The 227,855-nt window shown below is 73.7% G+C and carries 208 protein-coding genes, 1 tRNA gene and 3 pseudogenes (1 of these 212 running past the window's edge); 74 read left to right on the top strand and 138 right to left on the bottom strand.

All coding sequences use genetic code 11. From position 1 onward, the window contains the following. Positions 1–546: 546 nt before the first annotated feature. The 4 genes from uvrC to rsgA all read right to left on the bottom strand — a co-directional run bounded on the left by uvrC (position 547) and on the right by rsgA (position 7,463). Positions 547–2,487 carry an excinuclease ABC subunit UvrC gene (uvrC, locus tag ACFYOS_RS09005; RefSeq protein WP_387137348.1) on the bottom strand — a complete coding sequence of 647 codons (1,941 nt, stop codon included), beginning with the start codon at positions 2,485–2,487 and terminating at the stop codon, positions 547–549. A gap of 87 nt (positions 2,488–2,574) precedes the next feature. Continuing rightward, complete coding sequence (locus ACFYOS_RS09010) at positions 2,575–3,063, bottom strand: Rieske (2Fe-2S) protein (RefSeq protein WP_387137351.1); 489 nt, start codon at positions 3,061–3,063, stop codon at positions 2,575–2,577. Between the two features lie 167 nt (positions 3,064–3,230). After that, positions 3,231–6,176, bottom strand: coding sequence for an excinuclease ABC subunit UvrA (gene uvrA, locus ACFYOS_RS09015; RefSeq protein WP_387137354.1), 2,946 nt, complete (start codon positions 6,174–6,176; stop codon positions 3,231–3,233). Between the two features lie 207 nt (positions 6,177–6,383). Beyond that, complete coding sequence (gene rsgA / locus ACFYOS_RS09020; RefSeq protein WP_387137906.1) at positions 6,384–7,463, bottom strand: ribosome small subunit-dependent GTPase A; 1,080 nt, start codon at positions 7,461–7,463, stop codon at positions 6,384–6,386. Between the two features lie 177 nt (positions 7,464–7,640). On the opposite strand from rsgA, the gene ACFYOS_RS09025 reads away from it, so the two are divergent. Next, complete coding sequence (locus ACFYOS_RS09025) at positions 7,641–8,360, top strand: maleylpyruvate isomerase family mycothiol-dependent enzyme (RefSeq protein WP_387137357.1); 720 nt, start codon at positions 7,641–7,643, stop codon at positions 8,358–8,360. A gap of 8 nt (positions 8,361–8,368) precedes the next feature. Next, entirely contained in the window at positions 8,369–9,022 is a 654-nt protein-coding gene (locus tag ACFYOS_RS09030; RefSeq protein ID WP_387137360.1) for an MBL fold metallo-hydrolase, read from the top strand. 54 nt (positions 9,023–9,076) lie between these two features. Here the strand turns inward: ACFYOS_RS09030 and ACFYOS_RS09035 are convergent, their stop codons facing one another. Beyond that, complete coding sequence (locus ACFYOS_RS09035) at positions 9,077–9,700, bottom strand: DedA family protein (protein ID WP_387137363.1); 624 nt, start codon at positions 9,698–9,700, stop codon at positions 9,077–9,079. Between the two features lie 99 nt (positions 9,701–9,799). Next, a complete protein-coding gene (locus ACFYOS_RS09040) occupies positions 9,800–10,486 on the bottom strand; it encodes a class I SAM-dependent methyltransferase (RefSeq protein ID WP_387137366.1) in 687 nt (228 codons plus the stop codon). Between the two features lie 167 nt (positions 10,487–10,653). Here ACFYOS_RS09040 and ACFYOS_RS09045 point away from each other — a divergent pair, with 167 nt between their 5' ends. Continuing rightward, entirely contained in the window at positions 10,654–10,857 is a 204-nt protein-coding gene (locus ACFYOS_RS09045) for a cold-shock protein (protein WP_387137369.1), read from the top strand. Positions 10,858–10,907: 50 nt separating this feature from the next. Here the strand turns inward: ACFYOS_RS09045 and ACFYOS_RS09050 are convergent, their stop codons facing one another. The 6 genes from ACFYOS_RS09050 to ACFYOS_RS09075 form a co-directional block, all read right to left on the bottom strand. Beyond that, positions 10,908–12,188 (bottom strand): MFS transporter, encoded by a 1,281-nt coding sequence (locus tag ACFYOS_RS09050; protein ID WP_387137372.1) that lies wholly within the window; start codon positions 12,186–12,188, stop codon positions 10,908–10,910. Next, a complete protein-coding gene (locus ACFYOS_RS09055; protein WP_387137375.1) occupies positions 12,185–12,760 on the bottom strand; it encodes an ArsR/SmtB family transcription factor in 576 nt (191 codons plus the stop codon). Before ACFYOS_RS09055 ends, ACFYOS_RS09050 begins: the two co-directional genes overlap by 4 nt. A gap of 126 nt (positions 12,761–12,886) precedes the next feature. Further along, a complete protein-coding gene (locus ACFYOS_RS09060; RefSeq protein WP_387137377.1) occupies positions 12,887–14,542 on the bottom strand; it encodes a CocE/NonD family hydrolase in 1,656 nt (551 codons plus the stop codon). A gap of 2 nt (positions 14,543–14,544) precedes the next feature. Continuing rightward, positions 14,545–15,102: a MarR family winged helix-turn-helix transcriptional regulator gene (locus ACFYOS_RS09065; protein WP_387137380.1), complete on the bottom strand. Its 558-nt coding sequence runs from the start codon at positions 15,100–15,102 to the stop codon at positions 14,545–14,547. Between the two features lie 133 nt (positions 15,103–15,235). Further along, a complete protein-coding gene (locus tag ACFYOS_RS09070) occupies positions 15,236–16,102 on the bottom strand; it encodes a transglycosylase SLT domain-containing protein (protein WP_387137383.1) in 867 nt (288 codons plus the stop codon). A gap of 32 nt (positions 16,103–16,134) precedes the next feature. Next, the gene (locus tag ACFYOS_RS09075) at positions 16,135–17,592 is read right to left on the bottom strand and encodes a DedA family protein (protein WP_387137386.1); all 1,458 of its coding nucleotides are present in this window, start codon (positions 17,590–17,592) and stop codon (positions 16,135–16,137) included. Between the two features lie 131 nt (positions 17,593–17,723). Between ACFYOS_RS09075 and typA the strand changes: the two genes are divergently transcribed. After that, positions 17,724–19,592, top strand: a complete 1,869-nt coding sequence (gene typA, locus ACFYOS_RS09080; protein WP_387137389.1) for a translational GTPase TypA — start codon at positions 17,724–17,726, stop codon at positions 19,590–19,592. Positions 19,593–19,669: 77 nt separating this feature from the next. Here typA and ACFYOS_RS09085 read toward each other — a convergent pair whose 3' ends face one another. Beyond that, positions 19,670–20,335 carry a class I SAM-dependent methyltransferase gene (locus ACFYOS_RS09085; protein ID WP_387137392.1) on the bottom strand — a complete coding sequence of 222 codons (666 nt, stop codon included), beginning with the start codon at positions 20,333–20,335 and terminating at the stop codon, positions 19,670–19,672. Positions 20,336–20,402: 67 nt separating this feature from the next. On the opposite strand from ACFYOS_RS09085, the gene ACFYOS_RS09090 reads away from it, so the two are divergent. After that, complete coding sequence (locus ACFYOS_RS09090) at positions 20,403–21,269, top strand: serine hydrolase (RefSeq protein WP_387137395.1); 867 nt, start codon at positions 20,403–20,405, stop codon at positions 21,267–21,269. 25 nt (positions 21,270–21,294) lie between these two features. Here ACFYOS_RS09090 and ACFYOS_RS09095 read toward each other — a convergent pair whose 3' ends face one another. Next, the gene (locus ACFYOS_RS09095) at positions 21,295–22,092 is read right to left on the bottom strand and encodes a tyrosine-protein phosphatase (RefSeq protein WP_387137398.1); all 798 of its coding nucleotides are present in this window, start codon (positions 22,090–22,092) and stop codon (positions 21,295–21,297) included. Positions 22,093–22,136: 44 nt separating this feature from the next. On the opposite strand from ACFYOS_RS09095, the gene ACFYOS_RS09100 reads away from it, so the two are divergent. Beyond that, positions 22,137–23,234: a mandelate racemase/muconate lactonizing enzyme family protein gene (locus ACFYOS_RS09100; protein WP_387137400.1), complete on the top strand. Its 1,098-nt coding sequence runs from the start codon at positions 22,137–22,139 to the stop codon at positions 23,232–23,234. Continuing rightward, the gene (locus ACFYOS_RS09105) at positions 23,231–24,208 is read left to right on the top strand and encodes an NlpC/P60 family protein (RefSeq protein ID WP_387137402.1); all 978 of its coding nucleotides are present in this window, start codon (positions 23,231–23,233) and stop codon (positions 24,206–24,208) included. The genes ACFYOS_RS09100 and ACFYOS_RS09105 overlap by 4 nt, the downstream gene beginning before the upstream one ends. Before the next feature lie 59 nt (positions 24,209–24,267). Here ACFYOS_RS09105 and ACFYOS_RS09110 read toward each other — a convergent pair whose 3' ends face one another. The 3 genes from ACFYOS_RS09110 to pnuC form a co-directional block, all read right to left on the bottom strand. Then, the gene (locus ACFYOS_RS09110; protein WP_387137405.1) at positions 24,268–25,266 is read right to left on the bottom strand and encodes a TerC family protein; all 999 of its coding nucleotides are present in this window, start codon (positions 25,264–25,266) and stop codon (positions 24,268–24,270) included. 383 nt (positions 25,267–25,649) lie between these two features. Then, positions 25,650–26,750 (bottom strand): AAA family ATPase, encoded by a 1,101-nt coding sequence (locus ACFYOS_RS09115; RefSeq protein ID WP_387137408.1) that lies wholly within the window; start codon positions 26,748–26,750, stop codon positions 25,650–25,652. Then, positions 26,747–27,400, bottom strand: a complete 654-nt coding sequence (gene pnuC, locus ACFYOS_RS09120; protein ID WP_387137411.1) for a nicotinamide riboside transporter PnuC — start codon at positions 27,398–27,400, stop codon at positions 26,747–26,749. The genes ACFYOS_RS09115 and pnuC overlap by 4 nt, the downstream gene beginning before the upstream one ends. 103 nt (positions 27,401–27,503) lie before the next feature. On the opposite strand from pnuC, the gene ACFYOS_RS09125 reads away from it, so the two are divergent. Next, a complete protein-coding gene (locus ACFYOS_RS09125; RefSeq protein ID WP_387137414.1) occupies positions 27,504–27,797 on the top strand; it encodes an antibiotic biosynthesis monooxygenase family protein in 294 nt (97 codons plus the stop codon). Positions 27,798–28,053: 256 nt separating this feature from the next. On the opposite strand, the pseudogene ACFYOS_RS09130 reads toward ACFYOS_RS09125, so the two are convergent. The 4 genes and pseudogenes from ACFYOS_RS09130 to uvrB form a co-directional block, all read right to left on the bottom strand. Then, positions 28,054–28,971: pseudogene (locus ACFYOS_RS09130) on the bottom strand (helix-turn-helix domain-containing protein). Positions 28,972–29,093: 122 nt separating this feature from the next. Beyond that, on the bottom strand, positions 29,094–29,462 hold the full coding sequence (locus ACFYOS_RS09135) for a VOC family protein (RefSeq protein WP_387137417.1): 369 nt from the start codon (positions 29,460–29,462) through the stop codon (positions 29,094–29,096). Between the two features lie 24 nt (positions 29,463–29,486). Next, positions 29,487–30,338: a helix-turn-helix domain-containing protein gene (locus ACFYOS_RS09140; protein WP_387137420.1), complete on the bottom strand. Its 852-nt coding sequence runs from the start codon at positions 30,336–30,338 to the stop codon at positions 29,487–29,489. Positions 30,339–30,363: 25 nt separating this feature from the next. Then, positions 30,364–32,472, bottom strand: coding sequence for an excinuclease ABC subunit UvrB (gene uvrB, locus ACFYOS_RS09145; protein WP_387137422.1), 2,109 nt, complete (start codon positions 32,470–32,472; stop codon positions 30,364–30,366). An 805-nt stretch (positions 32,473–33,277) separates the two neighbouring features. On the opposite strand from uvrB, the gene ACFYOS_RS09150 reads away from it, so the two are divergent. Then, complete coding sequence (locus tag ACFYOS_RS09150) at positions 33,278–34,597, top strand: hypothetical protein (RefSeq protein WP_387137425.1); 1,320 nt, start codon at positions 33,278–33,280, stop codon at positions 34,595–34,597. A 6-nt stretch (positions 34,598–34,603) separates the two neighbouring features. Here ACFYOS_RS09150 and coaE read toward each other — a convergent pair whose 3' ends face one another. Continuing rightward, a complete protein-coding gene (gene coaE, locus ACFYOS_RS09155) occupies positions 34,604–35,782 on the bottom strand; it encodes a dephospho-CoA kinase (RefSeq protein WP_387137909.1) in 1,179 nt (392 codons plus the stop codon). A 187-nt stretch (positions 35,783–35,969) separates the two neighbouring features. Beyond that, the gene (rpsA, locus tag ACFYOS_RS09160; protein WP_387137428.1) at positions 35,970–37,448 is read right to left on the bottom strand and encodes a 30S ribosomal protein S1; all 1,479 of its coding nucleotides are present in this window, start codon (positions 37,446–37,448) and stop codon (positions 35,970–35,972) included. 368 nt (positions 37,449–37,816) lie between these two features. Here rpsA and ACFYOS_RS09165 point away from each other — a divergent pair, with 368 nt between their 5' ends. From ACFYOS_RS09165 to ACFYOS_RS09175, 3 genes are read left to right on the top strand one after another with little or no spacing between them, the layout of a single operon-like run. Further along, on the top strand, positions 37,817–38,623 hold the full coding sequence (locus tag ACFYOS_RS09165) for a class I SAM-dependent methyltransferase (protein ID WP_387137431.1): 807 nt from the start codon (positions 37,817–37,819) through the stop codon (positions 38,621–38,623). A 39-nt stretch (positions 38,624–38,662) separates the two neighbouring features. After that, the gene (locus ACFYOS_RS09170) at positions 38,663–38,884 is read left to right on the top strand and encodes a DUF2945 domain-containing protein (protein ID WP_387137434.1); all 222 of its coding nucleotides are present in this window, start codon (positions 38,663–38,665) and stop codon (positions 38,882–38,884) included. Beyond that, positions 38,871–39,302 carry a DUF3140 domain-containing protein gene (locus ACFYOS_RS09175; RefSeq protein ID WP_387137437.1) on the top strand — a complete coding sequence of 144 codons (432 nt, stop codon included), beginning with the start codon at positions 38,871–38,873 and terminating at the stop codon, positions 39,300–39,302. The genes ACFYOS_RS09170 and ACFYOS_RS09175 overlap by 14 nt, the downstream gene beginning before the upstream one ends. A 50-nt stretch (positions 39,303–39,352) precedes the next feature. Here the strand turns inward: ACFYOS_RS09175 and polA are convergent, their stop codons facing one another. The 8 genes from polA to ACFYOS_RS09215 all read right to left on the bottom strand — a co-directional run bounded on the left by polA (position 39,353) and on the right by ACFYOS_RS09215 (position 49,277). Beyond that, the gene (gene polA, locus ACFYOS_RS09180) at positions 39,353–42,052 is read right to left on the bottom strand and encodes a DNA polymerase I (RefSeq protein WP_387137440.1); all 2,700 of its coding nucleotides are present in this window, start codon (positions 42,050–42,052) and stop codon (positions 39,353–39,355) included. A gap of 104 nt (positions 42,053–42,156) precedes the next feature. Further along, positions 42,157–42,867, bottom strand: a complete 711-nt coding sequence (locus ACFYOS_RS09185) for an ABC transporter ATP-binding protein (RefSeq protein WP_387137443.1) — start codon at positions 42,865–42,867, stop codon at positions 42,157–42,159. Then, the gene (locus ACFYOS_RS09190; protein ID WP_387137445.1) at positions 42,857–43,777 is read right to left on the bottom strand and encodes an ABC transporter ATP-binding protein; all 921 of its coding nucleotides are present in this window, start codon (positions 43,775–43,777) and stop codon (positions 42,857–42,859) included. Before ACFYOS_RS09190 ends, ACFYOS_RS09185 begins: the two co-directional genes overlap by 11 nt. Continuing rightward, positions 43,770–44,924: a branched-chain amino acid ABC transporter permease gene (locus ACFYOS_RS09195; protein WP_387137448.1), complete on the bottom strand. Its 1,155-nt coding sequence runs from the start codon at positions 44,922–44,924 to the stop codon at positions 43,770–43,772. Before ACFYOS_RS09195 ends, ACFYOS_RS09190 begins: the two co-directional genes overlap by 8 nt. Continuing rightward, complete coding sequence (locus tag ACFYOS_RS09200; RefSeq protein WP_387137451.1) at positions 44,921–45,871, bottom strand: branched-chain amino acid ABC transporter permease; 951 nt, start codon at positions 45,869–45,871, stop codon at positions 44,921–44,923. Before ACFYOS_RS09200 ends, ACFYOS_RS09195 begins: the two co-directional genes overlap by 4 nt. 95 nt (positions 45,872–45,966) lie before the next feature. Continuing rightward, on the bottom strand, positions 45,967–47,127 hold the full coding sequence (locus ACFYOS_RS09205; RefSeq protein WP_387137454.1) for a branched-chain amino acid ABC transporter substrate-binding protein: 1,161 nt from the start codon (positions 47,125–47,127) through the stop codon (positions 45,967–45,969). 256 nt (positions 47,128–47,383) lie between these two features. Beyond that, a complete protein-coding gene (locus tag ACFYOS_RS09210; RefSeq protein ID WP_387137457.1) occupies positions 47,384–48,529 on the bottom strand; it encodes a hypothetical protein in 1,146 nt (381 codons plus the stop codon). A 127-nt stretch (positions 48,530–48,656) separates the two neighbouring features. After that, positions 48,657–49,277: an ANTAR domain-containing response regulator gene (locus tag ACFYOS_RS09215; protein WP_387137460.1), complete on the bottom strand. Its 621-nt coding sequence runs from the start codon at positions 49,275–49,277 to the stop codon at positions 48,657–48,659. A gap of 81 nt (positions 49,278–49,358) precedes the next feature. Here ACFYOS_RS09215 and ACFYOS_RS09220 point away from each other — a divergent pair. Further along, positions 49,359–49,441, top strand: a tRNA-Leu gene (locus ACFYOS_RS09220). A 98-nt stretch (positions 49,442–49,539) separates the two neighbouring features. Continuing rightward, positions 49,540–50,145 carry a transcriptional regulator gene (locus tag ACFYOS_RS09225; RefSeq protein WP_387137463.1) on the top strand — a complete coding sequence of 202 codons (606 nt, stop codon included), beginning with the start codon at positions 49,540–49,542 and terminating at the stop codon, positions 50,143–50,145. A 145-nt stretch (positions 50,146–50,290) separates the two neighbouring features. Here ACFYOS_RS09225 and ACFYOS_RS09230 read toward each other — a convergent pair whose 3' ends face one another. After that, positions 50,291–51,241, bottom strand: coding sequence for an SDR family oxidoreductase (locus ACFYOS_RS09230; RefSeq protein WP_387137466.1), 951 nt, complete (start codon positions 51,239–51,241; stop codon positions 50,291–50,293). A gap of 106 nt (positions 51,242–51,347) precedes the next feature. Here ACFYOS_RS09230 and ACFYOS_RS09235 point away from each other — a divergent pair, with 106 nt between their 5' ends. Both ACFYOS_RS09235 and ACFYOS_RS09240 read left to right on the top strand, forming a co-directional pair. Continuing rightward, positions 51,348–52,001, top strand: coding sequence for a TetR family transcriptional regulator (locus tag ACFYOS_RS09235; RefSeq protein ID WP_387137469.1), 654 nt, complete (start codon positions 51,348–51,350; stop codon positions 51,999–52,001). Beyond that, a complete protein-coding gene (locus ACFYOS_RS09240) occupies positions 51,998–52,648 on the top strand; it encodes an NAD-dependent epimerase/dehydratase family protein (protein WP_387137472.1) in 651 nt (216 codons plus the stop codon). Before ACFYOS_RS09235 ends, ACFYOS_RS09240 begins: the two co-directional genes overlap by 4 nt. Positions 52,649–52,651: 3 nt before the next feature. Here the strand turns inward: ACFYOS_RS09240 and ACFYOS_RS09245 are convergent, their stop codons facing one another. Then, on the bottom strand, positions 52,652–53,830 hold the full coding sequence (locus ACFYOS_RS09245) for a trans-sulfuration enzyme family protein (RefSeq protein ID WP_387137475.1): 1,179 nt from the start codon (positions 53,828–53,830) through the stop codon (positions 52,652–52,654). An 83-nt stretch (positions 53,831–53,913) separates the two neighbouring features. Here ACFYOS_RS09245 and ACFYOS_RS09250 point away from each other — a divergent pair, with 83 nt between their 5' ends. From ACFYOS_RS09250 to ACFYOS_RS09260, 3 genes are all read left to right on the top strand, one after another. Then, complete coding sequence (locus tag ACFYOS_RS09250) at positions 53,914–54,393, top strand: Lrp/AsnC family transcriptional regulator (RefSeq protein WP_387137478.1); 480 nt, start codon at positions 53,914–53,916, stop codon at positions 54,391–54,393. Positions 54,394–54,439: 46 nt separating this feature from the next. Next, a complete protein-coding gene (locus ACFYOS_RS09255; protein WP_387137481.1) occupies positions 54,440–55,450 on the top strand; it encodes an LLM class flavin-dependent oxidoreductase in 1,011 nt (336 codons plus the stop codon). A 394-nt stretch (positions 55,451–55,844) separates the two neighbouring features. Next, positions 55,845–56,246, top strand: coding sequence for a hypothetical protein (locus tag ACFYOS_RS09260; RefSeq protein WP_387137484.1), 402 nt, complete (start codon positions 55,845–55,847; stop codon positions 56,244–56,246). Positions 56,247–56,251: 5 nt separating this feature from the next. Here ACFYOS_RS09260 and ACFYOS_RS09265 read toward each other — a convergent pair whose 3' ends face one another. The 5 genes from ACFYOS_RS09265 to ACFYOS_RS09285 all read right to left on the bottom strand — a co-directional run bounded on the left by ACFYOS_RS09265 (position 56,252) and on the right by ACFYOS_RS09285 (position 60,904). Next, a complete protein-coding gene (locus ACFYOS_RS09265) occupies positions 56,252–57,205 on the bottom strand; it encodes a sulfite exporter TauE/SafE family protein (protein ID WP_387137487.1) in 954 nt (317 codons plus the stop codon). 140 nt (positions 57,206–57,345) lie between these two features. Then, positions 57,346–57,816 (bottom strand): RrF2 family transcriptional regulator, encoded by a 471-nt coding sequence (locus ACFYOS_RS09270; RefSeq protein ID WP_387137490.1) that lies wholly within the window; start codon positions 57,814–57,816, stop codon positions 57,346–57,348. A gap of 81 nt (positions 57,817–57,897) precedes the next feature. Continuing rightward, complete coding sequence (locus tag ACFYOS_RS09275) at positions 57,898–58,782, bottom strand: acyl-CoA thioesterase (RefSeq protein WP_387137493.1); 885 nt, start codon at positions 58,780–58,782, stop codon at positions 57,898–57,900. Further along, positions 58,779–60,227, bottom strand: a complete 1,449-nt coding sequence (pyk, locus tag ACFYOS_RS09280) for a pyruvate kinase (protein WP_387137495.1) — start codon at positions 60,225–60,227, stop codon at positions 58,779–58,781. The genes ACFYOS_RS09275 and pyk overlap by 4 nt, the downstream gene beginning before the upstream one ends. Positions 60,228–60,538: 311 nt before the next feature. Then, positions 60,539–60,904, bottom strand: a complete 366-nt coding sequence (locus ACFYOS_RS09285) for a YciI family protein (protein WP_387137498.1) — start codon at positions 60,902–60,904, stop codon at positions 60,539–60,541. 216 nt (positions 60,905–61,120) lie between these two features. On the opposite strand from ACFYOS_RS09285, the gene ACFYOS_RS09290 reads away from it, so the two are divergent. Further along, a complete protein-coding gene (locus ACFYOS_RS09290; protein ID WP_387137500.1) occupies positions 61,121–61,993 on the top strand; it encodes an aldo/keto reductase in 873 nt (290 codons plus the stop codon). 98 nt (positions 61,994–62,091) lie between these two features. On the opposite strand, the gene ACFYOS_RS09295 is transcribed toward ACFYOS_RS09290, so the two are convergent. From ACFYOS_RS09295 to ACFYOS_RS09310, 4 genes are all read right to left on the bottom strand, one after another. Continuing rightward, positions 62,092–62,886 carry a lipase family alpha/beta hydrolase gene (locus tag ACFYOS_RS09295; protein ID WP_387137503.1) on the bottom strand — a complete coding sequence of 265 codons (795 nt, stop codon included), beginning with the start codon at positions 62,884–62,886 and terminating at the stop codon, positions 62,092–62,094. 205 nt (positions 62,887–63,091) lie between these two features. Beyond that, positions 63,092–63,355, bottom strand: a complete 264-nt coding sequence (locus ACFYOS_RS09300) for a DUF6244 family protein (protein WP_387137506.1) — start codon at positions 63,353–63,355, stop codon at positions 63,092–63,094. 122 nt (positions 63,356–63,477) lie between these two features. Next, on the bottom strand, positions 63,478–64,281 hold the full coding sequence (locus tag ACFYOS_RS09305) for a hypothetical protein (protein WP_387137509.1): 804 nt from the start codon (positions 64,279–64,281) through the stop codon (positions 63,478–63,480). Continuing rightward, positions 64,278–66,800 carry an FtsK/SpoIIIE domain-containing protein gene (locus tag ACFYOS_RS09310; protein ID WP_387137511.1) on the bottom strand — a complete coding sequence of 841 codons (2,523 nt, stop codon included), beginning with the start codon at positions 66,798–66,800 and terminating at the stop codon, positions 64,278–64,280. The genes ACFYOS_RS09305 and ACFYOS_RS09310 overlap by 4 nt, the downstream gene beginning before the upstream one ends. Before the next feature lie 191 nt (positions 66,801–66,991). Between ACFYOS_RS09310 and ACFYOS_RS09315 the strand changes: the two genes are divergently transcribed. Beyond that, on the top strand, positions 66,992–68,413 hold the full coding sequence (locus ACFYOS_RS09315; protein WP_387137513.1) for an alkaline phosphatase PhoX: 1,422 nt from the start codon (positions 66,992–66,994) through the stop codon (positions 68,411–68,413). A 90-nt stretch (positions 68,414–68,503) separates the two neighbouring features. Here the strand turns inward: ACFYOS_RS09315 and ACFYOS_RS09320 are convergent, their stop codons facing one another. Next, a complete protein-coding gene (locus ACFYOS_RS09320) occupies positions 68,504–69,085 on the bottom strand; it encodes a TetR/AcrR family transcriptional regulator (protein WP_387137912.1) in 582 nt (193 codons plus the stop codon). Between the two features lie 353 nt (positions 69,086–69,438). Here ACFYOS_RS09320 and ACFYOS_RS09325 point away from each other — a divergent pair, with 353 nt between their 5' ends. Continuing rightward, positions 69,439–70,902: an MFS transporter gene (locus tag ACFYOS_RS09325; protein ID WP_387137516.1), complete on the top strand. Its 1,464-nt coding sequence runs from the start codon at positions 69,439–69,441 to the stop codon at positions 70,900–70,902. Positions 70,903–70,954: 52 nt separating this feature from the next. On the opposite strand, the pseudogene ACFYOS_RS09330 reads toward ACFYOS_RS09325, so the two are convergent. The 4 genes and pseudogenes from ACFYOS_RS09330 to gltB all read right to left on the bottom strand — a co-directional run. Next, a pseudogene (locus tag ACFYOS_RS09330) lies at positions 70,955–71,326 on the bottom strand (hypothetical protein); the annotation flags it as partial. 60 nt (positions 71,327–71,386) lie between these two features. Next, positions 71,387–72,856, bottom strand: coding sequence for an MFS transporter (locus tag ACFYOS_RS09335; RefSeq protein ID WP_387137519.1), 1,470 nt, complete (start codon positions 72,854–72,856; stop codon positions 71,387–71,389). Between the two features lie 206 nt (positions 72,857–73,062). Then, the gene (locus ACFYOS_RS09340) at positions 73,063–74,601 is read right to left on the bottom strand and encodes a glutamate synthase subunit beta (protein WP_387137522.1); all 1,539 of its coding nucleotides are present in this window, start codon (positions 74,599–74,601) and stop codon (positions 73,063–73,065) included. Continuing rightward, a complete protein-coding gene (gltB, locus tag ACFYOS_RS09345) occupies positions 74,594–79,303 on the bottom strand; it encodes a glutamate synthase large subunit (RefSeq protein ID WP_387137525.1) in 4,710 nt (1,569 codons plus the stop codon). The genes ACFYOS_RS09340 and gltB overlap by 8 nt, the downstream gene beginning before the upstream one ends. Positions 79,304–79,450: 147 nt before the next feature. On the opposite strand from gltB, the gene ACFYOS_RS09350 reads away from it, so the two are divergent. Next, positions 79,451–80,296, top strand: coding sequence for a GNAT family N-acetyltransferase (locus ACFYOS_RS09350; RefSeq protein ID WP_387137528.1), 846 nt, complete (start codon positions 79,451–79,453; stop codon positions 80,294–80,296). A 19-nt stretch (positions 80,297–80,315) separates the two neighbouring features. Here the strand turns inward: ACFYOS_RS09350 and ACFYOS_RS09355 are convergent, their stop codons facing one another. Both ACFYOS_RS09355 and lgt read right to left on the bottom strand, forming a co-directional pair. Continuing rightward, on the bottom strand, positions 80,316–81,503 hold the full coding sequence (locus ACFYOS_RS09355; RefSeq protein WP_387137530.1) for an FAD-dependent oxidoreductase: 1,188 nt from the start codon (positions 81,501–81,503) through the stop codon (positions 80,316–80,318). Positions 81,504–81,514: 11 nt separating this feature from the next. Continuing rightward, positions 81,515–82,714, bottom strand: a complete 1,200-nt coding sequence (gene lgt, locus ACFYOS_RS09360; protein WP_387137533.1) for a prolipoprotein diacylglyceryl transferase — start codon at positions 82,712–82,714, stop codon at positions 81,515–81,517. A 103-nt stretch (positions 82,715–82,817) separates the two neighbouring features. Here lgt and ACFYOS_RS09365 point away from each other — a divergent pair, with 103 nt between their 5' ends. Then, complete coding sequence (locus ACFYOS_RS09365; RefSeq protein ID WP_387137536.1) at positions 82,818–83,417, top strand: NUDIX hydrolase; 600 nt, start codon at positions 82,818–82,820, stop codon at positions 83,415–83,417. 331 nt (positions 83,418–83,748) lie between these two features. On the opposite strand, the gene trpA is transcribed toward ACFYOS_RS09365, so the two are convergent. The 3 genes from trpA to trpC are packed head-to-tail and all read right to left on the bottom strand — an operon-like array spanning position 83,749 to position 86,635. Further along, entirely contained in the window at positions 83,749–84,552 is an 804-nt protein-coding gene (gene trpA / locus ACFYOS_RS09370) for a tryptophan synthase subunit alpha (protein ID WP_387137539.1), read from the bottom strand. A 4-nt stretch (positions 84,553–84,556) separates the two neighbouring features. Then, on the bottom strand, positions 84,557–85,792 hold the full coding sequence (gene trpB, locus ACFYOS_RS09375) for a tryptophan synthase subunit beta (RefSeq protein WP_387137542.1): 1,236 nt from the start codon (positions 85,790–85,792) through the stop codon (positions 84,557–84,559). A gap of 39 nt (positions 85,793–85,831) precedes the next feature. Beyond that, complete coding sequence (gene trpC / locus ACFYOS_RS09380; protein WP_387137915.1) at positions 85,832–86,635, bottom strand: indole-3-glycerol phosphate synthase TrpC; 804 nt, start codon at positions 86,633–86,635, stop codon at positions 85,832–85,834. A gap of 488 nt (positions 86,636–87,123) precedes the next feature. Here trpC and ACFYOS_RS09385 point away from each other — a divergent pair, with 488 nt between their 5' ends. Next, the gene (locus ACFYOS_RS09385) at positions 87,124–87,387 is read left to right on the top strand and encodes a hypothetical protein (RefSeq protein WP_387137545.1); all 264 of its coding nucleotides are present in this window, start codon (positions 87,124–87,126) and stop codon (positions 87,385–87,387) included. Here ACFYOS_RS09385 and ACFYOS_RS09390 read toward each other — a convergent pair. From ACFYOS_RS09390 to ACFYOS_RS09410, 5 genes are all read right to left on the bottom strand, one after another. Then, positions 87,380–87,955, bottom strand: a complete 576-nt coding sequence (locus tag ACFYOS_RS09390; RefSeq protein WP_387137547.1) for a Trp biosynthesis-associated membrane protein — start codon at positions 87,953–87,955, stop codon at positions 87,380–87,382. The genes ACFYOS_RS09385 and ACFYOS_RS09390 overlap by 8 nt on opposite strands. After that, positions 87,952–89,505: an anthranilate synthase component I gene (locus ACFYOS_RS09395; RefSeq protein ID WP_387137550.1), complete on the bottom strand. Its 1,554-nt coding sequence runs from the start codon at positions 89,503–89,505 to the stop codon at positions 87,952–87,954. Before ACFYOS_RS09395 ends, ACFYOS_RS09390 begins: the two co-directional genes overlap by 4 nt. Beyond that, on the bottom strand, positions 89,502–89,936 hold the full coding sequence (gene hisI, locus ACFYOS_RS09400) for a phosphoribosyl-AMP cyclohydrolase (protein ID WP_387137553.1): 435 nt from the start codon (positions 89,934–89,936) through the stop codon (positions 89,502–89,504). The genes ACFYOS_RS09395 and hisI overlap by 4 nt, the downstream gene beginning before the upstream one ends. Before the next feature lie 127 nt (positions 89,937–90,063). After that, a complete protein-coding gene (locus ACFYOS_RS09405; RefSeq protein WP_387137556.1) occupies positions 90,064–91,068 on the bottom strand; it encodes an aldo/keto reductase in 1,005 nt (334 codons plus the stop codon). Beyond that, complete coding sequence (locus ACFYOS_RS09410; RefSeq protein WP_387137559.1) at positions 91,065–91,454, bottom strand: MerR family transcriptional regulator; 390 nt, start codon at positions 91,452–91,454, stop codon at positions 91,065–91,067. Before ACFYOS_RS09410 ends, ACFYOS_RS09405 begins: the two co-directional genes overlap by 4 nt. Positions 91,455–91,560: 106 nt before the next feature. Here ACFYOS_RS09410 and ACFYOS_RS09415 point away from each other — a divergent pair, with 106 nt between their 5' ends. Genes ACFYOS_RS09415 through ACFYOS_RS09425 form a run of 3 tightly spaced genes read left to right on the top strand, consistent with a single transcriptional unit; the run spans position 91,561 to position 93,637 of the window. Beyond that, positions 91,561–92,286, top strand: a complete 726-nt coding sequence (locus tag ACFYOS_RS09415) for an ABC transporter ATP-binding protein (RefSeq protein WP_387137918.1) — start codon at positions 91,561–91,563, stop codon at positions 92,284–92,286. Then, positions 92,283–93,038 carry an ABC transporter permease gene (locus tag ACFYOS_RS09420; RefSeq protein WP_387137562.1) on the top strand — a complete coding sequence of 252 codons (756 nt, stop codon included), beginning with the start codon at positions 92,283–92,285 and terminating at the stop codon, positions 93,036–93,038. The genes ACFYOS_RS09415 and ACFYOS_RS09420 overlap by 4 nt, the downstream gene beginning before the upstream one ends. Further along, positions 93,038–93,637, top strand: a complete 600-nt coding sequence (locus ACFYOS_RS09425; protein ID WP_387137565.1) for a TetR family transcriptional regulator — start codon at positions 93,038–93,040, stop codon at positions 93,635–93,637. The genes ACFYOS_RS09420 and ACFYOS_RS09425 overlap by 1 nt, the downstream gene beginning before the upstream one ends. Positions 93,638–93,670: 33 nt before the next feature. On the opposite strand, the gene ACFYOS_RS09430 is transcribed toward ACFYOS_RS09425, so the two are convergent. After that, a complete protein-coding gene (locus ACFYOS_RS09430; protein WP_387137568.1) occupies positions 93,671–95,458 on the bottom strand; it encodes an ABC transporter ATP-binding protein in 1,788 nt (595 codons plus the stop codon). Beyond that, positions 95,455–97,329 (bottom strand): ABC transporter ATP-binding protein, encoded by a 1,875-nt coding sequence (locus ACFYOS_RS09435; RefSeq protein ID WP_387137570.1) that lies wholly within the window; start codon positions 97,327–97,329, stop codon positions 95,455–95,457. Before ACFYOS_RS09435 ends, ACFYOS_RS09430 begins: the two co-directional genes overlap by 4 nt. A 216-nt stretch (positions 97,330–97,545) precedes the next feature. Between ACFYOS_RS09435 and ACFYOS_RS09440 the strand changes: the two genes are divergently transcribed. The 3 genes from ACFYOS_RS09440 (at position 97,546) to ACFYOS_RS09450 (ending at position 101,215) form a co-directional block, all read left to right on the top strand. After that, a complete protein-coding gene (locus tag ACFYOS_RS09440) occupies positions 97,546–98,175 on the top strand; it encodes a TIGR03085 family metal-binding protein (protein WP_387137573.1) in 630 nt (209 codons plus the stop codon). A 122-nt stretch (positions 98,176–98,297) separates the two neighbouring features. Continuing rightward, complete coding sequence (locus ACFYOS_RS09445) at positions 98,298–99,245, top strand: terpene synthase (RefSeq protein ID WP_387137576.1); 948 nt, start codon at positions 98,298–98,300, stop codon at positions 99,243–99,245. Between the two features lie 143 nt (positions 99,246–99,388). Beyond that, positions 99,389–101,215 carry an AMP-dependent synthetase/ligase gene (locus ACFYOS_RS09450; protein ID WP_387137579.1) on the top strand — a complete coding sequence of 609 codons (1,827 nt, stop codon included), beginning with the start codon at positions 99,389–99,391 and terminating at the stop codon, positions 101,213–101,215. Positions 101,216–101,297: 82 nt separating this feature from the next. Here the strand turns inward: ACFYOS_RS09450 and ACFYOS_RS09455 are convergent, their stop codons facing one another. Together ACFYOS_RS09455 and ACFYOS_RS09460 are read right to left on the bottom strand one after the other, a co-directional pair. Further along, a complete protein-coding gene (locus ACFYOS_RS09455) occupies positions 101,298–102,611 on the bottom strand; it encodes a low temperature requirement protein A (protein ID WP_387137582.1) in 1,314 nt (437 codons plus the stop codon). A 76-nt stretch (positions 102,612–102,687) separates the two neighbouring features. Next, the gene (locus ACFYOS_RS09460; protein WP_387137584.1) at positions 102,688–104,145 is read right to left on the bottom strand and encodes a PLP-dependent aminotransferase family protein; all 1,458 of its coding nucleotides are present in this window, start codon (positions 104,143–104,145) and stop codon (positions 102,688–102,690) included. Positions 104,146–104,203: 58 nt separating this feature from the next. Between ACFYOS_RS09460 and ACFYOS_RS09465 the strand changes: the two genes are divergently transcribed. Both ACFYOS_RS09465 and ACFYOS_RS09470 read left to right on the top strand, forming a co-directional pair. Beyond that, a complete protein-coding gene (locus ACFYOS_RS09465; RefSeq protein WP_387137587.1) occupies positions 104,204–104,881 on the top strand; it encodes a YitT family protein in 678 nt (225 codons plus the stop codon). 194 nt (positions 104,882–105,075) lie between these two features. Beyond that, on the top strand, positions 105,076–105,537 hold the full coding sequence (locus tag ACFYOS_RS09470) for a hypothetical protein (protein ID WP_387137590.1): 462 nt from the start codon (positions 105,076–105,078) through the stop codon (positions 105,535–105,537). A gap of 65 nt (positions 105,538–105,602) precedes the next feature. Here ACFYOS_RS09470 and hisF read toward each other — a convergent pair whose 3' ends face one another. The 12 genes from hisF to hisD form a co-directional block, all read right to left on the bottom strand. Continuing rightward, positions 105,603–106,370: an imidazole glycerol phosphate synthase subunit HisF gene (gene hisF / locus ACFYOS_RS09475; RefSeq protein WP_387137593.1), complete on the bottom strand. Its 768-nt coding sequence runs from the start codon at positions 106,368–106,370 to the stop codon at positions 105,603–105,605. 74 nt (positions 106,371–106,444) lie between these two features. Then, on the bottom strand, positions 106,445–107,443 hold the full coding sequence (locus tag ACFYOS_RS09480; protein WP_387137596.1) for an NADP-dependent oxidoreductase: 999 nt from the start codon (positions 107,441–107,443) through the stop codon (positions 106,445–106,447). Beyond that, entirely contained in the window at positions 107,440–107,865 is a 426-nt protein-coding gene (locus ACFYOS_RS09485) for an organic hydroperoxide resistance protein (RefSeq protein WP_387137921.1), read from the bottom strand. Before ACFYOS_RS09485 ends, ACFYOS_RS09480 begins: the two co-directional genes overlap by 4 nt. Before the next feature lie 5 nt (positions 107,866–107,870). Then, positions 107,871–108,314 (bottom strand): MarR family winged helix-turn-helix transcriptional regulator, encoded by a 444-nt coding sequence (locus ACFYOS_RS09490; RefSeq protein WP_387137599.1) that lies wholly within the window; start codon positions 108,312–108,314, stop codon positions 107,871–107,873. 111 nt (positions 108,315–108,425) lie between these two features. Next, complete coding sequence (locus tag ACFYOS_RS09495; RefSeq protein WP_387137602.1) at positions 108,426–108,818, bottom strand: RidA family protein; 393 nt, start codon at positions 108,816–108,818, stop codon at positions 108,426–108,428. Next, on the bottom strand, positions 108,815–109,543 hold the full coding sequence (priA, locus tag ACFYOS_RS09500; protein WP_387137605.1) for a bifunctional 1-(5-phosphoribosyl)-5-((5-phosphoribosylamino)methylideneamino)imidazole-4-carboxamide isomerase/phosphoribosylanthranilate isomerase PriA: 729 nt from the start codon (positions 109,541–109,543) through the stop codon (positions 108,815–108,817). The genes ACFYOS_RS09495 and priA overlap by 4 nt, the downstream gene beginning before the upstream one ends. Positions 109,544–109,558: 15 nt before the next feature. Continuing rightward, a complete protein-coding gene (locus tag ACFYOS_RS09505; RefSeq protein ID WP_387137608.1) occupies positions 109,559–109,882 on the bottom strand; it encodes a hypothetical protein in 324 nt (107 codons plus the stop codon). A 43-nt stretch (positions 109,883–109,925) separates the two neighbouring features. Next, positions 109,926–110,549, bottom strand: coding sequence for an imidazole glycerol phosphate synthase subunit HisH (hisH, locus tag ACFYOS_RS09510; protein WP_387137611.1), 624 nt, complete (start codon positions 110,547–110,549; stop codon positions 109,926–109,928). Continuing rightward, positions 110,549–110,719 carry a hypothetical protein gene (locus ACFYOS_RS09515; RefSeq protein ID WP_387137614.1) on the bottom strand — a complete coding sequence of 57 codons (171 nt, stop codon included), beginning with the start codon at positions 110,717–110,719 and terminating at the stop codon, positions 110,549–110,551. Before ACFYOS_RS09515 ends, hisH begins: the two co-directional genes overlap by 1 nt. Beyond that, positions 110,719–111,330, bottom strand: coding sequence for an imidazoleglycerol-phosphate dehydratase HisB (gene hisB, locus ACFYOS_RS09520; protein ID WP_387137617.1), 612 nt, complete (start codon positions 111,328–111,330; stop codon positions 110,719–110,721). Before hisB ends, ACFYOS_RS09515 begins: the two co-directional genes overlap by 1 nt. Continuing rightward, positions 111,327–112,403, bottom strand: a complete 1,077-nt coding sequence (locus tag ACFYOS_RS09525) for a histidinol-phosphate transaminase (protein ID WP_387137620.1) — start codon at positions 112,401–112,403, stop codon at positions 111,327–111,329. The genes hisB and ACFYOS_RS09525 overlap by 4 nt, the downstream gene beginning before the upstream one ends. Further along, positions 112,400–113,722: a histidinol dehydrogenase gene (gene hisD / locus ACFYOS_RS09530; RefSeq protein ID WP_387137623.1), complete on the bottom strand. Its 1,323-nt coding sequence runs from the start codon at positions 113,720–113,722 to the stop codon at positions 112,400–112,402. The genes ACFYOS_RS09525 and hisD overlap by 4 nt, the downstream gene beginning before the upstream one ends. Positions 113,723–113,829: 107 nt before the next feature. Here hisD and ACFYOS_RS09535 point away from each other — a divergent pair, with 107 nt between their 5' ends. Beyond that, a complete protein-coding gene (locus tag ACFYOS_RS09535; RefSeq protein ID WP_387137627.1) occupies positions 113,830–114,534 on the top strand; it encodes an LON peptidase substrate-binding domain-containing protein in 705 nt (234 codons plus the stop codon). On the opposite strand, the gene ACFYOS_RS09540 is transcribed toward ACFYOS_RS09535, so the two are convergent. The 25 genes from ACFYOS_RS09540 to mraZ all read right to left on the bottom strand — a co-directional run bounded on the left by ACFYOS_RS09540 (position 114,500) and on the right by mraZ (position 140,835). Beyond that, entirely contained in the window at positions 114,500–115,411 is a 912-nt protein-coding gene (locus ACFYOS_RS09540; protein ID WP_387137630.1) for a DUF2567 domain-containing protein, read from the bottom strand. The two genes, ACFYOS_RS09535 and ACFYOS_RS09540, sit on opposite strands and share 35 nt — an antisense overlap. Positions 115,412–115,458: 47 nt before the next feature. Continuing rightward, positions 115,459–116,913: an ATPase gene (locus ACFYOS_RS09545; protein WP_387137634.1), complete on the bottom strand. Its 1,455-nt coding sequence runs from the start codon at positions 116,911–116,913 to the stop codon at positions 115,459–115,461. A gap of 138 nt (positions 116,914–117,051) precedes the next feature. Then, positions 117,052–117,927 carry a hypothetical protein gene (locus ACFYOS_RS09550; protein ID WP_387137637.1) on the bottom strand — a complete coding sequence of 292 codons (876 nt, stop codon included), beginning with the start codon at positions 117,925–117,927 and terminating at the stop codon, positions 117,052–117,054. Positions 117,928–117,960: 33 nt separating this feature from the next. After that, positions 117,961–118,905 carry an RluA family pseudouridine synthase gene (locus tag ACFYOS_RS09555; RefSeq protein WP_387137640.1) on the bottom strand — a complete coding sequence of 315 codons (945 nt, stop codon included), beginning with the start codon at positions 118,903–118,905 and terminating at the stop codon, positions 117,961–117,963. Next, complete coding sequence (lspA, locus tag ACFYOS_RS09560; protein ID WP_387137643.1) at positions 118,902–119,522, bottom strand: signal peptidase II; 621 nt, start codon at positions 119,520–119,522, stop codon at positions 118,902–118,904. Before lspA ends, ACFYOS_RS09555 begins: the two co-directional genes overlap by 4 nt. A gap of 68 nt (positions 119,523–119,590) precedes the next feature. After that, the gene (locus ACFYOS_RS09565) at positions 119,591–120,010 is read right to left on the bottom strand and encodes a TraR/DksA C4-type zinc finger protein (protein WP_046569752.1); all 420 of its coding nucleotides are present in this window, start codon (positions 120,008–120,010) and stop codon (positions 119,591–119,593) included. 223 nt (positions 120,011–120,233) lie between these two features. Continuing rightward, positions 120,234–121,736: a potassium/proton antiporter gene (locus ACFYOS_RS09570; RefSeq protein WP_387137646.1), complete on the bottom strand. Its 1,503-nt coding sequence runs from the start codon at positions 121,734–121,736 to the stop codon at positions 120,234–120,236. 22 nt (positions 121,737–121,758) lie between these two features. Continuing rightward, positions 121,759–122,058: a DUF167 domain-containing protein gene (locus tag ACFYOS_RS09575; protein ID WP_387137649.1), complete on the bottom strand. Its 300-nt coding sequence runs from the start codon at positions 122,056–122,058 to the stop codon at positions 121,759–121,761. A gap of 2 nt (positions 122,059–122,060) precedes the next feature. Then, positions 122,061–122,753, bottom strand: a complete 693-nt coding sequence (locus ACFYOS_RS09580) for a hypothetical protein (RefSeq protein WP_387137652.1) — start codon at positions 122,751–122,753, stop codon at positions 122,061–122,063. A 71-nt stretch (positions 122,754–122,824) separates the two neighbouring features. After that, on the bottom strand, positions 122,825–123,625 hold the full coding sequence (locus tag ACFYOS_RS09585) for a DivIVA domain-containing protein (protein WP_387137655.1): 801 nt from the start codon (positions 123,623–123,625) through the stop codon (positions 122,825–122,827). A 41-nt stretch (positions 123,626–123,666) separates the two neighbouring features. After that, positions 123,667–123,972: a YggT family protein gene (locus tag ACFYOS_RS09590; RefSeq protein WP_387137658.1), complete on the bottom strand. Its 306-nt coding sequence runs from the start codon at positions 123,970–123,972 to the stop codon at positions 123,667–123,669. 28 nt (positions 123,973–124,000) lie between these two features. After that, entirely contained in the window at positions 124,001–124,696 is a 696-nt protein-coding gene (locus ACFYOS_RS09595) for a cell division protein SepF (protein ID WP_387137661.1), read from the bottom strand. Between the two features lie 196 nt (positions 124,697–124,892). Then, on the bottom strand, positions 124,893–125,639 hold the full coding sequence (locus tag ACFYOS_RS09600; RefSeq protein WP_387137664.1) for a YggS family pyridoxal phosphate-dependent enzyme: 747 nt from the start codon (positions 125,637–125,639) through the stop codon (positions 124,893–124,895). Positions 125,640–125,648: 9 nt separating this feature from the next. Continuing rightward, positions 125,649–126,764, bottom strand: coding sequence for a cell division protein FtsZ (gene ftsZ / locus ACFYOS_RS09605; protein WP_387137667.1), 1,116 nt, complete (start codon positions 126,762–126,764; stop codon positions 125,649–125,651). Positions 126,765–127,036: 272 nt separating this feature from the next. Then, positions 127,037–127,855: a cell division protein FtsQ/DivIB gene (locus ACFYOS_RS09610; RefSeq protein ID WP_387137670.1), complete on the bottom strand. Its 819-nt coding sequence runs from the start codon at positions 127,853–127,855 to the stop codon at positions 127,037–127,039. Beyond that, on the bottom strand, positions 127,852–129,339 hold the full coding sequence (gene murC / locus ACFYOS_RS09615) for a UDP-N-acetylmuramate--L-alanine ligase (protein WP_387137673.1): 1,488 nt from the start codon (positions 129,337–129,339) through the stop codon (positions 127,852–127,854). The genes ACFYOS_RS09610 and murC overlap by 4 nt, the downstream gene beginning before the upstream one ends. 31 nt (positions 129,340–129,370) lie before the next feature. Next, the gene (gene murG, locus ACFYOS_RS09620) at positions 129,371–130,477 is read right to left on the bottom strand and encodes an undecaprenyldiphospho-muramoylpentapeptide beta-N-acetylglucosaminyltransferase (protein WP_387137676.1); all 1,107 of its coding nucleotides are present in this window, start codon (positions 130,475–130,477) and stop codon (positions 129,371–129,373) included. After that, positions 130,477–131,892 (bottom strand): FtsW/RodA/SpoVE family cell cycle protein, encoded by a 1,416-nt coding sequence (locus ACFYOS_RS09625; protein ID WP_387137924.1) that lies wholly within the window; start codon positions 131,890–131,892, stop codon positions 130,477–130,479. The genes murG and ACFYOS_RS09625 overlap by 1 nt, the downstream gene beginning before the upstream one ends. Before the next feature lie 254 nt (positions 131,893–132,146). Then, positions 132,147–133,271: a phospho-N-acetylmuramoyl-pentapeptide-transferase gene (gene mraY, locus ACFYOS_RS09630; RefSeq protein WP_387137679.1), complete on the bottom strand. Its 1,125-nt coding sequence runs from the start codon at positions 133,269–133,271 to the stop codon at positions 132,147–132,149. Then, positions 133,268–134,665 carry a UDP-N-acetylmuramoyl-tripeptide--D-alanyl-D-alanine ligase gene (gene murF / locus ACFYOS_RS09635; RefSeq protein ID WP_387137682.1) on the bottom strand — a complete coding sequence of 466 codons (1,398 nt, stop codon included), beginning with the start codon at positions 134,663–134,665 and terminating at the stop codon, positions 133,268–133,270. The genes mraY and murF overlap by 4 nt, the downstream gene beginning before the upstream one ends. Further along, the gene (locus ACFYOS_RS09640) at positions 134,662–136,158 is read right to left on the bottom strand and encodes a UDP-N-acetylmuramoyl-L-alanyl-D-glutamate--2,6-diaminopimelate ligase (RefSeq protein WP_387137926.1); all 1,497 of its coding nucleotides are present in this window, start codon (positions 136,156–136,158) and stop codon (positions 134,662–134,664) included. The genes murF and ACFYOS_RS09640 overlap by 4 nt, the downstream gene beginning before the upstream one ends. A gap of 118 nt (positions 136,159–136,276) precedes the next feature. After that, entirely contained in the window at positions 136,277–138,496 is a 2,220-nt protein-coding gene (locus ACFYOS_RS09645) for a peptidoglycan D,D-transpeptidase FtsI family protein (protein ID WP_387137685.1), read from the bottom strand. A gap of 3 nt (positions 138,497–138,499) precedes the next feature. Beyond that, a complete protein-coding gene (locus tag ACFYOS_RS09650; protein WP_387137688.1) occupies positions 138,500–139,093 on the bottom strand; it encodes a hypothetical protein in 594 nt (197 codons plus the stop codon). Beyond that, positions 139,090–140,199 (bottom strand): 16S rRNA (cytosine(1402)-N(4))-methyltransferase RsmH, encoded by a 1,110-nt coding sequence (gene rsmH / locus ACFYOS_RS09655; RefSeq protein WP_387137929.1) that lies wholly within the window; start codon positions 140,197–140,199, stop codon positions 139,090–139,092. Before rsmH ends, ACFYOS_RS09650 begins: the two co-directional genes overlap by 4 nt. 204 nt (positions 140,200–140,403) lie before the next feature. Next, positions 140,404–140,835, bottom strand: coding sequence for a division/cell wall cluster transcriptional repressor MraZ (gene mraZ, locus ACFYOS_RS09660; protein WP_387137691.1), 432 nt, complete (start codon positions 140,833–140,835; stop codon positions 140,404–140,406). 355 nt (positions 140,836–141,190) lie between these two features. Between mraZ and ACFYOS_RS09665 the strand changes: the two genes are divergently transcribed. Genes ACFYOS_RS09665 through ACFYOS_RS09675 form a run of 3 tightly spaced genes read left to right on the top strand, consistent with a single transcriptional unit; the run spans position 141,191 to position 143,830 of the window. Then, complete coding sequence (locus tag ACFYOS_RS09665) at positions 141,191–142,438, top strand: MurT ligase domain-containing protein (protein ID WP_387137933.1); 1,248 nt, start codon at positions 141,191–141,193, stop codon at positions 142,436–142,438. Beyond that, a complete protein-coding gene (locus ACFYOS_RS09670) occupies positions 142,428–143,150 on the top strand; it encodes a type 1 glutamine amidotransferase (RefSeq protein WP_387137693.1) in 723 nt (240 codons plus the stop codon). Before ACFYOS_RS09665 ends, ACFYOS_RS09670 begins: the two co-directional genes overlap by 11 nt. Then, entirely contained in the window at positions 143,048–143,830 is a 783-nt protein-coding gene (locus ACFYOS_RS09675) for a TVP38/TMEM64 family protein (RefSeq protein ID WP_387137936.1), read from the top strand. Before ACFYOS_RS09670 ends, ACFYOS_RS09675 begins: the two co-directional genes overlap by 103 nt. Before the next feature lie 370 nt (positions 143,831–144,200). Here ACFYOS_RS09675 and ACFYOS_RS09680 read toward each other — a convergent pair whose 3' ends face one another. Together ACFYOS_RS09680 and ACFYOS_RS09685 are read right to left on the bottom strand one after the other, a co-directional pair. After that, positions 144,201–144,857, bottom strand: a complete 657-nt coding sequence (locus ACFYOS_RS09680; protein ID WP_387137696.1) for a response regulator — start codon at positions 144,855–144,857, stop codon at positions 144,201–144,203. Next, positions 144,854–146,050: a sensor histidine kinase gene (locus ACFYOS_RS09685; RefSeq protein ID WP_387137698.1), complete on the bottom strand. Its 1,197-nt coding sequence runs from the start codon at positions 146,048–146,050 to the stop codon at positions 144,854–144,856. The genes ACFYOS_RS09680 and ACFYOS_RS09685 overlap by 4 nt, the downstream gene beginning before the upstream one ends. Before the next feature lie 133 nt (positions 146,051–146,183). Here ACFYOS_RS09685 and ACFYOS_RS09690 point away from each other — a divergent pair, with 133 nt between their 5' ends. Together ACFYOS_RS09690 and ACFYOS_RS09695 are read left to right on the top strand one after the other, a co-directional pair. Beyond that, entirely contained in the window at positions 146,184–147,095 is a 912-nt protein-coding gene (locus ACFYOS_RS09690; protein ID WP_387137701.1) for an ABC transporter ATP-binding protein, read from the top strand. Next, positions 147,092–147,934: a hypothetical protein gene (locus ACFYOS_RS09695; protein WP_387137704.1), complete on the top strand. Its 843-nt coding sequence runs from the start codon at positions 147,092–147,094 to the stop codon at positions 147,932–147,934. The genes ACFYOS_RS09690 and ACFYOS_RS09695 overlap by 4 nt, the downstream gene beginning before the upstream one ends. Before the next feature lie 61 nt (positions 147,935–147,995). Here ACFYOS_RS09695 and leuS read toward each other — a convergent pair whose 3' ends face one another. Further along, positions 147,996–150,860, bottom strand: a complete 2,865-nt coding sequence (gene leuS, locus ACFYOS_RS09700; protein ID WP_387137707.1) for a leucine--tRNA ligase — start codon at positions 150,858–150,860, stop codon at positions 147,996–147,998. Positions 150,861–151,253: 393 nt separating this feature from the next. Between leuS and ACFYOS_RS09705 the strand changes: the two genes are divergently transcribed. The 3 genes from ACFYOS_RS09705 to ACFYOS_RS09715 are packed head-to-tail and all read left to right on the top strand — an operon-like array spanning position 151,254 to position 156,085. After that, positions 151,254–152,306 (top strand): AAA family ATPase, encoded by a 1,053-nt coding sequence (locus ACFYOS_RS09705; RefSeq protein ID WP_387137710.1) that lies wholly within the window; start codon positions 151,254–151,256, stop codon positions 152,304–152,306. Position 152,307: 1 nt separating this feature from the next. Then, positions 152,308–153,606, top strand: coding sequence for a DUF58 domain-containing protein (locus ACFYOS_RS09710; protein WP_387137714.1), 1,299 nt, complete (start codon positions 152,308–152,310; stop codon positions 153,604–153,606). Between the two features lie 16 nt (positions 153,607–153,622). Continuing rightward, the gene (locus ACFYOS_RS09715; protein ID WP_387137717.1) at positions 153,623–156,085 is read left to right on the top strand and encodes a DUF3488 and DUF4129 domain-containing transglutaminase family protein; all 2,463 of its coding nucleotides are present in this window, start codon (positions 153,623–153,625) and stop codon (positions 156,083–156,085) included. A 216-nt stretch (positions 156,086–156,301) separates the two neighbouring features. Here ACFYOS_RS09715 and ACFYOS_RS09720 read toward each other — a convergent pair whose 3' ends face one another. From ACFYOS_RS09720 to ACFYOS_RS09740, 5 genes are all read right to left on the bottom strand, one after another. After that, entirely contained in the window at positions 156,302–156,694 is a 393-nt protein-coding gene (locus ACFYOS_RS09720; RefSeq protein ID WP_387137720.1) for a DUF3040 domain-containing protein, read from the bottom strand. A 115-nt stretch (positions 156,695–156,809) separates the two neighbouring features. Beyond that, entirely contained in the window at positions 156,810–158,069 is a 1,260-nt protein-coding gene (locus ACFYOS_RS09725) for a DNA polymerase IV (protein WP_387137723.1), read from the bottom strand. Positions 158,070–158,107: 38 nt separating this feature from the next. Further along, the gene (locus ACFYOS_RS09730) at positions 158,108–159,271 is read right to left on the bottom strand and encodes an alkaline phosphatase family protein (RefSeq protein WP_387137725.1); all 1,164 of its coding nucleotides are present in this window, start codon (positions 159,269–159,271) and stop codon (positions 158,108–158,110) included. Beyond that, positions 159,268–160,017 (bottom strand): methyltransferase domain-containing protein, encoded by a 750-nt coding sequence (locus tag ACFYOS_RS09735; protein ID WP_387137728.1) that lies wholly within the window; start codon positions 160,015–160,017, stop codon positions 159,268–159,270. Before ACFYOS_RS09735 ends, ACFYOS_RS09730 begins: the two co-directional genes overlap by 4 nt. A 14-nt stretch (positions 160,018–160,031) precedes the next feature. Then, positions 160,032–160,208: a hypothetical protein gene (locus ACFYOS_RS09740; RefSeq protein WP_387137731.1), complete on the bottom strand. Its 177-nt coding sequence runs from the start codon at positions 160,206–160,208 to the stop codon at positions 160,032–160,034. A 182-nt stretch (positions 160,209–160,390) separates the two neighbouring features. On the opposite strand from ACFYOS_RS09740, the gene ACFYOS_RS09745 reads away from it, so the two are divergent. Further along, positions 160,391–161,110 (top strand): sulfite exporter TauE/SafE family protein, encoded by a 720-nt coding sequence (locus ACFYOS_RS09745; protein WP_387137734.1) that lies wholly within the window; start codon positions 160,391–160,393, stop codon positions 161,108–161,110. Between the two features lie 55 nt (positions 161,111–161,165). Here the strand turns inward: ACFYOS_RS09745 and ACFYOS_RS09750 are convergent, their stop codons facing one another. The 4 genes from ACFYOS_RS09750 to ACFYOS_RS09765 form a co-directional block, all read right to left on the bottom strand. Beyond that, on the bottom strand, positions 161,166–164,564 hold the full coding sequence (locus ACFYOS_RS09750; protein ID WP_387137735.1) for an error-prone DNA polymerase: 3,399 nt from the start codon (positions 164,562–164,564) through the stop codon (positions 161,166–161,168). Positions 164,565–164,588: 24 nt separating this feature from the next. Then, on the bottom strand, positions 164,589–166,271 hold the full coding sequence (locus ACFYOS_RS09755) for a DNA polymerase Y family protein (protein ID WP_387137738.1): 1,683 nt from the start codon (positions 166,269–166,271) through the stop codon (positions 164,589–164,591). Next, the gene (locus tag ACFYOS_RS09760) at positions 166,268–167,047 is read right to left on the bottom strand and encodes a hypothetical protein (RefSeq protein WP_387137740.1); all 780 of its coding nucleotides are present in this window, start codon (positions 167,045–167,047) and stop codon (positions 166,268–166,270) included. Before ACFYOS_RS09760 ends, ACFYOS_RS09755 begins: the two co-directional genes overlap by 4 nt. Positions 167,048–167,188: 141 nt before the next feature. Continuing rightward, positions 167,189–167,686 carry an SAV_6107 family HEPN domain-containing protein gene (locus ACFYOS_RS09765; protein ID WP_387137743.1) on the bottom strand — a complete coding sequence of 166 codons (498 nt, stop codon included), beginning with the start codon at positions 167,684–167,686 and terminating at the stop codon, positions 167,189–167,191. A 547-nt stretch (positions 167,687–168,233) separates the two neighbouring features. Between ACFYOS_RS09765 and ACFYOS_RS09770 the strand changes: the two genes are divergently transcribed. From ACFYOS_RS09770 to ACFYOS_RS09780, 3 genes are read left to right on the top strand one after another with little or no spacing between them, the layout of a single operon-like run. After that, positions 168,234–169,631, top strand: coding sequence for a ferric reductase-like transmembrane domain-containing protein (locus ACFYOS_RS09770; RefSeq protein ID WP_387137745.1), 1,398 nt, complete (start codon positions 168,234–168,236; stop codon positions 169,629–169,631). Between the two features lie 20 nt (positions 169,632–169,651). Continuing rightward, positions 169,652–170,131 carry an FMN-binding protein gene (locus tag ACFYOS_RS09775; protein WP_387137748.1) on the top strand — a complete coding sequence of 160 codons (480 nt, stop codon included), beginning with the start codon at positions 169,652–169,654 and terminating at the stop codon, positions 170,129–170,131. 14 nt (positions 170,132–170,145) lie between these two features. Continuing rightward, complete coding sequence (locus ACFYOS_RS09780) at positions 170,146–170,958, top strand: FAD:protein FMN transferase (RefSeq protein WP_387137751.1); 813 nt, start codon at positions 170,146–170,148, stop codon at positions 170,956–170,958. Here the strand turns inward: ACFYOS_RS09780 and ACFYOS_RS09785 are convergent. After that, positions 170,940–172,130: an FAD-dependent monooxygenase gene (locus ACFYOS_RS09785; protein ID WP_387137754.1), complete on the bottom strand. Its 1,191-nt coding sequence runs from the start codon at positions 172,128–172,130 to the stop codon at positions 170,940–170,942. The two genes, ACFYOS_RS09780 and ACFYOS_RS09785, sit on opposite strands and share 19 nt — an antisense overlap. A gap of 84 nt (positions 172,131–172,214) precedes the next feature. Between ACFYOS_RS09785 and ACFYOS_RS09790 the strand changes: the two genes are divergently transcribed. The 7 genes from ACFYOS_RS09790 to ACFYOS_RS09820 all read left to right on the top strand — a co-directional run bounded on the left by ACFYOS_RS09790 (position 172,215) and on the right by ACFYOS_RS09820 (position 178,302). After that, positions 172,215–172,943: a TetR/AcrR family transcriptional regulator gene (locus ACFYOS_RS09790; protein ID WP_387137757.1), complete on the top strand. Its 729-nt coding sequence runs from the start codon at positions 172,215–172,217 to the stop codon at positions 172,941–172,943. Between the two features lie 100 nt (positions 172,944–173,043). Further along, entirely contained in the window at positions 173,044–173,532 is a 489-nt protein-coding gene (locus ACFYOS_RS09795; protein ID WP_387137760.1) for a YbaK/EbsC family protein, read from the top strand. Continuing rightward, positions 173,529–174,263 carry a monooxygenase gene (locus ACFYOS_RS09800; RefSeq protein ID WP_387137762.1) on the top strand — a complete coding sequence of 245 codons (735 nt, stop codon included), beginning with the start codon at positions 173,529–173,531 and terminating at the stop codon, positions 174,261–174,263. The genes ACFYOS_RS09795 and ACFYOS_RS09800 overlap by 4 nt, the downstream gene beginning before the upstream one ends. Next, positions 174,260–174,820 (top strand): GNAT family N-acetyltransferase, encoded by a 561-nt coding sequence (locus tag ACFYOS_RS09805; protein ID WP_387137765.1) that lies wholly within the window; start codon positions 174,260–174,262, stop codon positions 174,818–174,820. Before ACFYOS_RS09800 ends, ACFYOS_RS09805 begins: the two co-directional genes overlap by 4 nt. Continuing rightward, complete coding sequence (locus ACFYOS_RS09810; protein WP_387137767.1) at positions 174,817–175,680, top strand: carotenoid biosynthesis protein; 864 nt, start codon at positions 174,817–174,819, stop codon at positions 175,678–175,680. The genes ACFYOS_RS09805 and ACFYOS_RS09810 overlap by 4 nt, the downstream gene beginning before the upstream one ends. After that, positions 175,677–176,801 carry a glycosyltransferase gene (locus tag ACFYOS_RS09815; RefSeq protein WP_387137769.1) on the top strand — a complete coding sequence of 375 codons (1,125 nt, stop codon included), beginning with the start codon at positions 175,677–175,679 and terminating at the stop codon, positions 176,799–176,801. The genes ACFYOS_RS09810 and ACFYOS_RS09815 overlap by 4 nt, the downstream gene beginning before the upstream one ends. 13 nt (positions 176,802–176,814) lie before the next feature. Beyond that, complete coding sequence (locus ACFYOS_RS09820) at positions 176,815–178,302, top strand: phytoene desaturase family protein (protein WP_387137772.1); 1,488 nt, start codon at positions 176,815–176,817, stop codon at positions 178,300–178,302. A gap of 62 nt (positions 178,303–178,364) precedes the next feature. Here ACFYOS_RS09820 and ACFYOS_RS09825 read toward each other — a convergent pair whose 3' ends face one another. From ACFYOS_RS09825 to ACFYOS_RS09840, 4 genes are all read right to left on the bottom strand, one after another. Then, positions 178,365–179,051, bottom strand: a complete 687-nt coding sequence (locus ACFYOS_RS09825; RefSeq protein WP_387137774.1) for a CDP-alcohol phosphatidyltransferase family protein — start codon at positions 179,049–179,051, stop codon at positions 178,365–178,367. Positions 179,052–179,099: 48 nt separating this feature from the next. Next, positions 179,100–180,017 carry a methylenetetrahydrofolate reductase [NAD(P)H] gene (gene metF, locus ACFYOS_RS09830; protein WP_387137777.1) on the bottom strand — a complete coding sequence of 306 codons (918 nt, stop codon included), beginning with the start codon at positions 180,015–180,017 and terminating at the stop codon, positions 179,100–179,102. Between the two features lie 446 nt (positions 180,018–180,463). Next, a complete protein-coding gene (locus tag ACFYOS_RS09835; RefSeq protein WP_387137780.1) occupies positions 180,464–182,122 on the bottom strand; it encodes a hypothetical protein in 1,659 nt (552 codons plus the stop codon). A gap of 727 nt (positions 182,123–182,849) precedes the next feature. After that, positions 182,850–183,095: a hypothetical protein gene (locus tag ACFYOS_RS09840; RefSeq protein ID WP_387137939.1), complete on the bottom strand. Its 246-nt coding sequence runs from the start codon at positions 183,093–183,095 to the stop codon at positions 182,850–182,852. A gap of 365 nt (positions 183,096–183,460) precedes the next feature. Here ACFYOS_RS09840 and ACFYOS_RS09845 point away from each other — a divergent pair, with 365 nt between their 5' ends. The 3 genes from ACFYOS_RS09845 (at position 183,461) to ACFYOS_RS09855 (ending at position 185,874) form a co-directional block, all read left to right on the top strand. Further along, positions 183,461–183,658 (top strand): hypothetical protein, encoded by a 198-nt coding sequence (locus ACFYOS_RS09845; protein ID WP_387137783.1) that lies wholly within the window; start codon positions 183,461–183,463, stop codon positions 183,656–183,658. Positions 183,659–183,961: 303 nt separating this feature from the next. Continuing rightward, entirely contained in the window at positions 183,962–184,795 is an 834-nt protein-coding gene (locus ACFYOS_RS09850) for a hypothetical protein (protein ID WP_387137786.1), read from the top strand. Continuing rightward, positions 184,792–185,874: a polyprenyl synthetase family protein gene (locus ACFYOS_RS09855; protein WP_387137788.1), complete on the top strand. Its 1,083-nt coding sequence runs from the start codon at positions 184,792–184,794 to the stop codon at positions 185,872–185,874. The genes ACFYOS_RS09850 and ACFYOS_RS09855 overlap by 4 nt, the downstream gene beginning before the upstream one ends. Positions 185,875–185,970: 96 nt before the next feature. On the opposite strand, the gene ACFYOS_RS09860 is transcribed toward ACFYOS_RS09855, so the two are convergent. After that, positions 185,971–186,360 (bottom strand): Rv2175c family DNA-binding protein, encoded by a 390-nt coding sequence (locus tag ACFYOS_RS09860; protein ID WP_387137791.1) that lies wholly within the window; start codon positions 186,358–186,360, stop codon positions 185,971–185,973. Between the two features lie 156 nt (positions 186,361–186,516). Here ACFYOS_RS09860 and pknB point away from each other — a divergent pair, with 156 nt between their 5' ends. Next, positions 186,517–188,505 carry a Stk1 family PASTA domain-containing Ser/Thr kinase gene (pknB, locus tag ACFYOS_RS09865; protein ID WP_387137794.1) on the top strand — a complete coding sequence of 663 codons (1,989 nt, stop codon included), beginning with the start codon at positions 186,517–186,519 and terminating at the stop codon, positions 188,503–188,505. A 56-nt stretch (positions 188,506–188,561) separates the two neighbouring features. Next, complete coding sequence (locus ACFYOS_RS09870; protein WP_387137796.1) at positions 188,562–189,443, top strand: deoxyribonuclease IV; 882 nt, start codon at positions 188,562–188,564, stop codon at positions 189,441–189,443. Between the two features lie 135 nt (positions 189,444–189,578). Here the strand turns inward: ACFYOS_RS09870 and ACFYOS_RS09875 are convergent, their stop codons facing one another. The 4 genes from ACFYOS_RS09875 to ACFYOS_RS09890 all read right to left on the bottom strand — a co-directional run bounded on the left by ACFYOS_RS09875 (position 189,579) and on the right by ACFYOS_RS09890 (position 194,456). Beyond that, the gene (locus ACFYOS_RS09875) at positions 189,579–190,607 is read right to left on the bottom strand and encodes a threonine aldolase family protein (protein ID WP_387137799.1); all 1,029 of its coding nucleotides are present in this window, start codon (positions 190,605–190,607) and stop codon (positions 189,579–189,581) included. Continuing rightward, positions 190,600–192,006 carry a class II 3-deoxy-7-phosphoheptulonate synthase gene (locus ACFYOS_RS09880; RefSeq protein WP_387137801.1) on the bottom strand — a complete coding sequence of 469 codons (1,407 nt, stop codon included), beginning with the start codon at positions 192,004–192,006 and terminating at the stop codon, positions 190,600–190,602. Before ACFYOS_RS09880 ends, ACFYOS_RS09875 begins: the two co-directional genes overlap by 8 nt. A 113-nt stretch (positions 192,007–192,119) precedes the next feature. Further along, complete coding sequence (locus ACFYOS_RS09885; protein WP_387137804.1) at positions 192,120–192,614, bottom strand: hypothetical protein; 495 nt, start codon at positions 192,612–192,614, stop codon at positions 192,120–192,122. Positions 192,615–192,827: 213 nt separating this feature from the next. Next, complete coding sequence (locus tag ACFYOS_RS09890) at positions 192,828–194,456, bottom strand: glycosyl hydrolase family 18 protein (protein ID WP_387137807.1); 1,629 nt, start codon at positions 194,454–194,456, stop codon at positions 192,828–192,830. Positions 194,457–194,598: 142 nt separating this feature from the next. Here ACFYOS_RS09890 and ACFYOS_RS09895 point away from each other — a divergent pair, with 142 nt between their 5' ends. Then, positions 194,599–195,090, top strand: a complete 492-nt coding sequence (locus ACFYOS_RS09895) for a glutathione peroxidase (RefSeq protein ID WP_387137810.1) — start codon at positions 194,599–194,601, stop codon at positions 195,088–195,090. Between the two features lie 87 nt (positions 195,091–195,177). Beyond that, on the top strand, positions 195,178–196,470 hold the full coding sequence (locus ACFYOS_RS09900; RefSeq protein WP_387137814.1) for an exo-beta-N-acetylmuramidase NamZ domain-containing protein: 1,293 nt from the start codon (positions 195,178–195,180) through the stop codon (positions 196,468–196,470). A gap of 52 nt (positions 196,471–196,522) precedes the next feature. Here the strand turns inward: ACFYOS_RS09900 and ACFYOS_RS09905 are convergent, their stop codons facing one another. Then, positions 196,523–197,326 carry an SGNH/GDSL hydrolase family protein gene (locus ACFYOS_RS09905; RefSeq protein ID WP_387137817.1) on the bottom strand — a complete coding sequence of 268 codons (804 nt, stop codon included), beginning with the start codon at positions 197,324–197,326 and terminating at the stop codon, positions 196,523–196,525. 247 nt (positions 197,327–197,573) lie between these two features. Between ACFYOS_RS09905 and ACFYOS_RS09910 the strand changes: the two genes are divergently transcribed. Next, on the top strand, positions 197,574–198,260 hold the full coding sequence (locus tag ACFYOS_RS09910) for an NADPH-dependent F420 reductase (RefSeq protein WP_387137818.1): 687 nt from the start codon (positions 197,574–197,576) through the stop codon (positions 198,258–198,260). A gap of 106 nt (positions 198,261–198,366) precedes the next feature. Here ACFYOS_RS09910 and ACFYOS_RS09915 read toward each other — a convergent pair whose 3' ends face one another. Continuing rightward, positions 198,367–198,675, bottom strand: a complete 309-nt coding sequence (locus ACFYOS_RS09915) for a hypothetical protein (protein WP_387137821.1) — start codon at positions 198,673–198,675, stop codon at positions 198,367–198,369. Then, positions 198,672–199,028 (bottom strand): annotated as a pseudogene (locus tag ACFYOS_RS09920) (hypothetical protein); the annotation flags it as partial. The gene ACFYOS_RS09915 and the pseudogene ACFYOS_RS09920, both read right to left, overlap by 4 nt. Before the next feature lie 332 nt (positions 199,029–199,360). Here ACFYOS_RS09920 and ACFYOS_RS09925 point away from each other — a divergent pair. The 4 genes from ACFYOS_RS09925 to ACFYOS_RS09940 all read left to right on the top strand — a co-directional run bounded on the left by ACFYOS_RS09925 (position 199,361) and on the right by ACFYOS_RS09940 (position 202,104). Continuing rightward, positions 199,361–199,585 carry a winged helix-turn-helix domain-containing protein gene (locus ACFYOS_RS09925; protein ID WP_387137823.1) on the top strand — a complete coding sequence of 75 codons (225 nt, stop codon included), beginning with the start codon at positions 199,361–199,363 and terminating at the stop codon, positions 199,583–199,585. A gap of 92 nt (positions 199,586–199,677) precedes the next feature. Then, the gene (locus ACFYOS_RS09930; RefSeq protein WP_387137825.1) at positions 199,678–199,968 is read left to right on the top strand and encodes a barstar family protein; all 291 of its coding nucleotides are present in this window, start codon (positions 199,678–199,680) and stop codon (positions 199,966–199,968) included. A gap of 196 nt (positions 199,969–200,164) precedes the next feature. After that, positions 200,165–200,743 carry a hypothetical protein gene (locus tag ACFYOS_RS09935; protein ID WP_387137828.1) on the top strand — a complete coding sequence of 193 codons (579 nt, stop codon included), beginning with the start codon at positions 200,165–200,167 and terminating at the stop codon, positions 200,741–200,743. A 932-nt stretch (positions 200,744–201,675) separates the two neighbouring features. Then, complete coding sequence (locus ACFYOS_RS09940) at positions 201,676–202,104, top strand: hypothetical protein (protein WP_387137831.1); 429 nt, start codon at positions 201,676–201,678, stop codon at positions 202,102–202,104. A 137-nt stretch (positions 202,105–202,241) separates the two neighbouring features. Here the strand turns inward: ACFYOS_RS09940 and coaD are convergent, their stop codons facing one another. The 6 genes from coaD to ACFYOS_RS09970 form a co-directional block, all read right to left on the bottom strand. After that, complete coding sequence (gene coaD / locus ACFYOS_RS09945; protein ID WP_387137834.1) at positions 202,242–202,700, bottom strand: pantetheine-phosphate adenylyltransferase; 459 nt, start codon at positions 202,698–202,700, stop codon at positions 202,242–202,244. Positions 202,701–202,766: 66 nt separating this feature from the next. After that, complete coding sequence (locus tag ACFYOS_RS09950; RefSeq protein WP_387137941.1) at positions 202,767–203,117, bottom strand: DUF2203 domain-containing protein; 351 nt, start codon at positions 203,115–203,117, stop codon at positions 202,767–202,769. Between the two features lie 56 nt (positions 203,118–203,173). Next, a complete protein-coding gene (proC, locus tag ACFYOS_RS09955) occupies positions 203,174–203,992 on the bottom strand; it encodes a pyrroline-5-carboxylate reductase (protein ID WP_387137837.1) in 819 nt (272 codons plus the stop codon). A gap of 73 nt (positions 203,993–204,065) precedes the next feature. Continuing rightward, positions 204,066–205,094 carry a 6-phosphofructokinase gene (locus ACFYOS_RS09960; protein WP_387137944.1) on the bottom strand — a complete coding sequence of 343 codons (1,029 nt, stop codon included), beginning with the start codon at positions 205,092–205,094 and terminating at the stop codon, positions 204,066–204,068. 178 nt (positions 205,095–205,272) lie between these two features. Beyond that, positions 205,273–205,707, bottom strand: a complete 435-nt coding sequence (locus tag ACFYOS_RS09965) for a pyridoxamine 5'-phosphate oxidase family protein (protein ID WP_387137840.1) — start codon at positions 205,705–205,707, stop codon at positions 205,273–205,275. 72 nt (positions 205,708–205,779) lie between these two features. Further along, positions 205,780–206,277, bottom strand: coding sequence for a polyadenylate-specific 3'-exoribonuclease AS (locus ACFYOS_RS09970; RefSeq protein WP_387137947.1), 498 nt, complete (start codon positions 206,275–206,277; stop codon positions 205,780–205,782). 238 nt (positions 206,278–206,515) lie between these two features. Between ACFYOS_RS09970 and ACFYOS_RS09975 the strand changes: the two genes are divergently transcribed. Next, positions 206,516–207,208, top strand: coding sequence for a Crp/Fnr family transcriptional regulator (locus ACFYOS_RS09975; protein WP_387137843.1), 693 nt, complete (start codon positions 206,516–206,518; stop codon positions 207,206–207,208). A 62-nt stretch (positions 207,209–207,270) separates the two neighbouring features. Here ACFYOS_RS09975 and ACFYOS_RS09980 read toward each other — a convergent pair whose 3' ends face one another. After that, positions 207,271–207,486 carry a hypothetical protein gene (locus tag ACFYOS_RS09980; RefSeq protein WP_387137846.1) on the bottom strand — a complete coding sequence of 72 codons (216 nt, stop codon included), beginning with the start codon at positions 207,484–207,486 and terminating at the stop codon, positions 207,271–207,273. A gap of 185 nt (positions 207,487–207,671) precedes the next feature. Here ACFYOS_RS09980 and ACFYOS_RS09985 point away from each other — a divergent pair, with 185 nt between their 5' ends. Next, a complete protein-coding gene (locus tag ACFYOS_RS09985; RefSeq protein WP_387137848.1) occupies positions 207,672–211,253 on the top strand; it encodes an ATP-binding protein in 3,582 nt (1,193 codons plus the stop codon). A 15-nt stretch (positions 211,254–211,268) separates the two neighbouring features. Here ACFYOS_RS09985 and ACFYOS_RS09990 read toward each other — a convergent pair whose 3' ends face one another. Further along, on the bottom strand, positions 211,269–211,961 hold the full coding sequence (locus ACFYOS_RS09990; RefSeq protein ID WP_387137850.1) for a lysophospholipid acyltransferase family protein: 693 nt from the start codon (positions 211,959–211,961) through the stop codon (positions 211,269–211,271). A gap of 242 nt (positions 211,962–212,203) precedes the next feature. Here ACFYOS_RS09990 and ACFYOS_RS09995 point away from each other — a divergent pair, with 242 nt between their 5' ends. Both ACFYOS_RS09995 and ACFYOS_RS10000 read left to right on the top strand, forming a co-directional pair. Further along, positions 212,204–213,043, top strand: coding sequence for a DUF308 domain-containing protein (locus ACFYOS_RS09995; RefSeq protein ID WP_387137853.1), 840 nt, complete (start codon positions 212,204–212,206; stop codon positions 213,041–213,043). A gap of 173 nt (positions 213,044–213,216) precedes the next feature. Next, positions 213,217–214,635, top strand: a complete 1,419-nt coding sequence (locus ACFYOS_RS10000) for a trehalose-6-phosphate synthase (RefSeq protein WP_387137856.1) — start codon at positions 213,217–213,219, stop codon at positions 214,633–214,635. A gap of 12 nt (positions 214,636–214,647) precedes the next feature. Here the strand turns inward: ACFYOS_RS10000 and ACFYOS_RS10005 are convergent, their stop codons facing one another. The 6 genes from ACFYOS_RS10005 to ACFYOS_RS10030 form a co-directional block, all read right to left on the bottom strand. Next, positions 214,648–215,478 carry an alpha/beta hydrolase gene (locus ACFYOS_RS10005; RefSeq protein ID WP_387137858.1) on the bottom strand — a complete coding sequence of 277 codons (831 nt, stop codon included), beginning with the start codon at positions 215,476–215,478 and terminating at the stop codon, positions 214,648–214,650. Continuing rightward, a complete protein-coding gene (locus tag ACFYOS_RS10010) occupies positions 215,475–216,878 on the bottom strand; it encodes a flavin-containing monooxygenase (RefSeq protein ID WP_387137861.1) in 1,404 nt (467 codons plus the stop codon). The genes ACFYOS_RS10005 and ACFYOS_RS10010 overlap by 4 nt, the downstream gene beginning before the upstream one ends. Before the next feature lie 104 nt (positions 216,879–216,982). Further along, entirely contained in the window at positions 216,983–217,684 is a 702-nt protein-coding gene (locus ACFYOS_RS10015) for an endonuclease/exonuclease/phosphatase family protein (protein ID WP_387137863.1), read from the bottom strand. Between the two features lies 1 nt (position 217,685). After that, positions 217,686–218,633, bottom strand: coding sequence for an ROK family glucokinase (locus tag ACFYOS_RS10020; protein ID WP_387137866.1), 948 nt, complete (start codon positions 218,631–218,633; stop codon positions 217,686–217,688). 73 nt (positions 218,634–218,706) lie between these two features. After that, positions 218,707–219,393, bottom strand: a complete 687-nt coding sequence (locus ACFYOS_RS10025) for a hypothetical protein (RefSeq protein ID WP_387137869.1) — start codon at positions 219,391–219,393, stop codon at positions 218,707–218,709. A 40-nt stretch (positions 219,394–219,433) separates the two neighbouring features. Continuing rightward, positions 219,434–219,889 carry an SRPBCC family protein gene (locus ACFYOS_RS10030; RefSeq protein WP_387137872.1) on the bottom strand — a complete coding sequence of 152 codons (456 nt, stop codon included), beginning with the start codon at positions 219,887–219,889 and terminating at the stop codon, positions 219,434–219,436. Positions 219,890–220,080: 191 nt separating this feature from the next. On the opposite strand from ACFYOS_RS10030, the gene ACFYOS_RS10035 reads away from it, so the two are divergent. The 5 genes from ACFYOS_RS10035 to ACFYOS_RS10055 all read left to right on the top strand — a co-directional run bounded on the left by ACFYOS_RS10035 (position 220,081) and on the right by ACFYOS_RS10055 (position 227,055). Then, entirely contained in the window at positions 220,081–221,880 is a 1,800-nt protein-coding gene (locus ACFYOS_RS10035; RefSeq protein ID WP_387137875.1) for an AMP-dependent synthetase/ligase, read from the top strand. 14 nt (positions 221,881–221,894) lie between these two features. After that, a complete protein-coding gene (locus ACFYOS_RS10040; protein WP_387137877.1) occupies positions 221,895–223,586 on the top strand; it encodes a GAF domain-containing sensor histidine kinase in 1,692 nt (563 codons plus the stop codon). A gap of 7 nt (positions 223,587–223,593) precedes the next feature. Then, entirely contained in the window at positions 223,594–224,262 is a 669-nt protein-coding gene (locus ACFYOS_RS10045; protein WP_007072219.1) for a response regulator transcription factor, read from the top strand. Between the two features lie 209 nt (positions 224,263–224,471). Next, entirely contained in the window at positions 224,472–225,284 is an 813-nt protein-coding gene (locus ACFYOS_RS10050) for an SAM-dependent methyltransferase (protein WP_387137880.1), read from the top strand. Between the two features lie 82 nt (positions 225,285–225,366). Then, positions 225,367–227,055 carry a putative bifunctional diguanylate cyclase/phosphodiesterase gene (locus ACFYOS_RS10055; RefSeq protein WP_387137950.1) on the top strand — a complete coding sequence of 563 codons (1,689 nt, stop codon included), beginning with the start codon at positions 225,367–225,369 and terminating at the stop codon, positions 227,053–227,055. 24 nt (positions 227,056–227,079) lie between these two features. Here the strand turns inward: ACFYOS_RS10055 and ACFYOS_RS10060 are convergent, their stop codons facing one another. Beyond that, positions 227,080–227,855, bottom strand: partial view of a glycosyltransferase family 4 protein gene (locus tag ACFYOS_RS10060; RefSeq protein WP_387137883.1) — the 3' portion only. The gene runs 349 nt beyond the window's last position; 776 of the gene's 1,125 nt are visible here — the last part of the coding sequence; the start codon falls outside the window, past its right edge — the gene reads right to left on this strand; its stop codon occupies positions 227,080–227,082.

Genomic DNA, 227,855 nt, shown 5'->3' on the forward strand with positions numbered 1-227,855 from the left:
GGGGCGGGGGGTGCCGCACGGGTGGTCCGGGGGGTGTAACGACGGCCGGTGGCGGATCATTCCGCCGGCCGGGCGGCCCGTGGAGGCGGGCCAGGTGACCGCACTGGTTGCGGCGCGGTCAGCCATGTACAACGACCCGCGCCCCGGCTTCATTCCAGCGCCGGGGCCTTGGGCCACGCCCCACTAGGGCCGGAACCGGACACCGAGCCCCTGCGGGCACACCTGATCCGGACACCGGGCCCAGAGCCACCCACCGCACCCGCTTCGTCCAAGATCCGCGCAGTTTCCCGGAACCTGTCCCTGCGCGAGGAGGCACCACTTTCCCGAAGTTGCGGGGATCTTGAGACGCCCGGGCGTAGCCAGGCATCGGAACGGCGGCGGGTGGAACAGAGTGTCTGTCTGGGCGGTCTTGAGACGTCCACCGCGACCCCACCGACCAGGTCGACCTCGACGTCCCCACGGCCACGATCCGCGCAGTTTCCCGAAACTTCGCGCGGATCTTGGTGCGCATGCCGGCGGGACGGCCGGGCGCGGCGTGGCGCAGGGTCAGGTGGTGGGGGACGTCTTGGCGTCCTGGTCGAGGGCGGCCAGGATCGCCTCGGCGGTGCGCCGGCCGACGCCGGGCACCTCGGTGATCTCCTCGACGGTGGCGGTGGAGAGCCGCTTGAGCGAGCCGAAGTGCCGCAGGAGCGCCTTGCGGCGCACCTCGCCCAGGCCGGGGATGTTGTCCAGCGCCGACTCGGTCATCCGCTTCGAACGCCGCTGCCGGTGGAAGGTGATGGCGAAGCGGTGCGCCTCGTCGCGAACGCGTTGCAGCAGATAGAGCGCCTCCGAGGTGCGCGGCAGGATGACCGGGAACTCGTCGTCGGGCAGCCAGACCTCCTCCAGCCGCTTGGCCAGGCCACAGAGCGCCACATCGTCGATGCCCAGCTCGGCGAGGGCCTGCGCGGCCGCCGCCACCTGCGGTGCGCCACCGTCGACGACGACCAGCTGCGGCGGGTACGCGAACTTGCGCGGCCGCCCGGTGGTCGGGTCGATGCCGGGCCGGTCGGGGTCGCTGGCGGTCTCCTCGCCGATCTCCCCGGTCTCGGCGCGGGCGTCGAGGTAGCGGGCGAAGCGCCGGCGCAGCACCTCGGACATGGCGGACAGGTCGTCGGTGGCGCCCCGGATGATGAACCGCCGGTACTCGCTCTTGCGGGGCAGCCCGTCCTCGAAGACGACCATGCTGGCGACCACGTCGGTGCCCTGGATCTGGGAGACGTCGAAGCACTCGATCCGCAGCGGCGACGTACGCATGCCGAGCGAGTCGGCGATCTCGTCGAGGGCCTTGCTGCGGGTGGTCAGGTCGCCGGCCCGCTTGAGCTTGTGCCGGGCGAGCGCGTCCTTGGCGTTGCGTTCCACGGTCTCCAGCAGCGACCGCTTGTCGCCGCGCTGCGGCACCCGCAGCGACACCCGACTGCCCCGACGGGTGGAGAGCCAGTCGGCGAGCGCGTCGACGTCGGCGGGCAGCGCGGGGACGAGCAGCTCCCGGGGCACGTCGGCCTCGCCCTGCTCACCGCCGTAGACCTGGGTGCAGAAGTGGTGCACCAGGTCGCCCATCGTCACGTCCTCGGTCTTCTCCACCACCCAACCGCGCTGGCCCCGGACCCGCCCGTCGCGGACGTGGAAGACCTGGACCGCGGCTTCGAGAGGGTCGTCGGCGAAGGCCACGACGTCGGCGTCGGTGCCGTCGCCGAGCACCACCGTTTGCTTCTCCATGGCCCGCCGCAGGGCGGCGGTGTCGTCGCGCAGCCGGGCGGCCCGCTCGAACTCCAGCTGCTCGCTGGCCTCCAGCATCTCCCGTTCGAGCTTGCGCACCATGGTGTCGGTGCGGCCGGCCATGAAGTCGCAGAAGCCGTTGACGATCTCCCGGTGCCGCTCGGCGGTGACACTGCCGACGCAGGGCGCGGAGCACTTGCCGATGTAACCCAGCAGGCAGGGCCGGCCCACCTGGCCGGCCCGCTTGAACACCCCGGAGGAGCAGGTCCGTGCCGGGAAGACGCGGAGCAGCAGGTCCAGCGTCTCGCGGATCGCCCAGGCGTGCGAGTACGGCCCGAAGTACCGCACCCCCTTGCGCTTGGCGCCACGCATCACCTGGAGTCGCGGGTACTCCTCGTCGAGGGTGACCGCCAGGTACGGGTACGACTTGTCGTCGCGGTAGCGGACGTTGAACTTGGGGTCGTACTGCTTGATCCAGGTGTATTCCTGCTGGAGCGCCTCGACCTCGGTGGCGACGGTGATCCAGTCCACCGACTCGGCGGTGAAGACCATCTGCCGGGTGCGCTGGTGCAGGTTGACCGGGTCGGCGAAGTAGGAGTTGAGCCGGCTGCGCAGGTTCCGCGCCTTGCCGACGTAGATCACCCGGCCGGTGCCGTCCCGGAAGCGGTAGACCCCTGGCGACTCCGGGATGGTGCCGGGTGCGGGACGGTAGGTCGAGGGGTCAGCCACGCCGCAAGCCTAGTCCGAACCCCCGACACCCGACCGTCGCCGCGCCTCCCCCGCCCGGGCCGTCGGGCGGGGGAGGCGGCGGACCGCTCAGGCGAGGGTGATCTGCTCGCCGGTGACCTTGATGTTCTTCGCGGCGAGCGGCTTGGTGGCGGGGCCCTGCTTCACCGAGCCGTCGGTGATCGAGAACCGGCTGCCGTGGCAGGTGCAGTTGATGGTGCCGCCGTCGACGTTCGACACCGGGCAGCCCTGGTGGGTGCAGATCGGGTCGAAGCCCTTGAACTGGCCCGCCTCCGGCTGGGTGATCACGACGCCCTTGGCGGCGAACACCGCGCCGCCGCCGACCGGGATGTCGGTGGTCCGGGCCAACGGGCCGATGCTGTCCCGGTTGCCGCCCCCGGCGTCCCCGGCGCCGGTCGCGCCCGGGCCGCCGCTGGTCGGCGCGGCGGTCCCCGGTCCCGATCGGTCGCCGTCCCCGCAGGCGGCCAGCACCACCGCCGCGCCGACCGCGCCGGCGCCCGTGAGCAGTGCCCGCCGGGTCTGCGTAGCCGGCCCGGTCAGCACCTGATCGTCAGTCATATCCAGCCCTTCTCTCGGCTGCCGCCACCCCTCATGATCCGCGGCCACACTTCCGAACACGGATCAGGGTGCCGCACGGTTCATCCTGACGCGCCACGAAACGGATATCTGTGCGGATATCGGAACGGGCAGGCCGGTCGTCCCGGCCCGCCCGTCGTACCCCTCGCTCAGCGCGCCCCGGCGGGCACCTTGCGGCTGCTCCGCGACCGTGCGGTGCCGTTGGCCTTCGCCGCCCGGGAGGTGGCCGCCGCGGCGCCCTTGGCGGCGCCGTCGAGCTTGAGCATCGGACGCAGGAACTGGCCGGTGTGGCTCTCCGGCACCTCGGCGACCTCCTCGGGCGTGCCGGTGGCGAGCACCGTGCCGCCCCGGTGGCCGCCCTCCGGACCCATGTCGATGATCCAGTCGGCCGTCTTGATCACGTCGAGGTTGTGCTCGATGGTGATCACCGTGTTGCCCTTGTCGACCAGACCCTCGAGCACCATCAGCAGTTTGCGGATGTCCTCGAAGTGCAGGCCGGTGGTGGGCTCGTCGAGCACGTAGACCGTCCGCCCGGTGGAGCGCTTCTGCAGCTCGGAGGCGAGCTTGACACGCTGCGCCTCGCCGCCGGAGAGCGTCGGGGCGGGCTGGCCCAGCCGCACGTACCCGAGACCGACGTCGACCAGGGTCTTGAGGTGCCGGTGGATGGCCGGAATGGCGGAGAAGAACTCGGCCGCCTCCTCGATCGGCATGTCCAGCACCTCGGCGACGGTCTTACCCTTGTAGTGCACCTCCAGGGTCTCCCGGTTGTACCGGGCGCCCTTGCACACCTCGCAGGGGACGTAGACGTCCGGGAGGAAGTTCATCTCGATCTTGATGGTGCCGTCGCCGGAGCACGCCTCGCAGCGCCCGCCCTTGACGTTGAACGAGAACCGGCCCGGGCCGTACCCCCGGACCTTGGCCTCGGTGGTCTCCGCGAAGAGCTTGCGGATGTGGTCCCAGACGCCGGTGTAGGTGGCCGGGTTCGACCGCGGGGTCCGCCCGATCGGCGACTGGTCGACGCCGACGACCTTGTCCACGTGCTCCAGCCCGGTGATCCGGGTGTGCCGGCCGGGTACCAGCCGGGCGCCGTTGATCTGGTTGGCCAGGACCGCGTGGAGGATGTCGTTGACCAGCGTCGACTTGCCGGAGCCGCTGACCCCGGTGACCGCGATGAGCTGACCGAGCGGGAAGCTCACGGTGAGGTTGCGCAGATTGTGCTCGCGCGCCCCGTGCACCACCAGCTCGCGCTCGGGCGTCTGCGGCCGGCGCATGTTCGGCGTCGGGATGACCTTCCGCCCGGACAGGTACGCCCCGGTGACCGACTCCTCGTTCTCCAGCAGGGCCGGCACCGAACCGCTGTGCACGATCCGGCCGCCGTGCTCGCCCGCGCCGGGGCCGATGTCGACGATCCAGTCGGCCACCCGGATGGTGTCCTCGTCGTGCTCGACCACGATCAGCGTGTTGCCCAGCCCGCGCAGCCGCAGCAGCGTCTCGATCAGCCGGTGGTTGTCCCGCTGGTGCAGCCCGATGGACGGCTCGTCGAGCACGTAGAGGACGCCGACCAGGCCGGAGCCGATCTGGGTGGCGAGCCGGATGCGCTGCGCCTCGCCGCCGGAGAGGGTGCCCGCCGGGCGGTCCAGGGAGAGGTAGTCCAGCCCGACGTCGAGGAGGAACTTCAGCCGGGCGTTGATCTCCTTGAGCACCCGCTCGGCGATCATCTTCTGCCGATCGGTCAGCTCGATGCCGGCGAGCAGGTCGGCCGCCTCGCCGACGGAGAGGTTGCAGACCTCGGCGATGCTCTTGCCGGCCAGGGTCACGGCGAGCACCTCCGGCTTGAGCCGGGCGCCGCCGCAGGCCGCGCAGGGCACGTCCCGCATGTAGCCCTCGTACTTGTCCCGCGACCACTCCGACTCGGTGTCCGAGTGGCGGCGCTCGATCCACTGCACCACGCCCTCGAAGCCGGTGTAGTAGGAGCGCTCGCGGCCGTACTTGTTGCGGTAGCGGACGTGCACCTGGTCGTCGGAGCCGTGCAGGATCGTCTTCTGCGCCCGGGACGACAGCTTGCGCCACGGGGTGTCGACGTCGAAGTGCTCGGCCTCCCCCAGGGCCTCCAGCAGGCGAAGGAAGTATTCCAGGTTGTGCCCGGTCGACCAGGGCTGGATGGCGCCCTCGCGCAGGGTGCGCTCCGGGTCCGGGATCACCAGCTCCGGGTCGACCTCCTTCTTGGTGCCCAGGCCGGTGCACTCGGGGCAGGCGCCGTACGGGGCGTTGAAGGAGAAGACCCGGGGCTCCAGGTCCTCGATGGCGAGGGGGTGGTCGTTGGGGCAGGCCAGGTGCTCGGAGTAGCGACGCTCCCGGTCCGGGTCGTCCTCTGGCAGGTCGACGAAGTCGAGCAGGACGATGCCGCTGGAGAGACCGAGCGCCGCCTCGACCGAGTCGGTCAGCCGCTGCTTGGCGCTGGGCTTGACGCTGAGCCGGTCGATGACCACCTCGATGGTGTGCTTCTCCTGCTTCTTGAGCTTCGGCGGCTCGGTCAGCGGGTGCACCACGCCGTCGACCCGGGCCCGGGCGTAGCCCTTGGCCTGGAGCTCGGCGAAGAGGTCGACGTACTCACCCTTGCGGCCGCGCACCACCGGAGCGAGCACCATGAACCGGGTGCCCTCGGCCATGGCGAGCAGCCGGTCGACGATCTGCTGCGGGCTCTGCCTGGAGATCCGCTCGCCGCAGATCGGGCAGTGCGGCTCACCGATCCGGGCGAACAGCAGGCGGAGGTAGTCGTAGACCTCGGTGATCGTGCCGACGGTGGAGCGCGGGTTGCGCGAGGTGGACTTCTGGTCGATGGAGACCGCGGGGCTGAGGCCCTCGATGAAGTCGACGTCGGGCTTGTCCATCTGGCCGAGGAACTGCCGGGCGTACGACGACAGCGACTCCACGTAGCGCCGCTGGCCCTCGGCGAAGATGGTGTCGAACGCCAGGCTCGACTTGCCCGACCCGGAGAGCCCGGTGAAGACGATCAGGGCGTCCCGGGGCAGGTCGAGACTGACGTCACGCAGGTTGTGCTCGCGCGCGCCACGGATGATCAGTCGGTCGGCCACGGTGCGTGTGCTCCCGGAAGAAGAATGTGAGGCGGATCTGTCCGCTCGGAGCGTGGTCTGAGCGGTTTCGAGGGTTGTCGAGGCGCAGGGAAAACGCCTGGGCAACTCTAGCCCCGAGGTACGACAACTTTCGTCGGGCGCACATTCCCCCAGCTCAGCACGGCCGGGCGGGACGCGTCGCACCCCGCCCGACCGTGCCCGCCGTGGTCAGAATCCGCCAGGACCGGGCGGCGGCGTCGGACGCGCCGTCCGCCGCCGACCACCCCGCCAGCTCCCCCGCCGTTCCGCGGCCACCCGGGCCTCCCGGCGGCGGCTCTCGTACGCCACCTCCCGCTGGAGCCGGCGCCAGCTCTCCCAGCGCCGAACCGGCAGCTCCCCGCTGTCCAGCGCCGCCCGCACGGCGCAGGCCGGCTCGGCCTCGTGCGCGCAGTCGGCGTACCGGCAGCCGGTGGCCAACTCGGCGATGTCCGCGAAGGCCCGGTCCAGCCCGGCCGTGCCGTCCAACAGGCCGACCGCCCGCACGCCGGGGGTGTCCAGCACCGCACCGCCGTCCGGGATCGGCACCAGCGCCCGCCAGGTGGTGGTGTGCCGGCCCTTGCCGTCGACCCGCCGGATCGCCTGGGTACGCATCACCTCCGCCCCGGCCAGCGCGTTGACCAGGCTCGACTTGCCCGCGCCGGAGGGCCCGAGCAGCCCGAGGGTGCGCCCCGGCGCGACGTACCGGCGCAGCGGGTCCAACCCGGCGCCGCGCTCGGCGCTGACCGGCAGCACCGGCACCCCGGGGGCGAGGGCGGCGAACTGCCGGGCGACCGCCGCCGGGTCGGCGGCCAGGTCCGCCTTGGTGAGCACGATCAGCGGCTCGGCGCCGGACTCGTGGACCAGGGAGAGCAGTCGTTCGATCCGGGCGGCGTCGGGCTCCGGGTGCACCGGTTCGACCACCGCGGCGGCGTCGAGGTTGGCGGCGAGCAACTGCCCGCTGGCGTCCTTGCCGGCGGTGCGGCGGACCAGCCCGGTGCGGCGGGGCAGCACCGTCTCCACGGTCACCGGCCCGTCCGGCCAGCTGGCGAGCAGCACCCAGTCGCCGGCGCAGGGCAGCGCGGTCAGGTCGCGGGCGGCGGCGGCCAGCACCGCGCCGCCCACGCTGGCCCGGACCGGCCCCTCCGGACAGAGCACGGTGCAGATCCCGCGGTCGACCCGGGCCACCCGGCCCGGTCGATGGTCGGTGCGCCGTCGTACGTGGGCCGCCCAGTCGGCGTCCCAGCCGAGGGCGGTCAGGTCGAGTGTCATCGTGTCCTCATCGGTGTCGAGGGGTTCATGGCGGAACGCGCGTGCTACGACGGGCATGCTCACCACCTCCGTCCGACTCCCGGTGCCGCGTTCGAGCCCCGACGGTAGGGGGCGCGCCGACGTGCCGAAAGCGATTTCCCCGGCGACGCGGCGGCGCGGTACCGCTAGGGTCGGTGCGTGACCACCGATCCGCTGTTGCTGACCGGCGAGGTGGAGGACGCCACGGCACGGCTGCTGCGTACCGTGGCCGCCTTCGACACCGCGGACGTCCCCGCCGCGTCCCTGCTGCCGGGCTGGACCCGCGGTCACGTGCTGACCCACCTGGCCCGCAACGCCGACGGCTTCGTCAACCTGCTCACCGCCGCCCGCACCGGCGCGCCCGTCCCGATGTACGCCAGCCCGGCGGCCCGGGCCACCGACATCGAGGCCGGCGCGGACCGTTCGCCGGACGACCTCTTCGACGACCTGCGGCGGTCCGCGGACCGGTTCGCCGCGGCGGTCGCCGCCATGCCGGCCGAGGGGTGGACCGCGACGGTGGAGACGCCGCGCGGCCCCCGGGTGGCTGCCCTGCTGGTGTGGGGCCGGCTGCGGGAGGTCGAGGTGCACCACGTGGACCTGGCCGCCGGCTACCGGCCGGCGGACTGGCCGGAGGCGTTCAGCCACCGGCTGCTGCACGAGGTCGCCGCTGATCTGGCCGACCGCCCTGCCGCGCCGCCGATGGTGCTGCGCTTCGCCGGCAGCGGCTGCCACGAGCTGGGCATCGGCGAGCCGGACGGGGCACCCACGATCGCCGGCCCCGCGCCGGAACTCGCCGCCTGGCTGATCGGCCGCAGCGCGGGCGAGGTGCTAACCGTCACTCCCGACGGTCCCCTGCCGACCCCACCGGAATGGATATAGAAGTCGTCATGACCTACACCGGAGACGTCACGCCCGGCGGCGAGCCCGCCGTCCGCGACCTCGACCGGCTGACCATCACCAAGGTGTCGGTGGGGCCGATGGACAACAACGCGTACCTGCTGCGCTGCCGGGAGACCGGCGAGCAGGTGCTGATCGACGCCGCGAACGAGGCGCCCCGCCTGCTCGAACTGATCGGCGACGGCGGGCTGGCCGCGGTGGTCACCACCCACCAGCACATGGACCACTGGGTGGCGCTGGAGGAGGTGGTCACCAAGACCGGCGCCCGCCCGCTGGTGGGCGCCGACGACGCCGAGGGGCTGCCGATCGACGCCGAGCCGCTGCGCGAGGGCGACACCGTGCCGGTCGGCGACTGCGCCCTGGAGGTGATCCACCTCAGGGGACACACCCCGGGCTCGGTCGCACTGCTCTACCGCGACCCGTCGGGCAGCCCGCACCTGTTCACCGGCGACTCGCTCTTCCCCGGCGGGGTCGGCAACACCCAGCAGGACCCGGAGCGGTTCGGGCAGCTCATCGACGACGTCGAGCAGAAGCTCTTCGACCGGCTGCCCGACGAGACCTGGTTCTACCCGGGCCACGGCAAGGACAGCACGCTCGGCGCCGAGCGCCCCGCGCTGCCGCAGTGGCGGGCCCGCGGCTGGTGACCCGCCCGCCGGCGCGGGTCCGGACCCGCGCCGGCACCCCCGTCTCCACGGCGGTCAGGCCGCCGGCCCGACCCCGGTCAACGCGCGCAGCGGGCGCCGCGCGCCGAACAGCAGCGCCCCGGCGAGCAGCAGCCCGACCAGCATGGTGACCAGCGCCGGACTGGGCGCACCGGGCAACAGCGCGGACACCGCCCGGGCCGCGGTGCCGAGGGCCACATAGAGGCCCGCCCAGAGAGTCGCCCCGAGCGCCGCCGCGGCCAGGAATTTCGGGTACGACATCCGCAGCCCGCCCGCGGCCAGCGGCAGCAGGGCGTTGAGCACCGGCAGGAAGGGCGCGACCAGCACCATCCGGCCCCCGCCCCGACGCAGCACCGCCTCCGCCGCGGCCCACCGCGACTCGCCGATCCAGCCGCCCAGCCGGCTGCCCCGCAGCGACGCCCCCCAGCGCCGTCCGGCCAGGAAGCTCAGCGACCAGCCGGCCAGGCAGCCCGTGACAACCGCCGCCACGGTGGCGGCTCCGGTCGTCGGCCGGCCCGCCCCGACCGCGGCCAGAACCGCGGCGTCGCCGGGCACCAACACCCCGACCAGCGGTACGGCGTCGGCGAGCATGACCAGGCCGAGGGCCGCCATGAGCCATTCGATGGGCAGCTCTCCGACCTGGGCCAGCAGATCCGTCACGGGTCGTACGCTATGGCCGCCGCCGGCCGGGCACATCGGGCCCGGTCCCCCACCCGACCCTGAATCCGTCCTCGGGGTCGACCCCGAACCGGCGTCCACTCAGCGCGGTCGCAGCACCTGGACCCGGCGTACCGGCGAGTCGACCGAGGGCTCGGTGGTGGGCACCGGGTAGCTGGCCACCACCTCCAGCCGGTCCGGTGGCAGGTGTCCCCGGTTCGGGTCGCCGACCAGCACCTCGACGCCCCGCTCGGCGGCCCGCTGCAGGAACGGCAGCACCCGCCCGGCCAGCGCGGCGTCGTAGAGCACGTCCCCGGCCAGCAACAGGTCGACGCTCACCGTGCCGTCCAGCAGGTCGTCGCCGGTCGCCGCCACGGCCACCCGGTTGGCCCGCGCGTTGACCGTGACGGCGGCGACCGCGTACGGGTCGACGTCGTTGGCCGCCACCCGGGTGGCGCCGGCCAGGGCGGCGGCGATGGCCACCAGCCCGGATCCGGTGGCCAGGTCGAGCACCCGTCGTCCGGCGGCCAGCTCGGGGTGGTCGAGCAGGTGCCGGGCGAGCGCCTGCCCGCCGGCCCAGACCGACGCCCAGTACGGCGGCGGCAGCGACCGCCCGGCCGCCGCCTCCATCCGGGCCCACCAGAGGATCGCGTCCTCGGCGAGGTGCAGCCGTACCTCGGGCACGAACGGCGGGGCGACCAGCCGGAGCCGGTCCAGGCCGGCGCCGGGCGCTGCGATCTCCCGTTCCAGGTCGGCCAGCGCCGTCTGTGCCCTCACCGGGGCAAGCATGCCGCGCGTCGGTCCGTCCCGGGGGGATTTTCCCGCTCGGGGCGTATTCGCTGGGCATGCTCGGCGCTTCCGCCAGCAAATTCTGCCTCGGGCGGTTACTGTCGTGAAGGTACAGGGCGATCACCGGCCGCGGCCGGTGCTCACCCGCATTGAACAGGGAGAGACGCATGGCAACCGGCACGGTCAAGTGGTTCAACTCGGAAAAGGGCTTCGGCTTCATCGAGCAGGACGGCGGGGGTCCGGACGTGTTCGTCCACTACTCGGCCATCCAGGCGGGCGGCTACCGGGAGCTGAACGAGGGCCAGAAGGTCGAGTTCGAGGTGACCCAGGGGCAGAAGGGCCCGCAGGCGGACAACGTCCGTCCGATCTAACGTCGTGCCGGTGGCGGCGGTCGGGTTCCGGCCGCCGCCGCAGCGCATCCTCAGGGCGGCGAGGCCGGCAGGTCACGGCGTCGCCGGAGCGGCCCGAGGAGCAGGAGCAGAGGGGTCAGCGCCAGCCAGGCGGTCATCAGTCGGATCGCCCCGGCCGGGCCCCACGCGGTGCCCAGCACCCCGGCGAACATGGCCGCCAGCGGGATCGTCCCGTAGTTCAGCAGTTGCATGCTGACCGTCACCCGGCCGAGCAGCCGGTGCGGGGTGTACGTCTGCCGGAAGCTGCCCTTGACCACGTTGCCCACGGCGACGCCCAGGCTGACCAGCGCGCCGCCGAGGACGAGCCAGACCACCCGTACGCCGGGGCCGGCCAGCGGGATGAGCAGCGCCGGCGGCCCGGTCAGCGCGGCGGCGAGCAGCATCGCGCGGGCGGAGCCCAGTCGGCGGGCGAGCCGGGTGGCGAGGCTCGCGCCGACGATCCCGCCCACGCTGGCCAGTCCGATCAGGAGGCCGACCAGCCCCGGGGGCAGCCCGGCCGAACGGACCAGGAAGACCACCAGCACGGCCTGGTAGCCGGTGAGCCCGATGTTGCTGGCCGCGCCGAACAGCGTCATCGCCCGCAGGTACGGGTCGCGGACCACGAACCGCAGCCCGTCGGCCACCTCGCGGCCCAGGGAGGACGGCCCGTCGGGGCGTCCCGGTCGCGGCTCGACCGCCCGGATTCCGCGCAGGCACAGGGCGGAGACCAGGAAGCTCACCGCGTCCAGTAGCACCGCGGTCACCGCGCCGGCGAGCTGGGCGATCAGACCGGCCAGCCCGGGGCCGACGAGGTAGCTGGCGGTCTGCGTGGCGTGCAGCTTCGCGTTGCCCTCCGGCACCTCCTCGGGCCGGAGCAGGGTGGGCAGGTAGACCTGGTCGGCGGTCTCGAAGAACACCCGGGCCAGGCCGGCGCCCAGCGCCACGACCAGGAGCTGGCCGACGGTGAGCAGGTCGAGCAGGGCGGCCGCCGGGACGCTCAGGAAGAGCGCCGCCGAGGCCAGGTCGCAGGCGATCATGACCGGGCGGCGGCGGACCCGGTCCACCCAGGCGCCGGCGGGCAGGCCGGCCAGCAGCCACGGCAGCCAGGCAGCGGCGGTGAGCACCGCGACCTGGAAGGTGGTCGCGTCCAGCACGGCGACCGCGACCAGGGGCAGGGCCACGGCGGTCACGTTGCTGCCGACGGCGCTGACCGTCTGCCCCGTCCAGAGCAGCCGGAAGTCGCGGTGCCGGAACAGGCCGCCGGGCCGCCGGGGCGCCGGCTGCCGGATCTGCGTACGGGTCGCCGCGGTCACGGTTGGGCCGGGACGCCGTGGGCGAACAGGAAGACCGGCTCGCGCCGCCGTCCGTCGTCCGGGGCCGGTCGGTCGGCCCAGCGGGCGAACAGATCGGCCACCTCGCGCCCGAGCTGGGCCAGTTCCTCCGGGGTGAGGTGCAGCCAGCGGTCGGTGCTGAACGACCCCTCGCCCCAGGCCGCGTGGGCCTCCTCGGGGGCGGCGTGCCAGGCGCGCACCAGGGCGACGTGCCGGTCCAGGTTCAGCGAGGTGGCGGCGTCGGCCACGGCCCGGGCGGCGGGGTCGGCGTCGAAGTCGGCGCTGGACCAGCGCACCGCGCGGTCGCGCAGTCGCCACCACCGCTCCCGGCGGTCCCGGGCCAGCTCAGGCGCCGCCGCGACCAGGTCGGCGGCGGCGAGCACCTTGAGGTGATGGCTGACGTTCGCCGGCGCCTGCCCGGTCCGCTCGGCGAGCTGGCCGACGGTCGACGGCCCGTGCACCTTCAGCACGTCCATCAGTCGACGGCGCAGCGGGTGGGCGAGTGCCGCGAGGACGCGTGAGTCGGTGACATGCCGGACGCCGGGGTGCTCCATGGGTAGACCCTGGCATGTGCAAGAGTTGTTGCGCAATGTCTGTTGCTGAATTGCCCCGACACGGCGCCGCAGCCCGCCGCACCGACCGACCGACCGACCGACTCAGGCGACCATCCGCCGGGCCGCCTATGGGGCAGCCGTGGGCGGCGCCGGGACGACCGGGAGCACCAGGACCGACGGATGTTCCGGGTCGTGCAAAATCTCCCGCCATCCAGCACGTAGCGTGACGGCGGTGCCGAGCGGCTCGCCGGTGCCCGGGTTTCGCGCGTAACGCGGGTGGGCTCCGCCGGAGACCTGGACGCGCAGTCGGTGGCCGGCCGCGAAGCGGTGTGCCGCCGGCCAGAGGGTGACCGGGACCGTGACCACACCGAACGGATCCGCGGGGAAGCGCCCGGGGGCCACCCGGACCAGGCCGTCGCAGACGTTCCACGACCGGCCCCGGCGGTCCACGTCGCAGAGCCGGACGAAGACGTCCAGGTAGGACAGCTCACTGCGGACGTGGATCTCGGCGTGCACCGGGCCGACCACCTCGACCGGCACGTCCAGCGGTGCGCTCGTGTAGGTCAGCACGTCCGGTCGGGCCTCCACCGGCCGGTTGTCCACCGCGCCGGCCCGCTGCTCGACCAGGAGCGGGCCGCCGAGCGACGGGGTGGGATCGGCCGGGTCGTACCAGATCCGGTCGGGCGGGGAGACGGTGGGCGGGGCGCCGGCGAGGGACCGCCCGGCGTGCAGGTACCAGCGGGCCGGCACGGCCGGCGGGGGCCAGTCCGGCAGGTCCCGCCAGCCACCTCCGGCACCGCCGACGTGCACCCGGACCGGGGGGCGGCGCGGCGTCGGACGGCCGGCGAGGTGCTCGTCGAGCCAGTCGAGGCCCTCCCGGAGGGCCGCCACGAAGAGCCCCGGGCTGCCGTGGGTCCACGGCCCGACGGTCAGCCGTGGTCGGGCCCCGGCGGCGCGGAGCCGGGCGTAGTCGTCGAGCTGGGCGGGGAGGAAGATGTCCTGCCAGCCGCTGACCATCGCCACCGGGGCGCGCACCTCGGCGATCCGGTCGCCGAAGACCCGGGGCCGCCAGTAGTCGGCGTCGGGCGTGTGGTGGCGCAGCCACTCCTGGAAGAACGGCACGGTCACCCCGGTGGCGACCCGGTCCGCCTCCACCAGCGGCAGGTGCGTCAGCGCCCGGGTCAACCGGGGCTGGCCCCGTTTCAGCTCCCATTGCCGGGCCAGCCACGGCACGGTCTGCGCCTGCAGCAGCTCGGCCCAGGTGAGCACGGTGTCCAGGGCGAACGACTCCCCCGCGTACGTGGAGTCCCGGGTGGCCGAGGCGGTGACCACCGCGACCATCGCGCGCAGCTCGTCGGCCGCCTCGGCGGCGAGCGCCCACTGCACGAAGCCCTGGTAGCTGGCGCCGAACATGCCGAACGCCCCGGACCACCAGCGCTGCCGGCGCAGCCAGCCCAGGGTGTCCAGGCCGTCGTCGCGCTCGTGCACCAGCGGGGCGAACTCACCGTCGGAGCCGTGGGTGCCCCGGCAGGACTGGATCACCACGTGGAAGCCGCGTTCGGCGGTGAGCCGCCCGAGCAGCCGCATCGGCCCGCCCCGCCCGTACGGGGTCCGGACCAGCACGGTGGGCGCGTCCGGCAGGTCCGGGGCGTAGTGGTCGGTACAGAGGGCGACCCCGTCCCTGACCCGCACCGGGATGTCCCGGGTCACCGCGATCCGCCGGGTACGCGCGGCGGGCAGCCGCAGCGCCGCGCGGGCGACCCGGGTGACGAGCCGGTCCACGCTCAGCCCACGGGACGGCCGGCGGCGCCGGTGTCCGCCGCCCGCTTCGGCGGCTCGCCCCGGGCGGCGCGCACCGCGTCCCGGTGCTCACCCATCGAGACCACCATGTCGGTCATGAACCGGTGCACGACCGCCAACTCCTCGTCGCTGAACCCGGCCATCACCTGGTCGGTGCGGCGGCCGAGCGGGTCGAAGAAGCTGCGGGCCAGCTCGGCGCCCTGGTCGGCGTAGCGCAGGAACACCTTGCGCCGGTCGGCGGTGTCGCGGTCGCGCCGGACGTGGCCGGCCCGCTCCAGCCGGTCGATCAGCGCGGTGACCGAACCGGAGGAGAGGTCGAGCCGCTCGCCGAGCCGGCCCGGGGTGATCGGGTCGCCGACCAGCTCGGCGTCCGTCACGGCGAGCAACGCGTCCAGGTCGGTGGCGTTGAGCCCGTGCAGGCCGGCGAACGCGTGTCCGACGTGCTGCGCGGCCACCGAGTAACGCCGCAGGTCGTTGGTGATCTCCGCGATCATCTGCGCGCGCCGGTCGGCCCGCTGCCGGTACCTGCTCTGCGCTGCCACGTCTCGCGGATGCCCCCTGTCCGACCGACTCCCGTCGCAGCATAGAACCTCTGCCGACAATCTCGCCCATCTAGGTTCCGGGCCAACGAGAGTCGGCCCCGGCGGTGCTCCGCCGGGCCCCCGGTCCGTCAGCTCAGTAGCCCAGGCAGACGCACTCGGTCATCAGCGCCCGCACGTTGCGCACGTACTGGGGGTTGGGGATGGCCAGCGGCTCGCCCTCCCGGGCCACCGCGTTATGGCCGTAGTTGTACGCCGAGATGACCGCGTTGAGCAGGCACGAGTTGAGCTGGTCGGTGCAGAGCGAGGCGTCCAGCCGGTAGTCCGACTCGAAGTACATGTCGCCGATGTACTTGGTGAGCCAGGCCAGGTAGTTGGCGCCCAGATAGGCGTTGTCCCGGTACGCGTCGATGTCGTACGACTCGCCGAAGCGCTGGTTCATCCAGTCCGCGGTCGCCGGCATTACCTGCATCAGCCCGATGCCGCCGTCGCAGGCCACGATGTTGGACTGCCAGCCGCTCTCCTGCCAGGCGGTGGCCTTGAGCAGGTTCAGCGGGATCTTGATGTCCGGCGCCGAGGTCGGCCAGTAGGTCTTCGCGGCCGCGTCGGACAGCGCCGACTTCACCTCGCTGCGGGTGGCCTGGGTGCCCCGGTAGGTGGGCTGGCAGCCGCTCGGCGCGGGCTTCGGCGGGGGCGGCGGCACCCTGGTCTCGATCGGCGGCTTCGGCGTGGCCAGCGGGCCGGCGGACGTCCGGCGCGGCTTCGGCTTCGACGTCGGCTTGGTGCTCGGGCGGGGCGTGGCACTGGGGGCGACGCCCATCGCCTCGACCGCCGGCGGCCCCTCGGTCGACTCGTCGGCGGGCGCCTCGACCGGCGCCTCCGTCGGCAGCTCCACCGCCACCTCCCGGGCCGGCCGCTCCTGGCCGCCGCACCCGGTGACGACCCCCGCCAGCACCAGCCCGGCGACCGCCGCCGTGGCCCACCGGCCAGCCCTTCGATGCATCGGACCTCCCCCGTGGTTCGTCCGGCCGCACCCTAGCAGGGGTCGGCGGGCTCCCGGGGGGCCTGGGACGCCGCCCGGGACCGGCGCGGCCGCAGCGGGCCCCGGCGGGACGCCTGCCCGGGCTCCGCTGTGGACGGTCGGTCCACCCCGCCCACCGCCCGGTCCCGGGTGGCCCAGGCGACCACGAACACCGTGACCCAGGCCGCCCCGAGCAGGACGGAGGTGGCGCTGCCGCTGGCCGTGCTCCACCCCAGGTAGAGCCGGGCGCCGCCGACGGCGACCACCCCCGCCAGGGCACCCGTCCACACCGTCACCGCCACCGGCCAGCACGCCCCCCGGGACAGCAGCCAGGCCAGCGTGCCGAAGCTCGCCGTCACCACCGCGTTCTGGGTGGGGAACAGCTCCGTGGCCATCGCCGGGCCACCCGGCCCGGTCAGGTCGGCGACCACGGCCAGCACGACCAGCGGCACGAACGCTCCCGCCGTACCGACCACGCTGAGCGGGTCGGCCCGCCACGGCCGGTGCCGCCAGGCCAGCACCGCCGCGACGACGGCCACCGCAGCGATCAGGAGCGACCCGCGCAGCACCGAAACCACAGCCAGCGCCGCGTCGACCACCCCGGGGGTACGCCGGGCGGCGAACCAGTCCGCGACGAGGCCGTCGAGCACCCCGAGCCCGCTGTGCCGGACCACCGCCTCCAGCACGGCGGCGACGGCCAGCCCGGCGGTGAAGAGCAGCACCAGCCCGGCGGCGAGGCTGAGCAGCAGCGTCCAGGCCGGCCCGAACCGCATGGCGACCAGGAAGAGCAGCACCCCGTACCGGGCGCGCAGCCAGCGGAGCGGGGGCAGGGCGGCCGCCCGGGCGGCCAACGCGCGCGCCGGGTCGGGGTTGCGGCCGAGCCAGCGACCGGCCAGCACCAAGCCGGCCAGGCAGAGCAGCAGGACCAGCACCGCGCCGGTGGCCCGGCCGAGCAGCCGGGAGACCCGCTCGTACGACTCGCCGGCGGCGTAGCCGGCCAGCACGGAGGCGCCGACCCAGCTCACCACCCCGGCCAGGTTCCACGGCGCGAACCGCCGATACGGCAGACCCGCCGCCCCGGCCAGCCGGGGCGCCAGCGTACGGGCGAAGGCCACCCAGCGGGCGGCCAGGACGCCCCGGCCGCCGAGCCGGTCGAGCAGGGAGTCGGCCCGGCGCCACCGCTCGGCGCCGATCCGGGCACCGAGCCCGGAGCCGCGCAGCCGCGGGCCGTACCGCCGGCCGGCGCGGAAGGCGAGTGTGTCTCCGATCACGGCAGCCGCCGTCATGGCCAGCAGCGCCGGAATAATCCGCAGCGTCCCCGCGTAGGCTAAGAAGCCGACCAGCAGCAGGGTCGCCTCGCCGGGCACCAGCAGCCCGAAGATCACCGCGGTCTCCCCCGCCACGATCATCGCGGCGACCAGGTAGATCAGCAGGGACGGCAGGCCCTGCAGCCACGTCAGCAGGTCAGGCATCCGGTTCCCCACGCACGGGGCCAGCATGCCAACCGACAGAACGGTCGGGACAGCAGTTTCGGCAGAGATCCGGGCGATCTCGGGGTGACCCCGAGGCGTCCCCGGCAACCGCAGACAGGAGTATGGAGGGTATGCAGCTTCGCACCGACCTCCGCAACGTCGCCATCATCGCCCACGTCGACCACGGCAAGACGACCCTGGTCGACGCCATGTTGCGGCAGGCCGGCGCCTACGGCGCCCGCGGTGAGGTCACCGAGCGGGTCATGGACTCGATGGACCTCGAGCGGGAAAAGGGCATCACCATCCTGGCCAAGAACACCGGCGTGCGGTACCTGCCGGCGGACGGGTCCGAGGCGGTCACGATCAACATCATCGACACCCCCGGCCACGCCGACTTCGGCGGCGAGGTCGAGCGCGGCCTGACCATGGTCGACGGGGTGGTGCTGCTGGTCGACGCCAGCGAGGGCCCGCTGCCGCAGACCCGGTTCGTGCTCCGCAAGGCGCTGCGCGCCCGGCTGCCGATCATCCTGGTGATCAACAAGGTGGACCGTCCGGACGCCCGGATCAAGGAGGTCGTGGACGACACCTACGAGCTCTTCCTCGACCTGGACGCCGACGAGGAGCAGATCGACTTCCCGATCGTCTACGCCTGCGCCCGCGACGGCATCGCCTCGCTGACCCAGCCGGCCGACGGCGCGGTACCCGACGACAGCCACAACCTGGAGCCGCTGTTCCGCACCCTGCTGGACACCATCCCGGCGCCCGCGTACGAGGAGGAGGCGCCGCTGCAGGCGCACGTCACCAACCTCGACGCCTCGCCGTTCCTCGGCCGGCTGGCGCTGTGCCGGGTGCGGCAGGGCACCATCAGCAAGGGCCAGACGGTGGCCTGGTGCCGCACCGACGGCAGCACCCAGCGGGTGCGCATCTCCGAGCTGCTGATGACCGAGGGCCTGGAGCGCAAGCCGGCCGAGTCGGCCGGCCCGGGCGACATCATCGCCGTCGCCGGCATCCCCGAGATCATGATCGGGGAGACCCTCGCCGACGCGGAGAACGCGACCCCGCTGCCGCTGATCACCGTCGACGAGCCGGCCATCTCGATGACCATCGGCACCAACACCTCGCCGATGGTCGGCCGGGTCAAGGGCGCCAAGGTCACCGCCCGCATGGTCAAGGACCGGCTCGACAAGGAGCTGATCGGCAACGTCTCGCTGCGGGTGCTGCCCACCGAGCGTCCCGACGCCTGGGAGGTGCAGGGCCGCGGCGAGCTGGCGCTGGCCATCCTGGTCGAGCAGATGCGCCGCGAGCAGTACGAGCTGACCGTCGGCAAGCCGCAGGTGGTCACCAAGGAGATCGACGGGAAAACCTGCGAGCCGGTCGAGCGGCTGACCATCGACGCGCCGGAGGAGTACCTGGGCGCGATCACCCAGCTCCTCGCCACCCGCAAGGGCCGGATGGAGCAGCTGGTCAACCACGGCACCGGCTGGATCCGGATGGAATGGCTGGTCCCGGCCCGCGGGCTGATCGGCTTCCGCACCGAGTTCCTCACCGAGACCCGCGGCACCGGCATCCTGCACCACGTCTTCGAGTCGTACGAGCCGTGGTTCGGCGAGCTGCGGACCCGCAACAACGGCTCGCTGGTCGCCGACCGGGCGGGCAGCGTCACCGCGTTCGCGATGACCAACCTCCAGGAGCGCGGTCAGCTCTTCGTCGAACCGGGCACCGAGGTGTTCGAGGGCATGATCGTCGGCGAGAACTCCCGCTCCGACGACATGGACGTCAACATCACCAAGGAGAAGAAGCTCACCAACATGCGGTCGTCGACCGCGGACGAGACCGAGAAGCTGATCCCGCCGCGCAAGCTGTCGCTGGAGCAGGCCCTCGAGTTCTGCCGCGAGGACGAGTGCGTCGAGGTGACGCCGGCCGCGGTCCGTATCCGCAAGGTCGTCCTCGACCAGACCCAGCGGGCCCGCACCGCCGCCCGCCGCAAGCACGCCGGCTGACCCCAGCCCCCGCACCCCCGGAGCCCGGCCCGCCACCCTGGCGGCCGGGCTCCCCCCTTTCCCGGCTCCCCTCCGCGTCAGCTGGGTTTGCTGGCCTGGAAGGCGAGGACGTCGGGGATGGGGGTGGCGCCGGACTCCCGGACGCGGGTGAGAGTGAGGCCGGCGGTGGTGACCGCGTTGAGCAGGTCGGCGAGGGGGACGTGCCAGGCGCCCACCCGGGCCCGCACGCCGCTCGGATTCCAGGCACGGAAGGTGCGCTCCCGGTCGGCGTACCCACCGTCGATGACGATGTGCGCCGGGTCGGAGCGGTCCGCGAACGCGCCGGTGAAGCAGGGGTGCACGCCGGCGTGGACGAAGCGGCCGCCGGGGACGAGGACCCGGGCGGCCTCCCTGATCACCGCCGGGTAGTCCGGCAGGTCGGTGTGCCCGAGCACGCAGGTGACGGCGGGCACGCTCGCGTCGGCGACCGGAAGCCGCGTCGCGTCGCCCCGGGCCACCGGCAGCCGGGTACGGGCGTACCGCAGTTGCCCGCCGGAGAGGTCGACCCCGACCGGGTCCCAGCCCAGCCGGCGCAGTGCGGCGGCGTGCACCCCGGTGCCGCAGCACAGGTCGAGACAGCGGCCAGGCCCGGTGCCGAGCAGGTCGGCGAGCTGCCGACGCACCCGGTCCATGTAGTCGGCGGAGGTGTCGGAGGCGTACTCCTCGTACCAGTCGGCGATGGCGTCGTACCCGGCGGTCGTCATCTGCGCACGCTAGACCGACCACCGGCCGGGCCGCAGCCCCGCCCGGTGATCCGCTACGGTCACCGGCATGACCTGGGAGGATCTCGACGCGCACCTCGACAAGGTGCCGGGCACCGTCTCCGCGTACGTGGGGCGGCTGGGCGCCCGGCCCACCTGGATCCGGCAGCCCGACGCCACCCACTACGCGGCGAGCACCATGAAGGTCGCCGTGCTGGTGGCACTGCACCGCGCCGCCGAGGCCGGCCGGCTCGACCTGGACCGGCCGATCCCGGTGCGCAACGCGTTCGACTCCGCGCTGCCCGGCGCCGACCGGTATGCCAACGCGCAGCACTACGACAACGACGACGCGGTCTGGGAGCGGGTCGGGGGCACGGCGTCGCCGCGCTGGCTCGCCCAGCGGATGATCGTCCGGTCCAGCAACCTGGCCACCAACGTCCTCATCGGTCAGGTCGGGCTGCCGGCCGCGGCCGAGGCGTGGGCGCTGGCCGGGGCGCGGCACAGCGTCACCGGCCGGGGCATCGAGGACTTCGCCGCCCGGGAGGCGGGCATCGACAACCTGGTCACCGCCGCCGACCTGGCCGCCCTGCTCGGTGAGCTGGCGCTCGGCGCGCGGCGGCCGGGCCCGCTCGCCTCCCCGGCCGGCTGCGCGTCCATGCTGGACGTCCTCTTCGCCCAGGAGCACCGCGAGGACCTCGCCGCCGGCCTGCCCGAGGGCACCCGGATCGCGCACAAGAACGGCTGGGTACGCGGGGTCCGGCACGGGGCCGGGGTGGTCTTCCCGGACGACGCCCCGCCGTACGTGATCGTCGTCTGCACCACCACCGATCTGGCCGACGGCGGCCCGAGCGGCGAGGAGGTCGAGGATGACGCCTGCCGCCTGATCGCGGACGTCTCCGCCCGGGTCTGGGAGTCCCGGCACGCCCTGGCCGGCTGACGCCCGCCGCCGGCCGGCGGCGGACTCACTCCAGCAGGTGCGCGCGCAGCGCGGCGACCGTCTCGTCGGTCACCCCCAACCCGTCCCGCAGGTACGCCCCGAACGACCCGTGCACCCGCCGCACCTCGTCGTACGCGGCGTCCAGGTACTCCGGCCGCACCTCCAGCAGCGGGCGCGCGGTCGCCGGGTCCAGGTCCGGCTGCTGCCGGGTCATCGCGGCGAGCAGCACCTCGCGCAGGCTCTCGGTCAGCTCGTTGTGCCGCAGGTAGTCGGCCCGGATCGCGGCCTCGTCCACCCCGAGCGCGGTGAGCAGCACCGCCGACAGCCAGCCGGTGCGGTCCTTGCCGGCCGAGCAGTGGAACAACAGCGGCAGGTTCCCCGCCTCGGCGGCCAGCCGGACCGCCGCCCCGAACCCGGCCCGCGCCGACTCCCCGGTGACGAACCACCGGTAGATCGCGCACATCGCCGCCGGCATGCCCTCCCGGGCCAGCTCCTCGTAGGCGGCCAGGTCGTGGCCGAGCAGCACCGCCGAGACGTAGGTGAACACCGGGTGGGCCGGGTCGTACACCGGCAGGTGCACCACCCGGGGCTCGCCGATCAGGCGGTCCGGCGGGGCGACCTGCTGCTCGGCGCCGTGCCGCAGGTCCACCACGCAGGCGGGCGCCAGCTTGCCCAGCACCGGCAGGTCGTCGTCGGTGAGCCGGCCCAGCGCGGCGGTGCGGATCAACCGGCCGGCGCGTACCCGCCGCCCGTCCGCCGCGGGCAGCCCGCCCAGGTCGCGGGCGTTCGGCGCCCCCACGAGTGCCCAGTCCCGTCCCAGCATCGGCCCTCCCCTGTCGCCGGCCACCTGCGTATAGGGTGCCGCACATGACGATCGCCGCGGTACGCACCCACCGGCTCTCCGCCCCCTTACACACCCCGTTCGTCACCGCGCTGCGCCGCACCACCACCGTGGACACCCTGGTCGTCGAGGTGGTGGACCGCGACGGGCGGTCCGGATTCGGCGAGGCCCCGCAGGTCTGGCAGGTCACCGGCGCGTCGATCGCCGGCGCCGAGGCGTGCGTCCGGGACCTGCTGGCACCCGCGCTGACCGGCCGGAACGCCGACGACCTGCAGGCCCGCTGCGCCGAGGTGCGCCGCGCGGTGGTCGGCAACGAGTCCGCCAAGGCCGCCGTCGACGTCGCCCTGCACGACCTGGCCGCGCGGCGGCTCGGCGTACCCCTGGTGCGGCTGCTCGGCGGCACCACGCTGCGCGTCCCGACGGACGTCACGCTGGCCGCCGGCGACGCGCTCGACCTGGCCGCCGCGGCGAAGCAGCGCCGGGCGGAGGGCTTCACCGTACTCAAGCTGAAGGTCGGCACCGACGCCCGCGGCGACCTGGACCGGGTCCGCGCGGTCCGCGCCGCGGTCGGCCCGGAGGTGCGCATCCGGCTGGACGCCAACCAGGGCTGGACGCCGCGCGAGGCGGTCCGGGTGATCCGCGGCATCGAGGACGCCGGGCTCGACGTCGAGCTGGTCGAGCAGCCGGTCCACCGCCGGGACCTGGACGGGCTGGCCTGGGTCAGCGACCGGGTGGACCTGCCGATCCTCGCCGACGAGTCGGTCTTCGACCTGCGCGACCTGGTGGAGGTCATCCGCCGCCGGGCCGCCGACATGGTGAACGTCAAGTTGGCCAAGAGCGGTGGCCTGCACACCGCCCGGGCGCTGCTCGACCTGGCCGCCGCCCAGGGGATGGGCACCATCGTCGGCTCGATGATGGAGAGCCCGGTGGGCGTGGGCGCCGCGGCCAGCCTGGTCGCCGCGTACGGCACCAGCGCCGTCTCCGACCTCGACGCCGCCTGGTGGCTCGCTCGATCGCCGGTCGCCGGCGGCATCCGGTACGACGGCGCGGAGGTGGTGCTGCCGGACTCCCCGGGACTCGGCATCGCCACCGTGGGTGAAGCAAAGGTTCAGACCCACGGTTGAGTGCCGTTGGAATTTTTCATAGGGTCGAACCGGAGAACCGCGAGCTGGGGGTGGACGTGGAGCTGCAACCGGGCCACGAGGCCGTCGTCCGGGTCCCGGTGGCGACCCTCTGGACCGCTCCGGAGGCGGTCCGCACGATCGACCGGGCCGCCCTGGCCGACACGCCGGACATCGCCGCCTGGGTCGCCGGCATGGGCCGTGACGAGCAGGTCGGCGAGTGTGTGCTCAGCCAACTGCTGCTCGGTGAGCGGGTGCTCGTCACCGAGCTGCGCGCGGACGGCTGGGCGCAGATCGTCGCCCTGGAGCAGCCCGCCGCCAAGCTCGACCCCCGGGGCTACCCCGGCTGGCTGCCCGCCGCCCAGCTCACCGCCCCGCCGGAGGCCGGTCCGTCGGCCGCCCCGCTGGTGGTGGACGCCACGCTCACCGCGCTGCGCGCCGCTCCGGACGGCCCGGTGGCCCTGCCCGGGGTGGTCCTCAGCACCCGCCTCGCGTCGGCGGGCCGGCCGGTGGACGGGTGGCGGCCGGTGCACGTACCCGGCCGGGCCGACCCGCTCTGGGCGCCCGAAGGCGACCTCGTCCCGCTGCCCACCGCGCGGCCGGAGGCCAAGGAGGTGCTGGCCGTGGCCGAGCGGCTGCACGACCTGGTCTACGTCTGGGGCGGGCACTCCAGCCACGGCATCGACTGCTCCGGCCTGGTGCGCACGGCCTGGCGGCGGTACGGGGTGACGCTGCCCCGGGACGCCGCCGACCAGGCCGAGGTGGGCAGCGAGGTGGCGCTGGGCGACGAACGCCCCGGCGACCTCTACTTCTTCGCCCGACCCGGCCGCCCGATCCACCACGTCGGCATCGTCAGCACTGAGCCGCACGGCGACGTCCGGCGGATGTTGCACGCCGACTACGTCAAGCGCCGGGTGCTGGAGGAGCGGCTGCCCCCGGACCGCGAGGTCACCCTGGTCGGCGCGCGCCGAGTCTGACCGGTACGCGAAAAGGGGCGCTCCCGACCGCGGGAGCGCCCCTTTCTCCGTGGGTCCGGTCACCGCCGGGCGTCGGCCAGCTCGCGGCGCCGGTCGCGCGACGACTTGACCAGGCTGGCCGCGGTGGCGACCGCCAGGGTGCCCAGGATGACGACCAGGGACAGCCAGATCGGGATGTGCGGGGCCCAGGCCACGTGCTCGCCGCCGTTGACGAACGGCAGGTTGTTGTCGGCGAGCGCCTCCAGGACCAGCTTCACGCCGATGAAGCCGAGCACCACGGCCAGGCCGTAGCTGAGGTAGATCAGCCGGTCCAGCAGGCCGCCCAGCAGGAAGTAGAGCTGCCGGAGGCCCATCAGCGCGAAGACGTTCGCGGTGAAGACGAGGTACGGCTGCTGGGTGATGCCGAAGATCGCCGGGATCGAGTCGAGCGCGAAGATCAGGTCGGTGGTGCCGATCGCGATCATCACGATCAGCATCGGGGTGAACAGCCGACGGCCGTTCTCGTGGGTGGTCATCCGCGCCCCGTCGAAGTCCCGGGACAGCGGCAGCGCCTTGCGGCTCCACCGGATCAGCACATTCTCGCTGAACTCGTTCTCGTCCGGTTCGCCCTGCCGGGCCAGGTTGACCGCCGTGTAGATCAGGAACGCGCCGAAGATGTAGAAGACCCAGGAGAACTGGGAGATCAGCGCGGCGCCGGCGGCGATGAACCCGCCCCGCATCACCAACGCCAGCAGGATGCCGATGAGCAGCACCTTCTGCTGGTACCTCCGGGGCACCGCGAAGCGGGCCATGATGATCACGAAGACGAAGAGGTTGTCCACCGAGAGGCTGTACTCGGTGAGCCAGCCGGTGTAGAACTGGCCCGCCACGCTGGGCCCCGAGGTGAGCCAGAGCCCCGCGCCGAAGAGCAGCGCCAGCGCGACATAGAACCCGACCCAGAGGCTCGACTCACGGACGCTGGGCTCGTGCGGGCGACGACCGATGATGAACAGGTCGACAAGCAGGACCGCCGTCAGCGCGACGAGAGTCCCGGCCCACACCATTCCGGACACGTTCAATGCAATCCTCCGGCAGACACACAGCGTCGGGCACACCGTACGCCTGGTGAGCGGCCGGGGTGCGTCGACGCTGACTCTGGTGACTGTCGGAGGTCTCTTCCGCCACCGACCCGGGGGCGGGTCACTGGCCAACGGAGCCGGGTCGTGCCACCGGGGGGCCGGCGCTCTTCCGTGCTGACGACTCCGTCGCGGGGGAATACTCCCCTCCTCGGCCGCCATTCTTCACCATCAGGCCCGCTCAGCGCATCTCCGGGGCCCGGATTGATGGTGGGATCACTTTCCCGTCGTGACCGGACGCTCCCCGCGCAGCGCGTCCTAGGAGGCTAGGTGGACGGGTTGGCCGCCGGCCAGCCGGCCTGGGCGGTCCGACCGCAGGCCCGACCTCAGGCGGGGAGCACGGGATCGGCGAACTGCCAGCCCGCGGCCAGCAGGGCGTCGCAGGCGGCCACCGCCGTCGCCAGCCGCGCCTCGTGCCGCCCGCGCAGCTCCACCACCGGCACCCCGCAACCGGCCAGCTCCGCACGGAACCGCCCGGTCATCCACGCCCGCAGGTGCTCCCCGTCGCGGAGCCCGTCGTCGGCGAAGGGCACCCCCTCGTGGTCGGTCAACAGGTACAGCGCCGGCTGGCCGGCGGCCGCCCGGACCTGCGCGGAGCACGAGCCGAGGTAGCGCTCCTCCCAGACCGCGGTGGCCCGGGCGTCGGTGTCGCAGAACAGCAGCGGGCCGCTCACCCGGGCCGCCGCGTCCTCGGCCGCCTGCTGCTCGCGCACCACCTCGGCGAAGTCCGCCCGGTCCCAGGCGACGTCGAAGACGGTCGCCTCCGGCCGCCGGCGCCGCAGCGCGGCGAGCTTGCGCGCGGTCAGCTCGCGGCCGTACTCCGGGACCCACGGCGTGCGGTAGTGGGCGGCGAGCGCCCCGGCCATGGTGGTGGTGCCGGTGGACTCCGCGCCCACCACCACGACCCGGCGGACCAGCCAGGCGCGCACCGGCGGGCTCAGCCAGCGCCAGTGCGCCACCGGGTCGGCCCGCACCGCCGTGCCGGAGACCGGGACTCCGCACCGGTCCAGGTCCACGCAGACCGACACCCCGTCGAAGCGGCGGGCCAACTCCTCCCCGTACGCCTCCGACGAGAAGACCGCGTCCACCGGCTCCCCGCCGAGCGCGTCCCGGAACACCGCGCAGTGCAGGTCCCAGGCCGCCGGGTCGGCGTAGTCGACCTGGTGGTCGTCGTACCGGCCGACGATCCTGACCCAGGGGGTGGCGGCGTGCGCCTCGCGCAGCCAGTCGACCCGGTCGGCCAGCGGGATCGACTCCCGGCGCGACGGGGCGACCACCACGGTGACCGCCGCGCAGCGGGCCGCGGCCGCCTCGATCAGCGCGTGGTGCCCGGCGTGCGGCGGGTAGAACTTCCCGACCACCATCCCGTGCCGGAACTCCGGCCGGCGCTCCCCCGGGCCGGTCGGCGGCACCCCCGCACCGCTCACGCGGCCACCGGGGCCGGGCCGGCCGGCACCGGCGTTGCCGCCGACCGCCGGCGCAGGTCCGCCCGCCACTCCCGCAGCCCGACCACGCAGAGCGTCAGGAAGATCAGGTACAACCCGCCGGTCAGCCAGAGTCCCTTGTAGGCGTAGAGCGGGATGTAGATCAGGTCGGCGGCGATCCAGAGCCACCAGCTCTCCACCAGCTTGCGGGTCTGTCCGTACGTGGCCAGCAGCGACAGCGCGGTGGTGACCGCGTCGGCGAGCGGCACGGTGGAGTCGGTGGCCCGGTCCAGCAACGCCCACAGCCCGGCGGTGAGCAGCACGCCGGCGACGCCGAGTGCCCACCACTCCCGCCGACCGGTACGCGCCACGGTGAGCCGGCTGCGCCGCTCCCCGCCGTAGCGCCACGCCCACCAGCCGTAGAGGCCGAGGACGACGTAGACGATCTGGAGGCCGGCATCGGCGTACAGGCCGGCGGTCCAGAAGAGCAACATGAGCAGCAGCACGTTGGCGATGCCGATCGGCCAGTTGGCGATGTGCTGCCGGGCCACCAGCCATACGTTGACCACGCCGGTGGCGAAGCCGAGCAGCTCGGCCCAGGTGGTGGCGGTCCCGGCGACGGTGAACGCCGTGGCGGTGAGCCAGTCGAGCATGAGTTCCTCCCCCGGGTATCCGCGCCCACCCTAGAGGGGGTGCGACGGGACGGAACAGCCCCCGGGGCGGACCATCCGCGGCCGGCGTGCGAGGCTTCGCAGCATGGTTCTTGAGGTCGCGCAGATCGACGTGACGCCCGGGCACGAGGACGACTTCGCCGCCGCGTACGCGCAGGCGCGCCCGATCCTCGTCGGCAGCGAGGGCTGCCGCTCGGTGCGGATGACCCGGGGCGTGGAGTCGCCGTCCCGGTTCGTGCTGCTGGTGGAATGGGACTCGGTCGAGGCGCACGACGTCAACTTCCGGCAGAGCGAGCGCTTCCAGCAGTGGCGCGCGCTGATCGGTCCGCACTTCGCCGGCCCGCCGCTGGTCGAGCACTTCGTCGACGTGCCCGCCTGAACTGTCGTACCGCTGACATAGCGTGCCCCCGACGCGCCGGCCGCCGATCCCGACGGACATCGGGGGCGCCGGGCCCGGCGGCCGGCGCGCGGGCTAATCCTGTTGCGGTGTGCCCGGTTGCCCGGTTTGCTGCCGATCATGGATCGGGTCGCCCCGGTGGCCGGCGTGAGCCGGCGGATCGGGATCGGCGCGGCGGTCGCCCGCGCGCTGGGCGGCGGCCAGCGGCACCGCTGATCCGTGGGATGCCCTGCCGGGCTCAGCGCGGCCCGGGGACCGGGGCGTCGTGGGGCTCGCGCGGCCGGGGCACGGCCGCCGGCCCGAGCCGGCCGGCCAGCAGCTCGGCCGACTCGTCCGCCGGCAGCGCCGCCGCCAGCAGCCAGCAGCCAGCAGCCAGCAGCCAGTCGATCATCCGCTCGTACCGGTCGATGTCGGCCGCGCCGACCAGCCGCAGGTCGGTGGTCAGGGTCTCCACCAGCACGGTCCGCGGATCCATCGGATCCGGGTACGCGTAGTAGGAGAAGGCGGCCAACGGATGGACCCCGCCCGGGGCGGCGTCGCGAGCCAGCAGCCGGACGGTGACGTTCGGCCGCTCGGTGAGCGCGACCAGGTGCCGCAGCTGGTCCCGCCACACGTCGGTCGGGGGGCCGCCAGGCTCGCAGACCCGCTCGTCGAGCAGGGCGGGTCCGGCCGCCCGAACACCTGCTGGCGCACCGCGCGGGCCCGTACGTCGGCCGCCACGTCCACGTCGTCGCAGAGCAGCGCCCCGGCGGTCACCCGCAGCCGGGTGTACTCCGGGGTCTGGAGCAGCCCCGGCACCACGGCGGGTTGGTGCTCGACGATGCGGGCGGCGCCCGCCTCCAGCTCGGCGTACGCCCGCTGCCGCCCCCATCTCACCCAGCGCCTTGGACCAGCCGCGACCGGCGGCGGCGTCGCGGGCGATGACGACCAGCTCGTCCCGCTGGCCGGGCGGCACCCCGTAGACGTCGAGCAGGTCGAGCACGTCGGCCAGGTCGGGCCGGCTCTGGCCCAACTCGATGCGGGACAGCTTGGACGTGGACGCCCAGCCGAGCCGGTCGCAGACCTGCACGAGGGTGAGCGACTCCCGGTGGCGCAGCCGGCGCAGCTCCGCGCCGAGCCGCACCCGCCGGACGACAGGACCTGCTGACAACGGCATGCGCGCCTCCCACCGACGGAGGGTACGCACGACCGTCACTGAGGGCAATACCTCGCTCGCTCAGTGCGATCGACGCCGGCGACCGCGTCTCGTCGACGGCCGCCCGCGACGGATGTCGCCCCTCAGGGCCGGTACGTGCCGAACGACCAGACCAGCCCGGCCAGGTCCCGGGCCACGTAGTCGCGGGAGCCGTGGTCGGTGTCGAAGGGCGGCCGGACGATCTCCGCACCGGCCGCCCGGGCGCGCTCGTGGTGCCGGTCGACATCGTCCACGACCACGTAGACGCGGTAGTCGTCGTCGGCCGGCCGGGACGCGGGGGCAGGCCCGGTGCCGAGCATGACCAGGTCGTCGCCGTAGCCGAGCTGCGCGTGCCGCACCACGCCGTCCGGGCCCGCGTGCACCTCGTGCACGGTGAAGTCGAACGCGGACCGGAGGAAGTCGATGGCGGCGTGGGCGTCGGGGTACCGGAGGACCGGGTAGATGTTTCCCATGCCCCGAGTCTGCCGGCGGGCCGCTCAGCCGGGATTGGACGAATGTGACCCCGGGTGGGCCAGGGCCGCCGGGGTCGCCCCGGCGAACTCCCGGAACTCCCGGATCAGGTGCGACTGGTCGTAGTAGCCGCAGCGGGCCGCCAGCTCGGCCCAGCCCGGCCCGTCGGTCTCGATGTGCCCCGCCCCGCCGGCCGGCGCCGTGATCAGCTCCCGGCCCAGCGTGGCGTACGCCCGCTGGAAGCGCAGCAGCCGCGCCACGGTCTTCGGCGGCAGGCCGAACTCCCGCCGGAACACCACCGCGAGGTGCCGCCGGCTCCAGCCGATCTCGTCGGCCAGCGCGCCGACGCCGACCCCGCCCCCGCTGCCGTCGAGCAGCCGCCAGGCGCGCAGCATCCGCCGGTCGACTGGACCGGCCAGGGCCAGCCGGGCGGCGAGGGCCGCGTCGAGCCGGGCGAACCGCCCCGGCCAGTCGGGCAGGCCGGCCAACTCGTCGCGGAGCCGGTCCAGCCAGCGGCCGAGCCGGTCCACCGGCACCGCGCGGTTGGCCAGCTCATCGAGGGGCAGCCCGAGCAGCCGGCGGGCGGCCGGCGGCGTCAGCAGCACCTGCACCCCGGCGCCCGCACCGATCGTCCGCGTCGCGCAGTACGCGTCGAAGGGCCCGGCCACGAACGCGTTCACCCCGTACGCGCTCCGCTCGGCGGCCCGCGCGTCGGTGACGTCGAGCGGGGCGCCCCAGCCGAGGATCAGCACCACGAAGGCGCCGGCCACCTCCCGGCGCACCAGCGGGCGGGCCGTGTGCTCCCGGTAGCCGAGGTAACGGTCCACGTACGGGCGCAGCCGCGGGTCGGGGAGGCCGACGACCGCCTCGGTCAGCATGTCGTCCACCCCGCTGCGCGACCCGTCACTTCACGCCGGCGGCGTCCATCCCGCGCAGTTCCTTCTTGAGGTCGGCGACCTCATCCCGGATCCGGGCCGCCAGCTCGAACTGCAGCTCCCGCGCGGCGGCGAGCATCTGGTCGTTGAGCTCCTGGATGAGGTTGGCCAGGTCGGCCCGGGCCATCCCCTCCCGGGACGGGGTGGCCGCGCCGCCCCGACCGCGGCTGCGGGTCTCCTTGACCGGGGCCTTGCCCCGGGACAGCTGCCGGGCGGCCCCGCCGATCCGGGTGTTCTCGGTGTCCTCCGCCTCGCGGTAGATGCCGTCGAGGATGTCGTGGATCTTCTTGCGCAGCGGCTCCGGGCTGATCCCGTGCGCCTCGTTGTGCGCGATCTGCTTGGCCCGGCGCCGGTCGGTCTCCTCGATCGCGTCCGCCATCGACGGGGTGATCTTGTCGGCGTACATGTGGACCTGGCCGGAGACGTTACGGGCGGCCCGGCCGATGGTCTGGATGAGCGACCGGCCGCTGCGCAGGAAGCCCTCCTTGTCGGCGTCGAGGATCGCCACCAGGGAGACCTCGGGCAGGTCGAGACCCTCGCGGAGCAGGTTGATGCCGACCAGCACGTCGTAGTCGCCCTTGCGCAGCTCGCGCAGCAGCTCCACCCGGCGCAGGGTGTCGACCTCGGAGTGCAGGTAGCGCACCCGGATGCCGTTCTCCAGGAGGTAGTCCGACAGGTCCTCGGCCATCTTCTTGGTCAGCGTGGTGACCAGCACCCGCTCGTCCCGCTCGGTGCGCAGCTTGATCTCGTGCATCAGGTCGTCGATCTGGCCCTTGGTGGGCTTGACGACGACCTCCGGGTCGATCAGGCCGGTGGGGCGGATCACCTGCTCGACGAACTCGCCCTGAGCCTGCTCCTGCTCCCACGGGCCCGGGGTGGCGGAGAGGAAGACCATCTGGCCGACCCGCTCCAGGAACTCGTCGAAGCGCAGCGGCCGGTTGTCGGCCGCGCTGGGCAGCCGGAAGCCGTGGTCGATCAGCATCCGCTTACGGGACGCGTCGCCCTCGTACATGCCGCCGATCTGCGGGATCGTCACGTGCGACTCGTCGACGACGGTGAGGAAGTCGTCGGGGAAGTAGTCGAGGAGGCAGTGCGGCGGGCTGCCGGGCAGCCGGCCGTCGATGTGCATCGAGTAGTTCTCGATGCCGGAGCAGAAGCCGACCTGCCGCATCATCTCGATGTCGTAGGTGGTGCGCATCCGCAGCCGCTGCGCCTCCAGCAGCTTGCCCTGCCGCTCCAGCTCGGCCAGCCGCTCGCCCAGCTCGGTCTCGATGTCGCGGATCGCCCGCTCCATCCGCTCCGGGCCGGCCGCGTAGTGCGTGGCCGGGAAGATCATCAGCTGGTCGACCTCGCGGACCACGTCCCCGGTCAGCGGGTTGAGGTAGTAGAGCTTCTCGATCTCGTCACCGAACAGCTCGATCCGGACAGCCAGCTCCTCGTAGGCCGGGATGATCTCCAGCGTGTCGCCACGGACCCGGAAGGTGCCCCGCTGGAACGCCATGTCGTTGCGGGTGTACTGGATGTCGACCAGGCGCCGGAGCAGCTGGTCGCGGTCGAGCTCCTGCCCGACGGCGACCCGGACCGCGCGGTCCAGGTATTCCTCCGGGGTGCCCAGGCCGTAGATCGCCGAGACGGTCGCCACCACGATCACGTCGCGACGGGTGAGCAGCGACATGGTCGCCGAGTGCCGCAGCCGCTCGACCTCCTCGTTGATCGAGGAGTCCTTCTCGATGTAGGTGTCGGTCTGCGGGATGTATGCCTCGGGCTGGTAGTAGTCGTAGTAGGAGACGAAGTACTCCACCGCGTTGTGCGGGAGCAGCTCGCCGAACTCCTTGGCCAGCTGGGCGGCGAGGGTCTTGTTGGGCGCGAGCACCAGGGTGGGCCGTTGCAGCCGCTCGACCAGCCACGCCGTGGTGGCGCTCTTGCCGGTGCCGGTCGCGCCGAGCAGCACCGTGTTACGGTCGCCGCGCCGGACGCGACGCTCAAGCTCGTCGATGGCCGCCGGCTGGTCGCCGGCCGGCTGGAAATCGCTGACGACCTGGAAGCGGCCGTCGAGCCGGGGAATGTCGAGCGCCATGCCGTCAACGGTACGCCCGCGGTCCGACACTTCCGGCCCGACCACGGAGGGTCCGTGATCGGCTTCGATATTCCCATTGTGTGCCAGATCTCACCCGGCTAGGCTCCTACCGTAGGCCGCTCGCGGCGGCCGACCGGGCCGGTGGCCGCCCTTCCGGGGCCCAGGCCGCCCCCGGCACCGGGGTCGCAGCACCCGGGACGACCGGCGTGCGCACCCGAGGTGGTCGCGCTGGAGGCGCAGACCGGCCGCCGCGAGCGCCCTGCTCGTCACCCGATCCCGGCCGCCGCGTTCTCCACTCGTGGAGACCTCCCCCGGACACCCTTCCCGCGACCCGGCTTCGCCGAAGAGCCCGGTCGCCGGCCACCCCGGCGCCGACGACCCCCCGCTGGAACCGGCGAGACGCCAGCCCACCGAACGCCCGCCCGCCTCGCCGCGGGACGGCCAGGCCATCGCCCGCGCGGCCGCGGAGCCGACGGGAGGCCGGCCCGGCCACCCACCCGCGGAGCCGACGGACGACCGACCCACCGGCCCGCGCCCGGGACTCCGACGCACAGCCGCCCCGGATGCCGAGCCCGCCGCGGCCGGCAGCGGGCCGCACGAACCGGGCCCGCGCCACCGGCGTAACCGGCCCGCGACCGGTCCGTCCGGCCGCGGGCCGGGAGCGGATGCGACCCCGGGCTGGCTTCCGGCCGCGCGGGCTGTCGATGCCACGCCGCCGGCCGAGCACGCGCTGGACGGGACGGGCGACCCACCGGAGCCGCCGGCCCGGCGCCGCGCCGTCCTCGTCGCCCTGGCGGTAACCGCGGTGGCCTCGGCGGGGGCACTGGTCGCCGGGCTGCTGAGCTGGCCGCCCGAGCCGGCCGACCCGAGCCGCCCGGTCAGCCCGGCCGAGTCCGATCGGCTCGCGGCGCTGCGGGTCACCAACCAGCGGGACGTCCGCGCGGGCGTACGCGTCTCGGTCGGTACGGGCCACGCCCGCACCGAGCTGGTCGGCTGGGTGGACTGGGCCCGGCCGCTGGTCTACCTGGAGGTCGGCGGCCCGGGTGCGGGCGCCGAGCGGGGTCTGGCCCAGGCCACCTCGTCGGCGGTGGTGCTGCGCCCGGACCCGGCGCCGACGTCCACTCCCGCCCGGCCGCCGCTGGTGCCGCCGGCCGACCACTGGCGGCTGCGGGACCGGCCGCCAGGAGGTGCCGTGGCCGCCGTGCGTGACCTGCTGCTCGGCCTCGGCGCGGCCCAGACCGACCCGGTGTCGGTCGAGGCCCGCTGGCTGGGCCGGGACACCATGGACGGCACGCCGGTCGACATCCTCCGGGCCCCCCTGCCGGCGGACCCGCCCGGCCCGGCCGTCGAGGCCGCCCGGCAGCCCCGCCTCTGGCTCGACCGGGACGCCCGGCTGCACCGGCTGGAGGGGCGGCTGCATGACGGCAGGCCGATCACCGTGCAGCTGGAACGCAGCGACCGGCCCACGCTCCACCCGGTGGATGCGCTGGGCGGCCGACCGGGCCTGCCGCGCGCGCTCGCCGACGGGGAGGTCGACCGGCTGGCCCGGATGCCCGCCCGGCTGCGGGCTGCCGGGGGCGCCACGGTGACGCTGACCGCCCCGCTCGGCCCGACCGCCAACCTGCGTGGTGCCGGGTGGCTGAGCTGGGCGGGGTCCGGCGCGTACCTGGCGGTCGGGGAGGCCGACACCGCCGGGCGCCGGACGCTGCTGCGGTGGCACGGCGGGCGGGTGGCCCGGGCGGAGGTCCCCGCGGCCGGCCCGGCGGCGGAATCGCCGGCCGCACCGCCGCTGCCGCCACCGGCCGGGATCACCTGGTCGGCCGCCCGACCCCCCGGCGACGACCTGGACCGGCTGCTGGGGGCCGCGCTGCGGGCCGGCGCCGTGGCGGTGCCGGGCCAGTCGGCGGTCCGGCTGCGCGGCGACCAGGTGGCCGACCGCACCGTGGACGTCATCGAGGTACGCACCGGCCCGGCGGCGCTGCGCTACTGGGTGGACCTGAGCGGCCTGCTGCGCCGGCTGGAACTGCGGACCGGGCGGGGCGTCTGGGCCCAGCTCGAGGTCAGTCCCGGCCGAGTGCCGGCGCTGCCGGGCGCCGCCGCACCGGCCCGCCCGAAACCCCGTTGACGGGGCTCACGGACGCCAGCCGGTCCGGGCGGCCCACTCCTCGGCGCGCAGGTGCTCCTCGTCGAACCAGGGGTCCTTCAGCGTCCCGTAGGTGGCGCTGTCCGGGGCGGTGGCCGCCAGCTCCCGCTTCACCTCCAGGTACGCGGCCCGCTGGGCCGGGTCGGCGCGCAGGTGGTCGCGCATCATCAGCGCGTACCGCCAGCCGGGGGAACCGGCGACACGCAGGTGCAGGTAAGCCGGGCGGCCCGGGTCGGCGTTGCCGTGCAGCCGCTTCGGCCAGCGGGCGCTGCCGGCCGGGCGCGGGTTGTCCCACCACTCGCCGGGCAGCCGGGGGAATCCGGCGTCGGCGAGCCGCTCGGCGAGCGGCCCGTCCGCCTCCTCCAGCGACGGCACGGTGAGCTGGATGTCGACGACGTCCTTGGCGGCCAGCCCGGGCACCGCGGTGGAGCCGATGTGGTCGACGCGGAAATCCGTCCCGGCCGCGTGGCGGATCCGGGCGGCCAGCCGGGCGTACTGCTGGGGCCAGGTCGGGTCCGGCTCGCTGAGCACCACCCGCTCCGGCCGGACCGCGCGACGCTCGCGGACGTTGCGCTCGTAGGGCACCAGGCGGTCGCGCCACAGCCCGTCCACCGCGGCGTGCAGCTCGTCCTGGGTGCCGTCGTTGGTGAGCAGCACGTCGGCCGCCGCCTGCCGGCGGGCGTCGTCGGCCTGCGCGGCGATCCGCCGCTCGGCCTCCGCGCGGTCCATGCCCCGGTCGCGCGCCAGCCGCTCCAGCCGGGTCGTCACCGCCGTCTGCACCACGACCACCAGGTGGTACGTCGGCGCGAGCCCCACCTCCACCAGCAGCGGCACGTCGTTCACCACGACGGCATCGGGGGGTGCGGCGGCGACCAGCTCGGCGGTGCGGGCCCGGACCCGGGGATGGGTGATCGCCTCGAGCCGGCGGCGGGCGGCCTCATCGCCGAAGACCAGCGCGCCGAGGGCGGCCCGGTCCAGCGCGCCCCGCGGGTCGAGGACCCGCTCGGAGAAGGCGGCGACGATCTCGGCCAGCCCCTCGCTGCCCGGGGCGACCACCTCGCGGGCGATCCGGTCCGCGTCGACGATCACCGCGCCGAGCGCGGCGAGCCGGTTCGTCACCGCGCTCTTGCCGGACCCGATACCGCCGGTCAGCCCCACCTTCAGCACCGGACCAGTCAACCCGATCACCCCGGCGGAGCCAAATTCACCCGGCCGGTACGACGGGACCTGGAAACGGCGCGGGCCCCGCCCCCGCGGCCCGGAGGAACCGGATCGCGGGGACGGGGCCCGTCGTCGTCAGCGACGGCTCCAGGTGCGCGGCGTCAGACGCGCCGAGCTGGAGTTGTCACAGGTGTCACTTGCCGCCGGCGAGCTTCTCCCGCAGAGCGGCGAGCGCCTCGTCGGTGGCCAGGGTGCCGGCCGGCTCCTCGGCCTGACGGCTCGGGGCCGTGGTCGTGGTGCCGGACACGGCCGGAGCCGGGTTGGCAGCGGCCTCGGCGTCGGCGGCCCGGGAGGACTGCACCTGCTTGGTGTGCGCCTCCCAACGCTGACGCGCCTCGGCGTACTGCTGCTCCCACGTCTCGCGCTGCTTGTCGTAGCCCTCGAGCCACTCGCCCGTCTCCGGGTCGAAGCCCTCCGGGTAGATGTAGTTGCCCTGCTCGTCGTAGGTCGCGGCCATGCCGTAGAGGGTCGGGTCGAAGTGCTCCTCGCCCTCGACGAAGCCCTCGTTGGCCTGCTTGAGCGACAGCGAGATCCGGCGACGCTCCAGGTCGATGTCGATGACCTTGACCATGACCTCGGAGCCGACCTGGACGACCTGCTCCGGGATCTCCACGTGGCGCTCGGCCAGCTCGGAGATGTGGACCAGGCCCTCGATGCCGTCGTCCACCCGGACGAAGGCGCCGAACGGCACGAGCTTGGTGACCTTACCCGGCACGATCTGCTGGATCGCGTGGGTGCGGGCGAACTGACGCCACGGGTCCTCCTGGGTCGCCTTCAGCGACAGCGAGACCCGCTCGCGGTCCAGGTCGACGTCCAGGACCTCGACCTCGACCTCCTGGCCGACCTCGACGACCTCGGACGGGTGGTCGATGTGCTTCCAGGAGAGCTCGGAGACGTGCACCAGGCCGTCCACGCCGCCCAGGTCGACGAACGCGCCGAAGTTGACGATCGAGGAGACGACGCCCTTGCGGACCTGGCCCTTCTGCAGCTTGTTGAGGAACTCGGTGCGCACCTCGGACTGCGTCTGCTCCAGCCAGGCCCGGCGGGACAGAACCACGTTGTTGCGGTTCTTGTCCAGCTCGATGATCTTGGCCTCGAGCTCGCGGCCGACGTACGGCTGCAGGTCGCGCACCCGCCGCATCTCCACGAGCGAGGCGGGCAGGAAGCCGCGCAGGCCGATGTCGAGGATCAGACCACCCTTGACGACCTCGATGACCGAGCCGCGGACGACGCCGTCCTCGTCCTTGATCTTCTCGATCGTGCCCCAGGCCCGCTCGTACTGAGCCCGCTTCTTGGAGAGGATCAGCCGACCCTCCTTGTCCTCCTTCTGGAGGACGAGGGCCTCGATGTGGTCACCGACCGAAACCACCTCGGCCGGGTCCACGTCGTGCTTGATCGACAGCTCCCGAGAGGGGATCACGCCCTCGGTCTTGTAGCCGATGTCGAGCAGGACCTCGTCCCGATCGACCTTGACGACGGTGCCTTCGACAATGTCGCCGTCGTTGAAGTACTTGATGGTCTCGTCGATCGCGGCGAGGAAAGCTTCCTCAGAGCCGAGGTCGTCGACGGTGACCTTGTTGGCGCTCGAGGTGGCCTCGATGCTGCTCGTCATGTGGGCGGTTGCTCCGGTCGGATGGGTTGTCACAGCAGGCGTGGCGTCGCGGTGACTCTTCCGCGCCAGCGGATCCGTCGCCGGGCACACCGAACGATCGCCGTGAGAAGATCATTAGTGGCTCCGGTGACCGCACACCTGCTCCCTGCCGAGGCACACGATCCGCGAGCGCATCGTCTAGCCTACCCGCTGCATTACCACAGCGTGCAAGCCCTCCCAGGTCCCCGCGACCTCGTCAACTGCGAAAGCGGAGATTTCGCGCGGTAAGGGGCCACAGCTGTCTCGTCCGTCACATGCGTCACAGCCGTCCCAGCGGGTCCGGGGTGGGCCGCCGCCGGTTCACCCGGACGGGGGCCTAGCGTGAGCGGGTGGACGACGACAGGGTGACCCGGCGCCGGGTGGGCGCCGCCGAGATCCGCCGGGCCAACCGCGGCTGGTGGGACGGCGACGCCGACGACTACCAGGCCGAACACGGCTCGTTCCTGGGCGACGTGGACTTCGTCTGGTGTCCGGAGGGCCTGCGCGAGACCGACGCCCGGCTGCTCGGCGACGTCGCCGGCCGCCGGATCCTCGAACTCGGCTGCGGCGCGGCCGCCGCCGCCCGCTGGCTGGCCGCCCAGGGTGCCCGGCCGGTCGCCCTGGACCTGTCCGCCGGCATGCTGCGGCACGCCGCGCAGGCCGCCGCGCGCACCGGCGTACGCGTGCCGCTGGTGCAGGCCGACGCCCTCGCCCTACCCTTCGCCGACGGGGCGTTCGACACCGTCTGCACCGCGTTCGGCGCGATCCCGTTCGTGGACGACTCGGCGGCGGTGATGCGGGAGGTGGCCCGGGTGCTGCGCCCCGGCGGCCGCTGGGTCTTCTCGGTCACCCACCCGATGCGCTGGATCTTCCTGGACGACCCGGGCGAGGGCGGGCTGACCGCCGTGCACTCGTACTTCGACCGCTCCCCCTACATCGAGCAGGACGAGCACGGGGTGGCCACGTACGTCGAGCAGCACCGCACCCTCGGCGACCGGATCCGGGAGCTGGTCGGCGCCGGGTTCCGCCTGCTGGACCTGGTGGAGCCGGAGTGGCCGGCGGGGCACGAGGGGATCTGGGGGCAGTGGAGCCCGCTGCGCGGCCGGCTCTTCCCCGGCACCGCCATCTTCGTCGCGGAGAAGCCGGCCGCCGGGTAGCCGTCGTTTCCGTGCGCCGCCCCGGGGTACCCGGACCACATGGCTGAGAAGGAGGAATTCCGCAACGGCGACCACGTCTCCTGGGCCAGCCACAGCGGCCGGGGGCGCGGCGTGGTCAAGGAGAAGCTGATCGACCGGACGCACGTACGCGGGCACGCCGTGAACGCCTCACCCGAGGACCCGCAGTACCGGATCCGCAACGACCACTCGGGTCGGGACGTCGCCCACCGACCGGAGGCGCTGCGCCGTGAGCCGAAGTGAGGGTGGCCGGGATACCTATCAGGAGTTCACCGATGCCGTGAACATGAGGCCCGGTGAACTCCGGACGTGGCTGGCGACCGACGAGTCGAAGCACGTCGGCTGGCGGAGGAAGGGCAGCCAGGGCGCCGAGTCGGTCGGTCACGAGTCCGGCCGGAAGATCATCGAGCTGCTGCGCCGCAAGCGCGGGGACCTCTCCGCCGCCGACTACCAGCACATGCGCAAGGTCGTCGGGTACGTCCGGCGGCACATGGCGCAGCGACCGAGCGGGGACGTCCGGGCGACCCGGTGGCGATACTCCCTCATGAACTGGGGCCACGACCCCGTCAAGGCCCCGCTTCCGCCGCCCGGCGGCCCGTCCCGGAAGGCCCTGCAGCGGCACGGCGCCCCGCCGAAGGAACGCCGGGGACCGGGACGCTGAGCCGGGCCACGACGGGCCGACGTCCGCCCCGTCCCCGCCGGGGCGGGCGGTCAGTGGTCGGCGCTGTTCCAGTCGCGGCCCTCGCCCACGGAGACCTCGAGCGGCACCGACAGCGGGTAGGCCTCCCCCATCTCCTTGCGGACCAGGGCCTCCAGGGTCTCCCGCTCGCCGGGGGCGACCTCGAAGACCAGCTCGTCGTGCACCTGGAGGAGCATCCGGGAGCGCAGCCCGGCGTCGCGCAAGGCGGTGTCGACGTGCAGCATGGCGACCTTGATGATGTCGGCCGCCGAGCCCTGGATCGGGGCGTTGAGCGCCATCCGCTCGGCGATTTCCCGGCGCTGCCGGTTGTCGCTGACCAGGTCGGGCAGGTAGCGGCGGCGACCCAGGATGGTGGAGGTGTAGCCGTCCTGCCGGGCCCGGGCCACCACTTCCTGCAGGTAGTCGCGAACCCCGCCGAAGCCGGCGAAGTAGTCCTCCATCAGCCCGCGCGCCTCCTCGGTGCTGATCCCGAGCTGCTGGGACAGGCCGAACGCGCTCAGCCCGTAAGCCAGGCCGTAGTTCATCGCCTTGATCTTGCGCCGCTGGTCGGCGGTGACCTGCTCGACGGGCACGCCGAAGACCGAGGAGGCGGTGGCGGCGTGGAAGTCGCGACCGGAGTTGAACGCCTCGATCAGCGCGTCGTCCGACGACAGGTGCGCCATGATCCGCATCTCGATCTGGCTGTAGTCGGCGGTGAGCAGGCGCTCGTAGCCCCCGCCGACCACGAAGGCGCGGCGGATCCGCCGCCCCTCCTCGGTGCGGATCGGGATGTTCTGCAGGTTGGGCTCGGTCGAGGAGAGCCGCCCGGTGGCCGCCACCGTCTGGTTGAACGTGGTGTGGATCCGGCCGTCGTCGGAGACCGACTTGAGCAGCCCGTCGACGGTCGACTTGAGCTTGGCGACGTCCCGGTGGCGCAGCAGGTGCGCCAGCACCGGGTGCGGCTGCTGGGCGTAGAGCCACTGCAGGGCGTCGGCGTCGGTGGTGTAGCCGGTCTTGATCTTCTTGGTCTTGGGCAGGCCCAGCTCACCGAAGAGGATCTCCTGGAGCTGCTTGGGCGAACCGAGGTTGAACTCCCGCCCGACCGCCGCGTAGGCGCCCTGGGCGGCGGCCTTCACCTCGGCGGCGAAGTGCGCCTCCAGCTCGGAGAGGTATTCGGTGTCGGCGGCGATGCCGGTGCGCTCCATGGTGGCGAGCACCCGCATCAGCGGCAGCTCGACGCCGGCCATCAGCCGGGCGGACTGCTCGCCGTCGCGGGACAGCTCGGCGTCGATCGCGTCGGCCAGGTCGAGGGTGGCCCGGGCCTGGAGCATCAGGTTCTGCTCGGCCTCGCCGTCGTTGCCCAGCCCGTCGAGGGTGAGCTGGCCGCTCTCCGGGGCGTCGACCCGCAGCTCCCGGTGCAGGTAGCGCAGCGCCAGGTCGGTCAGGTCGTAGGAACGCTGATCGGGGCGGGCCAGGTAGGCGGCGATCTGGGTGTCGCGGGAGATGCCCTGCAGGTCCCAGCCGTGCGCGGCGAAGGCCAGCACCGCCGGCTTGCTGTCGTGCAGCACCTTGGGGCGGGCGCCGTCGGCCAGCCAGCCGGCCAGGCCCGCCTCGTCGGCGGCCGCCAGCCCCGTCGGGTCGAACCAGGCGGCCGCGCCGGCGGCGGTGGCCAGCGCCATCCCGGTCACCGAGGCGGTGTGCCGCCGGTTGGGGCCGGTGTCGAGCTTGACCGCCACGCCGACCGGGGTGCCGGCCGGGGCGTGCGTCGCCAGCCAGCCGCCGAGGGCGCCGGGCTCGGTGAGCACCTGCCCGGCCAGCTCGAAGCCGGCCTCCGCCTCCGGCTCGACCGCCTCGAGGTACTGGTAGAGCCGGTCGCGCAGGATGCGGAACTGGAGGGTGTCGAAGACCTGGTGCACGGCCTCCCGGTCCCAGCCCTGCCAGCGGGTGTCCTCGGGGCGCAGCGGCAGCTCCAGGTCGGAGACCAGGCAGTTGATCTCGTAGTTGCGGATCACGTCGGCGAGCCGCTCGCGCAGGCTGTCGCCGGCCTTGCCCTTGATCTCGTCGGCGCGGGCGATGACGCCGTCCACCCCGCCGTACAAGTTGATCCACTTGGCCGCGGTCTTCGGGCCGACGCCGGGGATGCCGGGAAGGTTGTCGCTGGTCTCGCCGACCAGGGCGGCCAGGTCGCGGTAGCGCTCCGGGCCGACGCCGTACTTCGCCTCGACCGCGGCCGGGTCCATCCGGGCCAGGTCGGAGACGCCCTTGCGGGGGTACAGCACGGTGACCTTGTCGCCGACGAGCTGGAACGCGTCCCGGTCACCGCTGGTGATCAGCACCTCCATGCCCTGGTCACGGGCCTGGCAGGCGAGGGTGGCGATGACGTCGTCGGCCTCGTAGCCCTCCTTCTCCACCACCGGGACGCGCAGCGCCGCGAGGACCTCCTTGACCAGGCTGACCTGGCCCTTGAAGTCGGTCGGCGTCTCGCTGCGGCCCGCCTTGTACTCGGCGTACTTCTCGGTGCGGAAGGACCGCCGGGAGACGTCGAAGGCGACCACGATGTGGGTGGGCTGCTCGTCGCGGAGCACGTTGATCAGCATCGAGGTGAAGCCGTAGACGGCGTTGGTCGGCTGCCCCGTGGAGGTGGAGAAGTTCTCCACCGGCAGGGCGAAGAACGCCCGGTATGCCAGGGAGTGTCCGTCGACGAGGAGCAGGCGCGGCGTCGTAGCTGTCACGGCAGCGACTCTAGTCCGTACGCCCGACAACCCGGGGATGGCGGCACCGCAAAGCCGGCGGCCGGCCGCCCCAACGAGGGACGACCGGCCGCCGACGGTACGACTCAGGCCACGCCGAGGTACGCCTCCTTGACCGCCGGGTCGTGCAGCAGGTCCCGGCCGGTGCCCTCCTTGACGATCCGGCCGGTCTCCAGCACGTAGCCCCGGTGGGCGCGGGAGAGCGCCTGCTGGGCGTTCTGCTCCACCAGCAGGATGGTGGTGCCCTGCTCGTTGATCCGGGTGATGATCTCGAAGATCTGCTGGATCAGCATCGGCGCGAGACCCATCGAGGGCTCGTCGAGCAGCAGCAGCCGCGGGCGGGCCATCAGCGCCCGGCCCACCGCCAGCATCTGCTGCTCACCGCCGGAGAGCGTGCCGCCGGCCTGCTTGCGCCGCTCGGCGAGCCGGGGGAAGAGGTCCAGGACCATCTTCATGTCCTCGGCGACGCCCGACCGGTCCCGGCGGGTGTACGCCCCCATCTCCAGGTTCTCCTGGACGGTCATCCCGGGGAAGACGCCCCGGCCCTCGGGCGCCTGCCCGATGCCCCGGACCACCCGCAGGTCGGCCCGCATCCGGGTGACGTCCGTGCCGTCGAAGACGATCGAGCCGGACGCCGCCGGGCGCAGCCCGGAGATCGCCCGCATGGTGGTGGTCTTGCCGGCGCCGTTCGCGCCGATCAGCGCCACCACCTCGCCCTCGTTGACGTGCAGGCTGATCCCGTGCAGCGCCTGGATCCGCCCGTACAGCAGGGTCAGGTCCTTGATCTCAAGCAGCATCGGTGGGCACCCCCAGGTACGCGGCGATCACCTTCGGGTCCTCGCGGACCTCGGCCGGCAGGCCCTCGGCGATCTTCTTGCCGAACTCCAGCACCACGATCCGGTCGGTCACCCCCATGACCAGCCGCATGTCGTGCTCGATGAGCAGCACGGTAGTCCCGTTGTCCCGGATCTTGCGGATCAGCCCGAGCAGTTCCTCCTTCTCCGCCGGGGTGAAGCCGGCAGCCGGCTCGTCCAGGCAGAGCAGGGTGGGGTTGGTGGCCAGGGCCCGGGCGATCTCCAGCCGGCGCTGCTCGCCGTACGAGAGGTTGCGGGCCAGGTCCCCGGCGCGGCGCTCGATGCCGACGAAGCGCAACAGCTCGTACCCCTTGTCGCGGCCCTGCCGCTCCTCCCGCCAGTGCCGCGGCAGCCGCAGCATCGCGGAGATCACGCTGGTCTTGTGGTGGGCGTCCGCGCCCACCATCACGTTCTCCAGCGCGGTCATCTCCGGGAAGAGCCGGATGTTCTGGAACGTGCGGGCGATGCCCGCCTTGGTGATCCAGGACCGGCGCTTGCCGTTGGTCCGCTGCCCCTTGAACCGGATCTCGCCCTCGGTGGGCCGGTAGACGCCGGTCATCGCGTTGAAGCAGGTCGTCTTGCCGGCGCCGTTCGGGCCGATCAGGCCGAGGATCTCCCCCTTGTACAGGGTGAAGGCGACGTCGTTGAGGGCGACCACACCACCGAAGCGGAGGGTGACGTGGTCGACCTCCAGCAGCGGCTCCCGCCCGGCCGGGGCGGCCGCACCGGGGGTGGGCTCCACCGGCGTGTCCGCGCCCTTCTCCGGCGGGGTGCCGACGGTGGCACGACCGTCGTCGGCGATGTCCCGCTCGCTGGTCTCGTCCCGCTCGCTGTGCATCTGCGGCTCACTCATTGGGCACCGTCTCCTGGGGAACCGCTTCCTTGCGTCGGTCGGCGAACTCGGCCGCCCGACGCCGGTTGGGCACCAGACCCTGCGGCCGGAAGATCATCATGACGATGACCACCAGGCCGAAGACCAGGATCCGGTACTCGGCCGCGTCGAATTCGACCCCGATCATGCCGCCCAGGCCGCGCAGCCACTCCGGCAGGTACCAGGTGATCGCGCCACCGGCGATCGCGCCCTTGAGGTTGCCGGCGCCGCCGAGGATGACCGCGGCGAGCACCAGGATCGAGCTCTCGAGTTGGAAGCTGTCCGAGTTGATGAACGTCTGCTTGCCGGCGAAGATCGCGCCGGTCAGGCCGCCGACCGCCGCGCCGATGGCGAACGCCCACAGCTTGTACTTGAAGGTCGGCACGCCCATGATCTCCGCGGCGTCCTCGTCCTCGCGGATCGCCACCCACGCCCGGCCGACCCGGCTGTTGACCAGGTTCCGCATCGCGAAGATGATCACGATGATCACCGTCAGGATCAGCCAGTAGTAGGGCTTCGAGTCCACCACGCTGAACAGCGGCTTGCCGTCCGAACCGGTGCCCGGCGGATGCGGCACCTGCGGGATACCCCGCTGGCCTTGGAGCAGGCCGTCCTGCCGGGCCGCGTAGAGGCGGATCATCTCGGCGAAGCCGAGGGTCACGATGGCCAGATAGTCGCCGCGCAGCCGCAGCGTCGGACCGCCGAGGATGACGCCGGAGATCATCGCCACCCCGATCGCCACCGGCACCGCGGCCAGCCACGGCCAGTTCGTCCCGAACCGGCTCTCCGGCGAGGTCAGCAGCGCCACCGTGTACGCGCCGACCGCGTAGAAGCCGAAGTAGCCGAGGTCGAGCAGACCGGCGAAACCGACCACCACGTTGAGGCCCACCGCCAGCAGGACGAACACCGCGGTGTCGAAGAGCACCGCCGCAAAGTCCGAACGGGTGGTGTAGAGGGCGAAGTACTCGCTGCCGATCGGGAAGCCGAGGTACTCGTAGAACCACTTGTTGGGCAGGATGTAGAGGAAGACCACCAGCGCGGCGAGGCCGACCCAGCGGACCTGCTTCGGCATCGCGTCCCAGCGGCTGCGGAACGCCGACATGCGTCCCTTTTCCGAGGTGGCGGTCATGCGCGCGCCCTCCCGAGAGATTCGCCGAGCAGGCCGGTGGGCCGGAACATCAGCAGCACGATCAACAACACGAACCCGGTGAAGTCCTTCCAGTCTCCCCCGAAGAGACCGGCGGCGTAGTTCTCCACCACCCCGAGCAGCAGGCCGCCGAGCAGCGCGCCGCGCAGGTTGCCGATGCCGCCGAGCACCGCGGCCGAGAAGGCCTTGAGGCCGATCAGGAAGCCGACGTTGAACTTGGTGAAGCCGAACCGGACGTCCCACAGCAGGGCGGCCACGCCGGCCATCAGGCCGCCGAGGACGAAGACCAGCAGGATGACCCGGTTCTTGTTGACGCCCATCAGGGCCGCGGTGTCCGGGTCCTGGGCAACGGCCCGGATGCCGCGACCGAGCCGGCTGCGGTTCACAAACTGGTCCAGCCCGACCATCATGATCAGCGTGACACCGAGGATCAGCAGCTGCAGGTTGGTGACCCCCGCGCCGAACAGGGTGAAGACCGTCTTCTGCGGGATCAGGTCCGGCATGCCGAACGGTGCCCGGTGGGTGCCGATTCCGAACGACTCGGAGAGCACGAAGGACGCGCCGATCGCGGTGATCAGGAAGGCCAGCGGCGGGGCGTTGCGGCGGCGCAGCGGCCGGTAGGCGACCAGCTCGACGACCACGGCGGTGGACGCCGAGGCGACCATCGCGACGGCCAGGCCGGCGAGGACCGCCACGATCAGCGGGCCGAAGGCCGGAGCCGCGGTGTTCTGGTTGTACCCGAGGGCCTCCCAGGTCCACAGGGCGGTGAAGGTACCGACCATGAAGACCTCGGAGTGGGCAAAGTTGATCAGGCGCAGGACGCCGTACACCAGGGTGTAACCGAGGGCCACGAGCGCGTAGATCGCGCCCTGTTCCAGCCCGGTGATGGTCAGCGCCGGGAGGTTCCCGAAGAGCTCATCGAAGTTCAAGTGGGGGCTCCAACTGTGCGGCCAAGCGGTGCGGCCGGGAGGAAATCACTCCCGGCCGCACGCCTGGTGTCCCATGCCGGGACCGGACGGACCGGTCAGGACTTGGGGATCTCGATGTCGGGGACGACCTGACCCGCGTTCACCTTGAACGCCCAGACGAGCACCTGGGCCGGGTCCAGCTCACCGTTGGACTCGAACTTGTAGGTCACGCCGGTGGCGGCACCGGTGCCGCTGTAGCTGCTGATGAAGGAGTTCAGGTCGGCCCGGCTCGTCTTGCCGGCCTTGATGCCCTCCAGCATGATCTTGGTGATGTCGTACGACACGTCGGCGTAGGTGCCCGGGTCGGCGTTGAACGCGGTCTTGTAGTCGGTGACGAAGCTGCCCTTGGCCTTGGTGGCCGGGGCGCACGGGCAGGTCAGGATGGTGCCCTCGGCGACCTGCTGGCCGGCGACCTTGATGAAGTTGGCGTCGTTGACGCCGTCACCGGCGACCATGGTGCCGTTCCAGCCCGCGCCCTTGAGCTGCTTGAGCAGCAGGCCGGCCTCGGTGTAGTAGCCACCGAAGAAGAGGGCGGTCGCGCCGCTGCCGACGATCTTGGTGACCACGGCGGAGAAGTTGGTCTGCTTGACCTGGATCTTGTCGTAGCCGGCCGGGGTGCCGATGACCTTCTTGACCTCGTCGGCCAGGCCGGCGCCGTACGCCGACTGGTCGTCAACGACGTAGACCTTCTCGGCCTTCAGCACGTTCTTGATGTAGCGGCCGGCGGCCGGTCCCTGGGAGGTGTCGTTACCGACGCCCCGGTGGAAGACCTTCCAGCCCTTGGTGCTCAGGCTCGGGCGGGTCGCCGACGGGCTGATCGTCGGCAGGCTGGCCGCGTCGAAGATCGGGTCGGCCACCTCGGACTCGCCGGAGAAGGCCGGGCCGTTCATGGCGACGACCTTGGCGTCGCCGACCGCCTGCTGGGCCAGCGGCGCGGCCTTGGCCGGGTCGCCCTGGGAGTCGTACTCCTCCAGCTTGACCTGGCAGTCCTTGTTGTCCTTGTTGTACTGGTCGATGGCCAGCTTCGCGCCGTTGCGCATGTGGATACCGAGACCCGCGGCGTCACCGGTCAGCGCGCCGAAGAAGCCGATCTTCAGGTCGCAGGCGGCCTTCCCGCCACCCGCCTCACTGCCGCTGTCGGCCTTGCAGGCCGCGCCACTGAAAACGAGCGCACCGATGGCCACGCCACCGAGCACCCGAGCGAGCTTCTGCCTCACGGCTCGTACCCTCCTCCGTCCGATGGCCCGGACCACCCACCACGGATTGGACCTTGCGGGGCTGGCCGGACCGACCGCGATCCCGGTCTGGGCCGGGACGTTATCCCACTGTCAGGGCACGCCGGAATAGGTAGGAAGAGGGGTTGACCTAACCGTTACGTTGAGTGGCCAATTTCATGGATGTGCTGTAACACACGCCGGTAGGTCACAGGACAAGTCGGACATCCTCGCCTCGCGGGCATTTGTCGGCGGACAATTATCCTGGGCTCCACGGCCCGTGCGCCGACCAGATCCCGACCCGCGCGCCGTCGTCCACCACGAGCAGAGCGACGTCCCCCGATCCCGCCATCGCCACCGTCCGATCGCTGCCCGCCGGGATAGCCATGGGCAGGGCGACCGGTGACCAAGCGTCACCATCCCGCGAGACCCATCCGGTCGCCCCGCCGGCGGCCAGCACCAGCACGCCGCCGGAGACCACCGCCAGCCCCCAGACAGCGCCGGTCCCCGCGCCGAACGCGCCGCCGGAACGCCACCGCCCACCCTCGTCCACCCAGGCGCCCAGCCGGTCGCCCCGGTGACCCACGGCCACCGTCCGCTCCCCCACCCGGGCCACCCGCTGGAGATCGCCGGCGCCGTCCGCGGCGGAGAGCACCGCGCGCCGCCAGCTCCGGCCGTCCGCCGACGTCCACACCACCGGCTCCGATCCGGTACGCCCCGACGGCAGCAACGAGCCCACCAGCAACCAGCCCGACGGGGTGGCCGTGCCGTCCGCCGCCCAGGGCCGCCCGGCCGGGTCGGCGGCCAACCCCGGCACCGCGCTGACCAACTGGAAGTCAGTCGCGTCCGGCGACAGCCAGGCGGCCGCCCCGGTGGCCCGGTTACCCGAGATCAGCCACCCCCGCGGCCCGCCCGCGATCCGCCCCACGTTCACCGCGTCCGACCCGCCGAACACCTCGAACTCGGCCGGCACCTCCACCAGCGCGCCGTCGGCCACCTCCCGCCAGGTGCTGATCCGGGGATTGCCGTGCACCCCGCCGCTCTTGCCCCCCACCGCGGCGAGCCGACCGTCCCGGCAGCCCGCCGTGGTCAGCAGGTTCTCCTCGCCGTACGGGCTGCGCGGCACGGGGCGCAGCGGCGTCCAGGTGACCGCGTCGGCACTGCTCCAGGCGGCCGGGCGGGTGCCACCCGTCGGGTCGACCACCGCGCCCACCACGAACCAGCGACCGCCGCAGGCCGTGGCGTCGCGCAGCGCCAACCGGCCGGGCGGGCCGGGCGGAACGGGCAGGGTGACCGATCGCCACGCCGGCCGGAGCGGCTCGGGGGCGGGCTCGGCGCGCCCGGACGAGCGGCATCCGGCGAGCAGCACCACGAGCACGCCGAACACCGCCAGGGGACGCCGCATGCCGGCGATGGTATCGACCGGCGCCGACGCGGGGGAACCCGTTCGCCGCGTATCCGGCAGGATCCCGGCGCGGCAGGCCTGGGCGTGGCGACCCGCGCGGCACCCCGGCCGCGCGATCCGGCGGAGGTCAGGAGGCGGGCTGCGCCACCTCGCCGCCGGCGGTCTCCGCGAGGATCCGCTCGGCGACCTCCTTCATGGTCATCCGGTGGTCCATCGCGGTGCGCTGGATCCACTTGAAGGCCTGCGGCTCGGTCATCCCGTAGGTGGTCATCAGCGCGCCCTTGGCCCGCTCGACGGTCTTGCGGATCTCCAGCCGGTCGGTCAGGCCGGCGACCTCCGCCTCCAGCGCGGCGATCTCCGAGTAGCGCGACAGCGCGATCTCCACCGCCGGCACCAGGTCGCTCTTCTGGAACGGCTTGACCAGGTAAGCCATCGCGCCGGCCGCCCGGGCCCGCTCCACCAGGTCACGCTGGCTGAACGCGGTCAGGATGATCACCGGAGCGATCCGGGCGCCGGCGATCCGCTCGGCGGCGGCCAGGCCGTCCATGATCGGCATCTTGATGTCGAGGATGACCAGGTCGGGCTTCAGCTCCTCGGCGAGCTTCACGGCGGTCTCGCCGTCACCGGCCTCGCCGACCACCTCGTAGCCTTCTTCGACCAGCATCTCGGCCAGGTCCAGCCGGATGAGCGCCTCGTCCTCGGCGATCAGTACCCGCCTGCGCTCGGTATCCGTCTGCGTCTTGGCCACGAGCCACTCCCACCATCGATCTCGGCACGGTCACCACCCATGCTCTCGCACGAGCGTAGTCGGGTACAGTTACCGCACCTCGCCGGGATGGTGGAACGGAATACACGGAAGTCTCAAACACTTCTGCCCGAAAGGGCTTGCGGGTTCGAGTCCCGCTCCCGGCACTCTTGTCATACAGGTGTTCGATGATGCTGAAGTGCATCCTCCCGAAATGCGGGCGCGGGCCCGTGCCCTTCGCGCCCGAGGCCACAACATCAGGTCGGTGGCACGCACCCTCTCCCTGCCCCACACCACCGTCTGGCACTGGTGCGTCGACCGGCCCGAGCGGGCGGTGCTCGGGAGCGCCATCCGCTGCTTCCGCTGCCGCCCGGGCCTGAAAAGTCCAACCGATCCGGCGGCCTACGCCTATCTACTCGGCCTGTATCTGGGCGACGGTCATCTGGTCACGACCGACCGGGTGCCCGTGCTGCGTGTCTACTGTGCGGACACTTGGCCGAACCTGATCGAGGCCTGCGACGCGGCAATGCGGGCCGTGCTCGCGAACAAGGTCCAGCGCATCCAGAAGCGTGGTTGCGTCGCGGTGCAGAGCACCGCCCGACACTGGCCATGTCTCTTTCCCCAGCACGGTCCGGGCAAGAAGCACCAACGGCCGATCGTGCTGGCCGACTGGCAGCGGGAGATCCTGACTGCCCATCCGGGTCATTTCCTGCGCGGGCTGTTCCATTCCGACGGTTGCCGGTTCGCCAACCGGGTCACGGTTCGGGCAAGCAGTACGTCTACCCGCGCTACATGTTCACCAACGAATCCGCCGACATCATGGGCCTCTGTCAATGGGCCCTCGACCTGCTCGGCATCGTGTGGAAGATGAACCGCCGCAACTCACTCTCCGTGGCCCGGCGCGACGCGGTCGCCGCCCTCGACCGCCACGTCGGCCCGAAGTCCTGACCGGCCGCCCGCCCCGCCGGCTCGCGGCGTGAGCCGGCGGGGCGGCGAGCCGGCGGCGTCAGTTGGCCCTACCGGCCCGCCCCGACCGTCGAGCGTGGGTAGGTCACGCCGGTGAGCCGCTCGGATTCCCGCCACAGCCGCTCGGCGACCGAGGCGTCGCGGGCTCGGCGGGACTTGCCGGCCACGGCGGGCTGGCCGGTCAGGCCGAACGGGCCGTCCGGGCCGTAGTACTCACCGCCGATCGCGCCGGGGCTGGTGGCGGCGTAGAGGGTGGGCAGCGCGCCCTGGTCGACGTCCTGCCAGAACCCGGGGATCTGCATGGTGAGCCGGGTGGAGAACGGGATCTCGGTCCGGCCACGGCCGAGGCTGGGGCCGGCGGACTGCAGGTTGGTCCGGGTCGCGCCGGGGTGTGCGGCGTTGCTGAGCAGCCCCCAGCCGTGGCGGTCGCTGCGCCGCTGGAGTTCGTCGGCGAACATCAGCGTGGCCAGTTTCGACTGGGCGTACGCGCGCTGGGCGCGGTACCGGCGCTCGCCCTGCAGGTCGTCGAAGTCGATCCGGCCGAAGTGGTGGGTGCCGCTGCTGAGGGTGACGACGCGGGGCCGCCTGGCGGCGACCAGCAGCGGGAGCAGCCGGCCGGTGAGCGCGAAGTGGCCCAGGTGGTTGGTGCCGAACTGGAGTTCGAATCCGTCGGCGGTGGTGTGCCGGGTGGGTACGGCCATCACGCCGGCGTTGTTGACCAGCAGGTCGACCGGCCTGCCGTGCGCGGTGAGCCGGCCGGCGAAGTCGGCTACCGAGGCGAGGCGGGACAGATCCAGTTCCTCGACCCGGAGCCGGACGCCGGGGGTGCCGGCGCGGAGGTCGGCGGCGGCGGCGCTGCCCTTGCCGGTGTTGCGGACGGCGAGGATCACCTCGGCACCGGCTGCGGCGAGACGGCGAGCGGTCTCCAGCCCGATGCCGCTGTTCGCCCCGGTGACGACCGCGAGCTGTCCGGACTGGTCGGGGACGGTGAAGCCGGTCATGGTTCCCCCTCGAGATCATGTAACTGACTGGTTGGTTACTTCGTTCAATGAAGCACGGCTCCGGCAGATGAGGCAACTAACCGGTTAGTCAGCTACCCTGACCGGTATGGCACGAGACGCGGATGACACCCGGCGCCGGCTGCTGGCCGCCGCCGCCGCCGAGTTCGCCCAGCGGGGTATCGCCGGCGCAAGAGTGGACCGGATCGCTTCGGCGGCGGGCGCGAACAAGGCGTTGATCTACGCCTACTTCGGCAACAAGGACCAGCTCTTCGACGCGGTCTTCGACGCGCTGGTGGTGAGCACCGTCGCGGAGGTGCCGATCGACGCGGACGACCTGCCCGGGTACGCCGGCCGGCTCTTCGACCGCAACCAGACCCACCCGCAGGCGCTGCGCCTGCTGCTGTGGCACTCGCTGGAGCGCGGCGGGATGGCGGCGCTGCCGCCGGCGGTCGCCGCGTCGAACGCGGACAAGGCGGCGGCGATCGCGGCTGCCCAGCGGGCCGGCCAGCTACCCGGCCGCTACTCGGCGGACGAACTGCTGCTGCTGGTGGTCGGCCTCTCGCTGCTCGGTTCGGCCGAGCTGGCGCCGGTCGACGGCCCGGAGGCACTCGCGCGGCGGCGGCACACGGTGACCGACGCGGTGGCCCGGCTCGTCGCGCACGACGGGGACCGCCGGCCGGCCGGCGACGACCACCCGACCGGACGCGGCGAGGCGGCCGGGTCGCAGGAATCGGCCGGCGGGACGGGGGCGGACCGGTGAGGGTGGTCGTCTTCGGCGCGACCGGCATGGTCGGGCAGGGTGTGCTCCGCGAGTGCCTGCTCGCCGACGACGTCGACAGCGTGCTGGTGGTCGGCCGGACGCCGACGGGTCGGCGGCACCCGAAGCTGCGGGAGATCCGGCACGAGGACTTCACCGACCTGAGCGCACTCCGCGACGAGCTGGCTCGCGTCGACGCGTGCTTCTACTGCCTCGGGGTCTCCTCGCTGGGGCTGGACGAGGCCGCCTACACCCGGATCAGCTACGACTTCCCGGTGGCCACGGCCCGGCTGCTCGCCGAGGTCAGCCCGGCCGCGACGTTCGTGTACGTCTCCGGAGTCGGCACCGACTCCACCGGCGAGGGCCGGGTGATGTGGGCGCGGGTCAAGGGACGCGCCGAGAACGCGGTGCTCGAGCTGCTGCCCCACGGCTACGCGGCCCGGCCCGGTTTCATCCAGCCGACGCACGGGGTGGTGTCGAAGACGCGCTGGTACCGGCTGGGTTATGCGGTCACGCGCCCGCTCTTCCCGCTGCTGCGGCGGCTGTTCCCGAACCAGGTGACCACCACCGACCGGCTGGGCCGGGCAATGCTGCGGGTGGCCCGGGAGGGCTCGCCGCGCCGGGTTCTGGCCGGCCGCGATCTGAGCTGACAGTCAGGCGATCCGGGCGAACGCCTGCTCCAGATCCGCCCGGAGATCCTCCGGGTCCTCCAGTCCGACGGAGAGCCGCAGCAGCGCCGCGCCCGGCTTGGCGTCGCCCTCCACCGGCCGGTGGGTGAGTGAGGCCGGGTGCTGGATCAGGGTGTCGACCCCGCCGAGGGACACGGCGTGGGTGATCAGCCGGCAGGCCCCGGCGACGGCGGCCGCGGCGGGGGCGCCGCCGCGTACCTCGAAGGCGAGCAGGCTGCCGGTGCCGGACATCTGGCGGCCGACGAGCCCGGCGGGGTCGTGCAGCGACGGGTGGTGGACCCGCTCGACGGCCGGGTGGCCGGCGAGCCAGGCGGCGAGCTTCTCGGCGCCGGCCTGCTGGGCGCGGACCCGCAGGGGCAGGGTCTGCAGGCCGCGGTGCAGCAGGTACGCGCCGAGCGGGTGCAGGATCGCGCCGGTGACGGCGCGGACCTGGCGCAGCCGGGTGGCCCAGGCGGGGTCGCAGGCGACGACGCCGGCGAGGACGTCGCCGTGGCCGCCGATGCTCTTGGTGGCGCTGTGCAGCACGAGGGCGGCGCCGTGTCGGGCGGGCTGCTGGAGCACCGGGGTGGCGACGGTGTTGTCGACGAGCAGCGGGACGTCACCGGCGGCGGTGGCGAGGGCGGCGATGTCGACGAGATCGAGGGTGGGGTTGGCCGGGGTCTCGACCACGACGAGGGCGGTGTCGGGGCGGATCGCGGCGGCGATCTGGTCGGGTTCTGCCCAGCTGACCTCGGTGCCGAGCAGGCCGGTGGCGAGCACGTGGTCGGTGCCGCCGTAGAGGGGGCGGACGGCGACGACGTGGCGCTTCCCGTCGCGGGTGGCGGCGAGCAGGGTCGCGGTGAGGGCGGCCATGCCGCTGGCGAAGGCGACGGCTTCGGGGGTGCCTTCGAGTTCGGCGAGGGCGGTTTCGAAGCGGGCCACGGTGGGGTTCCAGAGCCGCTGGTAGACGGCGCTGGCGCCGGCCGGGAGGGTGCCGCCGGTGGCGAGGGTCTCGTACGCGTCGCCGCCGTCGGTGACGGACGGGAGCGGGTTGGTGGTGGAGAGGTCGATCGGCGGTACGTGGACGCCCAGACCGGCGAGGTCGTCGCGCCCGGCGTGCACTGCTCTGGTGTCCACAGCTGTCATGGCGGAAGCGTCGAACATCAGGTCGGTGTCAGGCAATAGCGACGAACAAGATTCTGCAACGGGCTCTTCCGGCGGCGGGAAGTTCGATGAATGATGCTGGCATGCCCCTCGCACCGAATGATGTACGGCCGTTCGCGGCCCTGGACGACGTCGACCGCGCGATCCTGACCGAACTGGCGGCCGACGGCCGGCTGCCGAACAACGCCCTGGCCGAGCGGGTGGGGGTGGCGCCGTCGACGTGTCTGACGCGTACCCGGGCGCTGCGCGAGTGCGGGGCGATCCGCGGGTTCCACGCGGAGGTGGACCCGGCGGCGGTCGGGTTGCCGTTGCAGGCGCTGGTGTCGGTGCGGCTGGCGGCGCACGAGCGGGCGGCGGTGGACGCGTTCCGGGCCCGCTCGGTGCGGCTGCCGGGGGTGGTGTCGGTGTTCCACGTGGCCGGTGCGGAGGACTACGTGCTGCACCTGCGGGCAGCGTCCGGGGACGCGCTGCGGGACTTCGTGCTGGACCATCTGGCGGTGGATCCGGCGGTGCAGCACACCCAGACGAGCCTGATCTTCGAGCAGGCACGCGGTATGGGCTAGGGCACGCGGTGGAACAAATCCGGCGCGGGGCGGGTTGGCCAGTCGCGTGATCGACGTACCGTTGTCTGTTCTTGATCTTGCCCCGGTCGCCGCCGAGGGCAGTGCCGGTGAGGCGCTGCGACACACCACCGAGCTGGCTCGCCGCACCGAGGAGCTGGGCTACCGCCGGTTCTGGGTGGCGGAGCACCACAACATGCCCGCGATCGCGAGTTCCGCGCCGGCGGTGCTGCTCGCCCATCTCGCGGCCAACACCTCGACAATCCGGCTGGGCTCGGGCGGGGTGATGCTGCCCAACCACGCGCCGCTGGTGGTGGCGGAGCAGTTCGGCACGCTGGAGGCGCTGCACCCGGGCCGGATCGACCTGGGCATCGGCCGGGCGCCGGGCACCGACCAGGTGACCGCGCTGGCGCTGCGCCGGAGCATGGAGGGGCTGTCGGCGGAGCACTTCCCCCGCGAGCTGGCCGACCTGATGAACTACTTCAGCGGCGCCGAGCCGGGCCCGATCACCGCCACCCCGGGCAAGGGGCAGTCGCCGGCGGTCTGGCTGCTCGGGTCGAGCGGATTCAGCGCCCAGCTCGCCGGGCTGCTCGGGCTGCCGTTCTCGTTCGCGCACCACTTCAGCGCGCAGAACACCCTGCCCGCGCTCCAGCTCTACCGGCAGAGCTTCCGGCCGTCGCAGTGGCTGGACGAACCGTATGCGATGGTTGCGGTCAACGCGGTCTGCGCGGAAACCGACGAGCGGGCGGAGTGGCTGGCCGGCCCGGCCGGGTTGTCCTTCCTGAAGCTGCGCTCGGGACGGCCGGAGCCGCTGGTCACGCCGGAAGAGGCGGCGGCCTATCCGTACTCGGAGCTGGAGCGGGAGTTCGTGACGCAGCGCCGGGAGGGGCAGGCGACCGGCTCGCCGGAGACGGTGGCCCGACAGCTCGGCGCGCTGCTGGAGCGCACCGGCGCGGACGAGCTGATGCTGACCACGATGGTGTACGACGTGGCCGACCGGGTCCGCTCGTTCGAGCTGATCGCCGAGAAAGTGGCCGGTGGCCTGCGCCGGAAAGGCTGAAACACGCTCTTCATAGCCACGTCACCCCACCGTCGCGCAGTGCGCCTAGCTTTGTCCTCGGTGGTGGTACGGCATTCCCGGTCGGGACGGGTCGGGAATGCCGCGGTGTGGAGCACCGGGTCGCCGGCTGAGCGGATTCCGCGGCTGGCGACCCGGTGCCTGCTTTTTGGGCCAGGCAGCGGCCCGACGCCGGGCAACCGTTGTCCCGAGCCGGTGCATGGCACCCGGCCCAGCAGGGTAGAAGGACATCACTGCGTACGGACCGCTCGTCAACCGAGGGAAGGGGTCCGGTCATGCTGTTCCGAGATGGAGCTGATCGTCGCCGGGCGGCCACCGGCGAACTGGTCGGCGGCTCAGCCGCCCAGCGCGCCGTACGTCGGGCGGGGTGAGCGCGATGTCCGTGTTCTCCGGACCCCGTCCGGCGCCCGCCGTACCGCCGGTGCCGCGCGCGTACGTGCTGTACCTGCGCAATCGGCTGCTGGAGGCCGAGGCCGGCCTGACCGCCATGACCGACAAGTACGAGCGGACCAAGGCCCGGTTCGACCGCTGCTACGCGCGACAGGGCATCACACCCGACGTCGACATCGTCAACTACATCAACGCCAAGGCGATGAACCCGGAACTGAAGTTCTGGTACGCCAAGGTGGAGCACTTCCAGCGTGAGGTCACCGCCTACGGCGTCGCGCTCACCGGGTTGGCGGCCGCCAATCGGATGCTGGACTCGGACGGCCACCGCGTACCGGCGGAACGTCAGGGGGTCCGTAACGCCAGGCGGGGCGTGAACCGCGCCGGCTGACCGGATCACCCCTCGACAACGGCGGCCAGGCCCCGCTCCCCCGACGCGACGCTCTCAGGCGTCGGGGCGGCGGGAAGAGCGGCCGAGGCGATGGCGCGGGCCCGGCGGGCACGCCGCAGCGCCCGCACGGCCAGCGCCAGCGCGACCAGCCAGCCGGCGCCGAGCGCCGCGTAGACCAGGGACGGCACCGGCCCGCCCAGCTCGCCGGCGCGCAGCAGGGTCCGGGAGTTGGTCAGCACGATCACCCCGCCGACGGCGGCGCCGAGCAGCTGGGCGGGGACGATCCGGACCAGCCAGGCGGCGAGCGGCGCGGCGACCAGGCCACCGAGCAGCAGCGCCACCACGGTGGGCAGCAGGAAGCCCTCGGCGCCGAGGCCGATCAGGAACCCGACGCTGGCGGCACCGGCCACCACGATCTCGGCGGTGTCGACCGAACCGATCACCTTGCGCGGCGCCATCCGGCCGGAGACCAGCAGCGCCGGGGTGGCGACCGGGCCCCAGCCCCCGCCGCCGGTGGCGTCGACGAAGCCGGCGACCAGCCCGAGCGGGGCGAGGAAGCGGCCCCGCAGGCGGCCGGCCGCCCGGTTCGCGCGCAGCGGCCGGGAGAAGCGGACCAACAGGTAAGCACCGAGGCTGAACAGGATGGCGGCCATCCACGGCGCGGCGGCCTCGGTCGAGATGGAGCTGAGAACGGTGGCGCCGGCGAACGCGCCGACGGCGCCGGGCAGCGCGATCCGGGAAACCACCGGCCAGTCGACGTTGCCGAACCGCCAGTGCGACACGCCCGCGGCGAGGGTGGTGCCGATCTCCGCCAGGTGCACGGAGGCGGACGCGGCGGCCGGGGCCACCCCGGCGACGAGCAGCAGCGTCGAGGAGGTCAGCCCGTACGCCATGCCGAGCGCGCCGTCGACCAACTGCGCGGCGAGCCCGACCAGGGCGAGGATCAGCAGCTTCCGCACGGGGTCCCCTGACTTTTCGGCATCTCCTATCGACTTGGTCGACAATGCGGCACGGATGGACTCCGGTCAAGCCCCGTATCCGATACGTGGGACGGACGCGAGTCAGCCACCGCCGGACGGGCGGCGGCGCGGTCGGGCGGTCAGCTCCAGGCGCTCGGGTCGGCGGCGAGCTCGGTGACCCGGTCGGGCAGGGTCGCACCGGCCACGTCGGCGAGGGTGACCAGCTCCAGGATCTCCCGCTCGCTGGCGCGCAGGGCGATCCACACGTCCTGCAGGGCGCGGGCGGCCCCCAGGTAGCCGAGCTGCTCGGGACGCTGGCCACGAATGTGGGCCAGCGGACCGTCGATCACCCGGATCACCTCGGCGAGGGAGATCTCCGACGCCGGCCGGGCCAGCCAGTAGCCGCCCTCGGGACCACGCTGGGCCTGCACGATCCCACCCCGGCGCAGCTGGAGCAGGATGCTCTCCAGGAACTTCGGCGGGATCTCCTGGGCCCGGGCGATCTGCTCGGCGGTGACCGGCCGGGTCCGTCCGGCCGCTGCGGCGTCGGCCACCGAGGCCAGCTCGGCGGCCGCGCGAAGGGCATAGTCGACCCGGGCGGAGAGACGCATGCCGGACAGGTTAGTCGGCGGGTCGCCCGGCGGGCGCTCCGGCCCTCGACCGATCGGCCAAGGCGCCGGTGCGCCGGCCGCTCAGGCACCCACCCGGCGCAGCAGCCCCTCCTGCACGGCGCTGGCGATGTGCCGGCCGTCGGTGGTGAACATCCGGCCGGTGGCCAGCCCGCGGGCGCCGGAGGCGGACGGGCTCCAGCAGTCGTAGAGGAACCACTCGTCGGCGCGGAACGAGCGGTGGAACCAGAGCGCGTGGTCCAGGCTCGCGCCGACCACCCCGCCGGGACCCCATACCTCGCCGTGCACCGACAGCACCGAGTCGAGCAGGGTGAGGTCGGAGGCGTACGTCAGGGCGCAGGCGTGCAGCAGCGGGTCGTCGGGAAGCTTGCCGTCGATGCGCATCCAGACCCGCTGGTGCGGCTCGGCGGGCCGGTCGCCGGGGCGTACCCAGCCGGGCTCACCGACGTAGCGGACGTCTATCGGCCGCGGGATCTGGCCCCAGATGCCGAGCCGCTCCGGGTAGCGGGAGAGCCGGTCGGTCATGGTCGGGACCTCGTCCGGCCCGGGCACGTCGAGGGGCGCCGGCGCGTGGTGGTCGAGCCCCTCCTCCTGCCGCTGGAAGGACGCCGACATGAAGAAGATCGGCTGGTCGTGCTGGAGCGCGACCGAGCGGCGCACCGAGAAGGAGCGGCCGTCCCGGATGTTCTCCACCTGGTACTCGATCGGCTCGGCCGGGTCGCCGGGCCGGACGAAGTAGCCGTGCAGGGAGTGCACGAAGCGCTCCGGCTCGACGGTGCGCCCGGCGGCGACCAGGGCCTGCCCGGCGACCTGGCCGCCGTACACCCGCTGCGGACCGACCGGGGGGCTGATCCCCCGGAAGGTCATCTCGCCGGTGTGGTCGAGGTCCAGCACCTCCAGGAGCTGGTCCACCGCCGCCTGGCCGGTCGCCGCCGGACGCCCGCTCACTGCAGGGCCCGCGCCGAGGCGGCGTCGACCAGCGAACCGAGCTGGTGCACCCGGAGGGTGTTGGTGGAGCCGGGGGTGCCGGGCGGACTGCCCGCCACGATCACCACGTAGTCGCCGGGGTTGGCCCGGTTGAGGCCGAGCAGCGCCTGGTCGACCTGGCGGAACATGTCGTCGGTGTGCTCGACGAACGGCATCAGGAACGTCTCGACGCCCCAGGAGAGGGCGAGCTGGTTGCGCACCTCGGGTACCGGGGTGAAGGCCAGCAGCGGCAGGTCGCAGTGCAGCCGGGCGAGCCGCTTGACGGTGTCGCCGGTCTGCGAGAAGGCGACCAGCGCCTTGGCGCCGATGGCCCGGGCGATCGAGGACGCGCCGACGGTGAGGGCGCCGCCGTGCGTACGTGGGTCGTGCTGCAGCCGCGGGACGGCGATCGAGCCGGCCTCGGTGGTCTGGATGATCTTCGCCATGGTGCTCACCGTCAGCACCGGGTACTTGCCGACGCTGGTCTCACCGGAGAGCATCACCGCGTCGGCGCCGTCGAGCACCGCGTTGGCCACGTCGGAGGCCTCGGCGCGGGTGGGCCGGGAGTTCTCGATCATGGAGTCGAGCATCTGGGTGGCCACGATGACCGGCTTGGCGTTCTCCCGGCAGAGCTGCACGGCGCGCTTCTGCACCAGCGGCACCTGGTCCAGCGGAAGCTCGACGCCGAGGTCGCCGCGGGCGACCATGACGCCGTCGAAGGCGAGCACGATCGCCTCCAGGTGATCGACCGCCTCGGGCTTCTCGACCTTGGCCAGCACCGGGCGGAACACGCCCTCCTCGGCCATGATCCCGTGGACGAGTTTGATGTCGTCGGCCGAGCGGACGAAGGAGAGGGCGATCAGGTCGACGCCCAGCCCGAGGGCGAAGCGCAGGTCCGCGGCGTCCTTCTCGGAGAGGGCCGGGACGCTGACCGCGACGTTCGGCAGCGACACGCCCTTGTTGTTGGAGACCGGGCCGCCCTCGGTGACCAGGACGCGGATGTCGTTGCCGGTGACGTCGCTGACCTCGACGGCCACCCGGCCGTCGTCGATCAGCAGCCGGTCGCCGGGCTTCACCTCCTGCGGCAGCTTGCGGTAGGTGCAGGAGACCCGTTCCTTGGTGCCGAGGATGTCGTCGGCGGTGATGATCGCCGAGTCGCCGGTCCGCCACTCGTGCGGACCGTCGGCGAACCGGCCGAGGCGGATCTTCGGACCCTGGAGGTCGGCGAGCACCGCGACCGGCCGGCCGGCGGCGTCGGAGGCCTCGCGGACCAGCTGGTACACCGCCTCGTGGTCGGCGTGACTGCCGTGGCTGAAGTTGAGCCTCGCCACGTTCATGCCCGCTTCGACCAGACCCCGGATGCGCTCGGGGGATGAGGTGGCGGGGCCGAGAGTGCAGACGATCTTCGCGCGGCGGTTCACGCCCATCAGGCTAGTCTCTCCTCCGGGTCGACCTGCCAGCCGACCCCTTTCGGACTGCGGAACAGTTGTCCAACGACGCGCGATTTCCGCGCAGCGGGCGGTGAGAAACCGCACCGGAACGTCGTGTGCCGCGGGCATCGGCGACCGCGCGGCGGAAATCGTACCGCCCGCCCGCAGTCCCCCACCGGCGCGCTCCCGGCCACCCCGGGTCGGGCCGTCCGGGTGGGCCGGGACCGGGCCGGACCACCACGAGGGCCGTCGATCGCCCACCGGCGCGTGCCGGTCTGGGAGACGCCGGTCGAGGCGGACCAGTCCGCTCAGCCCTGCGTCTTGGCCAGCGGGAACTCCAGCGACCCGGCCGGGCAGAGGAAGGTCAGCACGTCCACCCGGTAGAGCCCGGCCTGCATCGCCGGGTCGGCCTCCATCACGCTGCGGACGTCGTCCACGGACCCGGTACGGGCCAGGCCGAAGCCGATCGGCGGGTCCGGCTCGCGGGCCGGGCCGTCCACCGAGCCGTCGATCAGGATGATGCCCCGCCGGTGCAGCGCCTGCATGTGCCGGAGGTGCTCGGCCTGGAGCCGCTGCACCGTCTCCTCTGGCAGGGCCCGGCCGGACGGCCCCGGGTAGATCACGATGCACTCGTACGTGTCGAGCGCGAAGTCGACCCGCGGCGTCGCGGCCATGGCGCACCTCCAGACGTACGTCCCGCCTCCGGCACAGCGTCGCACGGCGCCGACCGCGCTCGCGGTCGCTCGGCCCAACTGCCCCGGCGGCGGCCGGGTTGCCGACCCGGCGGGCCGTTCGTCCCGCGAAACGACGTTGGAGCCCGCGATTCGCGGGAAAGCCGCCAGGTCGATGGCGGGGCACGCCACCGACGACGACCCACAGGAGGGACCGGCATGGCAACCAGTGCCAGCAGGCAGCCTGCGAAGGCTTCGGGGACCTACCGGATCGGCGGCGACCTCCAGGTCGACCGGCTCGGCTACGGGGCGATGCAGATCACCGGGCCGGGGGTCTGGGGCGACCCCAAGGACCCGGCCGAGGCGGTACGGGTGCTGCGCCGGGCGTACGAGCTGGGCGTGACCTTCATCGACACCGCCGACTCGTACGGGCCCTTCGTCAGCGAGCTGCTGATCAAGCAGGCGCTGCACCCGTACGCCGACGACCTGGTCATCGCGACCAAGGCCGGGCTGACCCGGTCCGGCCCGGGCGACTGGCGCCCGGTCGGCCGCCCGGAGTACCTGCGCCAGCAGTGCGAGCTGAGCCTGCGCCATCTCGGCCTGGACTGCATCCCGCTCTACCAGCTGCACCGGATCGACGCGAAGGTGCCGCTGGAGGACCAGCTCGGCGAGCTGGCCCTGCTCAAGCAGGAGGGGAAGCTGCGGCACATCGGGCTCTCCGAGGTGACCGTGGAGCAGATCGAGGCGGCCCGGCGGATCACCCCGATCGTCTCGGTGCAGAACCTCTACAACCTGGCCGACCGCAGCGCCGAGGACGTGCTGGACCACTGCGAGCGCAACGACCTGGCGTTCATCCCGTGGTTCCCGATCGCCACCGGCAACCTGGCCCGGCCGGGCGGTCCGCTGGACGCGATCTCCACCGAGCACGGCGCGACGCCCGCTCAGCTCGCCCTCGCCTGGCTGTTGCGCCGGTCGGCGGTCATGCTCCCGATCCCGGGTACGTCCTCCGTGGCGCACCTCGAGGAGAACGTCGCCGCCGCCGAGGTGCAGCTCACCGACGGCGAGTTCGAGGTCCTTGCCAAGGCCGCCTGAGCAACGCTCCGGCCTGGCGGGCCGCCGACCTCATCGTCGGCACCGCCACTACGGCAGGACCGACGGGCGGCCGCGCGCCGCCCGTCGACGTGCTCGGTTCAGAGGGCGAAGCAGTTGGGACGGATGGTGGCGCCGGCGAGCGCCTGCCGGACGATCGTGTAGGTCGTGCCGTCGAGGACCAGGCCGAGGTGGCCGACGATCCGCAGCGGGCACCATGCCTGCACCAGGACGTTGGTGGCGCCGTCGGCGAGGGCGGCGTTGTCGACCGGGATGACCAGCTCGTCCTGCCAGGTCCGGACGGTCGTCCAGCGGACCGCGCCCGGCGTGTCGTCGCCGCCGTTGAGGTCGGCGAGGAAGCTCGACCCGGTGGCCATCTGCTGGCAGGCCACGATGCCGGCGCAGCTGCCCAGGCCGAGGAAGTTGATGATGTTGGCGACGTAGGTGCCGTACTGCGGGCTGCCGAGGCTGAGGTAGTGGTCGACCTTGGCGGCGCCGCCGAGAAACTTCACGTACCAGCGGCCGACCAGGCCGCCTTCGGAGTGGGTGACCAGGTCCACCTTGGCCGCCCCGGTGGCGGCGCGGATCTGGTCCACGTAGGACGACAGCGCCCGGGCGGACTCGCGGATGTCGCCGAAGCCGAGGTTCGGCAGCTGGTAGATCGAGACCCGGAAACCGTCGGCGCGCAGTCGGGCGGCGATCGGCTCGTACGCGATGGAGACGCCGATCAGGCCACCGACGACGATGACCGGGTTGGCGGCGGCCACGGCCTCGGCGGTGCGGGCGGATGCGGTGGCGGTGGTGGCGTCGCCCGCGCTGGCGGCCTGGGCGGCGGTGGCCGGGACGAGCAGGGCGGCGACGGTGACGGCCGCTGCCAGGATCTTTCGGAGCAGCATGGCTGCACCTCCGGTGGGAGGCACCCGGTAAGCCGGGAGGGACGGGTGGGGGGATCCGATCGATCGTGGGAACGATGATGCGTGCCGAATTTCACATACGTCAATGGAAAGTTACGCGCCGGTAACCCGTTGTTGCGCTGGAGGCACAAACCGGCGAATCCATCCGGGCACCGTCCCCGTCCGCCGCCGGCCACGGCGGCGTCGGTCAGCTGCCGAGAGCCTGGACCTTGGCGATGGTCTCCTCGAGGTGCTGGCGCGCCGGCCCGCCACCCTGGACGGCCTGCGCGAGCGCCTGCCGGTAGGCGTCGATGACGCCGATCAGTGGCCCGGCCGCCACCCCTTCCAGGGCGCCGGCGACCAGCACCCGCGCCTCGGCGACATCCTGCGCCGCGGCGGCGGCCTTGGCCTTCGCCTCGTCCAGCTTCTGGGCGGCCGCCGCCAGCCTCGCGATGATCTGCGCCGCGCTCACGCGCCCTCCCCTGCTCGCCTGCCCGGCAGCCTACGGGACGGAGCAAGGACAGATCTTGGCGCGAAACGGCCCCTGGAGGGGCCGAAATCGTCCAAGATCTGCGGGACCACCGCCGCCGGGGTTCACCGCAACAGGCGGAAGGCCACCAGGTAGAGGCAGAACAGCGTCGAGGAGAGCAGCGCGCAGATCACGAAGCCGAGCGGGACGTACCGCGACGACGGGCCGTCGCCCCCGATCACCGGCCGGCCCCAACGCGCGAGCACGAGCTGTCCGACCAGAAAGGACAGCAGCGGGACGCCCGCGCACGCGCTGGCCGCCACCAGGTCCAGCCCGGTCACCGGAATCGGCGAGCCGACCAGGGTGGCGAGCATGACCACCGAGCCGGCCAGGGCGCAGGCGGCGTACACCGCGACCGCCCGACCGAGCGGCGACCATGTGGGCAGCAGCCCGGGCCGGTGCGCGAGGGCCTCGACCTGCTGCCCGTACCGGTCGGCCTCGTCGACGAGCCGCCGGGCCGCCGCCAGCTCCACCGCCGGGTCACCCGCGCGCGGCGCGGGCACCGTCCCTTCCGGATACGCCCCGACCCCGGGCCGCCCCGGCCCGGCGGCTGCGCCGCCGGTCGTTCCGGTCCCTGGTCCGGGTGGGGCGCCGGGCAGCCCGGCCGGTGCGGGAGCACCACCTGCCGGCGCCCCGACCGGGGTGGCCGACCCGATCGGCGCGGGTGCACCCTCCGGCGGCGCGGGGACGCCGATGGCGCGGCCGAGCTGGTCGAGGCGCTGCCCCTGCGCGGCGAGCCGCTGGCCGAGCTGGTCCACGGTGGCGTCCAGGGCGCGCCGGCGTTCCGTCTCGGCGGCGACGGCCTGCTCCCCGCCGCGCTGCCGCGCGGAGAGCTCCCGGGCCAGGGCCGCGTACTCCTCGAAGGTCACCGGTCGTCTCCGTCGCCGACCAAGGGCACGATCAGGGCGGTGCGCTGGTCGTTCCGGTCCACCAGCAGGGCCCGCCCGTCCCGTGGGGTGTAGCTGAGATCGTGCGCGCCGAGGTGCAGGCCGAGGTCCGCGCCAGGCACGTTCAGCGCGACCAGGCAGGACACGTCGTCGCGGTGCTGGCTGCCGCCGAGGTCCTCGCCGAGCCGGCGCAGCCCGCGCCACCAGCCGAGCAGGTGCACACCGGACGCGGGTCCCTGGCGCAGCACGTCCCGCAGGTCGTCGTGGCCGGAGCGGAACGTGGCCGGGTCGGCGGCGGCGAGCGTGCCGGCGGCGGCGTCCATCCCGAACACCACCAGGTACGTCCGGACGGGAACCTCCGGTCGCGCTTCTCCCGTCGCGGCGACCAGCTCGGCGAGGTGGGCACGCAGCTGCGCGGTGTCGAGGCGACGGACTGGATGCCGCGCGGCGGCCAGGGTCATCGCCAGGTCGTCGGCGAGCCCGGTGGTGCCGGGAGCGAGGGGGGCGAGCAGGAAGCGGGCGGTACCGGGAAGGTGCTGCCGGGCCAGGCTGAGGGTGGCCGACCGGAGCACGTCGGCCCCGACGGCGGCGGTGCCGACCACGGCCAGGTGCCGGCCCGGGGTGGCGTCGAGGCGGACTGCGGCGGGGCTGCCCGCCACGTCGACGGTGCGGCCCACCAGGGCGAGCGGCGGTTCGGCGCCCGGCCGCAGGGCGGCCCAGCCGGGGTCGTCGACCAGTCGGGGCGCCTCGTACCCGCGGAAGACGGTCGGCGGCGGCGAGCCGGCCGGGCGGGCCTGGAACAGCTCGTGCCGCAGGGTGGCGAGGTCGGCCGCGGCGGCGTGCGCGTCGGGGAAGCGGACCACGGTGTTCGCGCCGGCCGCGCCCCCGGCGGTGTTGACCACGGCCGTGCCGACCGTGAGGGCCGTGGCGGCGTCGTTGAGCGGGTCGAGCACGCCGCCCCCGCCGGGCAGCGCCACCCGCAACGGGAACTGGCCGAAGATCGCCTCGGCACGGCCGTAGAGGGCCTCGATGCCGGTGGTGCTCTGGCTGGCCAGCACCAGGTGCAGGCCGTACGAGCGGCCCTTGCGGGCCGACTCCTCCAGCAGGTCGACGGCCTGCCGGGCGAGCGCGTCGTTGCCGGCGAGGAGCACGTGGAACTCGTCGACCACGGTGACGATCCGGGGTGGCCGGGCCAACGGCGGCAGGTCGGCGAGCTTGGTGACCCCGTGCTTCTTGAGCAGGCCGGCCCGGCGGGTCAGCTCCGCGCGCAGTTCGCGCAGCACGGCGACGCCGTACTCGCGGTCGGACTCGATGCCGACCGCCCGGGCGTGCGGCAGCCAGGACGGGTCCCGCTCGGTGGGGACGAACTCGGTGAAGCTGACCCCCTCCTTGAAGTCGAGCAGGTACAGCTGCAGCTCGGCCGGCGGGTAGCGGGCGGCCAGCCCGTAGAGCACGTCGAGCAGGAGCACCGTCTTGCCCGCACCGGTACGCCCGCCGACCAGCCAGTGCGGGGTGGCGTCGTCGAACGCCACGGTGACCGGCTTACGACCGGCCCGGCCGAGCACGGTGCGCAGCCCGGCGCCGGCGGACTCGGCCCAGCGCCGGGCCGGGAGCAGGTCGGTGAAGGTCACCGCCTCGGCCCGGCGGGTGGCCGCGGCGAGCCGCCGGGCCAGCCCGGTGACGGTGGCGTGCGACGGGTCGCCGTCGAGCACGACCGGGGCGGCCAGGCCGGTGCCGTCGGGGCTGAACGGCTGCCCGGGCGGGTCGCCGACCAGGGCGTACCGGTCACCCAGCCGGAGCTGGGTGGTAGCGCCGAGCGGCGGCGGCGCGTCGCCCAGGTGGCCGGCGAGCAGCACGCAGACGGCGGCGGCCGGTCCAGCGTGGGTGAGCGCAGCGAGCCGGGCCAGCTCGCGCGGCCGCGGCGCGGACGCGGCGACCAGCAGCAGCAGGTCCTGGTCGTCGCGGGCGGCGTGCTGGGCGGCACGGCCGTGCCGTTCCGCCTCGTCGAGCAGGGCGGCGACCTCGGCGCTGGTGGTGGCGGTGGGGGCGAGCACGCCGGCGTCGAGCAGCGGGCGCAGCGGCAGGAACGCGGCGCCGAAGGCGACCGGGTCGATGCCGGCGACCCGGACCGCGCCGGCCGGGGCCGCGGCGAGCAACTGCGTCACCACCGCCCGCAGCAGCTCACCGACCCGGGGGTCGCGCGCGTCGGCGTCGATGGCGAGGTGGTTGCCGCCGGCCAGCGGGACCAGCACCGGGAACCCGCCGTCGAAGGTGCTCGCCTCGCCGACGCGGACCGGGACCGGGGTGGTGGCGAGCTGGGCGACGCCGGGCGCGGGGGCGGCCAGAGCGGCGCCGAGGCGGGCCAGCCGGGCGACCAGCTCAGGGCTGCCGGGGGCCACCGGCGCGGCGGCGGCGAGCAACCGCCGCGCGGCCTGCCAGCGCCGCACGGCCTGCCGGTGAAGGGCGAGCGCCTGCCTGTACGCCGTCTCGAGCCTGCCCACCGTCCGCCCTCCGACGCCGTCGCGGTGCCGATCGAGGGAACCCTAACGGACGCGCGCCGACCCGGCACGGTACGCGATCCGCGCGCAGGGTTGGTCCACTGTTCACCGGACGGCAGCCGTTCCCGCCGGCCGCCGTTCCCCCGGCCCGGATTGCCTGCTCTCCATAGGTAAGTGAACAGGAAGGCGACGACGTGACCTCCTCCCCCATCTCCCGCCGGGCCCTGCTGGGCACCGGCGCGGCCGCCGGCCTCGGCATCGTGGTGGCCGGCAACCTGGAAGCGATCGCGGGGCCGGTGGCGGCCCGGGCCGCCACCCGCCCGGCGGTCGGCTACGGCGAACTTGTCCCGGACCCGGCCGGCCTGCTGGCCCTGCCGCCCGGCTTCTCGTACACCATCGTGGCGCAGGCGGGCGTGACCGTGCTGGAGTCCGGCCACCTGACCCCGAGCGACGCCGACGGCACCGGTTGCTTCCGCAGCCCGAACGGCTCCGTGCTGGTCAACAACCACGAGATCGGCGGCGGCGAGCCGTACGGGGTGCCGGCGCTGGCCGGGCTGACCTACGACTCGGGCGCCCAGGGCGGCACCACCACCATCGAGGTGGACGGGCAGGGCCGGCGGCTGCGCGAGTACGTCAGCGTGGCCGGCACGCACAACAACTGCGCCGGCGGCATCACCCCGTGGGGCACCTGGCTCACCTGCGAGGAGACCGAGCAGCGGGCGGGCGGGAAGTTCCTGAAGAACCACGGGTACGTGTTCGAGGTAGACCCGCACGACCGGGCCGCCAACCAGAACCCGGTGCCGCTGAGGTTCCTCGGCCGCTACGCGCACGAGGCGGTGGCCGTGGACCCGTACACCCACTCGATCTACCTGACCGAGGACGCGGGCGGCCCGAACGGCCTCTACTTCCGGTGGACGCCGCCGGCCGGCTTCCGGGGCGGCAAGGGCGCGCTGCGGGCCCTCGCCGAGCGCCCGGACGGCGACACCGCGGGCAGCCTGCAGGCGATGACCTGCTTCCGGGGCGACGAGCACGTCGCCGACCTGGCCGAGGCCACCACCCCGGGCACCCGCTACAAGGTGGAGTGGGTGGACGTGCCGGACCGGGACGCGAAGACCGTCTCGGTGCGCAAGCAGTTCACCGACGCGCAGGTGACCCGCAGCCGCAAGCTGGAGGGCGCCTGGTGGGCCGACGGCGGCGCGTACTTCGTGGCCAGCTTCGCGCGGCACAGCGATGGCAGCGTCAACGAGCACGACGGCCAGGTCTGGTTCTACGACCCGCGGACCGAGTCGGTCACCCTGAAGACCATCTTCGGGGTGAACACCGACCCGGAGGCGGACAACGGCAACTACGACGGCCCGGACAACATCACCGTGTCGCCGTACGGCGGGGTGATCCTGGCCGAGGACGGCGAGGGCGTGTCGCACCTGGTCGGGGTGACCGAGCCGGGCAAGGCCTACCCGCTGGCCCGCAACGAGCTGAACGACAGCGAGTTCACCGGCCCGACGTTCAGCGCCGACGGCACCATCCTGTTCGCCAACATCCAGACCCCGGGTTACGTCTTCGCGATCACCGGCCCGTGGGGCCGGCCGAGCAACGCGGACGTCGCGGCGTCCTGAGTGGTCCCGGTGGCCGGTGGTTCCCCGCGGGGAGCCGCCGGCCGCCGTCTGTCCGGGGTCACGCGCGACCGGCCCCGGCCTTGCGCGGTGTCAGCGGTGCGCGGCCGGAAAGCGCAGGCCGTCCAGGGCGATGGCCAGCACCCGGTCGCGCTGGGCCGGCTCGGGGAACTGGTACGCGGTGACCCCGCTGATCAGCCGCACCACGTCGTCGAAGCTGGCGTCCGGCCGGGCCACCCCGGCCTCCTGGGCGCGGCGCAGCAACGGCTCGCCCGCGGCGTAGATCTCGGTACGGCAGCTGCGGAACACCTCGGAGTCGTGCACCAGTTCCTCGGCGAGGGCCCGCTTGGTGGCGACGTACGCGACGAACCGGTTAAGCCAGGCGACCAGGGCGTCCCACGGTGGGAGGTCCGCCAGGTCGGCGGCGGATCGGCTGAGCGCGCGCACCTCCTCGACGTAGACCGCCTCGAACAGGTCACGCCGGCCGGGGAAGTTCCGGTAGAGGGTGCCGATGCCGACTCCGGCCCGCCGGGCGATCTCCTCCAGCGACGCGCCCGCACCACACTCGGCGAACACCTCCCGGGCGGCGGCGATCAACGCGTCGTAGTTGCGCCGGGCGTCAGCCCGCTTGGGACGCCGAGCAAGGGCCTCTCCCAGCTGCTCGCCGTTGGCCATGACGCGCGTCACCTCTCTCGCCTTGCAACCGGAGGCATCCCTCCGCTAGGTTAGTGGAGGCACCCCTCCGGAACTGACCGGAGCCCTGCCTCCGGATATGTTACTCCGGGCTTCCGGCCGGTATCAGCGCACCCGGACCGGCAGACCAGACAACCCGCCCACGAGCCGCGTCATGCCCGCAACCCGGCGCGACACCCTCCGCTCCCGCCGCCGGCGCACTGCCGCTCCGGCCCGGCGAGCCGCCCGGTCCGCGTGACCCGGCCACCGCGCTCCACCCGACCTCAGACCGACCGGGCGGCCGACCGCCGCCCGCGGCAGACCATTCCCCTCGTACGCGAAACGGGAGTCCTTCCGTGATTGACACCATCCGACGCGACTCGCGTCGGCTGACCTTCCTCGTCCTCGCGGCCGGCGCCGGCTTCTTCGCGATGCTCCAGTCGCTGATCACCCCGGTGCTGCCCACCATCCAGCACGACCTGCACACCTCCCAGAACACCGTGACCTGGGTGCTGACCGCCTACCTGCTCTCCGCGTCGATCTTCACGCCGGTCCTCGGCCGGATCGGCGACATGGTCGGCAAGGAGCGGACGCTGGTCGTCTCCCTCGCCGCGCTCGCGCTCGGCTGCCTGCTGGCGGCCGTCGCGCCCAACATCGGCGTACTCATCGCCGCCCGGGTCGTCCAGGGCATCGGCGGCGCCGTCTTCCCGCTCTCGTTCGGCATCATCCGGGACGAGTTCCCCGCCGCACGGGTGAGCTCGGCGGTCGCGGCGATCTCGGCGATCGTCGCCGCCGGCGGCGGCCTCGGCGTCGTGCTGGCCGGCCCGATCGTCGCCACCGTGGGGTACCGCTGGCTGTTCTGGATCCCGATGGTCGTCGTCGGGCTCACCGCGCTCGCGGCGAACCGGTTCGTGCCGGAGTCGCCGGTCCGTACGCCGGGCCGGATCAACTGGGGGGCAACCCTGCTGCTCTCCGGCTGGCTGGTGGCGCTGCTGCTGCCGGTCAGCAAGGGCACCGTCTGGGGCTGGACCTCCGGCCGGGTGACGGGCCTGCTGCTGCTCGCCGGCGTACTGCTGGTCGGCTGGCTGGTGGCCGAGACCCGCGCCACCAACCCGCTGATCGACATGCGGATGATGCGCCTGCCCGGGGTGTGGACGACGAACCTGGTCGCCCTGCTCTACGGCGGTTCGATGTTCGCCGTCTACGCCTTCCTGCCGCAGTTCGTGCAGATCCCGACCAGCGCCGGATACGGCTTCGGCGCCAGCGTCACCCAGGCCGGGCTGCTGATGCTGCCGATGCTGGTCGGCATGTTCGTCGCCGGCATCGCCGCCGGACGACTGCAGGCCCGGTTCAGCGCCAAGGCACAACTGGCGACCGGTGCGGTGTTCAACGTGCTCGCCTCGGCCATGCTGACCGTCGCCCACGACACCCGCTGGGAGATCGGCGTGGCCGGCGGGCTGGTGGGACTGGGCATCGGGCTGGCGTTCGCCTCGATGGCCAACCTGATCGTGGCCACCGTGCCGCCCGGGCAGACCGGCGTGGCGACCGGCATGAACGCCAACATCCGCACCATCGGCGGTGCGATCGGCGCCGCGGTGGTCAGCGGCGTGATCACCGCCCACCCGCAGGCCGGCGGGCTGCCCCGCGAGGCCGGCTTCACCATGGGCTTCCTGCTGCTCACCGGCATCTCGCTGGCCGCCGCCGTGGCCGCCCTGATCGTCCCCTCCGGCCGCCGGGCGGTACGCGGACAGCGCGGTTCGCTGTCGACGCGCAGCGCCGAGCCCGAGCTGACCGGTGAACTCGCGACGGCGGGACGCTGATCCGCCGCGCCGGCGCGCAGCCGAAGTCCGCGGCGAAGATCCGGCCGACACATCAACTCCTGGACCGCTGACCGCGGCCGGGGCCCGCTCCGACACCTCGGGAGCGGACCCCGGCCGCGGGCCGGGTCAGCTGGTCGCCGGCACCCGTGACGCGGCCACCGGCGCCCCGGGCCGCCTCGAGCGCCCGGATGTGCCGGTACGCGAACCACAGCGGCGGGAACGCGCCGACGGCGAAGGAGAGGTCGACCAGCGTCCAGAACCAGGGGATGTCCCGGACCGGCCCGCAGATCAGCGCCAGCGGCACGATCCCGGCGCAGGCGATCATGCCGAGCTGGACCACCCAGACGTTGCGCACCGGGTCGCGCAGCGGCCCCCAGAAGGCCACCGCCAGCACCAGGTGGGCGAAGGCCAGCCAGTCGGTGCCCCGAACGGGTCGTACCCGGGCACGAAGATCATGACCTCGCTCACCCGGAGGAGGGGTACCTCACCGACCCGCTGGTGAGGCGCCGGCCAGCACCGCCGGAGCCGCACCGGACAACGCTGCCGGAGCCGCGCCGGACAGCACCGTCGAGGGCGCACCGGCCACCGGGGCCCGGGACGGAGCGGGCAGCGCCGCCGGCCGGGGCAGCGCCGCGTGGCGGGCGGCGCCCAGCCCGACGCTGGCCGGGCGGACGACGCGGGCGGCCCTGGCCACGACCCGGCGGCGGACGGCGGGCGCGGCCAGCGCCAGGGTGAACCGGCGCTCGCGCAGCCGGTCCAGGGCCACGCCGGCCACGACGGTGGCGACGGCGGTGACCGTGCCGGCGAGCACCAGGGTCTGCCGGGGTCCGACGTACTCGGCGAGCCAGCCGAGCAGTGGCGCGCCGACGGCGGCGGAGACCGAGCCGGTGACCGCCAGGGCGGCCAGCACCCGGCCGCGCATGGCGTACTCGGTGTCGAGCTGGGCGCGGGCGCCGACCGTGGTGTCGATGACCACCGCGGCGGCCGCCACGGGGAGGATCACCGCGGCGAAGCCCAGGGTGCCCGGGGCCAGCCCGGCGACGATCTGCAGGCTGCTGGCGAGCAGGCCGGCCCCGACCAGCATGCCGTAGCCCAACTCCCGGCGGCGGGCCGCGACGAGGGCACCGACCACCGTGCCGACGGCGAAGACGGTGGAGAGGAAGCCGTACCCGGACGCACCGCCGCGCAGCGGCCCGTCGCTCATCGCCGCCATGGTCACCTGGTAGTTGCGGCCCAGGCTGCCGAGCACGAACGACAGCGCCAGGGCGACCAGCACCACGGGCTGGCGCAGCAGGTAGCGGAAGCCGGCCCGGATGCCGCCGTCCGCCGGCGCCGCGTCGGCCGCCGCCGGCTCGCCGGTGTGCCGCTCCCCCTCGCGTACGGCGAACAGGGCGACGACGACCGCGACGAAGCTGGCGGAGTTGACGGCGAAGAGCAGCGCGGGGCCGACGGCGGCGACCACGACGGCGCCCAGGCTCATGCCGAGGATGCGGCCCGCGGAGTTGGTGAGCGAACCGAGCGCCAGCGCGTTGCCGAGGCTCTCCCGGTCCACCAGGGTTGACGCCCAGCGGCCCATCACCGGGCCCTCGATCGCCGACACCGCCCCGGTGACCAGCGAGATCGCGTAGATCGCCGGGAGACCGCCGGTGCCGGTGATGGCCACCACGGCCAGCCCGGCGGCGAGGGCCGCGTGCGCCGCCTGGGCGACGATCAGCAGCGGTTTGGCCGGCACCCGGTCGGCCAGCGCGCCGCCCCAGACGCTGAGCACCAGCGTGGGCAGCGCCTGGAGCAGGACGGTGAGCCCCATGGAGGTGGCGGATCCGGTTTTCGCCAGCACGTACCAGTTGACCCCGAGGACCTGCATCCAGGTCCCGATGATCGATACGAACCCGGCGCCGGCCCAGATCCGGTAGTTGCGGTGGCGCAGCGCGGCGAACGTGGCGCCGAGGGCCATGAGATTCCCCGTCCAGACGGTGACACGACGAAGCCGGACCCCGCAGGTCCGGCCGGTGGACAAGTCTGACAGCGTTTAAACCTATTTGCGCATTCCGTGAGGAGGCTCACCACCGCCCGGCACCCCTGCGCCGAAGCGCGAACGCCGACGTGAGGTGTCCGACGGGTCAGGACATCCCCACGTCGGCGATCCGACGTCGGTCGGGGTCAGCGGGCCGCGAGGGGCTGCTGGGCCGGGTCCACCGGCGCGGGCAGCTCGCCCACCCCGCCCAGGTACGCGTGGATGGCCGCGGCGGCGGCCCGCCCCTCGGCGATCGCCCAGACGATCAGCGACGCACCCCGGTGCATGTCCCCGGCGACGAAGACCCCGTCGACGTCGGTCTGCCAGTTGGGGCGGGCGTCCACCGCGCCGCGGCCGTTGCGGACCACCCCGAGCTGGGCCAGCAGCGGCTGCTCCTCGGTGCCGTCGAAGCCGATCGCCAGCAGCACCAGGTCGGCCGGGAGCTCCCGCTCGGAGCCGGGCAGCACGGTGACGGTCCGCCGGCCCTCCCGCTTCTCCACGGTCACCTCGGCGATGCGGACCGCCGTCACCTGGCCGGTGCCGTCGTCGACGAACTCCTGCACCGCCACGGCGAAGACCCGCTCCCCGCCCTCCTCGTGCGCCGGGTAGTTGCGCAGGATCCACGGCCACGTCGGCCACGGGTCCCGGGCGGCGTCCCGGCCGGCCGGCGGCTCCGGGTAGAGGTCGAGCTGGTGGACGCCGGCCGCCCCCTGCCGGTGGGCCACACCGAGGCAGTCGGCGGCGGTGTCACCACCGCCGATGATCACCACGTGCTTGCCGGCCGCGTCGATCGGCGTGCCGTCCGGGAGCACGGCCGGCGGCTGCCGGCCGTCCCCGGCCGCCGCGACGCTGGGCTGGCCGGCAGCCGCCGCGGCGACGGCGCGGTTCGCCGCCACCAGGTGCGCCATCGCCTGGTGTACGCCGCGCAGCGCCCGGCCCGGGGTCTCCGGGGTGTCCCGGCCCTGCAGCGCGCCGCAGGCGAGCAGCACCGCGTCGTGCTCGGCGCGCAACTCCTCCGCGGTCACGTCGACGCCGACGTTCACCCCGGTCCGGAAGCGCACCCCCTCGGCGGAGAGCTGGGCCAGCCGCCGGTCGATGTGCCGCTTCTCCAGCTTGAAGTCGGGGATGCCGTACCGGAGCAGGCCGCCGAGCGCGTCGTCCCGCTCGTACACGGTGACGTTGTGCCCGGCGCGGGCGAGCTGCTGCGCGGCGGCGAGCCCGGCGGGGCCGGAGCCGACCACGGCGACCGACCTGCCGGTCGGGGCCGGCACCGGGCGGGGGCGCAGCCCGCCGCGGGCCACCGCCGCGTCGGCGATCTCCACCTCGACCTGCTTGATGGTGACCGGCTGCTGGCCACCGAGGCCGAGCACGCACGCCGCCTCGCACGGCGCCGGGCAGAGCCGGCCGGTGAACTCGGGGAAGTTGTTGGTGGCGTGCAGCGACTCCACCGCGGCGTCCCAGTTGCCGGTGCGGACCAGGTCGTTCCAGTCCGGGATGCGGTTGCCCAGCGGGCAGCCGTCGTGGCAGAACGGGATGCCGCAGTCCATGCACCGGGTGGCCTGCTCGCGGATCAACTCCTCGCCGGCCTGCGGGTACACCTCCCGCCAGTCCATGATCCGCACCGGCACCGGGCGGCGCGCGGGCAGCCGCCGGTCGTAGCGCAGGAAACCGTTGGGGTCAGGCACGAGCCACCTCCTGGGCGACCGCCCGCGGGGCGGGCGGCACCGGCGCGGCGAGGGCACTCATCACCGCGTCGTCGATGTCGTGGCCGGCGGCTTCGGCGGCCCGCATGATCTCCAGCACCCGGCGGTAGTCCCGGGGCACCACGGCGGTGAACTCCTCCACCGCCTCCGGCCAGCGCTTGAGCAGCTCCTCGGCGACCGCCGAGTCGGTCTCGGCGAAGTGCCGCTGGACCAGCTCGTGCAGCCGGTCCCGCTCCTCCTCGCGCAGCGGCGACAGGTCGACCAGCTCGGTGTTGACCATCCGCCGGTCGAGCCGGTGCACGAACGCGGCGCCGCCGGACATGCCGGCGGCGAAGTTGCGCCCGGTCGAGCCCAGCACCACCACCGTGCCGCCGGTCATGTACTCGCAGCCATGGTCGCCGACGCCCTCGACGACGGCCACCGCGCCGGAGTTGCGCACCGCGAACCGCTCGCCGACCCGGCCGCGCAGGAACACCTCGCCGCCGGTCGCGCCGTACAGGATGGTGTTGCCGGCGATGATCTGGTCCTCGGCCCGCTCCCCCGGCCCGGCCGCGTCGTCCACGAACGGCGCGACGACGTCCGGGCGGACGACGATCCGGCCGCCGGAGAGGCCCTTGCCGAGGTAGTCGTTGGCGTCGCCGTGCAGGCGCAGGGTCACCCCGGGCGGCAGGAACGCGCCGAACGACTGGCCCGCGGTGCCGTGCAGCAGGAACTCGATGGTGTCGGCGGGCAGGCCGGCGCCGCCGAAGCGGCGGGTCACCTCGCCGCCGAGCATCGCGCCGACGCTGCGGTGCTCGTTGCGGACCGCCACCTGGACCCGGACCGGGGTGCCGTCCCGCAGCGCCGGCCCGGCCAGCGCGATGAGCTCGTTGTCCAGGGCCGCCGCCAGGCCGTGGTCCTGGGCCCGGATCCCCCGTCGGGCCGCGCCCTCGGGCAGCTCCGGCAGGTGCAGGACCCGGCTGAGGTCGAGGCCATGGCCCTTCCAGTGGTCGACGGCCGGAAGGACGTCGAGCAGCTCCGTGTGCCCGATGGCCTCCTCGATGCTGCGGAAGCCGAGCTCGGCCAGGTAGCCCCGGACCTCCTCGGCGAGGAAGAGGAAGAAGTTCTCCACGAACTCCGGCTTGCCGGTGAAGCGCTCGCGCAGCACCGGGTTCTGGGTGGCGATGCCGACCGGACAGGTGTCCAGGTGGCAGACCCGCATCATCACGCAGCCCTCGACGATCAGCGGGGCGGTGGCGAAGCCGAACTCCTCCGCACCGAGCAGCGCCGCGACCAGCACGTCCCGGCCGGTCTTGAGCTGGCCGTCGACCTGCACGGTGACCCGGTCGCGGAGCTTGTTGAGCAGCAGCGTCTGCTGCGCCTCGGCCAGACCCAGCTCCCACGGGGTGCCGGCGTGCTTCAGCGAGTTGAGCGGGGACGCGCCGGTGCCGCCGTCGTGGCCGGAGATCAGGATGACATCGGCCTTGAGCTTGGCCACGCCGGCCGCGACCGTGCCCACGCCGACCTCGCTGACCAGCTTGACGTGCACCCGGGCGGCCGGGTTGACGCACTTCAGGTCGTGGACGAGCTGGGCCAGGTCCTCGATGGAGTAGATGTCGTGGTGCGGCGGCGGGGAGATCAGGCCGACCCCTGGGGTGGCGTGCCGGGTACGGGCGATCCACGGCCAGACCTTGTTGCCGGGGAGCTGGCCGCCCTCGCCGGGCTTGGCGCCCTGGGCCATCTTGATCTGCAGGTCGTCGGCGTTGACCAGGTATTCGCTGGTCACGCCGAACCGGCCGCTGGCGATCTGCTTGACCGCCGAGCGCCGCTCGGGGTCGTGCAGCCGCTCGACGTCCTCGCCGCCCTCGCCGGTGTTGGACTTGCCGCCGAGGCGGTTCATCGCGATGGCGAGGGTCTCGTGCGCCTCGGCCGAGATCGACCCGTACGACATGGCGCCGGTGGCGAACCGCTTGACGATCTCGCTGGCCGGCTCCACCTCCTCCAAGGGCACCGCCGGGCGTACGCCGGTGCGCAGGGTGAACAGGCCGCGCAGCGAGCCGGCCCGGGCGGCCAGCTCGTCGACCTTGGCGGTGTACTGCCGGAAGATGTCGTACTGGCGGCTGCGGGTGGCGTGCTGCAGCAGGAAGACCGTCTCCGGGTTGAACAGGTGCAGCTCACCCTCGCGGCGCCACTGGTACTCGCCGCCGACCTCCAGCCGGTCCGAGGGCTGCGCCCCGGGGGCCGGCCAGGCGAGGCCGTGCCGGGCGGCCACTTCGGCGTGGATCTCGGTCAGCCCGATGCCGCTGATCGTGCTCGGGGTGCCCCGGAAGTAGCGCTCGACCAGCCGGGTGTCCAGACCGACCGCCTCGAAGACCTGCGCGCCACAGTACGACGAGACCGTCGAGATGCCCATCTTGGACATGATCTTCAGGACGCCCTTGCCGAGCGCCTTGACGTAGTTGCGGACGGCCTTCTCCGGGTCGACGCCGACCAGCGCCCCAGCGGCCTTCATTCGGTCCGGAGCGCCGCCAGGCGGCGCGGAGGCCGAATTATGGCCGTTCAAGATCATGTCCTCCACCGACTCGAAGGCCAGGTACGGGTTGACCGCCGCCGCGCCGTACCCGATCAGCACGGCCGCGTGGTGCACCTCCCGGCAGTCGCCGGACTCCACGATCAGCGCCACCTGGGTCCGCGTCTGCTCGCGCACCAGGTGCTGGTGCACCGCCGCGGTGAGCAGCAGCGACGGGATCGGGGCCAGGTCGGCGTTGGAGTCCCGGTCGGACAGGACGAGGATGCGCACCCCGTCCTCGATCGCCTCGGAGACGTGCCGGCAGATCTCGGTGAGCCGGGCCCTGATGCCGGCCCCGCCGTCGCGGACCCGGTAGAGCCCGGAGACCCGGACCGCCTTGAAACCGGGCAGGTCGCCGTCCTCGTCGATGGAGAGGATCTTGGCCAGCTCGTCGTTGTCGATCACCGGGTACGGCAGCACGATCTGCCGGCAGCTCGCCGGTCCCGGGTCGAGCAGGTTGCCCTCCGGCCCGATGGTGGACGCCAGGCTGGTCACCAGCTCCTCCCGGATGGCGTCCAGCGGGGGGTTGGTGACCTGGGCGAAGAGCTGGTGGAAGTAGTCGTAGAGCAGCCGCGGCCGGGTGGACAGCGGGGCGATCGGGGTGTCGGTGCCCATCGAGCCGATCGGCTCCGCGCCGCTGCGGGCCATCGGGGCGAGCAGGATCTTCAGCTCCTCCTCGGTGTAGCCGAACGTCTGCTGCCGGCGGCGCACCGAGTCGTGGGTGTAGACGATGTGCTCACGCGGCGGCAGCTCGTCCAGCTCGATCAGGCCGGCGTGCAGCCACTCGTCGTACGGCCGGGCGGCGGCCAGCTCGGTCTTGATCTCGTCGTCCTGGACGATCCGGCCGTTGACCGTGTCGACCAGGAACATCTTCCCCGGCTGGAGGCGGCCCTTGGCCACCACGGTGGCCGGGTCGAGGTCGAGCACGCCCGCCTCGCTGCCCAGCACCACCAGGCCGTCGGCGGTACGCCACCAGCGGCCGGGGCGCAGCCCGTTGCGGTCGAGCACCGCGCCGACGATCTCGCCGTCGGTGAAGGCGACCGAGGCGGGGCCGTCCCAGGGCTCCATCAGGCTGGCGTGGAAGCGGTAGAAGGCGCGCTTGTCGGCGCGCATGTCCGGGTCGTTCTCCCACGCCTCGGGGATCATCATCAGCACCGCGTGCGGCAGGCTCCGTCCGGCCAGGTGCAGCAGCTCGAGGACCTCGTCGAAGTTGGCCGAGTCGGAGGCCTCGGGGGTGCAGACCGGAAAGACCCGGCGGATGTTGCCGGGGAGGTTCCCGCTGCGCAGCAGCGCCTCGCGGGCCTGCATCCAGTTCCGGTTGCCGCGGATCGTGTTGATCTCGCCGTTGTGCGCGATGAACCGGTACGGGTGGGCCAACGGCCAGGACGGGAAGGTGTTGGTGGAGAACCGCGAGTGCACCAGGGCGATCGCGCTGACCACCCGCTCGTCGGTCAGCTCCGGGTAGAACTCCGGGAGCTGGTCCGGGGTGAGCATGCCCTTCCACACCATGGTCCGGCCGGACAGCGACGGGAAGTACGCCGGCACGCCCCGCTCGGCGGTCTCCCGCTCGGCCTGCTTGCGCACGCAGAACGCCACCCGGTCCAGCTCGAGCCCGCTCAGCGGGGAGCCGGCCGGACCGGCGGGCGAGTCGGTGAGCCGGTGCGCGGCGAGGAAGAGCTGCCGGACCCGGGGCATCGCCGCGAGGGCGGTCTCGCCGAGGCCGGCCGGGTCGGTCGGGACGTCCCGCCAGCCGAGGACGTCGGCCCCCTCGACCAGCGCGTACTTCTCCACCACCTGGCGGGCGCGGGCCTCGGCGGCGTCGTCGTCGGGAAGGAAGACCAGGCCGGTGGCGTACTGACCCGCCGGCGGCAGGGCGAAGTCGACGACCGCGCGAAGGAACGCGTCCGGCACCTGGATCATGATCCCCGCGCCGTCACCGGTGTTGTGCTCCGCGCCCCGGGCACCCCGGTGGTCCAACCGGCAGAGCGCCCCGAGGCCGTTGACGACGACCTCGTGCGACCGGCGTCCGTGCAGGTCGGCCACGAAGGCCACGCCGCACGCGTCGTGCTCGTGCGCGGCGTCGTACAGCCCCGCGTGCGGGGCCGGCTGGGGGCTGAGAGGGTACGGAAAGGCCACCGGGCCTCCTGTCGTCACTCAGGTTGGATCATGGTCGGGACGACGTCGGCCCTACGTGGGTTTTATTGAGTCTACGTTAGGGCGTCCGGCGCAAGGCCAGTTCAGATTGATCACACTTCCAGCATCTGGGACGTGTAGTCTCGCGCGGTGGATGTCGTACGCGCTGACGTGCTCGACCGGTTGGAGCGGTTCTACGACGCGGTGCCCCGGGACGCGGCCCGTGCGGAGGAGTACGGGCCGCTGGTGCTGTTCGTCCGGGACGGCGCCGGATGGCCGTTCTACGCCCGCCCCCGGCTCGACGCGACCGAGCCGCCCTCGCTCGCCGACGTGACCGCGGTCCGGGCCCGCCAGCGGGAGCTGGGCCTGCCGGAGGCGTTCGAGTGGGTGCACGAGGTCACCCCTGAGCTGCTCGCCGTGGCCCGCTCGGCGGGGCTGTCGGTGCTGGAGGCACCACTCATGGTGCTCGACCCGGCACGCCTGCCCGATCCGATGACGCTCAGCGACGTACCGGTGCGGATCCTCGACCCGGCGGACCCCGGCTTCGCGGCCGACGTGGCAGTCCGACGGGCCGTCGCGGCGGTCGGCTTCTCCAACGGCGGCACCGCGCGCGGCGAGGCCGGCCCGGCCGAGCGGGACGCGGCGGTCGCGCGCCTGGACGTGGTCGCGCTGGAGGAGGAGGCGGTCCGGATCGCCGACGGCCGGCGCATCTCCGTGCTCGCCGATATCCCCGAGCAGGGAGCGCTGGCCAGCGGGATGGCGATGCGGGTCGACGACGTGGCGGAGATCGCCGGGGTGGCCACCCTGCCGCTGGCCCGCCGGCGGGGCCTCGGGGCGGCGGTCACCGCCACCCTCGCCCACGAACTGCTCGCGGCCGGCACCGACCTGGTCCTGCTCTCCGCCGGCAGCGAGGAGATCGCCCGGGTCTACCTGCGGGTCGGCTTCCGCCGCGTCGGCACCGCCTGCATCGCCGAACCGGCCGCCCTGATCGGCTGAGCCTCGCCAGCCCCGCGGGTCAGGCGGGCGGGTGCCAGGAGGCGGCGGCCGCCGCCGCGGTGTTGCGCAGCCGGGGGCTGATCGTGCCGAGGGCGGCGTCACGGGCGCGCAGCGCCAGCCGCCCCCGGGTCTGCAGCACCGCCGCCATCCGACGGGTCTGCCGCACCATGGTCGCCGCGCGGGGCCGGCGCACCCGGTCGTACGCGGCCACCGCGTCGGGGAGCCGGGACTCGCGCAGCAGCGAGGAGAGGGTGGCCGCGTCCTCGAAGGCGAGGCAGGCGCCCTGCCCGAGGTGCGGCGGCATGGCGTGCGCGGCGTCGCCGAGCAGCACCACCCCGCCCGGACCGGCCGGGAAGCCGTACGCCCGGGGCAGCGGCCGCAGCTCGCGGATCTCCTGCTGCACCAGGTCCGCCGGGTCGGTGGCGTCGAGCAGCTCGGCGATCGGGGCGGGCCAGCCCGCGTACCAGCGCTTCAGTAGGGCGAGCTGGGTCTCCGGCGGCTCCGGGCGAGGCGCTCCGGCGGCCGTGGCCACCCAGTAGACGCCGCCCCGGCTGGACCCGCCAGCCGCGCCGCGCTCACCGAGCGAGGCGGCCACGAAGCGGTAGCCCGCGCCGAGCACCTCCCTGCCCACCTGCTGCTCGGCGGCGAGCCGGGGCACCCGGTACCAGGGGATCACCGCCCGCCAGGCGGCGCAGCCGGAGCTGACCACCGCCGCCTCGGGCGCGAGCTGGCGGCGGATCTCGCTGTCGGTGCCGTCGGCGGCAACCACCAGGTCGGCCTCGATGGTGTGCCGGCCGTCGCCGACCGCCGGACGCTCCCCGGAGACCGCGCGCACGGTGCGCACGGTCACCCCGGTACGCAGCTCGACCCGGTCGCCCAGCCCGGCGATGAGCGCGTCGTGCAGGTCCTCCCGGTGCACCACGACCGGCATCCGCTCGGCCGGGGTGGGGCGGGGCTGGACCAGCCAGTGCCCGTCGGGGCGGCGTACCCCGCCGTCGGGCAGCGGGGTGGCGATCGCGTCCAACCCGGCGCCGAGCCCGAGGGCGCGCAGCGCGCGTACCCCGTTGGGCCAGAGCACGACGGCGGTCGGCTCCGGGCGGACCCGGTCGGCCCGTTCGAGGAGGGTGACCCGCCACCCGGAGCGGGCCAGCACCCCGGCCACCGCCAGCCCGCCGAGGCCGGCGCCGACCACCACCGCGGTACGCACGACTCCCCCGCTCAGCTGTCCCGGTCGGCGGGGCGGGCGCCGGCGGCGCCGGCCCGGTCGTCCTCGGCAGGCGTTGCCGGGGCGCCGGCGTCCCGGTCGCCGGCCGGCGCGGCGGTCGCGTCGCCGGCCGCGGCCTCGGACCGGGCCTCGGCGTCCGCGCCGGGCTCAGCGGCGTCCGCGGCCGGCTCCTCGTCGGGGACCGCCCCCGTCTCCCGGTACGCGCGGAATTGCTCCTCGGTCACCACCCGGTAGCCCTCCGGCGCGACCGCCCGCGGACCGGCCTCCCGGGCGGCGAGGTCGACCTGTGACACGTCGCCGCCGGCCGGCGGCACCGGGGCGGCCGGGACGCCGACCGGGACCAGGTACTCCCGGGGACCACGGACCCGCACGAAGTAGACCAGGGCGCCGAGGAAGACCAGCGCCGCGGTCCACACGTTGAGCCGGAGGCCGAGGATGTGGTTGGCCTCGTCGGTGCGCATCAGCTCGATCCAGAACCGACCCGCGGTGTAGCCCATCACGTAGAGGGCGAAGGCGCGGCCCCGGCCGAACCGTAGCTTCCGGTCGAGGAAGAAGACCAGGGCGGCGACGCCAACATTCCAGAGCGCCTCGTAGAGGAAGGTCGGGTGGTAGAGCCCGGGCTGGAGGACCGGGTTGCCGGCGTCGTCACGCAGCGCGTGGCCGGGGTTGTCCGGGTCCATCACGTGCACCTCGAGCCCCCAGGGCAGGCCGGTGCGGCCGCCGTAGAGCTCGTTGTTGAACCAGTTGCCGAGCCGGCCGACCGCCTGGGCCAGCGGCAGGCCCGGGGCCAGCGCGTCAGCCACCACGCCCAACGGGATGCCGAGCTGCCGGGCCGCGATCCAGGCGCCGATCGCCCCGCCGGCGACCGCACCCCAGATGCCGAGCCCGCCCTCCCAGATGGCGAACGCCTTGAGCGGCTGGCCGTGCTCGCCGAAGTACTTCTCGGGCGAAGTGATCACGTGGTAGATCCGCGCGCCGACGATGCCGGCCGGCACCGCCCAGACCGCGATGTCGAGCACCGCGCCCGGGGCGACGCCGCGCTGGCGGAGCCGGCGCTCGGTGACCACGCAGGCCACCACGATGCCGACGATGATGCAGAGTGCGTACGCCCGGACCGGAACGGGTCCGAGCTGCCAGACGGCGGTGCTGGGGCTGGGCAGGGCCGCCAGTGGGGTCATCGGGGCGAGGGTCACGGGTCAACACGCTACCGCTGCCGACGGTGCTCGCGGCACCCCGGTCCGGTCGGGTTCGCGAGCCGCATGACTTGGGGTTTGCACCGCCGTAGGCTCTTTGTCCATGAGCGTGCTCCGCTGGGCGGTCGCCGCGGTCGTCGTCGACCAGGCCGGTCGGGTGCTGCTCTGCCGGCAGGCCGGCCCCGGCCGGCGCTGGGCGCTGCCCGGCGGGCGGCCGCGTCACGACGAGAGCCCGCTCGCCGCCGCCGGCCGCGAGATCCTCGCCGAGACCGGCTGGGAGGTCGACCTCGTCGACCTGGTCGGCCTCTACCGGCTCGGCGTGCCCGACGCTCCGCCGCCACCGGCCGGCCGCTGCGGCGCGCCGGCGGACGTGCTGGTCCACGTGTTCCGCGCCCAGGTCCGCGCCGACGGCCCGACCGCCACCCCGGTCGGCGGCTGCCAACTCGCCTGGCACCCGCCGGACGCGCTCCCCGACGCGCTGACCCCGACCACCCGGGCCGCCCTGGCCGACGCCCTCGCCGGCCGCTCCGGCGTGCTGCGCGAGCCGGCTGCGGAGACGTCCGCCGCCGCCGGCGCGGAGCCCACCGGCGGCGCGGAGCCCACCAGCGACACAGAGGCCACCAACGGCACAGAGGCCACCAGCGGCGCGGGCGCTCCCCCCGGTCAGCGCGCCGCCGGCACACTGCCGACCAGCCAGCGGTGACGCCCGACCCCGGGCGGTCGGAGCGGAGGCGACATCACTCGACGCGCCTGTGGAGCTGATGTCGTGAACGACTCACCCCGGCTGCGGCGGCCCTGTCCCCCGACGCGCCGCCGGACGGGACGTCGCGCCCGTCACCCGCGCCGACCTGGACCTTCCCGGCCACGGACCGGAGCGCACGCGGGCGGGGACGGGACCGCCGGGACCCGCGACGGCGCGACGTGATGTCGCAGACGACTCAGCTCGAAAGGAGCAGAACAGCGATGCCTCGGCCGACGCGGCGGCGCGCCACCGACGCCAGGGCCGGGCCCGCCGGTGCGGGACCAGGACCGGGTCAGCGGACCGGGTTGCGGACGCCCTCGGCGAGTTCGGCGCTCAGTGTCCGCAGGGCGGCCAGGCCGGCGGCCTGGTCCGGGGCGTCCAGCAGGCACCGGACCAGCGCGCTGCCGACGATGACGCCGTCGGCGTACCCGGCGACGGTGCCGGCCTGCGCGCCGGTGCCCACGCCCAGCCCGACGCCGACCGGCAGGTCGGTGACCTCGCGCAGCCGGGAGACCAGGATCGGGGCCGCCTGGGAGGTCTGCGCCCGGGCGCCGGTGACCCCCATGATGGCGGTGGCGTAGACGAAGCCACGGCAGTGCTCGACGGTCATCGCCAGCCGGGCGTCGGTGGACGACGGGGAGACCAGGAACGTGCGGTCCAGGCCGTACGCATCGGAGGCGGCCAGCCACTCGCCGGCCTCGTCCGGGATCAGGTCCGGGGTGATCAGGCCGGTGCCTCCGGCGGCGGCGAGGTCGCGGGCGAAGGCGTCCACGCCGTACTGCTCGATCGGGTTCCAGTAGGTCATGGTGACCACCTGGGCGCCGGTCGCCGCGACCGCCTCGACGATGCGCAGGGTGTCGGCCGTCCGCACGCCGCCGGCCAGGGCGATGTCGCTGGCCTTCTGGATGACCGGGCCGTCCATCACCGGGTCGGAGTACGGGATCTCCACCTCGATGACGTCCACGCCCGCCTCGACCATGGCCGTCATGGCGGCGATGCTGCCCTCGACGGTCGGGAAACCGGCCGGCATGCAGCCGACCAGGACGGCCCGCCCGTCGGCGCGTGCCTTGTCGAAGGCGACCCCGATCCGGCTCACGATCTCACTGCTCCTTGTCGAGGATGCCGAAGTAACCACCGGCGGTGTGCACGTCCTTGTCGCCCCGGCCGGAGAGGTTGACCACGATGACCGGCTCCCGGCCCAGCTCGGCGGCAAGCCGGGGGGCGATCTTCAGGGCGCCGGCCAGCGCGTGCGAGCTCTCGATCGCCGGGATGATCCCCTCGGTGCGGCAGAGCATCTCGAACGCGGCCATCGCCTCGTCGTCGTTGACCGGCAGGTACGTCGCCCGGCCGCTGTCGTGCAGCCAGGCGTGCTCCGGCCCGACGCCCGGATAGTCCAGGCCGGCCGAGATCGAGTGCGACTCGATCGTCTGGCCGTCCTCGTTCTGCAGCACGTATGTCCGGGTGCCGTGCAGCACGCCGGAGGAGCCGCCGGTGATGCTGGCCGCGTGCCGGCCGGTCTCGACACCCTCGCCGCCGGCCTCGAAGCCGTACAGCCGCACCCCGGTGTCGGGGACGAAGGCGTGGAAGATGCCGAGCGCGTTGGAGCCGCCACCCACGCAGGCCGCGACCGCGTCGGGCAGCGCGCCGGTGAGGTCGAGGCACTGCCGGCGGGCCTCCTCGCCGATGCCCCGCACGAAGTCCCGGACCATCTCCGGGAACGGGTGCGGACCGGCGGCGGTACCGATCAGGTAGTGGGTGTCGTCGACGTTGGCGACCCAGTCCCGCATCGCCTCGTTCATCGCGTCCTTGAGGGTCCGCGAGCCGGTGGTGACCGGGACGACGGTGGCGCCGAGCATCCGCATCCGGGCCACGTTGAGCGCCTGCCGCTCGGTGTCCACCTCGCCCATGTAGACCACGCACTCGAGGTCGAACAGGGCGGCGGCGGTGGCGGTGGCCACGCCGTGCTGGCCGGCGCCGGTCTCGGCGATCACCCGGGTCTTGCCCATCCGCTTGGTGAGCAGGGCCTGACCGAGCACGTTGCGCACCTTGTGCGCGCCGGTGTGGTTGAGGTCCTCCCGTTTGAGCAGGATCCGCGCCCCGGCCTTGGCGGAGAACCGCCGGGCCTCGTAGAGCCGCGAGGGGGTGCCCGCGTAGTCGCGCAGCAGGGCGTCGAACTCGGCGAGGAAGGTCTCGTCGGTCATCGCCTTGCGGTACGCCGCGTCCAACTCGTCCAGCGCGGCGACCAGCGCCTCGGGGACGAACCGGCCACCGAACCGGCCGAAGTGCCCGGCGGCGTCGGGGGCCTGGCGGGCTCCGGTCGAGGCGTCGACGCTCATCGCGGTGTCCTCTCCTCAGGTGTCGGGACCCGGCGCGGGTCAGCGCACCGGGCGGGGCGTGGCCGGGTGGTTACCGGCGTTGACCAGCTCGGCGACCGCCTCGCGGGGGCTCTTCTGGGTGACCAGGCCCTCGCCGACCAGGACCGCGTCGGCGCCCGCCGAGGCGTACCGGATGAGGTCGTGCGGGCCGCGCACGCCGGACTCGGCGATCTTGACGACGCGGCTCGGCAGGCCGGGCGCGATCCGCTCGAACACCGAGCGGTCGACCTCCAGGGTACGCAGGTCACGGGCGTTGACCCCGATCACCTGCGCGCCGGCCTCCAGGGCCCGGTCGGCCTCCTCCTCGGTGTGCACCTCGACCAGCGCGGTCATGCCGAGCGACTCGATCCGCTCCAGCAGCCCGACCAGCACGTTCTGCTCCAGCGCGGCGACGATCAGCAGCACCAGGTCGGCGCCGTGCGCCCGCGCCTCGTGCACCTGGTAGCTGGAGACCACGAAGTCCTTACGGAGCACCGGGATGTTCACCGCGGCCCGCACGGCGGCCAGGTCGTCCAGCGACCCGCCGAACCAGCGGCCCTCGGTCAGCACGCTGATCGCCCGCGCGCCACCGGCCGCGTAGTCGCCGGCCAGGTCGGCCGGGTCGGCGATCTCGGCCAGCCGCCCCTTGGACGGCGAGGAGCGCTTGACCTCGGCGATCACGGCCACGCCGGGCCGGCGCAGGGCCGCGTACGCGTCCAACGGCGGCGGTGCGGCGGCGGCCAGCTCCCGGATCCGCTCCAGCGGAACCTGCGCCTGGCGCCGTGCCACGTCCTCCTGGACGCCGGCCAGGATCTCGTCGAGCACGCTTGCGGACGCCGCCGAACCGGCGTCGTCCCCCTCCGCGTGCGCATGCTCAGCAGTCACCAACGGACTCCCCTCTCCGGGTGTCATGGGCCGATGCTAGGTGGCGTCACCTGGCGACAAGTCCCGGGGGTATGGCGCTCCTCACGAAATGGGCTGTGGCATGATGACCGACTTCCGGTGAACGCGGTGTCACGCAGCGCCACCGCGTCGATCGACCGCCGTCACCCGGGCGCGCCGCACGTGCCGGCCCCGACATCGACAGCCGCCCATGATTTATCTCACCACGCCTGCCCCGACCGCGCAGGACGGTGACGTTCCTCGATGCTGTGAGCAAGCTCAAGGACGAACGGCCCTGCCCAGGTCGTCCCGGCTGACGGACAGTTGACCTGCGTTTCACCACCGCGAAACGTGCGCCCGGGAGCATCGTCCTCGGGCAGACTCGACGAGGCGCCTGCCAACCGTCGCCAACGATCTCGTACGAGGTGACCATGAGCACCAACGGGCCGAACCAGACCATCGGCTTCACCACCATCTCCCGGACCGTCGCGTCGGTCGCCGTCGGCGTGGTGCACACCGTCGAACGCGCCATGGTCGGCGACGGCCGGATGCGGACCGCCCGCGGCAACGCCTGGGAGGCGGTCTGCGCCGACCGGGCCCGGGCCGCGCAGCGTCGTGAGCTGGACCGCCTGGTCGCCGAGCTGGCCACAGTCCGGGAGCTCCGCGACGCGCGGGACGTCACGCCGGTCAGCTGACCGTCGGGTCCTCGCCCCGGTCGAGCGCCTCCCAGGCGTCCCGGGTGCCCCGCTCGACCGCCGGCCGGTCCGTGCCGGCCGGGGCCGCCGAGCGGGCCGGTCGCTCGTACCGGGCGCCCATCGCCGGCCAGCCGCCACCGCGCAGCGCGGTGAGCGCTCCGCCGGCCGCCGCGACCAGCCCGCCGGCCAGCACCAGCGCCGGCCACTGCCGGCTCACCCCGCCCTCGAAGGGGGCGGTCAGGCCGTAGCCGGCGCCGGCCGCCACGGCCAGCCCGACCAGGGTCAGCAGGCCGCCCAGCAGGCGGCGGACGCGGCCCCGGGTGGCGAGCACCGCGCCCCCGCCGGCCAGCCCGACCAGGGCCAGCGCGGAGACCCAGGGCAGCAGGTCCGTACCGGTGCGGGCGTGCCGCGTGGGCGGCAGCGACCCCCGGGCGGTCAGCTCGACCGACCAGGTCCGGGTCACCGCCCAGAAGGCCAGTCCCGCGCCGGCCAGACAGAGCAGCACCGCGTACGTCAGCTCGCGCCGGCCACGTGCGGCGGGGGCGGCGGTCGGAGTCGGATCACTCATCGGGCCGGCCTCAGGGTCTCGGCAGCAGCGATGGCGGCGAGCACGGCGGCGGCCTTGTTCCGGGTCTCCTGGTCCTCGGCGGCGGGATCGGAATCGGCCACCACCCCCGCCCCGGCCTGCACGTAGGCCCGGCCGTCACGGATCAGCGCGGTCCGGATGGCGATCGCCATGTCCAGGTCGCCGCCGAAGCCGAAGTAGCCGACGGTGCCGCCGTAGAGGCCGCGCCGGACCGGCTCCAACTCCTCGATGATCTCCATGGCCCGCACCTTGGGCGCCCCGGAGAGGGTGCCGGCGGGGAACGTCGCGGCGAGCGCGTCGAAGGCGGTGCGGTCCGCGCGCAGCTCGCCGACCACGGTGGAGACGATGTGCATGACGTGGCTGTAGCGCTCGATGGTGGCGAACTCCGGCACCTCGACCGTGCCCGGGCGGCAGACCCGGCCCAGGTCGTTGCGGCCCAGGTCGACCAGCATGACGTGCTCGGCGCGCTCCTTCGGGTCGGCGAGCAGCTCGGCGGCGAGCCGGGCGTCGGCCTCCGGGGAGCCGCCGCGCGGCCGGGTGCCGGCGATCGGATGCAGCAGCGCCCGCCGCCGTCCGTCCGCGCCGGTGCTCACCTTGAGGTGCGCCTCCGGCGAGGAGCCGACGATGTCGAAACCGTCGAAGCGCAGCAGGTACATGTACGGGCTGGGGTTGGTGGTGCGCAGCACCCGGTAGACGTCGAGCGGGTCGGCCTGCGTCGGCCGCTCGAAGCGCTGGCTGAGCACGATCTGGAAGCACTCGCCGGCCCGGATCGCCTCCTTGGCCGCCTCCACCGCCTTCGGGTAGCCGCCCTCCGGCGTACGGCTGACCACGTCGCCGACCGGGGGCCGGGCGACCGTCGAGATCATGGGCGGAATCGGTCGGGACAGGGCGGTCGTCATCGCGTCCAGCCGCCCCACCGCGTGGTGGTAGGCCGCCGCGACCAGGGCCGCCCGGTCGGGGGCGTCGAGCGGCGGCAGCACCGCGTTGGCGACCAGGATCGCCGAGCCGTCGTAGTGGTCGAGCACCACCAGGTCGGTGGCGAGCATCATGCCCAGCTCGGGCACCTCGAGCTCGTCCTCGGTCAGCTCGGGCAGCCGCTCGAGGCGGCGGACCAGGTCGTACCCGAGGTAGCCGACCATGCCGCCGGTGAGCGGCGGCATGCCGCTGGCCGGATCCCAGCCCGGGCCGGCCAGGGCGGCGACGGTCTCCCGGAGCACCGCCACCGGGTCACCGGAGGCCGGCAGGCCGGCCGGCGGCTCACCGGCCCAGACCGCGGTGCCGTCCCGCTCGGTGAGGGTGGCGGCGCTGCGGACGCCGATGAACGAGTAGCGGGACCAGGCCATGCCGGCCGAGCCGACGCCCTGCTCGGCGGACTCCAGCAGGAAGGTGCCGGGGCCGCCGGCGAGCTTGCGGTAGACGCCGACCGGGGTCTCCGCGTCGGCGAGCAGCCGGCGGGTGACCGGCACGACCCGCCAGCGGGCCGCCAGGTCGGCGAAGGTGGCCTGGTCCGGGCTGACCGTGCCGTCCGTCATGAGGCCACCTCCGCGGAGCTGACCGGCAGTTCGGTGAAGAAGCAGGTGCGGTGCCCGGTGTGGCAGGCCGCGCCGACCTGGTCGACGCTGACCAGCAGGGCGTCGCTGTCGCAGTCCAGGGCCACCGAGCGGACGTACTGGTGGTGGCCGGAGGTGGCGCCCTTCACCCAGTACTCCTGACGGCTGCGCGACCAGTAGGTGGCCCGGCCGGTGGTCAGCGTGCGGTGCAGCGCCTCGTCGTCCATCCAGGCGACCATCAGCACCTCGCCCGAGTCGTGCTGGCGCACCACCGCGGCCACCAGGCCGTCCGGGGTGCGGCGCAGCCGGGCGGCGATGGCCGGGTCGAGGCGGGAGGGGCGGGCCGGGCCCGAGGCCACGGCGCCGCCGGAGCAGGCGGAGGCGCCGGTCACCGGCGCGTCAGAGGCGGGCACAGTGAGCCATTCTCCCGCACGCGGCCCCGGCACCGCCGACGTGTCCCGGGTGGCGGGCGCCGGCAGGTCCGGGGCGCGGCTCAGTCGCGCCCAGGTGGCGGTCCGGCCGGCCGTCGACCAGGGGAGGTCAGTGGCCGACTGTCCGCATTCCTGCCGCAGAGTACCGCTCCCCCGAGACCGACCCGGCTGGCACCGCGTCGCGGAGCCGGGCCTGCTGCTCCGGGGTCAGCCGGACGTCGGCCGCCGCCGCGTTCTCCTCCAGGTAGCGGACCCGCTTGGTGCCCGGGATCGGCAGGACGTCCTCGCCCTGGGCGAGCAGCCAGGCCAGCGCGGCCTGGGCCGGGGTGCAGCCGATCTCGGCCGCCACCTCGCGCACCGCCTCGGCCAGCTTCAGGTTGGCGTCGAGGTTGCCGTCGGCGAAGCGCGGGACGGTGCGCCGCCAGTCGTCGTCGGCGAGCTGCTCGCGGCTGGTGATCGCCCCGGTGAGCAGCCCCCGCCCGACCGGCGAGTACGCCACCAGGGACACCCCCAGCTCCCGGCAGGTGGCCAGCATCTCCGCCTCGACGTCCCGGGTGAACAGGGAGTACTCCATCTGCACCGCCGAGATCGGGTGCACGGCGTGCGCCGCGCGCAGCGTCGCCGGGTTGACCTCGGAGAGGCCGATCAGGCGTACCTTGCCGGCCTCGACGAGGTCGGCCATCGCGCCGACGGTCTCCTCGATCGGGTTCTCCGGGTTGCGCCGGTGCAGGTAGTACAGGTCGATGGTCTCCACCCCGAGCCGGCTCAGCGAGGCGTCGCAGGCCTGCCTCGCCCAGGCGGCGCTGCTGTCCACGTACGCGCCGGGGGTGCCGGTGCCGCCGAAGCTGTCGCCGGTGGTGCGGTTGCCGAACTTGGTGGCGAGGAAGACCTCGTCCCGCCGGGCCCGCACCACCGGGGCGAGTAGCCGCTCGTTCGCGCCGAAGCCGTACATGTCGGCGGTGTCGAGGTGGTTGACCCCGAGGTCGAGGGCCCGGTGCAGGGTGCGCGTCGACTCGGCGTCGTCCGCCCCGCCGTACGCGAAGCTCATGCCCATGCAGCCCAGGCCGATCGCCGAGACCTCGGGTCCGGTCGCGCCCACTCGTCGCCGGATCATGCCAGGTCCTCCTCTGCCCTGCGGTACGCGTCGATCTTGTGGTCGAGCACCTTGAGGTCCTCCTCCAGTTCGGCCATCCGGGCCAGCACCCGGGCCCGGTGCGCCTCGAAGAGCGCCCGCCGGGCGCCGAGCGTCCGGTCGCCCTGCCGGGCCAGCTCCGCGTAGCGGCGCATGTCCCGCACCGGCATCCCGGTCCGGCGCAGCCGGGTGAGCAGGAACAGCCACTTGACGTCGGACTCGGTGTAGCGCCGGCGGCCCGAGGAGTCCCGCCCGACCGGGGCGACCAGGCCCTCCTGCTCGTACCAGCGCAGCGTGTAGGTGGTCAGGCCGACCCGTTCCGCCGCCTCACCCACGGTGAGGCTCATCTCCCGCGTGCTGATGTCCACGAACCCCAGGCTTCCAGTTCGAGCGCACTCGAAGTCAACCGTTGCGCGGCGAACACCACTCAACTACCGTTGATTTCAACAGTTGATGAGTTTTCCGGAGGCGGGCATGGACGACGCGGTGTCGGTCCGGGACCTGGTGGTCGACCGGGGCAAGCGGCGGGTGCTCCAGGGCATCTCCTGCGCCGTGCCCCGGGGCACGGTCACCGGGTTGCTCGGGCCGAGCGGCAGCGGCAAGACCACCCTGATGCGCGCGATCGTCGGGGTGCAGACGGTCTCCTCGGGCACGGTCACCGTGCTCGGCAGGCCGGCCGGCGCGGCCGAGCTGCGGGACCGGGTCGGCTACCTCACCCAGGCGCCCAGCATCTACGCCGACCTGACGGTCCGGGAGAACGCGCGCTACTTCGCCGTGCTCCAGGGGCGGGGCCGGGCCGAGGCGGACCGCGCGGTGGCCGACGTCGGCCTGGCGGATGCCGCCGACCAGCTGGTCGGCAACCTCTCCGGCGGGCAGCGCAGCCGCGCCTCGCTGGCCTGCGCCCTGGTCGGCGACCCGGAGCTGGTCATCCTCGACGAGCCCACCGTCGGTCAGGACCCCGTGCTCCGGGCCGACCTGTGGGCCCAGTTCCACGCCATGGCCGCCGCCGGCACCACGCTGCTGGTGTCGAGCCACGTGATGGACGAGGCGGCCCGCTGCGACCGGCTGCTGCTGATCCGGGACGGCCGGCTGGTCGCCGACGACACCCCGGACACGGTCCGCTCCACCACCGGCGTGGACGACCTGGAACAGGCGTTCCTCCGGCTGATCCGCGCGAGCGAGCAGGAGGGGACCCGATGAACCCGCGCATCCTGACCGCCACCACCGGGCGGATCCTGCGCCAGCTCCGGCACGACAAGCGGACCGTGGCGCTGCTCGTCGTGGTGCCCACCGTGCTGCTCACGCTGGTCTATTACATGTTCGTCGACCAGCCCACCCCACCCGGACGGCCGAGTGTGTTCGACCAGGTGGCGCTGATCATGCTGGGCTTCTTCCCGTTCATCATCATGTTCCTGGTCACCAGCATCGCCATGCTGCGGGAGCGCACCACCGGCACGCTGGAACGGCTGCTCACCACCCCGCTGGCCAAGCTCGACCTGCTCTTCGGCTACGGCATCGCGTTCGGGCTGGCCGGCGTGGTGCAGTCGACGATCGCGTCGCTGGTGGCGTACCAGGTGTTCGGGTTGGACACCAAGGGCAGCCTCTGGCTGGTCGTCATGATCGCCGGGGTGAACGCGGTGCTGGCGGTGGCCCTCGGGCTGTTCTGCTCCGCGTTCGCCCGGACCGAGTTCCAGGCCGTGCAGTTCATGCCGGTCGTGGTCCTGCCGCAGTTGCTGCTCTGCGGGCTGTTCGTGCCCCGGGGCCAGATGGCCGGCTGGCTCCAGGCGATCAGCGACGTGCTGCCCCTGTCGTACGCCGTGGAGGCGCTCCAGGAGGTCGGCGCGCACGCCGATCCGACGGGGACGATGTGGCGGGACGTGGCGATCGTCGCCGGGGCGGCGGTGGCGGCCCTGGTGCTGGCCGCCGCGACGCTGCGTCGGCGCAGCGGGTGATGGCGCGGCGCACCGGCCGGCGGCCCGGCAACCCGGACACCCGCGAGGCGATCCTCGCGGCGGCGCGGGAGACGTTCGCCGAGCGTGGGTTCGACGCCGCCTCGATCCGGGCGATCGCCACCGCCGCCGGGGTCGACCCGGCGCTGGTGCACCACTACTTCGGCACCAAGGAGGAGCTGTTCCGGGCCACCGTGTCGATCCCCGTCGACCCGGCCGAGCTGGTGCCGCGGGTGCTGGCCGGTGGCCGGGACGAGGTCGGCGAACGGCTGGTCCGCACCTTCCTCACCGTGTGGGACTCCCCGGTCGGCACCGCGGCGGTGGCCCTGCTCCGCTCGGCGGTGAGCAACCAGTGGACCGCCCGCCTGCTGCGCGAGTTCCTGGTCACCCAGGTCCTGCGCCGGGTCGTCGACCAGCTCGACCTCGACCCGGCCGAGGTGCCGCTGCGGGGCGCGCTGGTGGCCACCCAGATCGCCGGCCTGGCCATGATGCGGTACGTGATCCGCCTGGAACCGGTCGCCTCCGCGCCCCCGGACACCCTGGCCGCCACGATCGGTCCCACCCTCCAGCGCTACCTCACCGGCCCCTTGGACGAGGGCTGAGGCGGATGCGCTAGCTGTCCCTGGGCAGTACAGCTAGCGGGTCTGCTCGAGCCAGGAGGCGTAGAGCAGGGCGTAGACCGAGTCCGGGTCCTTCAGCAGCTCGTCGTGGGGGCCGCGCTGCACGATGCGGCCCCGGTCCACCACGATCACCTCGTCGGCCGCCTGGGCGGTGGAGAGCCGGTGGGCGATGGCGAGCGTGGTCCGGCCCCGGGTGACCGCGTCCAGGGTGCGCTGGAGGCGTACCTCGGTGGCCGGGTCGACCGCGCTGGTCGCCTCGTCGAGCACCAGCAGGTCGGGGTCGGCGACGTACGCCCGGGCCAGCGCGACCAGCTGCCGCTCGCCGACGCTGAGCGCCTCACCGCGCTCCCCGACCGGGGTGTCCAGGCCGGCCGGCAGCCCGTCCAGCCAGTCGGCCAGGCCCAGCTCGGTGAAGGCGGCGGTGAGCTGCGCGTCGGTCAGCTCGGGCCGGGCGAAGCGGACGTTCTCCCCGACGGTGGTGTCGAAGAGGAAGCCGTCCTGCGGCACCATCACCACTCGGGAGCGCAGCGAGTCGAACCGCACCTGGCGCAGCGACACGCCGGACAGCAGCACCTCGCCCTCGGTGGGGTCCATCAGCCGGGTGAGCAGCTTGGCGAAGGTGGTCTTGCCGCTGCCGGTCTCGCCGACCACGGCCACCCGGCTCTTCGTCGGGATCTCCAGGATCACGTCGTGCAGCACCGGCGGCCCGCCCGGGTAGGCGAAGGTCACCCCGGCGAACCGGATGTCCAGCGGGCCGGGCGGCAGCTCCCGCCCCTGCTCCCCCGGGTCGGCCACGTCCGGCGCGACGTCCAGCACGTCCAGCACCCGCCGCCAGCCGGCGATCGCGTTCTGCGCCTCGTTGAGCACCTCGGTGGCGATCTGGACCGGCTGGATGAAGAGCATCACCAGGAACAGGAAGGCGGTGAGCTGGCCGATGGACAGGGTGCGGTCCACGCCCAGGTTGACCCCGACCACCACCACCCCGGCCAGGGCCAGGCCGGCGGCCAGCTCCCCCACCGAGCTGCCCAGGATGCTGATCCGGATGGCCTTCTGCTGGGCCTGCCGCTGCCCCTCGATCGCCGCGTCCAGCCGCCGGGCGGTCCGCCCGGCGATCCCGTACGCCCGGATCACCGGGGCGCCCACCACGCTCTCGCCGATGGTGCCGAGCAGGGTGCCCATCCGCTGGCGGACCAGCCCGTACGCGCCGGCGAGCCGGCGCTGGAGCAGCCGGATGACCAGCACCGCCGGCGCGAACGCGACGAGCACCACCAGGGTGAGCTGCCAGGAGTACGCGAGCATCACCGCGGTGGTGACCACGAGTTGGCCCAGGTTGACGATGAGGATCACGCCGCCCCACTGGAGGAACTGGGTGATCTGGTCGACGTCGCTGGTGACCCGGGAGACCAGCGAGCCGCGCCGCTCGGACTGCTGGTGCAGCATGGACAGGTCGTGCACGTGCCGGAACGCCCGGGTGCGCACCCCGGCGAGGGCGGTCTCGCTGACCGTGAAGAGCCGGCGCATCATCAGGTAGCCGCAGGCGGTGGTGACCGCCAGCACGGCGGCCGTGACGATCACGGTCAGCGTGACCACGTCCAGGTCGAGCCCGCCGACGATGCCGTGGTCGATGCCGCGCTGCACGGCCACCGGCACGGCCACCCGGCCGATCATGTAGACCAGCGCCAGGCCGAGCGTGCCGGCCAGCCCGGTCTTCAGCTCCGGGGAGAGGGCCAGCCCGCGCCGCAGCGTCCGCCAGGTCGACTCGGTCGCGTCGGCCGGACGCCCGGCCTCAACAGTCGTACTCACCGGTCAACCTCGACTTCCAGGCCGGAGGTCAGCGGGATGACCTCGTCGTACGTGCGGTGCTGTTCGCGTTCCTGCTCGGCCTGCTCGTAGGCGGTGACCAGGTCGGCGTAGCCGGGCACGGTGGCGAGCAGCTCGCTGTGCGTGCCGCGGGCGACCACCCGCCCGTGCTCCACGTAGATCACCTCGTCGGCGAGGGCGATGGTGGCCCGCCGGTACGCGACCACCAGGATCGACGCGGGCGCCCCGCCGTCGGCCGGGGTGCGCAGCCCCGCCAGGATGGCCGCCTCGACCCGCGGGTCGACGGCGCTGGTGGCGTCGTCGAGCACCAGCAGCCGGGGCCGGCCGGCGAGCGCCCGGGCCAGGGTGAGCCGCTGCCGCTGCCCACCGGAGAGGGAGGTGCCGCGCTCGCCGACCATGGTGTCCAGCCCGTCGGGGAGGGCGGCCACGAAGCCGTCCGCCTCGGCCAGCCGCAGCGCCGCCCAGACCTCCTCGTCGCCGATGCCGGGCCGGTCCAGGGTGATGTTGGCCCGGACGGTGTCGTCGAAGACGAACGGCACCTGGGCGACCAGGGCCACGGTCGAGGCCAGCGAGGCGGCGGTCAGCTCGCGCACGTCGACGCCGTCCAGGGTGACCGTGCCGGCGCGCGGGTCGACCAGCCGTACGGCGAGCGAGGTGATGGTGGACTTGCCGGCCCCGGTCGGCCCGACCAGGGCCACCGTCTTCCCGGCCGGCACGGTGAAGGTCACCTCGCCGAGCACCTCGGTGCCGGGCAGGTGCGCCTCGGCCGGCTCGTAGCCGAAGTGGACGTCGTGGAAGGCGAGGGTGGCCGGGGTCGGCGTGGCCGGGTCGAGGGTCACCTCGCCGTACGGCATCTCGCCGGTGGCGTCGAGGACGCGGCGCACCCGGTCCCAGCCGGCGACGCTGCGTGGCAGCTCGGCCAGCACCCAGCCGATCGCGCGCACCGGGAAGGCCAGCACGGTGAACAGGAAGGCGACGCTGACCAGCTCGGTCACGCTGATCGCGCCCTGCCGCAGCCGCACCGCGCCGACCACCAGCACGGCGAGGGTGCCCAGGCTGGGCAGGGTCTCCAGCATCGGGTCGAAGACGCCGCGCAGCCTGCCGACGGCGATCAGCGCGTCGCGCAGCTCGCCGGCGCGGGCGGCGAACCGGGCGGTCTCCTGCGCCTCGCGGCCCATCGTCTTGACCACCAGGGCGCCGTCGAAGCTTTCGTGGGCGATGCCGCTGACCTCGGCCCGCAGCCGCTGGGCGCGAGCCTGGCGGGGCGCCATCCGGCGGGAGTAGACCACGTTGAGCGCGAACAGCGCCGGGAAGACCGCGAGGCCGACCAGGGCGAGCGCCCAGTCGGTGAGGAAGAGCGAGACCACCGCGCCGACCAGCATGACCAGGGTGCCGACCGCGAAGGGCAGCGGCGCGATCGGGTACCAGGCGGCCTCGACGTCCGAGTTGGCGTTGGAGAGCAGGGTGCCGGTGGCGTTGCGGTGGTGCCAGGCCAGCGGCAGGTCGAGGTAGCGGCGGGTGACCCGGCGGCGGTAGGCCGCCTGGAGCCGGTACTGCATGTAGCCCGCGCCGAGCCGGCGGCCGAAGATGCCGACCACCCGCAGCACGCTGATCCCGAACAGCGCGGTGGCGGCCAGCGCGAGCGCGCCGCCGGCCACCGAGCCCCGGGCGATGGCAGGGACCACCACCTTGCCGACCACGCCGCCGATGACGTACGCGCTGGCGATGACCAGGAGGCCGAACAGCACACTGCCGGTCACCGCGACCGCGAAGATCCGCGGTTGTTCCCGGATGGCCCGGCCGAGCACCCACAGCCCTCTGCCGAGGACATCCCGACTTGTCCCGCTCGCCAACGCACTCCCCTGCCGTAAGCCGCAATTTTCTCTCTCATCCTTACCGGTCGACGCGAGATCCGCCGACCCCGCAGGGATATGTCCACCGTCACGTTCCGCCCCCGATGGGCGCCGACCAGCACCGTTGGTCGTGCGCCGAGCCGGCCGCGCTCCCGCGGTGCCCGGCCGCGCCGCGCTCACCCCGCCGAAGAGCCGCGCCGGGCCTACCATCGGTGGATGCCGCGGTACGCCCGATCGGAGCGCGAGGCGCTCGCCGACCTGCTGCTGGACCTGGGACCGGACGCGCCGACGCTGAACGAGGGGTGGACCACCCGTGACCTGGCGGCACACCTGCTGGTGCGGGAACGCCGGCCGGACGCCGCCGGGGGCATCCTGCTGCCGCCGCTGCGCGGGTACGGCGAGGCGGTCCGCCGACGGGTGGCCGCCGGGCCGTTCGCCGACCTGGTCGCCCGGGTCCGCCGGCCACCGGTGTGGAGCCCGGTGAGCAACCCGCTCACCGACGAGCTGGCCAACACCCTGGAGTTCTTCATCCACCACGAGGACGTCCGCCGGGCGCAGCCGGGATGGCTGCCGCGCGACCTGCCGGCCGGGCTGCAGGCGGCGCTCTGGAGGCGGGGCGCGCTGCTGGCCCGGACGGCGCTGCGCCGCTTTCCGGCGGACCTGCTGGTCCAGGCGCCGGGGTTCGGCGAGCGCACCGTGGGCCGGGGCGGCGAGCGGCTGCGGCTGGTGGGTGCGCCCGGCGAGCTGGTGCTCTTCCTCTCCGGCCGGCAGCGGGCGGCCCGGGTGCAGGTGGACGGCCCGGCCGCGCCGGCCTCCCGGTTGCGGGCAGCCCACCTGGGTTTCTGACCACGGGTGGGAATCGGTCCGGGCGAGCGGCGAGACGCCGCTTGCCCAATCAGGCCGGCCGATCCCTGGTGCCGAACGCTCCTGCCCGCCGCCTCACCCCGGGCGGCGGGACGAGGGAGACGATGCGGAGCTTCGCGGTCTCGGCACTGCGCGAACCCCCCTTCCCGGCCCGCCGGCACGCCGCCGTCGAGCTGGTCGCCGGGGAGAGCCTCGGGTGGGTCCGCGACCTGGGGCTGATCGACACCCCGGCCGGACTGGGGCGGCTGGGCGGGGCCAGCCCGGCGGAGCTGGCCGGCCGGGCCTGCCCGGACGCGCCGGTGGACCGGCTGCGCCTGCTCACCGACCTGATCTCCTGGCTGTTCGTGATGGACGACGCCTGCGACGAGGACGGCCTGGGCGGCAGCCCGACGCGACTCGCGCCCACGGTGGCGGAACTGCTGACCGTGCTCGACCGGCACGGTCACCCGGCCGCGCCGCCGCCGGCCGGTGGGCCGCTCGGCGTCGCGCTGGACGACCTCTGCCGGCGGGTGCGCGACCGGCAGCGGCCGGCGCTGCTGCTGCGCCTGGTGGGCCAGCTGCGCGACTATCTGCTGGCGCTGCTGTGGGAGGCGGCCAACCGGGAGCACCGGCGGGTGCCGGGGGTGGCCGAGTACGTCCAGATGCGCCGGCACACCGGCGGGGCGCGACCCAGCTTCACCGTCACGGACCTGGCGTACGGCGGGCTGCCGGGAGCGGGCCGGCGGGCGGACCTGGATCTGGCCGCCCTGGACGCCCTCGCCGCCGACCTGGTCTGCTGGTGCAACGACGTCTTCTCGTACGGCAAGGAGCGCACCGGCTCGCCGGACGGGCACAACCTGGTCACCACGATCATCGGGGAGACCGGGCAGGACGAGCGGACCGCGCTGCGCGCGGCGGCCACCCGGTTCAACGAGGGTCTGGCCGCGTACGCCGCGCGGGAGGCGGCGCTGGACGCGGACGGCGACGAGGGGGTCCGCGCCTTCCTGGCCACCCGCCGGAACTGGATCCGAGCCACCTACGACTGGTCCCTCGCCGCCGCCCGGTACGCCTGATCCGGGCGTTCCACGGTCCGGGACGTCGATCGGCGCAGGCCAGGAGGGCTAGCCGCTGCCCCGGTGCAGGCAATACTCTTCGGTAACCGCAAAATGGCGTGACCCCCGTCACGTCCCTCCATCCCCCGAAGGCGGCTACAGCGATGGCTCTCGATGTACCGTACCGTTCCGTCCCCGACATGTTCCTCAAGCGTGTCGCGGCGACCCCCGACCGGCCGGCATTCGCCCATCCGGCCCCGGACGACTCGGGGCCGGTCTGGCTGAGCTGGGCGCAGGTCGGGCAGCGCGCCAAGGCGGTCGCGGCCGGGCTGCACGGGCTCGGCGTCGGCCTGGAGGACCCGGTGGCGATCCTGGCGAACACCCGGCTGGAGTGGGTGCTCGCCGACTTCGGGATCATGTGCGCCGGCGGGGCCACCACGACCGTCTACCCGACCACCGAGCCGGAGGACGCCGCGTACATCGTCGCGGACTCCGGGTCGAAGGTGCTCTTCGCCGAGAACCCGGCCCAGGCGGCCAAGCTCGCCGGCGCGACGCTGCCGGTGCTGACCCACGTGGTGCTCTTCGACGGCGAGCCCGATCCGGCCGCCGCCGTCCCGCAGCTCACCCTGGCCCAACTGGAGGAGCGGGGGGCGCAGGCGCTGGCGAACGAGCCCGACCTGATCGACATGCTGGTCGCCGGCATCGGCCCGGACCACCTGGCCACCCTGATCTACACCTCGGGCACCACCGGCCGGCCCAAGGGCGTCGAGCTGCTGCACGGCGGCTGGTGCTGGGAGGGGGTGGCGCAGGCCGAGCTGGGGCTGCTGCGCGTCGACGACCTCCAGTACCTCTGGCTGCCGCTGTCCCACTCGTTCGGCAAGACGCTGCTCTGCGGCGCCACTCACGTCGGCCTGCCCACCTACGTGGACGGCCGGGTGGACAAGCTGGTGGAGTTGCTCGCGGTGATCCGGCCGACGCTGATGTGCGGCGCGCCCCGGGTCTTCGAGAAGGTCTACAACAGGGCGGTCACCACGGCCCAGGGTGCCGGCGGCGCGAAGGCGAAGATCTTCGCCTGGGGCGTCGCGGTGGGCAAGGAGAAGGTGGCGCTCGAACAGGCCGGCAAGCCCGTGCCGGCCGGCCTGAAGCTCAAGTACGCGGTGGTCGAGAAGCTGGTGTTCAGCAAGCTCCAGGCCCGGCTCGGCGGCCGGATGCGGGTGCTGGTCTCCGGGGCGGCGCCGCTGAGCAAGGAGATCGGCACCTTCTTCGCCGCCGCGAACCTGCCCATTTCCGAGGGGTACGGCCTCACCGAGACCAGCGCCGGCGCCTTCGTCAACCCGCCGGACGGGCTGCGGATCGGCAGCGTGGGCCGGGCCATGGGCGACCTGGAGTGCCGGATCGACACCGACGGCGAGATCCTGGTCCGCGGCCGGCCGGTGATGCGCGGCTACCACAACCTGCCCGAGGAGACCGCCGCCGCGTTCACCGAGGACGGCTTCTTCCGGACCGGGGACATCGGCACCCTCGACGACGACGGCTACCTGCGGATCACCGACCGGAAGAAGGACCTGGTCAAGACCTCCGGCGGGAAGTACATCGCGCCGTCGCACATCGAGGGCATGTTCAAGGCGGTCTGCCCGTACACCTCGCAGGCGGTGGTGATCGGTCAGGCCCGCAACTACTGCACCATGCTGGTCACGCTCGACCCGGACGCGATCAAGGGGTGGGCGGCCGGCGGCCCGCTGGAGGGCCGCGACTACACCGACATCGTCACCTCGCCGGAGGCGCAGGCGATGGTCGAGGGCTATGTGGCCGAGCTGAACGCCAAGCTCAACCGCTGGGAGACGATCAAGAAGGTGGCCATCCTCCCGCGCGACCTCACCATCGAGGACGGTGAGGTCACCCCGTCGCTGAAGATCAAGCGCCGCAGCGTCGAGAGCAACTTCGCCACCGAGATCGAGAAGATGTACGCGGGCACCCTCGCCGAGCTGTAAGTCCCCTACCGCCCGACGGCCGTGCCCCACCGTCCCGGGGCACGGCCGTCGGCGCGTTTCCGGCCGCCGAACGGCGGTCGGGTCACAGGTGGCGTTGGCGCCACCGGCTCTGTTCCTCCTCGGCGGCGAGCTGCTCCTCCAGGGCGAGCTGCCGGATCTGCCGCCGCCGGCCGTCCTCGCTCAGCGTCTCCACCACCACGGCGGTCACGGTGAGCGCCGCCAGCACGGCGAGGGCGATCAGCTCGGGCAGCAGGGCGGCCAGCGGGGCCACCGCGACGATCGCCACCACCGCGACCAGCACCGGCCAGCGCACGGTGCGCAGCCCCACCAGCGCGCAAGCGGCGAGGCTGAGCAGGTAGAGCGCGACCCCGCCGTAGAGCACGCTGACCCAGAAGCCGCCCAGCGGCAGACCCCACGCCGGCGTGTCCGGCTGGGCCGCCTCGCCGAGCAGGTCCTTGAGGCCGAGGGCGAAGCTGATGATCCCGGCAATCAGCGGCAGGTGCAGGTACGTGTAGACGTCCCGGGCCAGCCGGACCCGGGCGTCCAGGTCCCGCGTCTGGTGCAGCTTCTGCTCGAGGGCGAACGCCAGGGTGTCGAAGTACGCCCACCAGAGCACCGCCACGACCGCGATGCCGAGCACGGCGCCGATCACCACCGGCACGGTGAGCGGCAGGCCGCTGAGGAACTTCGGCCCGAGACCCAGCGCGATGATCGACTCGCCGAGGGCGATCAGCACCATGAGGGCGTGCCGTTCCGCCCAGTGCCCGGCGGAGAGCACCGCCCACCACGGCCGGCCCAGGATCACCCCGCCCACGTACTCGATCAGCAACGCCACGGTCCAGAGTGCGAGCTGAAGCGCGATCGCCGTGGGCCGGTCGGCCATCCGCGGCGGCACCGTCCCGGCGGTGATCAGGAGCGCGGTGGCCACCACCGGCAGGAGCGCGAGCCACAGCAGTCGCCGGCGGCGGTCCGGATCGTCGCGGGCCACCCAACCGAACACCACGAGCTGCGCGGCGCGGATCACGAAGTAGCAGAGGGCGAACACCACCGGCCCGTGCAGTCCGCCCGGGATGTCGGCGAACGCTCCCGGCGTGCTCAGCACCAGCAGGAAGGTGGCGGCGATCGTGACGAAGCCGACCAGTGGCAGCACGCCCTGGTCGGCCCGGACCACATTGCCCAGCCCGGCGAAGCCGGTCCAGCACCACCAGAGCAGCGCCAGCACCAGCAGGAAGCGGTACAGGTTGGCCGGGCTGGGGTGGGTGGCGGTCAGGCTGGTGTCGCTGAGGAACGCCAGGACGAACACCAGGTCGTAGAAGAGCTCCAGCCGGGTGGTCCGGGACCCCGGCGCGCCGGGCCGGACCGCCCGCGACCACCGGGTACCGCCGCCGTTCCCCACCCGGGCAGTCTGTGGGGCACGGCGACCGGACCGGCGCCGAACCCACGGAACCGTACCGGAACGGGGCCTGCGGCGGTCAGGCGATGACCGAGGGTTCCCGCCACTGCGGGCGGCTGGTCCGGTCCAGGTCGTAGCGGACGGCGGCGAGCCGGCCGACGGCCTCCACCAGGTCCGCGGCGGGCAGGGTGAAGGGCAGCCGCAGGAACCGCTCGAGGGTGCCGTCCAGGCCGAACCGGGGCCCGGGTGCCAGGCGTACGCCGACCTCCTCGGCGGCCCGCGCCAGGGCGCTCGAGATCGGGCCGTCCAGCTCCACCCAGAGCGTGACGCCGCCGCGCGGCATGGCGACCCGCCAGTCGGGCAGCCGCTCGGCCACCGCCCCGACGAGGGCGTCCCGCTGGGCGGCGAGCTGGGTCCGCCGGGCGGCCACGATGGCCGGCGCGTCGGCGAGCAGGTGCACCGCGACGAGCTGGTCGAGCACCGGGCTGGCCATGTCGACGCCCACCCGGGCGGCGGCCAGCCGCTGCACCTGGGGCGCGGATGCCCGGACCCAGCCGATCCGCAGCCCGCCCCAGTACGGCTTGCTCATCCCGCCGATGCTGATCACCCGGCTGTGCCGGTCGAAGGTGGCGACCGGCGGGGGCAGCTCGGTGCCGTCCAGCGGCAGGTCCACGAAGGACTCGTCGATGACCAGGTCGGTGCCGGCCGCGTGGGCGGCGCCGACCACTCGCTCGCGCAGCTCGGCCGCCATCAGGTGGCCGGTGGGGTTCTGGAACTCCGGGATCAGGTACGCCAGCTTCGGCCGGCTCTGCCGGATGCTGCCCAGCAGCAGGTCGGCGTCCCAGCCGTCGCCGTCGGCGGCGAGGCCGTGGGTGGTGATCCGGGCCCGGCGGGCGGACAGCGCGGCGAGCGCGTTCGGGTAGGTGGGCGACTCCACCAGCACCCCGCCGCCGGGCGACAGGGCCAGCCGCAGCACCAGGTCCAGCGCGTGCTGGGTGCCGCTGGTGACCATGATCTGTTCCGGACTGGTCGGCAGCCCTCGCTCGGTGTACGACCGGGCCACCGCCTCGCGCAGCTCGATGATGCCGGTCGGGTGGTAGCCGGCGCCGCACAGGTAGCGCGGCAGGTCCTCGGCGGCCGCGCGGGCCGCCGGCACGAGTTGCGGCGGGGCGGCGAGCGCGGCCACCCCGAGGTCGATCATGTCCCGGTCGTCCAGCGGGGTCCACAGCCCGGTGCTGGCCACCCGGTGGGTGCCGGGGAGCATGGTCCAGCTCCCGGCGCCTCGCCGGCTGGCCAGGTGCCCGCTCTCGCGCAGCTCCCGGTAGGCGGCGGTGACCGTGGTCCGGCTGATCCGCAGCGCCTCGGCCAACTCCCGCTCGGCCGGCAGGCGTACCCCGAGGGGGAGCCGGCCGTCGGCGAGCAGGCCGCGGACGGCGGCGGCGAGCGCGGCGTAGTCAGGACTGCGCCGGCGGCCGGGAAGGGCGTGCCACTGGCCGAGGAGCCGAGCCAATTGGACGCCGCGCACCTGACTCGTCATGGCCACCCCTCCCGAATTGGCTCTGTCATGGCCGAGATTGGCCCCTAGGGTGGCATGCATGGCAGCGATTGGCAATCTCCGGTACCGACCCGCCCGGCGGCTGACCCAGCTCTACGTCGGGCTCACCCTCTACGGCGTCAGCATGGCGTTGATGGTCCGGTCCGGGCTCGGCCTCGACCCGTGGGACGTGTTCCACCAGGGGGTGGCCCGGCAGACCGGGCTCTCCATCGGCACGGTCACCATCGCGGTCGGCGCCCTCGTGCTGCTGCTCTGGATCCCGCTGCGGCAGCGCCCCGGCCTCGGCACGGTCAGCAACGTCGTGGTGATCGGCCTGGTGGTGGACGCCACCCTGGCCCTGCTGCCGGACGGCAACGCGCTGCCGGTCCGGATCGGCCTGCTGGTCGTCGGGATCGTCGCCAACGGCGCGGCCACCGGGCTCTACCTGGGCGCGGCGCTCGGGCCCGGCCCGCGCGACGGCCTGATGACCGGGTACGTCGCCCGCCGCCCCGGCCGCTCGATCCGGCTGGTCCGGACCATGATCGAGGTCACCGTGCTGGCGCTCGGCTGGCTGCTCGGCGGCACGGTCGGCCTCGGCACCGTCGCGTACGCGCTGGCCATCGGGCCGCTCGCCCAGCTGTTCATCCCGCTCTTCGCGGTGCCGCCGGCGCCGGCCGTGCCCGCCGCCGGGGAGCCCGCGATGGGCTGCGCGCCCCGGCCCGCCGGTGAGGCGGCCTGACGCCGGGCACGCCGCCGCCGGGCGGGCCGAGCCGCACGGTCGGCGCGTCCGGACCCGCCCGCCGAGCACCCAGCGTCACCGCCGGCGGGCCGACCGCCACGGGATGGGACGGCCGGCACCGCGCTGAGCTGCACTGACGTCCGAAGGCGAAACCGAGTGTTTTCTCCGCCGTCGGCGCCGGGCATCATTCGTTCATGGGGGAGAACGGATGGCACTGGACCGACGCCTGGATCTTCGTCTCACTGGTGATCGCGAGCGGTGCCGGCCGGCACCGCCGGTCGGCCGCCACCCGGCGGCCCGAGGGTGTCCGCCTGGCCGACGTCCTCTCCACCGCCGACCACCTCAACCGATCCATCCCCGACCGGCACGAGGTGGAGACCGCCGTCCGGCGGCTCGTCGGGGCCGGCCTGGTCAGCGTCTCCGACGGCTGGTTCCGGATCACTCCCGACGGCGAGCAACTCTGGCGCACCCGGCCGAGCGCCGGGGTGGGGACCATGGTGGACACCGTGCAGGGCGCGCTCATCCGGCGGCACACCCCGGGTGAGGCCGACTGGCGCCTCGGCGAGGACGACCACGCCGCCGCCGTGCAGGAGTACGCGGTCCGCTCGATCCCGATGCCGCGTCGCTCACCCGAGGGCCACTCCGGCCGCCCCTGACCGGGCCGCACCTCGTCCGGCCCGGCGCCAGCACGTCTTCCGGCGGTCGGTGCCGGGCGGGCGGGTCAGCGGACCGGGTGGCCGGCGCCGCGCAGGGCGTCCTTGACCTCGCCGACGGTCAGCTCGCCGAAGTGGAAGACGCTGGCCGCGAGCACCGCGTCGGCGCCCGCGCCGACGGCGGGCGGGAAGTGGGCCACCTCGCCGGCGCCGCCGCTGGCGATCACCGGCACCTCGACGACCTCCCGGACGGCCTGGATCAGCGGCAGGTCGAAGCCGGTCTTGGTGCCGTCGGCATCCATCGAGTTGAGCAGGATCTCCCCCGCGCCCAACTCGGCGCCGCGCCGGGCCCACTCCACCGCGTCAATGCCGGTGCCCCGGCGGCCGCCGTGGGTGGTCACCTCGAAGCCGCTGGGCGTGGTACCGGCCGGGGCACGCCGCACGTCGAGGGAGAGCACCAGCACCTGCCGGCCGAACCGGTCGGCGATCTCGGCGATCAGCTCGGGCCGGGCGATCGCGGCGGTGTTCACCCCGACCTTGTCCGCGCCGGCGCGCAGCAGGGTGTCGACGTCGGCGACCTGGCGGATGCCCCCGCCGACGGTGAGCGGGATGAAGACCGACTCGGCGGTGCGCCGGACCACGTCGAGCATGGTGCCCCGGTCGCTGGCGGAGGCGGTGACGTCGAGGAAGGTCAGCTCGTCCGCGCCGGCGCGGTCGTACGCCGCCGCCAGCTCGACCGGGTCGCCGGCGTCGCGCAGGTCCAGGAAGTTGACGCCCTTGACCACCCGCCCGCCGTCCACGTCCAGACACGGGATCACCCGTACCGCCACCGTCATGTCGCGAGCCTATCCAACGCGTCCGGCACGGCGGCCGACCCCGAACGGGCCGACCGCCGTGAACGAGTCCCGGGTCACACCCGCACGAGCATCTTGCCGAGGTTCTCGCCGCGCAGCATGCCGAGGAACGCGTCCGGGGCGTTCTCGATGCCGTCGACCACCGTCTCGTCGTACGAGAGCTTCCCGTCGCGCAGCCAGCCGGCCATCTCCTGGACGAACTGCTCGCGCAGGTGGCCGTGGTCGCCAACCAGGAAGCCGCGCAGGGTCAGCCGCTTGCCGATCAGCAGCGCCAGGTTGCGCGGGGCGGCGGGCGGCTCGGTGGAGTTGTACTGCGCGATCATGCCGCAGATGGCGGCCCGGCCGTGCAGGTTCATCGCGCCGATGGCGGCCTCCAGGTGCTCGCCGCCGACGTTGTCGAAGTAGACGTCGATGCCGTCCGGCGCGGCGGCCTTGAGCGAGTCCCGCACCGAGCCGTCGTGGTAGTCGAAGGCGGCGTCGAAGCCGAGCGCCCTGAGCCGCTCGACCTTGGCTGGCGAGCCGGCGCTGCCGACCACCCGGGCCGCGCCCCGCAGCCTGGCGATCTGGCCGACCATGCTGCCCACCGCGCCCGCCGCGCCGGAGACGAAGACGGTCTCGCCGGGCTTCATGGCGGCCACGTCGAGCAGACCGGCGTACGCGGTGAGCCCGGTCATGCCGAGCACGCCCAGGTACGCGCTGACCGGGGCGAGGCTCGGGTCGACCTTGCGGGCCGCCGTGGCGTCGAGCAGCGCGTACTCGCGCCAGCCGAGACCGTGCAGCACGGTGTCACCCGGCTTGAATCCGTCGGCCTCGCTGGCCACCACCTCGCCGACCGCGCCGCCGTCGAGCGGGGCGTCGAGCCGGAACGGCGGCACGTACGACTTCACGTCGTTCATCCGGCCGCGCATGTACGGGTCGACCGACATGAACTGGTTGCGGACCACGATCTGGCCCGGACCCGGGTTCGGCACCTCGGTGGTGACGAGACGGAAGTTGTCCCCGGTCGGCCAGCCCTGCGGGCGGGAGGCCAGGTGGACCTCACGGTTGGCGCTCATCGCGCCGCCCGTACGGTGAGGGCGACCTCGATGTTGCCCCGGGTCGCGTTCGAGTACGGGCAGACCTGGTGGGCCTGCGCGACGAGCTGCTCGGCGGCGGTCCGCTCGACGGCGGGCAGGTCCACCACGAGGGTGACGGTCAGGCCGAAGCCACCGCTGCCGTTCGGGCCGATGCCCACCTCGGCCTCGACGACCGACCCGGAGACGTCCGCCTTCGCCCGGCGGGCGACGAGCCGCAGCGCGGAGTGGAAGCAGGCCGCGTAGCCGGCGGCGAAGAGCTGCTCGGGGTTGGCCGCGCCCCCGGCGCCGCCCATCTCCTTCGGGATCGCCAGGTCCAGCTCGAGGGTGCCGTCAGAGGTGCGGACGTGGCCGTCCCGGCCGTCCCCGGTCGCCTGCGCGGACGCGGTGTAGAGCACCTGCATGGTGGTCACTGCTCCTTCTGTCGGTGGATCGTCTCGGTGACCCGGGTGAGGGTGTCGCGCAGGGCGACCAGCTCGGCCTCCGCGAGGCCGGTGGCCCGGGCCACCCGCCGCGGCACCTCGTCCATCCGCTCCCGCAGGGCCCGGCCCTGCTCGGTGAGGCTCACCTCGACCCGGCGCTCGTCCCGCGCGGAGCGGGCGCGCACCAGCAGACCGGCCGACTCCAGCCGCTTGAGCAGGGGGGAGAGGGTGCCGGAGTCCAGCCGGAGCCGGTTGCCCAGCTCGGAGACCGTGGCGGCGTCGCCGCGCTCCCAGAGCACCAGCAGCACCAGGTACTGCGGGTAGGTCAGGCCGTGCTCGTCGAGGATGGGCCGGTAGACGTCGGTGAGGGCGCGCGACGCCGCGTAGAGGGCGAAGCACACCTGCCGGCGCAGCACCAGGTCATCGGTCACGCCCCGAACAGTAGCGACCAATTGAGTTGTGCACAATCTATTTGCCTCGACGTGACCATGCCCACCGTCGTGGACCGGACGGACACGTCCGCCGCCGGCGAGCCGGCCGACTCAGCGGTCCGCGAGGTACGCCTCCAGCTCCACCTCGACCAGGTGCTCCGGGTCGATCAGCCCGGCCACCACCACCATCGTCGCCACCGGGCGGACCGCACCGAACACCGCGTTGTGGGCCCGGCCGACCTCGTCGGCGTGGCGCCGGTCGGTCACGTACATCCGGGTCCGGATCACGTCGGCCGGCCCGGCACCCACCTCGGCGAGCGCGTCCAGGCCGATCCGCAGCGCCTGCGCGGTCTGCGCCGCGGCGTCCCCCACGTGCGCCACCTGGCCGTCGACCGTTGAGGTGCAACCGGCGGTGATCGCCAGGTCCCCGACCCGGACCACCCGCGAGTAGCCGAACCGGGCCTCCCAAGGGCCGCCCGAGCCGAGGCGGGTGACGGCCGTCACGCGGCGGCCCGCAGGGTCGCGAGCGCCTCGGCGACGGTGAACGCGCCCGCGTACAGCGCCTTGCCGGCGATCACGCCCGCCACGCCGACCGGCTCGAGGGTGGCCAGGGCACGCAGGTCGTCCAGGGTGGAGACGCCGCCGGAGGCGATCACCGGAGCGTCGGTGCGGGCGCAGACCTCGCGCAGCAGATCCAGGTTCGGCCCGCGCATGGTGCCGTCCTTGGTGATGTCGGTGACGACGTACCGGGAGGCGCCGGCCTTGTCCAGCCGAGCCAGCACCTCGTACAGGTCGCCGCCCTCACGGGTCCAGCCGCGCGCGGCAAGGGTGCGGCCGCGTACGTCCAGCCCGATCGCCACCCGGTCGCCGTACTCGCCGCAGATCCGGTCGCACCACTCCGGGTCCTCCAGCGCGGCGGTGCCGATGTTGACCCGGGCCGCCCCGGTGGCCAGCGCGGCGCGCAGCGACCCGTCGTCGCGGATCCCGCCGGAGAGCTCCACCTTGGCGTCCAGCTTCCCCACCACGTCGGCGAGCAGCGCGGCGTTGGAGCCCCGACCGAAGGCGGCGTCCAGGTCGACCAGGTGGATCCACTCGGCGCCGTCGGACTGCCAGGCGAGGGCCGCCTCCAAGGGGTCGCCGTAGGCGGTCTCGCTGCCGGCGGCGCCCTGCACGAGCCGGACGGCCTGGCCGTCGGCGACGTCCACGGCGGGCAACAGGGTGAGGCTCACGCTCTTCTCCTCGCTTCAGGTACGCCGGTCCAGGGCGATCACCACGATCGCCGGCAGGACCAGCAGCAACAGCACGACCAGCGCCAGCCGCAGCGCCAGGTCATCGACGAAACTCCAGATACCGGCCAGCGCCGCCCCGGTGAGCAGCACGATCGCCGCCCGCTCGCCCCGGGTGTGCCGGTGCAGCCGGCCGGTCCGGCCCCGCCGCAGCGTCGGCGTCAGCCGGCGTACCACGGCACGGCACCGCTCCCGGCGGGCCACCTTGCGGGCGCGGGCCGCCCGCTCGGCCGCCAACTCGGCCTGGCGCGCCTCCCGGCGGCGGGCCCGCTCCTTGCTCACCGCGCCCCCATCGTTCGTGACCGCGGGGCTCCGCTACGTGCGCTCACAGCGTGACGAGCCAGTTGCGCAGCAGCGCGGCACCGGTGTCGGCCGACTTCTCCGGGTGGAACTGGGCCGCCGAAAGCGGACCCCGCTCCACCGCGGCGACAAAGTCGGCGCCGTGCCGCGCCGTGGTGACGGCGGCCCCGGCCGCGGTCAGCCCGGCCACGTCGGTCACCCCGTACGAGTGGACAAAGTAGAACCGGGCGTCGGCCGGCAGGCCGGCGAAGAGCACCGAGCCCCGCGGGGCGTCGACGGTGTTCCAGCCCATGTGCGGCAGCCGCTGGGCGGGCAGCTTCGTCACCCCGCCGGGCAGCAGCCCGAGCCCCTTGGTCACCACGCCGTGCTCGTCGCCGTGCTCGAAGAGCACCTGCATCCCGACGCAGATGCCGAGCACCGGGCGGCCGGCTCCCACCCGCTCCGCGATGACCGGGCCGGCGCCCAGCGCCTCGATCCCGGCCATGCAGGCGGCGAACGCGCCGACGCCCGGCACCACCAGGCCCTCGGCCTCGGCGGCGGCGGCCAGGTCGTCGGTCACGGTGACGTCGGCGCCGGCCCGCTCCAGGGCGCGCTCGGCCGACCGCAGGTTGCCCGAGCCGTAGTCGAGCACCACCACACGCCTGCCCATCAGCCCTCCCCGCCGAGCAGCCAGAGCAGCCCGCCGGCGGTGGCCAGCGCGGCCAGCAGCCCGGTGACCACCACCGCCCCGCGCGACGCGTCCTGCTTGTACAACGACCACGTGCCGCCCACCAGCACCCCGGCCAGGACCAGCAACAGCGTCGGCAGCACCCGCCCCATCACAGCGCGCCCTTCGTGCTGGGGATCGCGCCCGCGTTGCGCGGGTCGATCGCGGTGGCCTCGCGCAGCGCCCGGGAAACCGCCTTGAACTGCGCCTCGACCACGTGGTGGGCGTCCGGGTGGCCGCCCGGACGGGCCGCCCGCAGCACGTCCACGTGCAGGGTGATCCGGGCCGCCTGACCGAACGACTCCCAGATGTGCCGGGTCATGCTGGTCGGGTAGACCGGCCCGATGTACGGCGCGAGCACCGGCTCGTCGTGCACCACGTACGGCCGGCCGGAGAGGTCGACCGCGGCCCGGACCAGGACCTCGTCCATCGGGACGGTGGCCGAGCCGTACCGCCGGATGCCGGCCTTGTCCCCCAGCGCCTGGTCGAACGCGGCACCCAGGGCGAGCGCGGTGTCCTCCATGGTGTGGTGGGCGTCGATCTCCAGGTCGCCCATGGTGTGCACGGTCAGGTCGAAGCCGCCGTGCCGGGCGATCTGGTTCAGCATGTGGTCGTAGAAGCCGACGCCGGTCTCGATGTCGGCCTTGCCGGTGCCGTCGAGGTCGATCTCGACGAGGACCTTGGTCTCCTTGGTGACCCGCTCGATCCGGGCGGTGCGACTCATTGTGGCAGCTTCTCCATGGCGGAAAGGAAGGCGTCGGTCTCGGCGGGGGTGCCGGCGGTGACCCGCAGCCAACCGGGCAGGCCGACGTCGCGGACCAGCACGCCGGCGTCGAGCAGCCGGCGCCAGGCGCCGGACTGGTCGCCACCGACCTCGAACAGCACGAAGTTGGCGTCGCTGTCAGCGACCCGGTGCCCCCGGGCGCGCAGCTCGGCGACGATCCGGTCCCGCTGCTCCATGATCGCGGCGACCGTGCCGAGCAGGGCGTAGCGGTGCGCCAGCGCCGCGCGGGCGGCGGCCTGGGTGAGCGCGGAGAGGTGGTACGGCAGCCGAACGAGCTGCACCGCCTGCACCACGGCCGGGTCGGCGGCCAGGTAGCCGAGCCGCCCACCGGCGAAGCCGAACGCCTTGCTCATCGTGCGGGTGACCACCAGCCGGGGGTGGTCGGGCAGCACGGCGAGCGCGCTGACCGTGCCCGGCCGGGCGAACTCGGCGTACGCCTCGTCGACGACCACCATGCCGGGCGCCTCGGCCAGCACGGCGGCGACCACGGCCGGGTCGAGCGCGGTGCCGGTCGGGTTGTTCGGCGAACAGAGAAACACCACGTCGGGCCGGTGCGCCCGGACCTGGGCGACCGCGTCGGCGGCGGTCAGCCCGAAGTCGGCGCCGCGGGTGCCCGGGATCCAGCCGGTGCCGGTGCCGAGCGCCAGCAGCGGGTGCATCGAGTAGGCCGGGGTGAAGCCGAGCGCGATCCGCCCGGGACCACCGAACGCCTGGAGCAGCTGCTGCTGGATCTCGTTGGAGCCGTTGGCCGCCCAGACCTGGTCGACGGTGAGCCCGTGGCCGAGGTATCCGGCCAGGTCGGCGCGGAGCGCGACGGCGTCCCGGTCCGGGTAGCGGTTGAGGTCGCGCAGCTCGGCCGCGAGGGCCTTGCCGATCGCCTCCACCACCGGCTCGGGCACCGGATAGGAGTTCTCGTTGGTGTTCAGCCGGACCGGCACGTCGAGCTGCGGCGCCCCGTACGGCGTCAGGCCCCGCAGGTCGTCGCGGAGCGGAAGGTCGCCCAGCGTCGTCACGACCCGTCCCCCGCGAAGCGCACGCTGACGGCCTGGCCGTGGGCCGGCAGGTCCTCGACCCCGGACAGGGTGACCACGTGCGGGGCCACCTCGCGCAGCGCGTCGCGCCTGTACTCCACGAGGTGGATCCCGCGCAGGAAGGACTGCACGGACAGCCCGGAGGAGTGCCGCGCGCAGCCGCCGGTGGGCAGCACGTGGTTGGAGCCGGCGCAGTAGTCGCCGAGCGACACCGGCGACCAGGCGCCGACGAAGACCGCCCCGGCGTTGCGGACCCGCAGCGCCCACTCCCGGGCGTCCGCGGTCTGGATCTCCAGGTGCTCGGCCGCGTACGCGTCGACCACCCGCAGCCCCGCCTCGAGGTCGTCGACCAGGACCACGCCACTCTGCTCACCGCGCAGCGCGGTGCCGATCCGCTCGGCGTGCTTGGCCGCCGGCACCTGCCGGGCCAACTCCGCGTCGACCGCGTCGGCCAGCGCCACCGACGGGGTGACCAGCACGCTGGCGGCGAGGGGGTCGTGCTCGGCCTGGCTGATCAGGTCGGCGGCGACGTGCGCCGGGTCGGCGGTGTCGTCGGCGAGGATGGCGATCTCGGTGGGGCCGGCCTCGGCGTCGATGCCGACCACGCCGCGCAGCAGCCGCTTGGCGGCGGTGACCCAGATGTTGCCCGGGCCGGTGATCATGTCGACCGGCTCGCAGCGCTCGGCGCCGTCCGGGTCGACCGTCGCGCCGTAGGCCAGCATGGCCACCGCCTGGGCGCCGCCGACCGCGTAGACCTCGTCGACGCCGAGCAGCGCGCAGGCAGCCAGGACCCGCTGGTCGGGCAGGCCGCCGTTGTCCTTCTGCGGCGGGCTGGCCACCACCAGCGAGCGCACCCCGGCCGCCTGGGCGGGGACCACGTTCATCACCACGGTCGACGGATACATGGCCAGGCCGCCGGGCACGTAGAGGCCGACCCGGTCGACCGGCACCCAGCGCTCGGTCACCGTGCCGCCCGGCACCACCCGCGTGGTGTGGTCGGTGCGGCGCTGGTCGGCGTGCACCTTGCGGGCCCGGGTGATCGACTCCAGCAGCGCGGCCCGCACCTGCGGGTCGAGGGTGTCCTCGGCGGCCCGGATGGTCTCCACGGGCACCCGCAGGCGCTCCGGGGAGACGCCGTCGAACCGTTCGCTCGCCTCGCGGATCGCCGGGTATCCATGCTCCCGGACCGCCTCCACGAGGGGGCGGATCCGCTCGACGGCCACGGAGACGTCGAGCTGGGCACGGGGCAGCAGGCGGCGCGGGTCGCGCACCCCGCCGCGCAGGTCGATCCGATTCAGCACCCTTGCGAGTCTAGGCGGCCCGCCACCGACCCGGCCCGTGCCGCCCGTAGGCCGGGACGGTGAGCCGGGACACGCCGGGCGGGCGCCATCGGGATACCCTCGGACCCGTGACCGCACGGCTGCCGGTGTTCCCGCTCGGGACGGTCCTCTTCCCCGGGCTGGTCCTCCCGCTGCACATCTTCGAGGAGCGCTACCGGGCGCTGGTGCGCCACCTGGTCGGGCTGCCGGAGGGCGCGCCCCGGGAGTTCGGGGTGGTGGCGATCCAGGCCGGCTGGGAGGCCGCCCCGGCCGGGCCGCCGGGCCGGCCCGCCCTCGGCGGTGGGGAGGTCACGCTGCACGAGGTGGGCTGCACCGCGGAGCTGCGGCAGGTCACCGAGCTGGCCGACGGCGGGTTCGACATCGTCACCGTGGGGCGGCGGCGGTTCCGGATCGCCGAGGTGGACGAGGGCGCCGCGCCGTACCTGACCGCGGCGGTGGAGTGGCTGCCGGAGCCGGCCGGCACCGACGAGGTCGCCGGCCTGCTCGCCGCCCGGGTGATCTCGGTGTTCCGCCAGTACCTCGGCCTGATCCGGCCCGACCCGCAGGAGATCTCCGAGCAGCTGCCGGAGGATCCCACCGTGCTGTCGCACCTGGTCGCCGCGACCGCCGCGCTGACCGTCGCCGACCGGCAGCGGCTGCTCGCCATCGACGACACCGCCGCCCGGCTCCGGGCCGAGCTGCGGCTGCTCAACCGGGAGACGGCCCTGCTGCGTCAGGTCCGGGCCGTCCCGGTGCCGCTCAGCGAGCTGGCTGGTCCCCCGGTGCCGAACTGATCCCGGGGCCGGCCGGCGGCCAGCCGCCGTCAGGCTCCGGCTCCGGACGCAGCGACGACCACCGCGACCAGCCCGCCAGCAGGGTGTACGTCACGGTCACCCCGAACGCGGGCAGCAACAGGTTGCCGTGTGGCACGGGAAGCACACCGAGATACCAGTCCACCCCGCCCGCGCGCAGGTCGGCCGGCTTGGTGAAGAACGTCCCGTCCGGCGCGGTGGCCAGCAGCCGGTGGTAGGTGCCGAGCCCGATGCGGCGGCCGAGCCGCCAGGCCAGCACCGCCGCGCCGAGGCCGCCCAGCGCCCCGGCGAACAGGTCGAGCGGGCCGCGGCGGCGGCGCAGCACGAACCAGAGCGCGATCGCGGCGAGCACCCCGAAGCTGAGCCCGAGCAGGCTGAACCAGCCGTCGGCGGCGATCGGCTGCTCCGGCTGGGTGGTGGCGTAGATCGCCCCCTCGGGGGTCTTCTGCACCGGGGTGGCCGGCGCCACCGCGGCCCAGAGCAGTCCCAGCGGCGCACCGAGCACGCTCAGCAGGAGCGCGACGACGAGGGTGGTCCCGACCGCCCGCAGCCGGCCGGCGGGGCGGTCGTTGGCGGTCGCCATGCTGGCGACCCCCGGGTACCCGGCGAGCGGGTCCGCGCCGGGCGCGGTGACCGGGGTGCCGGCGGGCACCGGCAGGCCCGCAGGCCAGTCGGGCAGGTCGTGCTCCGCCGCATCGGATCCGGCCGGACGCCCGGCGCCGGGCGCGGGCGCGTCGGGCCGGCCGGCGTCCGGGGCGGGGCGCGGGGACGCCTCCGGGCCGCCGGACGGGCGGTCGGCGGCACCGGGCTCGCCGGGACGGTCGGCGGCCCGCTCGGAATCAGGGGTGTCCGGAGTCACCCGATGATCCTCTCAGGCGGCGGGCCGGCGCGGGGCGGCGGTGGCGGTCAGCGGGTGAACGGTTCGAGCATCACCGCGGCGGCCTTGAGCCACGCCTGCCGGGTCTCGGCCTGGAGCTGGTGGTATTCGATCGAGGAGCCGGTCTCCAGCGCGGGGTCGTACGGCACCACCGCGACCGCCCGGGTCCGAGTGGCGAAGTGCCGCTCCAGGTCGTCCTGGAGCGGGCTGCGCCCCGGCGTCGGGCAGGAGATCAGGGTGACCGCGTTGTCGGCCAGCTCGCCCATCCCGACCTCGTGCAGCAGGTCGAGCATCCAGTCCGCGCTGAACGCGGCGTCCTCGCGCGGCACGGTGGTGACCACGAGCTGGTCGGCGGCCTGCATGACGGTCCGCCAGTTCGGGCTCTCCACGTTGTTGCCGGTATCCACGCAGACCACCTCGTGGGTGCGGCGCAGCAACTCCAGCACCCGCTTGACGGTGAACTGGTCCAGCCGCTGGGCGAACCGGGGGCTCTCCTCGCCGGCGAGCACGTCGTACGAGCCGTCGGAGGCGTGCCGCAGGTAGTCGTCGAGGTGCTCCAGCAGGGTGGCGCCCTCCAGGATCTCGATCTGCGCGAGGTCGTGGACCAGGTGCCGGATGGTGCGGGCGTGCCGGGCGCTGCCGGCGCGCAGGCCGAGGGTGCCGCGCAGCTCGTTGTCGTCCCAGGCGAGCACGCCGCGCCCGCGGACGCTGCCCACGGTGGCCGCGCCGAGCACGGTGGCGGTGGTCTTGTGCACGCCGCCCTTGGGGTTGGCGAAGGCGAGCACCCGGGGGCCGCCCAGCTCGCGGCGGAGCACCCCGGCGGCCCGCTCCAGCTCGCTCTCCGGCCCCGGGGCGCGCCACTCGACCCGGGCCGCCGCCTGATACGTCGGGACCGGCGCGACCGGCTCCGGGTAGGCCGGCTCGGCCGGCGGAAGAGTGTCCGGCTGGTAGCGACCCCGCTCGAGCAGCGCGTAGCGGGACTCCGCCGGGGGCGGCTCGGGCCGGTAGCCGCCGTTGTCGAGCAGCGCGTAGCGGGACTCGACGGAGGCGGTGCCCCGGCCACGCGGCTCCGGCTGCGGCTGGCCGGGCTCGCTCTGGTACGCCGGCTCGGCCCGCCAGGACGGCTCGGCGCGGTGGTCCGGCTCGCTGCGGTACGCGGGCTCCGCCCGGTAGGCCGGCTCGCCGCCGTAGCCGGGCTCGACCCGGTAGGCGGGCTCCACCCGGTAGGTCGCCTCGACCCGGTACGACGGCTCGGCGCCGTACGACGGGTCACCCGGTCGCCCGGCGGCCTGGGCCCGGCCGGTCCAGCCGGTGCCGGCACGCCGGGGCATCTGCTCGGCGGGCGGCGGCGCCGCCTCGTCGGCGCGGCGCTCCGCCTCGCTCTCCTCCGCGCCGCGGCCGCCGAGCCGGGCCCGGTCGAACAGCGCCCGCCACCGCGGCGCCGGCTCAACCTGCCGACCCCAGCCGGTCTCGCTGCCGTCCAAGGCTCCGCCTCCCCCAGCCCATCGATCTCCGCCTGACAGGCTACGAACGAAACCCTATTCGGACCACACCCCTGAGCGCACATCCCCCGGTGGCTCTCCTCACCGCCGATCCGGGCGACGGCCGCCGACGGCCACGTCTCAGGAGGTGGGAGCCGGATTCGGCGATCCGGGGGCGGCCGGGGCCCCGCCGTGTGCCGGTGAGGATCCGTTCACCGTCGGTGCGGCTTCCGGCGAACTGCCCTTCCCGGGACCGCCGGTGGGGTCGGCCAGGGCGGTGTCGGCGGGCGGCCGGGCCACGTCCCGCTGTTCCGGCAGCGGCGGGGAGAACACCGTGCGATCCAGCCGCACCATTTCCGGCGCCGGATCGACCACCCGGACGCCGGATCGGCCGGCCAGGGCGCGCAGCGCCGCCGGGGTGTCCCGGACCACCGCGGCGTACACGCAGGCGCAGCCGGCGCGGTAGGCGGCCGCCTCCCGGGCCGCGACCGCCGCACCGGTCACGTACACCCGGTGCAGCTCGGGATCGGCGGAGGCCGCGGGGGCGGCGGCCCGGGCCCGGTAGTCGGCGGCCTCCCGGTCCTTGCGCGCGGCCACCTCGGCCATCCCGGCGACCACGTCGTCGGGGACCCGCATCGCGGCGATCCGGACGATCTCGGTCTGCCGGCCCGGCAGCGGCACCCGGGCGACCACCCCCGAGACCGGCGTGGCGCCCAGCGCGGTGGCCGCCTGCGCGGGCGTCAGGTACGCGGCGAAGGAGACCAGGGCGTAGTCGCCCGGTCCCGGGCTGGCCGGGGTGGCGAGCGCGGTCAGCTCGGTCGACGCGGCGCGCAGGTAGTCCGGGATACGGTCGCCGTCGGCCACGCCGACCCGGGTGACCTCGCCCACCGTGCGGTCGCCCGCCGGCTCGTCGCGCCGCTGCACGACCGCGACCACCAGCACCACCAGCGCGCACCCGAGGGCGATCCAGGTGAGCGCTGCGGACCGCGACGGGCGCGGCGGTACGTCGGCGGGCACGGCTTCCCTCGTCGGAGAGTCGGTCGGGTGGCGTCAGTCGCGGAGGATCTCCAGCGCCCGGGCCAGGTCGTCCGGGTACTCGCTGACGAAGGTGACCTCCGCACCGGTGCGCGGGTGCAGGAAGCTCAGCGAGCGGGCGTGCAGCCACTGCCGGGCCAGCCCGAGCCGGGCCGAGAGGGTCGGGTCCGCGCCGTAGGTCAGGTCGCCCACGCAGGGGTGCCGCAGCGTGGAGAAGTGCACCCGGATCTGATGGGTACGCCCGGTCTCCAGCCGCACGTCGAGCAGGCTGGCCGCCGGGAACGCCTCGAGGGTGTCGTAGTGGGTGATGCTCGGCTTGCCGCCGGAGACCACCGCCCAGCGGTAGTCGTGGTGCGGGTGCCGGTCGATCGGCGCGTCGATGGTGCCGCGCAGCGGGTCGGGGTGGCCCTGCACCACGGCGTGGTAGCGCTTCTCCACCTCGCGGTACTTGAAGGCGCGCTTCAACGCGGTGTACGCCGGCTCGCTCTTGGCCACCACCATGATCCCGGTGGTGCCCACGTCGAGCCGGTGCACCACGCCCTGCCGCTCGGCGGCGCCGCTGGTGGAGATCCGGTGGCCGATCCCGGCCAGTGCACCGATCACCGTCGGGCCGGTCCAGCCGGGGCTGGGGTGGGCGGCCACGCCGACCGGCTTGTCCACCACGACGATGTCGTCGTCGGCGTGGACCACGGTCAGGCCCGGCACGGCCTGCGGCACCACGGTCGGCGGGGCGGCCGGCGCGGGCAGCGTCACGTCCAGCCAGGAGCCCGCCTTGACCTTGTGCGAGTTGGGCCGGGCCACACCGTCGACCAGCGCGTCCCCGGCGTCGACCAGCCCCGCCGCGGCGGTGCGGGACAGCCCGAAGAGCCGGGAGACGGCCTGGTCCAGGCGCATGCCGTCGAGGCCGTCCGGGACGGGCAGCGAACGGTGGTCGCCGCCGGCGGCGAAGGCGGAGGTCACACCCGCCCCCGCGGCTCGCCGCCGGTGGTCGCTTCGGTGGACTCCGCGGCCTGCGTCGGCCCGGCGCCGGCCCGGCGGCCGTCGCGCTGCCGGCCGGTCAGCTCGAGCAGCACCGCGAGGACCACCCCGCAGACCAGGGAGCTGTCGGCCAGGTTGAACACCGGCCAGACCTGCCCGTACGGGTCGAAGAGGCTGACCATGTCGACCACGTGGCCGACGAAGTGCCCGGGGGCGCGGAAGATCCGGTCGGTCAGGTTGCCCAGGGCACCGCCCAGCACCAGCCCGAGCGAGACGGCCCACGGCAGCGACCGCAGCCGCAGCGCCATCCAGCCGATCCAGGCGATCACGCCGATGGTGATCAGCGGGAAGACCCAGGTGTGGTCGGAGCCGATGCTCCAGGCCGCGCCGCTGTTGCGGGTCAGGGTGAGGTAGACGGTGCCGCCGAGCAGCGACACCGGGCCCCGGCCGGTGAGCGACGACAGGGCCAGCTGCTTGGTCACGAGGTCGGCGAGGAGCGCGATCACGGCGACGGCGAGCAGGACCCCGACCGCCTTGCGGCGGGGCGTTCGGCCACCCGACTCGACGGTGTCGGACCCGGCGGGCGGTGCTGCGGTCATCTGCTCCCCATCGACGCTCTCAGCCGGTGCTGCTCACCGTCTGACGTACGGCCGCTGGGGAGCGGGCGTCAGCGCCGCTCCTCCAGCTGCTTGCAGGTCACGCAGAGGGTGGCCGACGGGAACGCGGCGAGCCGCTCCACCGGGATCGGGTTGCCGCACCGCTCGCACCAGCCGTAACCGCCCTCGTCGAGACGCTCCAGGGCGCGCTCGACCTGCGTGATCCGCTCTTTGATGCTGTTGGCGAGAGAGATCTCCTGCTCCCGCTCGAACGTCTTGGTGCCGGTGTCGGCCTGGTCGTCCCCGGCCGAGTCGGTCAGCCGGTCGCGCTGCAGCTCGGTGATCTCGCTCAGCGTCTGATCGTACTCGGCATTCAGCTCGTCCCGCCGCGCCGCCAGGGCGGCCCGGATCTTCTCGGTCTCCGCCGCGCTGCGGGTGGCCTTCGCCACCGGCTTGCGGCCGGCGGTCTTGGTGTCGGCTGGCTTCGCCATCGTCAGCTCCCTCGGCCGCGTACCGCGGCAGTCGGCGGTGCCTGGGCAGGGGTCACCCGCCTCGGCGTCCCCACGTGCAGAACGGGCGCGCGGCCAGGAAGGCCGCGCACTCCGGAGGGTGGCAAGAATACGGAACGTACAGGCGTCCGACAACGTGCCGCACCGTCGCACCGCGATTCAGCCCCGAACAGCCACCAATCGGGGCAAAGGGAACGCTAGCAGATCAACCGTCCCGGTCCTCGCCGTACTCACCAAACCACCGGGCCAACCGGCCCCGGCGGCTCACCGCGCGCAGCCGCCGCTCCGCCTCGTCACGCGCCTCGGCGGTGGTCACGATGAGCAGGCTGTCGCCGGTCTTGAGCCGGGTGTCCGGGCCGGGCACGAACCCCGCCCCGTCGCGCAGCACCAGGGTCACCGACGCGCCCACCGGCAGGCGCAGCTCGTCCACGTGCACCCCGCTCAGCCGGGACCCCGGCGGCACCTCGATCTGGAGGAGATCGGCCCGCATCCGTTCCAGCGGGGCCGTCTCGACCCGGATCTCGGCCGCCTCGGCGGGCGCGGTGACCCCGAGCCGGCGGGCCGCCGGGGCGAGCGTCCCGGCCTGGAGCAAGGTGAAGATCACCACCAGCACGAAGACGGCGTCGAAGAGCCGGTCCGCGCCGGGCACCCGGAGGGAGAGCGGGATGGTGGCCAGCACGATCGGCACCGCCCCGCGCAGCCCCGCCCAGGAGAGGAAGAGCTGCTCGCGCAGGGGGAACCGGAACGGCAGCGCGGAGACCGCGACCGACAGCGGCCGGGCGAGCAGCAGCAGGGCCAGCCCGGTCACCACGGCCGGCAGCACCGCGTCGCCCAGCCGGGTCGGCGACACCAGCAGGCCCAGCAGGACGAACAGGCCGATCTGGGCCAGCCAGGCCAGCCCGTCGGCGAAGCCGAGGATGGCCTGCCGGTGCGGGAGGCGGGCGTTGCCGAGCAGCACCCCGGCGACGTAGACGGCGAGGAAACCGGAGGCGTGCAGCACCGAGCCGGCGGCGTACGCCAGCACGGTGAAGCCGACCACCGCGATCGGGTAGAGGCCGGCCGAGGGCAGCGCGGCGCGGCGCATGGCGTACCGGCCGGTGATGCCGGCGGCCACCCCGACGGCCGCGCCGACGCCCAGCTCGTAGCCGACCAGGAGGACGTCGTACCACCAGGGGTGGGCGGCGGCCACGCCCCGGGAGAGCAGCAGCACCAGGATCACCACCGGGGCGTCGTTCATGCCCGACTCGGCCTCGAGGGTGGCCACCAGGCGCGGCGGCAGACGCAGCCGGCGCAGGGTGGCGAAGACGGCCGCCGCGTCGGTGGAGGAGAGCACCGCGCCGTAGAGCAGCGCCAGCCGCCAGTCCAGGCCGAGCAGCAGGTGCACCACGACCCCGACCACCGCGATGCTGACCACCACGCCCACCGTCGAGAGCGCCGCGGCCATCCCGAGCACCGGGCGCAGCGTGCTCCACCGGGCGCTCAGGCCACCCTCGGCGATGATCACGATGAGGGCGCAGAAGCCGAGGACCCGGGTCAGCTCGACGTTGTCGAAGCGGATGCCCAGGCCCGCCTCGCCGATCGCCACCCCGAGCGCGAGGTAGACGAGGAGACTCGGCACCCCGAGCCGGGTGGAGAAGCGCACCGCGCCCACCGCCACGAGCAGGACGGCCGCGCCGAGCAGCAGTGCGAGATCCAGCCCGGGCGTCATCCGCTACCGGCCCGGGCGGTCCTCACTCGGCCGATCCGTCGCGCAGCCGACGCAACACGTCGGGCAGCCCGGCGGCCGGTCGCTCGATCAGGAAGAGCTTGTCGCGGCTGGCCGCGCCGGCGCGCAGGGAGACCGCCGCCGGCCGGACGCCGAGGGCACCCGCCAGCGCCCGCCGGGCCGCCTCGGTGGCCCGCCCGTCCACCGCGGGCGCGTTCACCGCGATCACCAGAGCCGGCCCGTGCGGGCCGTCGAAACGTCCGCCGACCCGGGCCCGGGAGGCGCCGGGCTTCACCCGTACCGCGACGGTGAGCGGGGCGTCCATGGTCACCACGATCGGCCCAGCGGCGGGTCGGCGAGCAGGACGGTGGCCGGGGCGCAGCGGGCGCACGGGGTGAAGCCCAGCTCGACCGCCTCGGCGACGGGCAACTGTTCGTCGTCCCGGCCCACCAGGTGGGGGCAGTCGGCCAGGTGGAACCGGGGATGCCCGTCGACCACCCGGACCTCGTCGTCGAGGCGGGACAGCCGGGCGGCCTCCGCCGGCGACAGGGACTGCGCGGGCGGGTCGGCGTCGTACGGGCCCTCGGCGGCCGGCGAGGTGGGCGCCGGGGCGTCCGGCACCGGGACGGCGTCGTCGGGGAACGGCGCCCGCGGGTCCGGGGGCAGGTAGGGATCCGCGACGACCGGCTCCCGTGGGGAGTACGCCGGGTCGGCGACCGGCGGCTCGGGTGGTTGCCGCCACCCGGGTGCGCCGGTGCCGACCGTCGACGGGATGTGCTGGACCGGGATCTCCGGCTCCACGGGCGGCGGGCCGCCCGGGTCGGTGCGGGGGCGCGACCGGTCGGTCCGGTCCGCCGTGGTCCGGGCGACGGCCGCCTGGCGGGCGCCCGCGACGAGGGCCACGGCGGCCAGCAGGCTGGCCGCGATGGAGGTGATCAGCAGCGGGCTGGACCCACCGGCCAGCCCGGCCACCAGGAGCACGACCGCGACGGGGATGAGCAGGATGCTGGTGACTATCACGGCTCACCCCCGCCGCGTCGTGTCGGTCTGCGCTGCCGGCGGCCGTCCGGGGACGGCCACCGACGGCGGGATCAGCGGCCGGACTCGAGCGAGCCCGCGCGGCCGGCGCCGTAGGAACCGGCGAGGCCGGCGGTGGCGAGGCCGTTGTTGCCGCCCGCGGCGCGGGTGCCCTCGTGGTTCATCTCGGCCTCCAGGCCCTGGCCGCGGCCGTCGAGGTCGCGCAGCTGGCTCTCCAGGTACGCCTTGAGGCGGGTGCGGTACTCGCGCTCGAACTGCTTGAGTTCCTCGATGTGCTTCTGCAGCGCGGTGCGCTTGGCGTCCAGGCCGCCCATGGCCTCCTGGTGCCGCTGGCGGGCGTCCCGCTCGAGGGCGTCGGCCTTGGCGCGCGCCTCGCGGGTGACCTCCTCGGCCTTGGACCGGGCCTCGGAGAGCAGCTGGTCGGCCTCGCGGCGGGCGTCGGACACGTGGTCGTCGGCGGTGCGCTGGGCCATCATCAGCACCCGCAGCGCCTGCTGCTCGCCGTCCGGGCCGGCGGCCGGGCCACCCTGGGCGCGGACCTGCTCCAGCTCGGCCTGCATGGCGCGGGCCGCCTGGTCGGCGGCCGCCTTGTCGCGCTGCACGCGGTCGAGCTGGGCCTTGACGTCGTTGAGCTCCGCCGCGAGGCGGGGGTCGCCGCCGGGGCCGGCGGGCGCGCCGCCTCGACCGCCGCGCTCCACCTGGGCGCGCAGCTCGTTGTTCTCCTCGATCAGACGGGCAAGCTCGCGCTCGACCTCGTCCAGGAAGGCGTCGACCTCCTCCTCGTCATACCCCCGCTTGCCGATCGGCGGCTTTTTGAAGGCGACGTTGTGGACGTCGGCCGGGGTCAGCGGCATCGAAACTCCTCGGGTCAGTTGCGGCCGCGAAAGCAGGCTGATCAGCTGAAAGCTTTGATCAGCTGCCCTAACACGAACTCCATCAGCACGAACAGGATAACCAGGAGCACAAGAGAGGCCAGGTCGACGCTCACGCTACCAATTCGCAGTGGTGGAATCACACGCCTCAACGCGCGCAGGGGCGGATCAGTGACGCTCCACACCAATTCCAGTCCGGCCGACGCTCCCCGCCCCGGTTGCCAGCGGCGACCATAGGCCAGAACCGCGCTGAGGACAAATCGGGCCAAGAGTACAAGCAGGAACAGGTACACCAGCAGATAGAGCACCTGGAACAGGATCGACAACACGGCAGGCGACGTCCCTCGGTCGTGCGGGCTAGCTCAGGCTGAAAAAGCCGCCCTCAGCGATCTTGGCCTTGTCCTCCGCGGTGACCTGGACGTTGGCCGGTGAGAGCAGGAACACCCGGTTGGTCACGCGCTCGATCGTACCGCGCAGCCCGAACGCGAGCCCGGCGGCGAAGTCCACCAGCCGGCGGGCGTCCGCCTCGTCCATTTCGGTGAGGTTGATGATCACCGGGACGCCGTCGCGGAAGTGCTCACCGATGGTGCGCGCCTCGCGGTAGGTGGTCGGGTGCAGCGTGGTGATCTGGTAGCGCTGCTCGTCCTCGGCGGCCACCGCCCGCTCCCGCGACTGCACCTGCGGCGCCAGGGCCAGGTTGTCCCGGGTGTGGTAGGTCAACGCGCCGGAGGTCTCGCCGGCTCCGGACCGGGTGATCGACCGGACGCTGGACCGCTCCGTCCGCTCCGGACGCTCGAGGTCGGCCCGGTCGGTGTCGACGGCGCGGCTCGAGGCGCGCTCGGTCAGCCGACCCCGGTCGCCGACCCGGGTACGGGTCACCGGCGGCTCCTCGGACTCCTCGTCCTCCTCGTCGGCGAACTCCTCCGAGTACCGGCTCGACCGGTAGCGCGAGTCCCGGTAGCCACCCTTGTCGTAGCCACCGTCCTCGTACGCCCGCTCGTCATCCTCCTCGACGAGTCCGAGCCAGACCCCCGCCTTGCGCAGTGCACCCATCCCCGCGCCCTTCCGTCCGCCGTGCGGCACGCGCCCCCGTGCCGTGTCGCTTGATCACGAGTGGACAACGACGTGCCCACCGGACCGGATCGGCAATCCCCTGGCGAGCGATTCGCGATCCGCTCGCCACGGCCCCCGGCTACGGGAACGCCGTTCCTGAACAACACAGATGTAATTTGCTTCCTTCGCGGTCAGGCTACCGCAGCGTGGGGCGCATTCCGAGCAACGCGCTACCGACGCGGACATGTGTCGCGCCGTACCCGATCGCGATTTCCAGATCGCCACTCATTCCGGCCGACAACATCGTCGCCTCCGGATACCGGCCGCGGAACCGTTCCGCCACCTCGGCCAGCCGGGCGAACGCCCGTTCCGGCTCCCAGCCCAGCGGCGCCACCGCCATCAGGCCGCCCAGCCGCAGCGCCCCGGCCCCGGCCACCGCCTCGGCCACCGGGTCGAGACCGCGGTCCGGGTCGGTCGCGTCGGGCAGCGCCCCGCCCCGGGCCGGATCGCCGTCGATGCTCACCTGCACCAGCACGTCCAGCGGTCGGTCCCGCCCGGCCGCCGCGGCGGCGTCGAGGGCGCCGGCCAGCCGGACACTGTCGACCGACTGGACCACGTCGGCATACCGGACCACCGAGCGGCACTTGTTGCGCTGCAGCTGGCCGATGAAGTGCCAGCGCGGCACGACCCCGGCGACCGCCACCTCGGCGGCCTTCGGGGCCGCCTCCTGGTCGCGATTCTCCCCCACGTCGGTCACCCCGAGGCCGGCCAGCGCCACCACGTCGCCAGCCGGGTAGGTCTTGGTCACGGCGACCAGGGTGACCTCGCCCCGGTCCCGCCCGGCAGCCGCGCAGGCGTCGGCGATGCGGGTACGGACCCGGGCCAGCCCGGCCGCGAGTTCGGCGCGACGGTCGGGTCGCACCGTGGCTGTCGTGTCGGTCATCGGCGCGGCTCAGGAACCGTTCTTGAGGAAGTCGGGCACGTCGACGTCGTCGAAGAGCACCCGGCGCGGCGACTGCTGCGGGGCCGGCATGGTGGTCGGCGGGTTGACCGCCGCGTTCGGCTGGGCCGGCTGGTTCTGGTTGGTCTTGCGGCCCGGCTCGGCCGCCTTGTACGCGGGCATGCCCCCGTCGAAGCCGGCCGCGATCACGGTCACCCGCACCTCGTCGCCGAGGGCGTCGTCGATGACCGCGCCGAAGATGATGTTGGCCTCCGGGTGCGCCGCGTCGGTGACCATCTGGGCGGCGTCGTTGATCTCGAACAGGCCCAGGTCGGAGCCGCCGGCGATGGAGAGCAGCACGCCCCGGGCGCCGTCCATGCTCTGCTCCAGCAGCGGGCTGGAGATGGCCGCCTCGGCCGCCTCGACCGCGCGGTTCTCGCCGCGGGCGCTGCCGATGCCCATCAGCGCGCTGCCCGCCCCGTTCATCACGCTCTTGACGTCGGCGAAGTCCAGGTTGATCAGACCGGGAGTGGTGATCAGGTCGGTGATGCCCTGAACACCGGAGAGGAGCACCTGGTCGGCCGTGCGGAAGGCGTCCATCATGCTGATGTTGCGGTCGCCGAGCGCCAGCAGCCGGTCGTTCGGGATGACGATCAGCGTGTCGCACTGGTTGCGCAGCTCGTCGATGCCGGACTCGGCCTGCACCTGGCGACGCTTGCCCTCGAAGGAGAACGGCCGGGTCACCACGCCGATGGTCAGCGCGCCGAGCTTGCGGGCGATGTTCGCCACCACCGGCGCGCCGCCGGTGCCGGTGCCGCCGCCCTCGCCGCAGGTCACGAAGACCATGTCGGCGCCCTTGAGCACCTCCTCGATCTCGTCGCGATGGTCCTCGGCGGCGTTCTTGCCGACGTCCGGGTTCGCGCCGGCGCCCAACCCCCGGGTCAGTTCCCGGCCGACGTCGAGCTTGACGTCGGCGTCGCTCATCAGCAACGCCTGCGCATCGGTGTTGATCGCGATGAACTCGACGCCCTTGAGCCCAACCTCGATCATCCGGTTGACGGCGTTGACGCCGCCGCCACCGATGCCGACGACCTTGATGACCGCCAGATAGTTGTGCGGAGGTGTCATCTCCGGTCCTTTCCCTTCGAGATTGGCATGGGCCGACCCCACACGGCTTGGCCGGACCAGCGGCGGAGCATTCCCAGCGAGGACGACGACGGAAACCCTCACCCTCTACTAGAGGCTTAGAGCAATGTCAACCACTGATCTCTTCGGGGCAACGTAAGCGCCGCCGCGCGATGAGCCAAGGACCTTTCCGGCGTGTCGCCGCCGGGAGCGGGCGGTGACACATCCGCCGACCGACCGCTGAGCGGGCCGGCCCACGTCGGCTGAGCGGCGGATCACTGGTAGGTGACCACGTCCGGCGCGCTGACGTCGATCGTGTCGGCCTTCCGACCGAGCAGGGCGGTGGCCACCTTGGACTTGTCGGGACCCCGGGTCGCGTCCCCCCAGAACACCGTCCGGCCCTCCCGCAGCCGCAGGGTGATCCGGGCCAGCCCGGCCACGTCCACGGCGACCAGTTCGGCGCGCAGCCGCGGGCTGAGCGCGGCGAGCACGTCCAGCCCCGCCCGGGTGCCCGGGTCGTCCGGCGCCGGCTTGCCGACCCGGACCACCGGCAACCCGTCGGGGGCCCGGGGCAGGTCCCGGAAGACCACGCCGGCGCGGTCGATCACGGCGAACCGGTCCCCCTGCGGCACCGCCGCCACCGGGGTCCGCTCCACCACCCGGATCACCAGCGTCCCCGGCCAGTCCCGCTCCACCGTGGCCCGTTCCACCGGGGCGAGGGCGCCGACCCGGCGGGCGGCCGCGGCGAGGTCCACCCGGGCCAGCGGCGCGTCGTCCGGGACGGCCGCGGCGTCGCGTACCTCGACCGGGGTGACCAGCTTCGCGCCGACCACCCGCACCTCCCGGACGCCGAACAGGCCGGTGCCGAGCAGCGTCCAGGCGACCAGCCCGGCGACCGCGAGCACCCCGGCGGCGACCGCCCAGGGCAGCGCCGCGCGCATCCGGCGCTGCCGGGCCCGGGCCATGAACCGCCGGGTGGAGGGCGGTACGGCGTCGGCGCCCGCCCGGACCAGCTGCCACTGCCGGACCGGGTTGCGCCGGCCGGCCCCGCCGTCCTGGCCCGGGGTCCGGCCACGGGCCGGGCCGGGGCTCATCCGGCCGTGGCCGCCGCGCCGTCCGGGCCGACGCCGGTGCCGATCGCCGCCTCGCCCGCCCCACCGGCAGGCGCCAGCAGGGCGTCGAGCAGTTGGTCGCCCATCAGCGAGATCGGCGGCGCGCCCATGGTCACCACCACGTCGCCCGGGCGGGCCCGGCGGGCCACCTCGGCCGACACGTCGTCCCACGCCTCGACGAAGACCTTCCGGTCGGCCGGCAACGGCACCGCCTCGACCAGCGCGACCGAGCCCTCGCCGGGCTGGCGCAGCTCGCCCGGCCCGAAGACCTCCAGCAGGACCAGCTCGTCGGCGATGGCGAGGGCGGCGGCGATCTCCGGCTGCAGGTCGCGGGTGCGGTAGAGCCGGTACGGCTGGAACACCACGATCAGCCGGCCCGCACCGGCCACCTCGCGCAGCGTCTGCAGGGCCAGCGTCATCGAGGTCGGGTGGTACGCGTACTCGTCGTAGACCAGCACGCCGTCCGCCACACCCTTGCGCTCGAAGCGCCGCCGCACCCCGGGGAACGCGCCGAGTGCCGCCTCGGCCGCCGTGACCGGCAGGCCCAGCAGGTACGCGGCGAGCACCGCCGCGGCGCTGTTGAGCGCCATGTGCCGCCCGGGGATCGGCAGCCGGATCTCGCCCAGCGACCGGCCCTCGATCTCGGCCAGGTAGCGCACGCCCTGGGCGGAGGAGGCCACCTCGCTCATCCGCAGGTCGGCGTCGGGCGACTCGCCGTACGTCCAGACCCGGCGGCCCTCGGCCCGCAGCGTCTCGGCCAGCCGCCGGCCGCCCGCGTCGTCGGCGCAGGTGATGACGAACCCCTCGGGGTCGGTGAGCCGGGCGAACTCGGCGAACGTCGCCTCCAGGTTCGCCAGGTCGCCGTACGTGTTGAGGTGGTCCGCCTCGATGTTGGTGATGATCGAGACGTACGGGCGGTAGATGAGGAAGGAGCGGTCGCTCTCGTCCGCCTCCACCACGAAGTGCTCGCCGGTGCCGTGGTGCGCGCCGGAGCCGACCTCGGAGATCTCCCCGCCGATCACGAAGGACGGATCGGTGCCGGCCTGCTGGAGCACCATGGTGACCATCGAGGTGGTGGTGGTCTTGCCGTGGGTGCCGGCGACCGCCACCGTCCGCCGGCCGGTCATCGCGGCGGCCAGCGCCTCGGACCGGTGCAGCACCCGCAGGCCGCGCCGGCGCGCCTCGACCATCTCCAGGTGGTCCTGCGGGATGGCCGACGAGTAGACCACGGTGTCCACGCCGTCGAGGTTCGACGCCTCGTGGCTCATGTGGATGGTGCCGCCGAGCGCGCGCAGCCCGGCCAGGGAGGGCCACTCCCGCAGCTCGCTGCCGGAGACCGGCAGGCCCCGGGTGAGGAAGAGCCGGGCCAGGCCGCTCATGCCGACGCCGCCCACCCCGATCAGGTGGATCCGGCCCAGGTCCTCCGCGGTCATGGTGCCGGCGGGGGTGAACTGCGCGGTGTTCATGAGAGGTACCTTCCCGTCGCGGCGGGCCCGGTCACCGGACCACCGCCTCGTAGACGAAGTTCAGCAGGGCGACATCGCCGTCGCGCCGGCCGTACGCGGCCGCGGCGGCGCCCATCGCGGCGAGCCGCCGCGGGTCCCGGATCAGCGGGATGACCGTCCGCTCCAGCCAGTCCGGGGTCACCTCGGCGTCGTCGACGAGCAGCCCGCCGCCGGCCTCCACCACGGGCAGCGCGTTGCGCTTCTGCTCCTGGTTGCTGTGCGGGTACGGCACGTAGATGGTGGGCAGGCCGATCGCGGCCACCTCGGCACAGGTCATCGCCCCGCCCCGGCCCAGCATCAGGTCGGCGGCGGCGTATCCCAGCTCCATCTCGGACAGGTAGGGCAGGGTCACGTACGGCACCGGCAGGTCGGTGGGGACGGAGACCGGCTCGTTGCGGGCGCCGATCACGTGCAGTACCTGCACACCGTTGCGGGCCAGCTCCTTGGCCGCCCCGGCGACCGCCAGGTTGATCGAGCGGGCACCCTGCGAACCGCCGGCGACGAAGAGCACCGGCAGGTCGGGGCGGAGTCCGAAGTGGGCCCGGGCGGCGTTGCGCATGGCAGCCCGGTCCAGGCCGGCGATGCCCCGGCGCAGCGGCACCCCGACCACCCGGGCGTCGCGCAGCGACTCGGCCTGCAGCGGCTGGTGCGGGAAGCCCACCGCGACGTTCTTGGTGAACTTCATCCCCAGCCGGTTGGCCACGCCCGGCGGCACGTTCACCTCGTGGATGACGATCGGCAGCTCGCGCCGCCAGGCGGCCAGGTAGCCGGGCACCGAGACGTACCCGCCGAAGCCGACCACGACGTCGGCCTGCACCTCGTCGATCACCTTGCCCGCCGCCCGGGCCGCCTTCCACATCCGGTCCGGGGTGCGGACCAGGCTCATGTTGACCGAGCGGGGCAACTGGTAGGCCGGGATCTGGCGCAGGTCGTAGCCGGCCGGCGGGATCAGCTCGTTCTCCAGGCCCTTCGGTGTGCCCAGGCAGGTGATCCGGACACTCGGGTCGTGACGGCGCAGGCAGTCGGCGAAGGCCAGCAACGGATAGATGTGCCCACCCGTACCGCCTCCGCAGAGCACCACCGAACGCAGCGGACCCATCAGCGTCTCCTCTCGCTCGCCGCGCCGGCGCGCGACCGGCCCGGCCGGGCGCCGCGGGTTGCGGCCTGGTCGTCCTCCCGCCGCGTCCGGGACCGGGGCACGGACCCACGGTCCCCCGGTGGCGACGCCGGTCGGCGGCGCCGCCCGGGAAGCGGCGGCAACGGGGCCCAGAGTAGTCGGACCCACCGGGCGGGCGGACGGGCATGCAGGGCTCGCGCCGCGTCCGGCTCCGCGCGGGCGAAGGAGGCGAGCATCCCGACCGCGGCCAGAGTCACCACCAGGGCGCTGCCGCCGTCGGAGATGAACGGCAGCGGCACGCCGGTCAGCGGCAGCAGGCCGGTGACCCCGCCGATGTTGATCACGGCCTGGCCGACCAGCCAGGCGGTGACCCCCGCGGCGGCCAGCCGGCGGAACGGGTCGTCCACCCGGCGGGCGATCCGCAGCCCGGTGTACGCCAGCACGGCGAAGAGCACCAGCACCACGACGCAGCCGACCACGCCCAGTTCCTCGGCGATGATCGCGAAGATGAAGTCGTTGTGCGCCTCGGGCAGCCAGCCGAACTTGAAACTGCTCTTGCCCAGTCCCACGCCGAACCAACCGCCGTGCTCCACCGCGTAGCGGGCCTGGACGAGCTGGTAGCAGCCCTCCAACTGCTCCTGGAAGCAGGTCTTCGGGTCGGGCGGGTCGAGGAACGAGGTGAGCCGGGTCAGCCGGTAGTTGGCGGCGTCGCTCGAGCCGGAACCGGCGCCGAGTGACGCGGCGGCGACCAGCAGGCCGACGCCGGCCAGGCCGACCGCGGAGAGCGCGGCGAACACCCGCGTCCGCACGCCGGCCGCCCACAGCATGCCGACCACCAGCGCCAGCAGGCAGAGCATGCTGCCCAGGTCGTTGTAACCGACCAGCACGAAGAGCAGGCCGACCACCGGGAAGAGCGGGGTGGCCAGCTCCTTCCACCAGCCCAGCGCGGCACCCTTGCGGGCCAGCACGTGCGCACCCCACAGCACCAGCGCGAACTTGGCCACCTCGACCGGCTGCACCGAGATCGGGCCGAGGTAGAGCCAGAGCAGCTCGGCCTTGAGCGGACCGATCGCCTTGACCCGGAACAGCGCATCCAGCGCGACCAGCAGGTTGAGGATCAGCAGCAGCACCACGGCCAGCCCGAGGAAGGGTCGGCCCAGCGCGCGGAACGAGCGGGCGGGCAGCCGCTGGCAGGCCCAGAACGCCACGATGCCGATCACCGCGAAGATCGTCTGCTTGACCAGGGAGGCGGAGGCGTCGCCGCGGTCGGCGTAGTCCTTCACGCTGGTCGCCGAGAAGACCATGGTCAGGCCGATCAGCAGCAGCAGGCCGGTGCTGGAGAGCAGCAGGTAGTAGGAGGCCAGCGGCCGGGCCAGCAGCCCGCGCAGCGCGGCCAGCCCGCCGGCCGCGTCCAACCCGAGCAGCGGGGCCGGCGGGTCCGCCGGCCGGGTCACGGCGGGTGGTCGCGCGGCCTGCGTGTCGGTCGTGCCCTCGGTGTCTCGTCCCTCCCCCACGTGCCCATCATCGCGGCTCGGCGCGCCCGCCCGTGGCGCAACCGCCCGGTCGGCGTGTCGCACTGGTGAAAGGACGGGCCCCTGGTCAACGCCAGGCGTTGACAAGGGGCCCGTCCTCACCGGTCAGGGTCAGGAGCTCAGGTGACGGCGGCGAGGAACTCGCTGTAGAACAGGCCGAGCGCGATGGCCACGCCGATGCCGGCGATGATCCAGAACCGGACCACGATGTTGACCTCGCTCCAGCCGGCCAGCTCGAAGTGGTGCTGCAGCGGCGACATCCGGAACACCCGCTTGCCGGTGGTCCGGAACGAGATGATCTGGATCACCACCGACATCGTGATGATCACGAAGAGGCCGCCCAGGATCGGCAGCAGCAGGATGGTCCGGGTGGACATCGCCATGCCGGCGATCAGCCCACCCAGGCCGAGCGCCCCGGTGTCACCCATGAAGATCCGGGCCGGCGAGGTGTTCCACCACAGGAAGCCGACACAGGCCCCGGCCGCCGCCCCGGCGATCAGCGCGATCTCCAGCGGGTCCCGGACCGTGTAGCAGTAGGCCTCGGTGTAGTTCGGGTCGGCGCACCAGTGCCGGTACTGCCAGAAGGCGATCAGCGCGTACGCGGCGAGCACCATCACCGAGGCGCCGGTGGCCAGGCCGTCCAGGCCGTCTGTCAGGTTCACCCCGTTGGTCGCCGCCATCACCACCATGATGATGACGATCACCGCGCCGACCTTGCCGATCTCCAGGGCCGGGATGTCCCGGATGAAGCTCAGCGTGGTGCTGCCGACGGTCTCGGTGTTGGTCGCGATGCCACGGACGTCGGTCATGCTGCTCGGGAAGTAGAGCGCCACGATGCCGAAAATCGCGCCGACCAGGATCTGGCCGGCGAGCTTCCCGCGCTTGTTCAGACCCCCGCTGTGCCGCTTGCGGACCTTGAGGAAGTCGTCGATGAAGCCGACCGCGCCGGAGAACACCATCAGCCCCAGCAGCACCAGCGCCGTGATGGTCGGCTCGACCTGGGCGATCTGCGCGTCCGGCAGGGTGGTCAGGGCCAGGTGGCCGGCGACGTACGCGATCACCGTGGCCAGGATGAAGACCACGCCGCCCATCGTCGGCGTGCCCTTCTTGCCCTGGTGCATGGCCGGGCCCTCGGCCCGGATCGGCTGGCCGGCCTTGAGCCGGGTGAACACCTTGATCGCGATCGGGGTGCAGAACAGTGAGATGAGGAAGGCGACCCCGACGGCGACGATCACCGCCCTCATGAGGTGACCTTCTCCCCGGTGGCCTCGCGCAGCGCGTCGGCCACCTCCCAGGTGCGGTACCGGGAGCCCTTCACCAGCACCACGTCACCCGGACGTAGCTCACTCCGCAGCACCTCGACGGCCGCCGCCTGATCGGTGAGCAGCACCGACTCTCCTCCCCAATTGCCTACTGCTGTCGCGCCTTCGTGGATCGGCGCCGCCGGCTCGCCCACCACGAGCAGCCGGTCGACCCCCAGCTCGGCCGCGAGCCGGCCGACCTGCTGGTGCCCCTCCCGTTCAAAGTCGCCCAACTCGGCCATGTAGCCGAGCACCGCGACGGTACGCCCCCGCCCGCGCATGCTCGCGAGCGCCCGCAGCGCCACGCCCGTCGACGCCGGGTTGGCGTTGTACGAGTCGTCGATCACGGTGATCCCGTCGGAGCGCTCGAAGACGTCCATCCGCCTTGTGGAGACCAGGCCCAGCTCGCCCAGCGCGACGGCCAGCTCGGCCAGCGGCATGCCCAGCTCGCGGGCGACCGCCGCGGCGGCGAGCGAGTTGGAGACCTGGTGCCGCCCGGTCAGCCCGAGCCGCACCGGCGCGCGCCCCTCCGGGGTCACCAGCGTGTACGCCGGCCGCCCCCGCTCGTCCAGCGTCACGTCCACGGCGCGTACGTCGGCCCGCTCCGACTCGCCGTACCGGACCACCCGGGCCTCGGTGCGCGACGCCATCGCGTCCACCAGCGGGTCGTCGGCGTTCAGCACGGCCAGCCCGTCGGCCGGCAGCGCCTCGACCAGCTCCCCCTTGGCCAGGGCGATGGTCTCCACCGAGCCGAATTCGCCGATGTGCGCCACACCGACGTTGAGCACCACCGAGATCCGCGGCGGCACCACCTCGCACAGGTAGCGCACGTGCCCCACCCCGCGGGCGCCCTTCTCCATCACCAGGTAGCGGGTCTCCGGGCCGGCCTGCAGCGCCGTGTACGGGTGCCCCAGCTCGTTGTTGAACGAACCGGGCGGCGCCACGGTCGGGCCGAGCCGCACCGCGAGCTGGGCGATCAGGTCCTTGGTGGTGGTCTTGCCCGAGGAGCCGGTCAGCCCGATCACGGTCAGCCCGGGCAGCCGGTCGACCACCGCGCGGGCCAGTCGCCCCATCGCGTCGAGCGCGTCGGCGACCAGCACCATCGGCACGCCGGACACCTCGCGGGTGCCGAGCACGGCCACCGCGCCGGACTCCACCGCGCCGGCGGCGTAGTCGTGGCCGTCCACCTTCTCGCCGGGGAAGGCCACGAAGAGCCCGCCGGGCGTGACCTTGCGCGAGTCGAACTCGACCGTGCCGGTGACCCGGGCCGCCGGGTCGGCGGCGACCAGCCGGCCGTCGACGGCCGCGGCGACCTCGGCCAGGCTCAGCGGGATCATCGCTGCCCCACCAGGTCACCGAAGCGGGCGCGCAGCGCCTCGGCCAGCTCCACCCGGTCGTCGAACGGCAGCACCTCGCCGTTGATCTCCTGACCGCGTTCCTGGCCCTTGCCCAGCACCGCCACCACGTCACCCGGTTCGGCCAACCGGACCGCCTCCTCGATCGCGGCCCGCCGGCCGGGCGCCTCGACGATCCGCCCGGCGGCGTTCGCCGCGTACGCGCCGGCCAGCACCTCGGCCCGGATCGCGGCCGGGTCCTCGGTGCGCGGGTTGTCGTCGGTCACCAGCACCACGTCGGCACCCACCGCCGCGGCGGCGCCCATCACCGGGCGCTTGCCCCGGTCCCGGTCGCCGCCGGCGCCCAGGACGCAGATGAGCCGGCCGGCGGTCAGGTCCCGCAGGGCGGCCAGGACCGCCTCGATGGCGTTCGCCTTGTGCGCGTAGTCGACCACGCCCCGGACCGGGGCGTCGCCGCTGACCAGCTCCAGCCGCCCCGGCACCCCGCCGCAGGCGGCCACCCCGGCCACCGCGGTGGCCGGGTCGACCCCGGCGGCCACCAGGACGGCGATGGCGAGCAGCGCGTTGGCCACGTTGTGCCGGCCGGGCAGCGCCACGCCGGTGGGCAGGGTCAGCCCGTCCGGGCCGTGCACGGTGAAGCGCTGGGCGTACCCCTCGCCGTCGATGCCGTCCGCCCACCAGGCGGCGGCCGGGTCGCCGGCCGCCGAGTAGGTCACGGTGGCCGGCTTCAGCAGGGGCCGCAGCGCCGGATCGTCATGGTTGAGCACCTCGACCTGGCAGCGCCCGTCGAAGAGTTTCGCCTTGGCCGCGAAGTAGTCCGCCTCGTCGGCGTGGAAGTCCAGGTGGTCGGAGCCGAAGTTGGTGTAGCCGCCGACGGTGAACCGCACCCCGCCGACCCGGCCCATGGCCAGGGCGTGGCTGGACACCTCCATGACCACCGTGTCGACCCCGCGCTCGCGGGCCACGGCCAGCATCGCGTGCAGGTCGGTCGCCTCCGGGGTGGTCCGCACGCTGTCGATCACCAGGTCGCCCAGCCGGGTCTCCACGGTGCCGATCAGGCCGGTGGTCCGCCCGGCGGCGCGCAGCCCGGACTCGATCAGGTAGCTGGTGGAGGTCTTGCCGGCCGTGCCGGTCACGCCGATCACGGTGAGCCCGGCGGTCGGATCGCCGTAGACGGTGGCGGCGACGTCGCCGAGCACCGCCCGGGGGTCGTCCACCACCAGGATGGGCAGGCCCGCGGCGGCGGCCAGCTCGACGCCGGCCGGGTCGGTCAGCACGGCCACGGCACCGGCCTCGGCCGCGCCGGCGGCGAACTCCGCACCGTGCCGGCGGGCGCCGGGCAGCGCCGCGTACAGATCGCCGGGGCGGACCTCCTGGCTGGCGTGGGTCACTCCGGTGACGGCCACCTCGGCGACCCCTTCCGGCGGCGCGACAGCCAGCCGGGCGGCGAGGTCGCCGAGCCGGACGGGGTTCACGGTACGGGGACGTGGATTGCCGGGCACGGCGTCAGACCCTACCCGGTCGTCCGGTCCCGACCACACTGCCGCCCCGGTGGTTCGTCCCCACTCACCGATGATGTCCCGCCGTGCCCGGTCAGCGCGGAAAGACCTCGAACTTCGGGGACCGGTTGGTCGCCGACGGCGGCACCCGGTAGTGCCGGAGGGTGAAGCCCATCATCTCCCGGAAGGCCGGCGCGGCCACCGCGCCACCCTCCCCGCCGGGGCTCCAGACGAACACGGCCACCACGTACCGGGGCTTCTCCGCCGGGGCCATCCCGATGAACGAACCCACCTCGCCCGGCTGCCGCTTGCCGTCCACGTACCGCAGGCCGGTGCCGGTCTTGCCGGCCACCCGGTAGCCGGGGACGGCGGCGGCCAGGCCGGTGGCCCGCCCGTCCGGGCCGTCGACCGTGGTGACCGCCTCCAGCATGGTGCGCAGGGCGGCGGCGTTCTGCGGGCTGAGCACCGAGCGGGTGATCGGAGCGGCGGCGGGGGTCTTCTTCCCGTCCGACCCGATCACGCTCTTGATCAGGTGCGGCTGGACGTACGTGCCGTCGTTGGCGATGGCGGCGTACGCGGCGGCCATCTGCAAGGGGGTGGCGTCCACGCTGTGCCCGATCGGCACCGACCCGTACGACGAGCCGCTCCACTGGTCGGCGGGGAGCAGCCGGCCGGAGGCCTCCCCCGGCATCCCCTCGCCGGTGGGCTGCCCGAGCCCGAACCGCTTCTGGTAGTCGATCAGTCGGTCCCGGCCCAGCTTGTCGGCGATCTCGATGGTCCCCACGTTCGACGAGAAGGCGAGCATCCCGGGGATGCTCATCTTCCGCCCGTTGGCCGGGTGGGTGTCCTGGAAGGTCGTGTCGCCCTCGCGGATCGTGTTGGGCACCGGGAACGCGGTGTCCGGCGTGATCACGCCCTCCTGGAGGGCCGCGCCGTAGGTGATCGCCTTGTGGATCGAGCCCGGGTCGACGATGAAGCTGGTGGCGGCGTCCTCCCGGTCGCTCGGGGAGTTGACCTTCTCCGGGTCGGCCGCGTTGTAGCCGGGGTAGCTCGCCTGGGCCAGCACCTCGCCGGTGGACGGCTCCAGGATCACGGCCGCTCCGACGCTGCCCCTGGTCTGGGCCATCTGGGTGGACAGGATCCGCTGCGTCATGAACTGCAGGTCCCGGTCGATGGTGAGCTCCATCGAGCCACCGGGCTTGGCCGGGGTGGTCAGGCTGTAGCCGCCCGGGATCGGGGCGGCCAGGTCGCCCTGCCCCACCTCGTACGTCTTCTTGCCGGGCTGGCCCTCCAGCAGGTCGTCGTACTTCGCCTCCAGGCCCTCCAGCCCGGTCATGTCCTGGCTGACGAAGCCGATCAGGTTGGCGGCCAGGTCACCGCCGGGCACCTCGCGCTTCTCGTCGCGGTGCACGCCGATGCCGGCCAGGTCCAGCGCCACGATCTGCTTGGCCTTGTCGATGTCGACACCGCGGGCCAGGTACTCGAACTGGGACGGAACGCCGGTGGGCAGCTTGCGGCGCTTCATCCGGTCGGCGAGGTCGGAGACGGACACCCCGAGCAGCGGGGAGAGCAGCCTGGCGGTGGCGAACCGGTCCTTGACCCGGGTCGGGTCGGCGAAGACGTACCGCGCCTCCACGCTGTGCGCCAGCGGGGCGCCGGTGCGGTCGTAGATGGTGCCGCGCGGGGCCGGCAGCTCGACCACGGCCAGCCGGTTGTCCAGGCCGCCGTCGGCGTACGCCGGGGTGTTGACGGTCTGGAGGAAGACCAGCCGGATGCCGATGGTGGCGAAGAGCGCCAGGGCGAGCAGCGTGCCGAGCCGCAGCCGGCGGCGCGGGTCGGCGAGCTTCGGCGGGCGCGGCGGCTTGCGGGACGGCCGCCGGGCGGCGGCCGGGCGCTCCGGGCGGCGCGGGCCGGGCCGGCGCCGGGGTGGCACCTCGTCGTCGTCGAAGGGCTCCCGCACCGGCCGGGCCACGGTCCGCACCACGCCGGTCCGGCCGCCCCCGGCGGTCTCCCGGCGACCGGCGCGGGTCGCCCCGGCCCGGCCGCCGTCGAGCACCTGCAGCGCCGGCCGGAACGGGTCGCCGGAGCGGTTGCTGCGCGGGGTACGCCGCTGCTCGGCGCCTCCGCCGGCGCCGGTCCGGGCGGCCCCGCCGCCCTCCCGGATGGTCCGCCCGCGGGGGGTGTACGCCCGGGCGTCGGAGATCCCCCCGACGCCCGGCTCGCCCGAGCGGGGGTCGGCGTCCCGGCCGCCCCGGGACGAGCCGCGCCGGGAGCCCATGGCGTCCCGGCGCGGTTCCTCCGATCTCGGCGGCACTGCTCAGCCTCCGTTGCCCTGCTGGCTGGTGATGGCCGGCGCGCCCTCCGCCGGGTGCGGAACGCCGATCATCTTCCCGTCCGGCAGCCGGATGTACGCCGGCTCTCCCGACTCGACCAGGCCGAGCTTGCGGGCGTTGGCGGTGAGGTTGCCCGGGGCCTTCTGCTCGGCGATCTCCTTCTCCAGCTCCTGCTGGTCGACGTCGAGCTTGGCCTGCTGCTGCTGGAGCTTCTCCAACCTGAACGCGTTCTCGTTGATCTTGGTGTTGACCGCCAGGATGCCGAGCACCCCGCCGACCACCAGCACCAGGATCAGGCCGACGAACGGGGCCCGCGGCACGCGCACCGGCAGCGGCGGGGCGACCCGCAGTCGCGGCGCCGCCGCGTCGGCGCTCCGGGTCCGCTCGGCCGGCTGCAGCGCGGCACTGCCCTGGGTGGGGAACTCGCGCGCCCCCCGGGCGCGAGTCTCCCCCCGGCGGTCGAGCCGGTCGGCCCCCGCCGTCGTGCTGCGCGTGGTGCGCTGCGCCGTGGTCCGGCCCCCCGACCGCGGTGCGCGCTGCCCGACGGCGTCCCGGCCGTCGCGCTTGTCAACTTTCATGTCCCCTCCCCCTCTTCGTCCGTCCCGTTCCCGTCCCCCGGAGCCGAACCCGGGCCCTTACCGGACCCCGGTGACCCCGTCCCCGGTTGGTGCATCGCCTTCACCCGGCGGCGATACCGTTCGCGGTCGGTACGCCCCTGCCGGGCCGCCTCCGGGTCGAGCCGTTCCGCGGCCCGCAGCCGCACCGAGGCCGCCCGCGGGTTCGCGGCGACCTCCGCCTCCCCGGGCAGCTCGGCGCCCCGGCTGAGCAGCCGGAACGTCGGGCCCGACCCGGGCAGTTCGACCGGGAGGTCGACCGGGCCCTTACTGCGGACCCGGTCGGCGAGCGCCTGCTTGGTGAGCCGGTCCTCCAGCGAGTGGTAGGACAGGACCACCATGCGGCCGCCCACGGTGAGGTTGTCGAGAGCGGCTGGCAGCGCCGTCTCCAGCGCCGCCAGTTCCCTGTTTACCTCGATCCGTAAAGCCTGAAACGTTCTCTTTGCCGGGTGTCCCCCGGTTCGCCGGGCTGGTGCCGGAATGCTCTCCCGGACCAGTTCGGCCAGTCGCGCCGACGAGGTGATCCGGGCACGCTCGCGCTCCCGGATGATCGCCGAGGCGATCCGCCCGGCGAACTTCTCCTCGCCGTACACCCGCAGCACCCGGGCCAGCTCCGGGTGCGAGTAGGTGTTGACCACCTCCTCGGCGGTCACCCCCCGGGTCTGGTCCATCCGCATGTCCAGCGGCGCGTCCTGCGCGTACGCGAACCCGCGGTCGGGCGCGTCCAGTTGCAGGGACGAGACGCCGAGATCGAACAGGACCCCGTCGACCGCCGGGTAGCCGAGCCGGTCGAGCACCTCGGGCAGCTCGTCGTAGACGGCGTGCTCGAGGTGGATCCGATCGGCGAACCGGGCCAGCCGGACCCGCGCGTGGGCGAGGGCCTCGGTGTCCCGGTCCAGGCCGATCAGCACCGTGTTCGGGTGCGCCTCGAGCACCGCCTCGGCGTGCCCGGCCAGGCCCAGCGTCGCGTCGACATGGACGGTGCGTCCGTTCCGCCCCAGCGCGGGGGCCAGCAACTCGAGACACCGCTCGAGCAGCACCGGCACGTGCGTGCCGCGTAGCTCCCCCATGTCGACCCCCACCGGTTGAAACCTTCCGTCCATGTCGCGTCCGTCGTCGCCACGACGCCTCGTCATACCGCCAGATCCCCATCCGCTCTCGCCCGCCGGAGGCTGCGGCCCTCCGTATCGGATCGTGCGCCTGGCACCGGGGAAGGGGTGCCAGGAACTCGAAAGCGGCTGGAGATCTCGCAGTACGTCGGGCGCCGTCACGCCCTACAGACCGCCGGGCAGCACCCCCTCCTCGATGTCGGCGAAGTCGTCTTCGCTCTCCGCGAGGTAGGCCTCCCAGGCCGCCTTGTCCCAGATCTCCACCCGGGTGCTCGCGCCGATCACGACCAGATCCCGGTCGAGCGCGGCGTACGAGCGCAGGTGCGCGGGGATGGTGACCCGCCCCTGCTTGTCCGGAATCTCGTCGTGCGCGCTGGCGAAGAAGACCCGGCTGTAGGCCCGGGCCGTCTTGCTCGTCATCGGCTGCGCGCGCAACTGATCGGCAATCCGCTGGAACTCGGGCATCGGGAAGACGTAGAGGCAGCGCTCCTGCCCTTTGGTGATCACGACACCCCCCGCCAGCTCATCCCGGAACTTCGCCGGAAGGATCAACCGGCCTTTGTCGTCCAGGCGCGGAGTGTGGGTGCCGAGGAACATCGGCCCAACCCCCTCGCCCTGAGCGGCGTTCGCGGCGCCGCTGACCCCCCGGGCCGGTGCGGCCCTCCCGGCCTCACCATCGCGCCCCACTCTACTCCACTTCCCTCCACCCGCAACCAGAAACGCCCGCGTGGCGCGGCGTTTCCGCGCGCAAAAGAGCACGTCAAAGGGGGTGGGGCGGAGTGGAGGGGGGTGGCGCGCCCGCGCGCCGGTCCGCTACCCGACATTGATCGACTCCATCCGGCCGAGCACCCGATGGCCGTCCGCCGGTCGCCCCCGGCCGAACGGATCGCCGTCGGCGGCGATCTGGCGGGCCCCGGGTTCCGGTAACCTCGCTCGCGTGACGGACGCGAAGATGCCTATGCGGGCAAAGGTGGCCAGCTCCGTGTCGCGGACCGCCGCGGCACTGTCGCGGGCCGCAGGCCGCGGCGACGGCTCGGTGATCGGCGGATGGATCGGCCTCAAGATCGACCCGGACCTGCTGGCGCACCTCTCGGCAGGGCGCGCCATCGCCCTGGTGTCCGGCACCAACGGCAAGACCACCACCACCCGACTCACCACCGCCGCCGTCGGTGTGCTCGGCCGGGTCGCCACCAACTCCTTCGGCGCCAACATGCCCACCGGCCACACCTCGGCCCTGGCCAAGGCCGGCAGCACCCCGTACGCGGTGCTGGAGGTCGACGAGCACTACCTCGCCCAGGTGCTGGAGGCCACCGACCCGCACGTGGTGGCGCTGCTCAACCTCTCCCGCGACCAGCTCGACCGGGCCAAGGAGGTCGCCATGATGGCGCAGCTCTGGCGCGCCGCGCTGGTCCGGCACCCCGACGTCCGAGTGGTCGCCAACGCCGACGACCCGATGGTGGTCTGGGCCGCCACCCCGCCGGCCGACCCGGCCCGGGGCCACATCCCGCCGCACGTCACCTGGTTCAGCGCCGGCCAGCGCTGGCACGACGACTCGTGGGTCTGCCCCGAGTGCGGCTCCACCATCCAGCGCTCCGGCGAGCGGTGGTGGTGCACCGGCTGCCCGCTGCGCCGCCCGGAGCCGCAGTGGACCGTCGAGGACGACGGCGTGGTCGACCCGACCGGTGCCTGGCACAAGGTGCAGCTGCAGCTCCCCGGCAAGGTCAACCTCGGCAACTCGGCCACCGCCCTCGCGGTCGCCGCCGAGTTCGGCGTACGCCCGGTGGACGCGGTCTCCCGGCTCGGCTCGGTCACCTCGGTGGCTGGCCGGTACGCCCAGGTCGACCGGGACGGGCGCAACGTCCGGCTGCTGCTGGCGAAGAACCCGGCCAGCTGGCTGGAGGCGTTCGACATGGCGGACGAGGCGCCCACCCTGCTCTCCATCAACGCGCGCGACCCCGACGGGCTGGACACCTCCTGGCTCTTCGACGTCGACTTCGCCCCGCTGCGCGGCCGGCAGGTGCTGATCACCGGCGACCGGGCGTACGACCTGGCCGTCCGGCTCGACGTCAACGGCGTGCCGTTCCAGCACGTCCGGAGCTTCGACGAGGCGATCCGGGCGGTGCCTCCAGGCCGCCTCGAGGTCATCGCCAACTACACCGCCTTCCAGGACATCCGAGCGGAGCTGGACCGTGTCAACTGAGAGCCTGCGCATCGTCTGGATCTACCCCGACCTGCTCTCCACCTACGGCGACCGGGGCAACGCGCTGATCCTGGCGCGCCGGGCCCAGTTGCGCGGCATGCCGGTCGAGGTGCTGGAGGTCCGCTCCGACCAGAAGCTGCCCGCCACCGCCGACATCTACCTGATCGGCGGCGGCGAGGACGGCCCGCAGGCGCTGGGCGCCCAGCGGCTGATGGCCGACGGCGGCCTGCACCGGGCGGTGGCCCAGGGCTCGGTGGTGTTCGGGGTGTGCGCCGGCTACCAGCTCCTCGGCACCTCCTTCTTCGCCAAGGGCACCAGGTACGCCGGGCTGGAGCTGCTGGACATCTCCTCGGACCGGGGTCCGACCCGGGCGGTCGGCGAGCTGGCGGGCGACATCGACCCGCGGCTCGGCATCCCGTACCTGACCGGGTTCGAGAACCACGGCGGGCGGACCCACCTCGGCCCGGGCGTGTCGCCGCTGGCCCGGGTGACCGCCGGGGTGGGCAACGACGAGGTGACCGAGGGCGCCTGGCGGGGCAAGCTGCTCGGCACCTACTCGCACGGCCCGGCGCTGGCACGGAACCCGGCCCTGGCCGACCTGCTGCTGCGCTGGGCGACCGGCATCCACCAGCTCCCCGCGCTCGACGACACCTGGGCCGACCGGCTCCGGTCCGAGCGCCGCGCCGCGGTGGCCGCCGCCGCCCGGCCGTGACCTCCGCCGCCCGGCGGCTGCTTCGGCAGCCGTCGGCGCGCCGGTTCGCGCTGCTGCTCCTGCTGCTCGCCGGGTTCGCTGTGGCGCTGCTGCTGGTGCCCCGGCCGGACCCCGGGCAACTCCCCCGGCTTGTCCACTCCCTCGGCGGGTACGCCCCGGTCGCGGCGATCGTCGGCGGCGCACTGCTGCTGGTCGCGCTGGTTCCGCGCACCTTCGTCACGCTCGCCGCGGGCGCGCTGTTCGGCCCGTTCCAGGGCGCCGCGTACGCCCTCGGCGCGGCGCTGCTCGCGGCGGCGCTCGGCTTCGCGGTCGGCCGCCTGCTCGGGCGGGAGTTCGTGGCCGAGCGGGTGCGCGGCCGGCTGGCCCGGCTGGACGGCTGGTTCGGCCGGCAGAGCGTGCTCGGGGTGATCACGGTACGGCTGCTGCCGATCGCCGGCTTCGGGCTGGTCAGCTACGGCTACGGCACCACCGGGGCCCGGTTGCTGCCGTTCCTGGCCGGCAGCGTGATCGCCGCCGCCCCCACCGCCATCGGCTACGCGGCGATCGGCGCGGCCGTCACCTCCCCGGGAGAGATCAACTGGTACGCCGCCGCCCCGGCCAGCCTCGGCCTGATCGCCAGCGCGGTGATCATCCACCGCTGGTGGCGGGCGGAGCGGCAGCGCCGGTTGGGCCCGAGCTGACCGTGACCGCTCCCGAGGAGCCACCGCCCGGCGGTTTCCTCGCCACGATGGTCCGGGTCGGCGACCGTACGCCGCACACCCCCGGCCGCCATCGACGTCGTCGCCGCGCCGCTGCGCCGCTTGGCGGCGGTTGTCCCGCGGGACAGGCGGTAGTAGTCAGGAGGCTGTGGAGCTGACGTCACCAACGACTCAGCCAGAGCGACCGTGCCGCCACCACCCGGTCAAAACATCCCAGATCGGCCTCCCTGTCTGCCGGCCGCCCGCCCGCGTGAGTCGGCAACGACATCAGCTCAACAGCGTGCCGAGGAACATGTGCCGCTGCCGCACGTCGGCCCGGCCGGCGACCCGATGGCGCGGAGACCGGGCCACCTCACCCGGACGGGACCACCAGGCCCGCCTCGTACGCGGCGATCACCAGGTGGACCCGGTCCCGGGCGCCCAGCTTGGTGAAGAGGCGGGCTACGTGGGCCTTGGCGGTGGCCGGACTGATCACCAGCTCCTCGGCGATCTCCGCGTTGGACAGTCCCCGCCCGACCAGGGTCAGCACCTCCCGCTCCCGGTCGGTCACCGCGGGCAGCGCGCGCGGCCGGGGCACCGGGTCGGGGCTGCGGGCGAACTCGGCGATGAGCCGCCGGGTGACCCCGGGCGCGATCAGCGCGTCCCCGGCCGCCACCACCCGGACCGCGCCGAGGATCTCCTCCAGTGCCATGTCCTTGACCAGGAACCCGCTCGCTCCCGCACGCAGCGCGGCGTGGACGTGCTCGTCGTCGTCGAAGGTGGTGAGCACGAGCACCCTCGTCGGGCGGCCGGCGGCGCTGATCGCCCGGGTGGCCGCGATCCCGTCGGTGCCCGGCATCCGCAGGTCCATCAGCACCACGTCCGGCACTGCCTCGCGGGCCAGCCGGACCGCCTCGGCGCCGGTGCCCGCCTCACCGACCACCTCGATGTCCGGCGCGTCGGCGATGAGCACCCGCAGCCCGGCCCGGACCAGCGGCTGGTCGTCGGCGAGCACCACCCGGATGCTCACGCGTCCGCCTCCGCCGGTAGCCACGCCGCGACCCGGAACCCGCCCTCGGATCGGGGTCCGGCGGTGAACCGGCCGTCGAGCAAGGCCGTCCGCTCCCGCATCCCGACGATCCCGTGCCCCTCGCCACCGAGCGGGCCACCCCGGCCGGCATCGACCACCTCGACGGATACCCCGTCGGGGGCGTACCCGACGGTGACCCGGCACTCCCCGACGCCCGCGTGTCGCACCACGTTGGTCAGCGCCTCCTGCACGATCCGGTACCCGGCGAGATCGATGTCCGCCGGCAGCGGACGCGGCGCACCGTCCCGGCGCACCGCCACCCGTACCCCGGCGTCCGCCGCGGCGGCGACCAGCGGGTCCAGGTCGGCCAGGCCGGGCGTGGGGTCCAGCGGCGCCGCCGCGCCATCCGGGCGGCGCAGCGCGCCGAGGGTACGCCGCAGCCCGCCCAGCGTCTCCCGGCTGGTCCGCTCGATGGTGGCGAGCGCGGCGCGGGCCTCCCCCGGCTGGGTGTCGATGACCCGGGCGCCCACCCCGGCCTGGATGGCGATCACCCCGATGCTGTGCGCCACCACGTCGTGCAGCTCGCGGGCGATGCGCAGCCGCTCGGCAGTGACCGCCTCGGCGGCGGCATGCGCACGCAGTTCCTCGGCGTGCCGGCGGCGGACCCGCACCGAGTTGCCCACCATCCAGCCAGTGACCACCGCCAGGACGGAGATGGTGGCACGGTCCACCGGATCGGTGGCCGGGTTCACGAAGCTCGCCGTGACCTGCACCACTAGCACCGCGCCGGCTGCGAAAACGGAGACCCGGCGCGGGTTCCGCGCCGAGACGAGCCCCAGCATCAGGTCGACGACGAGGAACTGGAGGTACCAGAGGCCGGCCAGGTAGTCGTTCTCCCAGCCGTTCGTCGCCACGGTGACCACGGATGATCCGGCGAGCATCAGCCCGAGCGCGAGCAACGGGCGACGCCCCAGCAGGCCGGCGGGCAGGAGGACCACCAGGGCCGGCGCGAGGTAGCGGAACGGGATACCCGGAAAGCTGCCATCGGGGGTCGGGATGCTCAGGACGGGACCACCCCCGCCGGAGGTCGACGCGAGCAACACCACGACGGGGAGCAGGGCGATGCCGGCCCAGACCAGGACCGTCCGCATCCGGCGGGCGACAGGATCAGGACGCGTGGCGATGGCCTCCATGGACCACACCGTAGCCAGCGAGCGGCCGCGCAGTCATCGGCCCGCGGGCGTACGCCCCGGGGTGGACGGTCGACGGGACAATGTGGTCGGTGGCCGGACGACGGGCCGTCCGGCGTCCGGCACCGTCGACCCCGTGATCGAGCTACGTGACCTCACCAAACGGTACGGCCGGACCACGGCCGTCGACCGGCTGACCCTCCCCGTCCGGCCCGGACACGTGACCGGTTTCCTCGGTCCGAACGGCGCCGGAAAGTCCACCACCCTGCGGCTGATCCTCGGTCTGCACCGCCCGACCAGCGGCACGGCCGTGGTGGACGGACGACCGTTCGCCGAGCGTCCGCGCGGGCTGCGCCACGTCGGCGCGTTGCTCGACGCGGGCGACGTCCACGGCGGTCGCAGCGCCCAGGCGCACCTGACCTCGCTGGCCTGCAGCAACGCCATCCCCCGGTCGCGAGTGGACGAGGTGCTGCGCGACGTCGGCCTGGCCGGCGTCGCCGGGCGCCCGATCGGCGACTTCTCGCTCGGCATGAAGCAGCGGCTCGGGATCGCCGCCGCGCTGCTGGGCGACCCGCCGGTGCTGCTCTTCGACGAGCCGTTCAACGGTCTCGACCCGGAGGGCGTGCGTTGGGTGCGTGGGCTCTTCCACCGGCTGGCCGGCGAGGGACGTACCGTCCTCGTCTCCAGCCACCTGATGAGCGAGATGGAGCAGACCGCCGACCACCTGGTGGTCATCGGGAGGGGCGAACTGATCGCCGACGAGAGCCTCGCCGCGTTCGCCGCCCGCAGCACCCGCCCGCAGGTCGTCGTCCGTACGCCCGACCCGCCCGCGCTCACCGCCGCGCTACGCGCCGCCGGAGGGGACGTCCAGGCCGAGACGGACGGCTCGCTCACGGTCGCCGGCCTGACCGCCGCGGAGCTGGGCGACCTGGCGTTCGCCCGCGGCGTCCCACTGCACGAACTGGCCACCCGGACTCCCTCCCTCGAGGAGGCGTTCATGGCCCTGACCGCCCACCGCGTCGAGTACCTGTCAGGAGACCGCCGATGAGCACGCTGACCGAACCCGCCACCGCGACCCGCCGACGGACCGCCGAGCCCGCCGCCCGCTTCCGCGACCTGCTCGCCGCCGAGTGGATCAAACTGTGGTCGCTGCGCTCCACGTACGGGTCGATGGCGCTGATCGCGGTGTCGGCCGTGCTGTTCAGCGCCCGGGCCGCCCTCGCCGACCACCACAACTGGCCGAGCTACTCCGCCGAGCGGCGGGCCTGGTTCGACCCGATCCACGACGCTTTTCCCGAGGAGGGATGGCTCTTCGTCATCCTGGCCGCCGGCGCCGTCGGCGCCGTGCTGATCGCCGGCGAGTACGCCAGCGGTCAGATCCGGACCACCTTCGCGGCGGTCCCGGACCGCCGGGCGGTGATGACCGCCAAGGTGGTGGTGCTGGCCGCCGTCATGCTGGTGGTCGGGGTGCTGGCGGCGACGGCCTCGTTCTGGCTGTCCCAGGCCATCCTCGCCGACCGGCACGCCGGCGCGTCGATCACCGATCCGGGCGCACTGCGCGCCGTAGCCGCGTCGGCGCTGCTGCTGCCGGTCTGCGCGCTCACCGGCCTGGGCATCGGCGCGCTGGTCCGGTACACCGCCCCGGCGATCGTCACCACCACGGCGGTGCTGCTCCTGCTACCGATGGCCTTCGACAACAGGCACCGGTGGACGGCCGCGATCCACAACGCCCTGCCGGTACCCGCCTGGGAACGCCTGGTCGGGAACCCGTTCGTCGGACTGGACGGTCACCCGGCGACGATCCCGGACTCGTGGGCGGTCTTCGCCGCCTGGCCGGTCGTCACCGCCCTCGTCGCGATGGCCGTCGTCCACAGCCGCGAGCCCTGACGCGGATACGCCGCAGGCGCGCCCCGAGCACGGGACGCGCCTGCGGCGGTACGGGCAAGGGTCAGGCGACGACCGAGACCATCCGGCCCTTCACCACGATGACCTTGCGGGGCTCCTTGCCGCCCAGCGAGCCGGCCACCGCGTCCAGCGCGGCCGCCCGGACGTCCTCCTCGGACGCGTCGGCGGCCACCTCGATCCGGCCGCGGACCTTGCCGTTGACCTGCACCGGGTAGGTCACCGTCTCGGCGACCAGCAGCGCCGGGTCGGCGGTCGGGAAGTCCGCGTAGGTCAGCGAGGTGTCGTGGCCCAGCCGCCGCCACAGCTCCTCGGCGACGTGCGGGGCGAACGGCGCCAGCATCAGCACCAGCGGCTCGGCCACCTCACGCGGGGTGGCCGACAGCCGGGTCAGCCCGTTGGTCAGCTCGATCAGCTTGGCGATGGCGGTGTTGAACCGGATCGCGTCCATGTCGCCGCGAACCCCGTCGATCACCTTGTGCAGCAGCCGCCGGGTCTCCTCGTCGGCCGGCACGTCGGTGACCCGCGGGTCACCGGTCTGCTCGTCGACGACCGCGCGCCAGACCCGCTGCAGGAACCGGTACGAGCCGACGACCGCCCGGGTCTCCCACGGGCGGGACACCTCCAGCGGACCCATCGACATCTCGTACACCCGGAAGGTGTCCGCGCCGTACGCCGCGCACATCTCGTCCGGGGTGACGACGTTCTTCAGGGACTTGCCCATCTTGCCGTACTCGCGCCGCACCTCGGCCTCGCCGTGGAAGAAGCGGCCGTCGACCTCGACGACCTCCTCGGCCGGCACGTAGGCGCCCCGGGCGTCGGTGTAGGCGTACGCCTGGATGTAGCCCTGGTTGAACAGCCGGCGGAACGGCTCGAACGACGAGACGTGGCCCAGGTCGTACAGCACCTTGTGCCAGAAGCGGGCGTACAGCAGGTGCAGCACGGCGTGCTCGGCGCCGCCGACGTACAGGTCGGTGCCCCCGCAGTCGCCCGCGCCGCGCGGCCCCATCCAGTACCGCTCGTTCTCCGCGTCGACGAACCGCTCCTGGTTGGTCGGGTCCAGGTAGCGCAGCTCGTACCAGCAGGAGCCGGCCCACTGCGGCATCACGTTGGTCTCCCGGGTGTAGCGCTTGGGCCCGTCGCCCAGGTCCAGCTCCACCTCCACCCAGTCGCGCCGGCGGGACAGCGGGGTCTCCGGGTTGCTGTCCGCGTCCTCCGGGTCGAACGTCTTCGGCGAGAAGTCGTCCACCTCGGGCAGCTCGACCGGCAGCATCGACTCGGGCAGCGCGATCGGGGCTCCGGTGGAGTCGTAGACGATCGGGAACGGCTCGCCCCAGTAGCGCTGCCGGGAGAACAGCCAGTCCCGCAGCCGCCAGGTGACCGCCCCGGCGCCGTGCCCGTTGGCCTCCAGCCACTCGATGATCCGGGCCTTGGCGTCGGCGACGCCCAGGCCGTTCAGGTCCACGCCGCGGTCGGGCGCGGCGCTGTTGATCGCCGGGCCGTCCCCGGTCCACGCCTTGCCGGCGAAGCCCTCCGCCGGCTGCACGGTCCGCACGATCGGCAGGTCGAAGACCTCGGCGAAGTCCCAGTCTCGCTCGTCCTGGGCGGGCACCGCCATGATCGCGCCGGTGCCGTAGCCGGCCAGCACGTAGTCGGCGATGAAGATCGGGATCTGCCCGCCGGTGACCGGGTTGGTGGCGTACGCGCCGACGAAGACGCCGGACTTCTCCCGGGTCTCCGCCTGCCGCTCCACATCCGTCTTGGCCGCCGCGGCCTTCCGGTACGCCTCGACGGCGGCCCGCGGGCTGGCGTGCCCGCCGGTCCAGGCTTCCTTCGTCCCCTCCGGCCAGGCGGCCGGCACCAGCACGTCGACCAGCTCGTGCTCGGGCGCCAGCACCATGTAGGTGGCGCCGAAGACGGTGTCCGGCCGGGTGGTGAAAACCTTGATGCGGGCTTCGCCCGCAAAACCGGAGTCAGCGGTCGAGGCCGGAAACTCGATGTGCGCCCCGGTGGACCGGCCGATCCAGTTGCGCTGCTGCAGCTTGATCGGCTCGGGCCAGTCCAGGGTGTCCAGGTCGTCCAGCAGCCGGTCCCCGTACGCGGTGATCCGCATCATCCACTGCTTCAGGTTCCGCTTGAAGACCGGGAAGTTGCCCCGCTCGGAGCGGCCGTCCCCGGTGACCTCCTCGTTGGCCAGCACGGTGCCCAGCCCCGGGCACCAGTTCACCGGCGCCTCCGAGACGTATGCCAGCCGGTGGTCGTCGACGATCTTCCGCCGCTCGGCCACGGTCAGCTCGGCCCAGGGCCGGCCGTCCGGGGTGGGCCGGGTGCCCCCCTCGAACTCGGCGATCAGCTCGGCGATCGGGCGGGCCTTCTGCGCGTCCGGGTCGTACCAGGAGTTGAAGATCTGCAGGAAGATCCACTGGGTCCAGCGGTAGAAGTCGGTGTCGATGGTCGCCACCGAGCGCCGCTCGTCGTGGGCCAGCCCCAGCCGGCGCAGCTGCGCCTTGTAGCGCTCGATGTTCGCCTCGGTGGTGGTCCGGGGGTGGGTGCCCGTCTGCACCGCGTACTGCTCGGCGGGCAGGCCGAACGCGTCGAAGCCCATCGCGTGCAACACGTTGCGCCCGGCCATCCGCTGGTAGCGGGCGAAGCAGTCGGTGCCGATGTAGCCCAGCGGGTGCCCGACGTGCAGGCCGGCGCCCGACGGGTAGGGGAACATGTCCAGCACGTACAGCTTCTCGGCGCCCGCGCGAGGGTGGCCCGGGTCGGCCAGCGGGCCGGTCGGGTTCGGCGCGTGGAAGGTGCCCTCCCGCTCCCAGGTGTCCTGCCAGCGGTGCTCGATCTCCGCGGCCAGGGCCGCGGTGTACCGGAACGGGGGGGTGTCGGTCGCCGGTGCGGCTGCCTCACTCATGGCGTCTCCTCGGCGCGGGTCATGTCGGATATGGCGGGTCTGCTGCGGGCACAAAAAAGCCCCTCGCACAGGAGGGGCGGCCGTGCTGTCGCGCGTTCAGCGCATCAGCACGGCTCGGTAAGAAGCAGGAAGACTCCGGCCATGACGGGCAGTGTACCCCGCCTGCCCATCGAGCACCTCGCCCGCACCACAGGTCGGGATTGATCCCCCGGTTCGGCGAATATTTCGGGCGTAACCGACCGACCGCCTGCGGGGGTCGGCGGCAACAAGAAACATGGTTAGCCTGAGAGACCAGTGAGATTTTTGCGGCAGACGAGGCTCGACGTCGCGAACCAAACGGCGGGTCCAGGTGCTCTATTCAGCGCTGCCGTCCAGGCGACGAGGAGGAGGCCCGTGACACAACAGACCTGGGACGAGGTGGGCGGTCTGCTGCCGCACGACGAGTTCCGCGCCGCGAGCGAGGCCATCGTGGCCAACATCGAGCAGGTCATCGAGGGCAAGACGGCCACCGTCCGGCTCGCCCTGGCCGTCCTGCTCGCCGAGGGCCACCTGCTCATCGAGGACGTGCCCGGCGTCGGCAAGACCAAACTCGCCAAGGCGATGGCCCGGTCGATCGACTGCACGGTCCGCCGCATCCAGTTCACCCCCGACCTGCTGCCCAGCGATGTCACCGGGGTCAGCGTCTACAACCAGGAGACGCACGACTTCGAGTTCCGTCCCGGCGCCGTCTTCGCCAACCTGGTGGTCGGCGACGAGATCAACCGGGCCTCGCCGAAGACCCAGTCCGCGCTGTTGGAGTGCATGGAGGAGCGACAGGTCACGGTCGACGGGATCACCTACCAGCTGCAGACCCCGTTCATGGTGATCGCGACGCAGAACCCGATCGAGATGGAGGGGACGTACCCGCTGCCCGAGGCGCAGCGCGACCGGTTCACCGCCCGGATCGCGATGGGCTACCCGGACGCGGGCGCCGAGCTGGCCATGCTGGACGGCCACGGCGCCACCGACCCGCTGACCGAGCTGCGCCCGGTCTCCGACGCGGCCACCGTCCGCCGGCTGATCGGCCACGTCCGGCAGGTGCACGTCGCCGACGCGATCAAGCAGTACGCGGTCGACCTGGTCACCGCCACCCGCGAGGCCCCCGACCTGCGGCTCGGCGCGTCCCCGCGGGCCACCCTCCAGCTGCTGCGCACCGCCCGCGCGGTGGCCGCCCTGGAGGGCCGGGACTACGTCCTCCCGGACGACCTGCAGGCCCTCGCGGTGCCGGTGCTGGCGCACCGGATCATCCCGACCGCCGACGCCCAGCTCGCCCGCCGCACCACCGACGCGATCGTCGCCGAGCTGGTGCACCGGCTGCCGCTGCCGCACGACCGGAAGCGCTCGCCGTACGACACCCGGCCCGCCCCGGGCAAGGGACGTGGGCCGTACGAACCACGGAGGCCGTGAGGTGCGCGACGGGCTGCGCGGGCTGACCACCCGCGGCCGCTCCTTCCTGGCGGCCTCGGTCGCCGCCGCGATCTCCGCCGGCATCCTCGGCGAGAAGGACCTGCTCCGGGTGGCCGTCCTGCTCGCCATCCTGCCGCTGCTCGCGGCGGCCTACGTGGGGCGCAGCCGCTACAAGCTGGCCTGCAACCGCTCCCTCGAACCGCACCGGGTGCCGGTCGGGGCCAGCTCCCGGGTGGTGCTGCGGCTGCAGAACCTGTCCCGCCTGCCCACCGGCACGCTGCTGCTGGAGGACCGACTGCCGTACGCGCTGGGCAGCCGGCCGAGGGTGGTGCTGGAGCGCCTCGGCGCGCACCAGGCCAGCTCGGTGGCGTACACGGTCCGGGCCGACGTGCGCGGCCGGTACGAGGTGGGGCCGCTGGTGATCCGGCTGACCGACCCGTTCGGGCTCTGCGAGCTCAGCCGGGCCTTCCCCAGCACCGACCACCTCACCGTGATCCCGCAGGTCACGCCGCTGCCCTCGGTCCGCCTCCCCGGCGAGTACGCCGGCAGCGGCGACAGCCGGGCCCGCTCGGTCGCGGTGCACGGCGAGGACGACGCCGCCACCCGGGAGTACCGGATGGGCGACGACCTGCGCCGGGTGCACTGGAAGTCGACCGCCCGCACCGGCGAGCTGATGGTGCGCCGGGAGGAGCAGCCCTGGGAGAGCCGGGCCACGGTCGTCCTGGACACCCGTGCCTTCGGCCACCGGGGCGACGGCCCGACGGCGAGCTTCGAGTGGGCCGTCTCCGCCGCTGCCAGCATCGCGGTGCACCTGCGCCACGCCGGGTACAAGCTGCGCCTGGTCACCGGCAACGGGGCGGACGTGGACGCCTCCGAGGCGGGCGGCGAGGGCGTGCTCCTCGACCACCTCGCCGAGGTACGCCTCGACAAACGCGGCGAGATCACCACTTTGGTGCAGCAGGTCCGGCAGCGGGCCGACGGCGGCCTGATCATCGCGCTGTTCGGCACGCTGGGCACCGCCGAGGCGGAGCTGCTGGCCACCCTGCGTGGCAACGGTGCCACCTGCGTCGGCTTCCTGCTCGACAGCACCACCTGGCTCAACCTGCCGGCCAAGGCCCGGGCCGAGGCGGAGCAGGCGCACGGCACCGCCGCGCTCACCCTGCTGCAGAGCGGGTGGCGGGTGATCGGCGTGGCGCACGGCAGCCGGCTGCCGGTGCTCTGGCCGCAGGCGGCTCGCGGCTCGCAGGGCTTCGCGCTGCGGGCCGCCCTCGCCGAGACGGTGGCCGGCGGCGTGCGATGAACGGAGAGGTGGACCCGTGACCCGCAACCTCGGCTTCGTAGCCGCGGCGGCGACCCTGCTGGCCGCGGCGCCGCTGTCGGCGATCTTCGAGCGCTGGACGTGGCTGATCCAGGCGGCCATCGCGGTCGCCGTGGTGGCCGGCGCCGCCGCGCTGAGCCGGCTGGCCCGCTTCCCACTGTGGGGGCAGATCCTGGCCATGCTCGCCGGCCTCACGCTCGGGCTGACCTGGATCTTCCCGGGCGGTACCGAGCTGCTCGCGTTCGTGCCCACCCCGGGCACCTTCGTCCACTTCGGCGAACTGTTCAGCGCCTCGGCGCAGGACATGCGCACGTACGGGGTGGAGGTCCCGGACGTCGACTCGCTGCTCTTCCTCACCGTGCTCGGCGTCGGTGGCGTGGCCGTGGTGGTGGACGTGCTGGCCGTCGGGCTGCGCCGGCCGGCGCTGGCCGGGCTGCCGATGCTGGCGATCTACTCGGTGCCGGTGGCGGTCTACGTGGACAGCGTCCCGGCCACCCCGTTCGTGGTGGGCGCCTGCGGCTACCTGTGGCTGCTGGTCACCGACAACGTCGACCGGGTACGCCGGTTCGGGCGCCGGTTCACCGGCGAAGGCCGGGACGTCGACGTCTGGGAGGCATCGCCGCTGGCCGCGGCGGGCCGCCGGCTGGCCGTGGTCGGGGTGGCCCTCGCGGTCGCCGTGCCGCTGGTCGTGCCCGGGATGACCGGCGGGCTGATGAACACCGTGGCCAACGGCACCGGCGACGGCACCGGCCGGCCCGGGCAGGGCGGCAAGCCGGGCCGGATCGACCTGTTCGCCGCGCTCAGCGGCCAGCTCAACCAGTCCGAGGTGTTCGAGCTGGTCAAGGTCACCACCAACGAGCCGGCCCCGTTCTACCTGCGCCTGGGGGTGGTCGACGAGCTGCGCCCGGACGGCTTCCAGGCCCGCGTCCCCTCCGGGCGGCCGGTGACCCGGAGCCTGCCCGACCCGACGAGGCGTGGCGAGCAGGGCGTCGACCAGCGGCGCTACCGGGCCAGCGTCGAGGTGACGAAGAACCTGAACATGCCGCTGCTGCCGGTCTACGCCGAGCCGGTGAAGACCGAGGACCTCAGCCGGAACTGGCTCTACGACCCGAACCAGCAGATCGTCTTCTCCAACCAGGAGAACGCCCGGGGCAAGCGGTACGCGTTCGACTACGTCCGCTCGACGTACAGCCCGTCGGCGCTGCGCGCGGCGCCGTCGCTGCGGGCCGACGACCCGGTGCTGCGCCAGCAGACCGTCACGCCGTCGGTCCGGGCGGTCGACAAGCTGGTCGACCAGCTCACCAAGGGCAAGCAGAACGACTACGACAAGGTCCGGGCGATCTACGACTACTTCTCGGTGGAGAACGGCTTCACCTACTCGCTCTCCACCAGGGGTGGCACCAGCGGGGACGACATCACCGACTTCCTCGCCACCAAGGTCGGCTACTGCCAGCAGTACGCGGCGGCGATGGCCTGGCTGGTCCGGGCCGCCAACATCCCGGCCCGGGTGGCGATCGGCTTCACCAACGGCAGCAACTCCGAGGGTGGCAGGTACGTGCTGACCAATCGGAACCTGCACGCCTGGACGGAGGTCTACTTCGGCGGGATCGGCTGGGTGCCGTTCGACGCCACCCCGGCGGCGAGCATCCAGGGGTCGGTCCGGTCGGCCTGGGCCCCGGACACCGACGCCCCCGAGGACGCCACCCCGGAGCCGGGGAGCACCGTCGCTCCCGGCGGGGTTGACCCCTCCGCCGGCCCGAACGACCCGGACCGGCTGGACAAGGACGCCGACCAGGGCCTCAACGTCGGGGACGGCGGCCCGACCCGGCAGAGCCCGGTCTGGCTGTGGTGGACGGCCGGCGTGCTGGCCCTGCTCGTGCTGCTGGCGCTGCCGGCGCTGCGCCGCTCGGCGCTACGCCGTCGCCGGCGGGTCCGGGCCGTCGCGCCGGCGGCCATCACGCCGGCCGCCATCCCCGGTCCCCGGGGCGCGGTCCGCGACCTCACGGTCGGGGTGGACGCCGAGCGGGCCCGGGCGGACGCCCACGCCGCCTGGGACGAGCTGCTCGACACGCTGGTCGACTACCAGGTGCGGGTGGACCAGACGGAGACGCCCCGGGCCACCGCCGAGCGGCTGGTCCGGGAGACCGTCAGCGCGGACGCCGGGGCGGTGACCGCGGTCCGGCTGCTCGGGCGGGCCGAGGAGCGGGCCCGGTACGCCCGCGACCCGCTCACCGGCGAGGCGCTGCACCCGGCCCTGCGGTCGGTGCGCGGCGCGCTCGCCACCCGGGCCGACCGGCGTACCCGGATCATGGCGGCTCTGCTGCCGCCGTCGGTGCTGCTGCGCTGGCGTACCGCGCTGTCGGACCGCTCGACCCGGCTGGTCACCACCACCGGGCAGGTGCGGAACCGGCTGCTGCGCTGGGACCCGCGTCGCTTCCTGGCGGGCCGGCCGGCCCGCTGACGGTCGGGCCTGTTCCGCCGGCGCTCCCCCGCTGGCGGAACAGGCCCGACCGGGCGGTCGCCGGCGCGGCGCCGGCCGCGGGAAGCGGTGGTCTTCGGGCCACCAGGCCCGGCGGAGAACGTGATGTTCCGAGGAGTTCAGGGCGCGAGGGTGCGACTACGGTCGCCGGAGGTCACGGCGTCACGTCGTGGCGCGGTCCCCAGCGAGGGGGCGTGGTCAGCGGTGCCCCTCCGGGCGCTGCCGCCAACGGTCCTCCATGCGGTCGAGGAACGAACCCCGCCGGCCGGCCCGGCCGCGGGGACGACGGCTGGTCGTGCCGCCCACCACGTGCAGGTCGGGCGACTGGGACCGGCGGTGCGACTGCACCGCGTAGCCCAACGAGACCAGCATGACGACGAAGCCCGCCACGGCCACCGCGGGAACATTGATCACGGCCCCGTAGATCAGCAGGGCCAGGCCAACGATGACCACGCCGGCAGCGACGAGCACGCGACGCCGCGCGTGGAAACGCGGGTCGCTGGCGCGCACGGCCGAGGCGAACTTGGGGTCCTCGGCAAGCGACCGCTCGATCTGCTCGAACAGCCGCTGCTCGTGCTCCGAGAGCGGCACGGCACTCCTCCCCGGTCAGGTGGGTCGACCCGGACGGGCCGACAGACCGTGGCAGCCAACCGGCTGCTTACCCGCAAGTCTACGAGGGGGCTCGCGCGTCGGAAAGCGGGACGACCTACGGCCGGGTCGGTTTTTCAACTCGTCGTGGATCACGCGGCCCGAGAAGACTGGCCGGACCTATGACGGACCGCCCGAATCGGGCGGCCGCCGCGTCCGCCGCCGCCTCCGCCTCCCGCCAGCCGCGCTCGGGGGCGCCGAGGGTGAGCTGCTGTGGCGTCTCCGCCGCGGCGGCCAGCCCCTCCATCCGTACGCCGACCAGACGGACCGGCTCACCGGGAGCCAGGGCGGTCCAGAGCGCCCAGGCCGTGTCGAACATCTCCCGGGCGGTGTCGGTGGGCACGGTGAGGGTGCGGGAGCGGCTGACGGTGCGGAAGTCGGCCAGCCGGACCTTGAGCGACACCGTCCGCCCGACCTGCCCGGCCGCGCGCAGCCGGGCGCCGGCCTTCTCGGCGAGGGCCAGCAGGGCGCGGCGGATCTCCGTCGGGTCGATCACGTCGACGTCGAAGGTCACCTCCGCGCCGATCGACTTCTCCACGTGCTCCGGGGAGACCCGACGCGGGTCCCGCCCCCAGGCCAGCTCGTGCAGGTGGGTCGCGGACGCCTCGCCGACCGCCCGGCGCAGCAGGCCGAGCGGCGCCTCGGCCAGGTCACCGACGGTGTTCAGGCCGAGCCGGCGCAGCGCCTCGGCGGAGCGCTCCCCCACTCCCCACAGCGCCCCCACCGGCAGCGGGTGCAGGAAGTCGAGCACCCGGGTGGCGGGCACCACGAGCAGGCCGTCCGGCTTGGCCCGGGTGGAGCCCAGCTTGGCCACGAACTTGCTCGACGCCACCCCGACCGAGCAGGTCAGGCCCTGCTCGTCGGCGACCCGGCGGCGGATCAGCCGGGCGATCCGGGCGGGCGGGCCGAAGAGCCGGCGGGCGCCGGCCACGTCGAGGAACGCCTCGTCCAGGGAGAGCGGCTCGACCAGCGGCGTGACGTCGCGGAAGATCCGCATCACCGCCCGGGAGGCCGCCGAGTATTGCGCGAAGTCCGGCGGGAGGTAGACGGCGTCGGGGCAGAGCGCCCGGGCCCGGGCGGTGGGCATGGCACTGCGGACGCCGTACCGGCGGGCCTCGTAGCTGGCCGAACTGACCACCCCACGCGGCCCGATCCCGCCCACCACAACCGGCCGGCCGCGCAGCTCGGGGCGGCGGCGCACCTCCACCGAGGCGAAAAAGGCGTCCATGTCGACGTGCAGGATCGAACAGCCGGTGTCGTCGGCGTCCGGCCCGAAGCGCGGATCACCGCCCCGGGGCAACGACTGGCTGCGGCCCATCCTTGCAGGCTAGCCGCCAGGTCCGACAACCCGGCCGGTCAGCCCCGCAGCACCAGCAGCGGGATGGTCATCTCGGCCGCGGTGTCCGACCCGTGGTACGCCACCAGCCGGGACTCCATCGGCTTCTCCGACCGGGTGGCGACCACGGCGTACGTGCCCCGGCACGCCACCACCACGTCGCCGATCCGGGCCAGGTGCTCCTCGGGCACCGGCCCGAACCAGCCGGTGGCCACCGCCTCGTCCCGGGTCGTCACCCAGGCCGCGGCGCCGAGCACCGCCGACCAGGCGGCCACCACGTCGGCGGCGGCGCCGGGCTCGACGTGCAGGTAGCGGATCCGGGGCTCGCCGGCGACCACCCGGACACCGACGCGCAGCCGGGGATCGGTGTCCAGGTCGATCCGGTGCGCGTCGGGCACGTTGAGCTGGCCATGGTCGGCGGTGACCAGCAGCGCGGCATCCGGGGGCAGCCCGTCGACCAGCCGGGCGAGCAGCCGGTCGACGTCGGCGGCGGCGAGCCGCCACGGGGTCGAGTCGACGCCGCTGAGGTGACCGTGCCGGTCCAGGTCGGGGTGGTAGCCGGAGACCAGGGTCGGCCCGGTGCCGGCCGCGAGGGCGGCGAGCATCCGGGTGGCGAGCGCGTCGGCGTCGGAGGCGCCCCGGTAGTCGCCGCCCCGGTTCGCGGCGACGGTGAGGCCGCTGCCGGCGTACTCGGGGCGGCTGACCACGGTCACCGCGACCCCGGCGGCGCGGGCCCGCTCGTACCAGGTCGCGACCGGCTGCCAGCGCAGCGGCTCCGGGTCGCCGGCCCACTCGATGTGGCTGAGCACCCGGTCGGTGTCGGGGACCCGCACCTTGAAGCCGAGCACCCCGTGCGCGCCGGACGGGGTGCCGGTGCCGAGGCTGACCAGGCTGGTCGGGGTGGTCGACGGGAACCCGGAGGTGAGCGGGGCACCCACCGTGGCGGCCAGGCCGGCCAGCGTCGGGGCGTACGGGGCGGCGGTGGGGATTTGGTACCAGCCGAGCCCGTCGACCAGCAGCACGGCGATCCGGCGTACCCCGGCCAGCCGGGGGTGCAGGCCGAGCAGGTCGGCCGCGCCGGGCACGCCGAGCACCGCGCACGCGGTGGGCAGGACGTCGGCGAGGCTGCCGCCGCCGTAGCGGGGCGCGACCGGATCGAGCGGATCCACCGCCGGGCCGGTCATGCCGGGCGGCGCGCGAACAGGTGCAGCTGGGCGGCGAGGTCCCGGTACGGCGGCCGGGCGGCCAGGGCCCGTTCCAGCTCGACCAGGGCGGCCGGCTGACCGTCCGCCACGGCGGCGGGGAGCAGGTCGGCCAGGACGCGTACCCCGTGGATCTCCTCGACGATGAGCCCGGCGGCGGTGAGCAGGGCGGCGGCGCCCTCGGCGTCGTAGCGCCGGCGCAGGGTGTCCCGGGGGCCGGCGGTGCCGACCGGGTCAGCGGCCAGCGCGGCGGCGACGTCCAGGTGCCCGTTCATCGCCCGGGCCAGCACGGCGGCGGCCCGTCCGGCGACCAGGACGCTGGCCGCGCCGCCGGGGCGCAGCGCGGCGACCAGGGCGTCGACCACCGGGGCCGGGTCGTCGACGACCTCGAGGACGGAGTGGCAGAGGACCAGGTCAGCGGTGGCCGGCTCGACGAGCCCGGCGAGCGCGTCGCCGTCGCCCTGCATCGCGCGTACCCGATCGGCGACCCCGGCCTCGGCGGCCCGGCGGGTCAGCGCGGCGAGCGCATCGGGGCTGGCGTCGACCACGGTGACCCGGTGGCCGGCCTCGGCGAGCGGAACGGCGAAGCCGCCGGTCCCGCCGCCGACGTCGAGCACGGTGAGCTGTTCGCCGGCCCGCCGGTCCAGCTCGGCCCGGAGCACCGCCCAGAGCACGGCGGTACGGGGGGTCAGGGTTCGGGTCTGCTCCACCCCGCCGAGCCTAGTCACCCGCGCCAGCGGGGTCAGGACTCGCCGCCTCCGGCCGGGTCCTGCTCGGCGTGGGAGCGGCGGGGGTTGGCCACCGGCCCGTCGGTCACCGGGTACTCGTGCACCTCGGTGTCGTGCGCCGGGACCCAGTCCGCCCCGAGTCGGGTCCGGCGGGCGTTGGCGACGCCGCGGTGGGTGTTGCTCCCCGTCATCGTTCTCCACCTTCTTCCTACGTGGGCCACCCTGCCCACGTCGGCGGGCCGTTCTCTCCGGCCGTCGGTCCATGAAACGCGGATGTGGCCGAGGGGATGCCCGTTCCCGGGCCGGGTGTGGCGAAGGTCTCCGGGACGGGGACCTGTTGCCGGTCCGCCGTCGGCCGGATCAGGCTGACCTGGTGGTCGTCCTACTCACCGCCTTCGGCATCGTGCTGCTCGGCGCCGTCGCGCAGGCGGTCAGCGGCTTCGGCTACGCGTTGGTGACCGTCCCGCTGCTCGCCGCCGTGCTGGAGCCGCGCAGCGCCGTCGTGGTCTCCGCGCTGACCGGCATCGGGCTGACCCTGATCGCGGCCGTGCGCGAGCGCGGGTATGCGCGCTGGCGGGTGGCGCTGGCGCTCACCGGGAGCGCGCTGCTCGGGCTGCCGGTCGGCCTGCTGGTGCTCGCGCACGCGCCGGAACGGCTGCTCCGCGGGCTGATCGCGGTGATGGTGCTCGGCTGCGTCGCCCTGGTCTGGTCCGGCGCCCGGATCCGTACCGGCCGGGTCGGGCTCGGGGTCGTCGGCGTGCTCGTGGGCGTGCTCACCGCCGCCACCGGCACCAACGGGCCGCCGCTGGTCGCCGCCTTCCATTCGCTCGGCTACGACCCGCGTACCTTCCGGGCCACCATCGCCGCGACCTTCGCCGGCACCGGCGTGATGGGACTGGCCGGGTTCGCCGCGACCGGCCAGGTGCACGCCGACGTGGTGCGGACGGCGCTGGTCGCGCTCCCCGCCGTACCGCTGGGCTGGTGGCTGGGCAACCTGCTGTTCCACCGGATCGACCCGGTGATGTTCCGGCGGATCGTGCTGGTCGGGCTGCTCGGCAGCGCCGGTGCGGCGCTGGCCAGCCTGGCCGGCTAGCTGCGCTCCCCCGGGCGCCCGCCGGCGCCGGGGTACGCGGCCGCCCCGGGCGCGGTCAGCGGAAGTCACGGGAGGCCGGGGTGACCGGCGGGTCGATCGCGTCGAGCCGGTCGGCGGTGAGGCTGGTGACCCCCTCGTGCCGCTGCAACCGCCCCCGCACCACCAGGGCGGCGCTGGTCCGGGCCACCCGCCGGTAGCGCTGCCAGAGCCCCGGCGAGCAGGTGACGTTGAGCATCCCGGTCTCGTCCTCCAGGTTGAGGAAGGTCACCCCGCCCGCGGTCGCCGGCCGCTGCCGGTGGGTGACGATCCCGCCGACCCGGATCCGCTGCCCGGGCTCCACCCGGCCGAGCCGGGCGATCGGCACCGCGCCCAGGGCGTCCAGCCGGTCGCGGATGAACCGGGCCGGGTGGCTCTCCGGGGACAGGCCGGTGGCCCAGACGTCGGCGACCAGCCGGTCCACCGCCTCCATCCCGGGCAGGGTGGGCGGGGCCGCGCCGGTCACCGTGCCGGGCAGCCGGCCCGGCCGGTCCTGGGCCGCCGCGCCGGCGGCCCAGAGGGCCTGCCGCCGGGTCAGCCCGAAACAGGCGAAGGCGTCCGCGGTGGCCAGCGCCTCCAGCTGCGCGGCGGTCAGGCCGACCCGCCGGGCCAGGTCCGGCATGTCGCGGTACGGCCCGTTGGCCGTCCGCTCCGCCTCGATCCGCTCGGCCACGTCGTCGCCGAGGGTGCGTACGCCGCCCAGCCCGAGCCGGACCGCCGGACCGCCCAGCCCCCAGGCGTGCGGCGGCTCGCCCGGCTGGCTCCCCCACCGGGTCTGGCCGGTGGACTCCAGCACCGCCTTGGCGCCGCTGGCGTTGATGTCCGGCCGGCGTACCTCGACGCCGTGCCGGCGGGCGTCGTCGACCAGGGTCTGCGGCGAGTAGAAGCCCATCGGCTGGGCGTTGAGCAGGGCGGCCAGGAACGGGCCCGGGTGGTAGCGCTTGAGCCAGGAACTGGCGTACACCAGGTAGGCGAAGCTCATCGCGTGGCTCTCCGGGAAGCCGTAGCTGGCGAAGGCGGTGAGCTTGCGGTAGACGTCGTCGGCCAGCTCCCCCGTGATGCCTCGCTCGGCCATCCCGGCGTACAGCCGGTCGGCGATCTGCGCCATCCGCTCCACCGAGCGCTTCGCCCCCATCGCCCGGCGCAGCTGGTCGGCCTCGGCCGCGTCGAACCCGGCCAGGTCGATGGCAAGCTGCATGAGCTGTTCCTGGAACAGCGGCACGCCGAGGGTCTTCTCCAGCGCGTTGCGCATCAACGGGTGCGGGTACGTCACCGGCTCCTGGCCGTTCTTGCGCCGGATGTACGGGTGCACCGAGCCGCCCTGGATCGGGCCGGGCCGGATCAGCGCCACCTCCACCACCAGGTCATAGAACTGCCGGGGCTTGAGCCGGGGCAGGGTGGCCATCTGGGCGCGGCTCTCCACCTGGAACACCCCGACCGAGTCGGCCCGGCAGAGCATGTCGTAGACCTCGGGGTCGTCCAGGGTCATGTCGCCCAGGTCGAGCCTGGACCCGATCATGTCGTAGCCGTAGTGCAGGGCGGAGAGCATGCCGAGGCCGAGCAGGTCGAACTTGACCAGCCCGACGGCGGCGCAGTCGTCCTTGTCCCACTGGAGCACGCTGCGGCCGGGCATCCGCCCCCACTCGACCGGGCAGACCTCGATCACCGGCCGGTCGCAGATCACCATGCCGCCGGAGTGGATGCCCAGGTGCCGGGGGAACGTCTGCAGCTCGTTGGCGTACGCCACCACCTGCTCGGGGATGTCCTCGACGTCGACCGAGGCGACCGAGCCCCAGCGGTCGATCTGCTTGCTCCAGGCGTCCTGCTGCCCGGGCGAGAAGCCGAACGCCTTGGCCACGTCCCGCACCGCCGACCGGGGCCGGTACGAGATGACGTTGGCGACCTGGGCGGTGTGCTCCCGGCCGTACCGGGCGTAGACGTGCTGGATCACCTCCTCCCGGCGGTCGGACTCGATGTCCACGTCGATGTCGGGTGGGCCGTCGCGTTCCGGGGCGAGGAAACGCTCGAAGAGCAGCCGGTGCCGGACCGCGTCCACGTTGGTGATCCGCAGCGCGTAGCAGACCGCCGAGTTGGCCGCGGAGCCCCGGCCCTGGCAGTAGATGTCCTGCTCCCGGCAGAAGTTGACGATGTCGTAGACCACCAGGAAGTAGCCGGGGAAGCCGAGGTCGTCGATCATCCGCAGCTCGTGCTCCAGCTGCGCGTACGCCTCGGGGTGCGCCTCGGGCGGGCCGTAGCGCTCCCGGGCGCCGTCCATGGTCAGCTTGCGCAGCCAGCTCATCTCGGTGTGCCCGGGCGGCACCGGGTACGCCGGCAGCTTCGGCGCGACGAGTTGCAGGTCGAAGGCGAGTTCCGCGCCGAACTCGGCGGCCCGGGCCACCGCCCCCGGGTACGCGGCGAACCGCGCCGCCATCTCCGCGCCGCTGCGCAGGTGGGCGGTGGCGGCGGCGGGCAGCCAGCCGTCGATCTCGTCCAGGCTGCGCCGGGCCCGGACCGCGGCCAGGGTGGTGGCCAGCCGGCGGCGGCCCGGGGTGGCGTAGTGCACGTTGTTGCTGGCCACGGTGGGCAGCCCCGCCGCGTCGGCCAGCACGGCCAAGGCGTCGTTGCGGTCGGCGTCGACCGGGTGGCCGTGGTCGGTCAGCTCCACCGCCACCGTCTCGGCGCCGAAGAGCGCGGTGAGCCGGTCCAGCTCCCGGGCGGCGGCGTCGACGCCCTCGGTGAGCAGGGCGGCGGGCACGTGGCCCTTGCGGCAGCCGGTGAGCACCAGCACGTGGTCGCGCAGCTCGGCGGCGACCTCCTCCAGCTCGCCGTAGACCGGGCGGCCCTTCTCGCCGCCGCGCAGCTGGGCCCGGGAGATGGTGGCGGCGAGTCGGGCGTACCCCTCGTGACCGTGGGCGAGCACCAGCAGGTGCCGGCCGAGCGGGTCGGGCTCGCCGTTCTGCGGGCCGGGCAGCCCGAGGGAGAGCTCCGCGCCGAAGACGGTCGGCAGGTGCAGCGCGCGGGCCGCCTCGGCGAAGCGCACCACGCCGTAGAAGCCGTCGTGGTCGGTGACGGCGAGCGCGGTGAGCCCCAGCCGGGCGGCCTCCTCGGCCAGTTCCTCAGGGTGGCTGGCGCCGTCGAGGAAGCTGAAGTTGGAGTGCGCGTGCAGCTCCGCGTAGGGCACGGTGCCGTCCGGCCGGGGCAGCTCCGGCGGCTCGTACTGCTGCCGCTTGCGGCTCCACGCCGGGGAGTCGCCGCCGTCGGCGTCGACCGCCAGGGGGTCCACCACGTGCAGGTGCCGCTCGCCCCGGGGCCCGCGACCGTCGCGGGACCGTCCCCTGCCGCCCCGCCCGCCGCCGGGCCGGCCGGAGAGCACCTGTTCCAGCTCCGACCAGGGCATGTTGGGGTTGTGGAAGCTCACCGGCCCGCCCCTCGCCCGGTCCGCTCAGTCATAGATCGCCTCCACCAGCCACTGGCCGCCCTCGACGGCGAGCAGCAGGGCGGCGCCGTCGGCCAGGCTGACCTGGAACCGGGCCCGCCGCCGGGCCTCGGCCGGCGCCCACCAGCGCTCGTCCACCGGCCAGGGGCCGGCCCAGCCGACGATCTCGGCCGGACGGCCGGTGCCGACGACCAGGCGGGCGGGCGCGGCGCTCACCGCCAGGCGGGCGTTGACCACGACCGGCTCGCCGGCGGCGTCGTGCACGGTGGCGAGGAGCGGGGTCGGCAGCACCACGGCCGGCGCGGGCGGCGGCAACCGCCCCGGCCACGGCGGGACCGGTGCCCCACCCGAGCGGGCCGCCCGGCCGGGACGCGCCCCACCGCCGAGCGCCGGCAGCGCCGGTTCGTCCGCAGGCGCGGACCCGGCCGGTGCCGGCTCGGCCGGCAGGGGTGGTGGGCCGGGACGGGCGGGCAGTCGTTCGTCGCCCCACGGGACCAGGCGCACCTGGTCGGCCGGGGAACGCCCACCGCCGAGCACGGCGGTGACCACCGCTTCGGGGCCGAGGATGCCCTGCACCCGGCTCAGCGCGCGGTGCGCCCGCTCCCGCTCCTCGCCGGTCTCCCCCCACAGCCCGGGTTGCAGGCCGGCCTGGGCGAGCACCCCGTCCGGCACCAGGCGCAGCCGGATGATCCCGGCGGTGGGCCGGGCCGGGCGGGCGCCGCCCCGGCCGTTGCTGCCGGAGAGCCAGCCGTCCAGCTGCCAGCGAACCCGGTCGGCGATGGCCGCGGCGGAGAGCAGGCCGTCGTGCCGCCAGACCCGGTGCAGCTCCTGGCCGTGCGCGGTGATCGCCTCGATGCCGAGCCGGGTGCAGGCCAACCCGTACGCGGCGAGCCGCTCGTGCAGTTGCTCGGCCAGCATGCGGGCGGCGAACGCCGCGGCGTCGACCCGGTCGACCGGCTCGTCGTAGTCGGCGGTGACGGTCAGGTCGGCCGGCGGCTGCCGGACCGCGAGCGGCCGGTGGTCCCGACCCGCGGCGAGCCGGTGGGCCAGCGCCCCGTCGGACCCGAACCGGGCCAGCACGTCGCCGGCGGGCAGCGCGGCGAAGTCGCCGAGGGTACGCACCCCCAACCGGCGCAGCAGGTCGGTCAGGGCCGGTCGGCCGAGCGCCTCCACCGGCAGGGCGGCCAGGAACTCCGGGGTCCCGCCGGGCGGCACGATCCGCCCGTCCCGGGCGGCCAGGCCGGCGGCGAAGACCCCGTCGGCGATGCCGACCTGGCTCTCCACCACGCAGGTCTGGGCGACGTGCTCGACGATCCGCTCGGCCGCCGCCTCCTCCCCGCCGAGGTAGCGGCTCGGCCCCCGGGCGGCCAGCGCGCAGGCCCCGGGGCGAATCACCTCGACCCCGGCGGCCACCTCCTCGACGGCGGCCACCACCGGCTCGAACGCCCGGGCGTCCCGGCCGGGGTCGTGGTCGACGACAGTGAGCTGCGGGCAGCGCCCCTGCGCCTCCCGCCGGCGCAGCCCTCGGCGTACGCCCTCGGCGCGGGCCCGCTCGGAGCAGGCGACCACCCGGTTGGCGTGCAGCACCGCGACCGGGTCGGTGGCGGGCACCCCGTCGACGATCTCGGCGGCGAGGACCGGCCAGTCCGGGCACCAGAGCAGCAGGGTCCGCACCGGCGCACCGGTCATGCCGGCCCCGCCACGGTGCGGGACCGGGCAGCCGGGGCGGCGGCGGCCGACGCCACCACCCGGAACCGCCGGGGCGCAGTGGCGCGCGCGGCGACGCCGGCCCCGGCCGCCCGGGGGATGACCCGGGTCAGCTCGTCGCCGGGCAGCCAGACCTTGATCTCCTTGGGGCGGGCGGCGGCGCCCCGGCCGCGCGCCGAGACGGTGACCTCACGGCGGCGCAGCCGGCCCCGGCCCGGCCCGAGCCCCTCCCAGACCCCGCGGACCACCTGCAGCGTGACGTCCGCGCCGTCCCACCGGCCGTACGGGACGAGCACGCTGCCGCGCTGCCGGGCCCGGGCGGCCAGCCGATTGGCGACGGAGGCGGAGACCGTGTTCGGCACGGCGGTGACCACCACGTCGACCCCGTCGATGAGCGCGGCGACGACGGTGGGCCACTCGGGCCCGGGGTGCGGCACCAGGGCGAGCCGGTCCAGGGCGATCCCGGCCTCGGCCGCCGCGCCGGCCCCGAAGGTCGGCACCCCGACCACGGCGCACCAGGAGCCGGCCCGGGACGCCTCGGCGAGCAGCGCGAGGATCAGCGACGTGCCACCGCTGCGCCGGGGCTGCCCGACGCCGACCGCGATGGTGCTGCCGCGCCGCAGCCCACGGTGGGGCAGCAGCCCGGTCAACTCGGGCCGAACGGGCAGCACCCGGTGACCGCCCGCCGGGTCGGGCGCGCTCGCCGGGCGTACCAGCTCGGCCAGTGCGGCGGAACCGACCACCATGCGGCCCGCCATTGGGCCTACCCCCTGTCGTGTCGCGCGGGATCGTTCCCGCCAGGTGCTGCGTGCTGGATCGTCAACGGTGCGCCGGGCGCGTCCGGGTGGCCTCCGGCCACCACCCTGGGTCCCGCCATGGTGGTGGCCGGAGGCCACGACTCAGGCGGCGGCTGCTCCGGGTCGCGGCGTGGCGTCAGACCCGCCGAGCCGGAGTGGCCGGTGCAGACCGTCGAGCGCCGGCTGGTGCGCCAGCCCGAGCGCGGTCTCCACCACGGCCACGAACTGTTCGGCGGCGCGGAGCAGGTCGTCGGCCTCCCGGGCGCTGACCACCCGGGGGATGCCGGCCTCGGCGGCGGCCCGCTTGGTCGCCCCGGCGGCGAAGTAGCCGGCCCACTCGTCGAGCTCGGGAGCGACGGTGGAGAGCAGGACCCAGACGCTGGTGATCCGGTTACGCCGGGTGGGTGCGGGGCGGGCGCGGGCGGCGAGCAGAGCCGCGGCGGCGCGCAGCGCGGCGAGGTGGGCGGCGGCGTACCGGAGGCCGTCGGGACGGGTGCGGGCGGCCTCGGCCAGCCCCTGGCGGGCCACCGCGAGCAGTTGAGCGGGGGTGCGGTGCGGCAGCACGTGCGCGGGCACCGTCGGGGCCGGACTGGTCGGCATGTCTCTCCTCCGCGTGGGCCGGGGCGGGCGGGCCACGCGACGGATCAGATCCGCCGGCGGAACGCCCGGAGCGGTGGTGCGGAGGAAGACGCACCGGTGTGGGGGCCGGCCGGGTGCGGAGCTTCCCCACACCACACCCGGCCGGCGTACCGGCGGGTCCGTCGCCCGCCGCCCGGGGGTCGTGGGCGGCGGGCGACGATCCTGCCTTGACGGGACCGGACTCGCGAGTGTCCGGTGCCCGGTGCGGTCCGCGGAACCGCACCTCCCGGGAGCCGGCGCCGCGAAACACCTCTCCCGGGCGTTGGAACGAGCGTACGACTGAATCGAACACTCGTTCTAACTGCCCTGACAGTACACCCCCCCTCCGACGAAAATGCAACGTGTGACGCGCCGTCGGCGCCGATCGCCGTCCGACTCGGCGCGTCGTCGGACACGCCGGAAGGGGGTTCGGATTCTCAGCCGGGACACAGCATCGGCAAAGGGGGCGCAGAGTTCCCCGGCCCAGGGTTGACGTCATGAACGTCAGCCGTACCGAAGAGACCCTCCGGTGACCGCCGCCGTCGCCGATCGGCGCACGGCGCGCCGCGCCCTGCCGGCGGTCCCCACCTGGTGGGCCGACGTCGCCGGCAGCGCCGCGGTGCTCAGCCTGCTGGTCGTCACCGCGCTCTGGACCGCCAACCACGGGGTGCAGCAGCTGCTGGCCAACCCGGCCATCGGGCTCACCTCGCTCGGCCGGCTCGCCGGCCTGATCAGCGCCGACCTGATGCTCATCCAGGTGGTGCTGATGGCCCGGGTGCCGCTGATCGAACGGCGCTTCGGCCAGGACCGGATCGCCCGCTGGCACCGGCTCACCGGCTTCACCTCCTTCCACCTGCTCCTCGCCCACGTGCTGCTGACCGTCCTCGGGTACGCCGGCACCACCCGGCAGGGCGTGCTGGCGCAGACCTGGGACCTGGTCGTCACGTACCCGGGGATGCTGCTGGCCACCGCGGCGCTGGCCCTGCTGGTGCTGGTGGTGGTGACCTCGGTCCGGGTGGCCCGCCGCCGGCTGCGCTACGAGTCCTGGCACCTGCTGCACCTGTACGCGTACCTCGGCATCGCGCTGGCGCTGCCGCACCAGCTCTGGACCGGCGACGACTTCCTCAGCTCGGCCGTCGCCCGCGCCTACTGGTGGACGGTCTACCTGCTGGCGCTGGCCAGCGTGCTGGTCTTCCGGTTCGGGCTGCCCGCCTGGCGGTCGCTGCGGCACCGGATCGAGGTGGCCGCGGTGGTCCCCGAGGCGCCCGGGATCACCTCGGTCTGGCTGCGCGGGCGCGACCTGCACCGGCTGCCCGCCCGGGCCGGGCAGTTCCTGCTCTGGCGGTTCCTGGACGGCCCCGGCTGGTCCCGGGCGCACCCCTACTCGCTGTCCGCACCGCCGAACGGGGACCTGATGCGGATCACGGTCAAGGATCTCGGCGCCGACAGCGCGCGGGTGGCCACCCTGCGCCCCGGCACGAAGGTGCTGGTCGAGGGGCCGTACGGGCGGCTGACCGGGGAGCACTGGCGGGGCGGCGGGATCACCATGCTGGCCTGCGGAGTCGGGATCACCCCGCTGCTGGCGCTGCTCTGGGAGCTGCCGTACGCCCCCGGCGAGGCGGTGCTGCTCTACCGCGCGCGTACCCCCGAGGACCTGGCCTTCCGGGCGGAGCTGGACCGGCTCGCCGCGGAACGGGGGTTGGTCGTGCACTACCTGGTCGGCCCCCGGGCGGCGCGCCCGTCCTGGCTGCCGGCGTACGCCGAGGGGCTCTCCGACGCGGCGGCCCTGCGCCGGCTCTCCCCCGGCGTCACCGCCCACGACGTCTTCCTCTGCGGACCGGACGGCTGGGTCGACGCCGTCCGCGCCGCCATCCGCGCGGCCGGTGTCCCCGACGCCCACACCCACCACGAACGCTTCGCCTGGTGACAGGCGCGAAAGGAGGATCCGTGCGACGGATCACCATCTGGCTGCTCTCCACGGTGGCCGCCGTGGTGCTGCTGTTCAGCTACAAGACCAGCACCATGGGCGTGGGCGGGGAGAGCAGCGCGTTCGCCGGCCGCTCCGACGGCTCCGCCACCAGCCCGTGGCGCGGGACCGACGACACCGCCACCGGCGCCACCGGGTCGGGCGGCACGGACTCGGGCGGCAACGGCACGGTCACCGGGTCGGTGGCGCAGACCCGGTGGGGGCCGGTGCAGGTGCGGATCGCCGTCTCCGGCGGGAAGATCACCGAGGTCACCGCCGTACGGGTGCCGGACGGCAACCGCCGGGACCAGGAGATCAACGACTACGCGGTGCCGATCCTGCGGCAGCAGGCCCTGGCGGCGCAGAGCGCGCGGATCGACACCGTCTCCGGCGCCACCGTCACCAGCGACGGCTACCGGGAGTCGCTCCAGTCCGCGATCGACGCGGCGCACCTGAAGTGAGCGGGACGGCGACGATGGACCTGACGAGGGAACCGGACCGGCGCGCCTGGGTGGTGCAGGTGATGGGTCTGCCGGTCAGCGTGCACCTGCGCGGTCCCGAGGTGCGCACCGACGCGGTGGCGGAGCGGGTGGAGCGGGTCTTCGCCGAGCTGCGCGGGGTGGACGCGACGTTCAGCACGTACCGGCCGGACAGCGTGCTGGGCCGTCTCGGCGGCGCGCTGCCCGACCCGGCCACCGCCGGGCCGCTGGTGCGCGAGGTGGTCGAGCTCTGCGAGGCGGCCCGGGCGCGCACCGGCGGGTGGTTCGACGCCCGGCGCCTGCCGCTGCCCGGCGGCGGCACCGGCTTCGACCCGTCCGGCCTGGTCAAGGGGTGGGCGGTGGAGCGGGCCGCGCGGCATCTCGCCGACCTGCCCGGGCACGACCTCTGCCTCAACGCCGGCGGGGACGTGCTGCTGCGCACCACGCCGGGCCGGCCGGCCTGGCGGGTCGGGATCGAGGACCCCGACCGCCCGGAGCGGATGCTCGACGTCGTGGAGCGGGCGCACGGCGCGGTCGCCACCTCGGGCACCGCCCGGCGCGGCGCGCACATCGTGGACCCGCACGCCGGCCGGCCGGCCGAGGCCGTCCGGTCGGTCACCGTGGTCGGCCCCGAGCTGCTCTGGGCCGACGTGTACGCGACCGCGGCCGTCGCCCGCGGTGCGGACGCGCTGGACTGGCTGGCCACCCTGGACGGGTACGCGGCCCTGCTGGTGGACGCCGCCGGCCGGGTCCGGGCCACCCCGAACTGGCCCGGATCCCGACCGGCGACTCAGACCCGGGCCGCGTAGTCGGGCAGATCGGCCTCGGTGGCCAGCGACCCGGTGCTGCGCACCAGCATCGACTGGACCGGGCGGGTGGCCAGCAGCCGGTCGCGCAGCCACAGCCCCCACCCGCTGGCCGGGGCGAGGAAGTGGCCGGGGCTGGCGCCGCGCTGCCAGCGGGAGGCGTACGCCCGCATCCGCCGCTCGTACGCGGGCAGCGCGACCTGGTGGTCGCCGCTGGCCAGGGCCAGCTCGCCGGCGAGCACGTACGCCCCGACGAGACCGGTGCCGACCCCCATCCCGCCGAGGGTGACCCCCCAGGCCGCGTCGCCGAGCAGCACGGCCCGCCCGGTGTGCCAGCGGGGCACGCCCACCCGGGCGATCGCGTCGAAGTAGAGTTCCGGCGCGGCGCGCAGGCCGGCCAGCAGCCGGGGCACGTGCCAGCCCAGCCCGGCGAAGGCGTCGCTGATCAGCGCCCGCTGCCGGTCCAGGTCGAGCCGGTCGTGGTCCTGCCGGGGCCCGGCGAAGACGACCAGGGCGGTGGCCCGGTCGGGGTCCCGCGGGTCGGCGGTCACGCTGGCCATCCGGCCAGGGACGTTGTACTGCCGCGGCACCGGGCCCGCCGCCATGTCGTTCGGCAGGTCCCAGCCGGCCAGGTGGTAGCCGAGGTGGGTGACGTACGCCGACTCCGGGCCGAGGGCCAGCCGCCGGACGCCGGAGTGCATCCCGTCCGCGCCGACCACCAGGTCGACGGTGCGGGAGTCGCCCCGGGCCAGGTCGACCCGTATCCCGTCGGTGGTCTCGGCGAGCGCGGCGATCCGGTCCCCGAACCGGTACTCGACCCGGTCGGCGCCGTGTTCGTACAGGATCCGGGACAGGTCCCGGCGGCGGACCTCCAGCTCGCCGCCGGCGAACTCGGCCGGCAGCCGGAAGATCTCCCGGTCGTGCTCGTCCACCCGGCTCATCGCGCCGGCGTGGGTCTGCACCGCGCGCAGCTCGTCGAGCACGCCCATGGCGGCCAGCACGCCGAGGTGGGTCGGCCCGCGGAAGTCGACCGCGAAGCCGCTGGTCCGCAGCGCCGGGGCGGACTCGACGACGGTGACCTCGGCCCCGTAGCGGGCCAGCCACCAGGCGACGGCCGGGCCGGCCACCCCGGCGCCGGAGACGAGCACGCGGAAGCCGCGCAACGAAGAGGACATGTCTTCCCCCGAGATAGAAACTGTGTCCGTCAGATACAGAGTACTGTAGACACAGTTTTGGTTCGCGGACAAGTAGCAAGTGGGGTGAGCGTGGAGACCGGTGGCGTCGACAAGCGGCGGATGTACGAGCTGCTGTGGGGCACGCCCAGCGGGCCCCGGCGGGGACCCCGCCCCACCCTCACCCTCGACGCGATCGCCCGAGCCGGCGTCGCGATCGCCGACACCGCCGGGCTCGACGGGCTGATCATGCAGCGGGTCGCCGAGTCGCTCGACGTCACCAAGATGGCGCTCTACCGGTACGTGCCCGGCAAGGCGGAGCTGGTCGCCCTGATGCTGGAGACGGCGATGGGCGAGCCGCCCCCTCCCCCGGCGGGTGCCGACTGGCGCGGCCAGCTCGACGACTGGACCCGGCAGCTGTTCGACCGGTTCCGCCGCCACCCGTGGGCGCACGCCGCGACCATCATCCCGCGGGTGCCCGGGCCGAACGAGCTGGCCTGGCTCGAACGGGTCGTCGCGGCCCTCGCCGGCACCGGACTGACCGCGGCGGAGCAGCTCGACGTCGCGGTGCTCCTGGTCGGACACGCCCGCAACCTGGCCCAGCACACGGCGGCCGGCACCGCACCGGAGCACGGCCGGGAGGCCGCGTTCACCGTGCTGGTGCGCGGCCGGGAGGAGCATTTCCCGGCGCTGGCCGCCGCGCTGCGCACGACCGTCGCCCCCGCCGAGAGCGACCAGGCCCTCGACTTCGGCCTGGCCCGCATCCTCGACGGCATCCAGGCCCTCATCACCGACCGCGCCGCCGGCGGCCGATGACCACGACGTGGTCGCCCCCGCCACCGAGGTGTCGCGACGACACCGTCGGGTTCGACGGGGTGGCGCGGGTGTGACCACGCCGGGTGGGGAGAATGGGCGCATGCAGCCACACCCAAACGTGCAGGCGGTGCAACGGGCGCTCGACGACGCGGGCGCGCGGGACGGCTCCGGCGGCGCCAGCCAGGTCCGCCTGCTGCCCGAAGCGGTGCACACCGCCGCGGCGGCGGCCGACGCGCTCGGCGTCGGCGTCGGCGCCATCGCCAACTCGCTCATCTTCGACGCCGACGACGCCCCGCTGCTGGTGCTCACCTCCGGCGCGCACCGGGTGGACACCGCCGGGCTGGCCGCGTCCATCGGGGTCACCCGACTGCGGCGGGCCACCCCGGAGTTCGTCAAGCAGCACACCGGGCAGGTGATCGGCGGGGTCGCCCCGGTCGGCCACCCCCGGCCGCTGCGCACCCTGGTCGACACCGCCCTCGAGGCGTACGGCGAGGTGTGGGCGGCCGGTGGCGTGCCACAGGCGGTCTTCCCCACCACGTACGCGGAGCTGCTGCGGATCACCTCCGGCGCCCCCGCCGAGGTGGCGTGAGCGCCGTCCCGGAGCTGGTCACGCTGCACGTGTGGCGGATCCCCCGGACGGCGGTGCCCCGGGCGCTGGCCCGGATGGCCACGCACCCGACGCGGCTGCGCCGCCTCCCCGGCGTACGGTTCGCCAAGCTGCTCGGCACCGGGACCGGCACCGGCTTCGGCCCCGGCGACGCCGACCCGACCCGCTGGGCCGCCCTGATGGTCTGGGACTCCCCCGCCGCGGCGGCCGGCTTCGACGCCTCGCCGGTCGGCCGGTCCTGGGCCCGGCTCGCCAGCGCCGCGGTCCGGGTGGAGCTGCGCCCGCTGACCAGCCGGGGCGAGTGGTCCGGCCGGCGGCCGTTCGGCGAGCCGTCCGGCGGCCCGGTCACCGGGCCGGTGCTGGCACTGACCCGGGCCCGGCTGCGGGCCCGCCGGGCGGTCACCTTCTGGCGGGCGATCCCCCCGGTCGCCGCCGCCCTGCACGAAGCGCCCGGGCTGCTCGCCCGGTTCGGCGTCGGCGAGGCGCCGCTGGGCTGGCAGGGCACGGTGAGTCTATGGCGGGATCCGACGGACCTGGTCACGTTCGCGTACCGTCACCCGGAGCACCGCGCCGCGATCACCCGTACCCCCAGCGAGGGGTGGTACGCCGAGGAACTGTTCGCGCGGTTCGCGGTGGGCGACGTGGTCGGCGACCGGACGGTGCTGGGATGGGCCGCCGCGGGCGACCCGGAAACGGCGAGAGGACACGCATGAGGTTGGTGCGGTGGACGCCGGACGATCTGGTCCGGCGGCTGGACGACGTGGTGGCCGTCTACGGCGAGGCGATGGGCTACCGCGCCGACCTGCTGGAGGCCCGGCGCGGCTACATCGCCACCCACGTCCGCCGCCCCGGCTTCCGCGCCGTCGCCAGCCTCACCTCCGAGGGGCACCTGGCCGGCTTCGGGTACGGCTACCTCGGCGCGTCCGGCCAGTGGTGGCACGACCAGGTGCACCGAGCGCTGGACGCCGAGGCCCGGCAGCGCTGGCTGACCCACTGCTTCGAGGTGGTGGAGCTGCACGTCCGGCCGCCCGCGCAGGGGCACGGCCTCGGCGCCGGCCAGCTGCGCGCCCTGCTCACCATGGCGGAGGGCACGACCACCCTGCTCTCCACCCCGGAGGCCGACGAGCGGACGTCCCGCGCCTGGCGGCTCTACCGTCGCTTCGGCTTCATCGACGTCCTGCGCCACTTCCACTTCCCCGGCGACGAGCGGCCGTTCGGCGTGCTCGGCCGGGACCTGCCGCTGCCCCCGCCCGGCCCGGCCACGTCGTGATCCGGCGCCGGCTGCCCTGGGCGGGGCTGGGCGTCCTGGTCGTCGCCCAGATCTGCTACCCGCTCACCGCCGGCGCCACCCGGGCCGGGCTGACCGTCGCCACGGTCCTGCTCGGCTGGCTGCTCTCCGTCGGCCACGCGCTGCTCAGCCGGGGTACGCGGACCGCGCTCACGCTGGTCGCGGTGGCCACCGGCGGTGGCTTCGCGATCGAGGCGCTCGGGGTGGCCACCGGCTTCCCGTTCGGCAGCTACGACTACTCGGGCGAGTTGGGCCCGAAGCTGGCCGGGGTGCCGTTGATCATCCCGCTGGCGTGGACCTGGATGGCCTGGCCGGCCTGGCTCACCGCGGTCCGGCTCACTGAGCCTGCCCCGGGGCCGACCGGAGACCGGCCGGCACCCGGGTGGGTGGACCGCCTCGGCCGGGTCGCGGTGGCCGCGGTCGGGCTGGCCGCCTGGGACCTCTTCCTCGACCCGCAGATGGTGGCCGAGGGCTACTGGGTCTGGCGGGACGCCACCCCGGCCCTGCCCGGCCTGCCCGGCATCCCGGCCAGCAACTACCTCGGCTGGCTGCTCTTCGCGGTGCTGCTGATGGGCGCGCTGCGCCCGCTCGCCGGACCGGCCGTCGCCCGCGCCGACGGGCGGGACGCGCCGATGTTCGCGCTCTACCTGTGGACGTACGCCGCCAGCGTGCTGGCGCACGGGGTCTTCCTCCGGCTGCCCGCCTCCGCGCTCTGGGGCGCGGCCGGGATGGCGGTGGCCGCCGTACCGCTGGCGGTGACGTTGCTGCGCGCCCGCCGCACCGGCGCCGACCGCCCGGTGGCGGGCCCCGCTCCGCGCCCGGGTGTCGACGCGCCGGCATGACCGCCGTCGGAGTCCTGGTCGTCGCGGTCGCCGTGCTCACCGCGCACACGCTCGTCAACGCCACCCGCTGGCTGCGCCGCCCCGCCGCCGGCCCGGTCGAGGTGACCGAGGCGGTGGCGGTGCTGCTGCCGCTGCGCGACGAGGCCGACCGGGTGGCCCCCTGCCTGCGCGCGCTGCTCGCCCAGCGGGGCGTACCCGACCTGCGGATCGTGGTGCTCGACGACGGCTCGACCGACGGCACCGCCGACGTGGTTCGCGCGGTGGCCGGCGACGACCCGCGGCTCACCCTGCTCACCGGGGTCGCCCCGCCGCCGGGCTGGCTGGGCAAGCCGCACGCCTGCTGGCAGCTCGCCACCCGCACCGACCCAGCCCCGACCGTGCTGGCCTTCGTCGACGCCGACGTGGTGCTCACCCCGTACGCCGTCGCGGCGGCAGTGACCGAGCTGCGCGCGGCGGGGGCGGCGCTGCTGTCGCCGTACCCCCGGATCGTGGCGCGGACGGCGGCCGACCGGCTGGTGCAGCCGCTGCTGCAGTGGCTGTGGCTGACCTTCCTGCCGCTGCGCGCGATGGAACGCTCGCCGCGGCCGTCCCTGGCCGCGGCGGGCGGGCAGTTCCTGGTCGTGGACCGGGCCGGCTACCTGCGGGCCGGTGGGCACGCGGCGGTGGCCGACCAGGTCCTGGAGGACATCGAGCTGGCCCGGGCGGTGAAGCGCGCAGGCGGCCGGATCGCCCTGGCCGACGGCTCCCGGCTGGCCACCTGCCGGATGTACGAGAGCTGGCCGCAGCTGCGCGACGGCTACACCAAGTCGCTCTGGTCCTCCTTCGGGCACCCGGCCGCCGCGGCCGTGGTGGTGGCCCTGCTGCTCCTGCTCTACACCGCTCCCCCGCTGGTCGCCGCGGTGCTCGCCCCGACGGCGCCACTGGTGTCACTGGTTGCGCTGGTCGCGTACCTGCTAGGGGTGGCCGGGCGGGTGATCAGCGCCCGGGCCACCGGCGGCCGGGCCTGGCCCGACGCGCTGGCCCACCCCGTGTCGGTCGGGGTCCTCGGTTGGCTGACCCTCCGGTCGTACCATCTGCGGAAGCGGCAGCGCCTCACCTGGCGTGGTCGCCCGGTCACCTAGGGGGAGGCGCGGCATGGCGCGGATCGTGGTCATCGGCGCCGGCGTCGGTGGGCTGGCCACCGCCGCCCGGCTGGCGGTCACCGGGCACGAGGTCACCGTCTTCGAGCGGGCCGACACGGTCGGCGGCAAGCTCGGCTGCCACCCGCACGACACCCCCGAGGGGGCGTGGCACTTCGACACCGGGCCGAGCCTGCTCACCCTGCCGCAGGTCTTCCACGACCTGTTCGAGGCGACCGGGGCGAAGCTCGACGAGTACCTCGACCTGGTGCCGCTGGACCCGATCGTCCGGCACGTCTTCCCCGGTGACGGCCCCACCCTGGACTCCTGCGCCGACCCGGCCGAGTTCACCGCCCGGATAGGCGCGGCCTTCGGGGACCGGGCCGCCACCGACTGGCAGCGGCTCTGGCGCCGGGCCACCCGGGTGTGGACGGCCTCGCACCGGGACATCCTGGACCGGGCCATCGACTCCCCCCGGGACCTGGCCGCGCTGGCCTGGCGGCTCGGTGACCTCGCCGCCATCGGCCCCGGCCGCACCCTGCGCGGCCTCGGCCGCAGTCACCTGTCCGACCCGCGGCTGCGGATGCTGCTCGACCGGTACGCCACCTACACCGGCGCCGACCCGCGTCGCGCCCCGGCCGCGCTGGTCGCGGTCCCCTACGCCGAACTGGCCTTCGGCGGCTGGTACCTGCGCGGCGGGCTGGGCACGCTGGCCGACGCGCTGCTCTCGCGCTGCCTGGACCTGGGCGTGGTGGTGCAGACCGGCACCACGGTCACCCGGATCGACGCCACCGGCGGCCGGGTGCACGGGGTACGCCTCGCCGGGGTGGCCGCCCCGATCCCCGCCGACGTGGTGGTGGCCAACGTGGACGCGCTCACCGTCTACCGGGACCTGCTGCCCACCCCGCGCCGGCTGGCCGGGCTCACCGACCGCAGCCTGGCCGGCTTCGTGCTGCTGCTCGGCGTACGCGGGGACTCCGGGCTGGCGCACCACAACGTCTTCTTCCCCCGCGACTACGACGCCGAGTTCGACGCGGTCTTCGGCGACCCGGGGCGGGGCGTCCGAGCCCGGCCGGCCCTCGACCCGACGGTCTTCGTCACCGTGGCCGACGACCCGACGGTCCGCCCGGACGGGCACGAGGCGTGGTTCGTGCTGGTCAACGCCGCCCGCCACGGCACCGCCGCGGGCGCGGTCGACTGGCGGCGGCCGGGGCTGGCCGAGGCGTACGCCGACCGGATCCTCGACGTGCTCGCCGAGCGGGGCGCGGACGTCCGGGACCGGCTGGTGTTCCGGGAGATCCGTACCCCGGCCGACCTGGGCGTGGCGACCGGTGCGCCGGGCGGGGCCATCTACGGCACCGCGGGTGGGCTGCTCCGCCCCGCCAACCGGGGCCCGGCGGCCGGCCTGTGGCTGGTCGGCGGCTCCACCCACCCTGGCGGCGGCCTCCCGATGGTCACCCTCTCCGCCCAGATCGTCGCCCACGAGATCGGCCCCGCCTGGTAAGGAAGGGCCCCTTCTCAATGCCTGCGGTAGAGCAGGGTTTCCTTCGCACCGCTTCGGGGACCTCAGCCGGAGTCGATCAGGGCGCGGCGGACGGCGGTGAGAAGTTGCCCGAGGCCGAAGCCGGCCAGCAGTACCCAGACCGTGGTGGCCATGGTGATGGTGCCGGCGGTCAGGTCGGCGTCGATCAGCCCGGTGAGCCCGGCGACCACCAGTCCGACCAGGGCCACGCAGACCCGGGTGGGGCGCTCCCCCACGGTCACCGCGCCGATCTCCCGCATCCCGGCGGAGACCGCCCGGGCCCGGACGTACTCGTGCAGCCAGGACAGGCCGCCGGCCGCGGCGACCAGCGCGCCCGGCGCGCCGATCAGCCAGAACGCGGTCAGCCAGGCGGCCTCGCCGAGCCGGTCGGCGACCGAGTCGTAGACGTAGCCGAGCCGGGTGGTGCGGTTGGTGGCCACCGCCACCGCGCCGTCGACGCTGTCCGCCACCGCGGCGAGCAGCACGAACAGCGCGCCGAGGAACGGCCCGTCGCCCGGCCGTCCGACCAGTAGCGGTACGCAGAAGCAGAGCAGCACCCCGACCACGGTCACCGGGGTCGGGCCGACCCGCAGCCGGCCCAGGACGTAGCCGACGTGGTAGGCGAAGCGCAGCCAGGCGCGGACCACCGGGGCGGCCACCCGGGGATCGAACCCGCCGTGCAGCCGCGCCCACGCGGTCGCGTACTGGTCCCAGTTCAGCTGTGTGCCCACCTCGGGATCAACCCTAGAAGGGCGGGCGGGTGTCGCGGGCCCAGTGGGTCACACCCGGGCGCCGGCCCGGAGGTGCTGCCAGACCTCGCGGGTGGCGGTGGACCGGTTGAGGGTGATGAAGTGGATGCCGGGCACGCCCTCGTCCAGCAGCTTCGCGCACATCTCGCTGGCCTGCTCGATGCCGAGCCGGCGGACCGCCTCCGGGTCGTCGGCGACCCGCGCGAACCGCTCCGCCAGCGCGGGCGGGAACGGCGCGCCGGAGAGCTGCACGGACCGCTCGATGGTGCCCAGCTGGGTCACCGGCATCACCCCGGCCAGGATCGGGGTGTCGCAGCCGGCGGCCACCACCCGGTCGCGCAGCCGCAGGTAGTCGTCGGCCTCGAAGAACATCTGGGTGATGGCGAAGTCGGCCCCCGCCCGGCACTTGCGGACGAAATGTGCCGTGTCGCTGGCCACGTCGGGCGAGCGCGGGTGCTTGTACGGGAAGGCGGCCACCCCGACGCTGAAGTCGCCGGCGTCGCGGATCAGCCGGACCAGCTCCTCGGCGTAGCGCACGCCCTCCGGGTGCCGGACCCACTCGCCGCCCGGGTTGCCCGGCGGATCGCCGCGCACGGCCAGCACGTTCCGGACGCCGACCGAGGCCAGCCGGCCGATGACGTGTCGCAGCTCGGCGACCGAGTGGTCGACGGCGGTCAGGTGCGCCATCGGCAGCAGGGTGGTCTCGGTGGCGATCCGCTCGGTCACCGAGACCGTGGTGTCCCGGGTCGAGCCGCCCGCGCCGTAGGTGATCGAGACGAACGAGGGGCGCAGCGACTCCAGCTCGCGGATGGCCTGCCAGAGCAGGCGCTCCCCCTGCGGTGTCTTCGGCGGGAAGAACTCGAAGGAGAAGGTGGGCTGCCCGGCACGTATCAGCTCGCCGATCGCCGGCTGGGGATTGGGGAGGACCGAGGGAAGACCGAGCGCCACGCACCCGACTCTAACCGCCACGTCCCGTCGTACCCAGGATCTTCCCAGCCCGCGAGCACGGCACGGCGGAGCGTCGTACCCCGGGGGTAGAAACGGGGCAGCGTGGTGGGGCCGGCCGGTGGCCGGCACCCGGGGGGCCGCGCGGGGGTCAGCACGATCGGCGGCGCGCCGGTCCGGCACGGCCGGCACGTTCGCGTCGCCACCCACGCCGACGCCCTGCAGAGGACCGATGATCCGGGCGCTGGCGGCGCAGCACGGGATCGCGGTAGGCCTCCAGCACGGCGTCGATGTCGTCGTCGCGCCAGGGTGGCCGAGGGCAATCCGGGTGACGGCGGGTACGCCGTTCCCCAGAAGTTACTTTGGATTCAGGCTGCCGCTAGCTGAACAACTCCCCCGGGGGCTCGTGAGCCTCCGGGGGAGTTTTCTGTTTTCAAGGTTTGCTGCCGTCACTCTCCGGTGATTTCACCCTCGATCATGTTGTTGAACCTGCTCATATAGATGTGCTCACCATCGATGCACTTCCATCGACCTTCGGGGTCTACGCCCGTTCCGACAGCAGCCTTTACCTCTTCGAAGTTGACAAGGGTTACCCGGGGCGCGAGAAATTGGACAGCACCGAAATCGAATCGGTTATCACCGTACTCCAATGAGAAGGACTCGAAATGAGCCAAAAGGTTGCCGCGCTCTTGGCGGAATCGATGGTCAGACACGAACTGCTCTAGTCTGTCGGCGCGGACGTGCATCGTCAAGGTGTGGTAGGGCCATCGCGCCTTCCCGGTCTTCACGAACTCGACTAGGGCCTCAAGTTCCTCCAAGTCGCTTGGCTTCAGCCCTTCCGGGATAGGGAATGGCCGTCCGAAGTGCTTCTGCAGCTCGTCAAACGCGACGACCAGACGGACAAGCATTCCTTCATCCTCGAAAATCGGCTCTGTCACATCACATTCGGCAAAGGGCACGCCCATGCGGAGGGTTAGGCTATTGCCGGGCTTTATTGCTGCGATGAAGTCTGCCGCCGGACGTGCCGCGTAAGGAAACAGGCCGATCGGTGACGACACCTTGAAGCTCATGGATCCGGCCGTAGTGCGGCTGTCGCTATCGAGTATGAATTTCGCGGTAAGCAGACCCGAGGGGTCGGAACCCGTGAGGGTAATCCCGCGCGCCCCACTGACACGCCGATTGAGTTGCAACGTGATGGAGGCAATAACCCGCCCGTCAGGCTTCTGAACGTCCAAGACGCAAGGCAGCGGCAAGCCGCGGTTGTCCTCTATCGACCTGATCTCAAGTTTCGAGGTGCCCGAGGGTCGATCCCATCCGAACGCTCGCCGCGTCTCATCAGACGCGTCGATATTGAACCCTCGGACGAATTGACCCGGAACTGTCACGTCGCCGCCGTAATCCATTACCTGTCGAAGACGGCGTGCGATTTCCTCAGCGTCGGGGTCATCGGGAGGGAATTCAAAGACGGGTTTGAAGCTAATCGGGTCGCGTTGGGCTGCCCCAGGGTAGCGCTCACGGAAACGGAACTCAATTCCGTCCGGACCCGTGGCAAAGTCGGTTGTCCAGTGAGGAGACAAGTCTGCCGCGCGCTGGGCTAGGCCTATGACGCGCTCTCTCAGATCCGGCAGCCCGCGCGCCAATACGTCACGTTCCTGCCTGAACTGGTGCGCCAACTCCAAGAGTCGATATTCTTCACCCTCGACATACCGCCTCAGATCTTCCCTACCTGCAAACTGGAAGTCTAGCCAGTCGATACCCCACCACTCCAAGGAGATCTTGGGGAATTCGCCTTTAAGGCTATTCCACCATTTGTCCTCAGCCGGAGAGTGATTAAGAGGTAGAATCAGCACCCATCGGTCGGGCTTGTGCAACGCTGCCGTTTGAAGGGACTTCTCTATGTTCCGCTGTTGCTGCCTGTTAAGCCGCTGGTTGAAGGACTTGATTTCAAAGATTGTGAGCCCATCCGAGGATCGAAGGGTGCTGTCCCTGCCCCCGTCGCCGCCGGCCCCGTCCATAGCCTCGGCACCGGGATAGAGACTCCGTAGCAGCGCCTGGACGGCGCGCTCAAACTTTCTTGGGTCGACCACCACACGGTGCCACTGGATCATGATGGTTGCTCCCAGCGTACGAGCGTTCGAAATGCCGACCGAACACACTACCCCTCACCACCGACACGACCGCCGATTGGGCTCGTGCTGGGCCCGTTGTGGCGTCGCCCTCGGGGCCATGCGCAGGCCCGTCGGAATTCGGGCCCTAAGATCGTCGGGGCCTTTCCGATTGAACCATCGGATGTCGGACTTGCCTGAATATGCAGATCATGTATGCGAGTTGCCTTAACTAAACGCGCGCGCGTACACGCGCGCATGCGTGTACACAGGCGCGGTTAGTAAGCAGTGGCGACGACTAGTTAGGGCTCGACATCAATTCAAATCGGGCTACCGTGTCGCCCAGTTGCCGGTTGCGTCGGCTAGATGAGTGGCGCACCCAAAAGCGCCGAACGACTTGCCAACAGCTTCCGCGATTGCCGATGATTGATCCCGGCCGGAGTCACCAAAGCAAAGCAACGCCCGGGGTGCCACCCGAGCGTTGCTGGTGTCTCCGCCTCTGTTCAGTCCGCATAGACGTACAAAAGTGGAGGCAGGATGAATGTACCCACACCCCTGGAATGCGTCAACGCTGAGGCAGACGAGAGCCGGGCGCACGTCAGGCCTGACGTGGGCGAAAGCGCGGCGGAGCGGCGCCACAAGCGGCTTGTGGAGCTGATGAAGGTCGTTCCTCCGATCTTGCTGGCGTTGGCCGCGTTGGTTACCGCCCTTCGGTAGCTGCTGGGGTGGGTCAGGGGGTCGAGCCCGTCTGAGACCCCTTGGCCGTCCAGGCTAGGAACCTGTCGAACAGCTCCCCTGGGGTTAGTCCCGGGTTGGGATTCAGCTTGATCAAGTCCGCGGTGGCATCGAAGAGGCAGCCGGCCAGGTAGACGGACAGGGCCACCCGATCCTGCCGGTACTCCACGCGTAGCAGCATCCGGGCTGTAGGGCACGGCCACGCGGCGGCGCACACCCGGCAGAGCCACAGGGGCCGCATTGGCAAGTGCTCTCTACGCACGCCGCCCACCGTTCCCGCGGTGCGCCTGCCCGCGCGTCAAGAAGTTCCCGACCCAGAGGACCTGTGTCGGCTGGTTCCAGTGCGCCCAGTCGGACCGCTTCGGTTGCTCGGGGATCGGCTCCACAGGCACCGGAAGGCGCTTGTCCGGGCACGTCCGCCACCGGAGGCCACACGAGCAGTCACGGCGCAGCCAGCGCCGCCACACGGGCCGGTGGGTGGGTGCGAGCGGTACAGGCTTCGGAACTCTGCGTCTCATCCCCCGATCGTCCCCCTGACGTTGGCACACGTCAACCGCATCAGCCGTTGTATCGGGACGTCGATAGCTGCCTCATTACCTTCAAGTCATGGATCGGGTGGAGCTTGTCGGCGCGGCTGAGATCCGACTGATGCTCGGCGGTGTTTCCCGGCAGCGCGTCAACGTGATCACCAACTCCAAGGGCTTCCCCGATCCGTACACCACACTGATCATGGGCAAAGTCTGGGTCAGAGCCGACGTTGAGGCGTGGATAGCGACTCACCGGCCAGAGTTGGCGACAGACTGATGAACCCCGGGTGTCGCCCGGGACTGTTCCGTCATCGGTGGCTACGCCATAGCCAATAAGTAGACCTCTAGCGCCTTTTGTCGGATTGGGGCTCAGGAAACCGTGTTGAGTACAACCCGGAGGCGTCGGCGCTGACGGCCCGGGCGGCAGCGACACTCTCACGGGTCACCCCAGGTTCCGCCAGCATTTCCAGCACCAACGCCCGAGTGACAGCCAAGGGCCGGCGCTTCCGCTTCCTAGCCGGGCCGGGCCGGGCGACGGGACGTGCCCAGCCGGGTTGGCGGCGGACGGACCCGGGGCCCGGTGGCCGAGGTCGGGCGCACCGGCGGCCGGCGGGTCGGACCCGGGCGACCTGGCCGAGCTGCGGCGCTGGGACGACCTGCTGGGCGGGGCCGACCTGGCCGGGCCCGGAGCCCGCCGGCCGGACCGGCGGCCCGGGGATACCGCGCCGCCGGTCCGGCCGGCCGCCGTCGGCGGCTGCCGGGGCTGGCCGAGTCGGCGCAGCTCGCCGGCTGGCTCGCCGCCGACGCCGGGGAGGTGACCGGCGGCCTGGACGCCTACCGGCTGGCGCTGCGCGCGGCGGTGGCCGCCGGCGACCCGGCCGGGCACGTGCTCGGTTCGGCGAGCCACCTGCTGGCCGGCGTCGGGGACCCGCTGGGGGCGCTGGCGCTTGCCCGGTCCGGCTACGCGGGCAGCCGCGACGCGGCGTCCCCCGGGCTGCGGGCCCTGCTGCTGCACCGGGTGGCGTTCGCCGCCGCGCTCGCCGGGCGGTCCCGCGCCGCGCGGCAGGCCCTCGACGCCGCCGACGGCACCGGCGGGCCCGAGCCGGACCGGGAACCGCCCTGGCTGTACTGGCTCGACGAGGCCGAGCTGGCGGCGATGACCGGTCGCACCCTGGTCGCACTGGGCCGGCCCGGGCCCGCCGTGTCTCTGCTCGCGCCGGTCGCGCGGGCGGGGCCGCCCCCGCCGCGCCGCCGTACGCCGACCTGCTGGTCGCGGCCCGCCCGTACCTGCCGCTGCGGGCGGGGAGCGGGCCCGGGGCGGCCCGGGCGCGGCGGCCGCGGTCGGTGCCCGGCACGCCACGCCGACCGGGCGACACGACGTGACCGGCGGGGACCGGCTAGCGTCTTGGCGTGACCCACGCTGCTCCCGTATCCCCCGTCGACCGCGCCGGCCTGCGCCAGCGGATCGACAAGGCGCTCACCGAGTTCCTCGCCGGCCAGCGCGGCTGGCTGACCGCCGTCGACGACGGCCTGGTGCCGGTCGCCGAGGCGATCGAGGCGTTCGTGCTCGGGGGCGGGAAGCGGCTGCGCCCGGCCTTCGCGTACTGGGGCTACCGGGGTGCCGGCGGGGTGGACTCCGACCAAGTGGTGAGCGCCCTCGCCGCGCTGGAGTTCGTGCAGGCCAGCGCCTTGATCCACGACGACCTGATGGACCGCTCGGACACCCGGCGCGGCGAGCCGGCGGTGCACCGGCGGTTCGCGGCCCGGCACCGGGCGGCCGGCTGGGGCGGCGACCCGGACGGCTTCGGCGATGCCGCGGCGATCCTCCTGGGCGACCTCTGCCTGGTCTGGTCGGACGAGCTGCTGCACTCGGCCGGCCTCGACCCGCGTACGGTGGCCCGGGCCCGACCGGTCTTCGACGAGATGCGCACCGAGGTGACCGTCGGGCAGTACCTCGACGTGCTGACCCAGGTCACCGGGGACACCTCGCGGGAGCGGGCCGGCAAGGTGGCCCGCTACAAGTCGGCGAAGTACACCGTCGAGCGGCCGCTGCTGCTGGGCGCCGCGCTGGCCGACGCCCCGGCCGAGGTGCACGCGGCGTACTCGGCGTACGGGCTGCCGCTGGGTGAGGCCTTCCAGCTCCGCGACGACGTGCTGGGCGTCTTCGGCGACCCGGAGCGCACCGGCAAGCCGGCCGGCGACGACCTGCGCGAGGGCAAGCGGACCTACCTGGTGGCGGCGGCCCTGGAGGCGGTCGACGAGGCCGGGCGGGAGCTGCTGCTCGGCGGGCTCGGCGACCCCGGGCTGGATGCCGAGCGGGTGGGCCGGCTGCGCGAGCTGATCACCGCGAGCGGGGCGCTGGAGCGTACCGAGCGGCGGATCGCCGCGCTGACCGAGAGCGCGCTGGCCGCGCTCGCCACCGTCGACCTGGACACCGAGGCCCGCCAGGCCCTGGTCGACCTCGCCATCGCCGCCACCCGCCGCACCGACTGATCCCGCCCCGCTGAGTCGATCATGAGGTTGACGGCACTGTCGGAGATCGACTTCGCCGCCAACCTCATGATCGACTGGAGACGCGGGGGCGGCGGGTCAGAAGCCGAGGGCCTGGGCGCGGCGTTTGACCTCGCGGGCCTGGTCGCCGGCGAGGGCGGCGGCCGGCGTGCCGGAGAGGGTGGGGTCCTCCTCGTAGAGCCAGCGCAGCGCCTCCTCGTCGTCGTACCCGGCGTCGGCGAGCAGGTTGAGCACGCCGGGTAGGTGCTTGGCCACGGTGCGGTTGGCCACCAGGTCGGCCGGCACCCGGCGCACGCCGTCGCGGCGGACCGCGATCAGCTCCCGGTCCCGGATCATCTGGTGCACCTTGCTGATCGACACGTCGAGGCGCTCGGCCACGTCCGGCAGGGTCAGCCAGCCGGCCGGGTCGGTGGGTCCGGGCAGGTCGGCGCCGGTGGCGGCCGCGTTGGCGGGTACGGAATCGGTCACCCGACCACCCTGCCACGCGCCCGGCACGCCCCGGCAGCGGCACCCCCGTCCGACGGGCGACCGGGGGCGGGCGTTGCGCGGCGACCCCGCCGGTTCGGAGCCCGGCTGTAGCATCCTGTTCAACCTTCACCCGACGGACACATAGACTCCCTGCCGATGGACACACAGGTCGCCGACACGTTGCTGGGCTCGCTGATCGACGGGCGCTACCGCATTCGCGGTCGCGTGGCCCGTGGCGGCATGGCGACCGTGTACACCGCCACCGATGAGCGCCTGGAGCGCACCGTGGCGGTCAAGATCATTCATCCGACCCAGGCGCCCGAGGCCCGGGCCCGCATGGCCGGCTTCGTGGCGCGGTTCACCGACGAGGCGAAGACCATCGCCCGGCTGACCCACCCCAACGTGGTGGCGGTCTACGACCAGGGCACCCACGCCGGCCTCCCCTACCTGGTGATGGAGTACGTCCGGGGCCGCACCCTGCGTGACGTGCTCACCGAGCGGCGCCGGCTCAACCCGGACGAGGCCCTCGCCATCGCCGAGCAGATGCTCGCCGCGATCGCCGCCGCCCACCGGGCCGGCCTGGTGCACCGCGACGTCAAGCCGGAGAACGTGCTGGTCGCCGAGGCACCCACCGGCGGCACCGCCAACCTGGTGGACAGCGTGGTCAAGGTGGCCGACTTCGGGCTGGCCCGCGCGGTCGAGGCGAGCGCCGAGGAGGAGAACGGCAACCAGCTGATGGCCACCGTGGCGTACGTCGCCCCGGAACTGGTCACCGAGGGCCGCGCCGACCCGCGCACCGACGTCTACTCGGCCGGCATCGTGCTGTTCGAGATGCTCACCGGCCGAGTGCCGTACGACGGCGACCGCCCGGTGGAGGTCGCCTGGCAGCACGTCGACCGGGACGTGCCTGCCCCGTCGACCCTGGTCCCGGGCCTGCCCAAGGTCCTCGACGACCTGGTCGGCCGGGCCACCCGGCGGGATCCGGGCGGCCGGCCCACCGACGCCGGCGCGCTGCTGGCCGAGGTGCAGGTGGCCCGGGACGATCTGGGCAACACGAACTCGCACACCGCGGTGCTGCGCCGGCTGGCCGACGAGACCGCACCGATGGCCCAGCCGACCATGGTGGTGGCGGCGGTCCAGCCGGCCCAGCGCCCCGCCTGGGCCCGGCTGCCCGAGGGCGGCGGCGCACAGCGCCCGCACCGGCGCCGGGCGGCCGACGAGGACGACGGCCTCGCTGCCCGGCTGGCCGAGCTGCGTACCCGGGTGATGGGCTCCCCCCGCGGCCGGCTGGCGGTCGCCGCGGCGGCCGTGGTGCTCGGCCTGGTGGCCGCGGTCGGCGGCTGGTGGTTCGGGGTGGGGCGGTACACGGTCGCCCCGCAGCTGGTCAGCCTGACCAAGGCCGAGGCGCAGGCGCAGGCCACCCGCGGCGGCTTCACCCTGCGCTACGCCGAGCCCCGCTACGACGAGAAGACGCCGAAGGACAGCGTGCTGGGGCAGAACCCGGCCTCCGCGGCCCGGATCCTCAAGGGCGGCACGATCACCCTGACCCTGTCGCTCGGTCCGGAGCAGCTGCCGGTGCCGGACGTGGTGGGCAAGGACTACGAGCTGGCCCAGGCCGAGCTGACCGCCGCCAAGCTGGTGGTGGCCAAGGGCTCCTCCCGGTACGACGACGAGCTGCCGGCCGGCGTCGTGCTGGCCACCAGCCCCAAGGTGGGCACGGTGGTCAAGCCGGGCACGAAGGTGACGGTCATCCTGAGCAAGGGCCGCGCCCCGGTCACCGTGCCGAACCTGGTGGGCAAGAACATCAACGAGGCCCGGGGCATCCTCGCCCAGCTCGGGCTGAAGCCGGTGGAGACGTACAAGGACTCGGACAAGCCGAGGGACGAGGTCCTCGGCCAGAGCCCGGCCGACGGTAGCGGCGTGGAGAAGGGCGCCGAGGTCAAGCTGGACATCAGCAAGGGGCCGGCGCAGGTGGTGGTCCCCCGGGTGGTCGACCTGCCCTGCCAGCAGGCCAAGCAGGTGCTGGAGAGCCAGGGCTTCCCGGCCAACATCCAGCTCAACCCCAACGGGGTGGCCCGCTTCCAGAACCCGGGCGAGAACACGCCGGTCCCGCCGGGCACCACCGTCACCGTGACGTGCCTGTGAGCGCGAGGAGTGAGCCGGGTTTGCGAGCCCCGCAGTCGCGAACGAAAGATGGCCCTGTGAGCGCGAGGAGCGAGCCGGTGAGCGGGCGGCGGCGGGTCGGCTCGCACACCCCCACCTCGGGCGGCCTGGCGAAGGCGGCGCTGCCGTACGTCGACGCGACCGCCTCCGAGGTGGTGCAGGTCTACGTCTCCAACTCGCGGGGCTGGGCCCTGCCGGCGGGCGATCCGGCGCAGGACGTCCTGTTCCGGGACGGCTGCGGTGAGCGGGAACTGCCGGTCTTCATCCACGCCTCGCTGCTGGTCAACCTCGGCTCACCCACCCCGGCCACGGTCGAGCGGTCGGCGCAGACCCTGGCGCACGCGCTGCGCCGGGGCCGGGCGATCGGCGCCGAAGGGGTGGTCTTCCACGCGGGCAGCGCGGTGGATGCGGGTCACGCCGAGACGGCGATGCGGCAGGTACGCGAGGCCCTGCTGCCGCTGCTGGACGAGATGGCGGCCGTCGGCGGGCCGATGCTGCTGGTCGAGCCGAGCGCCGGGGGCGGCCGCTCGCTCGCCTCGCGGGTGGAGCACCTGGGCCCCTACCTGGACGCGGTCGAGCGGCACCCGATGATGGGCGTCTGCTTCGACACCTGCCACGCCTGGGCCGCCGGGCACGATCTGGCCGCCGAGGGCGGGATGACGGCGACGCTGGACATCCTGGTCGCGACGGTCGGGGCGGACCGGTTAAAGCTGGTGCACGCGAACGACTCGAAGGACCTGTGTGGCTCGACCCGGGACCGGCACGAGAACATCGGCAAGGGCACCATCGGTGAGTCCGCGTTCGCCGAGCTGATGTGCCACCCCGCCACGGCGGGCGTCCCGGTCCTGGTGGAAACCCCCTCGGAGAAGCACGTCGGCCACGCTGCCGACATCGCTGCCCTCAAGCGTCTCCACTCCTGAGCCCTCGCGCCCTCCTTCCCACTCCCCGCCCATTCCGCCGGCGGATCACGCTCTTTCACGGAAAGAGTGGCTATTCCGCGCGGAATAGCCACTCTTTCCGTGAAACAGGCCGGTCATGGCCGCGGGCCGGGCGGGTCAGGCGCGGAGGATACGGGTGAGGGCCTGGGCGGCGCGGTCGACGGCGGCGTCGGTGACGTCCAGGTGGGTGACCAGGCGGGCGGTGCGCGGGCCGAGCACCGAGATCAGCACGCCCTCCGCCCGGGCGGCGGCCGCGAGGGCCTTGGCGTCGAGCGGGTGCTTGGTGAGGTCGAGCGGGACGATGTTGGTCCGCACCGGCGACGCGAGCACCCCGAACGGGGCGACCGCCTCGGCCAGCCGGGCCGCCTTGGCGTGGTCCTCGGCGAGCCGCTCGACGTGGTGGGCGAGGGCGTACCGGCCGGCGGCCGCGAGGATGCCGACCTGCCGCATGCCGCCGCCCATCCGCTTGCGGACGAACCGGGCCCGGGCGATCTTCTCCGCGCTGCCGAGGACGAGCGAGCCGACCGGCGCGCCGAGCCCCTTGGAGAGGCAGACCGACAGGGTGTCGAAGAGCGCGCCGTACTCGGCCAGCGGCACGCCGTCGGCGATGTGCGCGTGCCAGATCCGGGCGCCGTCGCAGTGCAGCGCCAGGTCGTGGTCGTCGGCGATCCGGCGCAGCTCACGCAGGGTGGCGAGGGGGATCACCCCGCCGCCGCCCCGGTTGTGGGTCTGCTCGACGGCGATCGCCCGGGTGGGCACCGCGAAGTAGCCGTCGGGCCGGATCATCCCGGCCACCACGTCCGGGTCGAGCTCCGCGCCGACCGCCGGCCAGGTCCGCGACGAGATTCCGCCGTACGCGGCCGCCGCGCCGATCTCGTACGTGACGACGTGCGCGTCGGCGTCGCAGAGCAGCTCGTCCCCGGGCGACACCAGCAGCTGGAGGGCGATCTGGTTGGCCATCGAGCCGCTCGGGGCGAACAGCGCCGCCTCGTGCCCGAAGAGCGCGGCGACCTCGGCCTCCAGCGCGGCGACGGTGGGGTCCTCGCCGTACACGTCGTCGCCGACCTCGGCGGCGGCCATGGCCTCCCGCATCCCGGCGGTCGGCCGGGTCACGGTGTCCGAACGAAGATCAACAAACTCAGCCACGCAGCATCTCCGCCACCAGGAAGGCCAGCTCCAGCGACTGCTGAGTGTTCAGTCGCGGGTCGCAGGCGGTTTCGTATCGGTCGGGCAGGTCGAGGTCCTCGATGCCCTGGGCGCCGCCGAGGCACTCGGTGACGTCCTCGCCGGTCAGCTCGACGTGCAGGCCGCCCGGGTGGGTCTCCAGGCCGCGGTGCACCTCGAAGTAGCCGAGCACCTCGTCGACGATCCGGTCGAAATGCCGGGTCTTGTAGCCGTTTGAGGACTCGTGGGTGTTGCCGTGCATCGGGTCGCACTGCCAGACCACCTTGGCGCCGGCCGCGGTGACCTTGGCGACGATCGGGGGCAGGGCGTCCCGGACCCGGTGGTTGCCCATCCGGCTGATCAGGGTGAGCCGGCCGGGGATGTTGTCCGGGTTGAGCTTCTCGCACAGCTCGATGGCCTCGTCCGGGGTGGTGGTCGGGCCGAGCTTCACGCCGATCGGGTTGGCGATCCGGGAGATGAAGTCGAGGTGCGCGCCGTCGATCTGCCGGGTCCGCTCCCCGATCCAGAGGAAGTGCCCGGAGAGGCCGTACGCCCGGTGGTCGGAGATCCGGGTGAGCGCCCGGTCGTACTCCAGGGCGAGGGCCTCGTGGGAGCAGTACAGGGTGACCGTGCGCAGCGCCTCGTCGTCGGTCATCCCGCAGGCTCGGATGAAGGCGATGGCCCGGTCGATCTCCCGGGCGATCGCCTCGTAGCGCTCGCCGGCCGGCGACTGCCTGACGAAGTCCTTGTTCCAGTCGTGCACCGCGTGCAGGTCGGCCAGACCGCCGGCCAGGTAGGCCCGGAGCATGTTCATCGCGGCGGCCGAGTTGGCGTACGCCCGGATCATGCGCTGCGGGTCGGCGACCCGCGCCTCCGGCGTGGCCTCCAACGAGTTGATCATGTCGCCGCGGTAGGCCGGCAGGCCGCGGGCGTCGGTCGGCAGCGACCGGGGCTTGGTGTACTGGCCGGCCACCCGGGCCACCTTCACCACCGGCAGGGACGCGCCGTAGGTCAGCACGATCGCCATCTGGAGCAGGGTGCGGGCGTTGGCCAGCAGGTGGCTCTCGGTGTTGTCGGCGAAGGTCTCCGCGCAGTCGCCGCCCTGGAGCAGGAACGCCTTGCCCTCGCAGACCAGGGCGAGCCGCTGCCGGAGCTGGTCGACCTCGTACGGCGCGACCACCGAGGGCACCGTGTCGAGCACCTTGCAGACCTCGGCGACCGTGACCGGGTCCGGCCAGGGCGGGGTCTGCGCGCGGGGAAGGTCCCGCCAGCGGTCCAGACCGAGGGCCGCGTCCTCGGCGGAGTCGACGGTCGGACGACTGGTCTGCAGGCTCGGGCTGCCCACCGCGGGGTGACTCAACTGATGCCACTCATGGCGCATGACAGAAAGCCTACGGCGACCGCCGGGGCGGCCCGCCGCCGAGGGGGACGGTTCCGGCTACTGGGAGACCAGCGCCACACCTCCGTGGAGCGCAGGTCAACCCGGGTGCCGGGTCACGGGGTGGTGGTCGGCTCCGGGGTGTTGCCGCCCGGCGCCTCGCCGGAGATGCACCAGTCGGCGCCACCGCGGGTGACGGTGAACAGCAGCGACCGGGTGGCCTTGCGGGAGCCGACGACGACGGTGATAGAGGTGCTGACCTCCTCGCCGTGCGGGCCGGACCGGACATCGGTGATGGTGGCCTGCGGCACGGTGAAGTGGTCGGCGAAGTCGCCGTTCGGGCCGGTGGCGGCGGCGTCGAAGCTGGCCTGCATGGGCGCGCAGAGCTGGCTGCGCCCCGCGTCGACGTCCTTGCCGGCGATCGCGTCGAGGTAGGCCTGCACCCGCTCCCGGCTCTTGGCGGCCGCCTCCTCCGCCGGCGCCCGCTGCGCCTCGGTGGCGGCGGCGCCGCCGGCGTCGTCCTTGGCGCCGAAGCCGCAGCCGGTCAGGGCGATCGGCAGGAGCGCGAGCAGGGCGACACCGGTCACCGCTCCCCGGTGCGTCTGGCCCATCGATCCCTCCCATCGGCGCGGCATCGAGACGTGCCGAACGGCGAGTGTGCCACATCGACGCGGTCGCGTGCCCACCCATCCTCGCCTCGACCGCCCCGCGCGGCCAGGCCGGCACGCGGTCACCCGGGCGGAAGGCCGGTCGCGGGTGGGACGCGGGCGGGGAGGGGCTGGTGCGGCCCCTCCCCGCCGGGTGGGTGGTGCGTCGGCGCTCGGTCAGCCGAGACCGCCCTTGATGGCGCCGATCAGCTCGCCGTTGCTGGTGTCACCGGAGAGCTCCCAGAAGAACGCGCCACCGAGACCCTGGTTCTTCGCGTACGTCATCTTGCCGCCGATGGTGGACGGGGTGTCGTAGCTCCACCAGTTCGCGCCGCACTTGGCGTAGGCCGTGCCGCCGACGGTGCCGGTGGCCGGGCAACTGTTCTTGAGCACCTTGTAGTCCTCGATGCCCTGCTCGTACGTGCCGGGCGCCGGGCCGGTGGCGGTGCCGCCGGGCGCGGTCTGGGTCACCCCGGTCCAGCCCCGGCCGTAGAAGCCGATGCCGAGCAGTAGCTTGTCGGCGGGGACCCCCTTGGACTTGAGCTTCTGGATCGCCGCGTCCGCCCAGAAGCCCTGCTGCGGAATCCCGGGGTACGAGTAGAGCGGCGAGTGCGGGGCGGTGGGGCCCTGGGCGTTGAAGGCGCCGAAGTAGTCGTACGTCATCGGCATCAGCCAGTTGAGGTTCGGCGCGGCGCCGGCGTAGTCGGTCGCGTCGATCTTGCCGCCGTTGCTGCCGTCGGCGGTGATCGCCGCGGTGACCAGGAAGCTGGCGCCGAACTTGCTCCGCAGGGCGCTGATCACGTTCTTGAAGGCGTTCGGGCCGCTGCCGTCGCACTGGAGACCGCAGGCGTTCGGGTACTCCCAGTCGATGTCGATGCCGTCGAAGACGTCGGCCCAGCGGGGGTCCTTGACCAGGGCGTAGCAGGAGTCGGCGAACGCGGCCGGGTTCTGCGCGGCCTGGGTGAAGCCGGCCGACCAGGTCCAGCCGCCGAAGGACCAGAGCACCTTGAGGTTGGGGTACATCCTCTTCAGCTTGCGGAGCTGGTTGAAGCTGCCGCGCAGCGGCTGGTCCCAGGTGTCGGCGACGCCGTCCACGCTGTCCGCCGCGGGGTACGCCTTGTCGTAGTCGGCGTAGCTGTCCCCGAGGCTGCACCGGCCGCCGCTGGTGTTGCCGAAGGCGTACAGGATGCGGGTGAGCTTGGCCGCGGACCCGCTGGTGTGGATGTTCTTCACGTGGTAATTGCGGGCGTAGACGCCCCACTCGGCGAAGTAGCCGACCACCTTCTTGCCACCGCTCGGCGGGGGCGTGGTGGGCGGGGTGGTCGTCGGCGGCGTCGTGGTGGGCGGGGTCGTGGTCGGCGGAGTGGTGGTGGGCGGCGTCGTCGTCGGCGGCGGGGTGCCCCCGCCCGAGCAGGAACCGCCGTTGACGGTGCAGTTCAGCGGCGCCTGGTAGGACCCGGTGCCGTTGTAGCCCCAGCTGAAGCTGGCTCCGGGGGCGAGCGGCCCCGCCCAGCTCTTCTTGACCGCGACGTAGTGGTTGCCGCTGCTGGTGACGTCGGCGTCCCAGAAGGTGCTGATGGTGGTGCCGGCCGGCAGGTCGAACTCGATGCGCCAGGTGTCCACACTGGCGCTGGTGCCGTTGGTGACGGTCACCTTCCCCTCGTGGCCGGTCCCCCAGTCCTGCACCTTGGTGAAGGTGGCGGTCACGCTGCCGGCCGCGGCGGCGGTCGCCAGCGGCATCGCCGCGGCCACCAGCGCGACCACGGCGCCGGTGGCCCACAGGGCCCGGCGGAGCGATCTCTTCATAGGGCGCCTCCCAAACAGTTAGGAAACTTTCCTTATTGAATGCAGAGACGCTACTCACGTCGTCATCACTTAGTCAAGATGTAGATGTATCGATCTATTGGGCCCGCGCCGGCTCGCGCCGACGGGCGCGTAGCCTCGGCCCATGAGCGTTTTCGACGTACCGATCGACGCCCTCGGCGGCGGCCCGGCCGACCTCGCGCGTTACCGGGGCCGCGCCCTGCTGGTGGTCAACGTGGCCTCGAAGTGCGGGCTCACCCCGCAGTACGCCGGCCTTCAGTCCCTCGCCGACGAGTACGCCGACCGGGGCCTGACCGTGCTCGGCGTGCCGTGCAACCAGTTCGCCGGCCAGGAGCCGGGCACGTCCGCCGAAATCGAGGAGTTCTGCCAGGTCAACTACGGCGTGACCTTCCCGCTCACCGAGAAGGTCGACGTCAACGGCCCCGACCGGCACCCGCTCTACGCCGAGCTGGTGTCCACCCCGGACGCCGAGGGGCACACCGGCGACATCCGGTGGAACTTCGAGAAGTTCCTGGTCGCACCGGACGGCACGGTCGCCGCCCGGTTCGCCCCGCAGGTGACCCCGGACTCCCCCGAGCTGCGCGCCGCGATCGAGAAGGTGCTGCCGCTCGGCTGACGCCAACCGGCGGGATGTGTAGAGAACCTTCCTTGACCGCGCATCGAGCTGTAGCTAAGTTTCAATGGCTCGGACTGGGAGGTCTCTATGAAGCGCAGAAGGTTCCTGACCAGCGCCGGTGCGGTCGCGGCGGGCGCGGTCGCCGCGGCGGCCCCGGGCACGGCGGGGCATGCGGTGCCCGGCATCCGTCGCGTGGCGACCGGCCTGGACGTGCTGGTCGATTCCGGATTCGCCGCACTCGCCGGTCAACGGGTGGGGGTGGTGTCCAATCCCACCGGTGTCGATTCGGCGTACCGCCACCTCGTCGACCTGATGCACGGCTCCGGCAGCGTCCAGGTCGTCGCGGCGTTCGGCCCCGAGCACGGATTCCGCGGCTCCGCCCAGGCCGGCGGCAGCGAGGGCACCGGGACGGACGCCCGCACCGGCATCACCGTCTACGACGCCTACGGCGCCAGCCAGGCCAAGTGGGAGAGCCTGTTCACGCAGGCCGACGTGGACACGGTCGTCTTCGACATCCAGGACGTCGGCGCCCGCTTCTACACCTACATCTGGACGATGTACACCTCGATGGTCGCGGCGGCCCGGGTCGGCAAGCGGTACGTCGTCCTCGACCGGCCCAACCCGGTCGGCGGACGGGCGTACGGACCGATGATGACGCCCGCCTACACGTCCGGGGTGGGGCTGAAGGAGATCGTCCAGCAGCACGGCATGACCGTCGGCGAGCTGGCCCGGCTCTTCAACGCGGAGTTCCTGCCCGCCGACGCCGGGCGGTCGGTCGAGCTGGACGTGGTGCAGTGCCGGAACTGGAAGCGTGAGCTGCTCGCCGCCGACACCGACCTGCCCTGGGTGATGCCCAGCCCCAACATGCCCACTCCCGACACCGCGCTGGTCTACCCCGGCACCTGCCTCTTCGAGGGCGTCGCCTCGATCACCGAAGGGCGGGGCACCTGTCGGCCGTTCGAGCTGATCGGCGGACTCGCCGGCGATTTCGACTACCACTGGGGGGACCGGCTCAACGCCCGGAACCTGCCGGGTGTCGAGTTCCGCGAGGCGTACTTCACCCCGACGTCGGCGGGCCAGAAGCCGGCACTGCTGAACAAGCTCTGCGCCGGTGTCGAGGTGAAGGTCGTCGACCGGGCCGCCTACGACCCCATCCGTACCGTGGTGGCGATGCTGGTGGAGGCACGCCGGTACCCGGCGTTCGCCTGGCGGGTGGACTCGTGGGACACCGCCCGGCCGTACTGGGTGGACAAGCTGACCGGATCGCCCCGGCTGCGCACGATGATCGACGCGGGAGCCGAGGTGGACGACGTGGTCGGCGCCTGGGCCGACGAGCTGGCGGCCTTCGAGCGGCGGCGGCGCCCCTACCTGCTCTACTGACCGCGGCCCTCCGCTCCGCCCGCCAGGCGGACGGAGCGGGGACCTGCCCCGGTCAGCCCGCGGCGGAGCGGAAGACCGGGTAGTAGCCGCCGGACTGCCCGGCGGCGGTCGGGTGGTACGAGATGGTGAGGTTGAGGTAGTTCAACGCGTGCAGCCACTTTTCCCCGTAGCTGCAGAGCTGGTGCCCGACGAAGATCGACCGGACGTCGGCGAACGTGAAGCCGGCCGAGGTGGCCGCCGTCCGGGTGATGTCGTCGACCAGGTTGATACCTTCGTTGATCTTCGCGCGGGAGGTCGCGCTGAGCCCGACGCAGATCGTGCCGAGCTGGTAGAAGACCGGGTAGCCGACGACCACCACCCGGGCCGACGGCGACCGGCTCTTGATGCCGTTGTAGACGTTGGCCAGCTTGCCCGGCAGCTCGGTGCGGGCCTTGTCCTCGGCGGCCTGCACGGCGGCCACGCACTGCGTCTCACCCTGGAGCACGCAGGTGGTCATGATGGTGGAGAAGCCGACGTCGTTGCCGCCGACCGTCACGCTGACCAGGGTGGTGGTCGAGGAGAGCGCGGAGAGCTGGCTGTTGATGACGCTGGCGGTGGTCGCGCCGGAGCAGGCCACCGAGCGGTACGAGGCCGGTTGGATGTTGGTGTTGTAGAGCGCGGGGTACGCGTTGGTGCTGCGCAGACAGGACCCGCTCTCGGAGGTGTAGCTGTCGGCGCCGACGCCCGAGGCGTACGAGTCGCCGAGCGCGACGTACCGGTCGGTGGCGGCGGCCTGGGCGGGGGTGGCCAGCGTCCACGTGACGCCGAGGGACGAGGCCAGCATCAGGGCGAGGGTGACAAGACGGGATCTCCGCACGGCGCACTCCTGGGGGTGGGAAGTGGTGGTGGGAGATAGATATCAATAGATCAGATGGCGACGGAAGATCAACGATTCGCGGCCGGCGCCGATAGACCCTTATAGATACATATCATTGCGATGCGGTGACGCCACCGTGAAGATCTCCGCGGCAGCCCGTCCGCCCCGATCGATCGGCGACGGCCAGTCGAATAACCGACCTGCATGGTCGGGAATACCGGCGACCACCGGCCGGTTGGCACCGGACATGACGACTGTGGGACTGATCGGCAGCGGCAACATCGGCGGCACACTGGCCCGGCTGGCGGTGGCCGCCGGCCACGACGTGGTACTCAGCAACTCACGCGGTCCGGAGACGCTCAAGGAGCTGGTCGACGAACTCGGCCCGCGGGCCCGCGCCGCCACCGTCGCCGACGCGGCGGCGGCCGGTGACCTGGTGGTGGTCACCATCCCGTTGCGCGCCTACCGCGACGTGCCGGCCGGACCGCTCGCCACGAAGGTGGTCATCGACACCAACAACTACTACCCGGAGCGGGACGGCCGCTTCCCGGAGCTCGACGACGAGTCGACCACCACCAGCGAACTGGTCCAGCGGCACCTGCCGGAATCGCGGGTGGTCAAGGGCTTCAACAACATCTACTTCAAGCACCTGCTCGCCCTGGCCCGGCCGGCCGGCGCGGCGGACCGCTCCGCCCTGCCGATCGCGGGCGACGACGCGGACGCCAAGCGCATCGTCACCACGTTCCTCGACTCGCTCGGCTACGACGCGGTCGACGTCGGTCCGCTCGCCGAGGGGTGGCGGTTCCAGCGCGACACCACCGCGTACGCCGCGCTCTACTCGGCCGACCCGGCCGACTGGGAGCGGCCGGCCCCGGTGGACGCGGAGAAGCTGCGCGCCGCCCTGTCCGCCGCCCGCCGCTACGCCGACAGCTGACGATTCCGGTACGCCGGGGAGGTGGCCCGCGCGGTCGCCTCCCCGGCGGTCAGACCTCTTCGGTGTGAACTCTCGGCAAGCGGGTCGGACCGGGCTTGATGCGAGGTCAAACGGCCTGCTGAGGCGCTTTTCGGCTCGGTTCGGCTGGCACGGTTGCTGTACTTCGTTGCTGTACTGCTGGCATGGCCTGGTCGGCCGCCCTGGTCCAGCCGAGGAAGCGGCGGTGCAACACGCCGGCGGGCGTCCAGGGCATGTCCGCGGTGGCCTGGACGAGGTAGGAGCCGAGGTAGAGGGCCAGCGACACCGGCGCATCGGCGTACTCGGCACGCAGCTCCCGCTTCCGCGTCGGGCAGGGCCAGGGCAGGTCGCAGCCTCCGCAGCTCCAGATCGGCATCACCGGGCCGTGGGCGGTCACCGCACACCCTCCAGGAACCGGGCGGTGATCGTCCGGGCCTGCCGGCTGGTCGCCCAATCCACCTGCCAGCACGGGTACGGCGCCAGCCGCGACCACCAGGCGCGGCAGCCGGCGCACATGCCATCGAGCCCACGGACGTGAACCGCGAGGATGGCCCGCTCCTGCCCGTCGTTCACTGCTCCCCCTCCCCCGGCCAGTGGCCACGATTGATCGGAATCCGATGCCGGGCGCGACACGGCAACTCGGCTCCGCACCGGCAGACCCGCCGCCACCGCCGCCAGCACCAGACCGGCCGATGCCGCCGCGCAAGGGTCATCGCGACCGCCAGGACGTACTCGTCGTACGAGACTCGCCGTCGATTGCCGTCAACTCCCTCATCGGGGGTTGATGGCTGAAGCTGGCCAGCGTTCCGGCGGGCGCGGCCAGCATCTGCGGTCCAACCAGCTGCGTCTCTCCGTCTGGTCACCACGCCTCCCGCCGACGCCTTGGGCGGAGCCGTGGGCACCCGGCCATTCTGTTCTGAGACGGAGCGCCCACGGCAGGACACCCGGCCGCCAAGCTGGGTAGCCCCACAAGCAACTTAGGACGCAATGTGCGCAGGGTCAACAGCTATGACACATAGCGTTGTTAGCCGGGCCTGCGGTGTGATCTGCTTGCACCAGCCGCCAAGCTGGGAGCACCACCGATGTCTGAAGCCGCATACCTACAGGTCGCCAGGGATATCCGCGAGCAGATCAGCTCCGGCCAGTTGAAGCCGGGCGACAAGCTGCCGTCCTTCGCTGCCCTGTGCGAGCACTACGAGGTCAGCAACACTGTCATCCGCGCCTCCATGCTCCTACTCAAAGCCGAAGGGCTGATCGACGGCCGGCAAGGCAAGGGCGTGTACGTCGCGAATCCACTCCCCCGGTAGAACCAGAGTTCCGATCTAGTCGACCAACCGACCGTCCGCTCGCTGCCGCCGCCTCACGGGGTCGACCTGGACCAGGTGAAGGAGTTGAGCGGGTGCTCGTCGAAATCGATGGCCGCGAGGTACGGACTGAAGGCGACCTTCATCGGCTCCTAGACCGCGCTCTCGACTTCGGGCCCTACTACGGTTCGAACCTGGATGCCCTGTGGGACCGGCTGAGCAGGGATGTTGCCCGCCCGGTCAGGGTGGTCTGGACGCACTGGCGGGTCAGCAAGAGGAACCTTGGAGCTCAGAAGTTCGAGAAGATCTACAACCTCCTGCGCGCCGTCGAAGCCGAGGACCAGGAGTTAGGCCACGACGAGCGGTTTGAGTTCGAGCTGCGGTGAACGCTTCGGTGTGAACGCGGGTGCGGGGCACCGACGGCTGTCGCCGGCTGCCAGAGACCATCAAACCGTGCACGTTGATCGGGCTCCAACCACGTTCGGTGTTAGCGGTTGCCGTCGCGTTCGCTGCGTCTCTGCTGCTCCCGCGCGCTCATGCCACCCCCCACGAGCACTGCGGCGAGGTCGCTACGCTTCTCCGGTGACCAATGGAGCCGGCGTCGCGTTGGGTGTCGAGGCCGCTCGCCGGTTAGCACAGCTGGACCTGGTGGACATCCAACCGGGGCTCACCGACCCCGAGTTCGTCAGCATCGAACGACGGTTCGGCTTCGAGTTCGCCGACGACCATCGCGCCTTCCTCGCGGCCGCGCTGCCAGCCCGGACACGTGGCTACGATGACCACCCCGACAAGGCAAGTTGGGGCTGGCCGAACTGGCGCCAGCTCGACTCCACCACCCTGCAACAGCAAGTTGACTGGCCGCTCGCAACCGCGCTCGACGACATCCCGCACGGCGAGTGGCCACCCGGGTGGGGCAGGCGCCCTCACGGCCTTGTCCGGCGCATAGCCAAGGCGAAGCGCCTTCTCGCCAGCGTTCCCCGGATGGTTCCCGTGTACGCCCACCGCTACCTACCGGCCGGCCGCGGCTCATTCGGGCATCCCGTGCTGTCCATCCACAGACTGACCGACACCATCGTGTATGGCCATGACCTCGCCCAGTACATCGACCAGGAGTTCCGGGAGCCCAAGGTGACCGTGGCCTTCTGGCGTGACTACGTGTGAAAGCGAAGACCGACGCCCGGCCGCTTGACCCCCAGGCAACCAACGCCGGACGCTGACCTGCGGCTCCGAAGCCGCTGAGCTGCCAGGACGATCCCCCAGTGTCCGCGACAGTCCGCTGGCGTCCGCCCCGATCGTCAACCAAATAGTCACCCAGCTGCCGTGGAGAGACCTCAACATCGGGCACGCAACGGGCGCGGACCCGGTTATCGGGCACTCGCCTCATGGGCCGGCCGCCGGTGGCCGGGTCGTCACCTTTGGTCGAGGCCGCCGCCCACCTGATCGAGCATCCTCGAAACCGAGTCCCCGCTGTGCATAACACGATAATTTCCCGATATGGGCATCACCGGGGGGATCGTGCTTCTTTCTGATCGTCGTGATTGTGGCGTTCATCGCGTTTTGGGTAGTGCGTTACGGGCGCGGCCCGAAGCAAGCGACGCCGGCAAACGAGGTGGGCGACGAGTTACCACCGCCACCACCGGACGATCCAAAGCCGCCGCAGCACCCGCGCGGCCGTCGCTGACGCGGCGACCGACCGGTCCTGGCGCACCAGGTCAGGAAGACGCGCAGGTCGGAGTCGGTGTGCAGCCAACGAAGCGGGCGGCTGTCGGGCGCGGTCACAGCAGGTCCGGGTTGAAGTGCTGGGAGTGGGAGTAGAACAGGTGGTAGCAGTGGTGGAAGCTCCTCCTCGTCGGCCGGCGGTTTCCTTCCGGCTTATCTGCTCGGGCCTTGCCTCTCTCGCCCCTTCACGTCCTGGTCCTCATCAACCACAGACGCTCGTTTCCTGGTGTCGGCGTACGGATCAACGTGCACAGCCAGGTACGGCTGAACGTGCACGGCGTCGTGCAGATGGCGGAGGCACGTCCGAGCCTTCAACCGCCCGCGAGCCGGCCAGCGGATTCAGCGAGACCCACAGGAACGGGCGGGCGGCCATCGTGACGTTCCGTTACCAGCGAGCCGGCATCGACCGTGTGGCGCATCCGCTTCTGGCCGAGAAGAGTGCGTCTACAGTCGGTACCTGGTCGATGATCGGAGTGCCGGTTCGCATGACAGACCGACTGGCGGCAGTAGCCGAACTCTGGGAGGCGCACACGCAGGCCCCGTCTCCTGGCCGACTGAGAAGTGTTGACGTGGCCGGCGTCAGCATGGTGCTGCTCGATTCCAATGTGGCCGGCTGCGTCAGTACCTGGCTGCATCGAGGCGGAAACATCGATGACGGGCGGTGGGACATCCTTGCGGCATGCGAGCAGGAACTCCTCCGTGTCATCCCGGAGTTGGACGACGATGAGGCCGCGTACTACCAGCGACTGTTGGACATGACGGTATTGGTCCTCAAAGCGCCGGACGACTCATCGCCCAACTGAGCGGTGTTCACTCACTTGCCGCAGACGGCGCCTTGCGGAGCGTGACCGCCGGCGCCCCGAGGGACGTCCGGACGTGCCGAGAAGCGTGCATCCCACCTCAAGGCGTTGCCACCGTTCCGTTCCGGTACCCCTGAGCGTCACTCTTCAGCGTTCAGCGACGGACGGGCCGACTGTGCCGAGCGGTATGCGCGTGCGACCGTGGACGAAGTGGCGGCCAGTTGCGGACGGGACGGCAACCAGACGGTCTGAATGCCGAGTTGCTCGTTCATCGCAGCGAGCTGGTACTCGTGACGAAGGTCCGCGGCAGTACGTAGGCCGCGGACGATGACTGTGGCGCCGCGGCGCAGGCAGTAGGCGGTGGTCAGGCCGGTCCAGGTGTCCACCTCGACATTGCCCCAGGCTGCCGGCATGGCGTCGCGCACGCGTACGGCCCTGGCCGTGGCCTCGGCAGTTGGTCGCTTGTCGGCGTTCACCGCCAGCAACACGATGATCCGGTCGAACACCACCCGGGCACGGGCCACCAGGTCGCGGTGCCCCGGGGTAAACGGATCGAACGTACCGGGATAGACCGCCAACGAACCGTGTACCGGCACCACTCCACGATCCGACGTAGCCGTCACCGCGACTCCAACCACATACGCTAGGCCACCGATCGACGGCGGTCAGATCGGGCGACGGCCGGCGAAGCCGCACTCCGCGCGGTGGTACCAGCGCACGTCGTCGTCCCCCTCCAGCCAGCACCAGAGCACCGCGCGGCCGTCCCGCTCGCCGGGGAAGTCCAGCAGCACCGGGGCGATCCCCTTGACCTGGATGTCGTGCTGGTGGAGGTCCTCCAGCACCGCGTGCAGCCGCGCCTCGAGGGCCTTCACCTCGGCCCGGCCGCCGAGCGCGCTGACGCCGTGGTCGGCCAGGTCGGCCCGGAGCTCGGCCAGGTCGGCCCGGAGCCGGATCAGCTCGTCGACGCGCGGGCGCAGGGTGGCGACCAGGTGTCGCGCCTGGGCGAGGGTGAACACCGCGCCAGTATGCGGCACGCGGGGGAACGTGGCAGCCGGCCCGTCGACGGACCGCCTCAGTCGGCCTGGGCGGCCAGCTCGCGGGCCCGGTCCCGGGCGGCCTCCAGCGCCGCCAGCAGGGCCGCACGTACGCCGTGGTTCTCCAGCTCGCGGATGGCGGAGATGGTGGTGCCGGCCGGCGAGGTGACCGCCTCGCGGAGCTTGACCGGGTGCTCGCCGGAGTCGCGCAGCATCACCGCGGAGCCGATTGCGGTCTGCACGATCAGCTCGTGGGCCACCTGCCGGGGCAGGCCGAGCAGGATGCCCGCGTCGATCATGGCCTCGACCAGCAGGTAGAAGTAGGCCGGACCGGAGCCGGAGAGGGCGGTCACCGCGTCCTGCTGGGACTCGGGCACCCGGACGGTGGCGCCCAGCGGTTTGAACATCTCCTCGGCCAGGGCCAGGTGCGCGCCGGTGGCGTGCGCGCCGGCGGAGATCGCGCTCATCGCCTCGTCGACCAGCGCCGGGGTGTTGGTCATCACCCGGACCACCGGGGTGCCCTCGGGCAGCCGACGGTTGAAGAAGCTGGTGGGCAGGCCGGCGCAGAGCGAGATGACCAGCTTGTCGGCCGGCACCTTGGGGCCGATCTCGTCCAGCAGCGCGGCCGCGTCCTGCGGCTTGACCGAGATGGCGAGCACCTCCGCCTCGTCCACCGCGACCAGGTTGTCCACCACCCGTACGCCGTACCGGGCGGTCAGCTCCTCGGCGCGGCTGCGCCGCCGGGCGGTGGCGAGCAGCCGCTCCACCGGCCAGCCCGAGCGGAGCAGCCCGGAGAGCATCAGCTCGCCGATCTTGCCCGCGCCGATCACCGCGACCGTGTGCACCTCGGGTGCCATGACGCCGTACCCCTCTCGCCTCGCGGCGGGGCGCGGCGGACCCACCCGGGCCCGCCGCGCCACCGGCCGTCGATCAGCTGCCGAAGAAGACCTCGGCCTCGGCGTACCGCTCCAGCGGCACGGTCTTCAGCTCCCGGGTGGCCTCGGCGAGCGGCACCCGGACGATGTCCGTGCTCTGCATCGCGACCATCTTGCCCCAGTCGCCCTCGTGCGCCGCGTCGATCGCGTGCAGGCCGAGCCGGGTGGCGAGCACCCGGTCGAAGGCGGTCGGGGTGCCGCCGCGCTGGATGTGGCCGAGCACCACGGTGCGGGCCTCCTTGCCGGTCTTCGCCTCCAGCTGCTCGGCGAGCCACTGGCCGATGCCGCCGAGGCGCACGTGGCCGAACGCGTCGAGCTCCTGGTTGTGCAGGACCATCTGGCCCTCGAGCGGCTGGGCGCCCTCGGCGACCACGACGATGGGGGCGTACTGGTGCTGGAAGCGCTTCTCGACGTAGCCGGCGACCTGGTCGACGTCGAAGTGCCGCTCGGGCAGCAGGATCACGTTGGCGCCACCGGCCAGGCCGGCGTGCAGGGCGATCCAGCCGGCGTGCCGGCCCATCACCTCGACGACCAGGGTGCGGTGGTGGCTCTCCGCGGTGGTGTGCAGCCGGTCGATCGCCTCCATGGCGATGTTGACCGCGGTGTCGAAGCCGAAGGTGTAGTCGGTGGCGCCCAGGTCGTTGTCGATGGTCTTCGGCACGCCGATGACGTGGACGCCCAGCTCGTGCAGCTTGGTGGCGACGCCGAGGGTGTCCTCGCCGCCGATCGCGATCAGCGCGTCCACGCCCTGCGCGGCCAGGTTGTCCTTGATCCGCTCGACGCCGTTCTCGATCTTGAACGGGTTGGTCCGGGACGAGCCGAGGATGGTGCCGCCGCGCGGCAGGATGCCGCGGACCTCCGCGATCCCCAGCGGCTTGGACAGGCCCTCCAGCGGGCCCTTCCAGCCGTCCTGGAAGCCGACGAACTCGTGACCGTAAGTGGCGACGCCCTTGCGGACCACCGCCCGAATCACCGCGTTGAGACCTGGGCAGTCGCCGCCGCCGGTGAGCACGCCGATACGCATGATCTGCTCATCCTCCTGGAGCATCAGGTGAAGCCCGGATAAGCCCCAGGATATGTGTCAGATCAGACCATCGGCGCCGTTGCCGGCCCGGGGCGGGCCGTCAGTGCGCACTGTAGTCGGCAGAGGTGTCCGCCGACACCGCGCCCCGGCCTCTCCCGACCGCCGGACCGGCTACCCGTCAGTAGCTGACCTGGCGGTTCTCCCCCGCTTCCCAGTACTCGGCCGAGCCGGCGTGCACCTTGATCAGAGTAAGCCCCGGGCTGTCCGGCCCGTCCGGGAACCAGGTCGTCAGCCGCGGGTGCCACAGCCGCTCGGCCCGCTCCCGGTCCCACCCCTCCTGCGCGGTGCCGGCCATCGACACCCAGGCGTGCTGGCGCTGACCGGAGAAGCCGACGTTGATCTGCGGGTTCACCCGGATCTGCCGGATCTTGGCGGAGTCCGCCCAGGTGAAGAACCAGAGGTCGCCGTCGAAATCCGCCGCCACGAGCGCCATCGGCCGGGTGACCAGGCGCCCGTCCACGGCGGTGGTGGTCAGCAAGCAGATGGACGCGTCCCGGATCAGTTCGGTGACCCGGCGGCGGGCCTCCTGGACGGTGGTGGGCTCGTGGCGCATGGGGGGACTCCTCGGCTCGGCTCCGATGCCCCCACCCGTGCCCGGGACAGAACCGGCAAAACCTACCGGGGCTCACCGACCGGTCATCGCCCGCCAGCGCGCCAGGTTGTGCCGGGCGTCGACGAGCGCGTCGTGCCGGTCCGCCTCGGCGTCGGGCAGCCTCGGCCGGCCCCGGTCGTCCCAGAGTTGGCGCAGCTCCTTGGTGAACCGGGGGATCTCCCGGGGCAGGGCGGGCATCGCCCCCCACAGCTGGGCCAGCACCACGTGGTCGTACGCGGCGTACCAGGCCCAGAGCTCCAGTTGCTCGCCCGGCCGGTCCCGGACCGGCTCCATCAGGAACGCGTAGAGGTCGTCGCGGATCCGCTCCCGCGACCGCCAGGCCCGGTCGGCCGGCGAGGGAAGCTTGTCGAGCACGTTGCGGCGCACCCAGGGCACGGCCCTGGAGTCGTCGAACTCGGTGGAGACCGCGTAGAACTCGCGGCCGTACTCGTCGACGACGCCGATCGACACCAGGTCGACGAGCCGGCCGTCCTCGATGAACTCACAGTCGTAGAAGTAGCGGTAGACCATCCCCGCCATCCTCGCCCACCGCCGCCGACCGCCCGTCGCCGGGGCGTCCGCCGAGGTGGGGGGACGCTGCCACAGCGCAGCTCGGGCAAGTCACGGAAGTGCTCACAGGGGTGTACAGCAAGCGACCGGAGCGTCATGATCTGATGTGTACCGGACGCCGAACCGGTTCAGATGCCGCGTACCGGGATGGGTTCCCCGGTGAGCGAGTTGTGGTCCTTGACCGGGGAGGGGTTGGGCCGTGGAGGTTCGCCTGCCGGAGCCGGGTGACGCGCTCACGGGCGTGGACATGTTCGCCGGGCTCGAGCCGGAGGTGCGGCAGCGGGTCATCGCCGCGGCCGTGCCGCGTACGTACCGCAAGGGTCAGCTGCTCTTCGTCGAGAACGACCCCGGCGAGTCGCTGATCGTGCTGCGTCGGGGTGCGGTGGTCGTGTTCCGCACCGCGCCGACCGGCGAGCGGGCCGTGCTGTCGGTGATCCGACCGCCGGACGTGCTGGGCGAGGTCTCCCTGCTGGACGCGTCGACCCGGTCGCTGTCGGCCGAGGCGATCGAGGACTGCACCGCGCTGGCGCTGTCCCGCCCGGCCTTCATGGAGCTGGTGCACTCCAACCCGCGCATCCTCGACGCGGTGATGCGGTCGCTCGGCGGGCTGATCCGCCGGCTGACCGAGCAGAACGCCGACCACGTCTTCCTCGACCTGCCCGGCCGGGTGGCCAAGACGCTGGTCCGGCTGGCCGGCGAGAGCCACGCCCCGATGATCACTATCGAGCTCAACCAGAGCCAGCTCGCCGAGATGGCCGGCGGCTCGCGGCAGAGCGTCAACCAGGCGATCGGCTCCTTCGCCAGCCGGGGCTGGCTACGCACCGAAGGCCGCCGCATCGTGGTGACCGACGTCGCCGCGCTGCGCCGCCGTGCCGGGATGAACGACCGCTGAACGAGCGACGCGGCCGTGGCGTCAGGCGCCACGGCCGCGTCGTCGGTCTCAGCCGCGCGGTGTCACGGGGTGGTGCTGGTCGGCCCCGCCCAGTTGGTGGTGGCGCCGGTCGGGCCGGCCCAGTCGGTGCCGTCCTTGCCGCCGCCGAACCCCTCGCTGACGATGCCCTCGGCCTGGAGCACGGCCAGGGTCGCCGCGTCCACGTCGACGGACTCGCCCGCCGAGTGCGCGGTCCCGTCCGCGTCGGTCCAGTCGCTCTCCAGCTTCACGTACACCATGGTGTGTCCCCCTTGATCGCGGTCGTCGTCGCGGCATGAATGTAGTCCCCGGACCGCCCCGCCGACTGCCCGGACGAGTGTCCACAAGCCAACAGCCCGGTACCTGACAGTCCCGCCAGCCGTGATACTCACCGTGGACGCCGCGGGGGCGGCGCCCGGCCGGGGATCGGCCGGAGGATCCACCAGTGGAGGGTGTCATCTCCGCGCAATGTGACCGTTGTGGACGTACCGCCGCCGACGGCGATCGCTTCTGTGGTGGCTGCGGTGCCGAGCTGGGCGCGGTCTGCCCGCACTGCCTGCGCCCGCTCGCCGCCGACGTCGCCTTCTGCACCTCGTGCGGGGCGCCCCGGGGCGGGGCCAAGCCACCGGTGGCGGCGCCGCAGGAGGACCGCCGCCGGGTCAGTGTGCTCTTCGTCGACCTGATCGACTTCACCCCGTACGTCGAGCGGGCCGACCCGGAGCAGGTCCGCGGCATGCAGACCGGCTTCTTCTCCGCCGCCAGGCGGGTGGTCGGGCAGTACGGCGGGGTCGTCGAGAAGTACATCGGCGACGCCGTGATGGCGCTCTTCGGCGCCCCGGTGGCCACCGAGACCGATGCGCTGCGCTGCGTACGGGCCGGGCTGGAGCTGCAACGGGTGCTCACCCGGTTCACCCCGACCGGCCGTGGCGAGCTGCGCTTCCGGGTGGGCGTGGCGACCGGCGAGGCGCTGGTCGACGTGGCCGCCGCCCGCGACGGCGGCCAGGCGATCGTGGCCGGCGACGTGGTCACCACGGCGTCCCGGATGCAGTCGGTGTCCCCGCCCGGCGGGGTGCTGGTCTGCGGCGCCACCCACGCCCTGACCAAGGACGCCATCCGCTACGAGGAGCAGGCGCCGGTCACCCTGCGCGGGCGGTCCACCCCCACCGAGGTCTGGCTCGCCCTGGCCCCGGTACGCCGGCAGCCCACCGACCGGAGGCCGGACACCACCCCGCTGATCGACCGCGAGCACGAGCTGGGCCTGCTGGTCAACGCCCTGCACCGGTCGCTGCGGGACCGGCTGCCGCAGGTGGTGACCGTGTTCGGGCGGGCCGGCCTGGGCAAGAGCCGGCTGGTCCGCGAGCTGCACCGGCACGCCGAGCGGCTGGTCGACGAGCCGCTGACCTGGCGTACCGGGCGGTGCCCGCCGTTCGGGGAGAACGTCACCTTCGCCGCGCTGGCCGACATCGTGAAGACCGAGGCCGGCATCCTCGACACCGACCCGGCGTCGACCGCGGCGCAGCGGCTCACCGCCGCGGTCACCGAACTGGTCGGGCCGGCCGAGCGGGACCGGATCGTCGACGCGCTGCGCCCACTGGTCGGGCTGACCGCCGCCACGCTGCCCGCCGAGGAGGCCGAGTCGGCGTGGCGGCGGTTCCTGCTCGCGCTGGCGGCCCGGCGCCCCACCGTGCTGGTCTTCGAGGACCTGCACTGGGCCGACGACGCCATGCTGCGCTTCGTCGAACTGCTCGGTGCCGCCGCCCGGGACGTGCCGCTGCTGCTGCTCTGCACTGCCCGGCCGGAGCTGGTCGACCGGGATCCGACCTGGGCGGGGACGATCACCGGCTCGGTCACCATCACCCTGCCCCCGCTGCGGGACACCGGCATCGCCTCGCTCTACGCGCACATGTTCGGCCAGGCCGCGTTCCCCGCCGAGATGCTCACCCCGCTGGTGGAGGTGGCCGGCGGTAACCCGCTCTACGCCCACGAGTACGTCCGGATGCTCATCGAGCAGGGCGCGCTGCGCCAGTCGGGCCGCGGCTGGTCGCTGGAGAAGCACCTCGACCTGCCGATGCCGGAGAGCGTGCACGCGGTGATCGCCAACCGGGTCGACCTGCTCGACGCCAAGGACCGGGGCGTGCTGCTGGCCGCCTCGGTGGTGGGCGTGCAGTTCTGGCCGGGGGCGGTGGCCGCCGCGCTGGGCCAGCCGGTCGAGTCGGTGGAACGCGCCCTGCGCCGGCTGGAGCAGCGCGACTTCGTGCACGAGCAGGCGGCCTCCACGATGGCCGGGCAGCCGGAGTACCGGTTCCGGCACGTACTGGTCCGGGACGTCTGCTACCAGCGGCTGCCGCGGACCGAACGGGTCGCCCGGCACGAGCGGACGGCCGACTGGCTGGACGCGCTGTCGCAGAGCCGGGACACCGACCTGGCCGAGGTGCTGGCGCACCACCGCTGGGCGGCCCACGAGATCGCCCGAACGCTGGGCATGGACACCCACCGGTACGCCGGCCCGGCGCGGGCCGCGCTGCACCGGGCGGCCCGCCGGGCGTACGCCCTGCACGGGCTCGACGCGGCGGCCGCGCACGCCGGCCGGGCGCTGGGCCTGGCCGACGACAGCGACCCCGTCGGCCGGCTGCAACTGGAGCTGCTGAGCACCGAGATCTCGTTCTACCGGGACGGCAACGCGTTCCTCTCCGGCGGCGGGCCGGAGCAGCTGCACGCGCTCGCCGACCGGCTGCTCGCGCACGGCGACGACGCCGGCGCCGCCCGGGCCTGGACCCTGCTCGGTCAAGCGGCCTGGTTGCGCGCCGACCGGAGCGCGGCGGTGGCCTGCCTGGACCGCGCGGTGGCGCTCTTCGAGCCGCTGCCGGACAGCGCGCAGAAGGCGGACGCGCACGCCGAGCTGGGCCGGCTGCACATGCTCAACTACGAGCGGGACGCGGCGGTCGTCGCGGCGGAGGCGGCGGCCGGGATCGGCGCCCGGCTCGGCCTGGCGGAGGTCAACGTCAACGCCCGGATCACCGCGGCCACCGCCCGCTACCAGGCGGGCGACCGGTCGGGCCTGGACGAGCTGCACGCGTTGGTCGAGTCGAGCCGGTCGCAGCAGCTGCTCGCGCTGCCCCGGGCGTTGCAGAACCTGGCGTTCGCGGTCCGCGAGGAGGGCGACTGGCTGCGCTCGGACGCGCTGCTCACCACCGCGCCGGCCGCCCGGGGCAGCGGACAGACCCTGGCCACCAGCTATTCCGGCGAGGCGATGCGGGCGTACTTCGACGGGGAGTTCCCCCGGTTGATCGCCGCCGCCGACGCGTTCGTGGACACCCCGACCGGTGGCTGGGACATGCAGGTCCGCGGCCTGCGCTCGTGTCTGCTGGTGCTGCGCGGGCACCCGGTGCCGCCGGCGCCCCGGCCGGCCCCCAACCAGCGCACCGACGCCACCCTCGAGACGCCCCTGCACCGCGACGATGTGGCCGCCGCGCTGGACACCGCCCGGCGCAGCGGCTTCCACCGGCCGCACTGGACGATGCTCGGCATGGCCGCGCTCTGCCGGGCCCTGCAGGGCCGGGCGGAGGAGGCGGGGGAACTGGTCGACGAGCTGGCGGACTCGTGGTCGGCGGTGCCGGCGCTGGCCAGCGGCGAGTGGATCGCCGCCGGGGCGTACGCGGCCGCGCTGGCCGGCCGGGAGGCGGCGGTGCGGGTCCGCGCCATGCTGGACCGGCTCGACCACCGGACGCCCTGGTCGGAGGCGGCGTTGCGAACGGTGACCGGGGCCCTCGCGGCGGCGGACGGCGACCACCGGCGCGCCGGTGAGCTGCACCTGGCCGGCGCGGAGATCTACGCCCGGATCCCGGACGTCACCGACCGGATGCTGGCCCTCGCCCTGGCGGCGGCCGAGCTGGACCTGGCCGGGGACCCGTCGGCCACCGTGCCGCTGGCCGAGGTACGCGGGTTCGCCCAGCGCAACGAGGCCCCGGGTCTGCTGGCCCTGGCCGGCCGCCCGGTACCCGACACCGGCCCCGCCGTCGCCTGCTGACCCGCCCACGGGCGGTCAGGCGGGGACGGGCTGCTTCGGGGCGGTCTTCGCCTTCTGCGCGTACGTGTCGACGTACTCGCGGCCGGAGAGCTCCATCAGCTCGTACATGATCTCGTCGGTGACGGCCCGTTCGACGAACCGGTCGCCGGCCATGCCGGCGTAGCGGGAGAAGTCGAGCGGGGTGCCGAAGCGGATCCGCACCCGGCCGAGGTTCGGGATGATCTGGCCGGTCGGCTGGATGGCGTCGGAGTTGAGCATCGCCATCGGCACCACCAGGGCGCCGCTCTCCAGCGCGAGCCGGGCCACGCCGGTCTTGCCCCGATAGAGCCGGCCGTCCGGCGAGCGGGTGCCCTCCGGGTAGATGCCGGCGACCCCGCCGGCCCGCAGCACCCTGAGCTGGGTGTCCAGGGCGGCCCGGGCGGCCCGGCCGCCGGAGCGGTCGACCGGGATGGTGCCGGAGCCGACGAAGAACATCTTGGTCAGCCAGCCCTTGATCCCCTTACCGGTGAAGTACTCCGCCTTTGCGATGAATGTGACTTTTCGCTTGACGATGAGCGGCGTGAAGATCGAGTCCGAGAAGGAGAGGTGGTTGCTGGCCAGGATGACCGGACCGGTCTCCGGGACGTTCGCCAGCCCTTCCACCTGCGGGCGGAAGATCAGCCTCAACACCGGGCCGAGGATGACGTACTTCAGCAGCCAGTACAGCACCGGGGTCCTTCCAGGGCGGGGACGGTGACGGCCACGGCCGCCGGGGAGCGCGGGAGCGGGCCGCCGGGACGCGCCCGGGGCGCCGTCGGCGAGCGGGACTGTCGGGGAGAAGCCTACGAAGCGAGAGCGGCACGCCACAACGCACTCCCGGAACCGGGTGCCGACGTGTCACGATTCCAGGGCACGGCGTGCGGGGCGCCGGGTCGGGCCGCACCGATGGGTGCGGCGAAGGGGGGTGTTCGGTGTCAGCGGGTGGGCCCCGCCGGGGACGGCGGGACAACGGGCTCGACGCGGCCGAGTACGCGGTCGCGGGCGACGTCGATCCGCGCGTGGGCGAGCACCTGCTCGACGTGCTGGCCGCCGGCGGGATCGCCGCATACCTCCAGCCCTCCGCCGACCTGAACCCGGTCACCCGCACCACCACCGTCCCGTCCCGCCCGGTCGACCGGCTCTACGTCGACCGCTCGCACCTGACCACCGCCCGCGACTACCTCACCCAGCTCGCCGACGAGGGCGACCGCGAGCCCGCCCGGGACGACGAGCCGGACATCGAGGCCGAGTGGGCGAAGATCGTCGCCGGCTTCCACACCACCCCGGCCGCCGGGAGCCACCCGTGGCCCGCCGCCGAGGACGTCGACGACGCGGTCGACCCCGCCGGGCCGGCCGGAGGCACCGGCAGTCGGGCGGAGGAGACCACCGGTCCGACCGCCACCGACGTGCGGCGCCTGCCGTACGCGGCGGACGTCTCCGGGGTCTCGGTGGGTCGCAGCCAGCCCGACGAGCCGTCGCTGCTGGACGGGCTGGACACCTTCGGGGCCGACCTGCCGGACGACGAGGAGCACTACACCCCGCCGCCCCCGCCGCCGCTGCCGCGTTTCTCGAAGTACGCGGTGGTCGGCGTGCTCTGCATCGTGGTCGGGTTCGTGCTCTTCCTCCGCCCCAGCGTGCTGCCGGTCACCGACCCGTCGGTGGTGACGCTGCTCGGCTTCACCGGCATCCTGGCCGGCTTCGTGACGCTGATCTGGCGGCTGCGCCCCGGCGACTCCGACGAGCAGGACCCGGACGACGGTGCGGTCGTCTGAGCGGCGCCGCCGCCGACGGCCCGGATGGCGGGACGGCCACGGCCCCTGGCGGTGGGGTAACAGGGGTGTAACTTACTGTCAGTAGGAATATCGCTGTACGTCACTTCCCGCACCGACTGTCCGGGTTGTTCGTCGCTTCGGTGGTCGGTCCTCTGCTGATCGGAACGCCCGAGATGCGACAGAGTCCCCTCGTGGTGGTGGCCAACCGCCTCCCCGTCGACGACAGTGTGGCGCCGGACGGCGCCTGCGAATGGCGCCGCACCCCTGGCGGCCTGGTGAGCGCCCTGCACCCCCTGCTCCGCCACACCCCGGCCACCTGGGTCGGCTGGGCCGGCGGCACCGGCCCCGCACCGCACCTGCCCGCCGTGGACGGCGTACGGATGCAGACCGTGCCGCTGAGCGGCGACGACTTCCGCGACCACTACGAGGGGTTCGCCAACTCCACCCTCTGGCCGCTCTACCACGACGCCGTCGAGCAGCCCGAGCACCACCGCCGCTGGTGGGAGGCGTACCAGCGGGTCAACCAGCGGTTCGCCGAGGCCGCCGCCGAGGTGGCCGAGCCGGGCGGCCTGGTCTGGGTGCAGGACTACCACCTCCAACTCGTGCCGGGGCTGCTCCGCCAGCTCCGCCCCGACCTGCGGATCGGCTTCTTCCTGCACGTGCCGTTCCCGCCACCGGAGCTGTTCATGCAGCTCCCCCGCCGGGCGGAGCTGCTGCGCGGGATGCTCGGCGCCGACCTGATCGGCTTCCAGCGGGCCCAGGCCGCGCACAACTTCGCCCAGCTCGTGGCGAAGGTGCTGGAGCTGCCCGCCACCGACCGGCGGATCGGCGTCGGCGACCGGGTGGTCCGGATCGGCGCCTTCCCGGTCTCCATCGACACCGCCGAGATGGCCACGCTCGCCGCCCGGCCCGAGGTCGCCGAGCGGGCCCGCCGGCTGCGCCAGGACCTCGGCGAACCGGAGCACGTCGTGCTCAGCGTCGATCGGATGGACCACACCAAGGGCATCGAGCAGCGGCTGAAGGCGTACCGGGAGCTGCTGGCCAGCGGGGACGTCAAGGTCCGGGCCACGGTGCTGATCCAGGTGGCGGTGCCGAGCCGGGAACGGGTCGGCCAGTACCAGATCCTCCGGGACCGGGTGGAGCACCAGGTCGGCCGGATCAACGGCGAGTTCGGCCGGGTCGGCGAGCCGGCGATCCACTACCTCAACCAGCCCTTCGACCGGGCCGAGCTGGTCGCCCTCTACCGGATCGCCGACGTGATGGCGGTGACCCCGCTGCGGGACGGGATGAACCTGGTGGCCAAGGAGTACGTCGCCGCCCGGGTGGACGACACCGGGGCGCTGCTGCTCAGCGAGTTCGCCGGGGCCGCCGCCGAGCTGGAGCAGGCGTACCTGGTCAACCCGCACGACCTGGAGGGGCTCAAGCAGGCGCTGCTCACCGCGCTGCGGGCCAGGCCGGAGGACGTCTCCGCCCGGATGCGGGCGATGCGCCAACACCTGTACCGCAACGACATCCACGCCTGGGCGCGCTCCTACCTGAGCGCGCTGGACGAGAGCCGGTCCCTGCTCAGCCGGCGCACCGGCACCGACTGAACCGCCGCCCGGTCACCCGGCCGCCGGCGCTGGCTCCTTCTCCAGCCAGTCGAGGATCGCGTCGATCGGCTCCCGCCAGCGGGCGTCGAGCATCAGATCGTGCCCCATGCCGGGGAAGAGCAGCGGCGCCGAGGCGTACCGGCGGGCGGCCCGGGTCAGCGCCGCCGACGGCACCACCCGGTCGTGCGGGCTGCCCAGCACCAGCATCGGCGGGCGGCCCACCGCCGGCTCGGGCTCCCGGCCGGTGAGCAACTGCCACTGCGCCCGCCGGCTGGCCCGGCCCAGCCGCGAGACGTGCCGGCGGGCCTCGCCGTCGGGCAGCTCCCGGCTGAACAGCTGCCGGCGGTTCAGCCGCAGGCGGGCGCCGAAGACCGCCGGCAGGGTGCCGATGGGGTTGCGCCGCAGCGCCGTGCCGACGGTCCCCCACCCGCCGAGCACCGGGGCCACCAGCACCGCCGCCCGGGCCGGGTAGCGGGCCAGGGCGTGCATGACCACCCGGGCGCCGGCGCCGTGCCCCACCAGCACCGCCTGCCGCGGCAAGCCCGCCGCCACCTGGACCACGTCATGGGTGTACGCCCGCAGCGTCGCGTCCGGCGCCGGCTCGCTGCCGCCGTGCCCGCGCAGGCTCACCGCGTACGCCGGGAAGCCGCGGGCGGCGGCGTGCGCCAGCCAGTGCTCGGCGAACGCCCACGCCCCGTGCCCGAACCCGGGCACGAAGAGCAGCGGCGGTTTCGCCTGGTCCAGCTCGGGCACCACGGACAGCACCTCGCGGCGGGCCGGGCGCTCGGGACGGGCCCACTCCCACGCCCGGACGACCCGCACCCGTTCGGTTCCCGAGCTCACTTGCCCTCCAGCTCGTACAGCGCGCGCTGGAGCGCGCGCAGGTAGTTGGCGTGCCCGACCTCGAACCAGTGCCGGGTGCTGTCCTTGACCTTCCCCGAGTACCGCTCGCCGAGGCCGGCGGCGACCTTGCGGCCGAACGCGGCGGCCCGCTCCGGCCGGGTGGTCCGCAGGGCGAGCAGCCGGGCGAAGAGCACGCTCTGCCAGTGCGAGATGGTGAAGATGCCGGAGTCGGGCTGCACCAGGCCGACCACGGCCAGGGTGGGGTGGCCGGCGGCGAAGGCGTTCAGCCAGAGCCGGGGCCGCCCGGAGCCCTCCTCGTCGCCGAGCACCTGCCCCTCGAGGAACTCGAAGCGCGGCAGGTAGCCGGTGGCGAAGACGACCAGTTCGGGGTCGATCTCCCGCCCGTCGGTCAGCTCCACCGTCCGGTCGTGGAACCGGGCCACGTCCGATACCGGGGTGATCTCGCCGTGCCCCACGTAGTAGACGAGCTGGCTGTTGGCGATCGGGTGGGTCTCGTAGACCCGGTGGTCGGGCCTGGGCAGGCCGAACCGGGTCAGGTCGCCGACGGTCAGCCGCAGCGTCCAGTGGTAGAGCCACTGTCGCAACCGCAGCGGCACCCGCAGCGCGAGCAGGGTGTCGTTGACCTGGTCGGCGGGGCGGCCGAGGACGTACTTCGGGGCGTACCAGTAGCCCCGGCGGGTGGAGTGCCAGCAGCGGGACGACTGCTGGGCCGCCTCGACCGCGATGTCGCAACCGGTGTTGCCGGCGCCGACCACCAGCACCCGCTTGCCGCGCAGCTGGGCCGGGTCCTTGTAGGAGGAGGCGTGCATCACCTCGCCCCGGAACTGCTCCAGCCCCTCGTACCGGGGCAGCTTCGGGGACCAGTTGTGCCCGTTGGCGAGCACCACGGCCGCGTACCGGGAGGTGCGCTCCGGGCCGTATCCGCCGGTGCTGCGAGTGGTGACGTCCCACCGGTCCCCCTCGACCGGCTCCACCCGGACCACCTCCGTGCCGAACCAGACGTGCTGACGCAGGTCGAAGTGGTCGGCGTAGCGCTCGAAGTAGGACAGCAGCTGGGCGTGGTGCGGGTAGTCCGGCCAGTCGTCCGGCATCGGGAAGTCGGGGAACTGGGTGAACGGCCGGGACGAGATGAGGTGGGTGCTGGCGTACACCGGGCTGCGGTCGTGCCGCCAGTTCCAGGCCCCGCCGACGCCGGTCTCCCGCTCGTAGCAGTCGACGCCGAAGCCGTGCTCGCGGAGGTTCTTCACGGCGGTGAGGCCGCTGGCCCCGGCGCCGATGACGCAGACGGTGTCGCCCCGGTCGGAGACCGGACGGCCGTCCCGGGTCGGGGCGGCCGTCGGGTCCGGATCGGGACGGCCGAGGTCGGTGGAGGAGGGCACCGGGGAAATCTCCTTTGTGCGGCACGCGTGCCGGGTCGGTGCGAAATCCTGCCGAGAATGCCCGCCGTTGTCCAGCCCCTGGCCGGGGCCGGCGGGCCGGTGGCTCAGCCGGCGGTGGGCAGCAGCAGGTCGACCAGGACCGGGAAGTGGTCGCTGGCCCGGCGGGTCCGCGGGGTGTCCACCACGTCGTAGTCCACCACGGTGATCCGGGGGTCCACGAACACGGCGTCGATCCGGCGGCGCGGGTCGGCGCAGGAGTAGGTGTGCCGGTCCGCCCGGTCCGCGGCGACCGCGGTGTCGGTCAGTCCTTCCGCGACGGTCCGCCAGGCCGGCCCGTCCGGCCCCTCGTTGAGGTCGACCCCGGCGACCACCGGCAGCGTGGCTTCGGCCAGCTCCCGCTTGAACCTCGCGGCCTGCGCCGGCCGCTCCGCCGGGTCGGTGGACAGGTGCGAGCCGGCCAGCAGGAAGCGGCTCCCGCCCACCAGGCACTCGGCGTACGCGGCCCCGCGCAGGTGCCGGCCGGGGGTCAGCGGGTAGCGCTGGCAGCGGGTGGCGAGCACCCGTACCCGGAGGCTGGTCAGCAGCAGGTTGCCCAGCGACGGCAGGCCGCCGGCGGCCACCACGAGGCCGAACGAGCCGGCCAGCGAGGCGGTCTTCTGCCGCCACCGGAACCGCCGGGGCCCCTCCTGGACGACCACCACGTCCGGCGCGGCCTCCCGGACCACCTCGGCCAGCGCGGCCGGGTCGTCCCGCTGGCTGTGGATGTTGTACGACAGCACCCGCAGCGGTACGCCTCCGCCCGGCACCTCAGATCCGCCGGGCGAGGTCGGCGGCGCCGATGACCCCGGCGCTGTTGCCGAGCTCCGCGGGGCGGATCTCGGCGACCGGGAGCCGGCTGCGCTGCGCGAGGGCGTCGGTGTAGGAGCGGCGGGTCGGGCCCATCAGCAGGTCACCGGCGTCGATCACGCCACCGCCGACGACGAGCACCTGCGGGTCGAGGATCTGCGCCATGTCCGCCATGCTGGTGCCGAGCCAGCGCCCGACCTGGGCGAACGCCTCGGCGGAGACCGGGTCGCCGCCCTTCGCCGCGGCGGTCACCATCGGGCCGGTGATCGCCTCGGCCTCGCCGCCGGCCAGCTCCAGCAGGGCGGCGGCCCGGTGCGGCTCCTGGCGGGCGGCGGCGCGGGCGAACCGGACCAGGGCGCTGCCGCTGGCGTACTGCTCGATGCAGCCCAGCCGCCCGCAGCCGCACTGGTGGCCGTCCGGGACGGTGAGCATGTGGCCCAGCTCGGCGGCGATGCCGTTGGCGCCGCGGAGCAGCTCGCCGCTGAGCACGATGCCCCCGCCGACGCCGGTGCCGATGGTGAACATGACCATCGAGTCGTCGGCGTGCCGGGCCGCGCCGTAGCGGAACTCGGCCCACGCGGCCACGTTCGCGTCGTTCTCCACGATCACCGGCAGGCCGGCGGCGTTGCTGACGTACTCGCGCAGCGGCTCGTCCCGCCAGGCCAGGTTGGGGGCGAAGAGCACGGTGGAGCGGGAGGCGTCGATCCAGCCGGCCGCGCCGATCCCGACCGCCTCGATGGCACGGCCGGTGGCCAGCTCGGTGACCACCTCGATGATCACGTCGCGCGTCTTGGCCACGTCATCGGCGGGGGTGTCCCGTCGAGTCTGCACGAGAACTGCGCCGGTGTCGTCCACGACACCGCCGGCCACCTTCGTGCCACCGACGTCGACTCCGATGGTCAGCGTCACCGCTGCCGCTCCCCTCTGCTGTGCTGCCTGACCTCGTCCGGAACCGGCCGGGCAAGGTCGGGATGTCCGTTGGTCAGGCCCCGTCGCCTGGTGCGCCCTCGCCCACCTCGCCGGACACCCGCGAGGCGGGCACCACGGGACGGCTGGCCGGCGGCCGGATCGTCACCGGCGCGTCCGGCCCGGCGGCATCGGCGGGCGGCACGACGGCACCCGGGTCGGCCGCCCCCTCCCCCCGGGTGGCGGCGGACCACACGTCCTGCTCGGGTGCCGGCTGAGAATCATGCCCGGTACGGGTCGCCTCGCGCCACACGTGGTCCCCGGTCGGAGTTCCGGCGCTCGCCCGCTCGGCGCCGCCGGCGGTCGCCGGGCCGGCCGGCGCGGTGGGCTCGGCCGGGGCGAACGCGCGCAGCAGACTGGCCACGCCGGCGGCCAGATCGCCCGCCCCGGTGGCGAGCCGCTCGGCGAATTCCGGACTCGGGTCACGCAAGGCCGCGATACCGCGACATACCGGGCAGACACAGCATTCGGGCGATCCGGTGGCGAAGCCCCCACCGCCTGCGGCGGCGCCGGGTGACGCCGCGCCCCGGTCGTCGGAACCGGCGCCGCCCGGGGTGTGACCGAGGACACCCGAAAGGATCCCCCCGAGCGGACCCCAGGGGCCCGACCCGGGCGCGGCGGCGGCCAGCCGGGCGGTGGACAGCAGCATGGCGACGAGGCGTTCCGCCTCTTCCCGGGCCGAACCCGGATCAGTGGTGCCCATGGGTCGGCTCCTCTACCGTGACGACCGGTTCGCGGTCGGGTCAGTGGGCCGCACCGGGTGCTTCTACCCGGCGCTTGAGCTGCTTCAACGCCGCATCCATGATCATTTTCTCGGCTTTGCGGCGAAACATGCCGAGCATGGCCACGGAGAGCTCCACCTCCAGGGTGTAGGTCACCGTGGTGGTGCCGTCCGGGTTGCCGGCCAGGTCGTAGGACCCGCGCTGCGACTTCTGCATCTTCGAGGGCTCCACCAGGTGCCACTCGATCCGGGAGATGTCCTCGGCGTACTCGTAGACCAGCACGTACTCGTCGGCCATGACGCCGGCGTCGATGGTGAACCGGACCTGACTGGCGTAGCCGTCCTCGTACTCCTCGATCACCTCCGCGCGCCGCACCGCGTCGGCCCACTCGGGGTAGCGGGGGAAGTCGCAGATGACCGCCGCCACCCGGTCCGGTGACGCGCCGATGATGATCGACTGGGTGGAGGAGTCCGCCATGGGGGGAGGCTACCCGGCGGCGGCCGGCCGCGCCCCGCTCCACCCCCGCCCGTCGCGGCGCGCCCCGGGGCGCCTTGTGTCCCACCAACCGGGCGGGCAACCTCCCCACCTCACCCGCGCGGACGGGCGGGTAGGTTTCGACAGAGCCGACCCACGGCCGGCCCGGCCAGTGCGAGCACGAGGGAGTGCAGGTGCGCGAGTTCTCCGTTCCGCCGATCGTCACCGTCGGGGACCCGGCCAACCTGACCGACCCGGTCTGGGACAACGCCGAGACCGCCCCCGACGCGGTGCAGTTCGTCCGGCGGGCCAGCGCCGACGGCGCCGCCGACGTCACCTGCCGCCAGTTCCGCGACGAGGTGGTCGCGGTGGCCCGCGGCCTGGTCGCCGCCGGCATCTCCCCCGGCGACCGGGTCGCGCTGATGAGCCGCACCCGCTACGAGTGGACCCTGTTCGACTACGCCATCTGGGCCGCCGGCGCGGTCACCGTGCCGATCTACGAGACGTCCAGCGCCGAGCAGGCCGCCTGGATCCTCGCCGACTCCGGCGCGGTCGCCGCGGTGGTGGAGACCACCGCGCACGCCACCCTCGTCGCCGGGATCCGCGACCGGCTGCCCGAGCTGCGCGAGGTCTGGCAGATCCAGCTGGGCGCGGTGGACCAGCTGGTCGCCGCCGGCGAGTCGGTCGACCCGGCCGAGATCGAGGTACGCCGCACCACCGTCAAGGCCGACGACATCGCCACCATCATCTACACCAGTGGCACCACCGGCCGCCCCAAGGGCTGCGTGCTGACCCACCGCAACATGTACGCCGACATCGCCAACGCGGTGCCGGTGCTGCCGAACCTGTTCCGGCCGGGCGCCTCGACCCTGCTCTTCCTGCCCCTCGCGCACGCGTTCGCCCGGCTCATCCAGATCGGCGTGGTGCAGGCCCGGGCCACCATGGCGCACTGCACGGACACCAAGAACCTGGTCGCCGAGCTCCAGGAGTTCAAGCCGACCTTCGTGCTCTCCGTGCCCCGGGTCTTCGAGAAGGTCTACAACGGCGCGCGGCAGAAGGCCGAGGCCGAGGGGAAGGGCAAGATCTTCGACCGGGCCGAGAAGGTCGCGATCGCGTACAGCGAGGCGCTGGAGACCGCCGACGGGCCGGGCCTGGCGCTGCGCGCCCAGCACGCGGTCTTCGACAAGCTGGTCTACCGCAAGCTGCGGGCGGCGCTGGGCGGCCGGTGCCGCGACGCGATCTCCGGCGGCGCCCCGCTCGGCGCTCGGCTCGGGCACTTCTTCCGCGGCGTCGGGGTGACGGTCTGCGAGGGCTACGGCCTCACCGAGACCTCCCCCGCCGCCGCCGCGAACCTGCCCACCGGCACGAGGATCGGCACGGTCGGCCGCCCGCTGCCCGGCGTCACTGTCCGGATCGAGGACGACGGCGAGATCCTGATCTCCGGCGAGCTGGTCTTCCGGGGCTACTGGCACAACGAGACGGCCACCGCCGAGGCGCTCAGCCCGGACGGCTGGTTCCGCACCGGCGACCTGGGACGGCTCGACGAGGACGGCTACCTGAGCATCACCGGCCGGAAGAAGGAGATCATCGTGACCGCGGGCGGCAAGAACGTCGCCCCGGCGGTGCTGGAGGACCAGGTCCGCGCCCACTCGCTGGTCAGCCAGTGCGTGGTGGTCGGCGACCGGCAGCCGTTCATCGCGGCACTGGTCACCATCGACGAGGAGGCGCTGCCGAAGTGGCTGGCCGCGCACGGCCGGCCGGAGGACACCAGCGTGGCCGACCTGCGCGACGACGAGGCGCTGCGGGCCGAGGTCCAGGGCGCGGTCGACCAGGCCAACCAGGCGGTCTCCAAGGCCGAGGCGATCAAGGTGTTCCGGATCCTGCCGCAGGACTTCACCGAGGCCACCGGCGAGCTGACCCCGTCGCTGAAGGTCAAGCGGCAGGTCGTGCACAAGACGTACGCGGCAGAGATCGCGGACATCTACCGGCGCTGACTACCATCCGTCACGTGCCCGCCTCTACACCCGGCCAACCGCAGACGCAGCCGCTCGCGGCGGCCGCGCGCCTGGTCCTCCTCGCGCTGGTCGCCGCCCTGACCCTGTTCGCCACCCGCGACGTCGCCGCCCTCTGGTGGATCGCCCTGCTGGGCGTCGCCGGGCTGCCGGCCGTGCTGGCCCCGCAGCACCGGCTGCTCGGGCTGCTCAGCCGCTTCGCCGAGGTGGTGGTGCTCGGGCTGGCCGCCAGCCAGATCGCGGCCGACACCCGGCTGACCGGGGTGACCGGCGGACTGGGCGCCTCGGCGGTGCTGCCGTACCTGGCGGTGCCGGTCACCGTGACGGCACTGCGCCGCCGGTTCCGCGAGGGGGCGGCGCTGCTCGCCGTCGCGGCGGCCACCCTGCTGGTCAGCGCGGCGTTCACCACGGTCGGCGGCGGGCGACAGCTCGCCCAGCTCGGCTACCTGGCGGTCTGCGCGCAGTGGCTGATCCTGGCCGGCCTCGGTCTCTACACCGCCGGCACCTTCCAGCGGGTGGTGCGGGTCCGGGGCGAGGGCAAGCCGCAGCCGTACGCGGAGGCCACTCGGCTGCTGACCCAGCTCCGTACGGTGGCCCGCCAGCTGCCCGGCGCGACCCTGGACCCCGGCGGCATCTCCGAGCACCTGCTGGAGGAGCTGCGGGTGGTGGCCAAGACCGACCGGGGGGCGGTGCTGTCCGCCTCCGGCGGCGGCCGGCTGGTGGTGCTCGCCCAGGTCGGCGCGGGCCGGGTGGACTGGGAGACCACGCTCGACGCGGACTCGGCCATCGCCGACGCCTGGGCCAGCCAGCAGCCGCAGACCGCGTCCCGCTCGCAGGCCCGCTCCCCGCACTCGGGTGAGGTCTCGGCGCTGATCGTGCCGCTGGTGGCCGGGGTCCGCACGGTCGGCCTGGTGGTCATCGAGGCGGACACCGCCCACGCGTACCCGCCGGCGGTGGTGTCCCGGGTGACCGCGCTGACCGGGCCGGCGGCGCTGCGGCTGGAGGCCGCCCTGCTCTTCGACGAGGTGCGGTCGCTGGCCACCAACGAGGAGCGGCAGCGGCTGGCCCGGGAGATCCACGACGGGGTCGCCCAGGAGTTGGTGATGGTCGGCTACGGCATCGACAACGCCCTGGCCACCGTGCACGACGATGCCGAGGAGACCGCCGACTCGCTGCGTACGCTCCGGCAGGAGGTCACCCGGGTGATCACCGAGCTGCGGCTGAGCCTGTTCGAACTGCGCAGCGAGGTGGACCGGCACGGCGGACTGGCCGCCGCGATCGCCGAGTACGCGCGGACCGTCGGCGCGTCCGGCGGGCTGCGGGTGCACCTGTCCCTGGACGAGTCCACCGCCCGGCTGCCCGCCGCCACGGAGGCCGAGCTGCTGCGCATCGCGCAGGAGGCGGTGACCAACGCGCGCAAGCACGCCGGGGCGGCCAACCTGTGGGTCACCTGTGAGGTGGACCCCCCGTACGCCCAGATCGAAGTGTCGGATGACGGTCACGGCATCGGTGACCAGCGCCCTGACGGGCACTATGGTCTTGCGATCATGGCGGAGAGGGCGGAACGTATCCGGGGCCGGTTGGAGATCAGACCGCGGCAACCCAGCGGAACGACCGTGGCGGTGGTACTCGGCTCCTCGCCCCGGCGCGATAAGGTGCGCGGCAGCGCAGCAGCAGAAGGGGAGTAACCCGAGGATGACCACTAGTCCGACACCGGCCACCCGTACCAAGGTTCTCCTTGTCGACGATCACGACCTGATCCGCAAGGGACTGCGGCACGCCTTCGAGCGGGACCGGCAGTTCGAGGTCGTGGGCGAGGCCGCCACGGCCGCCGAGGGCGTGCGCCAGGCCGGCGCCCTCCAGCCGGACGTGGTGATCATGGATCTGCGGCTGCCCGACGGCAGCGGCCTGGAGGCCACCCGCGCGCTGCGCAAGTCCAGCGCCTCGATGGGCATCGTCGTGCTCACCATGTACGCCGGCGACGACCAGCTCTTCGGCGCCCTGGAGGCGGGCGCGAGCGCGTTCGTGCCGAAGACCGCCCCGGCCGACGAGGTGGTGGCCGCCGCCCGGCACGCCGCCTCCTCCCCGAGCGCGTTCACGGCGGCCGACCTGGCCGAGGCGATGAAGCGCCGGCTGGCCCCGTCCGGCCCGCAGCTCTCCCCCCGCGAGGGCCAGGTGCTGCGGCTGCTCGCCGACGGCATGAGCGTCGCCGGCATCGCCAAGCAGCTCTTCGTCAGCGAGTCGACCGCCAAGACGCACATCTCGAAGCTCTACGAGAAGCTGGGCGCGGCCAACCGGGCCCAGGCGCTGATGACCGCGCTGCGGCTCGGTCTGCTGGAGGCCCCGGACGCGCCGAAGTTCTGACGGCGCTCCGGCAGCTCGTCGGATGAGGCCCGGGTCCGGACGCCGGACGCGGGCCTCTCCGGCATTCCGCGCCAACTCCGACTCCTGACGGCGAGGGGTCGGTGGCGCAACGACGATGGTCTTTGCACCGCGACAGCGGGCGGGCAGAATACCCGGAGTGGCCGGCGTGGGCGACGACCCCGCGCGCTGTCGAGCAAAGGGGCAAAGGCATGCAGCGGCCGGACTGGGCACCCGACACGATCGACATCGAGCGCCCCAGCGTCGCCCGCATGTACGACTACTACCTCGGCGGCTCGCACAACTTCGCGGCCGACCGGGCGGCGGCCCGGGCCATGATGGACGCGGTGCCGCAGGCCCCGCTGATGGCCCAGGCCAACCGGGCGTTCCTGCGCCGGGCGGTGCAGTTCCTCGCCGAGTCGGGGGTACGCCAGTTCCTCGACATCGGCTCCGGCATCCCCACCGTCGGCAACGTGCACGAGATCGCCCAGCGGGTCGCCCCGGAGAGCCGGGTGGTCTACGTCGACGTCGACCCGGTCGCCGTGGCGCACAGCCGGGAGATCCTGGCCGGCAACGACCGGGCCACGGTGATCCAGGAGGACCTGCGCCGACCCACGGCGATCCTCGGCCACCCCGAGGTGACGAAGCTGCTGGACTTCTCCCAGCCGGTCGCCGTCATGATCGTCGCGGTGCTGCACTTCATCCCGTACGCGGACCAGCCCGAGGAGATCCTGCGGACGCTGCGGGCGGCGCTGGCGCCCGGCAGCTACCTGGTGCTGTCGCAGGCCAGCGACGACGGCCGGAGCGAGACGGGCGAGCGGGCGGCGGCCGAGCGGGTCTACCGCCGCACCGACAGCGAGCTCTGGATCCGCAGCCGGGCCGAGCTGACCGCGCTCTTCGACGGCTTCGAGCTGGTGGACCCGGGCGTGGTCTGGGTGCCGCAGTGGCGGCCGGAGTCCCCGGAGCAGGCGGAGGACGCCGCCCGGTCGGTCTTCATGGGCGGCGTCGGGCGGCTCGGTGGGTGACCGGGCCGGCGCGGCCCGCGCGTGCCCGGGCACCTTCGCCCGGGCCTGGGCCACGGCGGTCTCCGGGACCAGCTACCTGCCGATGACGCGGGCGCAACTGGAGGCGCTGCTCCAGCGGCTCACCGAGCGGCTGGCCGTGGCGATCCAGTCCGAGCCGTTCGACCTGCGGGTCGGCCAGCAGGTCGGCGCGGAGCTGGTGCAGGCGCACATCGCCTCCGCCGAAGGGCTGGGCCGGACCATCGAGGTCATCCAGCTCCGCCTGGTCCGTGACCTCGGCCTGGTCGCCGAGGACGTCGAGGACCGGATGGCCCGGCTGCTCGCCACCGTCGCCACCGGGTACGCCCGGGCCCTGCGCGACCGCACCCTGGACGAGCAGGAGTCCATCCGGCGGGCCGCAATGATGGCCCGGGCGCAGGCCGAACGGGCGCTGCGGGACAGCGAGACCCGCTTCCGCCACCAGGCCACCCACGACCCGCTCACCGCCCTGCCCAACCGCGCCCTGTTCACCGAGCGGCTCGCCGCCGCGATCACCGCGCCGGGCCGGGGCGCCGACCGGGTCGGGGTCTGCTTCCTCGACCTGGACCGGTTCAAAGTGGTCAACGACTCCCTCGGCCACCAGGTCGGCGACCTGCTGCTGGTCTCCGTGGCGGAGCGGCTGCGCCGGGCCCTCGGCGAGCACCTGGTGGCCCGGCTCGGCGGGGACGAGTTCGTCATCCTCGTCGAGCGCGCCGCCGGCACCGAGGACGTGGTCAAGGTGGCCGAGACGGCACTCGCCGTGGTGAGCGAGCCGGCGCTGGTGGACGGGCACGAGCTGACCGTGTCGGCCAGCATCGGCATCGTGGCACGGCCGGTGGCCGGCACCTCGCCGTCGGAGCTGATGCAGGCCGCCGACAGCACCCTGCACTGGGCCAAGGCGGCCGGCGGGGCCCGCTGGTCGATCTTCGATGCCGACCGCAATCGACGGGAGCTGGCCCGGTACGCCCTTTCCGCGGCCATCCCCGCCGCCCTCGACCGGGGCGAGTTCTATCTCGACTACCAGCCGCTGACCTCGCTGCGCGACGGCCGGGTGCTCGGCCTGGAGGCGCTGGTCCGTTGGCGCCACCCGGAGCTGGGCGTGCTCCGGCCGGACAGCTTCATCGGGCTGGCCGAGGAGACCGGGCTGATCGTGCCACTCGGCGGCTGGGTGCTGGCCGAGGCGTGCCGGGAGGCGCGGGGCTGGGCCGACGCCGCCGGCGGCGCCCCGTTCGTCAGCGTGAACCTGGCGGTGCAGCAGGTACGCCGGCCGGGGCTGGTGGACGAGGTGTGCGCGCTGCTGCGGCGTACCGGCCTGCCGCCCGGGCGACTCCAGCTGGAGATCACCGAGAGCACCATGATGAGCACCGTCGAGGAGCCGGTACGCGCGCTGCGGGTCCTGGCCGACCTGGGCGTCCGGATCGCCATCGACGACTTCGGCACCGGCTACTGCAACCTGGCGTACCTGCGCGGGTTGCCGGTGACCGAGCTGAAGGTGGCCGGCGAGTTCGTGGCCGGGCTGCGCGCCCCGGCCGACGACCCGGCCAGCCGCACCGACGAGCGGATCCTCGCCTCGCTGGTGGCGCTGGCCCACGCGCTGGACGTGACGGTGACCGCCGAGGGCGTGGAGACCGGCGAGCAGGCCGAGCGGTTGCGGGCGATCGGCTGCGACGCGGCGCAGGGCTGGCAATTCGGCCGGCCCGGCCCGGCGGCGCAGCACCTGGGCGGCTCGCCCGCCCTCTCCGGCAACACCGTCTGACCGCGCCGGGTCAGGCCCGGGAGGTCAGCCGGCGAGGAGGGCGGCCATCCGCTCGGCCTGGGTCTCCCAGCGCCACTCCTTCTCCACCCAGGCGCGCCCGGCCGCACCGAGCTGGCGGGCCAGGTCCCGGTCGGCGAGCAGGGTGGCCACCCGGTCGGCGAGCTGGGCCACGTCCCGGCCGCGCACCACGTACCCGGTCTCGCCCTCCCGGGCGGCGTCCGGCGCGCCACCCGAGTCGCCGGCCACCACCGGCAGCCCGGTCGCGCTGGCCTCCAGGTAGACGATGCCCAGCCCCTCCACGTCCAGCCCCCGGTTGCGGGTCCGGCACGGCATGGCGTACACGTCGCCGGCGGCGTAGTGGGCGGGCAGCTCGGCCGACGGCACCGAGCCGGTGAAGACCACCTCGCGTTCCACGCCGGTCTGCCGGGCCAGCTTCTCCAGCGTCGCCCGGTACGGCCCGCCGCCCACCACCAGCAGCGCCGCGTCCGGCACCCGGCGCCGGATCTCGGGCATCGCCCGGATCAGCATGTCCTGCCCCTTGCGCGGCACCAGCCGGGAGACGCAGACCACCACGGGCCGGTCGGCCAGCCCCAGCCGCACCCGCACCCGCTCCCCGTCGACGGACGGGTGGTAGGTGTCCACATCCACGCCGGGGGCGAGCCGGCGCAGCTCGGTCACCCCGTCCAGCACCCGGGCCAGCCGGACCCGGGTGTACTCGCCCAGGTAGGTGGTGACGTCCACGCCTCGGCCGATCCGGCGCAGCAGGGACCGGGCGCCGGGCAGCGCCGCCCAGCCGACCT

Source organism: Micromonospora sp. NPDC005806 (genome assembly GCF_042871425.1).
In the GTDB taxonomy this organism is placed as follows: Bacteria; Actinomycetota; Actinomycetes; order Mycobacteriales; family Micromonosporaceae; genus Micromonospora.

Excerpts from the sequence above, each read along its gene's own strand:
- ACFYOS_RS09010 (WP_387137351.1), bottom strand. The coding sequence starts at position 3,063 with ATGACTGACGATCAGGTGCTGACCGGGCCGGCTACGCAGACCCGGCGG.
- rsgA (WP_387137906.1), bottom strand. The coding sequence starts at position 7,463 with ATGACACTCGACCTGACCGCCCTCGGCTGGGACGCCGACTGGGCGGCC.
- ACFYOS_RS09030 (WP_387137360.1), top strand. The coding sequence starts at position 8,369 with ATGACCTACACCGGAGACGTCACGCCCGGCGGCGAGCCCGCCGTCCGC.
- ACFYOS_RS09040 (WP_387137366.1), bottom strand. The coding sequence starts at position 10,486 with ATGCTTGCCCCGGTGAGGGCACAGACGGCGCTGGCCGACCTGGAACGG.
- ACFYOS_RS09045 (WP_387137369.1), top strand. The coding sequence starts at position 10,654 with ATGGCAACCGGCACGGTCAAGTGGTTCAACTCGGAAAAGGGCTTCGGC.
- ACFYOS_RS09055 (WP_387137375.1), bottom strand. The coding sequence starts at position 12,760 with ATGGAGCACCCCGGCGTCCGGCATGTCACCGACTCACGCGTCCTCGCG.
- ACFYOS_RS09070 (WP_387137383.1), bottom strand. The coding sequence starts at position 16,102 with ATGCATCGAAGGGCTGGCCGGTGGGCCACGGCGGCGGTCGCCGGGCTG.
- ACFYOS_RS09075 (WP_387137386.1), bottom strand. The coding sequence starts at position 17,592 with ATGCCTGACCTGCTGACGTGGCTGCAGGGCCTGCCGTCCCTGCTGATC.
- typA (WP_387137389.1), top strand. The coding sequence starts at position 17,724 with ATGCAGCTTCGCACCGACCTCCGCAACGTCGCCATCATCGCCCACGTC.
- ACFYOS_RS09085 (WP_387137392.1), bottom strand. The coding sequence starts at position 20,335 with ATGACGACCGCCGGGTACGACGCCATCGCCGACTGGTACGAGGAGTAC.
- ACFYOS_RS09090 (WP_387137395.1), top strand. The coding sequence starts at position 20,403 with ATGACCTGGGAGGATCTCGACGCGCACCTCGACAAGGTGCCGGGCACC.
- ACFYOS_RS09095 (WP_387137398.1), bottom strand. The coding sequence starts at position 22,092 with ATGCTGGGACGGGACTGGGCACTCGTGGGGGCGCCGAACGCCCGCGAC.
- ACFYOS_RS09100 (WP_387137400.1), top strand. The coding sequence starts at position 22,137 with ATGACGATCGCCGCGGTACGCACCCACCGGCTCTCCGCCCCCTTACAC.
- pnuC (WP_387137411.1), bottom strand. The coding sequence starts at position 27,400 with ATGCTCGACTGGCTCACCGCCACGGCGTTCACCGTCGCCGGGACCGCC.
- ACFYOS_RS09125 (WP_387137414.1), top strand. The coding sequence starts at position 27,504 with ATGGTTCTTGAGGTCGCGCAGATCGACGTGACGCCCGGGCACGAGGAC.
- ACFYOS_RS09135 (WP_387137417.1), bottom strand. The coding sequence starts at position 29,462 with ATGGGAAACATCTACCCGGTCCTCCGGTACCCCGACGCCCACGCCGCC.
- ACFYOS_RS09140 (WP_387137420.1), bottom strand. The coding sequence starts at position 30,338 with ATGCTGACCGAGGCGGTCGTCGGCCTCCCCGACCCGCGGCTGCGCCCG.
- uvrB (WP_387137422.1), bottom strand. The coding sequence starts at position 32,472 with ATGGCGCTCGACATTCCCCGGCTCGACGGCCGCTTCCAGGTCGTCAGC.
- rpsA (WP_387137428.1), bottom strand. The coding sequence starts at position 37,448 with ATGACGAGCAGCATCGAGGCCACCTCGAGCGCCAACAAGGTCACCGTC.
- ACFYOS_RS09170 (WP_387137434.1), top strand. The coding sequence starts at position 38,663 with ATGGCTGAGAAGGAGGAATTCCGCAACGGCGACCACGTCTCCTGGGCC.
- ACFYOS_RS09185 (WP_387137443.1), bottom strand. The coding sequence starts at position 42,867 with ATGCTGCTTGAGATCAAGGACCTGACCCTGCTGTACGGGCGGATCCAG.
- ACFYOS_RS09190 (WP_387137445.1), bottom strand. The coding sequence starts at position 43,777 with ATGAGTGAGCCGCAGATGCACAGCGAGCGGGACGAGACCAGCGAGCGG.
- ACFYOS_RS09195 (WP_387137448.1), bottom strand. The coding sequence starts at position 44,924 with ATGACCGCCACCTCGGAAAAGGGACGCATGTCGGCGTTCCGCAGCCGC.
- ACFYOS_RS09210 (WP_387137457.1), bottom strand. The coding sequence starts at position 48,529 with ATGCGGCGTCCCCTGGCGGTGTTCGGCGTGCTCGTGGTGCTGCTCGCC.
- ACFYOS_RS09230 (WP_387137466.1), bottom strand. The coding sequence starts at position 51,241 with ATGACCGGCTTCACCGTCCCCGACCAGTCCGGACAGCTCGCGGTCGTC.
- ACFYOS_RS09235 (WP_387137469.1), top strand. The coding sequence starts at position 51,348 with ATGGCACGAGACGCGGATGACACCCGGCGCCGGCTGCTGGCCGCCGCC.
- ACFYOS_RS09245 (WP_387137475.1), bottom strand. The coding sequence starts at position 53,830 with ATGTTCGACGCTTCCGCCATGACAGCTGTGGACACCAGAGCAGTGCAC.
- ACFYOS_RS09250 (WP_387137478.1), top strand. The coding sequence starts at position 53,914 with ATGCCCCTCGCACCGAATGATGTACGGCCGTTCGCGGCCCTGGACGAC.
- ACFYOS_RS09260 (WP_387137484.1), top strand. The coding sequence starts at position 55,845 with ATGTCCGTGTTCTCCGGACCCCGTCCGGCGCCCGCCGTACCGCCGGTG.
- ACFYOS_RS09270 (WP_387137490.1), bottom strand. The coding sequence starts at position 57,816 with ATGCGTCTCTCCGCCCGGGTCGACTATGCCCTTCGCGCGGCCGCCGAG.
- pyk (WP_387137495.1), bottom strand. The coding sequence starts at position 60,227 with ATGGGCGTGAACCGCCGCGCGAAGATCGTCTGCACTCTCGGCCCCGCC.
- ACFYOS_RS09285 (WP_387137498.1), bottom strand. The coding sequence starts at position 60,904 with ATGGCCGCGACGCCGCGGGTCGACTTCGCGCTCGACACGTACGAGTGC.
- ACFYOS_RS09290 (WP_387137500.1), top strand. The coding sequence starts at position 61,121 with ATGGCAACCAGTGCCAGCAGGCAGCCTGCGAAGGCTTCGGGGACCTAC.
- ACFYOS_RS09295 (WP_387137503.1), bottom strand. The coding sequence starts at position 62,886 with ATGCTGCTCCGAAAGATCCTGGCAGCGGCCGTCACCGTCGCCGCCCTG.
- ACFYOS_RS09320 (WP_387137912.1), bottom strand. The coding sequence starts at position 69,085 with ATGGCCAACGGCGAGCAGCTGGGAGAGGCCCTTGCTCGGCGTCCCAAG.
- ACFYOS_RS09335 (WP_387137519.1), bottom strand. The coding sequence starts at position 72,856 with ATGGCCCTCGGCGCCACGTTCGCCGCGCTGCGCCACCGCAACTACCGG.
- ACFYOS_RS09365 (WP_387137536.1), top strand. The coding sequence starts at position 82,818 with ATGAGCGTGCTCCGCTGGGCGGTCGCCGCGGTCGTCGTCGACCAGGCC.
- trpB (WP_387137542.1), bottom strand. The coding sequence starts at position 85,792 with ATGAGCGTCGACGCCTCGACCGGAGCCCGCCAGGCCCCCGACGCCGCC.
- ACFYOS_RS09385 (WP_387137545.1), top strand. The coding sequence starts at position 87,124 with ATGAGCACCAACGGGCCGAACCAGACCATCGGCTTCACCACCATCTCC.
- ACFYOS_RS09390 (WP_387137547.1), bottom strand. The coding sequence starts at position 87,955 with ATGAGTGATCCGACTCCGACCGCCGCCCCCGCCGCACGTGGCCGGCGC.
- ACFYOS_RS09395 (WP_387137550.1), bottom strand. The coding sequence starts at position 89,505 with ATGACGGACGGCACGGTCAGCCCGGACCAGGCCACCTTCGCCGACCTG.
- ACFYOS_RS09405 (WP_387137556.1), bottom strand. The coding sequence starts at position 91,068 with ATGATCCGGCGACGAGTGGGCGCGACCGGACCCGAGGTCTCGGCGATC.
- ACFYOS_RS09415 (WP_387137918.1), top strand. The coding sequence starts at position 91,561 with ATGGACGACGCGGTGTCGGTCCGGGACCTGGTGGTCGACCGGGGCAAG.
- ACFYOS_RS09420 (WP_387137562.1), top strand. The coding sequence starts at position 92,283 with ATGAACCCGCGCATCCTGACCGCCACCACCGGGCGGATCCTGCGCCAG.
- ACFYOS_RS09425 (WP_387137565.1), top strand. The coding sequence starts at position 93,038 with ATGGCGCGGCGCACCGGCCGGCGGCCCGGCAACCCGGACACCCGCGAG.
- ACFYOS_RS09440 (WP_387137573.1), top strand. The coding sequence starts at position 97,546 with ATGCCGCGGTACGCCCGATCGGAGCGCGAGGCGCTCGCCGACCTGCTG.
- ACFYOS_RS09445 (WP_387137576.1), top strand. The coding sequence starts at position 98,298 with ATGCGGAGCTTCGCGGTCTCGGCACTGCGCGAACCCCCCTTCCCGGCC.
- ACFYOS_RS09450 (WP_387137579.1), top strand. The coding sequence starts at position 99,389 with ATGGCTCTCGATGTACCGTACCGTTCCGTCCCCGACATGTTCCTCAAG.
- ACFYOS_RS09460 (WP_387137584.1), bottom strand. The coding sequence starts at position 104,145 with ATGACGAGTCAGGTGCGCGGCGTCCAATTGGCTCGGCTCCTCGGCCAG.
- ACFYOS_RS09465 (WP_387137587.1), top strand. The coding sequence starts at position 104,204 with ATGGCAGCGATTGGCAATCTCCGGTACCGACCCGCCCGGCGGCTGACC.
- ACFYOS_RS09470 (WP_387137590.1), top strand. The coding sequence starts at position 105,076 with ATGGGGGAGAACGGATGGCACTGGACCGACGCCTGGATCTTCGTCTCA.
- hisF (WP_387137593.1), bottom strand. The coding sequence starts at position 106,370 with ATGACGGTGGCGGTACGGGTGATCCCGTGTCTGGACGTGGACGGCGGG.
- ACFYOS_RS09480 (WP_387137596.1), bottom strand. The coding sequence starts at position 107,443 with ATGAGCGCCAACCGTGAGGTCCACCTGGCCTCCCGCCCGCAGGGCTGG.
- ACFYOS_RS09485 (WP_387137921.1), bottom strand. The coding sequence starts at position 107,865 with ATGCAGGTGCTCTACACCGCGTCCGCGCAGGCGACCGGGGACGGCCGG.
- hisH (WP_387137611.1), bottom strand. The coding sequence starts at position 110,549 with ATGGGCAGGCGTGTGGTGGTGCTCGACTACGGCTCGGGCAACCTGCGG.
- ACFYOS_RS09515 (WP_387137614.1), bottom strand. The coding sequence starts at position 110,719 with ATGGGGCGGGTGCTGCCGACGCTGTTGCTGGTCCTGGCCGGGGTGCTG.
- hisB (WP_387137617.1), bottom strand. The coding sequence starts at position 111,330 with ATGAGTCGCACCGCCCGGATCGAGCGGGTCACCAAGGAGACCAAGGTC.
- lspA (WP_387137643.1), bottom strand. The coding sequence starts at position 119,522 with ATGACCGCAGCACCGCCCGCCGGGTCCGACACCGTCGAGTCGGGTGGC.
- ACFYOS_RS09565 (WP_046569752.1), bottom strand. The coding sequence starts at position 120,010 with ATGGCGAAGCCAGCCGACACCAAGACCGCCGGCCGCAAGCCGGTGGCG.
- ACFYOS_RS09570 (WP_387137646.1), bottom strand. The coding sequence starts at position 121,736 with ATGACGCCCGGGCTGGATCTCGCACTGCTGCTCGGCGCGGCCGTCCTG.
- ACFYOS_RS09575 (WP_387137649.1), bottom strand. The coding sequence starts at position 122,058 with ATGGACGCCCCGCTCACCGTCGCGGTACGGGTGAAGCCCGGCGCCTCC.
- ACFYOS_RS09585 (WP_387137655.1), bottom strand. The coding sequence starts at position 123,625 with ATGCCGCTGACCCCGGCCGACGTCCACAACGTCGCCTTCAAAAAGCCG.
- ACFYOS_RS09595 (WP_387137661.1), bottom strand. The coding sequence starts at position 124,696 with ATGGGTGCACTGCGCAAGGCGGGGGTCTGGCTCGGACTCGTCGAGGAG.
- ACFYOS_RS09600 (WP_387137664.1), bottom strand. The coding sequence starts at position 125,639 with ATGACCGACACGACAGCCACGGTGCGACCCGACCGTCGCGCCGAACTC.
- ftsZ (WP_387137667.1), bottom strand. The coding sequence starts at position 126,764 with ATGACACCTCCGCACAACTATCTGGCGGTCATCAAGGTCGTCGGCATC.
- ACFYOS_RS09610 (WP_387137670.1), bottom strand. The coding sequence starts at position 127,855 with ATGAGCCCCGGCCCGGCCCGTGGCCGGACCCCGGGCCAGGACGGCGGG.
- murC (WP_387137673.1), bottom strand. The coding sequence starts at position 129,339 with ATGAACACCGCGCAGTTCACCCCCGCCGGCACCATGACCGCGGAGGAC.
- murG (WP_387137676.1), bottom strand. The coding sequence starts at position 130,477 with ATGGGTCCGCTGCGTTCGGTGGTGCTCTGCGGAGGCGGTACGGGTGGG.
- mraY (WP_387137679.1), bottom strand. The coding sequence starts at position 133,271 with ATGAGGGCGGTGATCGTCGCCGTCGGGGTCGCCTTCCTCATCTCACTG.
- murF (WP_387137682.1), bottom strand. The coding sequence starts at position 134,665 with ATGATCCCGCTGAGCCTGGCCGAGGTCGCCGCGGCCGTCGACGGCCGG.
- ACFYOS_RS09650 (WP_387137688.1), bottom strand. The coding sequence starts at position 139,093 with ATGAAAGTTGACAAGCGCGACGGCCGGGACGCCGTCGGGCAGCGCGCA.
- rsmH (WP_387137929.1), bottom strand. The coding sequence starts at position 140,199 with ATGGGGGAGCTACGCGGCACGCACGTGCCGGTGCTGCTCGAGCGGTGT.
- mraZ (WP_387137691.1), bottom strand. The coding sequence starts at position 140,835 with ATGTTCCTCGGCACCCACACTCCGCGCCTGGACGACAAAGGCCGGTTG.
- ACFYOS_RS09665 (WP_387137933.1), top strand. The coding sequence starts at position 141,191 with ATGCCTATGCGGGCAAAGGTGGCCAGCTCCGTGTCGCGGACCGCCGCG.
- ACFYOS_RS09685 (WP_387137698.1), bottom strand. The coding sequence starts at position 146,050 with ATGGAGGCCATCGCCACGCGTCCTGATCCTGTCGCCCGCCGGATGCGG.
- ACFYOS_RS09695 (WP_387137704.1), top strand. The coding sequence starts at position 147,092 with ATGAGCACGCTGACCGAACCCGCCACCGCGACCCGCCGACGGACCGCC.
- leuS (WP_387137707.1), bottom strand. The coding sequence starts at position 150,860 with ATGAGTGAGGCAGCCGCACCGGCGACCGACACCCCCCCGTTCCGGTAC.
- ACFYOS_RS09725 (WP_387137723.1), bottom strand. The coding sequence starts at position 158,069 with ATGGGCCGCAGCCAGTCGTTGCCCCGGGGCGGTGATCCGCGCTTCGGG.
- ACFYOS_RS09730 (WP_387137725.1), bottom strand. The coding sequence starts at position 159,271 with ATGACCGGCCCGGCGGTGGATCCGCTCGATCCGGTCGCGCCCCGCTAC.
- ACFYOS_RS09740 (WP_387137731.1), bottom strand. The coding sequence starts at position 160,208 with ATGACGGGGAGCAACACCCACCGCGGCGTCGCCAACGCCCGCCGGACC.
- ACFYOS_RS09755 (WP_387137738.1), bottom strand. The coding sequence starts at position 166,271 with ATGACCGGTGCGCCGGTGCGGACCCTGCTGCTCTGGTGCCCGGACTGG.
- ACFYOS_RS09760 (WP_387137740.1), bottom strand. The coding sequence starts at position 167,047 with ATGGCGGGCCGCATGGTGGTCGGTTCCGCCGCACTGGCCGAGCTGGTA.
- ACFYOS_RS09765 (WP_387137743.1), bottom strand. The coding sequence starts at position 167,686 with ATGCCGACCAGTCCGGCCCCGACGGTGCCCGCGCACGTGCTGCCGCAC.
- ACFYOS_RS09780 (WP_387137751.1), top strand. The coding sequence starts at position 170,146 with ATGGACCTGACGAGGGAACCGGACCGGCGCGCCTGGGTGGTGCAGGTG.
- ACFYOS_RS09785 (WP_387137754.1), bottom strand. The coding sequence starts at position 172,130 with ATGTCCTCTTCGTTGCGCGGCTTCCGCGTGCTCGTCTCCGGCGCCGGG.
- ACFYOS_RS09795 (WP_387137760.1), top strand. The coding sequence starts at position 173,044 with ATGCAGCCACACCCAAACGTGCAGGCGGTGCAACGGGCGCTCGACGAC.
- ACFYOS_RS09805 (WP_387137765.1), top strand. The coding sequence starts at position 174,260 with ATGAGGTTGGTGCGGTGGACGCCGGACGATCTGGTCCGGCGGCTGGAC.
- ACFYOS_RS09815 (WP_387137769.1), top strand. The coding sequence starts at position 175,677 with ATGACCGCCGTCGGAGTCCTGGTCGTCGCGGTCGCCGTGCTCACCGCG.
- ACFYOS_RS09820 (WP_387137772.1), top strand. The coding sequence starts at position 176,815 with ATGGCGCGGATCGTGGTCATCGGCGCCGGCGTCGGTGGGCTGGCCACC.
- ACFYOS_RS09835 (WP_387137780.1), bottom strand. The coding sequence starts at position 182,122 with ATGATCCAGTGGCACCGTGTGGTGGTCGACCCAAGAAAGTTTGAGCGC.
- ACFYOS_RS09840 (WP_387137939.1), bottom strand. The coding sequence starts at position 183,095 with ATGCGGCCCCTGTGGCTCTGCCGGGTGTGCGCCGCCGCGTGGCCGTGC.
- ACFYOS_RS09845 (WP_387137783.1), top strand. The coding sequence starts at position 183,461 with ATGGATCGGGTGGAGCTTGTCGGCGCGGCTGAGATCCGACTGATGCTC.
- pknB (WP_387137794.1), top strand. The coding sequence starts at position 186,517 with ATGGACACACAGGTCGCCGACACGTTGCTGGGCTCGCTGATCGACGGG.
- ACFYOS_RS09880 (WP_387137801.1), bottom strand. The coding sequence starts at position 192,006 with ATGCGCCATGAGTGGCATCAGTTGAGTCACCCCGCGGTGGGCAGCCCG.
- ACFYOS_RS09885 (WP_387137804.1), bottom strand. The coding sequence starts at position 192,614 with ATGGGCCAGACGCACCGGGGAGCGGTGACCGGTGTCGCCCTGCTCGCG.
- ACFYOS_RS09890 (WP_387137807.1), bottom strand. The coding sequence starts at position 194,456 with ATGAAGAGATCGCTCCGCCGGGCCCTGTGGGCCACCGGCGCCGTGGTC.
- ACFYOS_RS09895 (WP_387137810.1), top strand. The coding sequence starts at position 194,599 with ATGAGCGTTTTCGACGTACCGATCGACGCCCTCGGCGGCGGCCCGGCC.
- ACFYOS_RS09900 (WP_387137814.1), top strand. The coding sequence starts at position 195,178 with ATGAAGCGCAGAAGGTTCCTGACCAGCGCCGGTGCGGTCGCGGCGGGC.
- ACFYOS_RS09910 (WP_387137818.1), top strand. The coding sequence starts at position 197,574 with ATGACGACTGTGGGACTGATCGGCAGCGGCAACATCGGCGGCACACTG.
- ACFYOS_RS09925 (WP_387137823.1), top strand. The coding sequence starts at position 199,361 with ATGTCTGAAGCCGCATACCTACAGGTCGCCAGGGATATCCGCGAGCAG.
- proC (WP_387137837.1), bottom strand. The coding sequence starts at position 203,992 with ATGGCACCCGAGGTGCACACGGTCGCGGTGATCGGCGCGGGCAAGATC.
- ACFYOS_RS09960 (WP_387137944.1), bottom strand. The coding sequence starts at position 205,094 with ATGCGTATCGGCGTGCTCACCGGCGGCGGCGACTGCCCAGGTCTCAAC.
- ACFYOS_RS09965 (WP_387137840.1), bottom strand. The coding sequence starts at position 205,707 with ATGCGCCACGAGCCCACCACCGTCCAGGAGGCCCGCCGCCGGGTCACC.
- ACFYOS_RS09970 (WP_387137947.1), bottom strand. The coding sequence starts at position 206,277 with ATGGTCTACCGCTACTTCTACGACTGTGAGTTCATCGAGGACGGCCGG.
- ACFYOS_RS09980 (WP_387137846.1), bottom strand. The coding sequence starts at position 207,486 with ATGGTGTACGTGAAGCTGGAGAGCGACTGGACCGACGCGGACGGGACC.
- ACFYOS_RS10000 (WP_387137856.1), top strand. The coding sequence starts at position 213,217 with ATGCGACAGAGTCCCCTCGTGGTGGTGGCCAACCGCCTCCCCGTCGAC.
- ACFYOS_RS10025 (WP_387137869.1), bottom strand. The coding sequence starts at position 219,393 with ATGGGCACCACTGATCCGGGTTCGGCCCGGGAAGAGGCGGAACGCCTC.
- ACFYOS_RS10030 (WP_387137872.1), bottom strand. The coding sequence starts at position 219,889 with ATGGCGGACTCCTCCACCCAGTCGATCATCATCGGCGCGTCACCGGAC.
- ACFYOS_RS10045 (WP_007072219.1), top strand. The coding sequence starts at position 223,594 with ATGACCACTAGTCCGACACCGGCCACCCGTACCAAGGTTCTCCTTGTC.
- ACFYOS_RS10050 (WP_387137880.1), top strand. The coding sequence starts at position 224,472 with ATGCAGCGGCCGGACTGGGCACCCGACACGATCGACATCGAGCGCCCC.
- ACFYOS_RS10055 (WP_387137950.1), top strand. The coding sequence starts at position 225,367 with ATGACGCGGGCGCAACTGGAGGCGCTGCTCCAGCGGCTCACCGAGCGG.